The sequence below is a fragment of the Kitasatospora sp. NPDC088742 genome, from assembly GCF_055584905.1.
Genome location: NZ_JBVJLD010000001.1, coordinates 1 through 228713 on the forward strand (window position 1 = coordinate 1; position 228713 = coordinate 228713).

Annotated in this window: 191 protein-coding genes, 1 rRNA gene and 3 riboswitches (1 of these 195 running past the window's edge); of the genes, 99 read left to right on the forward strand and 93 right to left on the reverse strand. The window is 73.5% G+C overall.

What is annotated here, in order from left to right; all coding sequences use genetic code 11:
- The first annotated feature begins 135 nt into the window (after positions 1-135).
- The 12 genes from rrf (at position 136) to ACZ6ZR_RS00060 (ending at position 11455) form a co-directional block, all read left to right on the forward strand.
- Positions 136-252 (forward strand): 5S ribosomal RNA (gene rrf, locus ACZ6ZR_RS00005).
- Positions 253-348: 96 nt separating this feature from the next.
- Positions 349-960, forward strand: a complete 612-nt coding sequence (locus ACZ6ZR_RS00010) for a CDP-alcohol phosphatidyltransferase family protein (RefSeq protein ID WP_465637670.1) — start codon at positions 349-351, stop codon at positions 958-960.
- A gap of 159 nt (positions 961-1119) precedes the next feature.
- The gene (locus ACZ6ZR_RS00015; RefSeq protein WP_465637672.1) at positions 1120-3615 is read left to right on the forward strand and encodes a sugar phosphate nucleotidyltransferase; all 2496 of its coding nucleotides are present in this window, start codon (positions 1120-1122) and stop codon (positions 3613-3615) included.
- A gap of 135 nt (positions 3616-3750) precedes the next feature.
- A complete protein-coding gene (locus ACZ6ZR_RS00020) occupies positions 3751-4650 on the forward strand; it encodes a DUF881 domain-containing protein (protein ID WP_465637674.1) in 900 nt (299 codons plus the stop codon).
- Positions 4647-4979 carry a small basic family protein gene (locus ACZ6ZR_RS00025; protein ID WP_465637676.1) on the forward strand — a complete coding sequence of 111 codons (333 nt, stop codon included), beginning with the start codon at positions 4647-4649 and terminating at the stop codon, positions 4977-4979. Before ACZ6ZR_RS00020 ends, ACZ6ZR_RS00025 begins: the two co-directional genes overlap by 4 nt.
- Positions 4980-4990: 11 nt before the next feature.
- Positions 4991-5881, forward strand: coding sequence for a DUF881 domain-containing protein (locus ACZ6ZR_RS00030; RefSeq protein WP_465637678.1), 891 nt, complete (start codon positions 4991-4993; stop codon positions 5879-5881).
- Between the two features lie 181 nt (positions 5882-6062).
- Positions 6063-6923, forward strand: a complete 861-nt coding sequence (locus ACZ6ZR_RS00035; RefSeq protein WP_465637680.1) for an FHA domain-containing protein — start codon at positions 6063-6065, stop codon at positions 6921-6923.
- A gap of 134 nt (positions 6924-7057) precedes the next feature.
- Positions 7058-7750: a transcriptional regulator FtsR gene (gene ftsR, locus ACZ6ZR_RS00040; RefSeq protein ID WP_465638472.1), complete on the forward strand. Its 693-nt coding sequence runs from the start codon at positions 7058-7060 to the stop codon at positions 7748-7750.
- Positions 7751-7851: 101 nt separating this feature from the next.
- Entirely contained in the window at positions 7852-8322 is a 471-nt protein-coding gene (locus ACZ6ZR_RS00045; protein ID WP_380148371.1) for a bifunctional nuclease family protein, read from the forward strand.
- Positions 8323-8566: 244 nt separating this feature from the next.
- Positions 8567-9244, forward strand: coding sequence for a MerR family transcriptional regulator (locus ACZ6ZR_RS00050; RefSeq protein ID WP_465637682.1), 678 nt, complete (start codon positions 8567-8569; stop codon positions 9242-9244).
- A 70-nt stretch (positions 9245-9314) separates the two neighbouring features.
- On the forward strand, positions 9315-10013 hold the full coding sequence (locus ACZ6ZR_RS00055; protein ID WP_465637684.1) for a SanA/YdcF family protein: 699 nt from the start codon (positions 9315-9317) through the stop codon (positions 10011-10013).
- 35 nt (positions 10014-10048) lie between these two features.
- Positions 10049-11455 (forward strand): DNA polymerase IV, encoded by a 1407-nt coding sequence (locus tag ACZ6ZR_RS00060; protein WP_465637686.1) that lies wholly within the window; start codon positions 10049-10051, stop codon positions 11453-11455.
- A 144-nt stretch (positions 11456-11599) separates the two neighbouring features.
- Here ACZ6ZR_RS00060 and ACZ6ZR_RS00065 read toward each other — a convergent pair whose 3' ends face one another.
- Both ACZ6ZR_RS00065 and ACZ6ZR_RS00070 read right to left on the reverse strand, forming a co-directional pair.
- Entirely contained in the window at positions 11600-13039 is a 1440-nt protein-coding gene (locus tag ACZ6ZR_RS00065) for an MFS transporter (protein ID WP_465637688.1), read from the reverse strand.
- A gap of 384 nt (positions 13040-13423) precedes the next feature.
- A complete protein-coding gene (locus ACZ6ZR_RS00070) occupies positions 13424-14410 on the reverse strand; it encodes a PRC and DUF2382 domain-containing protein (protein ID WP_465637689.1) in 987 nt (328 codons plus the stop codon).
- Positions 14411-14641: 231 nt separating this feature from the next.
- Positions 14642-14741: riboswitch (glycine riboswitch) on the forward strand.
- A 238-nt stretch (positions 14742-14979) separates the two neighbouring features.
- On the opposite strand from ACZ6ZR_RS00070, the gene gcvP reads away from it, so the two are divergent.
- The gene (gene gcvP, locus ACZ6ZR_RS00075; protein ID WP_465637691.1) at positions 14980-17850 is read left to right on the forward strand and encodes an aminomethyl-transferring glycine dehydrogenase; all 2871 of its coding nucleotides are present in this window, start codon (positions 14980-14982) and stop codon (positions 17848-17850) included.
- Positions 17851-18056: 206 nt separating this feature from the next.
- Here gcvP and ACZ6ZR_RS00080 read toward each other — a convergent pair whose 3' ends face one another.
- A complete protein-coding gene (locus ACZ6ZR_RS00080; protein ID WP_465637693.1) occupies positions 18057-18245 on the reverse strand; it encodes a DUF5999 family protein in 189 nt (62 codons plus the stop codon).
- A 237-nt stretch (positions 18246-18482) separates the two neighbouring features.
- Positions 18483-19064, reverse strand: coding sequence for a hypothetical protein (locus ACZ6ZR_RS00085; RefSeq protein WP_465637694.1), 582 nt, complete (start codon positions 19062-19064; stop codon positions 18483-18485).
- 340 nt (positions 19065-19404) lie between these two features.
- Between ACZ6ZR_RS00085 and ACZ6ZR_RS00090 the strand changes: the two genes are divergently transcribed.
- From ACZ6ZR_RS00090 to ACZ6ZR_RS00100, 3 genes are all read left to right on the forward strand, one after another.
- Entirely contained in the window at positions 19405-20904 is a 1500-nt protein-coding gene (locus ACZ6ZR_RS00090; RefSeq protein WP_465637696.1) for a glutamate-cysteine ligase family protein, read from the forward strand.
- A 145-nt stretch (positions 20905-21049) separates the two neighbouring features.
- A complete protein-coding gene (locus ACZ6ZR_RS00095) occupies positions 21050-24166 on the forward strand; it encodes a phosphocholine-specific phospholipase C (RefSeq protein WP_465637698.1) in 3117 nt (1038 codons plus the stop codon).
- Between the two features lie 73 nt (positions 24167-24239).
- On the forward strand, positions 24240-25031 hold the full coding sequence (locus ACZ6ZR_RS00100; protein WP_465637700.1) for a CPBP family intramembrane glutamic endopeptidase: 792 nt from the start codon (positions 24240-24242) through the stop codon (positions 25029-25031).
- A 7-nt stretch (positions 25032-25038) separates the two neighbouring features.
- On the opposite strand, the gene ACZ6ZR_RS00105 is transcribed toward ACZ6ZR_RS00100, so the two are convergent.
- The 6 genes from ACZ6ZR_RS00105 to ACZ6ZR_RS00130 form a co-directional block, all read right to left on the reverse strand.
- Entirely contained in the window at positions 25039-25557 is a 519-nt protein-coding gene (locus ACZ6ZR_RS00105; RefSeq protein WP_465637701.1) for an HAD domain-containing protein, read from the reverse strand.
- Between the two features lie 68 nt (positions 25558-25625).
- Complete coding sequence (locus ACZ6ZR_RS00110) at positions 25626-26879, reverse strand: MFS transporter (RefSeq protein ID WP_465637702.1); 1254 nt, start codon at positions 26877-26879, stop codon at positions 25626-25628.
- Between the two features lie 164 nt (positions 26880-27043).
- Positions 27044-27562, reverse strand: coding sequence for a dienelactone hydrolase family protein (locus ACZ6ZR_RS00115; RefSeq protein ID WP_465637704.1), 519 nt, complete (start codon positions 27560-27562; stop codon positions 27044-27046).
- Positions 27563-29026 carry a sugar porter family MFS transporter gene (locus tag ACZ6ZR_RS00120; RefSeq protein WP_465637705.1) on the reverse strand — a complete coding sequence of 488 codons (1464 nt, stop codon included), beginning with the start codon at positions 29024-29026 and terminating at the stop codon, positions 27563-27565.
- Positions 29027-29114: 88 nt separating this feature from the next.
- On the reverse strand, positions 29115-29732 hold the full coding sequence (locus tag ACZ6ZR_RS00125) for an FMN-binding negative transcriptional regulator (RefSeq protein WP_465637707.1): 618 nt from the start codon (positions 29730-29732) through the stop codon (positions 29115-29117).
- 9 nt (positions 29733-29741) lie between these two features.
- Positions 29742-30401 (reverse strand): pyridoxamine 5'-phosphate oxidase family protein, encoded by a 660-nt coding sequence (locus ACZ6ZR_RS00130; RefSeq protein WP_465637709.1) that lies wholly within the window; start codon positions 30399-30401, stop codon positions 29742-29744.
- Between the two features lie 34 nt (positions 30402-30435).
- Here ACZ6ZR_RS00130 and ACZ6ZR_RS00135 point away from each other — a divergent pair, with 34 nt between their 5' ends.
- Both ACZ6ZR_RS00135 and ACZ6ZR_RS00140 read left to right on the forward strand, forming a co-directional pair.
- Entirely contained in the window at positions 30436-31764 is a 1329-nt protein-coding gene (locus ACZ6ZR_RS00135; RefSeq protein WP_465637711.1) for an aminotransferase class I/II-fold pyridoxal phosphate-dependent enzyme, read from the forward strand.
- A 241-nt stretch (positions 31765-32005) separates the two neighbouring features.
- Positions 32006-33124 (forward strand): GDSL-type esterase/lipase family protein, encoded by a 1119-nt coding sequence (locus ACZ6ZR_RS00140; RefSeq protein ID WP_465637713.1) that lies wholly within the window; start codon positions 32006-32008, stop codon positions 33122-33124.
- Positions 33125-33189: 65 nt separating this feature from the next.
- Here ACZ6ZR_RS00140 and ACZ6ZR_RS00145 read toward each other — a convergent pair whose 3' ends face one another.
- Positions 33190-34548: an NAD(P)/FAD-dependent oxidoreductase gene (locus ACZ6ZR_RS00145; RefSeq protein WP_465637715.1), complete on the reverse strand. Its 1359-nt coding sequence runs from the start codon at positions 34546-34548 to the stop codon at positions 33190-33192.
- A 129-nt stretch (positions 34549-34677) separates the two neighbouring features.
- On the opposite strand from ACZ6ZR_RS00145, the gene ACZ6ZR_RS00150 reads away from it, so the two are divergent.
- The 4 genes from ACZ6ZR_RS00150 to ACZ6ZR_RS00165 all read left to right on the forward strand — a co-directional run bounded on the left by ACZ6ZR_RS00150 (position 34678) and on the right by ACZ6ZR_RS00165 (position 37861).
- Entirely contained in the window at positions 34678-35433 is a 756-nt protein-coding gene (locus ACZ6ZR_RS00150) for a HipA family kinase (RefSeq protein ID WP_465637717.1), read from the forward strand.
- Complete coding sequence (locus ACZ6ZR_RS00155) at positions 35433-35819, forward strand: DUF3037 domain-containing protein (protein ID WP_465637719.1); 387 nt, start codon at positions 35433-35435, stop codon at positions 35817-35819. The genes ACZ6ZR_RS00150 and ACZ6ZR_RS00155 overlap by 1 nt, the downstream gene beginning before the upstream one ends.
- 57 nt (positions 35820-35876) lie before the next feature.
- A complete protein-coding gene (locus ACZ6ZR_RS00160; protein WP_465637721.1) occupies positions 35877-36305 on the forward strand; it encodes a MarR family winged helix-turn-helix transcriptional regulator in 429 nt (142 codons plus the stop codon).
- A 149-nt stretch (positions 36306-36454) separates the two neighbouring features.
- Positions 36455-37861, forward strand: a complete 1407-nt coding sequence (locus ACZ6ZR_RS00165; RefSeq protein ID WP_465637723.1) for a hypothetical protein — start codon at positions 36455-36457, stop codon at positions 37859-37861.
- Between the two features lie 19 nt (positions 37862-37880).
- On the opposite strand, the gene ACZ6ZR_RS00170 is transcribed toward ACZ6ZR_RS00165, so the two are convergent.
- Positions 37881-38849, reverse strand: coding sequence for an NADP-dependent oxidoreductase (locus tag ACZ6ZR_RS00170; protein WP_465637725.1), 969 nt, complete (start codon positions 38847-38849; stop codon positions 37881-37883).
- 105 nt (positions 38850-38954) lie between these two features.
- Here ACZ6ZR_RS00170 and ACZ6ZR_RS00175 point away from each other — a divergent pair, with 105 nt between their 5' ends.
- The 4 genes from ACZ6ZR_RS00175 to ACZ6ZR_RS00190 all read left to right on the forward strand — a co-directional run bounded on the left by ACZ6ZR_RS00175 (position 38955) and on the right by ACZ6ZR_RS00190 (position 43111).
- The gene (locus ACZ6ZR_RS00175) at positions 38955-39551 is read left to right on the forward strand and encodes a TetR/AcrR family transcriptional regulator (RefSeq protein WP_465637726.1); all 597 of its coding nucleotides are present in this window, start codon (positions 38955-38957) and stop codon (positions 39549-39551) included.
- 52 nt (positions 39552-39603) lie between these two features.
- The gene (purB, locus tag ACZ6ZR_RS00180; RefSeq protein ID WP_465637728.1) at positions 39604-41043 is read left to right on the forward strand and encodes an adenylosuccinate lyase; all 1440 of its coding nucleotides are present in this window, start codon (positions 39604-39606) and stop codon (positions 41041-41043) included.
- Positions 41044-41259: 216 nt separating this feature from the next.
- Positions 41260-42417, forward strand: a complete 1158-nt coding sequence (locus ACZ6ZR_RS00185; RefSeq protein ID WP_465637730.1) for a sensor histidine kinase — start codon at positions 41260-41262, stop codon at positions 42415-42417.
- Positions 42418-42430: 13 nt separating this feature from the next.
- On the forward strand, positions 42431-43111 hold the full coding sequence (locus ACZ6ZR_RS00190; RefSeq protein WP_465637732.1) for a response regulator: 681 nt from the start codon (positions 42431-42433) through the stop codon (positions 43109-43111).
- Positions 43112-43282: 171 nt separating this feature from the next.
- Here the strand turns inward: ACZ6ZR_RS00190 and ACZ6ZR_RS00195 are convergent, their stop codons facing one another.
- Positions 43283-44776 (reverse strand): DHA2 family efflux MFS transporter permease subunit, encoded by a 1494-nt coding sequence (locus tag ACZ6ZR_RS00195; RefSeq protein ID WP_465637734.1) that lies wholly within the window; start codon positions 44774-44776, stop codon positions 43283-43285.
- Positions 44777-44942: 166 nt separating this feature from the next.
- On the opposite strand from ACZ6ZR_RS00195, the gene ACZ6ZR_RS00200 reads away from it, so the two are divergent.
- Positions 44943-45728: a S1 family peptidase gene (locus ACZ6ZR_RS00200; protein WP_465637736.1), complete on the forward strand. Its 786-nt coding sequence runs from the start codon at positions 44943-44945 to the stop codon at positions 45726-45728.
- 67 nt (positions 45729-45795) lie between these two features.
- Here ACZ6ZR_RS00200 and ACZ6ZR_RS00205 read toward each other — a convergent pair whose 3' ends face one another.
- Positions 45796-51651 carry a WD40 domain-containing protein gene (locus ACZ6ZR_RS00205; protein ID WP_465637738.1) on the reverse strand — a complete coding sequence of 1952 codons (5856 nt, stop codon included), beginning with the start codon at positions 51649-51651 and terminating at the stop codon, positions 45796-45798.
- Positions 51652-51807: 156 nt separating this feature from the next.
- Here ACZ6ZR_RS00205 and ACZ6ZR_RS00210 point away from each other — a divergent pair, with 156 nt between their 5' ends.
- Entirely contained in the window at positions 51808-53016 is a 1209-nt protein-coding gene (locus ACZ6ZR_RS00210; protein ID WP_465638474.1) for an ArsB/NhaD family transporter, read from the forward strand.
- A 72-nt stretch (positions 53017-53088) separates the two neighbouring features.
- Here the strand turns inward: ACZ6ZR_RS00210 and ACZ6ZR_RS00215 are convergent, their stop codons facing one another.
- The 6 genes from ACZ6ZR_RS00215 to ACZ6ZR_RS00240 form a co-directional block, all read right to left on the reverse strand.
- The gene (locus ACZ6ZR_RS00215) at positions 53089-53940 is read right to left on the reverse strand and encodes an inositol monophosphatase family protein (protein WP_465637740.1); all 852 of its coding nucleotides are present in this window, start codon (positions 53938-53940) and stop codon (positions 53089-53091) included.
- Positions 53918-54574 carry a hypothetical protein gene (locus ACZ6ZR_RS00220; protein ID WP_465637742.1) on the reverse strand — a complete coding sequence of 219 codons (657 nt, stop codon included), beginning with the start codon at positions 54572-54574 and terminating at the stop codon, positions 53918-53920. The genes ACZ6ZR_RS00215 and ACZ6ZR_RS00220 overlap by 23 nt, the downstream gene beginning before the upstream one ends.
- Positions 54575-54621: 47 nt before the next feature.
- Complete coding sequence (locus ACZ6ZR_RS00225; RefSeq protein WP_465637744.1) at positions 54622-55593, reverse strand: hypothetical protein; 972 nt, start codon at positions 55591-55593, stop codon at positions 54622-54624.
- 127 nt (positions 55594-55720) lie between these two features.
- On the reverse strand, positions 55721-56827 hold the full coding sequence (locus tag ACZ6ZR_RS00230; protein ID WP_465637746.1) for a helix-turn-helix domain-containing protein: 1107 nt from the start codon (positions 56825-56827) through the stop codon (positions 55721-55723).
- Positions 56828-57151: 324 nt separating this feature from the next.
- A complete protein-coding gene (locus tag ACZ6ZR_RS00235) occupies positions 57152-57496 on the reverse strand; it encodes a hypothetical protein (RefSeq protein ID WP_465637748.1) in 345 nt (114 codons plus the stop codon).
- Positions 57497-57631: 135 nt separating this feature from the next.
- The gene (locus ACZ6ZR_RS00240; RefSeq protein WP_465637750.1) at positions 57632-58426 is read right to left on the reverse strand and encodes a tyrosine-protein phosphatase; all 795 of its coding nucleotides are present in this window, start codon (positions 58424-58426) and stop codon (positions 57632-57634) included.
- Between the two features lie 227 nt (positions 58427-58653).
- Here ACZ6ZR_RS00240 and ACZ6ZR_RS00245 point away from each other — a divergent pair, with 227 nt between their 5' ends.
- Positions 58654-59220: a DJ-1/PfpI family protein gene (locus ACZ6ZR_RS00245; protein WP_465637752.1), complete on the forward strand. Its 567-nt coding sequence runs from the start codon at positions 58654-58656 to the stop codon at positions 59218-59220.
- 114 nt (positions 59221-59334) lie between these two features.
- Complete coding sequence (locus ACZ6ZR_RS00250; protein ID WP_465637754.1) at positions 59335-60000, forward strand: SDR family oxidoreductase; 666 nt, start codon at positions 59335-59337, stop codon at positions 59998-60000.
- A 91-nt stretch (positions 60001-60091) separates the two neighbouring features.
- Here ACZ6ZR_RS00250 and ACZ6ZR_RS00255 read toward each other — a convergent pair whose 3' ends face one another.
- Complete coding sequence (locus tag ACZ6ZR_RS00255) at positions 60092-61570, reverse strand: MFS transporter (RefSeq protein ID WP_465637756.1); 1479 nt, start codon at positions 61568-61570, stop codon at positions 60092-60094.
- Positions 61571-61916: 346 nt separating this feature from the next.
- Here ACZ6ZR_RS00255 and ACZ6ZR_RS00260 point away from each other — a divergent pair, with 346 nt between their 5' ends.
- Positions 61917-62357 (forward strand): GNAT family N-acetyltransferase, encoded by a 441-nt coding sequence (locus ACZ6ZR_RS00260; protein WP_465637758.1) that lies wholly within the window; start codon positions 61917-61919, stop codon positions 62355-62357.
- 7 nt (positions 62358-62364) lie between these two features.
- Here the strand turns inward: ACZ6ZR_RS00260 and ACZ6ZR_RS00265 are convergent, their stop codons facing one another.
- Positions 62365-63249, reverse strand: a complete 885-nt coding sequence (locus ACZ6ZR_RS00265; RefSeq protein ID WP_465637760.1) for an alpha/beta fold hydrolase — start codon at positions 63247-63249, stop codon at positions 62365-62367.
- A gap of 83 nt (positions 63250-63332) precedes the next feature.
- Between ACZ6ZR_RS00265 and ACZ6ZR_RS00270 the strand changes: the two genes are divergently transcribed.
- Positions 63333-63890 carry a CGNR zinc finger domain-containing protein gene (locus tag ACZ6ZR_RS00270; RefSeq protein ID WP_465637762.1) on the forward strand — a complete coding sequence of 186 codons (558 nt, stop codon included), beginning with the start codon at positions 63333-63335 and terminating at the stop codon, positions 63888-63890.
- Between the two features lie 64 nt (positions 63891-63954).
- Complete coding sequence (locus tag ACZ6ZR_RS00275; RefSeq protein ID WP_465637764.1) at positions 63955-64614, forward strand: 4'-phosphopantetheinyl transferase family protein; 660 nt, start codon at positions 63955-63957, stop codon at positions 64612-64614.
- Between the two features lie 39 nt (positions 64615-64653).
- Here ACZ6ZR_RS00275 and ACZ6ZR_RS00280 read toward each other — a convergent pair whose 3' ends face one another.
- The gene (locus ACZ6ZR_RS00280; protein ID WP_465637766.1) at positions 64654-66321 is read right to left on the reverse strand and encodes a carbohydrate binding domain-containing protein; all 1668 of its coding nucleotides are present in this window, start codon (positions 66319-66321) and stop codon (positions 64654-64656) included.
- A 254-nt stretch (positions 66322-66575) separates the two neighbouring features.
- Between ACZ6ZR_RS00280 and ACZ6ZR_RS00285 the strand changes: the two genes are divergently transcribed.
- The 3 genes from ACZ6ZR_RS00285 to ACZ6ZR_RS00295 all read left to right on the forward strand — a co-directional run bounded on the left by ACZ6ZR_RS00285 (position 66576) and on the right by ACZ6ZR_RS00295 (position 71090).
- The gene (locus tag ACZ6ZR_RS00285; protein WP_465637768.1) at positions 66576-68858 is read left to right on the forward strand and encodes a glycosyl hydrolase family 18 protein; all 2283 of its coding nucleotides are present in this window, start codon (positions 66576-66578) and stop codon (positions 68856-68858) included.
- Between the two features lie 124 nt (positions 68859-68982).
- On the forward strand, positions 68983-69555 hold the full coding sequence (locus ACZ6ZR_RS00290; protein ID WP_465637769.1) for a LemA family protein: 573 nt from the start codon (positions 68983-68985) through the stop codon (positions 69553-69555).
- On the forward strand, positions 69552-71090 hold the full coding sequence (locus ACZ6ZR_RS00295; RefSeq protein WP_465637771.1) for a DUF2207 family protein: 1539 nt from the start codon (positions 69552-69554) through the stop codon (positions 71088-71090). The genes ACZ6ZR_RS00290 and ACZ6ZR_RS00295 overlap by 4 nt, the downstream gene beginning before the upstream one ends.
- Positions 71091-71129: 39 nt before the next feature.
- On the opposite strand, the gene ACZ6ZR_RS00300 is transcribed toward ACZ6ZR_RS00295, so the two are convergent.
- Complete coding sequence (locus tag ACZ6ZR_RS00300) at positions 71130-72017, reverse strand: ATP-grasp domain-containing protein (protein ID WP_465637773.1); 888 nt, start codon at positions 72015-72017, stop codon at positions 71130-71132.
- Positions 72018-72237: 220 nt separating this feature from the next.
- Here ACZ6ZR_RS00300 and ACZ6ZR_RS00305 point away from each other — a divergent pair, with 220 nt between their 5' ends.
- Together ACZ6ZR_RS00305 and ACZ6ZR_RS00310 are read left to right on the forward strand one after the other, a co-directional pair.
- Positions 72238-74808, forward strand: coding sequence for a collagenase (locus tag ACZ6ZR_RS00305; RefSeq protein ID WP_465637775.1), 2571 nt, complete (start codon positions 72238-72240; stop codon positions 74806-74808).
- Between the two features lie 165 nt (positions 74809-74973).
- Positions 74974-76272, forward strand: coding sequence for a YhgE/Pip domain-containing protein (locus tag ACZ6ZR_RS00310; RefSeq protein WP_465637777.1), 1299 nt, complete (start codon positions 74974-74976; stop codon positions 76270-76272).
- 30 nt (positions 76273-76302) lie between these two features.
- On the opposite strand, the gene ACZ6ZR_RS00315 is transcribed toward ACZ6ZR_RS00310, so the two are convergent.
- The 4 genes from ACZ6ZR_RS00315 to ACZ6ZR_RS00330 form a co-directional block, all read right to left on the reverse strand.
- Positions 76303-77448 (reverse strand): DUF5685 family protein, encoded by a 1146-nt coding sequence (locus tag ACZ6ZR_RS00315; protein WP_465637778.1) that lies wholly within the window; start codon positions 77446-77448, stop codon positions 76303-76305.
- A 33-nt stretch (positions 77449-77481) separates the two neighbouring features.
- On the reverse strand, positions 77482-77850 hold the full coding sequence (locus ACZ6ZR_RS00320) for a DUF6188 family protein (RefSeq protein ID WP_465637780.1): 369 nt from the start codon (positions 77848-77850) through the stop codon (positions 77482-77484).
- Between the two features lie 105 nt (positions 77851-77955).
- Positions 77956-78429, reverse strand: a complete 474-nt coding sequence (locus tag ACZ6ZR_RS00325; protein WP_465637782.1) for a GNAT family N-acetyltransferase — start codon at positions 78427-78429, stop codon at positions 77956-77958.
- A gap of 104 nt (positions 78430-78533) precedes the next feature.
- A complete protein-coding gene (locus tag ACZ6ZR_RS00330; protein ID WP_465637784.1) occupies positions 78534-79940 on the reverse strand; it encodes an NAD(P)/FAD-dependent oxidoreductase in 1407 nt (468 codons plus the stop codon).
- Between the two features lie 191 nt (positions 79941-80131).
- Between ACZ6ZR_RS00330 and ACZ6ZR_RS00335 the strand changes: the two genes are divergently transcribed.
- The 3 genes from ACZ6ZR_RS00335 (at position 80132) to ACZ6ZR_RS00345 (ending at position 84142) form a co-directional block, all read left to right on the forward strand.
- Positions 80132-82672, forward strand: coding sequence for an ATP-binding protein (locus ACZ6ZR_RS00335; RefSeq protein WP_465637785.1), 2541 nt, complete (start codon positions 80132-80134; stop codon positions 82670-82672).
- Between the two features lie 100 nt (positions 82673-82772).
- On the forward strand, positions 82773-83489 hold the full coding sequence (gene pgeF / locus ACZ6ZR_RS00340; RefSeq protein WP_465637787.1) for a peptidoglycan editing factor PgeF: 717 nt from the start codon (positions 82773-82775) through the stop codon (positions 83487-83489).
- Positions 83486-84142, forward strand: a complete 657-nt coding sequence (locus ACZ6ZR_RS00345; RefSeq protein ID WP_465637789.1) for a YdcF family protein — start codon at positions 83486-83488, stop codon at positions 84140-84142. The genes pgeF and ACZ6ZR_RS00345 overlap by 4 nt, the downstream gene beginning before the upstream one ends.
- Positions 84143-84191: 49 nt before the next feature.
- Here ACZ6ZR_RS00345 and ACZ6ZR_RS00350 read toward each other — a convergent pair whose 3' ends face one another.
- Positions 84192-85499 carry a UDP-glucose dehydrogenase family protein gene (locus ACZ6ZR_RS00350; protein WP_465637791.1) on the reverse strand — a complete coding sequence of 436 codons (1308 nt, stop codon included), beginning with the start codon at positions 85497-85499 and terminating at the stop codon, positions 84192-84194.
- Positions 85500-85706: 207 nt separating this feature from the next.
- Between ACZ6ZR_RS00350 and ACZ6ZR_RS00355 the strand changes: the two genes are divergently transcribed.
- Genes ACZ6ZR_RS00355 through ACZ6ZR_RS00365 form a run of 3 tightly spaced genes read left to right on the forward strand, consistent with a single transcriptional unit; the run spans position 85707 to position 88608 of the window.
- Positions 85707-87149: a sporulation protein gene (locus ACZ6ZR_RS00355; protein ID WP_465637792.1), complete on the forward strand. Its 1443-nt coding sequence runs from the start codon at positions 85707-85709 to the stop codon at positions 87147-87149.
- Between the two features lie 51 nt (positions 87150-87200).
- Positions 87201-88235, forward strand: coding sequence for a terpene synthase family protein (locus tag ACZ6ZR_RS00360; protein WP_465637794.1), 1035 nt, complete (start codon positions 87201-87203; stop codon positions 88233-88235).
- 22 nt (positions 88236-88257) lie between these two features.
- Complete coding sequence (locus tag ACZ6ZR_RS00365) at positions 88258-88608, forward strand: hypothetical protein (RefSeq protein ID WP_465637796.1); 351 nt, start codon at positions 88258-88260, stop codon at positions 88606-88608.
- 5 nt (positions 88609-88613) lie between these two features.
- Here the strand turns inward: ACZ6ZR_RS00365 and ACZ6ZR_RS00370 are convergent, their stop codons facing one another.
- Both ACZ6ZR_RS00370 and ACZ6ZR_RS00375 read right to left on the reverse strand, forming a co-directional pair.
- Entirely contained in the window at positions 88614-89120 is a 507-nt protein-coding gene (locus ACZ6ZR_RS00370; protein WP_465637798.1) for an SgcJ/EcaC family oxidoreductase, read from the reverse strand.
- A 98-nt stretch (positions 89121-89218) separates the two neighbouring features.
- Positions 89219-89779: a Uma2 family endonuclease gene (locus tag ACZ6ZR_RS00375; RefSeq protein ID WP_465637799.1), complete on the reverse strand. Its 561-nt coding sequence runs from the start codon at positions 89777-89779 to the stop codon at positions 89219-89221.
- A 227-nt stretch (positions 89780-90006) separates the two neighbouring features.
- On the opposite strand from ACZ6ZR_RS00375, the gene ACZ6ZR_RS00380 reads away from it, so the two are divergent.
- Positions 90007-90186 carry an alpha-lytic protease prodomain-containing protein gene (locus ACZ6ZR_RS00380; RefSeq protein ID WP_465637801.1) on the forward strand — a complete coding sequence of 60 codons (180 nt, stop codon included), beginning with the start codon at positions 90007-90009 and terminating at the stop codon, positions 90184-90186.
- Entirely contained in the window at positions 90161-90739 is a 579-nt protein-coding gene (locus ACZ6ZR_RS00385; RefSeq protein WP_465637803.1) for a S1 family peptidase, read from the forward strand. The genes ACZ6ZR_RS00380 and ACZ6ZR_RS00385 overlap by 26 nt, the downstream gene beginning before the upstream one ends.
- 62 nt (positions 90740-90801) lie before the next feature.
- Here ACZ6ZR_RS00385 and ACZ6ZR_RS00390 read toward each other — a convergent pair whose 3' ends face one another.
- Positions 90802-90996, reverse strand: a complete 195-nt coding sequence (locus ACZ6ZR_RS00390) for a YegP family protein (RefSeq protein WP_465637805.1) — start codon at positions 90994-90996, stop codon at positions 90802-90804.
- Positions 90997-91109: 113 nt separating this feature from the next.
- On the reverse strand, positions 91110-94064 hold the full coding sequence (locus tag ACZ6ZR_RS00395; protein WP_465637806.1) for an AfsR/SARP family transcriptional regulator: 2955 nt from the start codon (positions 94062-94064) through the stop codon (positions 91110-91112).
- Positions 94065-94304: 240 nt separating this feature from the next.
- Between ACZ6ZR_RS00395 and ACZ6ZR_RS00400 the strand changes: the two genes are divergently transcribed.
- The 3 genes from ACZ6ZR_RS00400 (at position 94305) to ACZ6ZR_RS00410 (ending at position 103038) form a co-directional block, all read left to right on the forward strand.
- A complete protein-coding gene (locus ACZ6ZR_RS00400) occupies positions 94305-96254 on the forward strand; it encodes a trypsin-like serine protease (protein WP_465637808.1) in 1950 nt (649 codons plus the stop codon).
- Positions 96255-96444: 190 nt separating this feature from the next.
- On the forward strand, positions 96445-100956 hold the full coding sequence (locus ACZ6ZR_RS00405) for a polymorphic toxin-type HINT domain-containing protein (protein ID WP_465637810.1): 4512 nt from the start codon (positions 96445-96447) through the stop codon (positions 100954-100956).
- Positions 100957-101346: 390 nt separating this feature from the next.
- A complete protein-coding gene (locus ACZ6ZR_RS00410; protein WP_465637812.1) occupies positions 101347-103038 on the forward strand; it encodes a serine/threonine-protein kinase in 1692 nt (563 codons plus the stop codon).
- A gap of 19 nt (positions 103039-103057) precedes the next feature.
- Here the strand turns inward: ACZ6ZR_RS00410 and ACZ6ZR_RS00415 are convergent, their stop codons facing one another.
- The 4 genes from ACZ6ZR_RS00415 to ACZ6ZR_RS00430 form a co-directional block, all read right to left on the reverse strand.
- Entirely contained in the window at positions 103058-104488 is a 1431-nt protein-coding gene (locus ACZ6ZR_RS00415) for a hypothetical protein (protein WP_465637814.1), read from the reverse strand.
- A gap of 25 nt (positions 104489-104513) precedes the next feature.
- Positions 104514-105680, reverse strand: a complete 1167-nt coding sequence (locus ACZ6ZR_RS00420) for a winged helix DNA-binding domain-containing protein (RefSeq protein WP_465637816.1) — start codon at positions 105678-105680, stop codon at positions 104514-104516.
- A gap of 71 nt (positions 105681-105751) precedes the next feature.
- On the reverse strand, positions 105752-106924 hold the full coding sequence (locus ACZ6ZR_RS00425) for a hypothetical protein (protein ID WP_465637817.1): 1173 nt from the start codon (positions 106922-106924) through the stop codon (positions 105752-105754).
- Positions 106925-107138: 214 nt separating this feature from the next.
- Entirely contained in the window at positions 107139-108506 is a 1368-nt protein-coding gene (locus ACZ6ZR_RS00430; RefSeq protein WP_465637819.1) for an MFS transporter, read from the reverse strand.
- 282 nt (positions 108507-108788) lie between these two features.
- Between ACZ6ZR_RS00430 and ACZ6ZR_RS00435 the strand changes: the two genes are divergently transcribed.
- Entirely contained in the window at positions 108789-109859 is a 1071-nt protein-coding gene (locus ACZ6ZR_RS00435) for a polysaccharide deacetylase family protein (protein ID WP_465637821.1), read from the forward strand.
- 12 nt (positions 109860-109871) lie between these two features.
- Here ACZ6ZR_RS00435 and sph read toward each other — a convergent pair whose 3' ends face one another.
- A complete protein-coding gene (gene sph / locus ACZ6ZR_RS00440; RefSeq protein ID WP_465637823.1) occupies positions 109872-110849 on the reverse strand; it encodes a sphingomyelin phosphodiesterase in 978 nt (325 codons plus the stop codon).
- Positions 110850-111103: 254 nt separating this feature from the next.
- Here sph and ACZ6ZR_RS00445 point away from each other — a divergent pair, with 254 nt between their 5' ends.
- From ACZ6ZR_RS00445 to ACZ6ZR_RS00460, 4 genes are all read left to right on the forward strand, one after another.
- Entirely contained in the window at positions 111104-111643 is a 540-nt protein-coding gene (locus tag ACZ6ZR_RS00445) for a SigE family RNA polymerase sigma factor (RefSeq protein ID WP_465637824.1), read from the forward strand.
- Between the two features lie 7 nt (positions 111644-111650).
- Positions 111651-112373, forward strand: coding sequence for a L,D-transpeptidase (locus ACZ6ZR_RS00450; RefSeq protein ID WP_465637826.1), 723 nt, complete (start codon positions 111651-111653; stop codon positions 112371-112373).
- Positions 112374-112525: 152 nt separating this feature from the next.
- A complete protein-coding gene (locus ACZ6ZR_RS00455) occupies positions 112526-113989 on the forward strand; it encodes an SDR family oxidoreductase (RefSeq protein WP_465637827.1) in 1464 nt (487 codons plus the stop codon).
- A gap of 207 nt (positions 113990-114196) precedes the next feature.
- The gene (locus ACZ6ZR_RS00460; RefSeq protein WP_465637829.1) at positions 114197-116044 is read left to right on the forward strand and encodes a hypothetical protein; all 1848 of its coding nucleotides are present in this window, start codon (positions 114197-114199) and stop codon (positions 116042-116044) included.
- A gap of 131 nt (positions 116045-116175) precedes the next feature.
- Here the strand turns inward: ACZ6ZR_RS00460 and ACZ6ZR_RS00465 are convergent, their stop codons facing one another.
- Positions 116176-117411: a glycerophosphodiester phosphodiesterase gene (locus ACZ6ZR_RS00465; protein ID WP_465637831.1), complete on the reverse strand. Its 1236-nt coding sequence runs from the start codon at positions 117409-117411 to the stop codon at positions 116176-116178.
- A 315-nt stretch (positions 117412-117726) separates the two neighbouring features.
- Here ACZ6ZR_RS00465 and ACZ6ZR_RS00470 point away from each other — a divergent pair, with 315 nt between their 5' ends.
- The 8 genes from ACZ6ZR_RS00470 (at position 117727) to ACZ6ZR_RS00505 (ending at position 125813) form a co-directional block, all read left to right on the forward strand.
- Positions 117727-118029, forward strand: coding sequence for an urease subunit gamma (locus tag ACZ6ZR_RS00470; protein ID WP_465637833.1), 303 nt, complete (start codon positions 117727-117729; stop codon positions 118027-118029).
- A 14-nt stretch (positions 118030-118043) separates the two neighbouring features.
- The gene (locus ACZ6ZR_RS00475; RefSeq protein ID WP_465638476.1) at positions 118044-118352 is read left to right on the forward strand and encodes an urease subunit beta; all 309 of its coding nucleotides are present in this window, start codon (positions 118044-118046) and stop codon (positions 118350-118352) included.
- The gene (locus tag ACZ6ZR_RS00480; protein ID WP_465637835.1) at positions 118349-120070 is read left to right on the forward strand and encodes an urease subunit alpha; all 1722 of its coding nucleotides are present in this window, start codon (positions 118349-118351) and stop codon (positions 120068-120070) included. The genes ACZ6ZR_RS00475 and ACZ6ZR_RS00480 overlap by 4 nt, the downstream gene beginning before the upstream one ends.
- Positions 120071-120310: 240 nt before the next feature.
- On the forward strand, positions 120311-120964 hold the full coding sequence (locus ACZ6ZR_RS00485) for an urease accessory protein UreF (RefSeq protein WP_465637837.1): 654 nt from the start codon (positions 120311-120313) through the stop codon (positions 120962-120964).
- 67 nt (positions 120965-121031) lie between these two features.
- The gene (ureG, locus tag ACZ6ZR_RS00490; protein WP_465638478.1) at positions 121032-121634 is read left to right on the forward strand and encodes an urease accessory protein UreG; all 603 of its coding nucleotides are present in this window, start codon (positions 121032-121034) and stop codon (positions 121632-121634) included.
- The gene (locus ACZ6ZR_RS00495) at positions 121631-122428 is read left to right on the forward strand and encodes an urease accessory protein UreD (protein ID WP_465637839.1); all 798 of its coding nucleotides are present in this window, start codon (positions 121631-121633) and stop codon (positions 122426-122428) included. The genes ureG and ACZ6ZR_RS00495 overlap by 4 nt, the downstream gene beginning before the upstream one ends.
- A gap of 28 nt (positions 122429-122456) precedes the next feature.
- Positions 122457-124436: a serine/threonine protein kinase gene (locus ACZ6ZR_RS00500; protein ID WP_465637841.1), complete on the forward strand. Its 1980-nt coding sequence runs from the start codon at positions 122457-122459 to the stop codon at positions 124434-124436.
- Positions 124437-124487: 51 nt separating this feature from the next.
- Positions 124488-125813 (forward strand): DUF2254 domain-containing protein, encoded by a 1326-nt coding sequence (locus ACZ6ZR_RS00505; RefSeq protein ID WP_465637843.1) that lies wholly within the window; start codon positions 124488-124490, stop codon positions 125811-125813.
- Between the two features lie 37 nt (positions 125814-125850).
- Here the strand turns inward: ACZ6ZR_RS00505 and ACZ6ZR_RS00510 are convergent, their stop codons facing one another.
- Positions 125851-126756: a hypothetical protein gene (locus ACZ6ZR_RS00510; protein ID WP_465637845.1), complete on the reverse strand. Its 906-nt coding sequence runs from the start codon at positions 126754-126756 to the stop codon at positions 125851-125853.
- A gap of 130 nt (positions 126757-126886) precedes the next feature.
- Complete coding sequence (locus tag ACZ6ZR_RS00515; protein WP_465637847.1) at positions 126887-128353, reverse strand: MFS transporter; 1467 nt, start codon at positions 128351-128353, stop codon at positions 126887-126889.
- A gap of 80 nt (positions 128354-128433) precedes the next feature.
- On the opposite strand from ACZ6ZR_RS00515, the gene ACZ6ZR_RS00520 reads away from it, so the two are divergent.
- The gene (locus tag ACZ6ZR_RS00520) at positions 128434-129120 is read left to right on the forward strand and encodes a TetR/AcrR family transcriptional regulator (RefSeq protein WP_465637849.1); all 687 of its coding nucleotides are present in this window, start codon (positions 128434-128436) and stop codon (positions 129118-129120) included.
- 52 nt (positions 129121-129172) lie between these two features.
- Here the strand turns inward: ACZ6ZR_RS00520 and ACZ6ZR_RS00525 are convergent, their stop codons facing one another.
- From ACZ6ZR_RS00525 to ACZ6ZR_RS00565, 9 genes are all read right to left on the reverse strand, one after another.
- A complete protein-coding gene (locus ACZ6ZR_RS00525; protein WP_465638480.1) occupies positions 129173-130150 on the reverse strand; it encodes a cytochrome c oxidase assembly protein in 978 nt (325 codons plus the stop codon).
- A gap of 93 nt (positions 130151-130243) precedes the next feature.
- A complete protein-coding gene (locus ACZ6ZR_RS00530; RefSeq protein WP_465637851.1) occupies positions 130244-131161 on the reverse strand; it encodes an amino acid ABC transporter permease in 918 nt (305 codons plus the stop codon).
- Positions 131158-131823, reverse strand: a complete 666-nt coding sequence (locus tag ACZ6ZR_RS00535) for an amino acid ABC transporter permease (RefSeq protein ID WP_465637852.1) — start codon at positions 131821-131823, stop codon at positions 131158-131160. Before ACZ6ZR_RS00535 ends, ACZ6ZR_RS00530 begins: the two co-directional genes overlap by 4 nt.
- Before the next feature lie 10 nt (positions 131824-131833).
- Positions 131834-132664 (reverse strand): glutamate ABC transporter substrate-binding protein, encoded by an 831-nt coding sequence (locus ACZ6ZR_RS00540; protein WP_465637853.1) that lies wholly within the window; start codon positions 132662-132664, stop codon positions 131834-131836.
- Between the two features lie 31 nt (positions 132665-132695).
- Positions 132696-133460: an amino acid ABC transporter ATP-binding protein gene (locus tag ACZ6ZR_RS00545; protein ID WP_465637855.1), complete on the reverse strand. Its 765-nt coding sequence runs from the start codon at positions 133458-133460 to the stop codon at positions 132696-132698.
- 117 nt (positions 133461-133577) lie between these two features.
- On the reverse strand, positions 133578-134777 hold the full coding sequence (locus ACZ6ZR_RS00550; RefSeq protein WP_465637857.1) for a cytochrome P450 family protein: 1200 nt from the start codon (positions 134775-134777) through the stop codon (positions 133578-133580).
- A gap of 193 nt (positions 134778-134970) precedes the next feature.
- Positions 134971-135762 (reverse strand): ABC transporter permease, encoded by a 792-nt coding sequence (locus ACZ6ZR_RS00555; protein ID WP_465637859.1) that lies wholly within the window; start codon positions 135760-135762, stop codon positions 134971-134973.
- Positions 135759-136532, reverse strand: coding sequence for an ABC transporter permease (locus ACZ6ZR_RS00560; protein ID WP_465637861.1), 774 nt, complete (start codon positions 136530-136532; stop codon positions 135759-135761). Before ACZ6ZR_RS00560 ends, ACZ6ZR_RS00555 begins: the two co-directional genes overlap by 4 nt.
- Positions 136529-137485: an ABC transporter ATP-binding protein gene (locus ACZ6ZR_RS00565; protein WP_465637863.1), complete on the reverse strand. Its 957-nt coding sequence runs from the start codon at positions 137483-137485 to the stop codon at positions 136529-136531. Before ACZ6ZR_RS00565 ends, ACZ6ZR_RS00560 begins: the two co-directional genes overlap by 4 nt.
- Positions 137486-137771: 286 nt before the next feature.
- On the opposite strand from ACZ6ZR_RS00565, the gene ACZ6ZR_RS00570 reads away from it, so the two are divergent.
- The 4 genes from ACZ6ZR_RS00570 (at position 137772) to ACZ6ZR_RS00585 (ending at position 141170) form a co-directional block, all read left to right on the forward strand.
- On the forward strand, positions 137772-139076 hold the full coding sequence (locus ACZ6ZR_RS00570; protein WP_465637865.1) for a GMC oxidoreductase: 1305 nt from the start codon (positions 137772-137774) through the stop codon (positions 139074-139076).
- A gap of 111 nt (positions 139077-139187) precedes the next feature.
- Complete coding sequence (locus ACZ6ZR_RS00575; protein ID WP_465637866.1) at positions 139188-139460, forward strand: phosphopantetheine-binding protein; 273 nt, start codon at positions 139188-139190, stop codon at positions 139458-139460.
- A 24-nt stretch (positions 139461-139484) separates the two neighbouring features.
- Positions 139485-140627 carry an NAD(P)/FAD-dependent oxidoreductase gene (locus tag ACZ6ZR_RS00580; RefSeq protein ID WP_465637868.1) on the forward strand — a complete coding sequence of 381 codons (1143 nt, stop codon included), beginning with the start codon at positions 139485-139487 and terminating at the stop codon, positions 140625-140627.
- Between the two features lie 12 nt (positions 140628-140639).
- Positions 140640-141170 (forward strand): hypothetical protein, encoded by a 531-nt coding sequence (locus tag ACZ6ZR_RS00585; RefSeq protein ID WP_465637870.1) that lies wholly within the window; start codon positions 140640-140642, stop codon positions 141168-141170.
- A gap of 40 nt (positions 141171-141210) precedes the next feature.
- Here ACZ6ZR_RS00585 and ACZ6ZR_RS00590 read toward each other — a convergent pair whose 3' ends face one another.
- The 6 genes from ACZ6ZR_RS00590 to ACZ6ZR_RS00615 all read right to left on the reverse strand — a co-directional run bounded on the left by ACZ6ZR_RS00590 (position 141211) and on the right by ACZ6ZR_RS00615 (position 148974).
- On the reverse strand, positions 141211-142143 hold the full coding sequence (locus ACZ6ZR_RS00590; protein WP_465637872.1) for a TIGR03560 family F420-dependent LLM class oxidoreductase: 933 nt from the start codon (positions 142141-142143) through the stop codon (positions 141211-141213).
- Entirely contained in the window at positions 142140-143264 is a 1125-nt protein-coding gene (wecB, locus tag ACZ6ZR_RS00595; RefSeq protein ID WP_465637873.1) for a non-hydrolyzing UDP-N-acetylglucosamine 2-epimerase, read from the reverse strand. Before wecB ends, ACZ6ZR_RS00590 begins: the two co-directional genes overlap by 4 nt.
- Before the next feature lie 65 nt (positions 143265-143329).
- The gene (locus ACZ6ZR_RS00600; protein ID WP_465637875.1) at positions 143330-144628 is read right to left on the reverse strand and encodes an ATP-grasp domain-containing protein; all 1299 of its coding nucleotides are present in this window, start codon (positions 144626-144628) and stop codon (positions 143330-143332) included.
- Positions 144625-145935: a condensation domain-containing protein gene (locus tag ACZ6ZR_RS00605; protein ID WP_465637876.1), complete on the reverse strand. Its 1311-nt coding sequence runs from the start codon at positions 145933-145935 to the stop codon at positions 144625-144627. The genes ACZ6ZR_RS00600 and ACZ6ZR_RS00605 overlap by 4 nt, the downstream gene beginning before the upstream one ends.
- A 159-nt stretch (positions 145936-146094) precedes the next feature.
- Positions 146095-147192, reverse strand: coding sequence for a GNAT family N-acetyltransferase (locus tag ACZ6ZR_RS00610; protein ID WP_465637878.1), 1098 nt, complete (start codon positions 147190-147192; stop codon positions 146095-146097).
- 9 nt (positions 147193-147201) lie between these two features.
- The gene (locus tag ACZ6ZR_RS00615) at positions 147202-148974 is read right to left on the reverse strand and encodes an AMP-binding protein (RefSeq protein WP_465637879.1); all 1773 of its coding nucleotides are present in this window, start codon (positions 148972-148974) and stop codon (positions 147202-147204) included.
- A 262-nt stretch (positions 148975-149236) separates the two neighbouring features.
- On the opposite strand from ACZ6ZR_RS00615, the gene ACZ6ZR_RS00620 reads away from it, so the two are divergent.
- The 10 genes from ACZ6ZR_RS00620 to ACZ6ZR_RS00665 all read left to right on the forward strand — a co-directional run bounded on the left by ACZ6ZR_RS00620 (position 149237) and on the right by ACZ6ZR_RS00665 (position 160837).
- Positions 149237-151555: a lantibiotic dehydratase gene (locus tag ACZ6ZR_RS00620; RefSeq protein ID WP_465637880.1), complete on the forward strand. Its 2319-nt coding sequence runs from the start codon at positions 149237-149239 to the stop codon at positions 151553-151555.
- A 93-nt stretch (positions 151556-151648) separates the two neighbouring features.
- Positions 151649-152860: a DegT/DnrJ/EryC1/StrS family aminotransferase gene (locus ACZ6ZR_RS00625; RefSeq protein ID WP_465637882.1), complete on the forward strand. Its 1212-nt coding sequence runs from the start codon at positions 151649-151651 to the stop codon at positions 152858-152860.
- Positions 152857-154032 (forward strand): glycosyltransferase family 4 protein, encoded by a 1176-nt coding sequence (locus tag ACZ6ZR_RS00630; protein ID WP_465637884.1) that lies wholly within the window; start codon positions 152857-152859, stop codon positions 154030-154032. Before ACZ6ZR_RS00625 ends, ACZ6ZR_RS00630 begins: the two co-directional genes overlap by 4 nt.
- Before the next feature lie 28 nt (positions 154033-154060).
- Positions 154061-155251 (forward strand): hypothetical protein, encoded by a 1191-nt coding sequence (locus tag ACZ6ZR_RS00635; RefSeq protein ID WP_465637886.1) that lies wholly within the window; start codon positions 154061-154063, stop codon positions 155249-155251.
- Positions 155252-155393: 142 nt separating this feature from the next.
- Positions 155394-156686, forward strand: coding sequence for an aminotransferase family protein (locus tag ACZ6ZR_RS00640; RefSeq protein WP_465637888.1), 1293 nt, complete (start codon positions 155394-155396; stop codon positions 156684-156686).
- Positions 156687-156699: 13 nt separating this feature from the next.
- Positions 156700-157698 (forward strand): NAD-dependent epimerase/dehydratase family protein, encoded by a 999-nt coding sequence (locus tag ACZ6ZR_RS00645; protein ID WP_465637890.1) that lies wholly within the window; start codon positions 156700-156702, stop codon positions 157696-157698.
- The gene (locus ACZ6ZR_RS00650; protein WP_465637892.1) at positions 157680-158315 is read left to right on the forward strand and encodes an HAD family hydrolase; all 636 of its coding nucleotides are present in this window, start codon (positions 157680-157682) and stop codon (positions 158313-158315) included. The genes ACZ6ZR_RS00645 and ACZ6ZR_RS00650 overlap by 19 nt, the downstream gene beginning before the upstream one ends.
- Positions 158316-158326: 11 nt before the next feature.
- The gene (locus tag ACZ6ZR_RS00655; RefSeq protein WP_465637894.1) at positions 158327-158761 is read left to right on the forward strand and encodes a GNAT family N-acetyltransferase; all 435 of its coding nucleotides are present in this window, start codon (positions 158327-158329) and stop codon (positions 158759-158761) included.
- Between the two features lie 202 nt (positions 158762-158963).
- A riboswitch (cyclic di-AMP (ydaO/yuaA leader) is annotated at positions 158964-159096 on the forward strand.
- Between the two features lie 3 nt (positions 159097-159099).
- Complete coding sequence (locus tag ACZ6ZR_RS00660; RefSeq protein WP_465637896.1) at positions 159100-160206, forward strand: hypothetical protein; 1107 nt, start codon at positions 159100-159102, stop codon at positions 160204-160206.
- Between the two features lie 184 nt (positions 160207-160390).
- A complete protein-coding gene (locus ACZ6ZR_RS00665) occupies positions 160391-160837 on the forward strand; it encodes a cupredoxin domain-containing protein (RefSeq protein ID WP_465637898.1) in 447 nt (148 codons plus the stop codon).
- A gap of 11 nt (positions 160838-160848) precedes the next feature.
- Here the strand turns inward: ACZ6ZR_RS00665 and ACZ6ZR_RS00670 are convergent, their stop codons facing one another.
- From ACZ6ZR_RS00670 to ACZ6ZR_RS00680, 3 genes are read right to left on the reverse strand one after another with little or no spacing between them, the layout of a single operon-like run.
- A complete protein-coding gene (locus tag ACZ6ZR_RS00670; protein WP_465637900.1) occupies positions 160849-163539 on the reverse strand; it encodes a SpoIIE family protein phosphatase in 2691 nt (896 codons plus the stop codon).
- 54 nt (positions 163540-163593) lie between these two features.
- Positions 163594-164592 (reverse strand): 2-hydroxyacid dehydrogenase, encoded by a 999-nt coding sequence (locus tag ACZ6ZR_RS00675; protein ID WP_465637902.1) that lies wholly within the window; start codon positions 164590-164592, stop codon positions 163594-163596.
- A 54-nt stretch (positions 164593-164646) separates the two neighbouring features.
- Positions 164647-166377 (reverse strand): tetratricopeptide repeat protein, encoded by a 1731-nt coding sequence (locus tag ACZ6ZR_RS00680; RefSeq protein ID WP_465637904.1) that lies wholly within the window; start codon positions 166375-166377, stop codon positions 164647-164649.
- 167 nt (positions 166378-166544) lie between these two features.
- Here ACZ6ZR_RS00680 and ACZ6ZR_RS00685 point away from each other — a divergent pair, with 167 nt between their 5' ends.
- Complete coding sequence (locus ACZ6ZR_RS00685) at positions 166545-166751, forward strand: hypothetical protein (protein WP_465637905.1); 207 nt, start codon at positions 166545-166547, stop codon at positions 166749-166751.
- A 57-nt stretch (positions 166752-166808) separates the two neighbouring features.
- Here the strand turns inward: ACZ6ZR_RS00685 and ACZ6ZR_RS00690 are convergent, their stop codons facing one another.
- The 7 genes from ACZ6ZR_RS00690 to ACZ6ZR_RS00720 form a co-directional block, all read right to left on the reverse strand.
- Entirely contained in the window at positions 166809-167834 is a 1026-nt protein-coding gene (locus tag ACZ6ZR_RS00690) for a 6-phosphofructokinase (protein ID WP_465637907.1), read from the reverse strand.
- A 208-nt stretch (positions 167835-168042) separates the two neighbouring features.
- Positions 168043-168771, reverse strand: coding sequence for a type 1 glutamine amidotransferase (locus ACZ6ZR_RS00695; protein WP_465637909.1), 729 nt, complete (start codon positions 168769-168771; stop codon positions 168043-168045).
- A 125-nt stretch (positions 168772-168896) separates the two neighbouring features.
- Complete coding sequence (locus ACZ6ZR_RS00700; protein WP_465637911.1) at positions 168897-170159, reverse strand: MurT ligase domain-containing protein; 1263 nt, start codon at positions 170157-170159, stop codon at positions 168897-168899.
- A gap of 177 nt (positions 170160-170336) precedes the next feature.
- A complete protein-coding gene (locus tag ACZ6ZR_RS00705; RefSeq protein ID WP_465637913.1) occupies positions 170337-171704 on the reverse strand; it encodes a carotenoid oxygenase family protein in 1368 nt (455 codons plus the stop codon).
- Positions 171705-171737: 33 nt separating this feature from the next.
- Entirely contained in the window at positions 171738-172184 is a 447-nt protein-coding gene (locus ACZ6ZR_RS00710; RefSeq protein ID WP_465637915.1) for an SRPBCC family protein, read from the reverse strand.
- Complete coding sequence (locus ACZ6ZR_RS00715; RefSeq protein ID WP_465637917.1) at positions 172181-173539, reverse strand: MFS transporter; 1359 nt, start codon at positions 173537-173539, stop codon at positions 172181-172183. Before ACZ6ZR_RS00715 ends, ACZ6ZR_RS00710 begins: the two co-directional genes overlap by 4 nt.
- Before the next feature lie 86 nt (positions 173540-173625).
- Positions 173626-174192, reverse strand: a complete 567-nt coding sequence (locus ACZ6ZR_RS00720; protein ID WP_465637919.1) for a TetR/AcrR family transcriptional regulator — start codon at positions 174190-174192, stop codon at positions 173626-173628.
- Positions 174193-174459: 267 nt separating this feature from the next.
- On the opposite strand from ACZ6ZR_RS00720, the gene ACZ6ZR_RS00725 reads away from it, so the two are divergent.
- Together ACZ6ZR_RS00725 and ACZ6ZR_RS00730 are read left to right on the forward strand one after the other, a co-directional pair.
- A complete protein-coding gene (locus ACZ6ZR_RS00725) occupies positions 174460-175911 on the forward strand; it encodes an alpha/beta hydrolase (RefSeq protein ID WP_465637920.1) in 1452 nt (483 codons plus the stop codon).
- Positions 175912-175988: 77 nt separating this feature from the next.
- A complete protein-coding gene (locus ACZ6ZR_RS00730) occupies positions 175989-176240 on the forward strand; it encodes a hypothetical protein (protein WP_465637922.1) in 252 nt (83 codons plus the stop codon).
- A 7-nt stretch (positions 176241-176247) separates the two neighbouring features.
- Here the strand turns inward: ACZ6ZR_RS00730 and ACZ6ZR_RS00735 are convergent, their stop codons facing one another.
- From ACZ6ZR_RS00735 to ACZ6ZR_RS00745, 3 genes are all read right to left on the reverse strand, one after another.
- Positions 176248-176559 carry a cupin domain-containing protein gene (locus ACZ6ZR_RS00735; RefSeq protein WP_465637924.1) on the reverse strand — a complete coding sequence of 104 codons (312 nt, stop codon included), beginning with the start codon at positions 176557-176559 and terminating at the stop codon, positions 176248-176250.
- A gap of 134 nt (positions 176560-176693) precedes the next feature.
- On the reverse strand, positions 176694-177221 hold the full coding sequence (locus ACZ6ZR_RS00740) for a DUF4240 domain-containing protein (RefSeq protein ID WP_465637926.1): 528 nt from the start codon (positions 177219-177221) through the stop codon (positions 176694-176696).
- A 641-nt stretch (positions 177222-177862) separates the two neighbouring features.
- Positions 177863-178402 carry a DUF3592 domain-containing protein gene (locus tag ACZ6ZR_RS00745; protein WP_465637928.1) on the reverse strand — a complete coding sequence of 180 codons (540 nt, stop codon included), beginning with the start codon at positions 178400-178402 and terminating at the stop codon, positions 177863-177865.
- Between the two features lie 132 nt (positions 178403-178534).
- Here ACZ6ZR_RS00745 and ACZ6ZR_RS00750 point away from each other — a divergent pair, with 132 nt between their 5' ends.
- The 3 genes from ACZ6ZR_RS00750 to ACZ6ZR_RS00760 all read left to right on the forward strand — a co-directional run bounded on the left by ACZ6ZR_RS00750 (position 178535) and on the right by ACZ6ZR_RS00760 (position 180344).
- The gene (locus ACZ6ZR_RS00750; RefSeq protein WP_465637930.1) at positions 178535-179194 is read left to right on the forward strand and encodes a class I SAM-dependent methyltransferase; all 660 of its coding nucleotides are present in this window, start codon (positions 178535-178537) and stop codon (positions 179192-179194) included.
- 33 nt (positions 179195-179227) lie between these two features.
- The gene (locus ACZ6ZR_RS00755; protein ID WP_465637931.1) at positions 179228-179974 is read left to right on the forward strand and encodes a leucine-rich repeat domain-containing protein; all 747 of its coding nucleotides are present in this window, start codon (positions 179228-179230) and stop codon (positions 179972-179974) included.
- Between the two features lie 115 nt (positions 179975-180089).
- A complete protein-coding gene (locus ACZ6ZR_RS00760) occupies positions 180090-180344 on the forward strand; it encodes a TauD/TfdA family dioxygenase (RefSeq protein ID WP_465637933.1) in 255 nt (84 codons plus the stop codon).
- 16 nt (positions 180345-180360) lie between these two features.
- Here the strand turns inward: ACZ6ZR_RS00760 and ACZ6ZR_RS00765 are convergent, their stop codons facing one another.
- The 4 genes from ACZ6ZR_RS00765 to ACZ6ZR_RS00780 form a co-directional block, all read right to left on the reverse strand.
- Complete coding sequence (locus ACZ6ZR_RS00765; RefSeq protein ID WP_465637935.1) at positions 180361-181221, reverse strand: maleylpyruvate isomerase family mycothiol-dependent enzyme; 861 nt, start codon at positions 181219-181221, stop codon at positions 180361-180363.
- 314 nt (positions 181222-181535) lie between these two features.
- Positions 181536-182927, reverse strand: coding sequence for a GNAT family N-acetyltransferase (locus tag ACZ6ZR_RS00770; RefSeq protein WP_465637936.1), 1392 nt, complete (start codon positions 182925-182927; stop codon positions 181536-181538).
- A 97-nt stretch (positions 182928-183024) separates the two neighbouring features.
- The gene (locus tag ACZ6ZR_RS00775; protein ID WP_465637938.1) at positions 183025-184476 is read right to left on the reverse strand and encodes a pyridoxal phosphate-dependent decarboxylase family protein; all 1452 of its coding nucleotides are present in this window, start codon (positions 184474-184476) and stop codon (positions 183025-183027) included.
- A gap of 161 nt (positions 184477-184637) precedes the next feature.
- On the reverse strand, positions 184638-185741 hold the full coding sequence (locus ACZ6ZR_RS00780; RefSeq protein WP_465637940.1) for a hypothetical protein: 1104 nt from the start codon (positions 185739-185741) through the stop codon (positions 184638-184640).
- A 285-nt stretch (positions 185742-186026) separates the two neighbouring features.
- On the opposite strand from ACZ6ZR_RS00780, the gene ACZ6ZR_RS00785 reads away from it, so the two are divergent.
- The 3 genes from ACZ6ZR_RS00785 to ACZ6ZR_RS00795 all read left to right on the forward strand — a co-directional run bounded on the left by ACZ6ZR_RS00785 (position 186027) and on the right by ACZ6ZR_RS00795 (position 189013).
- Positions 186027-186302 carry a hypothetical protein gene (locus ACZ6ZR_RS00785; RefSeq protein ID WP_465637942.1) on the forward strand — a complete coding sequence of 92 codons (276 nt, stop codon included), beginning with the start codon at positions 186027-186029 and terminating at the stop codon, positions 186300-186302.
- Positions 186303-186344: 42 nt separating this feature from the next.
- Positions 186345-188171 (forward strand): glutamine--fructose-6-phosphate transaminase (isomerizing), encoded by a 1827-nt coding sequence (gene glmS / locus ACZ6ZR_RS00790; RefSeq protein WP_465637944.1) that lies wholly within the window; start codon positions 186345-186347, stop codon positions 188169-188171.
- Positions 188172-188356: 185 nt separating this feature from the next.
- The gene (locus ACZ6ZR_RS00795; protein WP_465637946.1) at positions 188357-189013 is read left to right on the forward strand and encodes an NADPH-dependent F420 reductase; all 657 of its coding nucleotides are present in this window, start codon (positions 188357-188359) and stop codon (positions 189011-189013) included.
- On the opposite strand, the gene ACZ6ZR_RS00800 is transcribed toward ACZ6ZR_RS00795, so the two are convergent.
- From ACZ6ZR_RS00800 to ACZ6ZR_RS00820, 5 genes are all read right to left on the reverse strand, one after another.
- Complete coding sequence (locus ACZ6ZR_RS00800; RefSeq protein ID WP_465637948.1) at positions 188985-189662, reverse strand: DedA family protein; 678 nt, start codon at positions 189660-189662, stop codon at positions 188985-188987. The two genes, ACZ6ZR_RS00795 and ACZ6ZR_RS00800, sit on opposite strands and share 29 nt — an antisense overlap.
- A 20-nt stretch (positions 189663-189682) precedes the next feature.
- The gene (locus ACZ6ZR_RS00805; RefSeq protein WP_465637950.1) at positions 189683-189880 is read right to left on the reverse strand and encodes a DUF1918 domain-containing protein; all 198 of its coding nucleotides are present in this window, start codon (positions 189878-189880) and stop codon (positions 189683-189685) included.
- Between the two features lie 77 nt (positions 189881-189957).
- Positions 189958-190662, reverse strand: coding sequence for a TetR/AcrR family transcriptional regulator (locus tag ACZ6ZR_RS00810; RefSeq protein WP_465637952.1), 705 nt, complete (start codon positions 190660-190662; stop codon positions 189958-189960).
- 87 nt (positions 190663-190749) lie between these two features.
- The gene (locus ACZ6ZR_RS00815) at positions 190750-191412 is read right to left on the reverse strand and encodes a response regulator (RefSeq protein WP_465637954.1); all 663 of its coding nucleotides are present in this window, start codon (positions 191410-191412) and stop codon (positions 190750-190752) included.
- The gene (locus ACZ6ZR_RS00820) at positions 191400-192710 is read right to left on the reverse strand and encodes a sensor histidine kinase (protein ID WP_465637956.1); all 1311 of its coding nucleotides are present in this window, start codon (positions 192708-192710) and stop codon (positions 191400-191402) included. Before ACZ6ZR_RS00820 ends, ACZ6ZR_RS00815 begins: the two co-directional genes overlap by 13 nt.
- Positions 192711-192878: 168 nt before the next feature.
- Here ACZ6ZR_RS00820 and ACZ6ZR_RS00825 point away from each other — a divergent pair, with 168 nt between their 5' ends.
- The 4 genes from ACZ6ZR_RS00825 (at position 192879) to ACZ6ZR_RS00840 (ending at position 197406) form a co-directional block, all read left to right on the forward strand.
- Positions 192879-194102 (forward strand): glycosyltransferase 87 family protein, encoded by a 1224-nt coding sequence (locus tag ACZ6ZR_RS00825; RefSeq protein WP_465637958.1) that lies wholly within the window; start codon positions 192879-192881, stop codon positions 194100-194102.
- A gap of 41 nt (positions 194103-194143) precedes the next feature.
- Complete coding sequence (locus ACZ6ZR_RS00830) at positions 194144-195289, forward strand: glycosyltransferase family 4 protein (RefSeq protein WP_465637959.1); 1146 nt, start codon at positions 194144-194146, stop codon at positions 195287-195289.
- 99 nt (positions 195290-195388) lie between these two features.
- Positions 195389-196723 (forward strand): GH1 family beta-glucosidase, encoded by a 1335-nt coding sequence (locus ACZ6ZR_RS00835; RefSeq protein WP_465637961.1) that lies wholly within the window; start codon positions 195389-195391, stop codon positions 196721-196723.
- 125 nt (positions 196724-196848) lie between these two features.
- Positions 196849-197406: a hypothetical protein gene (locus ACZ6ZR_RS00840; protein ID WP_465637963.1), complete on the forward strand. Its 558-nt coding sequence runs from the start codon at positions 196849-196851 to the stop codon at positions 197404-197406.
- Between the two features lie 246 nt (positions 197407-197652).
- Here the strand turns inward: ACZ6ZR_RS00840 and ACZ6ZR_RS00845 are convergent, their stop codons facing one another.
- Positions 197653-198927: a PucR family transcriptional regulator gene (locus ACZ6ZR_RS00845; RefSeq protein WP_465637965.1), complete on the reverse strand. Its 1275-nt coding sequence runs from the start codon at positions 198925-198927 to the stop codon at positions 197653-197655.
- Between the two features lie 185 nt (positions 198928-199112).
- On the opposite strand from ACZ6ZR_RS00845, the gene ACZ6ZR_RS00850 reads away from it, so the two are divergent.
- Positions 199113-200447, forward strand: a complete 1335-nt coding sequence (locus tag ACZ6ZR_RS00850) for a lipase family protein (RefSeq protein ID WP_465637967.1) — start codon at positions 199113-199115, stop codon at positions 200445-200447.
- Positions 200448-200463: 16 nt separating this feature from the next.
- Here ACZ6ZR_RS00850 and ACZ6ZR_RS00855 read toward each other — a convergent pair whose 3' ends face one another.
- Entirely contained in the window at positions 200464-200589 is a 126-nt protein-coding gene (locus tag ACZ6ZR_RS00855; RefSeq protein WP_465637968.1) for a hypothetical protein, read from the reverse strand.
- Between the two features lie 31 nt (positions 200590-200620).
- Positions 200621-202036, reverse strand: a complete 1416-nt coding sequence (locus tag ACZ6ZR_RS00860; protein ID WP_465637970.1) for an aminotransferase-like domain-containing protein — start codon at positions 202034-202036, stop codon at positions 200621-200623.
- On the opposite strand from ACZ6ZR_RS00860, the gene ACZ6ZR_RS00865 reads away from it, so the two are divergent.
- Both ACZ6ZR_RS00865 and ACZ6ZR_RS00870 read left to right on the forward strand, forming a co-directional pair.
- Positions 202035-203270 carry an aminotransferase class V-fold PLP-dependent enzyme gene (locus tag ACZ6ZR_RS00865; protein WP_465637972.1) on the forward strand — a complete coding sequence of 412 codons (1236 nt, stop codon included), beginning with the start codon at positions 202035-202037 and terminating at the stop codon, positions 203268-203270. The genes ACZ6ZR_RS00860 and ACZ6ZR_RS00865 overlap by 2 nt on opposite strands.
- On the forward strand, positions 203267-204571 hold the full coding sequence (locus tag ACZ6ZR_RS00870) for an MFS transporter (protein WP_465637974.1): 1305 nt from the start codon (positions 203267-203269) through the stop codon (positions 204569-204571). The genes ACZ6ZR_RS00865 and ACZ6ZR_RS00870 overlap by 4 nt, the downstream gene beginning before the upstream one ends.
- Before the next feature lie 42 nt (positions 204572-204613).
- On the opposite strand, the gene ACZ6ZR_RS00875 is transcribed toward ACZ6ZR_RS00870, so the two are convergent.
- From ACZ6ZR_RS00875 to ACZ6ZR_RS00890, 4 genes are all read right to left on the reverse strand, one after another.
- Positions 204614-205330: an alpha/beta hydrolase gene (locus tag ACZ6ZR_RS00875; protein ID WP_465637976.1), complete on the reverse strand. Its 717-nt coding sequence runs from the start codon at positions 205328-205330 to the stop codon at positions 204614-204616.
- 213 nt (positions 205331-205543) lie between these two features.
- A complete protein-coding gene (locus ACZ6ZR_RS00880; protein ID WP_465637978.1) occupies positions 205544-206533 on the reverse strand; it encodes a beta family protein in 990 nt (329 codons plus the stop codon).
- Between the two features lie 197 nt (positions 206534-206730).
- Positions 206731-212262 carry a DUF4011 domain-containing protein gene (locus tag ACZ6ZR_RS00885; RefSeq protein WP_465637980.1) on the reverse strand — a complete coding sequence of 1844 codons (5532 nt, stop codon included), beginning with the start codon at positions 212260-212262 and terminating at the stop codon, positions 206731-206733.
- Positions 212263-212410: 148 nt separating this feature from the next.
- The gene (locus ACZ6ZR_RS00890; protein ID WP_465637981.1) at positions 212411-214258 is read right to left on the reverse strand and encodes a cholesterol oxidase substrate-binding domain-containing protein; all 1848 of its coding nucleotides are present in this window, start codon (positions 214256-214258) and stop codon (positions 212411-212413) included.
- A 119-nt stretch (positions 214259-214377) separates the two neighbouring features.
- Positions 214378-214520, forward strand: a riboswitch (SAM riboswitch).
- A gap of 197 nt (positions 214521-214717) precedes the next feature.
- On the opposite strand from ACZ6ZR_RS00890, the gene ACZ6ZR_RS00895 reads away from it, so the two are divergent.
- Complete coding sequence (locus ACZ6ZR_RS00895) at positions 214718-215431, forward strand: IclR family transcriptional regulator (protein WP_465637983.1); 714 nt, start codon at positions 214718-214720, stop codon at positions 215429-215431.
- A 111-nt stretch (positions 215432-215542) separates the two neighbouring features.
- Here the strand turns inward: ACZ6ZR_RS00895 and ACZ6ZR_RS00900 are convergent, their stop codons facing one another.
- Positions 215543-216463, reverse strand: coding sequence for a phytoene/squalene synthase family protein (locus ACZ6ZR_RS00900; protein WP_465637985.1), 921 nt, complete (start codon positions 216461-216463; stop codon positions 215543-215545).
- 141 nt (positions 216464-216604) lie between these two features.
- On the opposite strand from ACZ6ZR_RS00900, the gene ACZ6ZR_RS00905 reads away from it, so the two are divergent.
- The 4 genes from ACZ6ZR_RS00905 to ACZ6ZR_RS00920 all read left to right on the forward strand — a co-directional run bounded on the left by ACZ6ZR_RS00905 (position 216605) and on the right by ACZ6ZR_RS00920 (position 220235).
- Positions 216605-217456 (forward strand): peptidoglycan DD-metalloendopeptidase family protein, encoded by an 852-nt coding sequence (locus ACZ6ZR_RS00905; RefSeq protein WP_465637987.1) that lies wholly within the window; start codon positions 216605-216607, stop codon positions 217454-217456.
- Positions 217457-217567: 111 nt separating this feature from the next.
- Complete coding sequence (locus ACZ6ZR_RS00910; protein WP_465637989.1) at positions 217568-218344, forward strand: FHA domain-containing protein; 777 nt, start codon at positions 217568-217570, stop codon at positions 218342-218344.
- The gene (locus ACZ6ZR_RS00915; protein ID WP_465637991.1) at positions 218341-219690 is read left to right on the forward strand and encodes a serine/threonine-protein kinase; all 1350 of its coding nucleotides are present in this window, start codon (positions 218341-218343) and stop codon (positions 219688-219690) included. Before ACZ6ZR_RS00910 ends, ACZ6ZR_RS00915 begins: the two co-directional genes overlap by 4 nt.
- A gap of 92 nt (positions 219691-219782) precedes the next feature.
- Entirely contained in the window at positions 219783-220235 is a 453-nt protein-coding gene (locus ACZ6ZR_RS00920; protein ID WP_465637993.1) for a hypothetical protein, read from the forward strand.
- 63 nt (positions 220236-220298) lie between these two features.
- Here ACZ6ZR_RS00920 and ACZ6ZR_RS00925 read toward each other — a convergent pair whose 3' ends face one another.
- The 5 genes from ACZ6ZR_RS00925 to ACZ6ZR_RS00945 all read right to left on the reverse strand — a co-directional run bounded on the left by ACZ6ZR_RS00925 (position 220299) and on the right by ACZ6ZR_RS00945 (position 226486).
- Positions 220299-221588: a M20 metallopeptidase family protein gene (locus tag ACZ6ZR_RS00925; protein WP_465637995.1), complete on the reverse strand. Its 1290-nt coding sequence runs from the start codon at positions 221586-221588 to the stop codon at positions 220299-220301.
- 191 nt (positions 221589-221779) lie between these two features.
- A complete protein-coding gene (locus ACZ6ZR_RS00930; RefSeq protein WP_465637997.1) occupies positions 221780-223516 on the reverse strand; it encodes a methyltransferase in 1737 nt (578 codons plus the stop codon).
- A gap of 123 nt (positions 223517-223639) precedes the next feature.
- The gene (locus ACZ6ZR_RS00935) at positions 223640-224860 is read right to left on the reverse strand and encodes a 4-hydroxybenzoate 3-monooxygenase (RefSeq protein ID WP_465637999.1); all 1221 of its coding nucleotides are present in this window, start codon (positions 224858-224860) and stop codon (positions 223640-223642) included.
- Between the two features lie 92 nt (positions 224861-224952).
- Positions 224953-225501, reverse strand: a complete 549-nt coding sequence (locus tag ACZ6ZR_RS00940; RefSeq protein ID WP_465638001.1) for a histidine phosphatase family protein — start codon at positions 225499-225501, stop codon at positions 224953-224955.
- Between the two features lie 13 nt (positions 225502-225514).
- Complete coding sequence (locus ACZ6ZR_RS00945) at positions 225515-226486, reverse strand: NAD-dependent epimerase/dehydratase family protein (RefSeq protein WP_465638003.1); 972 nt, start codon at positions 226484-226486, stop codon at positions 225515-225517.
- An 81-nt stretch (positions 226487-226567) separates the two neighbouring features.
- On the opposite strand from ACZ6ZR_RS00945, the gene ACZ6ZR_RS00950 reads away from it, so the two are divergent.
- On the forward strand, positions 226568-226951 hold the full coding sequence (locus ACZ6ZR_RS00950) for a VOC family protein (RefSeq protein WP_465638005.1): 384 nt from the start codon (positions 226568-226570) through the stop codon (positions 226949-226951).
- Between the two features lie 76 nt (positions 226952-227027).
- Here ACZ6ZR_RS00950 and ACZ6ZR_RS00955 read toward each other — a convergent pair whose 3' ends face one another.
- Complete coding sequence (locus ACZ6ZR_RS00955) at positions 227028-227594, reverse strand: Uma2 family endonuclease (protein WP_465638007.1); 567 nt, start codon at positions 227592-227594, stop codon at positions 227028-227030.
- Between the two features lie 102 nt (positions 227595-227696).
- Positions 227697-228713, reverse strand: partial view of a hypothetical protein gene (locus ACZ6ZR_RS00960; protein ID WP_465638009.1) — the 3' portion only. The gene runs 900 nt beyond the window's last position; the window shows 1017 of its 1917 coding nt (coding positions 901-1917); its start codon lies off the right edge, out of view — the gene reads right to left on this strand; it ends in the stop codon at positions 227697-227699.

The window sequence follows — 228713 nt, forward strand, 5'->3', positions numbered from 1 at the left end:
TGTAAGGGGTGGAGCTGACCGGTACTAATAGGCCGAGGGCTTGTCCTCAGTTGCTCGCGTCCACTGTGTTGTTCTGAAACAACGACCCCACCCCGTTTGGTCACGGGGGTGGTGCGGTTGACAGTTTCATAGTGTTTCGGTGGTCATAGCGTGAGGGAAACGCCCGGTTACATTCCGAACCCGGAAGCTAAGCCTCATAGCGCCGATGGTACTGCAGGGGGGACCCTGTGGGAGAGTAGGACGCCGCCGAACAATCATTCAAGAGAAGCCCCTCATCCTCAGGATGGGGGGCTTCTCTGTTGTATGGTCAGTCCGCACCGTTTTCGTACCGTACAGGGAGGCCCCCGCGTGGAGGTCCAGGAGACGCGCGTCCAGACCGACCGCGTCCTCACCATTCCCAACCTGCTGAGCATGGGCCGGCTGGTGGGCGTTCCGATCTTCCTGTGGCTGATTCTCTGGCCGGTGTTCGGGGGGCCCAACAACGACGGTTGGGCGATCGCGATCCTGATGCTGAGTGGGGTCAGCGACTACCTGGACGGGAAACTCGCCCGGCGGTGGGGGCAGATCAGCCGGCTCGGGCAGATCCTTGACCCGGCGGCGGACCGGCTGTACGTGCTGTCGACCCTGGTGGGTCTGACCTGGCGGGAGATCCTGCCCTGGTGGGTCACGGCGATCCTGCTGGCGCGGGAGGTGTTCGTGGGGCTCTGGTTGCTGGTGTTGGGCCGGTACGGGTACGGGCCGCTGCAGGTGGCCTTCCTGGGGAAGGCGGCGACCTTCAACCTGATGTACGCGTTTCCGCTGCTGCTCCTGGGCGTCGGTACCAGCTGGGTGGCCGATCCGGCCGCGGTGGTGAGTTGGGCGTTCATCTGGTGGGGCACGGTCCTCTACTGGTGGTCGGGCATCCTGTACGCCGTTCAGGCGCGTCAGTTGATCAGGGCGGAACGGGCCGTCGCGGCCTGACCGCGGAGAAGTGCGGTGCTCCGGAGGGGCGTGGGACGAGACGAGTCCCACGCCCCTCCGGTGCGTCGCGGGAGACTCAACGGGTAGAGATGCCTGCGGAACGGTTTGATGGAAGCCCGTGCAGGGGTTTTCCAGAGCCGCGAAGGAGGACGCACCCGAATGAAAGCCGTTGTGATGGCAGGGGGCGAGGGAACTCGCCTTCGCCCGATGACCTCGAGCATGCCCAAACCACTGCTGCCGGTGGCGAACCGCCCGATCATGGAGCACGTACTGAGGCTGCTGAAGCGACACGGCCTCTCGGACACCGTCGTCACCGTGCAGTTCCTCGCCTCCCTGGTGAAGAACTATTTCGGGGACGGCGAAGAACTGGGTATGCACCTCACCTATGCCAATGAGGAGGTCCCGCTCGGTACGGCCGGAAGCGTCAAGAACGCGGAGGACGCGCTCAGGGACGATTCGTTCCTGGTGATCTCCGGTGACGCGCTGACCGACTTCAACCTCACCGATCTGATCGAGTTCCACCGGAGCAAGGGCGCTCTGGTGACGGTCTGTCTGACCCGGGTGCCGAACCCGCTGGAGTTCGGGATCACCATCACCGACGAGGAGGGCCGGGTCGAGCGGTTCCTGGAGAAGCCGACGTGGGGGCAGGTCTTCTCGGACACCGTGAACACCGGGATCTACGTCATGGAGCCGGAGGTCTTCGACTACGTCGCGGCCGGCGAGGTGGTGGACTGGTCGAGCGACGTCTTCCCGCAGTTGCTCAAGGAGGGCAAGCCGGTCTTCGGCTACGTCGCCGAGGGCTACTGGGAGGACGTGGGCACCCACGAGAGCTACGGGAAGGCGCAGGCGGACGTCCTGGACGGGAAGGTCGACGTCGAGCTCGACGGCTTCGAGATCTCTCCCGGGGTGTGGATCGCCGAGGGGGCCGAGGTGGACCCGGAGGCGGTGCTGCGCGGGCCGCTGTACATCGGGGACTACGCCAAGGTCGAGGCCGGGGTGGAGCTGCGGGAGCACACCGTGCTGGGCTCCAACGTGGTCGTGAAGCGGGGCGCGTTCCTGCACAAGGCGGTGATCCACGACAACGTGTACATCGGGCCGCAGTCCAACCTGCGCGGCTGTGTGGTGGGCAAGAACACCGACGTGATGCGGGCCGCCCGGATCGAGGACGGGGCGGTGATCGGGGACGAGTGCCTGATCGGCGAGGAGTCGATCATCTCGGGCAACGTCCGGGTCTACCCGTTCAAGACCATCGAGGCCGGAGCCTTCGTCAACACCTCGGTGATCTGGGAGTCCCGGGGGCAGGAGCACCTCTTCGGGGTACGCGGCGTCTCCGGGATCCTCAACGTGGAGATCACCCCGGAGCTGGCCGTCCGGCTGGCCGGGGCGTACGCCACCACGCTGAAGAAGGGTGCCACCGTCACCATTGCGCGTGACCACTCGCGTGGTGCCCGGGCACTCAAACGGGCGATGATCTCTGCCCTCCAGACCAGTGCGATCGACGTCCGCGACCTGGAGAACGTGCCGCTGCCGGTGGCCCGGCAGCACACCGCACGGGGCAGTGCCGGCGGGATCTTCCTACGGACCTCGCCCGGGGTGCCGGACTCGCTGGACATCCTGTTCCTGGACGAGCGCGGGGCGGACCTGTCGCAGGCCGGGCAGCGAAAGCTGGACCGGGTGTACGCGCGGCAGGAGTACCGCCGGGCCTTCCCGGGCGAGATTGGGGACCTCAGCCACCCGGGCAGCGTCTTCGACTCGTACGCGGGGAACCTGCTGCGGGCGGTGGACACCAGGGGAGTCAGGGAGGCCGGGCTCAAGGTCGTGGTGGACGCCGCGCACGGCAGTGCCGGGCTGGTGCTGCCCTCGATCCTCGGGCGGCTCGGGGTGGAGGCGCTCACCGTCAGCGGCGGCCTGGACGAGGCGCGGCCGACGGAGGACGCGGAGGAGCGGCGGGCCGGGCTGGCCCGGCTGGGGGAGCTGGTCTCCTCCTCGCGCGCTGCCTTCGGGGTGCGGTTCGACCCGGTCGGCGAGCGGGTCTCCTTCGTGGACGAGCTCGGCCGGGTGATCGAGGACGACCGGGCACTGCTGGTGCTGCTGGACCTGGTCGCGGCCGAGCGGCGGAGCGGGCAGGTGGCGCTGCCGGTGACCACCACCCGGATCGCCGAGCAGGTGGCGGCGTACCACGGCACCCAGGTGATCTGGACGACCACCTCGCCGGACGACCTGGCCAAGGCGGCCTCGACCGACTCGACGATCTTCGGCGGGGACGGCCGCGGTGGTTTCGTGGTGCCGGAGTTCAGCGGCGTGCTGGACGGGGCCGCGGCCTTCGTGCGGCTGGTCGGGCTGGTGGCGCGGACCCAGTTGACGCTGAGTCAGATCGACGCGCGGATCCCGCAGGCGCACATCCAGCGGCGGGACATCGCCACGCCGTGGGCGGCCAAGGGCATGGTGATGCGCTCGGTGGTGGAGGCGGCGGGCAACCGGCGGCTGGACACCACCGACGGCGTTCGGGTGGTCGAGGCGGACGGGCGCTGGACGCTGGTGCTGCCGGACCCGGCCGAGGCCGTCACCCACCTGTGGGCGGAGGGCCCGGACGACGCGGCGACCCAGCAGCTGCTCGACGAGTGGGCGGCCGTGGTGGACGGCGCGGGGAGGTAGCGGGACGCGGTGACCGGGGCGGGCGGTGCGAACCGTCCGCCCCGGGACGTTCCGGCCACGATCAGGTGACCGATCGGGCAGTTCACGGCGGGGGGTGTGCGTTCACCCGGTCGGCGACATGGGACGATGTCTCGCATGCCAGCATCGCCGAGGCCGACCGACCGGGACGGACGCTACGCGCGCCCTGACGCCTCGATGTCCCTGCTGACCAGCGTCATGGACCACGGGTTGGACGAGGGCTACGCCGAGGCAGCCAAGGCCCGTGAGGGCCAGGGGCCGAGCCGGATGCCGACGGCGGTGAAGGGCAAGCTGGTGCTGGCCCTCGGCCTGGCGCTGGCCACCACCGTGGTGACCGTCGGGGCGGTGAACACCCAGCAGGCGGCGCCGACCCTGGCCCGCGAGCGGGACGCCCTGGTGCAGCGGGTGCAGGACGCCACCGGCTCGGCCGACCACATGCAGCAGCAGATCCAGGACCTCCGCGGGAAGGTGGAGCGGGCCCAGGGCCAGGCGCTGCAGAGCGACGGCGGCTCGGCGCTGGCCGAGCTGGCCACCCGTGCGGGCACCGCCGAGGCGGTCGGCCCCGGGTTCAAGCTGGTGCTGGAGGACGCCTCGGGCACCGGTGCCGGCGGCAGCGTCTCCGACCCGCGGCAGGCGGACGGTTTCTCCAACACCGGCCGGCTCCGCGACCGCGACCTCCAACTGGTCGTCAACGGCGTCTGGCGGGCCGGGGCGGAGGCCGTCGCGATCAACGGCCAGCGGCTCACCGAGCTCTCCGCGATCCGGGCGGCCGGCGACGCGGTGCTGGTCGACAACCGCCCGCTGGTGCCGCCGTACACCGTGCTGGCGATCGGTGACGGGGCCAAGTTCGGCCAGTCCTTCCAGGACGGCGAGGCCGGGCGGTACCTGAAGATCATTCAGGACAGCTACGGCATCAAGTCCACGCTCACCGTGCAGAAGAAGCTGACGGTGCCGGGCGCGCTCGGCATCACGCTGCGGTACGCGCAGCCCGACACCTCAGGAGCAGCTACCCCGTGATTGCCGTGCTGGGTCTCGTGATCGGCGTGGTCGCCGGTCTGATCGTGCAGCCCGAGGTGCCCGACGCCGTGGTGCCGTACCTGCCGATCGCGGTGGTGGCGGCGCTGGACGCGGTGTTCGGCGGCGTCCGGGCGATGCTGGACGGGATCTTCGACGACAAGGTCTTCGTGGTCTCCTTCCTCTCCAACGTGGTGGTGGCCGCGCTCATCGTGTACCTGGGCGACCAGCTGGGCGTGGGCTCGCAGCTCTCCACCGGTGTGGTGGTCGTGCTCGGCATCCGGATCTTCTCCAACGCCGCGGCGATCCGCCGGCACGTGTTCCGGGCCTGAGAGGGAGAGCGATGGCAGCGGAAGAGCAGAAGCCGGAGCCCGCTCCGGAGGAGCCGGAGCAGTCCGACACGCCCGAGCCGGCGGAGAAGGCGGACCAGCCGGTACCCGAGCCCGAGCCCGAGCCGGAGCCTGAGCCCGGGTTCGCGCCCGGACCGGAGCCCGAGGTCGCGGTGGACGAGAACACCCCGCGCCGGCGGCTGCGGACCGCGCTCTGGCCGCCACGCCTGTCGCGCGGTCAGCTCGTGGTGGCCACGCTGCTGTTGGTGCTCGGCTTCGCGCTGGCGGTGCAGGTGCGTTCGACCAACGACCACAGCCAGCTGCGCGGCGCCCGCCAGGAGGACCTGGTCCGCATCCTCGACGAACTGGACAGCCGTCAGCAGCGTCTCCAGCAGGAGAAGACGCAGCTGGAGCAGTCCCTGGCGCAGTTGGAGAACAGCTCCAACCAGGCCAAGGAGGCCCAGGAGCAGACCAGGAAGAAGGCGACGGAGCTCGGGGTGCTGGCGGGTACGGTCCGCGCGACCGGTCCGGGGATCGTGCTGACGATCGATGATCCCCAGCGGCAGGTGAAGGCCGATATGCTGCTGGACACCCTGCAGGAACTCCGAGCCGCAGGGGCGGAGGCGATTCAGATCAACGACGTGCGAGTGGTGGCCGGCAGCTACTTCACCGACAGCGGTGAGGACCGCGTGCAGGTGGACGGCAAGGTCCTGTCCGCCCCGTACCGGTTCACCGTGGTGGGGAACCCGCAGGATCTGACACCCGCGCTGAACATCCCCGGAGGGGTGGTGCGCAGCCTGGAGAAGCAGAAGGCGCGCGCGACCATCACCCAGGAGCAGAAGGTCGTGGTCGACGCGCTGGCCGCTCCGACGGTCCCTCAGTACGCCAAGCCGGCGGCGAAGTGACGGCCCGACCGACGTACGGTCCGTCAGTTCCGCACCGCCCCCGGTGCGGGCGTGGGCATCCCGGTCGGGGAGACTGGGGCCGAGCGCCCGTCCGAATCCGGCCGCGACACCGGCCGGTTGCCTGTCCGAACCGCACACCCTGCCCCGCGGGCGGGTCTGTCACACGCAAGGGGATTCGCCCGTGAGTCTGTTCTCGAAGCTGTTCGGCCGCAACAAGAACCGCGCTGCGGCGGTCGAGCAGCCCACCGCCCGCCACCGGGCGGACGAGTCCTCGGTGCCGGGGATGCGTCCCTCGCCGGAGTCGGCGGGGTACGCCGAGCGTCCGCTGTTCCGCGACGGTGGGCAGAATGCGGCGGCTTACGGCGCGTCGGTCGACCAGTCCGGCGCTCCGCGCATAGGTTTCCCGTCGGGACCCTCAACCTCTGGTGGAGGGTTCGCCCCGAACGACCCCTATGCCGGTCAGACCCTGCCGGGTGTGGACCTCCAGGAGGCTGTGAACATGGCTGGTGGTCCGTCCCCGTGTCCCCGTTGCGGGAACCAGAACCCCGCCACGGCACGCTTCTGCTCCAACTGCGGCAACCAGCTGCGCGGCGGCGCGCCGGAGCACTCGGCCGAGGTCACCTCGACGATCTCGATCCACGGCCTGGAGTCCTACGACCCCAACACCACGACCGGCACCGGCGCCACCCCGGCGCTCTCCGCCGACGTGCTGGCCGCGATCGACTCGCTGCCGCCGCACTCGGCGCTGCTGATCGTGCAGCGCGGCCCGAACTCGGGCAGCCGCTTCCTGCTGGACAAGGACGTCACCACGGCGGGCCGTCACCCCGAGGGCGACATCTTCCTCGACGACGTCACGGTCTCCCGCCGGCACGTGGAGTTCAGGCGCCACCCGGGCGGCTTCACCGTCGCCGACGTGGGCAGCCTGAACGGCACCTACGTGAACCGGGAGCGGATCGACGAAGTCCAGCTGGGCAACGGCGACGAGGTGCAGATCGGCAAGTACCGGCTGGTCTTCTTCGCCAGCCAGCACCGGGGGTACTGAGACCGCAAGGCCGTTGTCCGGGGGGACTGGATCCGACGTCGGCAGGAGCCCGTGTGACCACCCCTTCCACCACCGAGTCCTCGCCCGTTCCGGGTTCGCGCCGAGCGGGCGAGGTCAGGCGGCGCGGCGACGAACTGCTCAGTATCGGCGCGGTGCTGGCGTTCCTGCGGGACGACTTCCCCGAGGTCACCATCTCGAAGATCCGCTTCCTGGAGGCGGAGGGGCTGGTGGAGCCCCAGCGGACGCCCTCGGGCTACCGCAAGTTCAGCACCGCCGACCTGGACCGGCTGGCGTACGTGCTGCGGATGCAGCGCGACCACTACCTGCCGCTGCGGGTGATCCGCGAGCACCTGGACGCCATCGAGCGCGGCGAGGCGCCGCCGGCCCTCCCCGCGCCCGACAACCGGCCGGGCCCGGTGGAGGAGGCCGACCGCGAGCTGGTCGCGCTGCCGTCCGGCGGCGGGGTCCGGCTGGGCCGTGCCGAGCTGCTGGCGGCCGCCGAGGCGGGCGAGGCGGAGCTGACGGAGTGGGAGTCCTACGGGCTGATCGCCGCGGGGCCGGACGGCGGCTACGACGGCGAGGCGCTCCAGGTCGCCCGGCTGGTGGGCGAGTTGGGCCGGTTCGGGCTGGAGCCGCGGCACCTGCGGGCGATGAAGGCGGCGGCCGACCGCGAGGTGGCACTGGTGGACCAGGTGGTCGCGCCGCTGCGCCGGCACCGCAATCCGCAGACCCGGGCGCATGCCGAGGCGACGGCGCGGGAGCTGGCCACGCTCTCGGTGCGGCTGCACGCGGCGATGGTGCAGGCGGGGCTGAAGGCCCGCACGTAGTGGTTCGCGCAGTGAACGTTGTCCGTTCGTCCGGGCGCCGTCGACCGGCCGCTGAGCGGCTGCGCTTTCATATCCGGGACCGGGGCCATAGGGTTGCCAGTGTGAATGAGCTCGACGTCGTGGGTGTCCGGGTGGAGATGCCTTCCAATCAGCCGATCGTGCTGCTTCGGGAGGTCGGGGGAGATCGGTACCTGCCGATCTGGATCGGTCCTGGAGAGGCCACCGCGATCGCGTTCGCCCAGCAGGGGATGACGCCGGTCCGGCCGCTGACCCACGACCTGTTCAAGGACGTGCTGGAGGCGCTCGGCCAGGACCTGACCGAGGTCCGGATCAGTGATCTGCGGGACGGCGTGTTCTACGCCGACCTGGTGTTCTCCGGCGGGGTCGAGGTCAGCGCCCGGCCGTCCGACGCGATAGCGCTGGCGCTGCGCACCGGGACGCCGATCTTCGGCGCGGAGGAGGTGCTCGCCGAGGCGGGCATCGCGATCCCGGACGAGCAGGAGGACGAGGTCGAGAAGTTCCGTGAGTTCCTGGACCAGGTCTCGCCGGAGGACTTCGGTGGCCAGCAGTGACCGCTTTCTGACCGGGGGTCAGTAGCCCCCGGCCGGTCCGTTCCGCAAATCGGCTTTTGCCAAAGGGCGTTCGTCTACCCACACTAGGGGCACGAAAAACCACTCGGCCGGGTGACATGGTCCCGGTGCCCCGGCGTGGCGATCGTTGACGGGTCCTGGGCGACTGCCTACCGTCAGTTGTGGCTCCGGCGGCATGTGCCGCCGGCCATGACGGCCCATCACGACGGAGCGGACGGAGGTAGGCATGAGCGGCTCGGGCAACGGTGCGGACGGCACCGGCCAGTGCTCCGTGCACGTCCCGCGCTCCGCACGCACGGTGCTGGAGCGGTCCCGGGAGGGCCTGGAGCCCGGGGTGGAGCTGCCGCGGTTCGCGCGCTTCCCCGCGGTGCAGCCGGGCCAGCCGGCCATCGAGCGGCTGGCACCGACCTCGGCGCTGATCGGCTACCGCGGGCCGACGGCCTGCGCGGCGGCCGGCATCACCTACCGCCAGCTGGACTACTGGGCCCGTACGGGCCTGCTGGAGCCGAGCGTGCGGACGGCCTACCCGGCCAACGCGCAGCGGCTGTACAGCTTCCGGGACATCCTGCTGCTGAAGATCGTCAAGCGGCTGCTGGACACCGGCGTCTCGCTGCAGAACATCCGGATCGCGGTCGGCCACCTGCAGAGCGTGGACGAGGGCGACCTGGCCGGGCTGACCCTGATGTCCGACGGCGCCACGGTGTACGAGTGCACCTCGCCGCAGCAGGTGGTCGACCTGCTGAAGGGTGGTCAGGGCATGTTCGGCATCGCGGTCGGCGCCGTCCGGCAGGAGCTGGAGGGCACGCTCGGGCGGTTGCACGCCGAGCGGACCGACACCGGTGAGACGGTGGTCGGCTACGACCCGGGCGACGAGCTGGCGCAGCGGCGCAACCGGGCGGGCTGACCCGGCGTCACTCCCCGCGGACGACAAGGGGAGAACGCGAGTGCGAGCGGTGCGACGGACAGGACGGCTGGTGCGCCGAGGGGCGCTGCACGGACGGGCCGCGGTGGCCCGGCTGCTGCGGAGCCGGGCCACCCAGCGGCGGTGGTTCCAGACCCTGGTGGTGGCCTCCGTGCTCGGTCTGGTGCCGATGAGCTGGCTCTGGCTGGCGGCGGGTGACCGGGTCGGCACGGTGGCCGGGGCTCCGGCCGCGCCGGTGGGCGTGGTCTTCGGGGCCGGCCTCTTCGAGGGGAAGCCCTCGCCGTACCTGGCGCACCGGCTGGACGCGGCGGTGGAGCTGTACCGGCAGGAGAAGATCCAGGCGGTTCTGGTCACCGGGGACAACAGCCGCACCGAGTACGACGAGTCCACCGCGATGAAGACCTACCTGGTCGAGCACGGCGTGCCGGCCCACAAGGTGGTCGAGGACTACGCGGGCTTCGACACCTGGGACTCCTGCACCCGGGCCAAGCACGTCTTCCTGGTCGACCACGCGGTGCTGATCAGTCAGACCTTCCACGCCCGGCGGGCGCTGGCGCTCTGTCAGGCCGCCGGGATCGACTCCTACGCCGTGGGCGTGGACGAGGACCCGAACTCCACCTGGTACTACGGCGGGCTGCGGGAGATCCCGGGGGCGGCCAAGGCGGCCTTCGACGCCGCCCTGGAGCCGGACCCGACCTTCTGGGGGGACAAGGAGCACGGCGTCGGGGTCGCGGTGGCCGCGCCGCGCTGACCGGAGTTGTCGGTGGCGTGCGGGATGATCGGCGGGTGCGGTCGGTGCCTAGCATTCTCCACCTCGACATGGACGCCTTCTTCGCCGCGGTGGAGCAGGCGGCCAAGCCGAGCCTGCGCGGGAAGCCGGTGATCGTCGGCGGCCTCGGGGTGCGGGGCGTGGTCTCCACCGCCTCGTACGAGGCCCGCCGGTTCGGTGTGCACTCGGCGATGCCGATGGCCCAGGCCCGCCGGCTCTGCCCCAACGCGGCCTTCCTGAGCGGGCGCTACGACGCCTACCGGCAGGTCAGCGAGGTGGTGATGGCGCTGCTGCGGGAGCTCTCCCCGCTGGTCGAGCCGCTCAGCGTGGACGAGGCCTTCGTGGACTTGGAGGCCGGCCCGTACGGGCCGGCGCTGGCCGCGGCGGATCCGGCGGCGGGGGCGGAGATGGCGGTCGCGATCGCCACCGACCTGAGGGCCGACATCGCGGAGCGGACGGGCCTGACCGGCTCGGTCGGGCTGGCCGGCTCGAAGCTGATGGCCAAGATCGCCTCGGAGGAGGCCAAGCCGGACGGGCTGGTGCTGATCGGCGTCGGCCAGGAGCGGGCGGTGCTCTCCACCATGTCGGTGCGGGCGCTGCCCGGGATCGGCCCGGCCACCGAGCAGGTGCTGCGGCGGGCCGGGCTGACCACGGTGAAGGACCTGGCGGAGGCCGGCGAGGGCGAGCTGGTGCAGCTGCTCGGCCGGGCGCACGGGGCCGGGGTGCACCACATGGCGCTGGGCCTGGACGAGCGCCCGGTGGTCCCCGACCGGGACGCCAAGTCCGTCTCGGTCGAGGACACCTTCGAGGTGGACCTGGCCGACCGGGGCCGGGTGCTGCGCGAGATCGACGAACTGACGGTCCGTTGCGTCCGCCGCCTGCACGCCGCCGGGCGCTCGGGGCGGACGGTGGTGCTCAAGGTGCGGCGCTTCGACTTCTCCACCATCACCCGCTCCGAGACGCTGCGGTCCCCGACGGACGACGCGGTGGTGATCGCCGAGACGGCCCGGCGGCTGGCCCAGCAGGTGGACATCACCGGCGGGGTGCGGCTGCTCGGGGTCGGTGTGGCGCAGCTGGCCGACTTCACCCAGGAGGACCTGTTCGCGCAGGCCGAGCGGGAGGAGCGGGAGGCGGAGGCGGCCGGGGCGCCGGAGGCGGAGGTGCCGGAGGAGACGGCCGCGGCGGCGGTGGTGGTGCGGCAGTGGCGGCCGGGGCAGGACGTGACGCACGCTCAGCACGGGCCGGGGTGGGTGCAGGGGAGCGGGGTGGGGCGGGTGACGGTGCGCTTCGAGACGCCGCAGGGCGGGGTGGGCCGGGTGCGGACCTTCGCCGTGGACGATCCGGAGCTGGAGCCCTCGGGGCCGCTGCCGCTGCGGCCGGGGATGGCGCGGCCGGCCGAAGAGGATGAGGACGAGGGGGAATGACGACGGCCCCCGCACCGTGTCCATCGGTGCGGGGGCCATTCATCCTGCGGCCGCTCGTCCGGGCGTGATGCCCTCACGTACCGGCGGCGGCCGGAGCCCACCGGGCGTGACCCGTCCCTGAGCACGCCCGGTGGTGACGCCTCGTCAGGCGTCGGTCTTCACCAGCTCGGGCGAGGCGGCGGCCTCGACGGGAGCGGGGGTCTCCTTGATCCGGCGGATCGCGAACGGGACGGCGGCGGCCACCAGGCAGACGGCGGCGGCGACCCAGAACGCGTGCTTGTAGGCGTCCAGGGTGGGCAGCTGGACCGGGATCGGCAGCTTCATGGTGTCGCCGGTCAGGATCGCGGCCATCACGGCGGTGCCGATGGCGCCACCGACGGTGCGCAGCACCGCGTTCATGCCGTTGGCGATGCCGGACTGCTCGATCGGGACGGCGCCGTTGATGTAGGCGGGCATCGCCGCGTAGGCGAGGCCGACGCCGAGGCCGAAGACGGCGGAGGCGAAGTAGATGTCGCCCTCGGCGGAGTGACGCAGCGCCAGGTAGACCATGCCGGCCGAGCCGAGCAGGCCGCCGAGCACCAGCGGCAGGCGGGGGCCGCGGCGGGCGATCAGCAGCGCGCCGACCGGGGCGGCGACCATCGAGCCGAGCGCGGAGGGCAGCAGCATGACGCCGGCGTGCAGCACGGTGGCGGTGAAGCCGTAGTGGGCGAGCTTCTCCGGGGTCTGGGCGAAGTTGCTGATCACCATGAACGAGCCGTACATGCCGAAGCCGATCAGCAGGCCGGAGATGTTGGTGAACGCGACGGCCGGACGGGCCATCATCTTCATGTCGACCAGCGGGTGCTTGACCTTGACCTCGATGATCCCCCAGACCAGGGCGATCACGGCGGCGGCGGCGAACAGGCCCAGGGTGCGGTTGGAGGTCCAGCCCCAGGTGTTGCCCTGGGAGACCGCGATCAGCAGCGCGGAGAGCCAGCCGGCCAGGGTGAGTGCGCCGAGCGGGTCGGCGCCGCCGTTCTTGTCGATCACCGGGTCGGTCGGGACGCGCAGGGCGACCAGGGCGATGGCGACCAGGCCGAAGGCGAGGCCCATCCAGAAGATGGACTTGTAGTCCCAGTGCTCGAGGAGCAGGCCGGTGGCGACCAGGCCGAGGCCGGAGCCGACGCCCATCGAGGCGGAGATGGCCGCGACGCCGCCGGTGACCTTCTCCTTGGGGAGCTCGTCACGGACGATGCTGATCGCCAGCGGCAGCACGCCGCCGCCGGCGCCCTGGAGCACGCGGGCGACCACGAGCCAGGTGAACGAGTGGGTGCTGACCGCCAGCGCGGAGCCGGCGACCAGGCCGGCGAGCGAGACCAGCAGCATCGGCTTGCGGCCGCGGAGGTCGCCGAAGCGGCCGAGCAGCGGGGTCAGGACGGCGGCTGACAGCAGGTTCGCCGTCATGAGCCAGGTGATGCTGGAACCGGACACGTCCAGTTCGCGCGCCAGCGAGGGCAGGATCGGGACGACGGCGGTCTGCACCACGCTGAATGCCAGCATCGCCAGCACCAGGGCGGGGAGCACGCGCGTGCTGCTCGGCCTCACGGAAGCTTCCTTCAGTTGAAAGTCAAGGGACTGAAGTAACCATGACCGGAGATACTTCACTGTGTCAAATATTCTCTGGTGAAGCTTTGGCAAAGTGGTGCCCTGCCGGGCGGGCGGGGGTGGGGTGGGGAGGGGGTGAAGCTTGGGCGACGTGGTGCCCTGCTGGGCGGGCGGGGGTGAGGTGGGGAGGGGGTGAAGCTTGGGCGACGTGGTGCCCTGCTGGGCGGGCGAGGGTGAGGTGGGGAGGGGGTGAAGCTTGGGCGACGTGGTGCCCTGCTGGGCGGGCGGGGGTGAGGTGGGGAGGGGGTGAAGCTTGGGCGACGTGGTGCGGAGTGCGCCGAAGCCGCCCGGCATGGGGGTGCGGGGCGGCTTCGTGAGGGGGTGTCAGGAGGGGCGCAGGGGTTCGGGGCGGCCGGTGGTCTGGGGCGGCGGGGGAGTGTCGGGGGTGGTGGTGTCGTCGTGGATCTCGACCTGTTCGCGGCGGAGTTCCTCGTGGATGACGGCTTCCTCGGTGTAGCGCTCGACCACCAGGCGGACGCGTTCGACGGGGGCGAGGTACTTGCGGACCACCGGGCGTTCCTCCCGGAGGGTCACCTCCTCGACGGCCTCGGCGATCTCCTGTTCGCTGAGGGCGGCCCGTTCGGCCTCGGTGACGGGGACGCGTTCGACCCGGACCCGTTCCTTGACCACCGGGACCTTGCGTTCCACCGCCTCGGAGGTGACGTACTTGCGCAGTTTCGCGGTGCCCAGCACGTGCCACTCGGTGGTGACGTCGAGGCGCTCCTCGCGGCAGGTGATCTCGACCGGGCCGCTGGGGGCGTTGCCGGGGACGGTGGGGGTGGTGGGCTCGGCCGGCTTGGTGGTGACCGGGGCGGGGGGCATCTCGGTGGTGGCGGTGAAGGCCATCGGGGCGGCCGTCATGGTCGGGGCGGTGGTGGTCGCGTTCACGCTGCTGCTTTCCTTGCTGGTGGTGCCGATGGTGCCGAAGTCGAGGTCCTTGGCCGTGTCCGAGCCGTTGGTGGCGAGGGCGGCGGCCGCCACCGGGGCGGCGACGGGCGTGCCGGTCTCCAGGCCGTAGTAGCGGTAGAGCTGGAGTTCCTGCGCCGGGGAGAGGTGCTGGCCGACGCCGAAGTCGGGGGACTCCTTGATCAGCGACTTGTCGTAGGGGACCTTGAGCTCCTCGCCGGAGAACTCGCTGGTGGTCAGCGGGACGAACGCGTCCCGGCCGAAGATCCCGGTGCGGACGGCCGCCCACTCGGGTTCGCCGGTCGCGTCGTCGAGGTAGACCTCGTCGACGGTGCCGATCTTGTCACCGTTCCGGTCGACCGCCTTGTGCCCGATCAGGTCTCGCGGGTCGATGTCGGTCTGCACGCTGTCCTCCAGGGGCGAGGTACGAAAGCACCCCTGACACTCCGTCAGGGGGCGGTCGGCAGAACTGCCCGGCCGCACTTCACACGAAAAGCCATCTATCGGACGTCGGCCATTCGAACGCCGCCGTTGGGGAGGGGATGGGGCCGTTCGAGGGCGCGTCGCGGGCCGTGGGAGTGCGCCGGGGGCGCCCGTGATCTGCGGCGCGACCGCTGGTACCCTGGGCGCGACTGCCGAGCCCGCTCGGGAGAGTCCCCTCCGCTCCGGCGGAGAAGGGCGCCGAAGGAGCAAACCCTCCCCGGAATCTCTCAGGCATCCGTACCGTGCGGGGTAGGTCACTCTGGAAAGCAGGGCAGGACCGACGGCGAGGGAGCCGGCGGGCCCCACCCTCACCGACGGTGCAAGCCGACGGGCGGCCGCGGGCCGCCACGTGCGGGCGAAGCTCTCAGGTACAGATGACAGAGGGGGAGGCCTGACGGGTTCGTGCGTTCGAGGCCCCCGCTGTCCCACGGCGGCGATGGCCGACGGCGTGCGTACCCCCGCCGGTCCGTGACCAGGAGGCCTCGACCCCCATGAACGCCAAGCCGACCCTCACCGAGCTCGAACTCGCGAGCCCGTTCGAGAACCGTCACATCGGCCCCGACGCCGCCGCCCAGGAGAAGATGCTGGCGCAGGTCGGCTACGGCTCGCTGGACGAGCTCTCCGACGCCGCCGTGCCGGACGCCATCAAGAGCCTGACCGCCCTGGGCCTCCCCGCCGGCCGGAGCGAGGCCCAGGTGCTCGCCGAGCTGCGCGAGCTGGCCGACCGCAACACCGTCCTGCAGTCCATGATCGGCCTCGGCTACTACGGCACTTTCACCCCGCCGGTGATCCTGCGGAATGTGCTGGAGAACCCGTCCTGGTACACCGCCTACACCCCGTACCAGCCGGAGATCTCGCAGGGCCGCCTGGAAGCGCTGATCAACTTCCAGACCGTGGTCGCCGACCTGACCGGCCTGGACACCTCCGGCTCCTCGCTGCTCGACGAGGGCACCGCGGCCGCCGAGGCGATGTCGCTGGCCCGCCGGGTCACCAAGGTCAAGGGCGGCGTCTTCCTGGTCGACGCCGACACCCTGCCGCAGACCATCGCGGTGATCCAGACCCGCGCCGAGCCGACCGGTGTCGAGGTGGTCGTCGCCGACCTGTCCGCCGGCATCCCGGCCGAGACCGCCGAGCGCGGTGTCTTCGGCGTGCTGCTCCAGTACCCCGGTGCCTCCGGTGAGGTCCGCGACCTCGCCCCGGTGATCGAGCAGGCCCACGGCCTCGGCGCGGTCGTCGCGGTCGCCGCCGACCTGCTGGCCCTCACCCTGCTGAAGTCCCCGGGCTCGCTCGGCGCCGACATCGCCTGCGGCACCTCGCAGCGCCTCGGCGTCCCGATGGGCTTCGGCGGCCCGCACGCCGGCTACCTGGCCGTGAAGGCCGCGTACGCCCGGAACCTGCCCGGCCGCCTGGTCGGCGTCTCGGTGGACGCCGACGGCAACCGCGCCTACCGCCTGGCCCTGCAGACCCGCGAGCAGCACATCCGCCGCGAGAAGGCCACCTCCAACATCTGCACCGCCCAGGTGCTGCTGGCCGTCATGGCCTCGATGTACGCGGTCTACCACGGCCCGGACGGCCTGGCCGAGATCGCCCGCCGCACCCACCGCTACGCGGCCGCGCTGGCCGAGGGTCTGCGCGCCGGCGGCGTGGAGCTGACGGCCGGTCAGTTCTTCGACACCGTCACGGCGAAGGTCCCCGGCAAGGCCGCCGAGATCGCCGCCGCCGCGCGCGCCAACGGCGTGAACCTCTACCAGGCCGACGAGGACACCCTCTCGATCTCCTGCGACGAGACCACCACCCGCGAGCACCTGGCCGCCGTCTGGTCCGCCTTCGGCGTCACCGCCGAGGTCACCGAGACCGCCGACGCGCTGCCCGCCGCGCTGCTGCGCGAGGACGAGTACCTCACCCACCCGGTCTTCCACAGCCACCGCTCGGAGACCGCGATGCTGCGCTACCTGCGCCGCCTCTCGGACCGGGACTACGCGCTGGACCGCGGCATGATCCCGCTCGGCTCCTGCACCATGAAGCTCAACGCCACCACCGAGATGGAGCCGGTCACCTGGCCCGAGTTCGGCCAGCTGCACCCCTTCGCGCCGGTCGACCAGGCCGCGGGCTTCCTGTCGCTGATCCGCGGTCTGGAGCAGCAGCTGGTGGAGGTCACGGGATATGACGCCGTGTCGATCCAGCCGAACGCCGGTTCGCAGGGCGAGCTGGCCGGTCTGCTGGCGGTCCGGGCGTACCACCGGGCCAACGGCGACGTCGAGCGCGACGTGTGTCTGATCCCGTCGTCCGCGCACGGCACGAACGCCGCCTCCGCGGTGATGGCCGGGATGCGGGTCGTCGTGGTGAAGACCCTGCCGGACGGTGACGTGGACGTCGCCGACCTGAAGGCGAAGATCGAGCAGCACCGCGACCAGCTCTCGGTGCTGATGGTCACCTACCCGTCGACCCACGGCGTGTACGAGACCGAGATCACCGAGATCTGCGCGGCCGTGCACGAGGCCGGCGGCCAGGTGTACGTCGACGGCGCCAACCTCAACGCGCTGGTCGGCCTGGCCAAGCCCGGCAAGTTCGGCGCGGACGTCTCGCACCTGAACCTGCACAAGACCTTCTGCATCCCGCACGGCGGCGGCGGCCCGGGTGTCGGCCCGGTCGCGGTCCGCTCGCACCTGGCCCCGTACCTGCCGAACCACCCGCTCCAGCCGGAGGCCGGCCCGGCCACCGGCGTCGGCCCGATCTCGGCCGCCCCGTGGGGCTCGGCCGCGATCCTGCCGATCTCCTGGTCGTACGTCCGGCTGATGGGCGGCGAGGGCCTCAAGCGCGCCACCCAGGTCGCGGTGCTGAACGCCAACTACATCGCCAAGCGGCTCGCCCCGCACTTCCCGGTGCTCTACACCGGGCCGGGCGGGCTGGTCGCGCACGAGTGCATCATCGACCTGCGGCCGCTGTCGAAGGAGACGGGCGTGACGGTGGACGACATCGCCAAGCGCCTGATCGACTACGGCTTCCACGCTCCGACCATGTCGTTCCCGGTCGCGGGCACGCTGATGATCGAGCCGACCGAGTCGGAGGACCTGCACGAGATCGACCGCTTCTGCGACGCGATGATCGAGATCCGCGGCGAGATCGAGAAGGTCGGTTCGGGCGAGTGGGCGGCGGAGGACAACCCGCTGCGGAACGCTCCGCACACCGCCGCGACGCTGGCCGGTGAGTGGGAGCACCCGTACACCCGCCAGGAGGCGGTCTTCCCGGCGGGCGTCAACCCGGCGGACAAGTACTGGCCGCCGGTGAGCCGCATCGACGGTGCGTACGGTGACCGGAACCTGGTGTGCTCCTGCCCGCCGCTGGACGAGTACGGCAGCTGACGGGGTAGCGCCCCGCAGGGGAACGGCAGCACCTGCAACTGGCTGATGGTGAGTCAGTTGCAGGTGAGCCGCCTCCCGAAGCGCGCAGTTCCTCGCGCCCCTTGGCGTTTGCCCTGCCGCTGGATGTGCCGGTGCTGGCGCGCCCACGCGGCGGAGCCGCAGATCAGGCGGGGCCCCGCGCCCCTGGGCGCTGCCCTGCCGGGCCGTCAGGCGATGGCGAGCGGCCGGCGGGGGGCGATGATGCGGCCGTCGGGGAGGAGTTCGCCGGTGTCCTCGAAGAGGAGGACGCCGTTGCACAGGAGGCTCCAGCCCTGGTCGGGGTGGAACGCCATCGGGATGGCGGCCTCGCGGTCGGTGGACAGTGCGGACGGACACTCAGGCTGGTGCTGGCACATCGTCGTACCCTCGCTTCAGATTCCCCTGACCGGCCCAGGTGTGAACCGGCGCTCCGACGGGTAGGACTGACGACCCCCCGCGTCGGTTCCCAGTGTCGTCATCCCGAGGCCTTCCCGCAGCGATTTCGTGACATGCGCCACAAGCGGTGCCCAGGGATCACCCGTTCAGATGGAAAAAGGGCCACTGCCGCCTGACCGGAAGGTCGTGCGGCAGTGGCCCTTTCGGGTGAGTGGGCGTCAGGAGCGCCCGGCGGGCGCGAGCGGGCGGGCGAGGAGGGCGAGCAGGTCGGCCGCGGGGTAGACGCGGTGGGCGGTGATGCCGAGCGGGGCCGGGGCGAGGGGGATGAGGAGGTCCACCGAGGGGCCCGGGTCGGGGTGGTGGAGCCAGAGGGCGGTGGCGTAGTGGCCGGGGATGGAGAGCAGCCGGGGGTGGTGCAGGGTGCGGGCGGAGATGGCGATCTGGTGGGCCTGGCGCAGGGCGCGCAGGGTGGAATCCAGGTAGGGGCCGGCGGTGAAGTGCGAGAAGACGTGGAGCTGTTCGGCCGTCTCGGTGACTTCGGCGGCGGCCACGGGGCCGCCCAGGCCGGCTTCGATCAGGAACCGCCAGCCCGTCCGGCGGGCGCCCGCCAGGGGGGCGGCGGGCTCGTCGAGGACGTGCACCGCGAGCGGATGCGCGGGGTGCAGCCGCTCGTCCCCGCCCCCGTCCTCGCCGGTGGCGAGGGCGAGGGGCGCGAGCGGGCCGAGGGCTGACTCACAGTCGAGCGCGTCGAGGACGGCGCGCAGGGCGCTCGGCGGTGGCTGGGGGGTCTGCAGGGTCATGGTGGGTCGCCTCTCCGTGCTGGAAACGGCGTGCGAGTGCGGCATACCGGCTGGTGGGTCGGGGACCCGGGCCGTGTCCGGTTGGGCATGGTCGCTTGCGGGCGCGGGCCTGCCGTTCGAAGGAGCTTCGGGGCGGCGGGTGCCGGGCGGGAGCTGTGCGAATCCTGATCGAACGGATGCACAGGGTGACTTTCTTATCACATTCTGTACCCGGTGGCAAGTCGGGAATTGTCTGACGTATCGTCAGGAACCTTGTTCGGCAACCGCGTTCGAGCAGGAGGCTAGGGATCTTCGGGCTGGGCATGATGCAGGGACCGTTCGGCTAGGTGGAGGGGCACCCATGGGCGAGAAGGTCGTCGCGACGCGTGCGGAACTGTCGGACCGGCAGTTGTACCGGCGCAAGCTCCAGTCCTGTCTGGACGCGCTGGAGCGGATGCTGCGCGAGGGCCGGTTCGACCGTCCGAGGGCCATGGTGGGGCTGGAGATCGAGCTCAACCTGGCCGACGACCTGGGGCGTCCGGTGATGCGGAACGAACAGGTGCTCTCCTCGATCGCCTCGGGGGACTTCCAGACCGAGCTGGGCCAGTTCAACATCGAGCTGAACATCGCGCCCCGGCGCCTCACCGGCCACGTGCTGGACGAGCTGCGCGAGGAGATCGACACCGGGCTGCGGTACGCGGACCGCAAGGCCGAGGAGGTCGGGGCCCGGATCGTCATGGTGGGCATCCTGCCGACCCTGGACCTGGACCACACCGGGCTTGACGCGATGTCGCACAACGACCGGTACACCCTGCTCAGCGACCAGATACTGGCCGCCCGGGGCGAGGACATCGCGCTGGACATCGAGGGGGTGGAGCGGCTCAGCGTGGAGTCGGTCACGATGGTGGCCGAGGCCGCCGCCACCTCGCTGCAGCTCCACCTCCAGGTGACCCCGGAGCGGTTCGCCTCGGTGTGGAACGCGTCCCAGGCGATCGCCTCGGTACAGCTGGCGCTCGGTGCGAACTCGCCCTTCCTGTTCGGCCGCGAGCTCTGGCGGGAGACCAGGCCGGTGCTCTTCCAGCAGGCCTGTGACACCCGTTCGGCCGAGCTCAAGGCGCAGGGCGTGCGCCCCATCACCTGGTTCGGGGAGCGCTGGGTGAACTCCGCGCTGGAGCTCTTCGAGGAGAACCAGAAGTACTTCCCGGCCCTGCTGCCGATCTGCGACGACGAGGACCCGGTCAAGGTGCTGGCCTCTGGCGGCATCCCGAGGCTGGCCGAGATGCGGCTGCACAACGGCACCATCTACCGGTGGAACCGGCCGGTCTACGACGTCGCCGGCGGCGTGCCGCACCTGCGGGTGGAGAACCGCTGTCTGCCGGCCGGGCCGACGGTGGTGGACACCCTGGCCAACGCGGCCTTCTACTACGGACTGGTCCGGGTGCTGGCCGAACAGCCCAGGCCGATCTGGACCAGGCTGGCCTTCGAGCAGGCCGACGAGAACTTCCACGGCGCCGCTCGGTACGGCATCGACACCGTGCTGCAGTGGCCGAAGTCCGGCCGCGGCGCCCGGGGCACCGTACCGGTGGCCGCCACCGAGCTGGTGCTGAACGAGCTGCTCCCGATGGCCCGTCAGGGCCTGGACGACTGGGGCGTGGAGCCGGGGGACAGGGACCGCTACCTCGGCATCATCGAGCAGCGCTGCCTGCGCAGGACCAACGGCGCGGCCTGGCAGGCGGCCACCGTGCACCGCCTGCGCGACCACTACGGGATGGACCGCGGCTCGGCCATCGCGGCCATGACGCGCCGTTACATGGAGCACTCCCGCACCGGCGAGCCGGTCCACACCTGGCCGGTCGGCTGACCGCTCCTGGCGGGCCGTCAGGTTGTCCAGACAATCTCGTCCCCGGCCCGTCACGTGATCATTGTTGTCTGTACACCTCGGCCGCTTAGACATGGGCGGGTCCGGGCCGGAACGCGGCCGGGAGCCGAACGAGGAGCACCCCCTGATGAGTCCCGAAGTCTCGCGCCGCACCCTGCTCGGCGGCGCGGCCGCGGCCGCCGTGCTGTCCGCCCTGCCGCTCAGCGTCCGGGAGGCGCTGGCCGCCCCGGCGAAGCCGGGGAAGCTGGCGGACGTCCAGCACGTGGTGGTGCTGATGCAGGAGAACCGGGCCTTCGACCACTACTTCGGCACCCTGCCCGGGGTGCGCGGCTTCGGGGACCGGGCGGCCGTGCGCGGGGTCAACGGCCGCTCGGTGCTGCACCAGCCGGACTCCTCCCGGAAGGAGGGGTACCTGGCGCCGTTCCCGATGAACGCCGCGCACACCAACGCCTACCAGCAGGGCGCCCCGGCCTTCGGCTTCGTGGACTCGATGAAGGCGTGGAACGACGGCCTGGCCGACGGCGCCGTCTCCCGCCGCTCCTCCGGCTGGCTGGGCCAGGGCTACTACGAGCCCGCCGACATGCCGTTCTACTCGGCCCTCGCCTCGGTCTTCACCACCTGCGACCACTACTTCGCCTCGGTGCAGTGCAACACCAACACCAACCGCGACCACTTCATGACCGGCACCAGCGGCGGCACCGTCCGGGACGTCCCGGTGACGGACAACACCGAGATCCCCGGCGGCTACGAGTGGACCACCTACGCCGAGCGGCTGCAGGCGGCCGGGATCAGCTGGAGGACCTACCAGGCGCTGGACAACTTCGACGACAACGCGCTGGCCTGGTTCGCCGCCTTCCAGAAGGCCGGGCCCGGCGAGGAGCTGTACGAGCGCGGCCTGCGGATGGTCGGCGACCCGGCGAAGAAGGGTGACCCCTTCGCCATGGGCGACGCCCTGGTGGAGGCCTTCACCGCCGACGTGCGGGCCGACCGGCTGCCGCAGGTCTCCTGGCTGGTCGCCCCCGCCGCGCTCTCCGAGCACGCCAACTACGCGCCGCCGAACGGCGAGCACCTGACGGCCCGGCTGCTCTCCGCGCTGGCCGCCGAGCCCGAGGTCTGGGCCAAGACCGTCTTCATCCTCAACTACGACGAGCACGGCGGCTTCTTCGACCACCTGCTGCCCCCGGTGCCGCCGCTGGCCGGCGGGCGCGGCGCCTCCACCGTGCCGGTGGACGGCGAGGTGGTGGTGCGGGTGAGCAAGGGCGGCTCGACCTACCACCGGGTGGTCGGCCAGGACGGCCGGTACCGGGTGAAGGCCGCGGACGGTTCGCTGACCTGGGCCGACGTGCTGCCGGCCGGGGAGAGGCTCGAGTCCGGCCCGTACCCGATGGGGCTGGGCGTGCGGGTGCCGATGGTGGTGGTCTCGCCCTGGACCCGGGGCGGCGTGGTGGACTCCACCGTCTACGACCACACCTCGGTGCTGCGCTTCCTGGAGAAGCGCTTCGGCGTGGCCGAGCCCAACATCAGCCCCTGGCGGCGGGCCGTCACCGGTGACCTGACCTCGGTCTTCGACTTCTCCGGCGAGGACCCGGTCTGGCCGCAGCTGCCCGACACCAGCGGCAACCGCCAGAAGGTCACCGACACCGGCAAGCTCCCGGCCCCGATCGTGCCCAGCCCGCAGCGGACGCCCCGTCAGCAGGCCGGCACCCGCACCGCGCGCCCGACCCCGTACGACCTCAAGCTGAAGCCGAGGGTGAGGGACGGTCAGCTCACGCTGGACCTGGCCAACCACGGCAGGCAGGGCGCGGTGTTCGCCGCCTACCCCGCGCCCGGCGCGGCGCCCCGGCACTACACGGTGGGAGCCAAGGAGAAGCTCTCGGACAGCTGGCCGGTCGGCCCCGAGGGCTACGACCTGCGGGTGCACGGGCCCAACGGCGCGCTCTGGCACCTGCGCGGCGACGCGGCCGCCCCGTACGAGGTCGAGCTGTTCCCTGAGTCCGGCGCCGAGCGGGTGCTGGAGTTCCACCTGGTCAACCGGTCGAGGAGCCCGCAGACCTTCCTGATCGGCGACCTGGCGTACGGCGGCGGCGTCCAGGAGGTCCGGATCACCGGGCAGGACACCCGGCCGGTGCGGGTCAAGGTCGGCCGCGAGGGCTGGTACGACGTGGCGGTGGGCGTGCAGGGCGACCTGACGTTCCGTCGGCGCTACGCCGGGCGGATGCCCGGGCGGGAGCAGGGCGTCACCGACCCGGCGATGGGCCTGGCGGACGCGCTCGTCCTGGACGTGGCGCTGGGCGCGGCCTCGGCCACCATCGACGAGGCGATCGTGCTGCCGGGCCGGCCGGCCCGGGTGAAGGCCGCCTTCACGGCGGCCTCGGCACTGACCGGGCTGGAGGCCCGGCCGGTGGTCCCGCCGGGCTGGACCGTCCGGGAGGTGACCGCCGCCCCGGCCTCGCTGGCCGAGGGCGCCACCGCCACCGCCGAGTGGGAGGTGCAGCCGCCGGCCGTGCTGCCGGACGGCGCCGCGCACCGCCTGCTGGTCACGGCCCGGGCCCGCTCCGGCCAGCGGTTCGTGCTGGCCGACGGCGAACTGGCCGCCCGCACCGCCCCGGTGATGACCGGTCACCTGCTGGACCAGGACTTCGAGGAGCTGGCCCCGCTGCTCGCCCCGGTCGGCACCGTCTCCGGCTGGACGGCCCAGGCACCGAAGGGCTGGTCGGTGGTCAACGCGCCGGGCATGCCGCAGGGCACCGTCCGGCTCCAGGGCTGGACCTTCCACACCAAGCGGGCCTGGTCCAACCCGGCCGGGCAGGACCGCGGCAACTTCACCCGGGGCCTGGGCGTGCTGGCCGTCGCCGACCCGGACGACTGGGACGACACCGGCGCGCCCTCGGGCAAGGGGAAGTTCGACTCCACCCTGGTCTCCCCGGCGGTGGCGATCCCGGCGGGCGTGGGCACGCTGCACCTGGGCTTCGACTCGCACTACCGGCAGGAGGCGCCGCAGAAGGCGGCGGTGACGGCCGTCTTCGACACCGGGCAGGAGACCCGGCTGGTCTTCTACAGCTCGGACGCGAGCGGGAACGACAACGCCGGCAAGGACGTGCAGAACAGCTTCGTGGCGCGGCAGTTCGCCGTCCCGGCGGGGGCGGGCTCGGTGACGCTGAAGTTCCGGATGTACGACGCGGGCAACAACTGGTTCTGGGCGGTCGACCACGTCCGCCTGGACCGGGCGCCGATCAAGGGCTGACCCGGTCTCGGAACGGTGTGCGAGGATGATCGACCCGGCCGCCCGGCCGGGTCGGTCGTTCCTCGTGGGAGTCATGGTGACTGCGGTGTCCACCCCGCCCGAGACCGCCGGCACCTCCCGGCGGCTGCTCGGGATCGAGCTGCTGGTGGTGCTCGGGCTCTCCTTCGGGATGAGCGGGCTCGGTGCCCTGATCAGCTTCGTGGGCTCCCTCACCGAGCCGGCCGAACTGGCCAAGCAGGTCGCCACCCTGAACGGCTCGCGCGCCCCCGGCCGCCCCTGGCTGGACCTGGCCTGGCAGCTCTACTACATCCTGCGCGGCCTGATGCCGGTGGCGCTGGTCGGCTACCTGCTGGTCCGCGAGGGCTTCTCGCTGCGGGTGCTCGGCTTCGACCTGCGCGAGAAGCTCCGGGACGTCGGGCGCGGCACGGCCGTGGCCGCCGCGATCGGCGGCTCCGGCCTGCTGCTCTACCTGGCCTCCCAGGCGGCCGGGTTCAACCTCACCGTGGCGCCGTCCGGGCTGCCCGAGGTGTGGTGGCGGGTGCCGGTGCTGATCGGCTCGGCCTGGCAGAACTCGATCGCCGAGGAGGTGATCGTGCTGGGCTTCCTGCTGCGCCGCACCGGGCAGTTGGGGTGGAGCTGGCCCGCGATGGTGGTCACCAGCTCGGTGCTGCGCGGCTCGTACCACCTGTACCAGGGCGTCGGCGGGCTGGTCGGGAACATCGTGATGGGCGTGGTCTTCTGCCTGCTGTACCGGCGGTGGGGGCGGGTGATGCCGCTGGTGGTGGCGCACGCGCTGATCGACACGGTGGCCTTCGTCGGGTACGCGCTGCTGGCGGGGCACGTGAGCTGGCTGCCGACGGGGTGACGGCCCGTCAGGCGCAGGACAGGCCGAGCCGCTGGGCCACCGGGGGCCGGCGCAGGAGGCGGTCCACGTGGTGGCGCTCCAGGCCCTGGCCCGGGTCGATGCGCAGCAGCAGCCTGTCCCGGCGCAGCGCCGAGCGGCGGGTGAGCGAGCCGGGGATCACGTCGTCGATCCAGGCGAATGGCCGCCCGGCCGCGTAGCGCAGCAGCGGGGCCCACTTGTGAGCCGCTATCAGGTCGAGCACCGGCACCTTGGGGTCGTCCGGCCGGGCCACGTACCCGGAGAAGTGCACCACGGGGAGCGGGGGGAGGCCGAGGACCGGGGCGATGTGCTCGTTGGCGTGGTCCTCCCAGGTGGTGGCCCAGCAGAGGTCGTACGTCTGCGAGAGTTCGCGCAGCCAGTCGCCGTGGCGGGCGGAGAGCAGCACGGCGTAGCCGAACAGCGTGTGGGTGTCGAAGTCCGCGTCCGGATGCGGGCAGACGGGGTTGAGGACGCCGTCGACGTCCAGGAACAGCAGTGGCTTCGGCAAGTGGGCTCCCCCCAGGTGACTCCTGTCACATGGTCGGACGAACGAGGCCCGGGGACGGTTGCGCGGCGTCAGGAGGAAGTGACGGTCAGTCGTTCCGGAACGGCGGCCAGGGCGGGGGCGCGGCGCAGCCGGCGCACCTGGGGTTCGGCCAGCACGCCGACGGCGAGGGCGGTCGTGGAGACGGCGCAGAGCCAGAGCGCGCTGTCCATGCCGAGGCCCGCCGCGAGCGGTCCGGCCAGGGCGGTGCCGACGGGGGCGAGCGCGATCGAGCCGAAGTAGTCGTAGGCGGAGACCCGGGAGAACAGCTCGGCCGGGACCTCCTGCTGGAGGGCGACCATCCAGTTGACGCCGAAGACGGTGATGCCGACGCCGCTGGTGAACATCGCGGCGCAGAGCACCGGCAGCGGGGCGTGGAGCGCGAGCGCGTAGGCGGGGACGGCGAACAGGAAGACGCCGTGGTTGCCCGTGAGCAGGATGCGGGCCGGCTGCCAACGGACCATCAGGAAGCCGGAGAGGAACAGTCCGGCGGAGAAGGCGGCGAGGGCCAGGCCCCAGGCGTCGGCCCCGCCGAGGCGCTCCTTGGCGACCACGGGGCCGTAGACCGACTCGACGGCGCCGAGGCAGGCGTTGACCAGGGAGAACTGGAGGACGACCGCCCAGAGCCAGCGGCGGGAGGCGAACTCGCGCCAGCCCTCGCGCAGGGCCTGCACCATGCCGCTCTCCTCGGCGGGGGTGGTCGGGGCCTCCAGGTCGAGGAGCAGGCGGAGCGCGGCGGCGAGGGTGAAGCCGGCCGCGTCCACGGCCAGCACCCAGCCGGGGCCGATCGCGGTGACCAGGACGCCGCCGAGGGCCGCGCCGGCGATCTGACTGCCGTTCAGGGCCATCCGGAAGAGGGCGAAGGCGCGGGCGGCGTGCTCCTTGGCCACCGACTCCATGATCATGCCCTCGGAGGCGGGCGCGTAGAACGCCTGGCCCGCGCCGCCGGCGGCGGAGAGCGCGATCAGCTGCCAGAGCTGGGCGGTGCCGGTGAGCACGAGGACGGCGAGCAGCGCCTGCGACGCGGCGTTGAAGAGGTTGGCGCCGACCATGACGTGGTGGCGGGGGAGACGGTCGGCCAGGGCGCCGCCGAGGAGCAGGAAGACCACCATGGAGGCGAGGTGGGCGCCGGTGACCAGGCCGACCGCGGTCGCGCCGCCGCCGAGGTCCAGCACGGCGAAGGCGGTGGCGATCGGGGCTCCGGCGTTGCCGAGGCCGGCGATCACGGTGGCGGCGGTCTGGACGCGGTAGTTGCGGCCGGCCCAGGCGAAACGGTGGGTCTTCACCGGGTGACTATGGCCGCTCCGCGGAGTGGTGTCATCCGGATTTTGGTGACACCAGGGGCGCGGGGAACTGCGCGCAGGGGGGCGGCAGCACGTGCAACTGGCTCGCTTGCCCCGATCTGGCTGTCGTCCGCCTTCCGTACTCGCGCAGTTCCCCGCGCCCCCAATCAGCCGAGGTGGGCCCAGAGGAAGGTGAGGGTGCGTTGCCAGGCGATGGTGGACTGGAGGTCGTCCTGGTGGTCCGTCAGGAAGCCGTGGGTGGTGGGGTAGAAGTGCATCTCGGGGCGGACGTCGGTGGCCTCGCCGAGGCGGATGGCGGCTTCGTCGACGGCGGTGAGGGGGATGGTGGGGTCGGATTCGGCGAAGTGGCCGAGGACGTGGGCGGTGAGGCCGAGGTAGGAGAAGTCCGGGTCGGCGGGCAGGCCGTAGCAGGTGACCACGGCGGCGACGCGGTCGCCGAGGGTGGTGGCGAGTTCGAGCGCGAGGCCGCCGCCCGGGCCGAGGCCGACGACGCCGATGGCGTCGCCGACCAGGCGGTCGTCGGTGAAGGCCGGGTCCGGGGGACCGGTGAGCACCGCGAAGCCCTCGGCGAGCAGACGGCCGGTCAGCTCCGAGGCGTCGGTGCCGGGTTCGGGGAGCAGCAGGACGCCGGGGCCGAGCCCCGCGGCGGGCAGGGTGACGTCCACTCAGCCCATCTCCTCCAGTGACTTGCCCTTGGTCTCCTTGATGCAGAACGCCACGAAGGGGATCGAGAGCAGGGCGAAGGCCGCGTAGATGACGTACGTGGCGGAGAGGTTCCAGTCCGAGAGGTTCGGGAACGTGACGGTGATCGCCCAGTTGGCGATCCACTGGGCGGAGGCGGCCACCGAGAGGGCCAGGGCGCGGATCTTGTTGGGGAACATCTCGCCGAGCAGGACCCAGACCACCACGCCCCAGGAGAAGGCGAAGCAGAGCACGAAGACGTGGGCGGCGACCAGCGCCACGGTGGCGTGGGTGTCGTCGAGGGTGGCGGTGTCGCCGGTGCCGTGGCGGTAGGAGAAGGCCCAGGCGGCGGTGGCCAGGGCGGCGGCCATGCCGATGGAGCCGGCCAGGGCGAGCGGCTTGCGGCCGATCCGGTCGACCAGGGCGATCGCGATGACGGTGCCGACCACGTTGACGATCGAGGTGGAGAGCGAGATCAGCAGCGAGTTGGACTCGTCGATGCCCACCGACTGCCAGAGGAAGGAGGAGTAGTAGAAGATCACGTTGATGCCGACGAACTGCTGGAATACCGAGGCGCCGATGCCGATCCAGACGATCGGCAGCAGGCCGAAGCGCCCGCCCAGCAGGTCCTTGAGGCCCGGCTTGTGGGAGGTGTCGAGCACCGAGCGGATCTCGGCGACCCGGGTGTCCAGGTCCACGTCGGGGCCCTCGACCTCGCGCAGGACCTTGCGGGCCTGTTCCTCCCGCCGGTCGGCGATCAGGTAGCGGGGCGACTCGGGGATGGAGAGGGCCATCAGGCCGTAGACGAGGGCCGGGATGGTCTCCACGCCGAGCATCCACTGCCAGGCCTGGACGCCGCCGAGGTGGCCGGTGGACTCGCCGCCGGCGGCCTCGTTGAGGGCCCAGTTGGCGAGCTGGGAGACGGTGATGCCGAGCACGATGGCCAGCTGCTGGAAGGAGGCCAGCCGGCCGCGGTAGGCGGTGGGGGCGACCTCGGCGATGTAGGTGGGGGCGATCACCGAGGCGATGCCGATCGCGATGCCGCCGATCACCCGCCAGAAGCCGAGCACCCCGATGCTCGGGGGGAACATCGAGCCGACGCCGCTGATCGCGAAGAGCACCGCGGCCAGCAGCATGGTGCGGACGCGGCCGAAGTGGTCGGCGAGCCGGCCGGCGATCACGGCGCCCGCCGCCGAGCCGAGCAGGGCGATGGCGACCACGAAGGCGGTCTCGCCGTTGCCGACCTCGAAGTGCTTCTGGATGCCCGTCACCGCGCCGTTGATGACGGCGCTGTCGTAGCCGAAGAGGAAACCTCCCATGGCGGCGGCGGCCGAGATGAAGACCACGTGGCCGAGGTGGGCGTCACCGGACGGCTTGGTCTCAGGGGTGGTGGACAGGGCGCGCTCCCGGGGCCGGACGGAACGGACAGGAATCGCCCTCCATTCCATCAGCCGGTGCGTCAAATCGCATGTTCTGCGGTTGATCTGATGGAATGTCGCATTCCGTCGCCACTCGTCCGGCCCCTCGGAGCGCGGATCAGACCGGGCAGCCCCCGGTGCGCCGCGCGTTGCGGCGCAGCAGCTGCTCCCGGGCGCCGGTGTCCCGGCCGGTCAGGTGCGGGGCCATCGCGGCCTGCTCGGCGGCCGGCTTCTTGTCGTCGTACTTGAACTTGGCGTCCACCCGGTCGATGGCCAGCCGCAGTCCGCGCAGGCCGGAGAGCTGCCCGCCGTACGGGGCCTGACCGGGCGTCACCGCCCCGCCGGGCCAGTCCGGTTCGAAGTGCGCGAGCTGGCGGTTGAGGATCTCCGCCTTGCCCGCCGCGTCGTCCACCGCCTCGGCGGTGCAGGAGAAGTGCACCGAGGCGTAGTAGCTGGTCGGCACGTGCGGGGCGGCCCGCCACTGCCCGGCGGCGTAGGCGTAGTCGTCGGTGACGGCCAGCGTGACCTTCGGGTCGGCGGCGACGGCGGACCAGAACGGGTTGGGCTTGGCCAGGTGGAGCAGGACGGTGTCGCCGTCCAGCAGGAAGTGCGTCGGCACCAGGACCGGGCCGCGGCCGTCCGGCCCGTTGGCGGCCAGCAGGCCGAAGTCACGGCCCTCGGCCAGCCACTGGCGCCACTCCGGCTCCTCGCCGCGGTCCCAGGATCGGATGAGCATGACGGGGCCTCAGGAGGTGAGCGCCCGGAGGTTCTCCGGGAGCGGGACGGTGGTGGAGGGGTGCGGCTCGGGGGTGCCGTAGACCGGGGCGACGGGTATCACGCCGGCCCAGTACGGCAGGCCGAGGTCCTCCTCGTCGTCGCCCGCGCCGTCGGCCCGGGTCTTGGCCGAGACCTCGTCCAGGACCAGCCGGAGCACCGCGGTCTTCGCCAGCTCCTTGGAGTTGGCCCGGCGGGTCTCGGCGGAGCGGCCGGGGACGGCGTGGTCCACCAGGGCGTCCAGCGCGACGGCCAGCTCCTCGGGGTCGGTGACCTGTTGGGCGGTGCCGTGGGCCACCACGGAGCGGAAGTTGACGGAGTGGTTGAAGGCGGACTTGGTGAGCACCAGGCCGTCCACGTGGGTGACGGTGACGCAGACCGGCATGCCCTGCTCGCCGGAGGCGCCGCGCATCGGGCGGCTGCCGGTGGAGCCGTGCACGTACAGGCGGTCGCCGACCCGGGCGAAGATGGTGGGCAGCACGACGGGTGCGCCGTCGACCACGAAGCCGAGGTGGCAGACCCAGGCGGCGTCCAGGATCGCGTGGATGGCCTCCTGCTCCCAGGTGGCGCGGTCGCGGTAGCGGGTCGGGGTGGTGCGGGCGTTCCGGGTGTAGGTGGGCGCGTCCGACATGACAACCTCTATGTACTAGTGCATAATCTACTTTGTGCTAGGAGACTATACGATCAAGGGGCGGCGTGCCAGCGAGATTGCCGCGGACGTCGAACGGGCCGTCAACGACGGGCAGCTGCCGCCCGGTTCGGCCCTCCCGGCGCTGCGCGACCTGGCCGTGGAGCTCGGGGTCAACCCCAACACGGTGGCCGCCGCCTACCGCCTGCTGCGCGACCGGGGCGTGATCGAGACCGCCGGGCGCAAGGGCAGCCGGGTGCTGCCCCGCCCCGTCACCACCCCGCGCGACCAGATCGCCGTCCCGGTGCCGCCCGGCGCCCGCGACCTGGCGGCGGGGAACCCGGACCCGGCCCTGCTGCCCCCGCTGGCCCCCGCCCTCGCGGTGGCCGCGGCCGCCGCCGACGCCGCCCCCACCCTGTACGGGCACCCGGTGGCCGATCCGGCGCTGCTCGCCCTGGGCCGGGCCGGCTTCCTGGCCGACGGGGTGCCGGACGGGGCGCTCGCGGTCTGCTCGGGCGCCTTGGACGCGATCGGACGGATCCTCAACTCCCGCTTGCGGCCCGGGGATTCGGTGGCCATCGAGGACCCGGGCTGGGGTAGCCTGATCGACCAGCTGCCCGCCCTCGGGCTGCGCCCGGCCCCCGTCCGGCTGGACGACGAGGGCCCGCTGCCGGATTCGCTGGCCGCCGCGCTGGCGGCCGGGGCCCGGGCCGTGGTGGTCACTGTCCGGGCGCAGAACCCGACCGGCGCCGCGCTCACCCCGCAGCGGGCCGCCGCGCTGCGTGAGGTGCTGGCCCGGCACCCCGAGGTGCTGGTGATCGCCGACGACCACGGGCACGGCATCGTGACCCAGGCCCACCAGTCGCTGGCCGGGGTGACCGCGGCCTGGGCCGTGGTCCGCTCGGCCGCCAAGGCCTACGGGCCGGACCTGCGGCTGGCGCTGGTGGCGGGCGACGAGGACACCGTCGGCCGGGTGCTGGGCCGCCAGCGGCTGGACTCGGGCTGGGTCTCGCTGCTGCTCCAGCGCACCGTGGCCGAGCTCTGGCGCTCGGGCGCGGCCGCCGGGGTGGCCGAGGTCTACGACGCCCGCCGGGGCGCCCTGCTGGCCGCGCTGGCCGCCCACGGCATCGCCGCGCACGGGGCGAGCGGGCTGAACGTCTGGGTGCCGGTGGCCGAGGAGGCCGGGGCGATCGCCGCGATGGCCCAGCGCGGCTGGGTGGCCGCGCCCGGCGCCCGGTACCGGATCCAGTCCCCGCCGGCCGTCCGCTTCACCGTCTCGGCGCTGCCGGAGGCCGAGGCCGCCGCGCTGGCGGCGGACCTGGCGGCGGTGCTGCTGCCGGGGCGGATGGGGTCGCGGCTGGTCTGAGGCGGCGGCGGAGACGCAGGTGACGGACCCTCCGTGGCCGGTCCGTCACCTGGTGCTGCCCGCGCCAAGGTCGTCCAAGAAACTCCTGTCGGATACCTAGCGGTAACAACGGTGGGCATGTCACATTTCTGGCGCCACCGGCCGGCGGTACACCCTCACAAGCGCCTCCCCACCCCACGCCAGGGAGGCCGTTCGCAGGAGTTTCGCCGTGCTCGAAAACTGTCGAAGCATCAGAACCGCCGTGCGTCTCTTGGCCGCAGCCACCCTCGCCCTCCCGCTGCTGGCCTTCACCACCCCCGCGCAGGCCGCCACCGGCCCCACCGCCTCCGTCTCGATGGGGGACAGCTACATCTCCGGCGAGGCCGGGCGCTGGAAGGGCAACAGCGTCACCGCCTCCGGGAGCCGCTCGGGCACCGACCGGGCCTGGACCGGCAGCGCCTACGACCCCACCCGGGCCTACGGGACCAGCTACGCCAACGGCTGCGACCGCTCGGACTCGGCCGAGGTGCGCAGCGCCACCGGCATCGCGCAGACCCAGATCAACCTGGCCTGCTCGGGGGCGGTCAGCCAGAACGTCTTCCGCGCGAGCAACGGCGGCCAGGCCTACAAGGGCGAGGCCCCGCAGGCCGACCAGCTCGCGGCGGTGGCGGCCGCCAACGACGTCAAGCTGATCACGCTCTCCATCGGGGGCAACGACCTCGGCTTCGCCGACGTGATCGAGACCTGCGTCAAGGACTACCTGATCTGGTACTCGTACTGCTACGACGACCAGCAGGCGGCGGTGGACTCCCGGATGCCGGCCGCGATGGCCGGGGTGGGCAAGTCGATCGACGAGATCCGCGCGGTGATGACGAACGCCGGGTACGCCTCGTCCTCGTACCGGATCGTGCTCCAGTCCTACCCCTCGCCGATCCCGCGCGGCGCGGACATGCGCTACTCCGAGAGCGGCTGGAGCCGGGCCGACACCGGCGGCTGCCCGTTCTGGAACGGGGACGCCGACTGGGCGCGCTCCTCGCTGGTGCCGCAGATCTCCGACGAGCTGGCCAAGGTCGCCAAGGCCAAGGGCGTGCAGTTCCTGGACCTGCGGGACATGCTGGCGGGCCGTGAGGTCTGCTCCAAGGCCACCAAGCAGGCGAGCTCCAGCTCCGCGCCCAGCGCCACCTCCAGCGAGTGGGCGCGCTTCGTGGACGCGGGTCTGTCGGCCTCGCAGGGCGACGTCCAGGAGTCCATGCACCCGAACTACTACGGCCAGCTGGCGCTCGGCCGCTGCCTCACCCTGCTCTGGGCCAAGAGCGGTGACCAGTCCTGCCGCAACACCGCCGGACAGGACGCCAACGGGATGTACCTGACGGCCCGTTGAGACGCGACGGAGCCCCCGCGCCGCGCGCGGGGGCTCCGTCGGGGCCAGGGGTAAGGGGCCCGGGGTCAGCCCTTGGCCAGCAGGGCCTGGGCGTGCTCGCGGACCTGATCCTTGGTCAAGTACGCGTCGGTGTACTCGAAGTCGCGCAGCCGGGCGGGCTGACGGGCCAGGAAGCCGGTGCGGACGAAGTCGTCCCCGGCGGTCGCGTTGAGCAGCCAGTTGGCGCCCACCCGGAACTTCGCGGCGTTGGTCCGCATCGCCATCATGTGGTAGCCACGGGCCACCAACTGGGCGGGCAAGCCCCGGAGTTCGACGCCGACCGGCTTGGAGACGGCGTCCTTGCCGCCGAGGTCCACCACCAGGCCCAGGTCCTTGTGGTAGTACGGCTCCAGCGGCTGGTTGCGCAGCGCGGCGACCAGGTTGTCGGCCACCTTCTTGCCCTGCCGGGCGGAGTGCTGGGCGGTCGGCGGGCAGACCGCGCCGTCGCCCTTGGCCAGGTCCGGCACGGCCGCCGCGTCGCCGAGCGCGAAGACGTTCTCGAACTGCGGCACCCGCATCTCCGCGGTGACGGCCACCCGGCCGCGCACCGTCTCGGCGTCCAGGGTGCCGATCAGCGGGCTGGCGGCCACGCCGGCCGTCCAGATCAGGGTGCGGCAGGGCAGCACCCGGCCGTCGGTGAACTTGACCGTCTCGGCGCCCACTTCGGCCACCGAGACGCCGAGCGAGACGTCCACGCCGCGGTCGCGGAGCACCTCCATGGCACTGGTGCCGAGCTTGTCGCCGAGCTCGGGCATCAGCTTCGGGGCGATGTCGATCAGGTGCCACTTGATCAGCCGCGGGTCGAGGCGCGGGTAGCGCTTGCTGGCCGCCGTGGTCAGCCGCTGGAGGCAGGCCGCCGTCTCGGTGCCCGCGTAGCCGCCGCCGACCACCACGAACTGCAGCCGGGACTCGCGCTCGTGCTGGTCCAGGGTGGCCGAGGCCAGGTCCAGCTGGGCGATCACGTGGTCGCGCACGTACGTCGCCTCGGCCAGCGTCTTCATGCCGCGCGCGTAGTCGGTCAGGCCCGGGATGTCGAAGGTCCGGGTCACGCTGCCGGGGGCCAGCACGAGGTAGTCGTACTGCTCGGCCACCACCTCGTCGGTGATCTTGCGGACCACGCAGACCCGGGAGCGCGGGTCCACCCCGATCGCCCCGCCGGGCAGGATGTGGGTACGGCGCAGGGTGCGGCGCAGCGAGACCGCCACCGACTGCGGGGTGAGCACCCCGGCCGCGACGTGGGGCAGCAGCGGCAGGTAGAGCTGGTAGTTGAACGGGGTGACCAGGGTGAGTTCCGCCTCGGAGGGGGCGAGCTTGCGCTCCAGCCGGCGCGCGCACTCCAGACCGGCGAAACCGCCGCCGACGATCAGGATTCGAGGTCGTGCCATCGTCCGGTCCTTATCTGTGTGGTCCGAGGAGTGGGCCGAGTGGTCCGAGGGGCCGTGCCGGGACAACTGTTCGCCACCCTTGCACGGGCGCTGACGGGTTGCCACCGGGTGAGGCACTAGGGTGATCGCGTGCTTCAAGAGGTGACGGCGGTCCGGTACGTGACGCCCCTGCGCGAGGGCGGGTCGATGCCCGGTCTGGTCGAGGGCGACGACCGGCGGCTCTACGTGCTCAAGTGGTCCGGTGCGGCGCAGGGGCGCAAGGCCCTGGTGGCCGAGGTGCTCGCGGGGGAGCTGGGGCGCGGCCTCGGGCTCCCGGTGCCCGAGCTGGTGCGGGTCGACCTCGATCCGGTGCTGGCGCGCAGCGAGCCCGAGACGCAGATCCAGGACCAGATGCGGGCCAGCGGCGGGGTCAACCTCGGGATGGCCTTCGTCAGCGGCGCGCTCAACTTCGACCCGCTCTGCTTCGAGGTCGACCCGGAGCTGGCCGGGCGGGTGCTCTGGTTCGACGCGCTGATCGGCAACGTGGACCGCTCCTGGCGCAACCCGAACCTGCTGGTGGCCACCGGCGGCCTGCGGCTGATCGACCACGGGGCCAGCCTGATCTTCCATCACCACTGGGCCGGGGCCGCCTCCTGGGTGGGCCGCCCGTACGACGCCTCGGACCACGCGCTGCGCGCCTTCGCCCCGCAGCTGGCGGCTGCCGACGAGGAGTTGGCGCCGCTGGCGAAGGAGGCGGTGGAGCGCGCGGTGGCGCTGATCCCCGAGGAGTGGCTCACCGACGAGCCCGGCTTCGGCTCCCCGGCCGAGGTGCGCGCCGCGTACCTGGCCCAGCTGTCCGCCCGGCTGGCCGGGCCGCGCGACTGGCTCCCGGAGGTGGCCGCCTGATGACCGACCGGCTGCACGACTACGAGTACGCGGTGATCCGGGCGGTGCCCCGGGTCGAGCGCGGCGAGTTCGTCAACATCGGCGTGATGCTCTACTGCCGGTACAGCTCCCACCTGGCCGCCCGCACCCACCTGGACCAGGGCCGGCTGCTGGCGCTGGACCCGGTGGCCGACGTGGCCGGGGTCCGGCGCGCGCTCTACGGCTTCGAGGCGGTCTGCGAGGGCGGCGCCGCCGCCGGGCCGGCCGCCGGGGACAGCCCGGGGCAGCGGTTCCGCTGGCTGACCGCGCCGCGCAGCGCGGTGGTGCAGCCGGGCCCGGTGCACACCGGGCTGACCGCCGACCCGGAGGCGGAGCTGCGCCGGCTGTTCGACCAACTGGTGCTCTGACTTCCTTCACCTGCTCGAAACTGGAGTATGTCAAGCGACTGTGCGTACCCTTGCGGCATGGGCACCACCACCCCTCCCTCCACTGCGGACCTGATGGAGGCGGTCGCCGCCGTCGGCACCGCCTACTTCCAGGACTTCGCGGCCGCCGCCGCCCGGCACGGGCTCAGCTCGTCCCAGGCCAAGGCGCTCAAGTCGCTGCGCGAACCCGTCCCGATGCGGGCGCTGGCCGGGCGCCTCGGCTGTGACGCCTCCAACGTCACCGGCATCGTCGACCGACTGGAGGGCCTCGGACTGGCCCACCGGGAGGCCTCGGCCGGGGACCGCCGGGTCAAGATCGTCACCGTCACCGAGAAGGGGCTGGAGGTGCTGGAGCAGGTCCACCGGGACATGGCCAAGGCGCACCGGGCCTTCGCCTCGCTGAGCCCGGAGCAGCGCGCCGCCCTGGACGGCCTCTGCCGCCAGGTGCTGCCGCTGCTGACCGGCTGAGGGCGGGCCCGGCGCACCGGCCCGTTCTCTGCGCGCCCCCCGCGCGGGCCGTGCGCGAGCCCTCCGCAACGGGAACCCCGGGTGCCATCATGGCCCGGGGCCGGACGGGGGACGGGGTCGGCCCGAACCGACCTTGGGGGGTCTCACCGATGCTGCACTACAACCTGGCCGGACCGGGCGCCGTGGCGCCGACGTACACCACCAGCCATCCGCTGGAGGCACAGGAGTTCGTCGCCGACCCGGCGGCGTACGTCGGCTACACCTTCCGGAACGCGGCGGGCGCGCCCAACCTGGTGGCGGCCCCGGCCGGCACCCAGCTGGCGGTCTCGCAGAACGGGCGGTTCGCGATCGAGTCCGCCGACCTGACCCGGCGTCAGCCGAAGTTCTTCTTCGCCGACCCGGCGCAGCTGCCGCAGTGGAACAAGGCGCTGGCCCGGGCCGGCTCGGAGTTCCAGCTCTTCGCCGAGCCGACCCGGACGGTGACCTTCACCCTGCCGGGCGCGGGGGCCGCCACCACGCTGGTCCGGGTGCGGCAGGCGAACCTCAGCGCACGCAACAGCGCCGGCACCGTCACCATGACCGAGAACTGCGACGCCGTGGTGCAGAACGTCATCGGCTCCGTGCTCCAGCCGAAGCCGGTGCTGGGTCGCAAGGCCTTCCTGGGCAGCAACCCGACCGAGCAGACGGTCTTCGGCGAGTACCACCTGGCCAACCAGTTGGTGCGGGCCGTGCTGCCGCTCGCCGACCTGCCCGCCGCCGTCCCCGCCCGGGACGCGGCCCGGGACCTGATCGCCCGGCACTACGGCGAGGACCTGCACACCCTGGCCAACGGCGGCGTGCTGCACGCGCCGAACCTCGCGGCCGACCTCCAGGCCTTCGGCCTCAACCAGCACGCCCGCCCGACCGCCGTCGCCCAGGGGCTGTACAGCGCCTCGCTGGGCACCGCGCACCCGCACCTGCCGAGCGGGCAGCAGGTCTTCGACTACGCGAACAACCGCCAGCTGGCCGACCTGGTGGCCCTCAACCGGCAGGTCTGGGGCTTCCACTGGGGCGGGGTGGTGGCGATCGACGGCACCGACTACCTGACCTTGGAGAACTACGCGCGCACCTCCGAGAACTCGGCCGGCGCGGCCGGTCACCTGGGCTACTTCCAGGCCTACGGCGCGGGCCCGGGGCAGGACTGGCACACCCGGTGGACCACGCCCGGTCCGCACGGCAAGCAGTTCGCCAACGCGCTGACCATGGTGGTCGAGCCGGACGGCGTGCGGGGCCTGGCCAACTGGGTGCCGGCCGAGAAGTCGAACAGCGCGGCGGTCGGCACCGCCGCGACCAACGCGGCCCTGACGACCGCGCTGCTCAACGGCCTCAACTACGCCAACGTGCACGTCTACGCGGCCGCGCTGGCGGACGAGTACGCCGACAAGAACCGCCGGATCGGCTGGATCCAGGAGCTCAACGCGCGGATCGCCGCTCCGCCCGCCTGGCTGGACGACGAGACCAGGGCGCTGCTCCAGCACGTGCGGGCGGAGATGGTGAAGGTCAAGTCCGGCCTCTGACCGGCCGGGTGAGCCGCCGTCAGCCGACGGTGAGCACGATCTTGCCCTGGAGGTGGCCCCGCGCGGCGCGCTCGTGCGCGGCGGCCGCCTCCCGGAGCGGGAAGACCGAGTCGACGGCGGGGGTGACCTCCCCGGCGTCGATCCGCCGGCCGAGCTCGGCGAGGTCGGCGCCGCTGGAGCGGACCTGGTGCACGGGCAGGGCGGTGACCCCCAGCTCGGCGACGCGCGCGGGGTCGTACTCGGCCGGGTAGACCGGGGCGACCGCGCCGCCCGGACGCAGGGTCCCCAGCAGGAGCTCCGCCCGCGGGCCGCCGACCGTGTCGAGCACGAAGTCCGCGTCCTGGACGGACCCGGCCACCGGGCCGCGCTCGCGGTCCACGAACGCGTCCACGCCGAGCCGCTCCAGGTACTCCCGGTGCCGCCCGGAGGCCACCCCCACCACCCGCTCGGCCCCGGCGGAGCGGGCCAGCTGCACCGCGAGGTGGCCGACCCCGCCCGCCGCGCCGTTCACCAGCACGGTGCCCCGGACGTGGCCGGCCATGTGCTGGAAGAGGAACTGGTACGCCGTCAGCCCGGCCAACGGCACACCCGCCGCCGTGACGTGGTCCAGGGTGGCGGGCTTGCGGGCCAGGTGCTCGGCGGGGGCGGTCAGGTACTCGGCGTAGGCCTCGCCCCGGCCGGGGAAGTTCACCAGCCCGAACACCTCGTCCCCGACCGTCCACCGCGTCACCCCCGGCCCGAGCGCGGCCACCGTGCCGGAGACGTCCCAGCCCGGGACCAGCGGCAGCGGCCAGTCCGGCCGCAGGGCCTCGGGGATGGCACGGAAGCCGTCCCGGGCGTGGGCGTCCGCCGGGTTGAACCCCACCGCGCGGACCTCGACCAGGACCTCGCCCGGGCCGGGCACCGGCCGGGGCAGCTCGGTCCAGGTCAGCTGTCCGGGGCCGCCGAACTCGGTGATGTGGATCGCGTGCATGGTCGGCACGGTCATGTCCCCTCCCTGGGAATGACGGAGTGCAGGGCTCGGTAGAATGCGGAGCACTGCTCCGGAAAGTGAAGCGGAGCAGTGCTCCGTTTGTCAAAGGGTCGAGGTCGCATGCCTGCTGAAGCGTCGTCAGGTGAGGGTCGCGCGCCGCGCGCGGACGCCGTCCGCAACCGCGAACGGCTGCTGGAGGTGGCCGCCGAGGTGGTCGCCGAGCAGGGCACCCAGGCCTCCCTGCGGGACGTCGCCCGCCGGGCCGGGGTCGGCCTCGGCACCCTGTACCGGCACTTCCCGAACCGGGAGGTCCTGCTGGAGGCGTTGCTGCGCCGGCGCTTCCGCGCGCTGGCCGAGCGGGCCGCCGAGCTGGGCGCGGGCGGGCAGGAGCCCGAGCGGGCGCTGCGGGACTGGCTGTACGAGTTCACCCGGGAGGCGGGTGCCTACCACGGCCTGCCGGCCACCCTGCTGGCCACGCTCGGCGACCCCGGCTCGCCGCTGCACGCCGACTGCCTGGCCATGCGGGAGGCGACCGGCCGGCTGCTGACGGCGGCTCAGCGGGGGGGTGCCGTCCGGGCCGACGTGACCCCGCTGGACCTGTACGCGCTGAGCAACGCGCTCGGCTGGGTCGGCGGGCAGTCGGAGCAGCTGGCCGGGCGCCGGGACCACCTGTTCGACCTGCTGTTCGCCGGGCTCAGCACGGGGCTACGCGCGTAGTCAAGTCCCTTGGCCGAGCCGCTGCGAACCGCTCCGACCTGGACTGTTAGGCTTGCGAAGCGTGAGCGCGAAGCCCCAGATCCCCAATGTCCTGGCCTCCCGGTACGCCTCGGCGACCCTGGCCCAGCTGTGGTCCCCCGAGCACAAGGTGGTCCTCGAACGCCACCTGTGGCTCGCCGTCCTGAAGGCCCAGCAGGACCTCGGCATCGAGGTGCCCGAGACCGCCGTCGCCGACTACGAGCGCGTCATCGACCAGGTGGACCTCGGGTCCATCGCCGCCCGTGAGCGGATCACCCGGCACGACGTGAAGGCCCGCATCGAGGAGTTCAGCGAGCTCGCCGGGCACGAGCAGATCCACAAGGGCATGACCTCCCGGGACCTGACCGAGAACGTCGAGCAGCTCCAGATCCGCCAGTCCCTGGAGCACGTCCGGGACCGCACGGTGGCCGTCCTGGTCCGCCTCGGCGCCCTCTCCGCCCAGTACGGCGACCTGGTCATGGCCGGGCGTTCGCACAACGTCGCCGCCCAGGCCACCACCCTCGGCAAGCGGTTCGCCTCGATCGCCGACGAGCTGCTGGTCGCCTTCGCGCGGCTGGAGGAGCTGATCGCCCGTTACCCGCTGCGCGGGATCAAGGGCCCGGTCGGCACCGCCCAGGACATGCTCGACCTGCTCGGCGGCGACGCCGAGAAGCTCGCCGAGCTGGAGCAGCGGGTCGCCGCCCACCTCGGCTTCGAGAGGGTCTTCACCAGCGTCGGTCAGGTCTACCCGCGCTCGCTGGACTTCGAGGTGGTCACCGCCCTGGTGCAGCTGGCCGCCGGCCCGTCCAGCCTGGCCAAGACCATCCGCCTGATGGCCGGCCACGAGCTGGTCACCGAGGGCTTCAAGGCCGGCCAGGTCGGCTCCTCCGCCATGCCGCACAAGATGAACACCCGCTCCTGCGAGCGCGTCAACGGCCTCGCGGTGATCCTGCGCGGCTACGCCTCGATGACCGCCGAGCTCGGCGGCGACCAGTGGAACGAGGGCGACGTCTCCTGCTCGGTCGTGCGGCGGGTGGCCCTGCCGGACGCGTTCTTCGCCTTCGACGGCCTGCTGGAGACCTTCCTGACGGTGCTCGACGAGTTCGGCGCCTTCCCGGCCGTGGTCGAGGCCGAGCTGGACCGGTACCTGCCGTTCCTCGCCACCACCAAGGTCCTGATGGGCGCGGTGCGCGCGGGTGTCGGCCGGGAGACCGCGCACGAGGTCATCAAGGAGCACGCGGTCGCCTCGGCGCTGGCCATGCGGGAGGGTGCGCGGGAGAACGCGCTGCTCGACAAGCTGGCCGCGGACGAGCGGATCCCGCTCGACCGGGCGGCGCTCGACGCGCTGCTCGCGGACCGGCTGTCGTTCACGGGGGCGGCGGGCGCGCAGGTCGCGGAGCTGGTCCGCCGCGTCGAGGCCGTCGCCACGGCGTACCCGGCGGCCGCCAAGTACGCGCCGGGGGACATCCTCTAGGCACACGGTGCCGCCGGGGGCGCGAGGAACGGCGCGGGGTGGGAAGGCAGCACGTGCAACTGGCTGATGGTGGGTCAGTTGCAGGTGAGCCGCCTTCCGATTCGCGCCCCGCGGCGGAGCCGCGAATCAGCAGAGCCTCGCGCCCCTGTTGGCGCTCCGCGACTATCAACCGTGGGGTTGACGACGGGGCCGTGAGGGGCGGTTAGCCTCCGTGCGGTGCGGTGGCGGACGGTGGGTGAGCGGCGGGCCCTGGAGGTGGGGGCCGCCGTGGTGCTGGTGGTGTGCGGGTGGGTGGTGGGGCGGGGGTACCAGCCGCTCGGGTGGCGGGAGTTCGACGGGTGGGCGTACCCGCTGACCGTCGCGACCGCCGGGCCGCTCGCGTTCTGCGGCCGTCACCCCGTCGCGGCCGTGCTCGTCTCCGACCTCGGGTACTCCGCCTACCTCGCGCTCGGCTACCAGCCCTCCGTCAACTGGTGGAGCACCCTGCTGACCCTGCTGGTGGTGTGCGAGCTGCGCACCTGGCGGGCCGCGGCTCCGGCGCTGGCCCTCACCACGGCCGTGATGGTGCAGAGCGGGATCGCCGGCGGACTGGCCCCCGAGGTGGTGGCTGCGCAGGCGCTGACGGCTCCGCCGCTGGCCGCGCTGGTCGGCCGCCTCGCCCGGGGGCAGGCCCGGTTCCGGTGCCTGTCGGAGGAGTTGGCGCTCGAGCAGGCGGACCGGGAGCGGCGGGCGCTGGTGGACGAGCGGATCCGGATCACCCGGGAGCTGCACGACCTGATCGCCCATCACATGGCGGTGATCTCGGTGCAGGCGGGCCTGGCCGGGTACGTGTTCAGCTCCGATCCGGTGGCCGCCCGGAAGGCGGTGGACACCGTCCGGCAGGTCAGCCACGAGGTGCTGGCGGAGCTGCGAGGGCTGACCGGCGCGCTGCGCGAGGACCGGGACCAGGGCCCGCCGATGGACGCGCTGCCCGGGCTGGACGGGATCCCGGCGCTGGTGGACGCGGCGGCGGGGGCCGGCGGCCGGGTGCGGTACCGCAGGGAGGGCCGGGGCGGGTCGCTGTCGCCGGGTGTGGAGCTGTGCGCCTTCCGCACCGTGCAGGAGGCGCTGGCCAACGTGGCCGAGCACGCCCGGGGGGCCAGTACCGAGGTACTGGTGGTCCGGACGGCCGGGCACCTGGAGGTGACGGTGCGCAATCTCGCCGACGGAGTGCGGTCGGAGGGCCGCCGGGCCGGGCACGGGTTGATCGGGCTGCGCGAACGGGCCAGGATCAGCGGTGGCGAACTGACGGCGGGGGAGACCGCCGACGGGGGTTTCGAGGTGCGGTTGGTGCTGCCCCTGCGGCCGGACCAGCCGGCCGGGTCGGGGAGTTGACGGGGGTGGGGTCATGACGAGCGTCCTGGTGGTGGACGACCAGTACCTGGTCCGGGCGGGGGTGGCGGCACTGCTGCGGGCAGCTCCGGGCTTCGGTCCGGTGTGGGAGGCGGGCAGCGGGGAGGAAGCGCTGGCCGCCGCCGCGCTGCACCGGCCCGAGGTGGTGCTGATGGACATCCGGATGCCGGGCATGAACGGGATCACCGCCACCGAGCGGCTGCTGGCCGGCGCCGCCGGGGCGGCTCCCGGGGAGCGGCCGTGCGTGATCATGCTGACCACCTTCGACCTGGACGAGTACGTCTACGCCGCGCTACGCGCCGGGGCCGGCGGGTTCCTGCTCAAGGACACCCCGCCGGAGCGGCTGCTGGCCGCCATCGCCACCATCGCGGCCGGGGACGTGCTGTTCGCCTCGGGGGTGACCAGGCGGCTGGTGGAGGTGTTCGCGCCGCGCGCCGAACCGCCCGGTGCGGGGCGGGAGTTGGAGCAGCTGACCGGCCGTGAGCGGGAGGTGCTGACCTGGGTGGCACGCGGTCTGTCGAACGAGGAGATCGCCGCCCGGCTGGTGGTGAGCGAGGCCACCGTCAAGACCCATCTGCACCGGGTGATGACCAAGCTCGGCCTGCGCAGCCGGGCCCAGGCGGTGATCGCCGCCTACGAGGCGCGGCTGGTGGTGCCGGGCGCGGTGGCCGGCTGAGCCGGGCGGGCCGGGCGGGCTCGCGGATCGTGTACGGAACTCAACCCCGGGGTGTACGGAGCTGACGGGAGGTCAACTCACCGGTGGATGTGCCGCACCGCCCGCCGGCGGGAGGATCGTACCGGCTCACGGGGAGCTGTCGACCGGCCCCCGGCCGGGTGTGCACGGGGGTCATCCGGGCGGGGGCCGGTCGAGCGGTGGGGTGGTGCCGTCGCAGTACCACCCGCAGGTGGGTTCGGCGACCTCGTGCTCCGGCTCCAGGGCGGAGCGCGGGACGGTGAGCACGGAGAGCAGGGCGCCCAGCAGGAGCAGGCCGGTGCAGGCGTACATCGCGGTGCCGAAGGCGTGGTCGACCCGGGCCGGGTCGAGGTAGGCGTCGCCGGTCAGCCCGGCCAGCGGCGGCAGGGCGGCCACCGCCAGCAGGCCGGCCGCCCGGGCGGCCGCGTTGTTGACGCCGCTGGCGATGCCCGCGCGGCGGACCTCGACGGCGGCCAGCACGGTGGCGGTCAGCGGGGCGACCAGCAGGGTCATCCCGGAGCCGAGCACGGTGACGGCGGGCAGCACGTCCGTCCAGTACGAGGCGCCCGGGCCGATCCGGAGCAGCAGCAGGACCCCGCCCGCGCAGAGCAGCGGACCGAGCGTCAGCGGCAGCCGGGGGCCGACCCGGTGGCCGAAGCGGCCGGCCCGGCCGGAGAGGGCCAGCATCAGCAGGGTGATCGGCAGCAGCGCCAGCCCGGAGGTCAGCGGGGTGAAGCCAGAGACGGTCTGCAGCTGCACCATCAGCAGCAGGAAGATCCCGCTGAACGCCGCGTAGACGCAGAGCGTGACCAGGTTGACGGCGGAGAACAGCCGGGACGAGAAGAGGCTCAGCGGCATCATCGGCTCCGGGCTGCGCCGTTCGACCAGCACGAAGGCCACCCCGAGCAGGACGCCCGCCACGCCCAGGAGCGGGGAGAGGCCGCGGCCCGCCTCGGTGAGGGCGTAGGTGATCCCGGCCAGCGAGAGCGCGGCCAGCACGGCGCCGGGCAGGTCGAAGCGGCCGGTGGCGGACTCGTCCCTGGTCTCCGGGACGTGACGGGCCGTCACCGCGATCACCACGGCGGCCAGCGGCAGGTTGAGCAGGAAGACCCAGCGCCAGCCGGGCCCGTCCACCAGCCAGCCGCCGAGGAACGGCCCGGCCGCCGCGCCGACCCCGCCGAGGCCGGACCAGACGCCGACCGCGCCGGAGCGGTCGTCCGGGTGGAAGGAGGCCTGGAGCATGGCCAGCGAACCCGGCGTCAGGAGGGCGCCGCCGATGCCCTGGAGGGCGCGGGCTGCGATCAGCAGACCGGCGTTCGGGGCGAAGGCGCAGAGGGCGGAGGCGGCGGCGAACCAGACCACGCCGATCAGGAAGACCCGGCGGCGGCCGTAGCGGTCGCCGAGCGATCCGCCGAGCAGGATCAGGCCGGCCAGGGTGAGCAGGTAGGCGTTGACCGTCCACTGGAGCGCGGCCATCGAGGCGCCGAGGTCGGCGCCGATCCGGGGCAGGGCGACGTTCACCACCGTGCCGTCGAGCATCGCCATGCCGGAGCCGAGCGCGGTGGCGGCCAGCACCCAGCGGCCCCGGGCGGTGCCCAGGCGCAGGCCGTCGGCGGGCTCCGCGCTCGCGGGCGTGTTGGTCTCCACGGGGCCGATCCTCCTCCGGGGGCGGGGGTTCTGCCAGCGTGGGCACGGACTCCGGACGGTCCGGGCGCGTGCTCCTGCCAGTCGGGGGTGGCAGGTTCCCACCCCTGCCGCTGACGGTGCGCCGACAAGGAAGCTGGGGCCCTCCCGACCCCCACTTCGGAGGCTGATGATGAAGCGTCAACTGGCTCGCTGGTCGTCCCTCGCGGCCGGTGCCCTGCTGGCGACCGGTGCCATGGTGCTGCCCGCCCAGGCCGGGGAGGTGCCCCCGAGCGTTGTCGGCGGCACCCGGGCCGCGCAGGGCGAGTTCCCGTTCATGGTCCGGCTGTCGATGGGCTGCGGCGGCGCGATGATCACCCGTCAGGTCGTGCTGACCGCCGCGCACTGCGTCGGCGCCAGCGGTAACACCACCAGCATCACGGCCACCGTCGGCCAGGTGGACCTGCAGAGCTCGAGCGCGGTGAAGATCAAGTCCACCAAGGTGTACCGGGCCCCCGGCTTCACCGGTGCGGAGAACGGCAAGGACTGGGCGCTGATCAAGCTCGCCTCGGCGGTCCCGGCCGCCGTCGCCACCCTGCCGATCGCCTCCACCACCGCCTACGACAGCGGCACCTTCACGGTGGCCGGCTGGGGCGCGGCGAGCGAGGGCGGGGGCCAGCAGCGCTACCTGCTCAAGGCCAACGTCCCGTTCGTCAGCGACGCGAGCTGCGCCTCGGCCTACCCGGGCCTGGTGACGGCGGCCTCGCTCTGCGCGGGCAACCTGGCCAGCGGCGGGGTGGACACCTGCCAGGGCGACTCGGGCGGCCCGATGTTCCGCCGGGACTCCGCCAACAACTGGATCCAGGTCGGCATCACCAGCTGGGGCGAGGGCTGCGCGCGGCCCGGCAAGCCGGGTGTCTACACCCAGGTGAGCACCTACGCCTCGGCCATCACGGCGGCCGCCGCCTCGCTCTGACGGGTCGACGGGCTGACGGCAGCTCAGAACGGCCCCTCCGCCCGACGGCGGAGGGGCCGTCCGCACGTCAGAGCCAGGCCTCCGGGGGGAGCCGGTGGACGCCCGGGAGCTGACCGTCCAGCTCACCGGGTTCGAAGCGGCACATGCCGACGGCGTGCCAGAACTCGCCGGCCACGTCGCCCTCGCACTTGTACGCCCCGGAGGGCAGCAGCGCCGCCCAGCCGTCCGGGGCGCCGATCAGGGTGGCGAGGGCGCCGGGGCGGCCGTCGGCGCGCAGGCGCCAGAGCCGGACGGTGCCGTCCTCGCCGCCGCTGGCCAGCAGCGAGCCGTCGGGGCTGAACGCGACGGCCAGGATCCGGCCGGTGTGGCCGCGCAGGTCCGCCACCTGCTCGCCGGTGCGCACGTCCCAGAGCCGGACCGCGCGGTCGTCCCCCGCGGTGGCGAGCAGCGGCCGGGAGGGGTGGGCGGACGCGGTCCAGAGCCGTCCGACGTGGCCGGCCAGCCGGTGCCGGACGACGCCGTCGCGCCAGATCAGCGCGGTGCCGTCCCAGGAGGCGCTGGCCAGCCAGGAGCCGTCGGGCGCGGAGACGACGGCGTACACGCGGTCGGTGTGGGCGTCGAGTTCGGCCTCGACCCCGACGGTCTCGAGGTCGCAGATCCGGACCCGGTGGTCGTCGCAGCCGGTGAACAGGTGCCGGCCGTCCGGGCCGAAGGCGATGGAGCGGACCCGGCCCCGGTGCTCACGCAGGGTGCCGAGGTGGGCGCCGGTGCGGCGGTACCAGATGCGGACGGTGTCGTCGTCGTTGGCGGTGGCCACCAGTTCGCCGTCGGGACTGAACGCCTCGGCCCAGATGTGCTCGGTCTCGACGTCCAGCTCGCGCAGGTACTCGCCGGTCCTGGCGTTCCACAGGCAGAGGTCGCCGTCGTTGGTGGCGGTCGCCAGGATCGCCTCCTCCGGGCTGAACTCGGCGGAGACCAGCCGGCTGCTGCGGCCGGACAGTTCGCGCACCCGGCGGCCGGTCGCGGGCTCCCAGATCCGGACCACGCCGTCGTTGCCGCCGGCCGCGAGCAGGGTGCCGTCGCCGCTGAAGCCGAGCGAGCCGATCCGCCGGCCGTGGCCGCGCAGGAGCTGGCGGCTCCGCCCGGAGGCCGGATCCCAGAGCCGGACCAGCCCGTCGTTGCCACCGGTCACCAGCAGGCGGTCGCTCTCCGCACCGCCCCGGCCGGGACCGGGCCGGAACCGGCAGGCCCACACCGAGCCCCGGTGCTCGGGCGGCTGACGGTCCATCCGCACCACCTCGTGGCCCGGCGCGCGGTCACCGCCCGCCCGCGGGGCACCGGTGACGCGCCAGAGCCGGACCCCGCCGTCGCTGTCGCTCGCGGCGAGCCGGGTGCCGCCCTCGTCGAAGGTGACCTGGTAGATCTTGCCGGTCGAGTCCTCGGGCCGGCCGGCCGGTGTGCCGTCGAGCGGGTTCCAGAGCCGGATCTGGCCCTCGGTGTCCCCGCTGGCCAGCAGGTCGCCGTCGGGGTGGAAGGCGAGGGTGTAGATCCGTCCGGCGTGGCCCGGCAGGGTGTGCAGCAGCCTCCGCCCGGCCGTCTCCCAGATCCGCACGGTGCCGCCGGTGTCGGCACCGCCCCCGTCGGCGGTGGCGATCAGGGTGCCGTCCGGGCTGAACGCCGTCCGGTAGACGGTGCCCCGGTGGCCGGGCAGTACGGCCAGCCGGCGGCCGGTGGCGCTCGACCAGAGCCGGGCCCCGCCGCCCTGGTCACCGGTGACCAGCAGGGTGCCGTCCGGACTGAACACCGCGGTGTAGACGGGGGCGGCGTGGCCGGGGAGGCGGTGCAGCGGGCGTCCGGTGGCGGTGTCCCAGAGGGTCACCACGCCGGTCGGGTCGCCGGTGGCGACCAGCCGGCCGTCCGGCCCCAGGGAGACCGGCCAGACGCCGCCGGGGTGGACGTCGAGGCGGTGCCGGCACTCGCCGGTGACCTGGTCCCAGAGCCGGACGGTCCCGTCGGCGCTGCCGGTGGCCAGCAGGTCACCCGCGAACTTGACCGCGTAGACCCGCCCGATGTGGTCCTTGAGGGTGCGCAGGGCGACCCCGGTGAGCGCGTCGCAGACCAGCACGCTGCCGTCCTCGCTGCCGATCGCGAGCAGCCGGCCGTCGGGGCTGAAGGCGACGGGTTCGGGCAGCCGGGTGGAACGCACGTCGAACCCGTACGGGACGCCGACCTCCGAGGGGCTGAACCCGGCCTCGACGGGGAGCCCGGGGGCGATCGCGGCCGCCCGCAGTTCGGGTGCGGCCAGCACCTGAGGGTCCGTCACGGCCGAGATCAGCGCGGCCCGTTGCCAGCGGCTGCCGTGCAGCCGGGCGCCCCGCAGGTCGGTGCGGATCAGCCGGGCGCCGCGCAGGTCGGCGGAGCGCAGGTCCGCACCGGACAGGTCGGCCGCGTCGAGCCGGGCGCCGGCCAGGGTCGCGCCGCGCAGGTCGGCGCCGGAGAGGTCGGCGCCGAGCAGGCGGGTGTCGGTCAGGTCGGCGCCGGACAGGTCGACGCCCGACAGGTCGCGGTGCGAGAGGTCCTCGCCGGCCAGGGTGGCGCCGTGCAGGTCGGTGTGCGCGGGCACCCTGAGCCGGTCCAGCACCTTGATGGCGTTGAGCCTGGCCGGTCCGTCGTCCTCGCCGCCGTCCAGGACGGACCGGGCCCAGCTCTGGCAGGCCTGGTGGTCGGCGAGGTCGCAGAGGAACTCGACGGCGAGCCGGCTGAGCGGGCCGCGCCCGAGCAGCTCGGTCTCGCCGCGCTCCAGCGCGGCCGCGGCCGCCCTGGCCACCAGCCACTCCACCACCGATCCGTGGATGAACTGGAACATGCCCTCGTCGGAGCGGGTCAGCAGGCTGCCCGAGCCGACGGCGTGCGCGACCTGCGAGGTGGGCATCGGGTTCTCGGCCAGGCCGCCCAGCACCTCGGCGATGTCGTGGATCTCGTCCAGCGCCACGGAGACCCGGCCGCTCTCCCAGAGGCGCAGGGCGAGCAGGGTGACGGCCTGCCAGAGCTGGTCCAGGCGCAGGCCGGCGGCGGCCCCCGGACCGCTGTCGCCGCGCCGCTCCTCGAACCGCAGCCAGGAGGTGAAGACCTCCTGGTAGAGACCGGCGGCACTGAGCGCCCGGCCGGCGCCCGCCACGGCACGCAGCCGGTCGTGGTCGAGGTCGGCGACGAAACTGAGCAGCCGTGGGTTGCGGCAGAGTTCGAGCAGGTCGGGGATGGCCTCCAGCAGCCGCATCCGGCGGTCGGCGGCGTCCGGGTCGCCGTACCGGTTGGCGAGGTAGCCCCGGATCTGCTGCGGGGTGAAGTCCTGGACGGCGACCAGCCTGCGCTGTGGGAGCAGGCCGACCCGCTCGCCGAGCGCGGTGAGCACCTGCTCGTGCGAACTGAAGTGCTGGGTACGGCTGGTGACGACGATCTTGGCACTGTCGACGGCGGCGTCGAGCAGCACCTGGAGGTGGTCCGCGGCGCGTTCGTAGCTGACCCGGTTGACGAGCTCGTCGAAGCCGTCGAAGAGCAGCACGATCCGGCCCTGCCGGAGCATGTAGCGGAACGCGCGCAGGTCCAGCGTGTCGATGCCGTGCTCGGCCAGGTGGGCCGCCACCAGGCCGTCCAGCGAGTGCGCCTTGTCGAGCGCGCTCAGGTCGATGAACAGCGGTGCCAGATGCGGGAGTTCGGCCGGGATGCGGCGGGCGGTCTCGCGCAGGGCGAAGGTCTTGCCGCGGCCGAAGTCGCCGAGCAGCAGCACGAACCGGCCGTGGTCGGACTCGAGCAGCCGGAGCAACTCGTCGACCAGGCCGTCCCGTTCCTGGCCGCCGGGGCGCTCGGCGTCGCGGTAGCGCTGCGGCAGGTAGAGGCCGGGCTGGTACTGGCTGTCGGCGGCGAGCCGCTCGCTCTGGGCCGTCACGTGGTCCCGCAGGTCCAGCAGGCCCTGGAACTCCAGGAAGCTGCGCACCCGCACCCCGCGGCGCCGGGCCCGCTCGCGCAGCTCCCGGGGCGGTGGCGGGCCGTCGTGCACCAGCTCGGCGTCCGAGGCGGCGCCGTCGGCGTGGACCTCGTCGACGAACCGGTCGACATCCTCAGGTGTCGGTGTCCGCACGCTGACGGCCACCCGTTGCTGGCGGACCAGGCCGGACTCGGCCCAGGTGACGAAGAGTTGGGCCGGGGAGCCCGCCACCTCCCGGACCTGGGCGCCCTGGTGGCGGGTGCGGCAGACCTCGGTGACCCGGGCCAGCAGGGTCTGCAGCGGCGAGGCCAGGCCGCGGGTCTCGTGCTCCGGGCCGTCGGCGGGGCCGGACTCGTCGGTCTGCGGGGGGCCGGCGGTGGCCGCGGCCGGCGCGGGCTCCGGGAAGGCCCTCGCGGCCCGCCGCCAGGAGGCGGCCACCCGGGTCGGCGCGACGTCCGGGGCGGACCAGCGGGTCAGCCCCTCGCGGGTGAGCCGGAGCAGCTGGTGGCCGCCGGCGGCCGGGGCGCCGACGACGGTCACCTCCCCGGCCGAGGTGGTCAGCGCGCCGCCGGTGCCGCGGCCGCCGTCCGGGCCGTTCAGCAGCAGGTGGAGGCGGGGCGCGGTCAGCCGGGTGAACCGGTCCACGTCGCGGAGCGGTTCGGCCTCCGCGGCGCCGCGCGCCGGACGGGCGGCGGTCACCGGGTGGCGCAGGGCGCCGAGCCGCAGCCAGCCGTCGCTCTCGTAGGGGCGCAGCGCCTGGGCGAACCAGGCCGCCTGCTCCGGGCCCAGCCAGCCGTACCGGTCGTCCGGCCGGTGGGACCAGGCCATCGAGGAGTTCAACCCGGCCACCACGGTGCCCAGTTCGGGAACCGGGAAGAGGGTCCACGGCTGCGCGCTGTCGAAGACCACGTCCAGGCCCTGGTAGAACTCCTGGAACAGCCGGGCGTAGTGCCGCCACTTCGGCCAGTACGGCGCCGTCGGCCGCACCTCGTCGGCCTCGCAGGTGGCGAAGTAGGCGCGCGAGGCGGCCTGGCTGACGTCCTTCCCGCCGGGGACGATCGCCACCCGGTGCGGCTCCAGGCCGAGCAGGGCGCGCATCCCGGTGAGGTAGGAGAGCGCCTGCTCGCACTCGCGGGGGCTGCCCGAGGCGGTCAAGTCGCCTGTCACGACCACCAGTTCGGGCGCGGGCGCGCCGGAGTCCGCGAGCTCCACCAGATCTCCCCAGACCGCCGCCTGGAGGTCCACCGGGTCGTGCCCCCGGCCGAACTCGGGCCCGGCCAGGTGCAGCACGGTCACCGCCTCGCGCAGACCGCTCCGGCCCGGCCCCTGCGGGTAGTCGGGCTGGACGCTCGGCCGGCGGCGGCCCGCGCCGCCGCCCGTCGAGGGCTCGGTGGCCTGCGCCCGTGGGGTGGGGGAGAGGGGGCGTGGGGATCCCAGGGCGCCGACGGCGCCCGGCACACTGCCCGGGTAGCCCGGGCGGAGCTCGGGCCGCGCCCTGCCGTCCATCGCCGACGCGACCCGGGCGAGCAGGAGTTGACGGGCGCGGTCCGGCTCGTCCACGCCGGCCAGGTCGATGTAGGTGAGGGTGGCGAGCAGGCCGTCCACCGGGATGTCCTCGATCCGGACCGTGATCAGACGGCGGTCCGGCGCGTCCGGATCCGCGCGCAGGGCGGCCTGCCACTCCATCCGGCCGTAGCGCGAGCGCTCGTAGTTGCGGGAGAGGAGCGCGATGACCGCCGCGGAGTCGGTGATGCCGTGGTCCATGAAGTCGACGAAGTTGGTGCCCGGGACGAAGTCCCAGGCCTGGAGGAAGGCCCGGTAGCCGGCGTCCTCCAAGGTCCAGGCGATCCAGGCCGCCCAGCGTTCGTCGGCCGGCGAGTAGCTGATGAAGAAGTCGATCGGCCCGGGGCCACCCGGGGTCGCGTCAAGAGCCCCCATGGAGAGAACATATGGCCGCTCCGGACATGGCTAACCCTTTTGGCACGCAACGTTTTCCGGATGAGCCACCGTCAGTTCCGGTGCGCACGGCCGCTGTCCGGCAGCCCGTCCGAGGCGGACTCGACCGACGAGGCCGGGTGTGCGACGCTGGCGCCCGTGTTCGCGTACTGGCCCGCCGTCCGGCGACGGCACCCGCTCGACCTGCTGGCCGGCGGCCTGCTCGCGCTCGGCCTGCTCCTCCTCGCCACCGGACTGCTCCCGGCCGACTCGGCGGGGGCGGCCGCGCAGCGGATCGCGCCGCTGCTGGCCTTCCTGGGCTCGGTCATCGTGCTGGCCGAACTGACCAGTGCCGCAGAGGTGTTCGACGTCATCGCGGCCTGGGTGGCGCGGGCCGGGCGGGGCAGCTACCCCCTGCTCTTCCTGCTGTGCGTCGGCTTCGCCACGCTCACCACGACCGTGCTCAACCTGGACACCACCGCCGTACTGCTCACCCCCGTGATGCTGGCGCTGGCCACCCGGGTGGGCATCGCGCCGCTCCCGCTGGCGATGACCACGGTCTGGCTGGCGAACACGGCGAGCCTGCTGCTGCCGGTGTCCAACCTGACCAACCTGCTGGCCGCCGACCGGGTCGCGCTGTCCCCCGCCGGGCTGGCCCGGGCGATGTGGGCGCCCCAGCTCACCGCCCTGCTGGCCACCGCCGCCTGCCTGTGGGGGTTCTACTGGCGGCGCGGGCGGCGGGGCGCGGACGGGTACGACCCGCCACCGGCCCACCGGCCGGCGGACCCGGCGCTGTTCCGGATCTGCGCCCTGGCCTGCGCCGGGTTCCTGACGTGCAGTCTGCTCGACGTGGTGCCGCTCTGGGTGGCCTCGGGCACGGCCGCCGCGGTGGTGGTGGCGGCCCACGCCGTGCGCCGTCCGACGGCGTTGAGCGTCTCGCTGGTGCCCTGGCGGCTGCTGGTGATGGTGCCCGGGATGTTCCTGGTGGTGCAGGCCGTCGACGCGCACGGGCTGCACCGGCTGCTCTCCGGGGCGATCGGCACGGACGGCGGGGTGCTGGGCCTGTTCCGGGCCTCGGCGGTCGGCGCGGGCCTGTCCAACCTGCTCAACAACCTGCCGGTCTACCTGGCCGGGGAGGCGGCGGTGCCGGACGGCAACCACCAGCAGCTGCTGGCCCTGCTGATCGGCACCAACGTCGGCCCGCTGATCACCCCTTGGGCCTCGCTGGCCACCCTGCTCTGGTACGAGCGGTGCCGGTCGGCGGGCCTGCGGGTGCCGCTGCGGAGCGTGGCCGGGACGGGGGCCGTGCTCGCCGTCGGCGGCGTGGCACTGGCCACCGCCGCGCTCGCGCTGGTGGGCGGCGCCTGAGCGGGCGGTTGCCTGAGCGGGCGGGCCCTGACGGTGGGTCAGGCGGTGGTCAGGCGGTGGTCAGGCTGTGGCTCAGAGGGCGCCGGCGACCAGGCCGAGCAGGTGCGGGATGACCTCCTCCCGGCCCGCGACGTAGCTGCGGGCGGTGTCCGGCTGCCCGATCCGCGGGCTGAACCCGCCGCCGTCGAGCGCCCGGACCACCAGTCCGGCCTCGGTGGCCAGCAGGCTGCCGGCCGGCAGGTCGATCTCCTCGGCCCGGTAGCCGACGAAGCCGTCGATCAGCCCGCCGGCCAGCAGCGACCAGGTGAGCAGCGGCGCCCAGAGCTGGAGCACCCGGCGGGCGCCGCGTTCCAGCCCGTCCTTGAGCGCCCTGGCCACCGGGTCCCCGCCCGCCACCGCGTGCCCCTGGGTCCAGCCGAGCACCGGGCGGCGGCCCGTGCCCGGTGGCCGGTCCGGCACCCACAGCCGCCCGGAGGGGCCGTACGCCCCGCAGCCGCGCACGGCCCGCCAGGTCCGGCCGAGGACCGGGTCGTGGACCACGCCGACGACCGGCTCGCCGTCCAGGCAGAGCGCGATGCCGACGACGTACGCGGGCAGGCCGACCACCACGTTGTTGCTGCCGTCCAAGGGGTCGACCAACCAGGTGCGGCGGCCGCCCGGCGGGCCGCCGGTGGCGCCGCCCTCCTCGGCCAGCACGTGGTCCGCCGGGAACCGCTCCGCCAGCCGCCGGGTGATCAACTCCTCGGCCAGCAGGTCGAGTTCGGTGACGACGTCACCGTCCTCCCCCTTGCCGTCCACCCGGAAGGCGTCGAGGAAGCGGGCCCGCAGCAGGTCGCCGGCCTCCTCGGCGGCCCGCACCGCGACCCGGCACTCGTCCGCGAAGCCGTGCGGCGCGGGCCGCTCATCCGCCGCTGTCGTCTCCACCGATCCTCCTGGCCACTTCTCGGGCGATCCGGGCCGTCTGGGCCGCGTCGCAGAGCTGCCGCACCACCCGGCGGGCGGTGCCGTCCACCGGCCCCAGGAGCACGTCCACCGGCCCCGGCACCGTCCGGCCCAGCACCACGGTGGCGGCGGGAGCCGGGTCCGGCAGCACCGTGGCGTGGAACTCGCCGGCGCCCAGCGTGTACGTCTCGCCCCGCCCGCTGGTCCGCTCGGTCAGCGGCTCCCAGCGCACCAGCCGGGGGCTCGGGCGGATCTCGTCCGTCCGGCCGGCGCTGTGGACCTCGAAGGCCCGGTGGGTCGGCCGGTCGGGGGCGTCGTACACCCCCACCCGCAGGTTGCCGACCCGGCCGTAGAGCACACTGCTCGTCAACTCCCAGCTGTGGCAGTGGATCTCGCGCTCGTCCCCGGGCCGGGCCGGGGCGAACGCGTGCACGCACACGCCGTGCGATCCCTCGCGCAGCACCGGCAGGCAGTAGAAGCCGAGCGGATGGGCGACCGCGCGCAACGGTCTTGCCCCGGAGGCCACTTCGGCCAGCAGGCGGCCGACCAGGCCGTCCAGTTCCGGCTCGGCGGCGGTGCGCCCGGCAGCCCGTTCGAGCGTGCTGAAGAGGTCCATCGTCTCCCCCTGGTCTCCCCGGCGGGCGCACCGGCCGCGACGCGCGGCTACCTGCGGTACGGGTTCTCCGCGTGCAGCGCCCGGTGGATGATGTCGCTGACGTCCCGGTCCGAGAAGGCGGTCGGCAGCGGGATGCGCAGGTGCTCGAACAGCCGTCGGGCCTCGTCCACCGTGGGGTCGTCGCCCAGCGGCCCGGCGTCCCGGAGGTCGAGCTTGACCGCCTGCTCCCGGTAGTGGTGGAGCTCGGTGACGTAGTAGTCGTACAGCGGGCGGCCGCGTTCGACGTGGATGCTGACCCGCTGCGGATCGTCCTGGGTGATGATCAGGCAGGAGGCGGAGACGTCGAACCTCAACGACGGTGCCACCACCGAGAGGTGGACGTCGATCTCCAGGGTGTCCAGGCGCTGGCGGTACCAGGCGGCGGCCAGCACCGTGGCGTAGGACTCCTTGCGGGTGCGCTCCACGCTCCAGACCGCCCCGCCGGCCCCGCCCGCACCATCCGCGCGGTTGCCGAAGGTGCCCCGGAACCGGGCGTACGCGGCGCAGGCCGCCTCGTCGCCGGGGTGCACGATGTCGATCTTGACGGTGAGGGCGCGGCGCCGGCGGCGCGCCTCCTGGACGCACTCGGGCAGGGTGACGGCCCGGAGGTAGGTGCCGGTGCCGCCCTTGAACACCCACCGGTCGGTGTCCTGTCTGGCCCGCTCCAGCGCGCGCTCCAGTTCGATGCCGGTCAGCTCGCGCACCGACATCAGGTTCTCCACCGCCTGCCGGGCACCCTCCGTCGCCTGCTGGATGTCCACCACCCGCCGCCGGCGCTCGGCCAGCGAGCCGTACACGACGCCCGCCAGCACCAGCAGGGTGGCACCGGAGACGACGTTCTCCCCGAGGCCGCCGCCGAACAGGTCGAGCAGGCCGATCACCAGGGCCCCCACGAGGGCCACCACGCCGTCCGAGTTCCTGAGCGCCCAGGCGATGGCGCTCTCCAGTCTTCGGCCGGGCCCCGCACCCCCGTGCACCACGCCGACACCTCCTTCGACCGTCAACATGGTAGGGGCGCGGCGAAGTTGACGACCAGAGTGCTGCCGGACGAGTTCGGTCGCGAACCAGCCTTGTCCCGGCTCCCCCGTGGCGCACGGGGCGGGGTGTTCAGAGGTGGTGGTGGCGGGCCAGCCAGCGTTCGGACTGGCGGCGTTCCTCGGCGACCCGGCCGAGGGCGGCCGGGACGCGGGCCAGGGTGCTGGCGGCGGTCTCGGGGTGGCCGGCCCAGACGAGGGCTCCGGCCAGACGGGCCGTCACCAGGCCGCGGTAGTGCTGCTGTTCCGGGGGGAGGCGGGTCAGGCCCTGGCCGAGGGCGTCGGCGGCGATCCGGGCGTGGGTGCGGCGGCCGGTGCGGACGGCGAGGTCGCGGTGGCAGGTGCCGTGGGTGAGCAGCAGCAGGGTGGTGGCCTCGGCGGTGGGGGCGGCCGCGGTGCGGTCGGCGGCCCGCTCCAGGGCGGCCTCGGCGGCGGCGCGCTCCCCGGCCAGGGCGTGGCTGCGGGCCAGGGCCAGCGCGGCCCGGGCCTCGGCGACCGCCCGGCCCGAGCGGGCCGCGTGCGCGGCGGCGGTCCGGGCCGAGCCGAGCGCGGCGGCCGCGTGCCCGGAGGCCCAGTGCACCGCGCTCTGCCGGGCCGACAGCAGCGCCGCGACGGCCAGGTCGTCGGCGGCCAGCGCCCACTCCTGGCCGCAGTCGTACCAGGCCAGCGCCCGCCCGTACTCCAGCCGGTCGAAGCGGGCCCAGCCGGCCAGTTCGGCGTAGCGGGCGGCGAGTGCGCCGAGCCGGGCCCGGTCGGCGGCGGGGGCGGTGCGCTGCTGACGGGCCGCCAGCCGGGTGTGGTGCTCCAGGACGTCGACCAGGGCGTGGCCGCCGACCGCGCGGGCGGCGCTGCGGTAGGTGGCCAGCAACTGCGCCAGGGTCTCCGGGCCGGGACCGGCCGCCAGGCTGCGGCTGTGCTGCGAGAGGCGGCGGCGCTCACGCTCCACCTGGGGCCAGAGCTCGGCCAACTCGCCTTCGGTGTCCAGGAGTTCGTCTATCCGCTCGGCCATCCCGGCGGGGGGCCAGCGGCGGGTGTTCTCGACCCGGCTGATGTGCGAGTCGTCGTAGCCCAGGCGGCGGCCGAGTTCGGCCTGGCTGAGGCCGCGCAGCAGGCGCCAGTGGCGCAGCCGGGCGCCGAAGTCGGACCGGGCCGAGACGGACTGGTGCAGCTCGACGGACACGGGACCTCCAGTGGGGGTGTCCAGGCGGTGTCCAGTGGGGTGGACGGCTGGGGGTGGACGGCTGGGGGTGGACCTGAGGTGCGAGGTGCTCGGGAGGGCGAGGTGCTCGGGATGGTCAAGTGCCGGACAAGGGCGGGTGAACGAGCGGTGTGAGTCTGACAAGGAATTGTCATGGACAGGTATCCCCGGGATGCCGAGAACGTCAAACCGCCACGGCCCCGTACTGACGCTCCGTCAGGAATCCGCCACCGTGCGCTGCGGCGGGCACGCCAAGGGCGCGGGGCCTTCGGGCCTCGCGCCCTTGGATTCGGGTCTCGCGGTGTCTCAGCGCACCAGGACGAGGGAGTTGATCGGGGTGTAGTCGATCGCCGCGTAGTCGCCGGTGGCGCGGTAGACGGGGGAGCAGCCGGTGCCGTTGTAGCCGGTGCACTCCTGGAAGCCCGCGCCGCCGGTCTGGTTGTTGACGACCACGCGGTAGCCGGTGACGTTCTGGAGGTTGTGGGCGCCGTAGCTGTAGAAGATGTTCCGGCTCAGGATGGTGCCGTTGGTCTCCCTGATGCAGACCGCTCCGCTCGGGCAGGGCGTGGCCGCCGAGGCGGTGGGGGCCGCGGCCAGCCCGGTTCCGGCGGCGAGGGACAGGGCGGTCAAGGCCATCGCGAACTTGCGCATGGTGCGATTCCTCTTCTCGTTCGGGTGCGTCCTATTGCGGACACGCCCAGAGTGCCGAGCGGGGCCGCCGCGCACCAGCGGAGGTGGGCAGGATGGCCGGAACGCACCGCCGGTGGCCGACGGGCGTCCTCCGGTTCAGTGGGTGAGGTTGCCGCGCAGGGCGTCGAGGGTCTCGTCCCCGAGGCCGAGGGCGGTGCGGGCGTAGGTCTCGGGGTCGCCCCAGCCGTCGGTGAGGGTCTCCAGGGCGGCGGCGAGGTACTCGGGGCGGACGGTGAGCAGTTCCTCGGTGACCTGAGGGTCGCCGCCGGCCGCGGTGAAGGCCTCGACGACGGGGGCGAAGGCGGCGCGGACGGCCGGGTTGACGGTGAGGTAGTCGGCCTCGACGGTGGCCCGGTCGGCGCCGAGCAGCAGGAGCAGGAGGGCGGCGCCCCAGCCGGTGCGGTCCTTGCCGGCGGTGCAGTGGAAGAGGACCGGGCCGTTGGCCGGAACGGCGAGCTCGGTGAGCAGCGCGCGGTAGGCGGCGCGGCCGGAGTCGCCCGCCACGAACGAGCGGTAGTCGGAGATCAGCGCCCCGGCGGCGCGGCCGTCGCCGAGCAGTCGGTTGGCCGCGAGCGGATCGGCCGTCACGGTGCCGAGCTTGGAGGCGGCGCCGGAGCTGACCAGGTCGGCGAGGACGTCGGCGACCACCAGGCGGCCGCCGGGCGGGAGGCGGTCGGGGCAGGCGGTGCGTTCGCGGTCGGTGCGCAGGTCCACCACGGTGCGCACGCCCAGGGCGTCGAAGAGCGGGTCGGCCCCGGACTCCAGGCGGTCGAGCTGCCCGGAGCGCAGCACCAGGCCGGGCCTGACGGTGCGTCCGCCCGCGAGCGGGATGCCGCCCAGGTCGCGCAGGTTGGGGACGGTGGCGGCCTCGATGGGCAGCGAGTACGGCATGGGCACTCCTCCGGTCGATCTGCTGCCGACGGTACGGGCCGGGCGGGGGCCTCGCGAGGGGGTGTCCGGGCGGGACGGCGGGGGCGCACAAGGGGAGCGCACTGGGGGCGCGCGGGAGCACGGGGTGGGGGTGATCACCGAGGTCCGTTGCGGGCAACGGCCCGGCGCGGAAGGGTTGGGGGCGGACCGTCCACGAGGGTGGGCGGCCGGCTTTCGAGGGGCGTGGAATGACGGCGAAGGTCCTGATCGTCACCGGTGACGCGGCGGAGTCGCTGGAGGTGCTCTACCCGTACCAGCGGCTGCGCGAGGAGGGCTACGAGGTGGTCGTCGCCGCGCCGTCGAAGAAGACCCTCCAGTTCGTGGTGCACGACTTCGTGCCCGGCTTCGACACCTACACCGAGAAGGCCGGCTACACCTGGCCCGCCGACGTGGCGTTCGAGGACGTCGACCCGGCCGAGTACGCGGCGCTGGTGATCCCCGGCGGCCGCGCCCCCGAGTACCTGCGCAACGACCCGCAGGTGCAGCGGATCGTGGCCCACTTCTTCGAGGCCGACAAGCCGGTGGCGCAGATCTGCCACGGCCCGCTGATCACCCTGCCCGGCGGCGCCCTGACGGGCCGTCGCACCGCCGCCTACCCGGCGCTGGAGCTGGACGTGACCGGGGCCGGGGCGGTGTACGAGGACGCCGAGGCCGTGGTCGACGGCCAGCTGGTCTCCGCCCGGGCCTGGCCGGACCACCCGGGCTGGATGCGGGAGTTCGTGCGGATCCTGCGGGACAAGGCGCCGGTGGAGTGAGCTGAGCCCGCGTCAGGCCTCGGGTGCCCCGGTCCTCCTCGTGAGGAGGACCGGGGCACCGGCCGTCCGGCGTGGGGGCGGGCGCCGGCGGCGGTGGCGGGTTAGCGTCGGGGCATGCACGTGGTGATCGCCGGTGGGCACGGGAAGATCGCGCTCCAGCTGGAGCGACTGCTGTCGGCGCGCGGGGACACCGTGACCGGCCTGATCCGGAACGCGGCGCAGTCCGCGGACCTCAAGGCGGCCGGGGCCAGACCGGTGGTCTGCGACCTGGAGGCCGTCTCCCTGGAGGACCTCGCGGGCGGGCTGAGCGGGGCCGACGCGGTGGTGTTCGCGGCCGGGGCCGGGCCGAACAGCGGCAGTGCCCGCAAGGACAGCGTGGACCGGGCGGCCGCCGTGCTCTTCGCCGACGCGGCCGAACTGGCCGGGGTGCCGCGGTACGTGATGATCTCCACGATGGGCATCGAACGGGCCGGGGCGCCGGGCATGGACCAGGAGTTCACCGACTACCTGCGGGCCAAGGGCGCGGCCGAGGACGACCTGAGGGCCCGTCGGATCGGCTGGACGGTGCTGCGCCCGGGCCCGCTGCTGGACGAGCCGGGCAGCGGCTTCGTCCGGCTCGCGGTGCCCGCGCTGCCGCTGGCACCCGTCCCCCGGGAGGACGTGGCCAAGGTGCTGCTGGAACTGCTGGACGCCCATGCGGCGATCGGCCGCACCCTGGAGCTCACCGCCGGGGCCGAACCGGTGGCGGAGGCAGTCCGGGTGGCACTGGCCAGCGCCTGACGGAGTCCGGCGGGGCTTGGTGGGGCCTCGGTGTCTGACGGGTCCTCGGCGTCGAGGGTGAAGGACGGCGCCGACCTCCGCTGACGGCGGGTCAGTCGCCCCGGGCCGCGCCCTCCCGGACCTCGGGGCGGGCGGCCGGGGCGGCCGGCGGCTGGGCCGGGGTGCTGCGGTTGGCCAGGATAGAGAGCAGCAGGGCCACGGCGAAGACCACGGTGCAGGCCAGCGCGGCCTGGAAGTAGGCCGCGTTCGAGGTGGCGGCGGAGCTGTTGAGGTAGAGGCCGGAGATGGCCGAGATGCCCACGGCGGCGGCGATCCGCTGCGACATCTGGAGGATTCCGCCCGCCACGCCGGCCGCCTCGGCAGGGGCGTAGCGGAGCACCTGGGCCTGGTTGGGGGAGACCACCAGGCCGGCCGCGGCGCCGGTGCAGAGCTGGCCGAGGCCGAGCAGCACGGGCAGCCAGGGCCCCGAGGTCCAGAGCGCGGCCAGGCCGCTGAGCAGGACGGCGGCCAGCGCCAGGGTGAGGCCGAGCGGCACCAGGTGCGGCCCGAAGCGCTGGACGGCGCGCCAGGCGAAGGAGGAGACCACGGCCATCGCCACGGCGGAGGGCAGGGTGACGGCGGCGGCCGCGAGGGGCGACAGGCCCAGCCCGTCCTGGAGGAACATCACCAGCACCAGACTGCCCGCCAGCGAGGCGCCGAACTGGGCCATCGCGGTGAGCGTGCCCAGGGTGTACGGCGCGGAGCGCGGCAGCGCGGGGTGGATCAGCGGCTGACGGCCCGTCGCCAGGCGGTGGTGCTGCCACCAGGCCAGCAGCACGGCGAGGGCGAGGGCGGCGGCACCGAGGCCGAGCTTGGCCGGGAGCGCGGCGGAGGTGACGAAGGGGAGCATCACCGCGACGGTGATCGCGGCGGTGAGCAGCAGGCCGAGCGGGTCGAGCGAGCCGAGGCCGCGGGCGGTGGCGGGGGTGTCGGCTGGGGTGTGGGTGCGCGGGGTGGGGCGCGGGAGGTGACGGACCGCCAGGACCAGGGTGGCCAGTCCGGACGGGGCGCTGATCAGGAAGGCCAGCCGCCAGCCCCACTCGGGCCCGGCCAGCGCGATCAGCGCGCCGCCGAGCGGCGGGCCCAGGGCGATGGCCACCGCGCAGGTCACCTGGTACATCCCGAGCGCCTTGGTGCGGGCCGGTCCGGTGAAGACGTCCTGGAGGGTACCGATCATCTGGGAGTTGACCAGACCGGCGCCCGCGCCCTGGAGCAGCCGGAGCGCGACCAGCAGCCAGGGGTCGGTGGCGGCCGCGGCGAACAGGCCGGCCGCGACGAAGAGGGCGATCCCGGCCACGAAGAACTGCTTGCGGCCGCGCAGGTCGCCGAGCCTGCCGCCGGGTATCAGCGCCAGGCCGAAGGCGAGCGAGTACCCGGCCACGATCCACTGGATCTGGGTGGCCGAGGCCTCCAGGGTGCTGCGCAGCGCGGGGACGGCGATGTTGAGGACGGAGTTGTCCAGCATGGTGGTGAAGCCGCCCGCCAGACAGACCGCGAGGATCCGGTTCTGCTTCTTCGCTGTTCTGTGCACTGACGGAGGCTAGCGGGTGCCGGCCGCCCGGGGGAGGGGTGGGTCAGGTCCGTCGGGTACTCACGCACCTTGCCGCTCCCACTCCCCGGGAGGCGGCCCCGGTCTCACTCCTCAGGAGTCGGCGGCGGCCCCGGGTCCGGGTCGGGCAGCGGCGGCCGGGGCCCCGGCTCCGGCGGCCGGCCGGGGAACGGATCCGGCCGCGGCGGCTCGGGGAACGGCGGGTGGGTGTCCGGATTCGGGGGCACGGGCACGGTCATGGCGGCCTCCCTCGCTCTCTGTCCGGGCACCTACCCGGCCCCGCCGGGACGACACCTCGCGGAGCGGTGCGTGGCTAGGCTGTTCGGTCATGAGCGTTCATGTGGGAATCGCCCGCGAGGCGGATGGTGAACTGGTCGCGGCCTTCGCCCGGCTGCTGCCGCAACTCTCCGGCAGTGCACGGCCGTTGGACCGGGAGGCGGTGGTGGCGCTGGTGGGATGTCCGGTGAACACGGTGCTGCTCGCCCGGCTGGACGGGCGGATCGTCGGGGTTCTGACCCTGGTGCTGCTGCCGCTGCCGAGCGGGTTGCGGGGCCGGATCGAGGACGTGGTGGTGGACGCCGGGGCCCGCGGCCACGGGGTCGGCGCGGCGCTCACCGCCGAGGCCGTCCGGCTGGCCGAGGAGGCCGGGGCGCGGACGGTCGACCTGACCTCGCGGCCGTCGCGGGAGGCGGCGAACCGGCTGTACGAGCGGGCGGGGTTCGAGGTCAGGGGCTCGGTGGTCTACCGGCGGACGGCGAGGGTGGTCTGACGGGCGGTCAGGGCTTCCAGGTGTGGTCCAGGAAGTCGGCGAGCAGCGGGGCGATCTCGGGGAGGTGGTCCTCCAGGGCGAAGTGGCCGGTGTCGAAGAGGTGCAGCTCGGCGTCGGGGAGGTCGCGCAGGTAGGCCTCGGCGCCGGTGGCGGGGAAGAACATGTCGTTGCGGCCCCAGAGGACGAGGGCGGGCGGGGTGTGCTCGCGCAGCCACTGCTGCCAGGCCGGGTACCGCTCGACGTTGGAGTGGTAGTCGAAGGCGAGGTCCAGCTGCGGCTGGGTGCGGCCGGGCTGGTCCAGGAAGTGCTGGTCGAGGGTCCAGCCCTCGGGGGCGATCAGCTCCGGGTCGGTGGTGCCGCCCTCGTACTGGCCCCTGGTCATCGGGAGGGTGAGCAGCTCGCGGACGGTCTGCTCGGCGCCCGGCTGCCCGGGGCGCAGGGCGATGAAGTCGCGGGCCATCGGGGAGAGGCCCTCGGTGTAGGCGTTGGCGTTCTGCACCACGAGGCCGGCGATGCGGTGGGGCTGACGGAGCGCCAGGCGGAAGCCGACGGGGGCGCCGAAGTCGAAGGCGTAGAGCACGAAGCGCTCCAGGCCGAGGAGTTCGACGAAGCGCTCGGTGACCTCGGCGAGGTGGTCGAAGGTGTAGGCGAAGGGGCCGCCGGTGGAGGCCGGGGCGGGGGTGTCGCTGTGGCCGAAGCCCGGGTAGTCCGGGGCGATCAGGCGGTAGCGGGTGCCGAGGGCGTCGATCAGGCGGCGGTACTGGTGCGAGGCGGAGGGGAAGCCGTGCAGCAGGAGCATCACCGGGGCGTCCGGGTCGGCGGGGAGGCTCTCGCGGTAGAAGACCCGCAGGCCGTCGACGTCGAGGTGGCGGTGGCGGACTCGGGCGATCATGGCTAATGCCTCCTGGGTTGCTGTTGGCATTAGCCTCTCGCGAACTCTTCTAATGTGTCAAGCGGCTGATTTACCATTAGGGCATGGCTGACCCGCTGATCGGTGAACCGCTCGCCCTGGACCTGCTCAACACCCGCCCCCGGGGCGGTGACCAGCTCGCCGATCCGGGGGCGCTCCGGCGGTGGCTCGAACTCCAGCACGCGCGCGGGCTGTTGGAGGTCCCGGTGGTGACCGGCCCGGCCGAGCTGGCCGCCGTCCGCGAGGTGCGGGAGCTGGCGGTGGTGGCGGTCGGGCGGGCCCGGCGGGGCGAGCCGGTGCCGGGGGCGGTGCTCGACGCGCTGAACGCCAGGCTGCTGGCGGCTCCCCTGGTCGGCGAACTGCGGCACGGACCGGCCGGGCCGGTGTACCGGCTGCGCCGCACCGGCCCGGCCTCGGCCCGATTGGCGGGTGAACTCGCGGAGGCGGTGGCCGAGTTGGTGACCGGCACGGAGGTGCTGGCCGCGGTGCGGGACTGCGCCGCCGAGGACTGCGAGCTGCTGTTCGTGCCCGCGAACCCCCGGCGCCGCTGGTGCTCTCCCGCCACCTGCGGCAACCGCGCCCGGGTGGCCCGGCACTACCGCCGCCAGCGGGACGGGGGCTGAGGGGGACGGAGCGCGGTACGGAGGGGAAGGTAGGCTCGGGCGGATCGAGAGAGGGAGGCGTGTGGTGGAGCCGCTGGTGGTGGTCGCGGGCAGCGCGGAGGTGCTGGCGCGGGCCGGTGCGGGGGAGGGGCTGCTGACCGAGGTCGAGCGGGCCCGGGCCGCGCGGTTCCGGCACGAGTCGACCCGGCAGGACTTCGTCGCGGCCCACGTGCTGGTGCGCGAGTGCGCCGCGCGGCTGCTCGGCACCGAGGCCGCCGCCCTGACGCTGCTCCAGTGGTGCCCGGACTGCGAGCAGGAGGGCCACGGCCGGCCGTACCTGGCGGACCGTCCCGAGGTGCACGTGAGCCTCTCGCACGGGAAGGGCGTGGTGGCCGCGGCGGCCGGGTTCGGCCCGGTCGGGGTGGACGTGGAGCAGCCCTCCCGCGGGGTGGTCGCCGAGGTGGCCGAACGGGTGCTGACCCCGGCCGAGTTGGCGCTGGTGAAGGAGCAGGCCGAGCCCGAGCGCGCGTTCCTGCGGCTCTGGGTGCGCAAGGAGGCGCTGATCAAGGTCGGCCGCGCCACCCTGGACACCCTGGCCGCCGTGGACCTCTCCGCCCTCCCGCTGGCGGGCTCGCCGCTGCGCGGCCGCTGGGACGGGCTGCACCTGCTGGACTGGGAGGACGGCGCGCGCGGCGCGGTGGTCGGCGCGGTGGCGGCCGAGGAGCCGCGCCTGCTGGAGCTCTGACGCTCCGGCAGACGCGGCCGTGTCCCGGGCCGGGCGGGGTCAGCCGGTGAAACCCGCCGTGATCCTGGTGTACTGCCAGTCGGTCTGCGAGGTGCCGGAGCAGGTCTCCTGCACGCCGCCGCCGGGGCACGGCCGGTCCCGGTTGACGGACCAGAAGGCCAGGCGGGCGATGTGCTTGGTGTTGGACCAGTCGCGGATCTTGGTCCAGGTGTCGGTGCTGGTGAGCTCCTGCTGGTCGCTCAGGCCGTTCATGCCGCTGATGCCGAGGTGGGCGTAGGCGGTGGCGTCGTCCCAGCCGAACACCGACCTGAGCTTGGTCTTCAGGCCCTCGGCCGCGCTGACGGTCGAGCCGTACATGTCGGCGCCGCCGCCGAAGTCGAACGGCATGATGGTGAAGACGTCGATGTCGGCGCCCAGCGCCTTGGACTGCTCGATCAGGCGGTTGCCCCAGCTGGTCGGGCCGCTGGTGGCGGTGCCGAAGGTGAGGATGGTCCGCAGGCCCGGGTTGTTGGCCTTGACGATCTTCAGGGCGGTGATGATCCGGTCCTGGACGGTGGCGTTCTCGAACTCGTCGGTGTTCTCGATGTCCACGTCGATCGCCTTGAGGCCGTAGGCGGTGATCACCTTCTGGTAGGCCGCGGCCAGCGCCTCGGGGGTGGCGCAGTTGGGGCCGAGCTTGTTGCCGCTCCAGCCGCCGATGGACGGGACGACGTCGCCGCCGGCCGCCCGGATCTGGTTGATGACGGTCTGGTCCACGCCGCCGAGCAGCGGCCGCTGGCTGTCCCAGGTCGGGTTGCAGCCGTTCTGGGCCAGGATGAAGGCCATGGTGAACCACTTGATGCCGGTCGCGTTCATCACCGTGGCCGGGGACGGCGGGTTGCCCCAGCCGTTGTAGAGGTACGGCGCGGCCTGCTTGAAGCCACCGGGCGGCGGGGTGGTGCCGGGGTCGGTGGTGACGCTGACCGCGTTGGAGGCGGCGGAGGTGTTCCCGGCCGCGTCGCGGGCCTTCACGGTGAAGGTGTAGGCGGTGTTGGCGCTCAGGTTGGAGACGGTGGCGCTGGTGCCGGGGACGGTGGTGGCCAGCGTGGAGCCCTGGTAGACGTCGTAGGCGGTGACGCCGACGTTGTCGGTGGCCGCGCCCCAGGTGAGCGAGACCGTGGAGGAGGTCTTGCCGGTGGAGAGCGGGGTGCCCGGGGCGGTCGGCGCCTGGGTGTCGGTGCTGCCGCCGGGGCCGTCCAGGCTGATGTCGTCGGCGTAGTAAGTCCCCTGCCCGTACCAGCCGTTGAGGTAGATCTCGGCGCTGGTCTGGCTCGCCCCGGTGGTGAAGGAGACCGAGAGCTTGGTGTAGGCGGAGGCCGACGGGGTCCAGGTGGAGGTGGAGCCCGTGACGCCGAGGTAGACGTAGCTGCCGCGGACCCAGCCGCTCAGCGTGTAGGCGGTGTTGGGCTGCACCGCGACGGTCTGGGTGCACTTCGCGGTGTCGCTCGAACTCGCCGCTGCGGCAAGGGCCTTGGAGCCGCCGTGGACGGGGGTGGATACGACGGAGCCGAGGCCGCCGGTGCAGGACCAGCCGGAGAGCGTCCCGGTCTCGAAGCCGGGGTTGGTCAGCAGGTTGGCCGCCTGGGCGGTGGTCGGTGCGGTGAGTGCCGCCGCGGCCGCCAGGAAGCCGGCGCCTGCCGCGGAGAGCAGGCGGGTACGGGTGCGCAAGACGAGTACCTCCAGTGGGGGATGGTTGGTACCGAACGGACGGACCGTCAGGGCAGTGGCGCCGGAGCGTGGTTGGGGACACGCTCCCGAAGGCTTGACGGCGTCGCGCAAATGGTATGGACCTGTTGACGGTATGGTCCAGTCCTCTTACATTCATCCTCACATCGCCGCGTGCGATTCGGCCGTCACCCGACCGGACGGCAAGCACGGTTCTGCCAACCCCTGTACGGATCCCCCACACCCACAGGAGAACCATGCCCACCCATCTCAGGAGCAGGCTGCTCGCCCTGCTCAGCACCCTGCTGCTCCTCCCGGTCGCCCTCCTCGCCACGCTCGCGGCCCCACCCGCGCACGCGGCCGGACGGCTCACCGCCGCCTTCACCACGGCCGACAACGGCTCCTGGTGGAAGGGCACCTTCATCGTCCGGAACGCCACCACGGCCGCCGTCACCGGCTGGAGCCTGGAGTTCGACCTCCCGGTCGGCGTCACGCTCAGCAGCAGCTACAACGGCGAGGCCACCGTTACGGGCCGTCATGTGGTGGCGAAGAACGCCTACTACAACGCCACCGTCCAGCCGAACGCCACCACCGAGCCCTACAGCTTCTGGTTCGTGGCCGGCGGCCCGATCGGGACCCCGACCGGCTGCACCGTCAACGGGGACAAGTGCGACGGCTCCCCCGACGTGCCGCCGGGCGCCCCCGGCAAGCCGGTGGTCACCGCGCTCACCACCCGCTCGGCCGCGCTGAGCTGGCCCGCCGCCGCTCCCGGCGACTACCCCGTCGCCTCCTACGAGATCCTCAACGGGACAACGGTGGTGGGCACTTCGACCGGAACCTCGGGCACCGCGACCGGGCTCACCCCGGCCACCGCGTACGGCCTCACCGTCCGGGCCAAGGACACCCGGGGCAACACGGGGCCGGTGAGCCCGGTGGTGCAGTTCACCACCACCGACCCGGCCAGTGACCCGGTGCCGCCCACCGCTCCGACCAACCTCCGGGCCACCACGGTGACTTCGGGTTCGGTCACGCTGGCCTGGAACGCCTCCACCGACAACGTCGGGGTGGTCTCCTACGACGTGTTCCGGGACGGGGCGCTCGCCCAGAGCGTCACCGGCACGACGGCGACGGTGAGTTCGCTCGCCCCGGCCACCTCCTACACCTTCACCGTCCGGGCCCGGGACGCGGTGGACAACCTCTCGCCGCTGTCAGCCCCGCTCACCGCCACCACCGGTGACCTGGCCGGGCCCGGCAAGTACACCCGGGTCGGCTACTTCACCCAGTGGGGCATCTACGGCCGCCAGTACTTCGTCAAGAACCTGGACACCTCCGGCTCGGCCGCCAAGCTCGACGTCATCAACTACGCCTTCGAGAACATCGACCCGGTCAACCTGACCTGCCTGGCCGGTGTCACCAAGGGCACCACCGCCAACCCGCAGGACCCGGACCAGGGCACCGGCGCCGGCGACGCGGACGCCGACTACGGCCGGGCGTTCAGCGCCGCCCAGTCGGTGGACGGGGTGGCCGACGACGGCTGGGGCAAGCTGCGCGGCAACCTCAACCAGCTGAAGAAGCTCAAGGCCAAGCACCCGAACCTCAAGGTCGTGGTCTCGCTGGGCGGTTGGACCTACTCCAAGTACTTCTCCGACGTGGCGGCCACCGACGCCTCCCGGCAGAAGTTCGTCAAGTCCTGCCTGGACGTCTGGATCAAGGGCGACCTGCCCGCCTACAACGGGGCCGGCGGCCCCGGCGTGGCGGCCGGGATCTTCGACGGCATCGACCTGGACTGGGAGTGGCCCGGCTCGCCGGACGGCCACGCCGGGAACCACTGGAGCGTCAACGACAAGGCGAACAACACCGCGCTGCTGGCCGAGTTCCGCAGGCAGCTGGACGCGCTGGGCGGCTCGCACAAGCTGCTCACCGCCTTCACCCCCGCCGACCCGGCCAAGATCAACCAGGGCTGGGACCTGTCGCAGATCTTCAAGTACCTGGACATCGCCAACGTCCAGGGCTACGACTTCCACGGCGCGGGCAGCGACAACTCCTGGGAGCCCAACCGGGCCGGCCACCAGGCCAACCTCTACCCGGACGCCCAGGACCCGTACCCGGTGAAGTTCTCCGCCGACGCCGCCGTGCAGGCCTACCTGGACGCCGGGGTCAACCCGCGCAAGCTCACCATCGGCCTGCCGTTCTACGGCCGGGGCTGGCAGGGCGTCGCCGACGGCGGGGCGAAGGGCGAGTGGCAGGCCGCGAACGGCGCGGCGCCGGGGCAGTTCGCCGAGGAGGCCGGGACCAGGGGTTACAACAATCTGATCACCACCTTCCCGGCCATGACGGTCGTCCACGACGAGCAGTCCGTCTCCACCTTCGGCTACACCGGGGCCGGCGGACAGTGGTGGACCTTCGACGACGCCTGGTCGATCGGCAAGAAGGCCGCCTACATCAAGAGCAGGAACCTGCTCGGCGCGATGATCTGGGAGATGACGGGTGACACCCCGTCGGGCACCCTGATCAACGCGCTCGACAGCGGCCTGAAGTAGCAGGCGGGCCGGCCCGGAGAATTCCGCTCCGGGCCGGTGCCCTTCGCGTGATATCCATAGGACCTTCGTTCGACCTCCCCGGGATGCCGGAGCGCGAGGTCCCGTTCTTGTGGAGGTCGGCACCGTGGGTGTCCTCATCGGCGTGCTCGTCGCGGTCCTGGTCCTGGTGGTGCTCCCGGTCTGGTGGGTCGTCCGGACCTACAACCGGCTGGTCCGGCTGCGCAACCAGACCAAGGCGTCCTGGGCCCAGATCGACGTCCAGCTGAAGCGCCGTCACGAGCTGATACCGAACCTGGTCGAGGGCGCGCGCGGGTACGCCGCGCACGAGCGGGCCACCTTCGAGGCCGTCATCGCGGCCCGTGGCACGGCCACCGGCGGCGGCCTCAGCGTGGCCGGCCAGGCCGCGGCCGAGGACGTGCTGACCGCCTCCCTCGGCAGGCTGCTGGCGCTCGGCGAGAGCTACCCGCAGCTCAAGGCCGACCGCCAGTTCGCCAACCTCCAGGCCGAGTTGACCGTCTCCGAGGACAAGATCGCCTACGCCCGGCAGTTCTACAACAGCGCCGTGCAGAGCTACCACAACACCCTGGAGAGCTTCCCGGCCAACCTGGTCGCGGGCATCGGCGGCGCCCACGGCCACCGCGAGTACTTCGAGGCCGGCCCGGCGGCGGACGCGCCCACCGAGGTGAGGTTCGCGTGAGCGTGAACCCGGATCTGGAGACGCAGCTCTACTGGGCCGCGCTCGGGCTGGCCCTGCTCTGGTTCGCGGTGCTCGGCGCCGCGCTGGCCGCCACCCGCAACGGCGCCGTGCGGCCCGGGCCCGCCACCCAGGAGTTCGGCGAGGACCCCGAGCCGCCCGCCCTGGTCGCCCTGCTGGCCAACCACTGGCGCTCGGTCGACAACGCCGCGGCGGCCACCCTGCTCGACCTGGCCGCCCGCGGGTACCTCGAACTGCGCCAGCCCGGCGACGACCCGGCGCAGACCACCGTCCACCTGACGGGTAAGGAGCCGGAGGGGCTCACCCCGTACGAGCGGCGGGTGCTGCTGCGCGCCGCCGAACGGGCGGGCACCGCCGGGGCACCGATCGGGGCCATCGCCTTCCGGGCCGAGGAGCGCTCCAAGGCCTGGAACGCCGCGCTGCGCAAGGAGATCGTCACCGAGGCCTGGCTGCGCGGGATCTCCCGCCCCCGGTTCGGCACGGTGCTGACCGGCCTGCTGGCCGTGCTGGCCTGCACCCCCGGCGCCGCCCTGGCCGGGGCCGGACTGGCCGGGCACCACGGCATCCGCGGCGTCGTGGTGTCCGCGGTGCTCCCGCTGGTCCCGCTGAGCTGGGTGCTCACCCGGGTGCTCGGCCACGAACGCGCCACCCCGCGCGGCCTGGAGCGGGCCGGGCACTGGGCCGGGGTCCAGGGCTGGCTGCGCGCGCACGAGGAGTTCGGCCAACTGCCGCCCGCCGCCGTCACGGTCTGGGACCGCTACCTCGGCTACGGCGCAGCGCTCGGCGTCACCAGCGGCGCGGCCCGGCTGCTCGGCTTCGACTCGGGCGACAAGCGCCGGGTCTGGTCCGCCCACGGCGGCACCTGGCGGCCGGTCCGGATCCGCTACCCGAGGCTGCACCCCGGCTTCGGCGCCGGCACCGGCAAGCTGCTCCAACTCGCGGGCGCCACCGCCCTGGTGACGGTCTGCCTGGTCCTGTTCGTGGCGCTGCGCCGCCCCGAGTGGGCGGTCACCGGGCCGGAGGCGGAGCACTCGCTGCGCCGGGCGGGCCTGCTGCTCACCCTCGGCTGGGTGGCGATCGCGCTGGCCGGGATCGCGGTGGCGGAGAAGTTCGGCCGCTGGACGCTGTTCGCCGCCTTCCTGGCGACCATGCCGGGCAACTTCGCCAGCGGCAACGGCTGGATGGAGCACGCCTTCGAGACGCCGGGCCCGCTGCTCGGCGAGTCCGTCGCCATCGGCGGCTTCACGCTCCTGACGGTCTGGTACCTGGTGCTGGCCGTCCGGGAGCGGGGCGCCCCGCTGGTCCTCACCGGCGAGGTGCTCCGGGTGGAGCCCCGCAAGGACGAGGACGCCCCGCTCTTCCTGGCCCTGGACACCGGCGACGCGGACCGCACCACCGCCTGGGCGCTGCCGGCCCGTCGCGCCGTGGTCCACCCCGGCACCCTGGTCCGCCTGACCGTCTCCCCGGCCACCCGGACCATCCGCACCATCGAGGCCGCGGCGCCCGTGAGCGTCTGAGCCGTCTGACACACCTTCAGCGCCCCGTGACCGCCCCGGTCACGGGGCGCCGTCGTGCGCGAGCGCGGTGACGGCGGCGGCGAAGCGGCCGAGGGCGTCCGGGTGGTGGGCGAGGAAGAGGTTCGGCTCGATCAGCTCCAGCTCCATCACCACCGGGCGGCGGTCGTCGTCGAGGGCCAGGTCGACCCGGGCGAGGAGTGGGGCGCCGGGGGAGGGGATCGCGGCCAGGGCGGCGCGGGCGGTGGCGAGCTCCTCGGGGGTGGGCTGGTACGGGGTGACGCCGGGGTGGGCGGTGCGGTCGTTGTCGATCACGTTGGGCTCGGTCAGCACCGGGCCCTTGCGGATCGCGTGGCTGTAGGCGCCCGCGAGGAAGACCAGGGCGCGCTCGCCCTCCTCGATCAGGCGGAGGTAGGGCTGGACCATCGCGCTGCGGCCCTGGCCGGTGAGCATCCGGACATGCCGCAGCGCGTCCTCGGCCCGGCCGGCCTCGTAGCGCGCGGTGTCCAGGGCCCCGGCCGAGACGGTGGGCTTGACCACCACGGCCCGCCCGGCCGGGAGGTCCGCCGGGCCGAACTCCGCGCCCGGTTCGGCGAAGCGGGTCGGTGCGGTCGGCACGCCCCGGGCGGCGAGCTCGGCGAGGTAGTGCTTGTCGCTGTTCCAGCGGACCGTCGGCGCGGGGTTGAGCAGCCGGGTGGCCCGGCCGGCCCGGTCGGTCCAGGCGAGGAACTCGTCGAGGCGCTCGGAGTAGTCCCAGGTCGAACGGATCACCGCGAGGTCGTAGCGCGACCAGTCCACGGAGCGGTCGTCCCAGATGAGAATTTCCGCGCTCGCCCCGGCGGCCCGGAGCGATGCCGCCACCTCGGGCAGGTCGGCGTCGAACTCCAGGCCGATTCCGCTGGTCACGACGGCGATCGAGGCTGCGGGCACGGCGCTGCTCCCTCTGTTCGGTAAGGACTGCCTGGTCAGCACGGCTGTGACCGGAAGCGTACGGGGGTGTCGGTGGAGGGGCCATCCCGAGGAGGTCCGGGGTATGTCATATGAACTGTGACATTGTTCTCTGGCTCCAGTGGTGGCAGTATGCATGCCAATTCCCCCATCAGCCCGCCTGACGTCCCGTGAGTTACCCCCACAAGAAGAGGACTTGGCCGTGCGCCTGCGCATACCCCTGCACACCCTCGCAGCAGGCCTGGTGGCCGGCTGTATCACGGCGGGCACCCTGATGCCCGCCGTCGCGACCGCCGCGCCCGCCTCGGTCGGCGGCAAGCCGGCCGCCGTCACCGCCCCCGCGGCCCCCAAGCCCGCCGGTGCGCTGACCGACCCCGCCCCGGACTCCGAGCGCTTCGAGGAGAACGACACCCCGCTGTCGCCCGAGGTGCTCAGCCAGCCCGTCGAGCTGAAGAGCACCGGCGCGGCGACCAAGACCCCGCAGCCCGTCGGCAAGCCGGCCGGCAAGAGCGCCGGCCTGGCGGCCGCCGCCGGTGCCGCGGCCAGCTGCACCCCCGCCGACTTCAGCTCGCGGACCGGCGCCGACCTGGTCTCGTTCGTCCTGAACTCGACCACCGAATGCGTCTCGACGCTGTTCGACGGTGTCAACGCGACCACCGCGCCGGGCATCTTCAAGCAGTCCCAGATGGTGCCGGTCGCCGCCGCGTACAAGGACAAGGCCAGCGCCTACAACGGCACCAACAGCAACGGCATCCAGCAGCTGGTGCTGTTCCTCCGGGCCGGCTACTACGCGCAGTACAACTTCGCGAGCACGGTGGGCAGTTACGACACCAACCTGACCAACGCGGTCAAGCTCGGCGCGGACACCTACTTCGCCAACCCGCGCTCCAACGACGTCAGCGACGCCAACGCCGACATCCTGAAGGAGGCGCTGGTCCTCACCGACAGCATCAACCTCCAGGGCAGCTACCTCGACGTCTACAAGCGCTACCTCAACGCGTACGACAAGTCGTACGACGCCAGCACGAAGATGGCGAACGCGGTCAACACCATCCTCCGCACCCCGACCTGGCGCGGCTTCTGGAACCCGCAGTTCGTCAACGCGCTGACCGCGGACACCAGCCTGCTCACCGCGCTGGGCGACTTCGCCGTCAACCACCGCGACCTGTTCGCCGGTGCGAACGGCGGGATCACCGCCAACGCGGGCAACAACCTGGCCAAGCTCTCCGGCCTCAACCCCACCATCGAGGCCGTCGCCCGACCGCAGGTCAAGCGGGTGCTCGACTCCGCCCCGATCCCCGGCCCGTACGGCGCGCTCTGGGTGAAGACGGCCTACCAGATCAGCGTTGCCTGGCCCGGCAGCTGCGGCAACTACGGCACCTGTGACCTGCCGTCAGTGATGACCGCCAAGGTCCTGCCGAACCAGCTGACCTGCGACAACCGCATCCTCAAGGCCCAGGCACTGTCCCGCTCCGAGCTGGACGCGGTCTGCGCCAGCCTGCGCGGCGAGGACGCGTTCTTCCACAACGTGGCCAAGGACGCGGGCGCGATCCCGAACCAGTACGCCAAGACCGTGGTGTTCGGCATCTTCGCCAACAAGGCCGACTACACCACCTACTCGTGGCCGATCTTCAACAACGGCACCGACAACGGCGGCCAGACCGTGATGGACGCGACCGACCCGAGCAACCAGGCCCGGACCGTCATGTACCAGAAGGCCTGGAACGTCAACGACACCGCGCGGGTGTGGAACCTCAACCACGAGTACACCCACTACCTCGACGCGATCTACGACATGAAGGGCAACTTCACCACCCAGATGTCGGTGCCGACGATCTGGTGGGTCGAGGGCCTGGCCGAGTACGTCTCCTTCAGCTACCGCGGCGCGACCAACGTGGACGCGATGGCGCAGGCGGCCAAGCACACCTACAAGCTGAGCGAGCTCTTCCAGACCACCTACGGCAACGCCGACTCCACCCGGGTCTACCCCTGGGGCTACCTGTCGGTCCGTTACATGCTGGAGAAGCACCCCGCCGACGTGAAGACCGTCCTCGACCGCTTCCGGGCCGGTGACTACCAGGGCGCCTACGCCTTCTACAACGGCCTCGGCACCTCCTACGACGCCGACTTCAACGCCTGGCTGGACACCTGCGCCGCCGGTGCCTGCTACGCGACGGGCCCGACCTCGCTGTTCGACCAGACCGTGAACGGCGCCACCGTCTCGCTGACCGACCGCTCGCTGCAGACCGGCACCGGACGGATCGTCAAGTGGAGCTGGTTCTTCGGCGACGGCACTCCGGCCGCCGAGGGGCGCAACACGAGCCACACCTACGCCAAGGCCGGCTCCTACACCGTCGCGCTGACCACCACCGACGACACCGGCCGCTCCGCCACCACCCCGACCACCGTCACCACCCTGGTCGACGGCGGTCCGGTCACCCTGCCGGCCTGCACCCAGACCCGTCTGGACGAGCTGGGCCAGAACTGCTCCCGCTCCGACCGCGCCCGCACCAAGGGCAACACCGACTACATGTACCTCTACCTGCCGGCCGGCACCACCACGCTGAAGGTCAACACCTCCGGCGGCACCGGCAGCGCGGCCCTCTACTACAACGCCGACAGCTGGGCCACGCCGAGCGCCTTCACGGCCTCGTCGGTCCAGGCCGGCACCACGCAGTCCATCACCGTGACCAACCCGACGGCCGGCTACCGCTACGTCAGCCTCTACGCCGTCACCGACTTCAGCGGCGTCACCGTCAGCACCCAGTTCTGATCCGACCCCGTCTCAGCAGGCCGCGCCCGGCGGCCGGTGCCCCGTGCACCGGCCGCCGGGCGCGGCTGTGTCGTGCCCTGTGTCGTGCCGGGTGCGGGCGTCGGCCGAGCCCTATGGTCGGGAGGAGGCAGCAGTGACCGTCGCCCCCCGAGCACGTGGAGTGCAATGTCCAGCGCGATCCCCCCGAACGCCCCCGGCCCGCAGGCCTCCGCCGCCCGGGTGCTGCGCCGCTGGCAGATCTGGATCGCCCCCGGGGTGCTCAGCGCGCTGGTCGCCCTGTTCCTCTCGCTGCTCTACATGGGCGGCATCCTCACCCCCTCGCAGAGCCTGGACCGGCTGCCGATCGCGGTGGTGAACTCCGACACCGGCGCGCCCCTGCCCGGGCAGCCCGCCAACCTCGGCACCCAGGTGACCACCGCCGTCACCGGCGGCACCCCGGCCGGGCAGGTGGACTGGCGGGTGCTCGACCAGGCGCAGGCCCAGGACCAGCTGGACTCCGGCAAGGTCTACGGCGCGCTGGTCATCCCGGCCGACTTCACCGCCACGGTGGCCGGACTGACGACCGCTCAGGCCACCGCGCGGCCCGCCCTCACGGTGCTGACCAACCCCGGGATGGGCAGCCTCGGCTCCTCGCTGGCCTCCCAGATCACCCAGAAGGCCGCCCACCAGGTCTCCCTGACGGTCGGAAAGCAGCTCACCGCCACCCCCGCCCTGGCCGGCGCGGACGCCACCACCCGGCTGCTGCTGACCGACCCGGTCGAGGTGCGGACCCAGGTCGGCCACCCGATCGGCGCACACACCGGGCTCGGCCTGAGCGCCTTCTACTACGCCCTGCTGCTGGTGCTGGCCGGTTTCCTGAGCGCCAACATCGTGCACAGCGGGGTGGACACCGCGCTCGGCTACGCCGACACCGAGATCGGCCCCTGGCACACCCGCCGCCCGACCGTGCCGATCAGCCGCACCCAGGCCCTGGTGCTGAAGATGGTGATGACCGCCGGGATCACCGTGGTGACGGTGACCCTGGTGATGCTCGCCACCATCGCGATCCTCGGCATGGACGCCCCGCACGGGGTGCTGCTCTGGGTCTTCTCCTACTGCGCCTGTCTGTCGGTCGGGCTCGGCGTGCAGGCGATCAACGCGGCCTTCGGCAGCATCGGGCAGCTGATCGCGATGTTCGTCTTCATCGCGCTGGCCCTGCCCTCCTCGGGCGCCACCGTGCCCCTGGAGGCCGTCCCCGGCTTCTACCGCTTCCTGGCCGTCTTCGAGCCGATGCGCCAACTGGCCGCCGGGGTCCGGTCGATCCTCTACTTCGACGCCCGGGCCGACGCCGGGCTGACCCGCGGCTGGATCATGGTCGCGATCGGCTTCGTGGTGGCCCTGGTCTTCGGCTTCGCGATGACCAGGTACTACGACCGCAAGGGCCTGGACCGGATGGTCCCGCAGCCGGGCCCGCACCCCGCCTGAGCGGCGGTACCGGCATCGGCCGACGGGGCGTCAGCAGCCGTCGCAGGGGCAGCAACAGCAGTCGCCGCAACCGTCCCCGCAGCAGTCGCAGCTGCAATCGGCACAGTCGCAGCAGTCCGAGCAGTCGCAGTGCCGCTGACAGAACCCCTCCCGCCGCTCGCCGCTGAACGGGTCCTCGTGCTCGCAGCAGAGCAGCTGCCCGGTGCAGGCCATGAAGGTCCACATCGCGCAGGCGGCGGGGAGGGCGCGGTTGGTGCGGGGCGGTCCGGGGGTGAGCGGCGGCTGTCCGGGTGCCTCCGGGGGAGCCTGCGGGTGGGAGTGCGCGGCCGACGGGAAGATCCGGTCGACCGCGCGGCGGGTCTCGTGCACCAGCAGCCGGTGCGGCAGCGCCGGGGAGGTGAACTCGACGTCCTTCAGGGCCAGTTGGATCCCGTGCACGGCGTCCCGGCAGAGCCGCTCGGCCTCCGCGCGGTCGGTGCCGGTCGCGGTCAGCGGGTTCCAGGCCCCCGTCCGGGCGTCCTCCGCCTGGTCCTCGGCGGCGTCCAGCAGGTGCGCCAGGCGGCCGAACAGCCGGCCCACCTCGTGCAGCGCGGCCGCGTTGCCCGGCCGCCCGGCCAGTACGGCGGTGTGCTCCACCGCCTCGGCGGTCGCGGTCTCGGTCGGCTCGGTGACGGCCAGCACCGGGCTGCCCAGCCCGGCCGAGCGCTCCAACTCGCCCTGCCGCTCGGCAGCCCGGACCAGGACGGCGGTGTCGAAGCCGACCGCCCCGCCCGTCCGCCCGCTCTGCCGCCCCCAGCGCCGCGCCACCACGGTGGCGGCCCCCGCCACCGGCCGGCGGGCGAACGCACCGTCACCGTCCAGCACGTGGTCCCTGACCTTCACCGCGGCCAGCGCGAGCGAGACCGCGGCCGCCAGCTTCGCCCCCTCGCCCTTGGCCACCGAGGCGCCGCGCATCCCGCGCAGCGGGCAGGGCCCGGCCTTGCGGCGGTCCGGGGCGGCCGTGGACTGGGCCTCGACCAGCACGGATATCACCAGGCCGTCGTAGTTGGTGGCGGTCCTGGCGAGCTGGCCGTGGTCGTCGCGCAGGGCCAGGCAGAGGCCGCAGAGGTGGGCCATCCACTCCGTGCGCAGAGATTCCGACAGGCTGTGGCGGCAAGGTCTGATGATGCCGAACATGCTGGTTGTTCCCCCCGGTGCGATGACGCTGCGTCACCCCGTAAGGTACCCGCCGGGCTCCGCGGTGAACAACGGTCCGGCGGGGCCGGAGACCTGCCAGGGGCGGTGCACGGTGTCGGCGGGCACCGAGAGCCTGCGTCCGCAGTCGAAGGCCAGCTCCAGGCCGCCGGCCGCGGTGACCACCGTCTCGGTGATCCGCGTCCCGGCCAGCTCGGCCAGGCCGCCGGCCACGTCGGTGCCCAGGTGGGGGTAGAAGTGCTCCACCCCGCCGGGGGTGCGCAGCCGGAAGTCGCTGTCCACCAGCACGGTCAGCTCCCGGTCCAGGTCCAGCCGGACCTGGCCGCCGCCGCGCACCCGCTCCACCCGACGGCCCGTCAGGGCCTCGGCGATCGACTCGGTCATCCGGCCTCCCGGCACTCGCTCGCGCAGGCCCCATTGTCATGCCCGGCCCCCTCCGGGTCACGTAGCCGGGCCGGGGGCGCCGACGGGAGGTCAGGGGGTGGTGGTTCAGGGGGTGAGGGTGAGGTCCATGCCGGGGTAGGCGCCGTCCACGAATCCCGCCGCCCGGTAGACGGGCTCGCCCGTCGCACTGGCGTGCAGCTGCACGAAGTGCACCCCGATCGAGCCGAGCCAGGCGGTCAGCGCGTCGACGATCCGCCGGGCGTGGCCCTGTCCCCGGGCGGAGACGTCGGTGACGATCCCGTCCAGGTACCCCCGGCGCCCGTCCGGACGGGGCGGGGAGGGCAGGTGGTAGGTGATCCAGGCCATCCCCGCCGCGGCCAGCGGTTCGCCCGGGGCCCCGCCGACCACCAGGCAGCGCAGGTCGTCCCGGCCGGTCAGCCGCTCGGCGAACCAGCCGTGCGCCGTGACCCGCCAGGGCGCGTCCGCAGGACCCGGGTCCACGCCGAGGGCGCTCAGGGCGACCGCGCGCAGGCGCACCAGTTCGGGGATGTCGGCGGGCGCGGCCGGGCGCGGGTCCATTCGTGCTCTCCTCGGAGTCGTCGCGCGGTAGGGGTAGCGGCAGCCTAGACGGCCGGTCGTGGACGATCCGAAGCGGGGCCCCTGGGCCGGTGGTTGACGGAGGGTCAGCGGCCGGCGATGCGGTCGGCGGCGCGGGCGATCGGGGAGGTGGTGGCGCGGCCGTCCGCTTCCTGGCGGTCGGCGGCGTGGTACGCGGCGTACATCCCGTGCACCCCGAGCCAGCGGAACGGCTCCGGCTCCCAGCGGCGGACCGAGTGGCCGACCCAGGGGAGCGCGGTCAGCTCGGTGTGCTCGCCGAGCACCAGATCGCGCAGGGTGCGCCCGGCCAGGTTGGTGGTGGTCACGCCCGAGCCGACGTAGCCGCCTGCCCAGCCGAGGCCGCTGCGGCGGTCCAGTTCGACGGTGGAGCACCAGTCCCGGGGGACGCCCAGCACCCCCGCCCAGGCGTGGTCGATCCGGGCCCCGGCGGCGGCCGGGAAGAACCGGCCGAGCACCTCGCGGAGCTGACGCACCGTCTCCTGCTGGGTGGTCCCGTCGCTGTCGGTCCGCGAGCCGAAGCGGTACGGCACACCGCGCCCGCCCAGCGCGATCCGGTCGTCGGCGGTGCGCTGCGCGTACATGTAGGCGTGCGCGAAGTCGCCCAGCACCTCGCGGCCCTCCCAGCCGGTCTCCGCCCAGAACTCGGGCGGTAGCGGCTCGGTGGCGATCATCGCGGAGTTCATCGGCAGCCAGGTGCGGCGCTCGCCGCGCAGCCCGGCGGTGAACCCCTCGGTGGCGCGCAGCACGTGGCCGGCCCGGACGGTGCCGTACGGGGTCTCGGCGCTCGCGGGGGCGGAGCCGCGCGCCGGGTGGATCGCGGTCACCGGGGTGCCCTCGTGGATCTCCACCCCGAGCCCGGCCACCACGGCGGCCAGTCCGCGGGCCAGCTTGGCCGGCTGGAGGCGGGCACCGTGCGGCGTCCAGGTACCGCCGAGCACGCCCGCCACCCCGACCCGGGCGGCCGCCTCACCGGCCGTCAGCACCTGGAGGTCGGTCTCGCCGAAGGCGTGCTCCTCCTCGGCGAAGGCCGCCAGCCGCTCCAACTGGGCCGGGGTGCGGGCGACTTCGAGCACCCCGCCACGGACGATGTCCGCCTCGATCCCCTCGGCGGCGGCCACCGCCACCACCTCCTGGACCGCCTGGTCCATCGCCCGCTGCATCGCCTGCGCGCGCGGCCTGCCGTAGCGGCGGGCGAAGGCGCCGCGGCCGGCGAAGCCGTTGTACAGCCAGCCGCCGTTGCGCCCCGAGGCGCCGTAGCCGCAGAACCGCCGCTCCAGCAGCACGATCCGCAGGGCCGGCTCGGCCTTCTTCAGGTAGTACGCCGTCCAGAGCCCGGTGTACCCGCCGCCCACGATGCACACGTCCGCGGTCCGGTCGCCGTCCAGCGGCGGCCGCTGCTCCGGCAGCCCGAGGGCCGAGTACCAGAACGACACACCCCCGTTGACCACGGGACCGTTGGTTGCGGAACTCACGGTGCTCACCGCTGCGACCTGCCTTGCCTCGACGCGTAGTCCCGGGAGGCTACCGCCTGCCACCAGGGCCTGCGTCCCGACACCCTGTCAGCCCCGGGAGGTGTGGCCTGGCAGGGTGTCGAGGCCGTACCGGCGGGCTCTGGAAGCGGCCGGTGGTATAACCCTGTTCACGTCGAACGTGGGGGGAAACCATGGAGCGGACTACCGGCGGGCGGGGGGACGGGCCGGAGCAGCAGCTCACCGCGAGCTCGTCCGGCCACGGCCGGACCTACCAGGCCGGCCGGGACATGTACGTGTACCAGCAGTCAGGAGCCGCCCCGGCCGCCTCCGGGCTGTGTCACCTGCCGGACGACCTCGCGGACTTCACCGGCCGGGCCGAGCAGATCGCGGAGGTCGACCGGCAGATCGGCGCCGACCGGGCGCCGGCCTACGCCGTCTCCGGCATGCCGGGGCTGGGCAAGACCACGCTGGCCGTGCACCTGGCCCACCGCTACAAGGCACACTTCCCGGACGGGCAGTACTACCTCAACCTGCACGCCCACTCGACCGACCACGAGGTGGTGGACGACGAGTCGGCCCTGCGCCAGCTGCTGAGGGCCTGTCAGATCTCGGACGACGTGCACGGGGTCGACGCGCTCGGCCGGCTCTGGAACGACCACCTGAGCCAGCGCCGGCTGCTGGTGGTCCTGGACAACGCGCTGGACTACGCGCAGATCCGCCGACTGCTGCCCGACACCCGCAGGTCGATGATCCTGGTCACCAGCCGACGGCAGATGTACGCGGAGATGGCACTCCACGAGATCCGCCCGCTGCTGCTGGGCGAGTTCGATCCGGCCGACGCCCGGACGCTGTTCGAGCGGGTGGTCGGGACCGGGCGGGTCGCCCAGGAGGCCGAGGCGGCCACGGAGCTGCTCCGGCTGTGCGGGCACCTGCCGCTGGCCGTCCGGCTGAAGGCCGGTCTCGCGGCGGCACGGCCGCTGCTGTCGATCTCCGAACTGCGCGAGGAGATGGCCGAGGCGACGAACCGGCTGATCGCGCAGGGGGCCGAGTTCGGGCCGGTCAGGGCAGCCTTCGAGGCCTCGTACCGGCTGCTCGCGCCCGCCGAGCAGCGGCTGTTCCGCCGGCTCGGCGTACACCCCGCGGGTGACTTCTCCGCCCGTGCGGCGGCCTCGCTGACCGAACCGGAGGACCGGGCGGCGAGGCTGGTCGGCGAGCTGGAGGCCTGGAGCCTGGTGGAGTCCCGCGGCCGTGGCCGCATCCAACTCCACGACCTGCTCCGGGAGTACGCCCGTGAGCTGCTCTTCGAGGGGGAGTACCACCAGCGCAAGCAGTACGCGTCCAGGGTGCTCGACTACTACCTGGCCTGCGCGCTGGAGGCCCACCGGACGCTGATCCCGGCCCGTGCGCTCCCGGACCGGCCGGACCACCCGCACCCGAGGCTGCCCGACGTCTCCACGCCGCAGCTGGCGCTCGGCTGGTACGACGAGGAGCTGCAGAACCTGACGGCCTGCCAGGAGCTGGCCAACGACTACGCGCAGCCCTCCTACACCTGGCGGATCCCGCGCGCCCTCGGCCAGTACCTGGGGCTGGTCTCCTCGCTGAACACCCTGGAGGGCAGCTTCTCCAGCGGTCAGTACAAGGCCCAGAGCCGGCGTGACCGGCAGGGGCAGGCGGACATGATCGCCCTGCTCGCCGACGGTCATCACGCCCAGTCGAACTACGGGTCCGCCGTGCTCGAGTACGGCCGCGCCCGGGAGTTCTACCTCCAGGCCGGTGACCGGGAACGGGCCGCCGACATGCTGAACCGGGCGGGCGCCGGCCACCGGATGCTCAAGGAGTACGGCAAGGCCAGGGAACTCGCCGAGCAGGCCCGCGCGGAGTTCCGGGAACTGACGGACATCCACGGGGAGGCCGACTCCGAACACATGCTCGGACTGCTGGAGCGGGAGACCGGCACGGCCGAGCCGGCCCTGGCGCACCATCAGCGGGCCATCGGCCTGTACGACCGTGCCGGCTTCCCGCTCGGCCGGGCCCGCTGCCTCAGCAACATCGGTGTGATCCACCGGATCCGGGGTGACTTCCCGGCCGCGTTCGAGGCGATCGAGGAGTGCCTGCCCGTCTACCGCACCTACCGCGACCGCCGGGGCACCGCACACGCCGTCAACAACCTGTGCTCCGCGCTGGCGGCGGTCGGGCGCCTCGACGAGGCGATCGCCGCCCACACCGAATCCCTGGAGATCTTCGAGGAACTGCACTCCTCCGGGCTGCCCGACGCCCTGTTGGTCCACGGCGACCTGCTGACCAGGGTCGGCGACCACGGCGCGGCTGAGGCCGCGCTCCGCCGGGCCCAGCAGCTCTACAAGGAGGCCGGCTCCGCGTCCGGACTGGGGGCCGGGCAGGCCCACCGGCTGCTCGCGCGCGCCCTCCGGCTCGGCGGGGACCCGGCCGGGGGCATGGCGGAGGCGGCGAGGGCGGACCAGGTCTACCGGGGGCTGTCCAGGCCGCGCGGACGGTTCCAGGCCGCGATCGAGCTCGGCTGGTGCGAGCTGGCCCTCGGCACGGCGGACCGCGCGGCGCAGACCGTCCGCAGCGCGCGGGCCGCCCTGGAGCGCGGCCAGGTGGACCCGGACTGGGCCGTCGGCTACGCGACGGAACTCGCCGAGGCCGACCGGTTGACGGCCGCCTGCCGCGCCGCCTCCGGCGGTGCGGACACCGATGACGAGCCGGAGTGACGAGCCGGTGCACCGGGAACGCTCCGCTCCGACAGATCACTCCGAATACTCCGATCACTCCGAACACTCCGGTCATTCCGAATCAGAACCTGGGAACCGCATGGAACTCGCCCCCGGCATCCGTTACGCGATCACCGACCGGCACGGCGGTGTCAGCTCGGCGCCGTTCGACTCCCGCAACCTCGGCGGGGCGGTCGGTGACCGGCCGCAGGACGTGCTCCGCAACCGCGCGCTGACCGCCGAGGAGTTCGGCCTCGACCCGGCCCGGGTGGTGATGATGCGTCAGGTGCACAGTCCGGACGTCGCGTACGTGACCGAGCCGTTCGGAGCGGACCCCGCACCGCTGGACGCGGTCTTCACCGACCGTCCCGGACTCGGGCTGGCCGTCCTGGTGGCGGACTGCGGTCCCGTCCTGCTCGCCGACCCGGTGGCGGGCCTGGTCGGGGCGGCTCACTCGGGTCGGGCCGGCACGGTGGCCGGCGTGGTCCCCGCGCTGGTCGAGGCGATGGCCGGGCGCGGCGCGGTGCCCGGACGGATGGTCGCGCTGGTGGGGCCGTTGGCGTGCGGGCGCTGCTACGAGGTGCCGGCGGAGATGCGGGCCGAGGCCGCCGCCGTCCTCCCCGCGCTGTGGTCGACGACGCGGCAGGGCACGCCCGCGCTCGACGTCCGGGCGGGCATCACCGCGCAGCTCGGCAAGGCCGGGGTGGGCGAGGTGCGGCAGGACGACCGGTGCACCATCGAGGACTCCTCGTTCTTCTCCTACCGGCGCGAGCGGACCACCGGGCGCTTCGCCGGCTACGTCTGGCTCGACGCGTGAACACCCGTCAGCCCGGAGCCGAGGCGCGCCGACTGGCGCTCCTGCTCTGGGACTTCCTCCGGGTCCCGGACGATCCGCACCCCGGACCGGTGATCGTCGCCCTGGGCTGCCACGACCTGCGGGTGGCCGAGCACGCCGCCGCGCTCTGGCACCGCGGCGCGGACCCGCTGCTGGTGCTCACCGGCGGCCGGGGGCGGATGACCGCGGCGTGGGCGGAGACCGAGGCCCGGGCCTTCGCTAGGGTCGCCACGGCCCGCGGTGTCCCGGAGCGGTCGCTCCTGTTGGAGGAACAGGCCACCAATACCGGCGAGAACATCACCCGGACCCGTGAGCTGCTGCGCGCCACCGGTACGCCGGTGTCACGGGCGGTGCTGGTGGCCAAGCCCTACATGACCCGCCGGGCCCTCGTCACCGCCCGGCGGCAGTGGCCCGAGGTCGGCTGGACCGTCTCCGCCCCCGACCTCGGCTACTTCGAGTACCTGGGCGAGGCCGACGAGGCCGGTCTGATCAACCTGCTGGTCGGAGACCTCCAGCGGCTGCGCCGCTACGCCGAACTCGGCTTCCAGGAGCACGTCGACGTACCGGAGCCGGTCTGGCAGGCCCATCTGGACCTGGCCGCTCTCGGCTTCGACCGGCACGTGCTGCCCGGCTGAGCGGCTGAGCAGCTGAGCGGCCGGAGCGCGCCATGTCGAGACGGCTGGTCTACGGGCGGCCGAGGGCGCGGTAGGTCCAGCCGGCGGTGCGCCAGCGGGTGGGGTCGAGGGTGTGGCGGCCGTCGATCACCTGAGGGGTGGTCATGTGCCGGGCCAGGGCGGCCGGGTCGAGGTGGGCGTAGTCGGGCCACTCGGTGAGGTGGAGGAGGAGGTCGGCGCCGGTGAGGGCCTCGGTGGGGTCCTCCAGGTGGGTGAGGTGGGGGAGGGCCTTGCGGGCGTTGTCGAGGGCGCGCGGGTCGGTGACGGTGACGGTGGCGCCCGCGCGGTGGAGCGTGTCGGCGACGGCGAGGGCGGGGGAGTCGCGGACGTCGTCGGTGCCGGGCTTGAAGGCGGCGCCCCAGACGGTGATCCGGCGGCCGGTGAGGGTGCCGCCCAGCTGCTCGCGGGCCAGCTCCACCGTCCGTTCGCGGCGGCGGTCGTTGACGGCCCCCACCTCACGGAGCAGTGCCACGGCCGAGTCCGCGCCCAACTCGCCCGCCCGGAAGGCGAATCCGCGCAGGTCCTTGGGCAGGCAGCCACCCCCGAAGCCCAGCCCCGCCCGCATCCCCCGCCGCCCGATCCGGGCGTCGTACCCGAGCGCCTCGGTCAGCACCTCCACGTCCGCCCCGGCCGCCTCGCAGACCTCGGCCATCGCGTTGACGAAGGAGATCTTGGCGGCCAGGAAGGCGTTCGCGGCCGACTTGGCCAGCTCGGCGGTGGCCAGGTCGGTGACCACCACCGGGGTGCCGGCCCGGATGGCCGCCTCGTACGCCTCGCGGACCAGCCGCTCGGCCCGCCCGCCGCGCTCGGCGAAGCCGAGCACCAGGCGGTCGGGGCTCAGGGTGTCGGCGACGGCGTGGGACTCCCGGAGGAACTCCGGGTTCCAGCACAACTCGGCCTCGTACGGGGCTTCCTGGAGGAGGGTGAGCAGTTCGGCGGCGGTGCCGACCGGGACGGTGGACTTGCCGACGACCACCGCCGGGCCGGTCAGCCGGGCGGCGAGGTCGCGGACGGCGGCGCGCAGTGCGGTCAGGTCGTAGGCGCCGTCCGCGCCGAGCGGGGTGCCGATGCCGAGGAAGTGCAGCTCGGCGAAGGCGGCGGCCTCGTCCGGGTCGGTGGTGAACCGCAGCCGCCCGGAGGCGGTGTGACGGGCCAGCAGCTCGTCCAGGCCGGGCTCGTGGAACGGTGCCCGGCCGGAGCCGAGGGCCGCGACCTTGTCCGGGTCGAGCTCCAGGCCGAGCACCTGGTGGCCGAGTTCGGCCATCGCGGCGGCGTGGGTGGTGCCGAGGTAGCCGCAGCCGATCACGGTGAGCTTCACGAGGGTGGGTCCTTCCGTCGGGGCTTGGACGTTCCTCAGCCAACCCGGCGAGCCCGCGGCGGGGGAGGGCTCACGGGGAGGCTCACGGCTCGCACGGGAACCGCACCGGGTCCGCGCAGGTCCTAGCCTTGGTGATCCGGTATCAGCCGCCGGACGTGGCAACCCCCGTGCCGGGTGCGGCGGGGTGGAGCGAGGGAGCGACCGACCGTGGGGACGAGCGCGCGCAGGGCCAAGCCGCCGAACGAGGCGCTGGCCCGGATGATCGAGGCCTGTGACGGGGCCAGCCGCAAGGCGCTCGCCCACCGGGTCAACCAGCTCGCCGCGGAGGCCGGTCTGACCACCCGTTACACCCACACCTCGGTCGCCAACTGGTGCCGCCGGGGCATGGTGCCCGAGTGGCCCGTCCCCGCGGTGCTGGCCCGGGCGATCGGCGAACGCCTGGGCAGGCCGGTCGAGTTGGCCGAGATCGGGATGGCGGAGGCCGGGGCGGCGCCGGAGGCGTCGGCGGGTCTGGACTTCCCGCGCGACCCCGCCGAGGCCATCCGGGTGGCCACCGCCTTCTGGAGCTCGGTCAACCGCCGGGACTTCCTCACCGGCACCGGCTTCGCGGTCTCCTCCTTCGCCACCCCCGTGACCCGCTGGCTGGTCAACCCCGCCGACGAGGACGCCGCCCACCGGCGCCGCAGCCCGGGCCCGGGCCGGGTCGGCGCCGCCGACCTGGCCGAACTGGGCGAGGCCGCCGACGAGGCGCGGCGCTGGGACTCCAAGTACGGCGGCGGGAGTTGGCGCGCCGGTTCCGTCACCGCCTGCCTGCGGGAGCGCGCCGTCCCGCTGCTGAACGGCTCCTTCGGCGACCAGGTCGGCCGCCGGCTGTTCTCCGTCACCGCCGAACTCTCGCGGCTGGCGGGGTGGACCGCCTTCGACACCGGCCAACACGACGCCGCCCAGCGGCACTTCATCCAGGCCCTGCGGCTCGCTAGGGCGGGCGGCGACGTCCAGTTGGGCTGCTACGTGCTCACCACCATGGCGATGCAGACCCTGCTGCGCGGCTTCGCGGGCGAGGCGGTGGACATGACCCAGGGCGCCTTCGAGCGGGCCAAGGGCCGCTCGGCCCCGCGGGTGCTGGCCTTCACCAAGCTGATCGAGGCCCGCGCCCACGCCCGGGCCGGGGACGCGCTCGCCGCCTCCGCCGCGCTCGCCGCCTCCGAACGCCTGCTGGACCAGTCCCGTCCGGGCGGCGGCGCGGGCGAACCGGCCTGGATCGACTTCTACGGCCCCGCCCGCCTCTCCGCCGACGCCACCGAGGTGTTCCGCGACCTCCGCAACCCCGCCGCCGCCCTGGCCTGGCACGACCGCGCCGCCGCCATGCCGACCGGCGCCTTCACCCGCTCCGTCGGCCTGCGCCTGACGGTGGTCGCCACCGCCCACCTCCAGACCCGCGACCTCGACCACGGCCTGGCCCTGGGCCACCAGGCGCTGGACGTGCTGGCCGGCGTCCGCTCCAGCCGGGCGGTCGACTACGTCCGGGACTTCACGGCGGCGCTCGGGCCGTGGCGGCGGGAGCCGGGGGTAGGGCGTTTCCTCGAGCGGGCCCGTGCTTCCTTCGGCGGAGCGATCACCAATGATGTGTTCAGGCCAATTTTTGACTGATCTTCGACCGATAATGACCATGAAGGCCCCCGGTGCGGGAGGCTGCCGATCATGGAAATCCTCGCGCGGCCGACGTTCCACATGCCGTTCCGCCCCCGCCTCAACCCGAGTGTCGACCGGGCCCGTTCGGGTGCCGTGGAGTGGGCGCGGCGGATGGGCATGTTCGACGAGGAGTACCTGGCGTGGCCCCGGCGGTGGAGCGAGGAGACCTTCCGGCGGGCGGACTTCCCGCTGTTCATCGCCCTGACCCACCCGGATGCCGACCCGCGCGAACTGGACCTTGTGACCTCCTGGCACGTCGCGCTCTGGTTCGTCGACGACCTCTTCCTCCCGCTCTCCCGGCGCGACCACGACCGGGTGCCGGCCGAGGCCCGGACGGAGCGGCTGATGCGGTTCCTGCCGGTGGACGGCGTCGCGAGACCGCTCGTCCCGGCCAATCCGGTGGAGCGGGCCTTCGCCGAGCTGTGGCCCGGCACGGCCGCGACCATGAGCCCGTTCTGGCGCGGGCGCTTCGTCGACAGCGTGCGGCGCTTCCTGGACGGGGTGCTCTGGGAGCTCGAACACGTCGACCACGCCGTCGCCGACCTGGTCGAGTACCTTGGCGCCCGCCGCGACTTCGGCGGTCTGCAGTTCACCGCCCTGCTGATGGAGCATGCGGGCGGCGAGCTCGGCCCGGAACTGCTGAGGGACCGTGAACTGCGCTCCGCCCTGGACGCGTTCGTGGACGCCGTCAGCCTGCACAACGACCTCGTCTCCTACGACCGGGAGATCGACGAGGGCACCGTCGGCAACAACGGCGTCGAGGTGACCCGCAAGGCGCTCGGCATGCACCTGCGCGGCGCCGAAGAGGTCGTCGACGCCCTGCTGACCGCGCGGGTGAACACCCTCGCCCGGGCGACGATGACCGTACCCCCCGGCGCCGTGGCCTTCGTGGAGTCCCTCCAGGAGGCCCTGGCCGGTTCGTACCGCTGGCACGAGCTGACCGGCCGCTTCCACCGGGCGGACGGCGCGACCGGGGCGGCAGGGGTGTCCGGGGTGGCCGGGGCGTCCGGGGTGGGGGCGCCGGGGGTCCGGCTGTCGCTCTGACGGCGGAGTTAGGGTGGTGGCCATGCCGCTCGTCGACGTGACCCACGCGCCCACCGTCCCGGAGCCCCTGCTGCGCGAACTGGCCTCGGTACTACCCCACTTGGTCTCACTGGCCGTGGAGTGCCCCGAGGAACCGTACGACGGTGACCTCCAGCCCGGGGACGTCGAGATCCGCTTCCGTGCGCTCGGTCCGCTCGACAGCGGCGGCCTTCCCGTGGTGATCGAGATCAAGTCGAAGTGGTTCCCGAGCCGGGAGGCCGACCGCCAGGAACGGGTGGACACGCTCCACGCGGCCATCCGCACCGCCACCGGCCTCGCCGACTTCGGGATCTACCTCTCACTGCCCCGCGCCGCCTGGTCCCAGGGGGACTGAAACCGTCACGGGCGGGCGGCCAGGGTCTCCGGGTCCTGGACGGTGGTGTTCTGGGCGGCGGCGATGCGCCAGGTGCCGTCGTCCTTGGCGAGCACGTAGGTCGGGTTGCCAGGGCGGGCCTCCGGGTGCTCCTGGGCGAGGGCGGCCGGGTCCGGGTGGCCGCGGAAGATCTCGTCGAGGTGGCGGCCGTCGGCGCGGCTGAGCGGGCGCTGACGGACCTTCACGGCGGCCAGGTCCGGGCGGACGAAGAGGATGTGGGCGACGTCGTAGCTCGCGGTGACGGGTGCGGTCGCGGTGGGCGGCAGCACGGCGCGGGTGAAGGCGGCGATCTCCTCCAACCCGACCAGGAGCTTGCCGTGCGCGGTGGTCCAGATCGCGTCGGGCCGGAAGTGCGCGAGGAAGTCCTCGGGCGCCGCGGCCTGCTGGGCCTTCTCGACGGCGGCGACCAGGCCGACGATCGCGTCCACGTCCTGCTGCGGTGCGGCGACCCCGGTGATCTGCGGCTGCTCCATGACGGCACCCCTCCTCGACTGCCCCGGTGTCTCCGGGGGAGTGGTCACCATCCTTCAACTTGAAGTGCACTTGAGGTCAAGCGATCACTGACGGTCCGTCAGCCGAGGGCGACTTCGAGTGGGAAGGGGACGTCGGTGCGGATCGTGCCGGTGAGGACCTCGCCGTCGCGGTAGGAGCGGGCGGCGGGGTCCAGGACGTAGGTGTAGACGATGGGGAGGCCGGTGGCCGCCTGTTCGATGCGCCAGAAGAAGGGGATGCCCGCACGGGCGTACTGGTCGAGCTTGACCACGCGGTCGGTGGTCTCGGAGCCGGGGGAGACCACTTCGACCAGGAGGAGGACGTGCTCGGGCCGGGTCGGTGAGATGTCGATGCTGTCGGCCCGGTAGACGACCACATCGGGGCGGCGGTTGGTGAGCGGGACGTCCTGGAGGCGGACGTCGAAGTCGGTGTCAGCGTTCCAGTCGGGGTCGCCCGCCGCGTCGAGCGCGTTGGCGAGGAGACGGGCCAGGCGGTTGTGGCGCTTGGAGGCGCCGGGGCTCACGACGACCATCGCGTCCACGATCTCGATGCCCGAGCACTGCTCCTCGGGCCAGGAGTCGTACTGCTCCGCCGTGATCTGCGCGTGCATCCACGCGGGGGTGACCATCTCTGCGCTCACGGCCACCCCCGGGGCGATCGTGCAATCGTCGGCACTGTTCCTGCGGTGCCCAGCCTAGTGCCGTGCCCGGCAAGGTTTGCCATGGCCGGGTTCGTCCATGAGGCCTCGCCGAGGACGTCGACGAGCGGGGACTGCAGGGGGCGCGCGGACGTGACCGGGCTGCACTCGGACGGAGCAGAGTGGGTGGGGTGGGGGTTGGGTGCCGACTTGCCTGAGGTGGTGGTGAGTTGGCAGCAGATCTGACGACGGCCTGGGCGGTCGATCCGGTGGGTAATCAGGTGGTGCTGACCGTGGACGAGAGCGTGGGAGGGGAGCGGCTGGCCCAGGTCACCGGTGCGGCGGAGCGGCTCGGCGGGGCGGGTGGAGCGGGTGGCCGGGACGATGAGCGTCAAGCCGGCCGGGGGTGACGCCGTCTACGGCGGCAACTACCGCTGCTCGCTGGGCTTCAACGTCCGGAAGGGCAACACGTACTACTTCCTGACAGCCGGTCACTGCGGCAACGACGCCGCGTCCTGGCACACCACCTCCGGGCACACCACCAAGCTCGGCGACACCGCCAACTCCCGTTTCCCGGGCGACGACTTCGCCATCGTCAAGTACACCAACGGCTCGGTGCCGCCCTCCGCCGTGGACCTCTACAACGGCACCACCCGGGCGATCACCTCCGCCTCCACCCCGCTGGTCGGCACCGCGGTCACCCGCAGCGGCAGCACCACCAAGGTCCACAGCGGCAAGGTCACCGCCCTCAACGCCACCGTCAACTACGCCGAGGGCAGCGTCCGCGGCCTGATCAAGACCACCGTCTGCGCCGAGCCCGGCGACAGCGGCGGTGCCCTCTTCTCCGGCAACACCGCCCACGGCCTCACCTCCGGCGGCTCCGGCAACTGCAGCGGCGGCGGCACCACCTTCTTCCAGCCCGTCACCGAGGCGCTGATCGCCTACGGCGTGAGCGTCGACTGACCCACGCACACACGCCGGAGGCCGGCCCACCTCGTCGTGGGCCGGCCTCCGGGTCCGGCGGGCTACGCCGGCGCCGCCGCGGTGGCCTCCGAGACCGTCGCGTACGGTGCGGCCTTGCGGATCGTCTCGATGCTCTTCATGCACTGCTCCTGCGTCTCGTACGGATCGCTGGTGATGATCACGGCGCCCGTGCTGGCCTTGAGACGGAACCGGTGCACACCGGACTCGTCGGTGTAGAGCTCGAACTTCGCTGCCATGGAACTGCTCACCTCTCGTAGGTCCGCCCCCACCCCGGCACCGTAGGACGGCCCCCGGGCGCGTCGCACCCGTAGCGCTCCGATCGGGTGGCGGGCCGTCAGGGCACGGGCCCTCACAGGGAGTGGGCGTTGACGGGAGTCTGTGGCTGGGGACGGGCCGCCAGTCGTTCTCTGACCTCGGCCAGGGCGGGCGAGTCCGTGCCGGTCAGGGCGAGGTCGGCCCGCTGCCAGTGCTCGACGGCGGCGTGGTTCCGGCCGAGCGAGTGCATGACCGATCCGAGCAGCTGGTGGCCGAGTCCTTCGGCGTGGGTGTCGCCCCGCCGGGCGGCGCGGTCGATCAGGACCTCACACTCCCGGATGGCTTGGTCGTGACGTGCGAGGGCGATGAGGGCGCGGATCGTGCCCAGCCGCGCCTGCGACTCGGGGCCCCAGTCCGGACTGGCGGAGGTCAGGACCAGAGCGGTCGCGAAGGAGGCCAGTGCGGACTCCGGCTGACCGAGTGTCAGGTACGCGAAGCCGACGTTCGTGTGGCCCGACTGCTGGAGGTCCATGGCGCCGATCTCCTCACCGATCGCGATGGCCCGCTGATGGCAGTCGATGGCCCGAAGGGCATCCCCGGTCCGCTCGTGGACGTTGCCCAGAGTGATGAGGACACTGCCCTCGCGGCGTCGGGGGCCGTGCTGCCGCGCGATCGCGAGCTGCCGCTCGAGGACCGTGGCCGCCTCGGTGCGGCGGCCCAGATTCTCAAGCAGGAGCCCCTTGTTGCCGAGTACGGCGTTCAGCTTGTCGTGGTCTCCAGCCGCCTGATAGTGGGAGATGGCTCTCTCGACCATGACCAGAGCGGTTTCGTGCTCGCCGATCAGGTTGTGCGTGTAGGCGAGGTAGTCCAGCGCCATGGCTTCCGCCGGACCGTCACCGGCTTCTCGGGCGGCTGCAACGGCTACGCCGTTGAGGGTGCGCAGGCCCTCCACGTGGCCGCGTCGTTGCAGGTAGGGGAAGAGCGCCTGGATCAGTGTGTGGATGAATGGTCGGGCCAGGGGGGCTCGGCCGTAGGTGCGGGCGAGCGTGGTGATGTTGGCCAGTTCGCTGTCGCACCAGGCGAAGGCCTGCTGGGCGTCGGTGAACGGCTCCGCCGGGCCGAGCGGAGGCGGGGTCCGAGCGTCGCGCTCGTCCCCCGAGGAGACGATCACGAGTGTTGCCTCCCGCGCCGTGGCGGCGTACCAGCGCAGCGCCCGTTCGACGGCGGCGTCCCGGTCGGCCGGGGCGGGGTGTTGCAGGGACAGCTCGCGGGCGTACTCGCGGACCAGGTCGTGCGGCGCGAAGCGGCCGAGCCCGACCTCCTCCAGCAGGGCGACCTCGACCAGGCGGTCGAGCGCGCTCTCGGCGTGCTCGAGTCCGGTGTCCATGAGACGGGCCGTCAGGGGAGCTCCGTACTCGGCCAGGTCCACGGTGCCGATGGCGCGCAGCGCGAGGGCGGCGGCGCGGTCGGTCGTCCGGGGAGAGTCGAGCAGGGTGTCGTGCGCCACCGCGATGGAGCCGCGCACGCTCAGGTCGTCGAGCTCGAGGTGGTCCAGGCGCCGGCCCGAGACCGCGAGCAGGTCGGCCAACGATGCCATCGACAGGGCCTTGCGGTCGGCCAGGCGCCCGGCCGCGATGCGCAGGGCGAGAGGTAGTTGCCCACAGAGGTCGGCGAGCCGTCGCGCCGCTGCGGTGTCGGCCGTGGCGGCCGGCCGGCCCGAGGCCAGGCCCACCAGCTCCACGCTCTCCGGGAGGGAGAGCGGCGTCAGCGGGATGTGCTCGGCGCGGTCCACGGAGGCCAGGGACGCCCGGCTGGTGACGATCGCCGCGCAGCCGGGGGCGGCCGGGAGAAGCGGCCGGATCTGGGCGGCCGACGCCACGTCGTCGAGCACCATCAACGTGCGGGTGCCGGAGAGGGCCGAGCGCAGCATCGCCGAGGCCGCGTCACCGTTGTCGGGGATGCGGCGGGACTCCACACCCAGGCCGTGCAGCAGCTGTTCCAGCGCCTGGAGCGGCTCCAACGGGGCCATGCCCGGCGTCGCGCCGTGCAGGTTCAGGAACAGCTGTCCGTCGGGGTACTCGGTCCGCACCTCCTGGGCGATCCGCAGCGCGAAACCGGTCTTGCCGACCCCGGCCATTCCGCTCACCACGACGATCGCCGGACCTCGGCCGTCCGGGGTCAGGGCCGAACGGGCCGCTGTGAGTTGTCCGCTCCGTCCGACGAAGTGCTTGGGCGGGAAAGGGAGTTGGGCCGGTATCAGTGAATTGCCGGCGATGTCGGCGGTCGGACCGGTCGGACCGGCCGCCGGCCTGGTCGTCAGGCTCAGGATCTCCTGGTAGGCGTCCTGGACGGCCCGGCCCGGCTCCACCCCGAGCTCCTCGGCGAGGACCCGGCGCAGCCGGTGGAACACGCCGAGCGCCTCGGCCTGCCGGTCGCACCGGTGCAGCGCGAGCATCAACTGACGCTGGAACACCTCCCGGAGGGGGTGCTCGTCGGCGGTCACGGTCAGATCGGCGACCAGGTCGTGGTGGCGGCCGAGCCGGAGCCCGGCCTCGAAGGACCACTCCAGCGCCTGAACGCGCCGCTCCAGCAGGTGCAGCAGCCGCGGGTGCCCCGCGAAGACCGGCAGATCGGAGAGCGGATCACCCCGCCACAGCTCCAAGGCCCGTCCCGCGTGCAGGCCGACCGAGCTCCAGTCGCCGCGCCCGTACGCCGCGTTCGCCTCGTCCAGCAGCGCCACGAACACCTCGCAGTCGAGCTCGCCCTCCTCCACCCGCAGCACGAACCCCTGGGACTCCGCCCGCAGTCGGGCCGGCCCGTCCTCGGCGAGCACGCGGCGCAGCTGCGCCGCGTGGTTGTGGAGCGCCGCCGTCGCGGTGGCCGGTGCCCGGCTCGCCCACAGCGCCTCGCCGAGGCCGTCGTAGGAGACCCGGCGGTTGGGTTCGAGCAGCAGGGCGGCGAGGAACGCTCCGGTCAGGCGTCCGCGGATCGGCCGGACGACGCCCGATCCGTCGTGGACGGTGAGTGGCCCGAGCAGACTGAATCGCATTAATGAGCCTCTGGTGACCTCGGTCCGAGCCGGCGCCGACAAGGTGCCGTGAATTTCGTTGGTGACATCTTATGGCGACCTTGGTGGCCCCGGGCAGGCTCTCCCCCGCTGGCTCGCCGCTGCCACGACCCTGTGATGAAGGGGCGTCAATTCGCAGCGCACTCAACCGAATGCCGCGGATGCGCCAGGTTTCTGCCGTTGGTGCAATCGCTTCCCGTTATCTCACTTTCTGGAGTATTTGTGCGTGCAGCTGGAAGGCTGGTACTGCCGCTCGCGGTGCTGCTGGCGATACCCGGTGTGGTCAGCTCGGTCCCGGCCTCCGCTGCGGAGAGCACACCTCCGTTGGCGGTGGAGACCTTCGCCTTCCCCGGGGCGGCCCAGGTTCTGGCGGAGTCGCACGTCACCTTGAAGTCGGGTGACGGGAACATCCAGGTGGCTGACTGCACGTCAACCGCCAATCTGCTGGAGGTGTTCAGCTCGACGCTGACCGGCGGATCGGCCAAGGTCTGCTTCCGGGTCACGGGGCCCAGCGGATACCTGGCGCTGGAGCTGCCGAAGGTCTACGCGGTCAAGGGTGACGACCACACGGTCAAGGCCACGGTCAGCGCGGGTGGTTCGACGAGCAGCGTCGACATCGACAAGAACCTCTACACGCCCGTCGGCGAGGCCAACGCGGGCGGAGAGAGCAGCACCCTGCTGGAGCTGATCGCCAGCGGTGGGCCGGCGGTGCAGGCCACCGCCACCGACTTCCCGGCGGTTGGCACCGTCATCGTGGGTCAGGCGGGCCGGGCCGGATCGCGGGCCTGCACCGCCACCCTGGTCGACCGCAACTGGGCGCTGACGTCGGCCGGTTGCTTCACCGACACTCCCGCCACCCTCGGTGCGGGCGCACCGGCGACCAAGAGCGCCGCGGTCTTCGGCGGCAAGAGCGTGGACATCGCCGAGCTGCGCCCGCGCGCCGACCGCGACGTGGTGCTGGCCCGCCTGGCCGCACCGGTCGACGGCGTCACCCCGGTTGCGCTCGCCACCGCCGCTCCGGTGGCGGGGGAGAGCGTGCGCGTCGCCGGCCTGGGTCGCACGGCCACCCAGTGGCGGCCCGCCAACCCCCACGCCGCCACCCACACGACGGGCACCGTCACCGCCACCGGCGTGGACAGCACTCCCGCGGCGGGCAGCGCCGCGATCTGTGCGGGTGACACCGGTGCTCCGCTGCTGCGCGACCGGAGCGGCACCGTGGAGATCGCGGCCGTCGCGTCCCGTTCGTGGCAGGGCGGCTGCCTTGACACTCCCGGCTCCGAGACCCGTACGAACGGTGTCAGCTCCCGGGTCGACGACCTGGGTTCCTGGGTGCAGCAGGTGAAGGCTTCCCGTCCGGGGAGCCAGCTGTTCGCGGTCGGTGGTGACGGCACCATCTCGGTCAACGACGGTACCTACGGAGGTACCTGGGGCACCTTCGCGCTCGTGCCGGGCGCCGGTTCCATCCGGCAGGTCAGCTCGGTGACCGTCGGCACCACGACCCGCCTGTTCGCCCTCGGCGGCGACTACAAGGTCTACACCGCCACCCGCCCCGCCGGCGGCACGTGGAGCGCGTTCGCCCTGCTCGAATCCAGCGGTATCCAGAGCATCGCCGCCACCACCGTCGGCAACCTGGTGCGCCTGTTCGCGGTCGGTAGTGACGGCAAGATCTGGACCACCGACAGCACCAACAACGGCCCCTTCACCCCCTTCGACATCGTCGCTGGCGCGAACGGGGTCAAGCAGGTCTCCGCCACCACGGTCGGCGGCACCATCCGCCTGTTCGCCATCGGTGGCGACAGCCAGATCTGGACCGCGGACAAGAAGGCCGACGGCTCCTGGACCACCTTCGGCGCGATCCCGAGCAGTGGGATCCAGAGCATCGCGGCGACGACTGTCGGCAACCTGGTGCGGCTGTTCGCCGTCGGCAGTGACGGCAGGATCTGGACCACCGACAGCACCAACGGCGGTCCCTGGACCCCCTTCGACGTCGTCCCCGGCGCCACCGGCGGGATGAAGCAGGTCTCCGCCACCACCATCGGCGACACCATCCGCCTGTTCGCCATCGGCGGCGACACCAAGGTCAGGACGGCCGACAAGAAGGCCGACGGCTCCTGGACCGCCTTCGTGACCCTGGACAGCATCGACGTCCGGCACACCGCCGCGACCAGCTGAACCAGAGGCTCCATCACGGGCCGGGGGTGTCATCCAAGGACGGACGTCACCCCCGGCCCACCTCTGTGTGACACCGACCTACACGTCACGGGCGCGCGCCGAGCGTCCCGGCCACGTGCTGAGCGTGCGTGCGGTCCGGACGGACGGCACGCGAGGCGCCGGCACCCGAACAGGATGGACGACGAGTTCGATGAAACTCACCTCGACACCACGGGCGGGGCGGCGCAGAGCCGTCACCGGGCTCGTGGCCGGCAGCCTGCTGATGGGGCTGTTGGCGATACCGGCGGCGGCAGCCGAGACACCGAAGGCCGTAGGGCCGGTCGCGGACCGGGTGAAGGCGGTGGCGGCGTGGAAGAGCGGCGGGCCGGCCGTGCGGCGTGCCGCCGGAACGGCGCTGGCCGGATCGGACGCGGACGTGACCGCGTTCGTGACCTCCGGTCAGGCCGCCGCAGCGGAACAGGACTTGCGCTCCCGCACCGAGGAACTGATCGCGATCTCCGGCCCCGCGGTGCGCGCGGCCGCGACAGCCGCCCTCGCGGGTTCCGCAGCCGATCTCCAGGTCTTCCTCACCAAGGGATTGAAGAACCCGTTCGAGCATGACCAGCGCTTGCAGCTGATGCAGGTCCTGGCCGTCGGCGGTCCCCAGGTGCGGGACGCGGCCAACAAGGCCATGGCCGGAACCCTGGACGACGTCAACCAGTTCCTGAAGATCGGTCAGTTCACGGCGCGCGAGCACGACGACCGGATCCGCCTCATGCAGCTGCTCGCCGCCGGCGGCCCGCAGGTGCAGCAGGCCGCCAACGCCGCGATGAGCGGCACCGTCGAGGACGTCCGGGACTTCCTGCGCTACGGCTACCAGACCGCGGCGGCGCACGACCAGGAAACCCTGACGACTGCTCAGCTGGCGGACCTGACCAGGAACGCTTCGAGCGAGGCCGGCGAGCAAGCCAGGATCGCCAAGGACGCCGCTGCCAAGGCGCTCGACGCCACCACGCTGGCGCGGCTGGCCTCCGAGCGGGCGGCGGCGGAGACCCGGGCAGCCCAAGGGGACGCGACGAAGGCGACCAACGCCGCAGGGCGCGCGGCCGACGCCGCGGGCCGGGCTGCGAAGGCCGCGCAGACGGCTTCGTCGGCAGCCAAGGCCGCCAACGAAGCCGCCAGGGAAGCCGCCGACGCGGCGGCGAACGCGGCATCGGCCTCCGCCAAGGCCGGCGACGCCGCTACCCGCGCACTCGATGCGGCGGGCAAGGCCGCGGGCGACGAGAGCAAGGCCGCCGCCGCCCGTGACGCGGCCGTCCTCGCCCGCAAGGCGGCAGCCGATGCCCGCAGCGCCGGAGAGGCCGGGGCCTGGGCCGACCAGGCAGCCTCGCGGGCGAAGGATGCGGCGGGCGCGGCCGATGCCGCAGGCGTCAACGCCAAGGCCGCCGGGGACGCGGCCGCCGATGCCGCGGCCCAGTCCGGGGTGACCGGTGACGAAGCGGACCGGGCCAGGCAGGCCGCGGACCGGGCCCGGTCCGCGGCCGCCGAAGCCAGCCGCGCGGCGAAGGCCACCGTCAAGATCGCTGACGAGGCGTCCGCAGCCGCCCGCGAGGCACAGCAGGCGGCCAAGTCCTCGGCCACACACGCCGAAGCCGCAGCAGCAGCAGCGGACAACGCCGCCCAGCACGCCGGTGAGGCGGCGACCGCGGCCGGCATCGCCCAAGCCGCGGCGACGGCCGCCGACACTGCCGCCATCACCGCGGCGGAGTCGGCAGCCAAGGCTCACAAGATCGCCGACATTGCCCGGGCCTCCGACCAGGAACGCCTGGACGCGCAGCGGGCCGCGCAGATGATGGCCGCTCAGCAGGCATACCGGGACGAGGAGTTGAAGGCCCGCAGGGCCGCGTGGGAGGCCGGCAAGAACATCGAGTTCGCCGCCGACACCGAGCGGCTGATCTCGGAGGCGACCGCCGCCGGGGTCGACGCGAAGGTCGCGGTTGCCAAGGGGCGCCAGGCCGCGGTCCGGCTGCTGGACGCGGGCGGCCCGTGGGCGCAGGCAGCGGCCCAGAGCGCACTCGAGCGATCCGACGGCTCGGTCCTGGCGTTCCTGAGCTCGGATCTCGCACAGGCCCGGGAACAGGACGACCGCAGCAGTGCCATATCCGTCGCGCAGGGCTCGACCAAGCTCGAGCACAAGCTCGCGGCCGAGGCCGCCGCGGTGGGCACCGCCGTGCAGGTTCACGACTTCCTCGCCACCGGTGCCTACCCCGGCCAGGAGAGCGACGACCGCCTGCGGCTGATGCAGATCCTCTCGGCCGGCGGACCCGCGGTCCAGACCGCTGCCAACACTGCCATGGCCGGCACCCACGCCGACGTCCGCCAGTTCCTGGCCAAGGGCCAGTACGCCGCGCGCGAGCACGACAACCGGCTGCTGATCACCCAGGCCATCGCCTCCGGCGGTCCCGAGGTCGAAGCCGCGGCCCAGGCAGCCATGGCCGGCCCGGCCGCCGGCCTCGAGCCGTTCCTGCAGATCGGCCTGCCCCAGGCCCGCCAGCGCGACGCCTTCACCTCCGCGCACGTCGCCACCGTCAACTCCTACCTCGCCACCATCGACGGCTCCGCCGCCACCGCCCGCAAGTACGCCTCGCAGGCCGCCCAGTCCTACGCCACCGCCCGCGGCCTCGCAGGTGAAGCGGCAGGCTTCGCCAACCAGGCCCAGGCATCCGCCGACCAAGCCGCCGCAGCGGCCGCCCAGGCCGCCGAAGCCGCCCGCCAAGCCCAGGCGTCCGCCGACCAGGCCGCCGCCCACGCCAGGACGGCCCGCACCGCCGCCGCCAACGCGCAGGACGCCGCACGCCGAGCGGGCATCTCCGAGGCCGCAGCGGCCGGCTACGCCGCAGAGGCCAGGAAGTACGCGGCCAACGCCAAGACCGCCTCCGACGCGGCCCACGCTTCCCAGGTCGCCGCCGAGAAGAGCGCCGCCGAAGCCGCCCAGGCCGCCCGGGACGCACGGGCGGAGGTCCAGAAGAAGCAGCAGGCCGACCCGGCCGAAGGCAAGCTCCAGAGCGAAACCGTCGTCGTCGATGACAGCGGCCGCGTCACCTACGTCGTAGGCGTCCCCCGCTCCGACGTCGTGTACAAGATCATCAGCGAAGACCACAGCAAGTGCTTGGAATTCAACCAAGCCATCGCCGTCATGTTCCAGGACAGCTGGTACGAGGACAGCGACGGCAAGCTGGTCTGCAACCTGCCGGTCAAGGTCCAGGTCACGGGAACGGTCGACTACTACCTCAAGACCTGCCCCGACCCCGGCATCACCATCGCCGCCTGCCAGGGCCGGCAGTGGTCCACCGACCTCATCCGCACCGAACCGATCAACACGCAGTTCGACACCACCGTCAAGAAGGAATTCCAGAGTTCCAGCGAGCTCGTCGTCAAGCTCATCACCGACGACTTCGTCCGATGCTGGAACGATTTCGGCTTCAACGAACCATGCGCCTTGGCCGCGTCCAACTTCATCCCCTACGGCACCCTCGCCAAGGGCGCGAAGGCCCTCGTCGCCTTCCGCTTCGCCCTCGAAACCGGCGTCGAATTCTCGCACGCCAAACTCGCCCTCAACGCCGCACTCGAGGGCTACAGCGACGCGGTCAAACTCAAGTACCTCGCCGCCGCCGACGCGATCACCACGCTGCGGCTGTCCCTCAAGGACGGGGTCGGCACCGAGGCTGCGCTCAAGACGGTCCGGGAGAGCGACGGCATCGACCAGGCGCTGTTGCGGCAGTTGGAGGACGAGGTCAGCGCGGCCTCGGATTTCCGGGTCTCCTGCGAGACCAACAGTTTCCCGGCCGGCACCCAGGTACTGCTGGCGGACGGTTCGTACCGGGCCGTCGAGCAGGTCCGCACCGGGGACCGGGTGCTGGCGGCCGACCCCGAGCGCGGCGGGCCGCAGGCGCAGGACGTCACGGCCACCTTCGCTCACCCCACCCGGAGTCTGGTCGACATCGCCCTGGCGGACGGCAGCAAGCTCTCCACCACGGTGGGCCACCGCCTCTACCGTGAGGACGGCGGCTGGGCGCTGGCCGCGGACGTGCGCGCGGGAGACCGCCTGCGGTCCGTCGACGGCACCCCGCAGATGGTCACCGGCACCACCCGCCGGGACGACCTGGCGGCCGAGACGGTCTTCGACCTGACGGTGGACGGTCCGCACACCTTCTTCGTGCGCACCGACGGTGGCCAGGGGCGCGACCTGCTCGTCCACAACTGCCTCTTCCTGCTCAAGGACGAGGCCCTGTCGGACGTGCACACGATCGAGGACCACGTCGCCCGGGGAAACTACGGTCCGAACAACAGCCCGATGGGCATCACTGCCCGGGATGCGCAGGCCAAGGCCGAGGCAGACGGAACCAACGGCGTCTTCACCGACCTCGCCACCGCGGAGGAGTCACTGAAGCAGGCGTGGCTGACGAAGGGCGTGGCTGAGCGCGCGAAGGCGATAGCCCAAGGCAAGTCCGAGTTTCGGTTCACCGCGGAGATCACCATCCTCGACGCCAACAGCAACAAGGTGACCTCGCTCGGGGACTCCTACGTCCGCGGCGGCAACTACCAGAACCCGGGCCGGGCCAGCACCAAGGTGGAGGTCCGGGTGAAGATCGTCGACAAGACCGTGCACCCCAAGGGCTGGTACGCGACCTCGATCTTCCCGCTGCCGGCCGGTGGCGCCTGACGGTCTGACAGCGGTTCCCCCTGACGGGCGGCGTACGGCCGGAGCAGATCTGCTCCGGCCGTACGCCGTTGTGGTCTGCGCGGAACTGTCGTGGGGGTTCGTCACTCCTGTTACCTGAGATCCCGGTGCTCCTTCCTGTGAGCGGGGCCGACCGCTTCGGAGCACGAGAGGGACCGCTTTCTGCCATGTGCTGATCACGGATCGGCGAAGGACGCTGCCAGGGCTTCCGCCAGGTGGGATGGTTTGTCGGCGTGCTGACGGTCCGTGAGCTCTCGGGTCGCCGACGCGCGGGACCGCGTGTCTGCGTGGTCCTCCATCGGGGGAACGTGAGAGAGACATGCTGACTGTGCTGCTGCCCGTGCTCGCGGCGACCGCGCCGGGGGTGGCGCGTTGAAGGCGCTCCAGGACGGCGATCCGCGGCAGGTCGGCCCGTACGAGCTGCTCGGTGTGCTGGGTGCGGGTGGCATGGGGAAGGTCTACTTCGGGCGGCGCGACGAGGTCATGGTGGCCGTCAAGGTCATCAACGAGGAGCTGACGCAGAACGCCGACTTCATCGCCCGGTTCCGCCGTGAGGTGACCGCGACCCTGGCGGTGTCGGGGCCGTACTTCGCGGCCATCGTCGACCACGACACGGACGCCGAGCAGCCCTGGCTGGCGACCGAGTACGTGCCGGGGCCCACGCTGAACGCGGTCATCGCCGAGCACGGCCCGCTGGACACCGTGTCGGTACGGGCGTTGGGCGTGCGGCTGGCCGAGGCGCTGGCCGCGATCCACGCGGCCGGCCTGGTGCACCGGGACGTCAAGCCCGGCAACATCCTGCTGGGGCGGGACGGGCCCCGACTGATCGACTTCGGGATCGCGCGGGACGCGGCGGTGACCACCCTGACGCAGACCGGAATGCTGCTGGGGACACCGCAGTTCATGGCGCCGGAGCAGCTGCAGGTACGGGGCCGGGTCGGTCCGCCGGCCGATGTGTTCGCGCTGGGGCTGGTGCTGGCCTACGCCGCCACCGGGAAGCACCCGTTCGGCCAGACCGACCCCTTCGGCCTCGGTTTCCGGATCGTGCACGAGGAGCCGGACCTCGAACAGGTCCCGGCCGAGCTGCTCTCCCTGGTCCGCCGCTGCCTGGCCAAGGACCCCGAGGAGCGGCCGACCCCGGCGGAGTTGGGGACGGCACTGGGCCTGGGGGAGGAGACCCTCGACCGGACCGGCCTGGCGGTGCTGATCCGGCACTCGGCCGACACCGCGATACCGTCCCTGCCCCCGACCCCGACGGAGCGGAACGCCGTCGCCCGCCCGCCCCGACGGCGACGCCGCCTGACACTGATCGTCGTGGCGGCCGTGGTCACCGCCGGTGCGGCCGTCACCGTCAGCCTGCTCCCGTACGGCGGGACTCCGGGAAGCCCCGAGGGCCGGAGCCTCCCGAGCGGCACCGTCACCGGCGCCTCGGCACCGTCGACGCCCACGGCACCGTCCGGCGACGCCGACCGGAGCAGCCCCCCGGCCACGTCGCCGACCCCGTCAACGGATTCCCCGACGCCGACCTCGTCGCCTATCGGTCCGCCCGCCACCTCACCGCCGCCGAGCGCAGCCAACAGATCGTCAGGTGCCGCGACCGGCGGGAAGACCAGCACCGGCAGCGCGGGCGGCGGTGCCGGCGGTACGGCGAGTGGTGGTGCGGCGGGCGGGGGGACCGGAGCGGTCCAGCCGTCCTCGGCTCCCCCCGCCCCCAACCCCGCGCCGTCGTCCGCCCCGACCCCTGCAGCGACCCAGACCCCCGCACCCCAGGGTTCGCCGCCCGCGAAGATGACGAGCTACAGCGCGACCTACGACCACGGCTGCGTCGGCTCGTGCAGCATGCCGTTCACCATGTCCTGGAACGCGCAGCCGGGCGCGACCCGCTACGACGTCAAGTACGACAACGACACCGGGAAGGTGCACGACGTCTACTCGACCGGGGGCACCAGCTACCACATCACCGGGCCGGTCTCCGGCGACCACGTCTGCATCACCGTGCGCGCGGCCAACCAGTACGGAGCCTCCGCGTGGGCCGAGAGCTACTGCTTCGACGTCGCCTTCTGATCCCGGTCCTGACGGTGGCTCAGGGCGCGGCGGGCGGGAGCTCGGCGGCGTCGAGGAGGGCGTGCAGGCGGGAAGGGGTGAGGGCGGGGTTCGCGGCGGCCGGGCGGGCGAGGTCGGGGTCGTGGAGGAGGGGTTCGAGGACGGAGGAGGGGAGGGTGGGGTCGGTGGCGGCGAGGGCGCGGACCTCGGGGTCCTCGTGGTCGAGGAGGTGGGCCAGGCCGGTGCGGGGGAGCCGGTCGGAGCGGAGGAGCAGGTGCTCGCGCACGGCGGGTACGGCGAGGAAGGTCTCCAGCAGGAGGGCGGCCGGCGCCTCCTCCTGGTGCAGGGACAGGAGTTGACGGACGGTCGGCTCGGGGTCCTCGGCGAGGAGGGCGACGAGTTCCGGTGCCAGGTGGGCGGCGCCGGCGGCGGCTCGCCGGCACTCGGGATGCGGTGAGGTGGCCACGGAGCGGTACCAGTCGGCGCTCGGTTCGGTCCACAGCTCGGCGAGCGGCCAGAGCGAGGAGGGGAGCGACGCACGGTCGAGTGCGGCGCACTCCGGCTCCGTGCGTGGCAGCGGTTGGACCAGCGCCCGGGTGCGGACCGCCGGGTCGGGGTCGGCGACGAGCGCGTCCCGGAGGGCGGGTGTGAGGTCGGACCGGCCCGCCACCGCGCGGCGGACCTCGGGGTCGAGGTCCCGGGCAAGGCGGCCGACCACCTCGGCGGGGATGTAGGGGTTGTGGGCCAGAGCGGGCGGGTACTCGCGCAGCGCGGCCTCGGTGGCCTCGGGCGAGAGGGTCCTGGACCAGAACACGGTGGTCCGGTCGCGCGGGCTCGCCACCGCCAGGGCGGCGTCGGAGTCCGCCGGGTCGAAGTGGTACCGGTCCGACCTCAGTGCCGACTCGCGGACCGCAGGATCCGGATCGGCGCGGAGGGCGGCGCGCTGACGGTCCGTGAGCTGAGCCCAGCGCCAGGTCGCCAGGGCGCGCAGGACCGGGTTCGGGTGGACGGGGAGCGTGTGCAGGAAGGAGACGGGGACCTGTCCGGAGTAGTAGAGCTCGCTGCGGATCTCCCCGGCGGTGACCAGCGTAAGCCCGGGGTCCTCGGGGTCCTCGGTGGCGAACAGCTTCTCCAGCGTCTCGTCCGGTAGCCGCGCGGGCCGCCCCGGGCGGAACCTCGTACCGGTCGCCAGGCCGTACCGGACCAGTGAGTCGGGGTCGTCGGCCAGCCGCGCGCGGTGGGCGGGCGCCAGGTGGGGGTTCGTGGCCAGGTGCATGCGGACGCGCCGGTCGGGGTGGTCCAGCAGGGTCTCCACCAGCTCGGGCGGCAGGCGGCCGTCGGTGAGCATGAGCTTCCGGGCGTCCCCGGCCTCCGGCGAGAGGAGGCGGAGCAGGACCTCGGCGGGGGCGCCGGGGTTGACGGCGATGCCGTGGAGCCAGGACTCGGGGAGGGACGGGAGGGGGGAGGGCATCAGGGGATCTTCCCAGGTGCCGGTGTCAGCTGACCAGTTCGCGCTCCAGCGGGGTGCGGAAGCGCGGGGTGACGCGGACCTCGCCGAGCCAGGAGGTGAGGCGTTCGGCCTCGGCGGTGACGGCGGCGCGGGCCTCGCGGCCGGGGTCGGCGAAGAGGCGGTGGACCAGCTCGCCTTCGGGGCGTTGGGCCCAGCCGCCGATGATGCGGCCGTTCCACCAGACGGTCGGTCCGGCGTTGCCGGCGCGGTCGTAGAGGGCGGGGACGTGCTCGGGGTCGAGGTACCAGTCGCGGCCGCGCCAGCCCATGGTGGTGGGGTCGAGGGCGGGGAGCAGGGCGGCCCAGGGGTCGGTGGGGTCCGGGGTCTCCTCGTCGCCGGGGAGGACCAGGCCCACGGACCCGTCGGTGAGGCGGACCTGAACGGCCGTCAGGTCGGCGAGGGCCTTGCGGGTGTCGCCGAGGGTCCATCCCGTCCACCACTTGAGGTCGGCCTCGGTGGCCGGGCCGAAGGCGGCCAGCCAGCGGCGGGCCACCTCGGCCTTGGCCTCCCGGACCGGGACGTCCGGCAGCTGCGGGACGGGGGCCCAGGGGTAGCTGCTGCTCAGCCAGGAGCCGCGCGGGCGGCAGCGGCGGACGTGTCCGTCGGAGGCGAGCAGGCGCAGCAGGCGGCTGCCGATGCTCTGGCGGGCCTCGTAGGCCTTGCCGGGGGACATCAGGATCGTCTCGCGCAGGGCCGGGACGTCCTCGGCGACCTGGGTGGTGGTGGCCTGGCCGCGGGCGGTGAGGGCGGCGAGGGTGGCGCGCTCGGTCTCGGCGAGGCGGGCCTCGTCCCAGCCCTCGGCGCCGTCGCGCAGGTGCTTGAGCAGGGTGGCCCGCTCCTTGACCGCGATGGCCTTGGCCGTCGAGGAGTTGACGTACGGGGCGAACTCCTCGGTCACCGCGAAGATGGTGCGCCGCATGGAGAGCAGCTTGACGAGGGAGACCTCCTCGTAGAGGGCCTGGTCCACCGCCTCGGCCGAGGGCTCCGCGAGGCGCGCGCAGACGGAGAGGTAGACCGTCGCGGCGTCGGTGGAGTGCAGGCCGGCCAGGGCGTCGGCCACCTGGGGGACGGTGGCCGCCCGGTCGGCCGCCCGCAGGAGGTGGCGGTGGCCGAGCCGGGAGCGGCGCTGCTCGTCGGTGATCAGGAGGGGCATGGGCCGAGATTAACCTGATGCTCTGTCAGGTCGGCCGGTTCCCTCGTCAGGTCGGGGCGGGGCGGCGGGGGTCAGGCGGTGGCCTCGTCCTCGTCGGGCGGGAAGGGGTGGCTGAGGCCGAGCGCGTCGAGGAGTTCCTGGCCGACCGGGGTGGGCTGGGTGAGGGTGCCCGAGGCCTTGGGCTGGCGGCCCTTGAGGCCGAGGCCGCGGGCCAGGCCGGCCGGGTTGGTGACCGGGGGGAGCTGGAAGTGGCGCCAGCCGGGGCGGCGGCCGCTCTGGGTGACCTCGAAGAGGTCGGGCTTGCGCCAGGCGACGAAGGTCCAGTTGCCGCTGGGCTCGTCCACGGCCCAGGCGCCGACCGGGCCGGTGAGTTCGGTGCGGCCGATGGCGTCGAGGGCGGCGCGGGTCAGGTCGGGGAAGCGGCCGTGCACCGAGAGCAGCTGGCGGGAGTGCTTCCGCGCGGCGGTGTCGCCGGATTCGGTGAGGGCCTCGACGGCGCGGGTGACCGGGTCCAGGAGGGTGTGGTTGGCGAGGTCCATGACGTGCTCGACGTCGACCATCACGCCGAAGGCCTTGGCCAGCTCGGGGGAGACGTAGCTGGTGATGCGGTCGGGGGAGGCGGCCAGGATGAGGGTGCCGAAGGACTCCACCAGGTGCTCGTAGCGGGCCTGTTCGGAGGAGTCGGCGGTCTGGAAGTCCAGGACGGAGAGCACCAGGACGGCCAGGCTGGCGGTGGCCTCCAGCTCCTCGGCCGGGAGGGTGTCCGGGTCGAGGGTGCCGAGGGGTTCGACGGCCGCCGAGAGCAGGGTGAAGGGGGAGCGGTCGCCGGGGGGCCAGGTGCCGCGGGCGACGAGCTCCAGCAGCAGACGGGCCGTCAGCAGCCGGGCGAGCAGGGGGAGGGCGGGCGTGCCCTTGGCGATCCGGGCGGCCAGGCGGCGGCGGTCCGCGACGGTCTTCTCCTCCTCCGGGCCGCCGCTCTCCCCGGTGGGGGCGAACTCCCAGACGCCGACGGACTCCGAACGGGGCGGCCGGCCGAGCGCGAACCCGGTCAGCGGGCCGCCGATCCGCCGTTCGACGGAGGGCCCGCCGGCCGAGGTCCCGGCGTCGTCGTCGGCCTCGGCATCGAGCGTCTGCAGGAGGCGGGCCAGCTCCTCCATCGCCGGGTGCCGGGCGAACAGCTCGGACGGTTCGGTCCCCGGACCACCCTCGGTCGGAACGGCCTTCGGAACTCCGCTGACATCCACGCGACTTCCCCCTCTGCGACGTGCTCTTCGAACCAGGCGTGTCGCCGCCTGCACGCACCGTACCGAGCACCGCCACGTGCACCGATGGCCGTCCGCGCTGCGACGGGTGGATCGTAACCCGACCGGGCCCGGACCCGGCGGCCGACGTGGTCCCGGCCGCCGGTCCCGGCCGCAGCTCCCGGCCGCCGGACGGGGGCGCGGCAGACGGGCGGGGTCAGCGGATCGGGGTGGGGCCCGGGAGGTCGCAGCGGTCGGAGGGACGGGCGGGGCGGCAGGGGGGTGTGGTGAAGGGACAGGGGCGGAGCGGGGCGTCGGAGGGAGTGCGGTCGAGCTGCTGCCAGGCGGGGTGGAGGGCCGCCAGGAGGACGGCGAGGGTGGAGAGGGCGGCGGCGGTGAAGAGGGTGGGGGTGGCACCGGAGGTGGTGACGGCGAGGCCGCCGAGGAGGCCGCCGAGGGGGATGCCGGCCCAGACGACGGAGTCGCGGACGGCACGGACCCGGCCGAGCACCTGACGGGGTGTCCGTTCGAGCAGGACGGCGCCGATCACCGGGTTGATGAAGCCCGCGCCGCAGCCGCCGAGCGCGAAGACGGCCAGCACCAGCCAGAGCGGGGCGTCGAGGGCGAGGACCAGGAAGGGCGGGGCGCCGGCCAGCAGGTAGCCGTAGAAGAGGACCGGACGGCGGGGCAGCCGGGCGCCGACCGCCGCGGCCAGCAGGCTGCCGAGCAGGGCGGTGACGCCGAAGGCGCTGCCGGCCAGGCCGACCCCGGCCGGCCCGTGGCCGGACTCGCGGGCCCAGACCGGGAGCAGGACTCCGGTCAGGGCGGCGTCCACCAGGTTGGTGAAGGAGACCAGCAGGGTCAGGAGCAGGAGCAGCGGTTCGCCGCGCAGGAAGGCCAGGCCCTCGGCCCGGTTCGGGCGCGCGGGGCGTGCGGGATGTGCGGGGGCGGCGGGAGCGGGGCGGCCGACGGGCCCGGGGAGGAGGGCGACCAGCGCGGCGCCGAGGCCGAAGGAGACCGCGTTGACCACCAGTCCGGTGAGCGGCCCGGTGAGGGCGGTGAGCAGGCCGCCGACGGCGGGGCCGGCGGTGTCGGCGAGGCGGTGGACGGAGCCGAGCAGGCCGGTGGCCCGTTCCAGCGGCACCCCGGCGCGGTCGGCGGTCTCCGGGAGCAGGACGTCCTTGGCCAAGTCGCCGGGCCCGCGGACGGCGCCGGTCACCGCGACCAGGGTGAGCAGCACCGGGAGCGGGAGCAGGCCCAGCCAGTGCAGGAGCGGGACGAGCCCGGCGGCGACGGCGCTGGCCGCGTCGGTGGTCCAGGAGACGAACCGGGCGCCGCGCCGGTCGACCAGCCCGCCGGAGAGGCCCTTGCAGAGCACGTACGGGACCAGTTCGCAGAAGGCGGCCAGGCCGGTGGCGGTGGCGCTGCCGGTGCTCACCAGGACGAACCAGGGGAGCGTCACCAGGGCGAGCGCGGTGCCGAGGTGACCGGCCGTCACCGCGGCCAGGACGCCGGTCAGGGGTCTCCGGTCGCGTTCGGGGTCGGCGGCCGGAACGGCGGCGGGGGCTGGGCTGTCGCGGGTCATGAGGGGTGTCCTCGGGGTGCGAAGGGCCGGGGGAGGGCACGGCGGATCGGCACCGCGCCGGGCGCGGCGCCCGGTCCGAAGCGCATGACCCGCACTGTAGGGCGGCGGCACGGGGGCGGGGCAAGCGAATTGGGTCTTGTTGGCGGTGCGTCAGTTCGTGTGCGGGACGGGCGAGTTGGACCGGATCGTGATGTTCCGGCAGGGGCGGGATCCGGCCACTCGCTCCTATGATCGGGACCGCCCGGGGCCGCCGGGCCGGACGGATTCCCGGGAGGGCGTCACATGTGGTTCGCCGGTGTGGGCCTGGCCCGGGACGGCTATCGGATCGCCCTGACGGACGGCGAGGGCCGCCCGGTGGGCCCGGAGGAGCTGTACGGGCGGTGCGGGCCGGAGCGCCCGGTGGCGCGGCTGGCGGAGCTCGCGGCGCGGGCGCCGGAGGGCCTGGCGGTGGTGGTCGACAGCGCCAACGGGCTGCTGGACGGGCTGCTCGCCGAGGCCGGGGTGGCGGTCTACCGGGCCGACCCGCCGCTGCTCGCGGACGGCCGGAACTCGGCCGACGAGCTTGCCCGGCTGGGGAGTTCGCGGTTCGGCGAACTGGTGCCGCTCGGGCCCGGCAGCTGGATCATGAGCGGCCGGGAGCCGGAGATGACCGAGGCGGAGGCGGCCTCCGGGCCGGTCGAACGCGACCTCGCCGAGGCGGGGCGCTGCCTGCTGGGAGGAGGAGGCGGGGTGCGGGAGCCGGTCGTGGCGCTCACCTTCGACGACGGGCCGCACCCCGAACACACGCCCCAGGTACTGGAGTTGCTCGGCCGGCACGGCATCAGGGCGGCCTTCTTCTGCATCGGCCTGCACGCGCTCGCCCACCCCGGGCTGGCGCGCCGGATCGTGGCCGAGGGCCATGTGCTGGGCAACCACACCTGGTCGCACGCCTACCTGCCCGACCTCGGCCCGGCCGGGCTGCGCCACCAGCTCGGCTCCACCGGGGAGGCGCTGGCCGAGGCCTCCGGGGCCGGGCTGCCCACCCTGATGCGGCCGCCCTACGGCGGTCGGAGCCCCGAACTGATGGAGCGGGTGGCCGAGTTGGGGCTCACCACGGTGCTCTGGGACGTGGAGACCAACGACTGGGCCCGGCCGGGGGCGGAGGTGATCGCCGAGCGGGTGCTGCGGCGGGTGCGGCCCGGGTCGGTGGTGCTGATGCACGACGGCGGCGGCGACCGCTCACAGACCGTGGCGGCGCTGCCGCTGGTGATCGCCGGCCTGCGGCGGCGGGGCTACCGCTTCGTCACGCCGGAGGAGCTGCTGCGCCCCCGGAGCCGCGTGCAGGCGGCTCCGGGGGCGGTCGGTTCAGGCTGAGCGCGGGCTCGTTCAGCCGCCGATCACGGGGTAGTGGTCGGAGAGGTCGTTGTAGGTGTAGCTCTTGCCCCAGCTGGAGACCGTCCAGGGCGTGCTGTGGAAGCGCAGCACGCTGTTGGTGTAGCTCTGCGGGCGGGCGTGGTCGGCCCGGTAGAGCACGTAGTCGAGGTCCTCCTTCGGCTCGCCCGGGTAGCGGTAGGCGGCGATGGAGTTGTCGGCGGTGTCGAAGGAGTTGACCCAGCCGGTGCGGTCGGTGGCCGGGGCGAGGTTGCCGTCGGCCAGCATCGACGGGTACTCGGAGTCGTGGGAGTTGACGTTCAGGTCGCCGGTGACGACGATCGGCTCGCTCGCCGGGATGTTCTTGGAGTCGATGAAGTTCCTCATCGCGGTGAGCTGGGCGGCCCGGACGGTGGCCGGCTGGCCGTTGGAGCAGCCGGAGTCGGTGGACTGCAGGTGGGTGCCGACCACGTGGGTGCGCTGGCCGTTGACGTTCAGCACCGCGTAGACGAAGCCCTTGTTGGACCACCAGTCCGCGCCGCAGGCGTCCTTGTAGACGTACTGCTCCTTGCGCAGGATGGGCCACTTGCTGAGCAGGGTGACGCCGCCGTCCTCCGGGGTGGAGGAGGAGTAGCTGCCGGAGGTGGCGTCCCAGCCGGAGGTGGAGCGGCCGACCACCGGGGTCTGGTACGGGTAGGCGGTCTTCGCGAGCGACTGCAGCTTGTCCGAGGCGGCGTTGTCGAACGCCTCCTGGAGCACCACCACGTCGTTGCCCTGGAAGAAGGAGGCGGCCGCGATCTCCTTGGCGCGCAGGTCCTGGCCCCAGTTCGGGTACAGGCTGGTGCTCATCAGGAAGACGTTGTAGGTCAGGACCTTGAGCGGGGCGACGGTGACGGGCGCCGACTCGGCGTGCGCGGCGGGGGCGGCCAGGCTGCCGAGCACGGCGGCAGCGGCGGCGGCGGTGACGGCACGGCGGAAGGACCGGTGGGGCATCGAGGCTCCGTGGTGAGTGAGGGCGTGAGGGTGACGGGGGCTCGTCAACGGACGAGGTGTTGTGCAGTCAACTTGCGGCCGGTCACCGGCGGCAAGACGCCGGGAGAGCATCAGATGAACTCGGCTGGAACTAGACCTACTGTCCGGTACGTACGATCGGCGGATCCGTTCGGAAGCCGTGCAACCTTCTGCCGGGGCCGTGCGTAGACGGGGTACAAGGCGGTGCGGAGAGAGCGAACGGGGCGGGACGGAAGATGACGGACGAGGAGTACGGCGCGTTCTACCGCGCCTCCTTCGCCCTGTTGGTGCGTCAGCTGTACGCGATGACGGGCGACTTCGGGGAGGCGCAGGACGCCGTCCAGGAGGCCTTCGTCCGGGGCTGGGACCGCCGGTCCCGGCTCAGCCGGGACGAGGGCGGGCCGGAGGCCTGGATCCGCACCGTCGCCTGGCGGCTCGCGGTCAGCCGCTGGCGGCGCGCCCGGCGCGGGCGCGAGCTGGAGCAGGAGCGGATGCGGTTCGCTCCGCAGGTGGCCGCCGCGCCCGGCCTGGAGCACACCGCACTGGTCGCCGCGCTGCGGCGGCTGCCCGCCGCGCAGCGGCAGGCCGTGGTGCTGCACCACCTCTGCGACCTGTCGCTGCAGCAGATCGCCGCCGAGACCGGAGCGGCCGTCGGCACCGTCAAGGCCCGGCTCTCCCGGGGCCGGGCGGCGCTGGCCGGGTACCTGCGTGAGGAACCGGAGGAACTGACCGTGGTCGAGGGCGGACGCCGGACGGGGGCGAACCAGAGTGCGTGAGGACGACATGGCTCCGGAGCACGACGAACTGACGGTGCTGCTAAGGGGGTTCGCGGCCGATGCACCGACCGCGCTGCCCCTGCCGTACGAGACCCTGCGCCGCCAGGGGCGGACCAGGCGGCGACGGCGGCAGACCGGGCTGGCCGCCCTCGGCACGGTGCTCGCGATCGGCGGGGGCGCGGTGCTCTGGCCCGGCGGCGCAGCGGGGCCCGAGAACCTGAGCGGACGGCCGGCCCCGGTGGTCTCGACCCTCCTCGGCACTCCGACGCCCGGTGACACCGGCGCGGCGGCGGCCACCACCGGGCCCGCCCCGGACCTCGGGCCGTCACCGCTGCCACCGGGACAGGTCAGGGCGGTGGTCGACCTGTCGGCGGCCGACCTGCGGGTCACCGGCGCCGAGCAGGCCCGGCCGTGCTTCGTCGGCGCGCCGGGCTCGCCGACCCGGGCCGGGCGGATGACGGTGACCTCCCGTCAGGCGGTGGTGGTGATGGACTCGCGGACCGGACCGTTCCTGAACGCACCGGGGGACTCCTGGTACCACCTGGAGATGAACTGGGCGGTGCAGCTCGCCGCCCCGGACGGAGCCTCCGTCTGGGTCGCCGCGATGCCCTGGCGGGAGGGGAGCGCGAAGAAGGCGACCACCGGCGGTGACGTCGGTCTGGGGACGGAGGACGCGCGCTGGTTCTTCGAACGGGTGGCGGTCGGGGACACCGTGGAGGTCCGCGACTGAGGCGCGCCCGGCTTTCCGGCTGGGCGGGCTGGGCCGGCTGGGCCGGGTGGGTGGTGCGGCGGCGGGCCGGTGCGGGCGGGGCGGGCGTCCGTGCCCCGGGCGGTGTCTGATGGACCGTGAGGAGCCGGAAGCGCTGGAAGCGGGGTGGGCGGGTGCACTGTCTGGTGACCGGGGCCACCGGCTACCTGGGCGGACGGCTGGTGCCGGAACTGCTTGCCGCCGGCCACACCGTGCGCTGCCTGGTCCGCGACCCCGGACGGCTGCGTGACCACCCCTGGCGGGCCGAGGTGGAGACCGCGACCGGCGACGTGACCAGGCCCGAAACCCTGGACGGGGCCTTCGAGGGCGTCGACGCCGCCTACTACCTGGTCCACTCGCTCGGCAGCGGACCGGACTTCGAGACCGTCGACCGCGAGGCCGCCCGCGCCTTCGGGCAGGCGGCCGCCCGGGCCGGCGTCGCCCGGATCGTCTACCTCGGCGGGCTGCTGCCGCAGGGCGTGCCGCCCGGGCGGCTCTCCGCGCACCTGCGCTCCCGGGCCGAGGTCGGCCGGGTGCTGCGGGAGAGCGGCGTGCCGACCGCCGACCTGCGGGCGGCGGTGGTGATCGGCTCCGGCTCGGCCTCGTTCGAGATGCTCCGGTACCTGACCGAGCGGCTGCCCGTGATGGTCACGCCGAGCTGGGTGGACACCCGGATCCAGCCGATCGCGGTACGGGACGTGCTGCGCTACCTGGTGGGCGCTGCCGCGCTGCCGGGGGACGTCAACCGGAGCTTCGACCTCGGCGGGCCCGAGGTGCTGACGTACCGGCAGATGATGCACCGCTACGCCCGGGTGGCCGGGCTGCCCCGACGGGTGATCCTGCCGGTGCCGGTGCTCACCCCCGGTCTGTCGAGCCACTGGGTGGGGCTGGTGACGCCGGTGCCGAGCGGGTTGGCGCGGCCGCTGGTGGAGTCGCTGCGGCACGAGGTGGTGTGCACCGAGCACGACATCGCGCGGTACGTGCCCGACCCGGAGCAGGGGCTGATCGGGTTCGACCGGGCGGTGGGGCTGGCGCTCCGACGGATCGACGAGGGACGGGTGGTGACGCGCTGGTCCTCGGCCTCGCTGCCGGGCGCCCCGAGCGACCCGCTGCCGACCGACCCCGACTGGGCCGGCGGCAGCCTCTACGAGGACGTGAAGGAGCGGACGGTGGACGCCCCCGTCGAGGCGGTGTGGCGGGTGGTCGAGGGCATCGGCGGCGAGCACGGGTGGTACTCGTTCCCGCTGGGGTGGGCGGTACGGGGTTGGCTGGACCGGCTGGTGGGCGGGGTCGGACTGCGGCGGGGGCGGCGGGATCCCGGGCGGTTGCGGGCGGGGGACTCGCTGGACTTCTGGCGGGTGGAGGAGATCGAGCAGGGGCGGCTGCTGAGGCTGCGGGCGGAGATGCGGCTGCCGGGGCTGGCGTGGCTGGAGATGACGGTCCGTCCGGCCGAGGGCGGGGGCACGGTGTACCGGCAGCGGGCGACGTTCCACCCGCACGGGCTGGCGGGGCACGCGTACTGGTGGGCGGTGGCGCCGTTCCACGCGGCGGTCTTCGGCGGCATGGCCCGCAACATCACCGAGCACGCGCGGCGGTAGGTGGTGCGGCTTTCGGCAGCACGTGCAACTGGCTCGCTTGCCCCGATCCAGCGCTGGGTCGCCTTCCGCCTCGCGCAGTTCCTCGCGCCCCCGGCCTCGCCACCTACGTGCCTCGCGCTCCGGAGGGCTAGCCGATTGGCGTAACCGTCGGATGATCGCGTCGTTGGACCAGGGGTCCGCAAGACGGTGCGATGTGGGGAGCTGAGGGTGCTGGGGCTGAGCGGAGTGTCGGTCCGCCTCACCGATGCCGAGGCGGCGCTGGTGGCCAACTACCCACGGCTGGTCGGGATCGCCCGGTTGGTGCTGCCGGACGGCAGGACACGGCACCGCCGTGTGCTGGCCGCCCACGCGGCCGTGCAGCGTGCGCTGCCGCTGCGTGGCCCGGACACCGACGGTCCTGCCGGGACGTACGCCGTGCTGCGGCTGAGGCTGCTCCGTGGGGTGCTGCGGCCGCGGCGGTGGGACCGGTTGCGGCCGGGGCCGGTGGTGCTGGGGTTGAGGCTGTTCAGTCTGGGCGGGGATCCGGACGAGTTGATGCTGGACCGGGAGTTGGGGGCGCTGGAGCGCCCCGCGCGGGCGGCGTTCGCGCTGGGACTGGTGGACGGGCTGACGCCGGATCAGGTGGCCGGGCTGCTGGTGGAGGCCGGAGTGGCCGAGCGGGAGGCGGCGCGGGCGGTGCGGGCCGCGGGGCCCGCGCTGGCGGCGGCCAGGGCGCGTGGGAACGGGCCGGAGCACTGGCCCGGGTTCGACGCCTGCCGGGTGCGGGTGCAGCCGAGCGACCTGCTGCGGCGGCGCCGGGTGGCCGGCGGGGTGGCCGGGGTGTTGGTGCTGGCCGGCGCCGGGATCGGGATGGCGGCGCCCTCCTCGACCACGGCGGGGCGGCCGCCGTCGGCCCCGCCGCCGATGGCCGCGGCGGCGGCCCGTACCGAGGTGGTCCGGGTGGCGGACGACCAGTGGCGGCGGACCGCCCGGGTCGACTTCACCGCCTGGCCCGGCCGGGGCGACCGGCGGAGCGACGGGGCGTTGCTGGACCGGGCGGTGGCCGCCTGGCGGGCGGCCGGGCCGGCGACGGCGGTGGAGGCGGGCACGGTGGCGAAGCCCCCGGTGGAGGCGCCGCACCTGCTGTACGCCGGGACAGTGGACGGCGCCGTGGTGGTGCTGCTGTACGACGGCGCCCGGCTGGCCCGGTACACCGAGGGGCCGGGGGGCGGGCTGCTGCTCGGGCGGGCCGAGGACTCCGACGTGACCAGCGCGGCGGCCGTGGTGCTGACCAGGACGGCGGCCGGTGTGCGGTACCTGCTGGCGCCGTGGATCGACAGCAGCGAGACCCGGCGGATCGACCAACCCACCGTCGCGGCAAAGTCGTTGGCCAAGGAGGAGGGTGTCACCGCGCCGGTTCCGGTGGTGGCGGCGGCGACCGGCTGCCCGGCGCCGGTGCTGCTCCAGCTGCGCTCGCTGCCGGTGGTGGCCGAGCAACACGCGTTCGTACTGGCCGACTTGGGCGGGCTGCGGCCCGCGCGGTTGAGCTACACCCCGCCGCCGGAGCAGGGCCCGGCGCGGTCGCCCCGGGAGGCGGTGACTGCGGAGGCGCTGCGGCTGTGGGCCTCGGCGGGCTGCGTGGTGCCCGATGTCACGGCCGGTGTACGGCAGTTGAACCTGTGGGCGTTCGCCGGGCAGGCGCTGCCGGAGAACGCCGGGCGGGCCGAGTGGCTCTGCCTCCGGGCGGACCGGTGGGGCGGGGAGGGCAGTGCCGCGACCGCGGTGCTGCTGCCGGGGGCCAAGGCGGCGCAGCGGACCGGACGGGCGGAGGGGCGGGCCTGCAGCCGCTACGAGCAGGACACCCTGGGGTGGACCTGGTGGCGCTCCCCGCAGGGCGCGGAGTACCTGCTCGCGGCCGCCAGCCGGCGGGTGGATCGGATCCAACTGCGCGGACAGGGCTGGCTGTTGGACCAGACCCCGGCGGACCGGACGCTGGAGATTCCACGGCCACGCCGCGAGCAGGTCACCGTCGAGGCCGTCCAGCGCAACGGCTCCCGCCTGGTCCCGCTGCCCTGACGGGAGTGGTCACCCCGGGGCACTGCGCGCTTGGGAGGGGCCTACCCGCAACTTGAGCTCCGTCAGCCGGTTGCAGCTGGTCCCGTTCCGCGCGCAGTGCCCCGCGCCCCCCGGCGGTGTGGCCGGGTGCCTCAGGAGACGCCCTTGGCCGCCCAGAAGTCGGCGCGGGCCAGGCGGCTGGTGTCGGTCTGGTCGGTGAAGAAGCCGTCGACGCCCTGCTCCATCAGGAAGCGGGCCCAGGCGATGGAGTCGCCGTAGGCGTTGGGGTCGGTGCCGCGGCGGAAGTCGGCGGGGAGGAAGGCGTTCTCGTTGCGCAGGGTGTACGGGTGCAGCGCCAGGTTGGCCGCGTGGGCGTCCGGGACCAGGGTGGTCACCGGGCGGAGCTTGCCGGTGGCCGGGTCGATCGGGGCGATCAGGGTGGTGGTGGGGCCGATGCCGTGGGCGAAGGAGGCGATCCAGCGCAGGCCGGCCGGGGTGACCAGGTCGGCGACGGTGCGGGGGTCCTTGGCCAGCACGAAGTCGTAGGGCTGGGTGGTGGCGTCGCCGAGCAGCTGGATGCGCGGGTTGTCGACCAGCTTGGCGAGCCGCTGGAGGCTGCTCGGCTCGAAGGACTGCAGGATGGCCCGGCCGTACCGGCCGGCCAGGCCCGCCCGGCGCAGCTCGGTGGCGAGGCGCTCCTCGAGCGGCAGGCCGATCGAGCGGAAGTAGGAGGGGTGCTTGGTCTCGGGGTAGAGCCAGACCTCGCGGCCGGTGGTGCGGGCGCGGCGGGCGGCGAACTCGGCGACCTCGCGGAAGGTGGGCACCGCCCAGCGGCCGTCGTAGAGGGTGTTGTGCTGGCGCTGCAGCGGCAGGCGCTCCTTGGCGCGCAGGGTGCGCAGCTCGGCGAGGGTGAAGTCCTCGGTGAACCAGCCGGTGACGGCCCTGCCGTCGATGGTCTTGGTGGTCTTGCGGCCCTCGAACTCCTTGTGGTCGGCGACGTCGGTGGTGCCGCCGATCTCGTTCTCGTGACGGACCACCAGGTGGCCGTCCTTGGTGGGCACCAGGTCCTGCTCGATCACGTCGGCGCCGAGGTCCAGGGCGTGCTCGTAGGAGCCGAGGGTGTGCTCGGGGCGGTAGCCGCTGGCGCCGCGGTGGGCCACCACCAGCGGGTGGGCCAGCCGGTCGAGGCCGGTGCCGGTTCGGACGACGGGCCGGGTGCCGGCGGCGCGCAGGGCCTCCGGGGCGTCCTCCGCACCCGGCCGCCCCTGGGCGCCCTGCGCGGCGGCCGGCCCGACACCGGCCCCGAACGCGGCCGCCCCGACGCCGACCGCTCCGCCGGCCCGGAGGAACCAGCGGCGCGAGGTCTCTGAGCTGTGAAGGTCCGTCATGTCGTCTCCCCGGTCGGTGTCGTGTCCGTCCGTACGGTAGGAGCCGGGCGGCCCGCCTGTCGGGGCTTTCCGGGCGAACCCTGTGGAAACCTCCAGTGAAGGCCTGGTCAGGGGCCCGGCCGGTTCGGAGGATCCGTGGTCCGGGCAAAAGCTCCGCAATCCCGTCGGGAATGGCGCGGAGAGGGTCTGGAAATCGCCTGGAAATCTGATCGTAAATTCCCCTAAAAGAACGTCAGATCCCCTGGTGGGGGCGGGTGGTGCGTGCTCCAGCGGTCCGCTACGGTGTGGCGAAAATTCTCTCCCGAGGTGTGTCAGATGAGGCTCACTCCCCATGAGCAGGAACGCCTGCTCATCCACGTCGCGGCCGACGTGGCCCGCTCCCGGCGGGCCCGCGGGCTGCGGCTCAACCATCCCGAGGCGGTCGCCCTGATCACCTCCCACGTTCTGGAGGGCGCCCGGGACGGCCGGACCGTCGTCGAGCTGATGGAGTCCGGCCGCGAGGTGCTGGGGCGCGAGGACGTCATGGAGGGGATCGCCGAGATGATCCCGGACGTCCAGGTGGAGGCCACCTTCCCGGACGGCACCAAGCTGGTCACCGTGCACGGGCCGATCCGGTGACGGCGGGCGGAGGCCTGACGCCCGGTGAGGTGCTGTACGGGGAGGGGGAGATCGGGCTGAACGCCGGTGCCCCCGTGACCGGGCTGACGGTGCTGAACGCGGCCGACCGCCCGGTGCAGGTCGGTTCGCACTACCACTTCGCCGAGGCCAACCCCGGGCTGGAGTTCGACCGCGCGGCCGCCTACGGCCTGCGGCTGAACGTCCCCGCCGGGACGGCGGTCCGCTTCGAGCCGGGCATCCCGGTCGCGGTGGAGCTGGTGCCGATCGGCGGGCGGCGCGAGGTGCACGGACTGCGGGGAGAGGTCGGAGGGGTGCTGGGATGAGCGGGTACGCGCTGAGGTTGAGCCGGGAGCGGTACGCCGCGCTGTACGGGCCGACGGTCGGTGACCGGATCCGGCTGGGGGACACCAACCTGCTGATCGAGGTGGAGGAGGACCGCTGCGCCGGAGGTGACGAGGCGGTCTTCGGCGGCGGCAAGGTGATCCGGGAGTCGATGGGCCAGGGCCGGGCCTCGCGGGCCGACGGCGCCCCCGACACGGTGATCACCGGCGCGGTGGTGCTGGACCACTGGGGCGTGGTCAAGGCCGACGTGGGCATCCGGGACGGCCGGATCACCGCCCTGGGCAAGGCCGGCAACCCGGAGACCATGGACGGCGTCCACCCGGAGCTGGTGATCGGCCCGGAGACGGAGGTGATCTCCGGCAACGGCAAGATCCTCACCGCCGGGGCGATCGACGCCCATGTGCACTTCATCTGCCCGCAGTTGGTGGACGAGGCGCTGGCCTCCGGCATCACCACCCTGGTCGGCGGCGGCACCGGCCCGGCCGAGGGCAGCAAGGCCACCACCATCACCCCGGGCTCCTGGCACCTGGCCCGGATGTTCGAGGCGATGGACGGCCTGCCGGTCAACGTCGGCCTGCTCGGCAAGGGCAACACCGTCAACACCGAGGCCATGCACGCGCAGCTGCGGGGCGGGGCGCTGGGCTTCAAGATCCACGAGGACTGGGGCGCGACGCCCGCGGCGATCGACGCCTGTCTGCGGGTGTGCGAGGAGAGTGGCGCCCAACTCGCCATCCACACCGACACCTTGAACGAGGCCGGGTTCGTCGGGGACACCCTGGCGGCGATCGCGGGGCGGGGCATCCACGCGTACCACACCGAGGGGGCGGGGGGTGGGCACGCCCCCGACATCATCAGCGTGGTGTCGGAGCTGAACGTGCTGCCCAGCTCCACCAACCCGACCAGGCCGCACACCGGGAACACGGTGGCCGAGCACCTGGACATGCTGATGGTCTGTCACCACCTCAGCCCGCACGTGCCGGAGGACCTGGCCTTCGCGGAGTCCCGGATCCGGCCGACGACCATCGCGGCCGAGGACGTGCTGCACGACCTGGGCGCGATCTCCATCATCAGCTCGGACTCGCAGGCGATGGGGCGGATCGGCGAGGTGGTGCTGCGGACCTGGCAGACCGCGCACGTCGGCAAGGCGCGCTGGGGAGCGCTGCCCGGGGACGGGCGGGCGGACAACCACCGGGCCCGGCGGTACGTCGCGAAGTACACCATCAACCCGGCGGTGGCGCAGGGGCTGGACGGTCTGGTCGGGTCGGTGGAGACCGGGAAGCTGGCGGACCTGGTGCTCTGGTCACCGGCCTTCTTCGGGGTAAAGCCGGAGCTGGTGGTCAAGGGCGGGCAGATCGCCTGGGCGCAGATGGGCGACGCCAACGCTTCCATCCCGACGCCCCAACCGGTGCTGCCGCGGCCGATGTTCGGCGCGATGGGCCGGGCGCCGGCCGCGAACTCGGTCAACTTCACCGCGCCGGCCGCGATCGAGCACGGCATCGCCGAACGCCTCGGTCTGGGCAAGCCCTTCGTCCCGATCGGCAACACCCGGGGCGTCACCAAGGACCACCTGGTCAACAACACCGCCCGCCCGGACGTCCGGGTGGACCCGGACACCTTCACCGTCACCATCGACGGCGAGGCCGTCACACCCGCACCCGTCACCGAACTGCCGCTCACCCAGCGGTACTTCCTCTTCTAGGGGAGCCGCACGATGACGGACACGTCCACCCGGTCCGGGGTACCGCCCACGGTCTCGCCTGCGGCGGGCTCGGTGGGGTTTGTCGGGGAGTGTGAGGTTGCGGCGGACGGATGCCGCGTGGCCGGGCCACCGCCTGCGGCGGGCCTGACGGTCGCTCACCGGTCCGGGGCACCGCCCACGGTCTCGCCTGCGGCGGGCACCGCGCCGCGGTCTGCCGCAACGTTTCCGCCGGGGCCTTCGGTGGCCGCGTTGTTGTTGCTCGCCGATGGGCGGTTTCCCGCCGGGGGGCATGCGCACTCGGGCGGGGCGGAGGCGGCCGTGAAGGCCGGGCGGGTGTACGACGCGGACAGCATGGCGGCGTTCCTGCTCGGGCGGCTGCACACGGTGGGGCTGACCTCGGCCGGGTTGGCCGCGGCGGCGGCGCTGGAGCCGGGCCGGGTGGACGAGTGGGACGAGGCGGCCGAGGCGCGGACGCCCTCGCCCGCGCTGCGGGCGGCGAGCCGCAAGCTCGGGCGGCAGCTGGTGCGGGCCGCGCGGGCGGCCTGGCCGCATCCGGTGCTGGACGGCCTGAGGGAGCGTCATCCCGGCGGGGTGCACCAGCCCGTGGTGCTCGGGGCGGCCGCGTACGCGGCCGGGCTCGGGCCCAGGGACGCGGCGGCGGTGGCCGCGTACGAGAGCGTCAACGGCCCGGCCACCGCCTGTGTCCGGCTGCTCGGCCTGGACCCGTACCAGGTCACCGCCCATCTGGCCCGGCTCGCCCCGGGCCTGGACGCCGTCGCCGCCGCCGCGGTGGCGGCCGCCGGCCGGGGTGAACTCCCGGCCGCTTCAGCCCCGTTGCTCGACATCTATGCCGAGCAGCACAGCTCCTGGAAGGTGCGCCTCTTTGCATCGTGACCACGTCGACCCCTACGACGTCTCCGTCCACCACACCCACTCCGCCCTCCCCGCGGAGCGCCGCGCGCTGCGGATCGGCCTCGGCGGCCCGGTCGGCTCCGGCAAGACCGCGACCGTGGCGGCGCTCTGCCGCGAGCTGCGCGAGGAGCTCTCGCTCGCGGTGGTGACCAATGACATCTACACCACCGAGGACGCCGAGTTCCTGCTGCGCAACGCGGTGCTGCCGCCCGAGCGGATCACGGCGGTGGAGACCGGCTGCTGCCCGCACACCGCGATCCGGGACGACATCTCGGCGAACCTGGAGGCGGTGGAGGAACTGGAGGCGGCCCTCGGCCCGCTCGACCTGATCCTGGTCGAGTCCGGCGGGGACAACCTGACGGCCACCTTCAGCCGGGGCCTGGTGGACCACCAGGTCTTCGTCATCGACGTCTCCGGCGGCGACAAGATCCCGCGCAAGGGCGGCCCCGGCGTCTCCACCTCCGACCTGCTGGTGGTGAACAAGACCGACCTGGCCCCGCTGGTCGGCGCCGACCTGTCGGTGATGGCCCGGGACGCCAAGGCGCAGCGCGGCGAACTTCCCACGCTGTTCACGGCGTTGACCGCCCCGGACGGGATCGCGCCGGTGGCCTCCTGGGTCCGGGCCCGGCTGGCCGACTGGCAGGGCCGGTGACCGCTGCGCCGGCCGCGGCGGCGGTGGTCACCAGGATCACCGCCGGGCCCGACGGCCGGGGCGGCACCGCGCTGCCCGAGCTGGCCGGGCCCGGGCCGATCGCGGTCCGCCGCACGCTGGGCGCCGCGCCCGGCGCGCACGTGGTGCTGGTCGGGGCGATGGCCGCGCCGCTGGGCGGTGACCGGCTGGCGGTGCGGGCCACCGTCCGGCCGGGGGCGGCGCTGCACGTCACCAGTGCCGCCGCGACCGTCAGCCTGCCGGGGCCGGAGGGTGGGGAGGCGTACTACGCCGTGGAGTTGACGGTGGGGGAGGACGCGCTGCTGGACTGGCGGCCGGAGCCGGTGGTGGCCGCGAGCGGCAGCCACCTGGTGCTGACCACGGTGGTGGAGCTGGCCGCCGGGGCCCGGCTGCGGTACCGGGAGGAGCAGGTGCTCGGCCGCGCGCACGACTGGAACCGGGGAGCCCCGCCCGGCCGTCTCACCTCCCGCCTGACCGTCCGTCAGGCCGGCCGGACCATCCTGGACCAGCAGACCGACCTGGGCCACGGCGCCTCCGGCTGGGACGGTCCGGCCTGCCTGGGCGGACACCGGGCGGTCGGCCAGCTGCTGACCGTCGGCCTGCCCGCGCCGGCCCCGCCGGAGGGGGCGGACGCGGCCCTGCTCTCCCTGCCGGGAACGGCATCGTCGCTGGTCACGGCGGTGGCACCGGACGCCCTGGCACTACGGGGGCTCCTGGAGGGGAGGGGTCCTGGGGGCTTCTGGCAGACTGTGCGCGAATTGACGGTCGGTCAGTAGTCCGTACCGGCCATGACAAGGGGGCGGCATGTGGGGTCGGGGGACCGTGCTCGGTGAGCGTTACAAGCTCACCGAACGCGTCGGCGGCGGCGGGATGGGCGACGTCTGGCGGGCCGAGGACGCCGTGCTGGAGCGCGAGGTCGCGGTCAAGATCATGCACCCCGGCCTGCTGGAGGACAGCAACTTCACCGAGCGGTTCCGCCGCGAGGCCCGCATCCTCGCCACCCTCAAGCACCCCGGCATCGTGCACGTCCACGACTACGGGGAGCCGGGCGAGGGCGAGGGCGAGCGGATCGCCTACATCGTCATGGAGTTCATCGACGGCAAGCCGCTGAACGACGTGCTCTCCGCCGACGGCCCGATGGTGCCCGCCAAGGCGCTCGGCCTGATGGCGGGCGCCCTGGACGCGCTGCACGCCGCCCACCAGCGGGACATCGTGCACCGCGACATCAAGCCCTCCAACCTGATGCTGCGCAGCGACGGCGGCGTCACGGTCACCGACTTCGGCATCGCCCACGCGATGGCCGGCACGAAGATCACCACCACCAACTCGGTGCTCGGCACCGCCCTCTACATCGCCCCCGAGCAGGCCGACGGCGGCTCCTCCTCGCCCGCCTCCGACCTCTACTCGCTCGGTGTGGTCGCCTTCGAACTCCTCACCGGCCAGCTGCCGTTCACCGGCGAGACGGTGCTGGAGATCGTGCTCAAGCACATCCAGCAGCCCGCCCCGCAGCTCGGCGAGTCCTTCCCCGAGCCGGTCCGGGAGTTCGTCGCCAGGGCCCTGCGCAAGGACCCGGCCGAGCGCTACGCCGACGCCGCCGCGATGGCCGCCGCCGCCCGCGCGGCCGCCGGTCGGCCGGAGGCCGCCGAACCGGTCCGCGAGCCCACCGTGATCGCCAGCGCCTTCACGCCGCTGCGGCGCGACCCGGCCCAGGCCGAGACCCCGGTGACGGTCTCCAACCGGGACCCGCAGCCCAAGCGCCGGCGGGTGCGGCTGCTGGTGCCGGTCATCGTTCCGGTGCTGGTCGCCGGCGGGGCCGGGGGCGCGTTCCTGATCGACAAGGCGCCCTGGCACGCGCAGGCGGGCGGGACCAACCCCTCCGGCACGGCGAGCGGTCCGCAGGTGCCCGGCCCGGGCGCGGGCGGCACGGCCGACGGCGGGTCGCCCTCGGCCTCCGGTTCCGCGTCCACCTCGCCCTCGCCCTCCGTGGACCCGAACGCCCCGGCCACGCCGCAGCCCACCCCGGGCGCTCCGGAGAACCCCCAGGGGCAGCCGACGAACGGTCAGCAGCCGGGCCAGGGCGGCGCGGTGGCGGGCGGCGCGGTCGGGGGCGGCGCGGTGGCCGGTGGTGCGGCCGCGGGCGGCGCCACCAAGGGCGGCGCGGCGGCCGGCGGCTCGGGCAGCGGTGGCGCGGCCAGCGGTGGTTCGGGCAGCGGCGGAGCGGCCGCCGGAGGCTCCGGCAACGGCGGCACCAACAACGGGGCCGGCGGCACCACGGCCCAGCCGCCCACCCAGCCCACCACCAAGCCCCCCACCCAGCCCACCACCGCACCGCCGACCCAGCCCCCGCCCGCCAACAACAACCCGCCCGCGGGCTGCGGCGGCAGCGGCTGGGGCAGCATCACCAACGCGGCCAGCGGCCGCAAGCTCGGCCTGGCCACCAGCGCCCCCGACGGCGGCGCGGCCGTGGTCTCGGGCGGCACCACCTCGTACGGCTGGGTCCGGTCGGGTGCGGACCCCGGCGGCTGGTACGAGATCCACCCGTGCAGCCTGGACAAGCCGGCGATGCAGCAGGACTTCAACCCGGGCGGCACCACCACCGTCTCGCTCAGCACGGGGTTCAGCTTCAGCTTCCGCTGGTCGATCATGGCGACCGGCTCCGGGAGGTACACCCTTCGGGACTACCAGGGCTCGACCTGCATGACCGACAACGGCGCCGGGGTGCAGGCCACCATGCAGACCTGCACGCCCGGCAACAAGTCCCAGGAGTGGTCCGTCCCCTGGTAGCCCGGGCGCGTTGACCGGGGCCGGTGCCACCGGCCGGGTTAGCGTGGGCGGATGACCGACCGTCAGCCGCCCCCGAGGCCCGGCCGCCTGCGACACCGGCCGCTCTCCCCGCTCCGCGAGCACCTGCGGGAGTCGTTCTGGGTGGCGCCGCTGGTGACCTGCGTCGCGGCGGTGCTGCTCGCGGGGGCCACCAGCTGGCTGGACTCCGAGGTGGTGCACGAGGAGATCAGCCAGACCGGCAGCGCGGAGGGGTTGCTGAGCTTCACCAGCGGGGCCAAGGCCGTGGTCTCCACGGTCAGTTCGGCCATGCTGACCTTCATCGGCGTGGTGTTCTCGATCTCGCTGGTGGCGCTCCAGATGGCGGCCAGTCAGATGAGCCCCCGGGTGCTGCGGCTGTACGTCCGCTCCCGGATCACCAAGGCGACCTTCTCCACCTGTCTGGCGACCTTCCTGTTCACCCTGCTGGTGCAGCTGGGCTACGACGACACCACCGACCCTGCCAAGGTCACCACCGTGCCGGTGGTCTCCACCCTGGTGGCGGTCCTGCTGGTGATGCTGAGCCTGGGGCTGTTCGTGCTCTACGTGCAGTCCACCATGCGGCTGCTGCGGGTGCCGCACGTGATCGACCGGGTGACCAGGGAGTCGGTCTCGGTGCTCACCACCTACCGCTGGATGGCCCCCGAGACCGGGCCCCGGCTGGACCCGCCCGAGGGCGCCGTCACGCTGCTGCACCAGGGTGACTCGGGGGTGCTGCGGGACGTCAGCCTGGGCCGGCTGGTGCGGATCGCCCGGCGGCACGGCGCGGTGTTCCACCTGGTGCCCCGGATCGGGGACTTCATCGCGCCCGGCACACCCACGGTGGTGGTCTCCGGCGGCACCCCGCCCCGTCCGCGCCGGATCACCGGGGCACTGAACATCGGGGTGGACCGCACCATGCACCAGGACCTCAGCTTCGGCTTCCGGCAGCTGGTGGACATCGCGATCCGGGCGCTCTCCCCGGCGGTCAACGACCCGACCACGGCGGTGCAGGCGGTGGACCGCATCCACCAGCTGCTGGCCCTGCTGGCCGGGTACCCGTTCGGCGAGCTGCGCTACCGCGACAAGGACGGCGCCGTCCGGCTGGTGCAGCCGATCCCGGACTGGCAGTGCACGGTGGACCTGGCCTTCACCGAGATCCGGATCTGCGGGGCCGGCCAGCCGCAGGTGACCCGGCGGCTGGCCGCCGCCCTGGACGACCTGCTGCGGATCACCCCGGACGACCGCCGCCCGCCCCTGCTGGCCCAACGGGACCTGCTGGAGCGGGCGGTGGCCCATCACGTGTCCGACGTGGACGACCGCGAGTTCGCCCTCACCCCGGACCGCCAGGGCATCGGCTGAGGCGACGGCCGAGGCAGCGGCCCGAGCCGACGGACCGTCAGGTCAGGACGACCACCTTGTGCATGCCGAGGAAGGCGTGCGGCAGGCCGTTCTCGTGGTCCGGCACGAAGCAGAGCAGGACGTAGCTGCCGGGCGGCAGGCCCTCGGCGTGGTAGAGCGCGCTGCGGCCGGGGGAGATGGCGCCCAGGCCGACGATCGGCTGCGGGGGCGTCGGGGCCGGCGGGTTGCCGGCGAGGATGGCGTCGTAGACCGCCTGGAGCTGCTCGTCGGTGGTGCCGTCCGGCACCCGCATGAGCGCGAGCTCGTGGAGCTCGTCGGAGGCGTTGCGGACCAGGTAGTGGCCGTCGGCGCGGGTGACGCCCTCCGTCTGGAAGCGCGGGCCCCCAGGGGTCTCGTGGGTGATGACGATGCCGTCCGGGTAGTGCGCCAGGGTGGCCGACGGTCCGTCACAGAGCTCCAGCGCGCGCAGCACCGGGTGCTGCGGGTCGCGCAGGAAGGAGGTGAAGTCCATCAGGTAGACGGTGCCCGGGGTGATCTCGGTGGTGGCGGTGCCGGGGACGGCCGGGGTGGCGTGGACGCCGCCGAGTGCCTCGCCGCGCTGTTCGGCGAGGGTGATGCCGTGGGCGGCGACGGCCTGGTCGTCCTCGGAGACGGCCTGGGCGAAGCCCTCCAGTAGCTGGTCGAGGGTGAAGCCGTCCTTGGGGCGGAGCACTTGGAGCGAGCGGCCGGCCGGGTCGGGGGTGGTCAGGCGGAAGGTGACCAGGCCGCCCGGGGCGGTGTCCGGTGCCTGGATGCCGTCGGGGCCGATGGTGACCTCGACCGGGACCGGGGCGGTGGCGGGTGTGCCGGCCGTCGACGGGGCGGCGGCGGTCAGGGTGGTGGTGAGGGCGAGGGCGGCGACGGCCGCCGCCCGGAGTCCTCGGTGGAGCAGTGCGGTGCGCATGGATCTCCTCTGTCGGGCGGGTCGGGACGGACCCTGCGGGCAGGTCACCACCCACCCTGCGCAGTTCCCGCTCCGACGGGTGGACGGACTGGCCCGGCCGGCCCAGTCCGTCCACCCGTCGGTCGGCGCGTCACTGGTGGTGCTGCTGCTCGGGCCGGGCCTGCCGGGGGAGCAGGAAGGCCAGCGCGAAGGCGGCCAGCAGGGTCAGCGCGGTCAGCCCGAGGGTGCGGCCGGCGCCGGGGGCGGAGCCGTCGGCGGCGGCCCAGGAGAAGAAGGCGGTGCCGAGAACCGCGACGCCGATCGAGCCGCCGAGCTGCTGAACCGCGTTCAGCACGCCCGAGGCGGAGCCGACTTCGTGCTCCTCGACCCCGGCCAGCGCGATGTCGAAGAACGGCGCCATGATCAGGCCGAGACCGAAGCCCTCCAGCACCAGGGCGGGCAGCAGTTGCCAGGTGGTCAGGCCGGAACCGCCGGCCAGCACGGTGAGCCAGAGCGCCAGGGCGCCGAGCGCGGCGGTCAGCAGACCGCCGTGCAGCACCCGGCGGCCGTACTTGGGCGCCAGCGCCGCGCCGGAGAGCACCGCCCCGGCGACCAGGCCGAGCGAGAGCGGAATCATCGTCAGACCGGCGTGCACCGGGGTCCAGCCGAGGCCCAGCTGGAGGTGGAGGGTGAGCACCAGCATCAGGCCGGCGAAGGCGCCGAAGAAGACCACCCCGGTGGCCAGCGCCCCGGTGAAGGCCCGGCGGCGGAACAGCGAGGGCTCGACCAGCGGTGAGCCGCCGCGCGCCCTGACGGAGCGTTGGGTACGGGCGAACAGCAGCAGCACCGGGACGGCGGCGGCCATGCTCAGGTACGTCCAGAGCGGCCAGCCGGCCTCCCGGCCCTGCACCAGCGGGTAGACCAGCAGGACGGAGGCCAGGCCGATCAGGGCGGCGCCGGGCAGGTCCAGGCGGACGGTCTCGTCCGCCCTGGTCAGCCGGTTGGCGGGGAGCAGACGCGCGCCCGCCAGGACGGCGACCACGCCCAGCGGGAGGTTGACCAGGAAGACCAGCCGCCAGCCGGTGCCCCACCAGTCGGCGTCCACCAGCAGGCCGCCCAGGGTCGGGCCGAGCACCGAGGAGAGCCCGAGCACGGGGGCGAACAGCCCGAAGGCCGCACCCTGCTCCTTCGGCGGGAACATCGCCCGGATCAGGCCGAGGCCCTGCGGGATCAGCAGCGCGGCGAAGCCGCCCTGGACGGCGCGGGCGGCGATCAGCACGCCCGGCCCGGTGGCGGCGGCGCAGGCGGCCGAGGCCAGGGTGAAGCCGGCCGCGCCGAGCAGGAAGAGCCGCTTGCGGCCGAAGATGTCGCCCAGCCGGGCGCCGGTCACCAGCAGGGTGGCGAAGGCCAGCGTGTAGGCGGCGGCGATCCACTGGATCTGCGACTCGCCGCCGCCTAGCTCGCGCAGGATCGCCGGGGAGGCGACGCCGGTGATGGTGGCGTCGAGCAGGTCCATGGCCTCGACCAGCAGCACCAGGGCGAGCCCGGCCCAGCGGTAGGGGTGGCCCGCGCTCTCGGTGGAACGGTGTTCGTCTTGTCGAACAGTGTTTGTCGTCACGAACACTGTTCTAGATGTGGAACGCCGTTCGTGTCAAGTAAGGTGAGGGACGTCCCGCAGTGAATCCGGAGGTTGCGCGCATGACCCGTCTGCCCGAGTCCTGGTCCGGCCCGGAGCGCGCCGCCAAGCGCCGCCCGCTCAGCCGGGACCGGATCGTCGAGGCCGCGCTGGGCATCGTCGAGACCGAGGGCCTGGACGCGCTCTCCATGCGCCGGGTCGCCCAGGAGCTGGAGACCGGGGCGGCCAGCCTGTACGCGCACGTCAGCAACAAGGACGAGCTACTGGAGCAGCTGCTCGACCGGGTCTACGCCGAGATCGCCATCGAGGAGCCGGACCCGGCGCGCTGGCAGGAGCAGCTGAAGGACCATCTGCGCCGGGCCCGCAAGGTGCTCACCTCGCACGGCGATCTGGCCCGGGCCGCGATGGCGGCCAACGTGCCGGTCAGCCCGCACGCGCTGGACAACGCCGAGGCGGTGCTCGGCCTGCTCAAGGCCGGCGGCCTGGACGACCGCACCGCCTCCTACGGGGTGGACGTGCTCTCGCTCCTCGTCACAGCCACCGCGGTGGAGGAGTCCACCCGGGGCGATCTGGCCCCCGAGCAGGTGCAGCAGTACTCGGACCGGGTCCGCTCCTACTTCGAGTCCATCCCGGCGGAGCGCTACCCGCTGGTGACGGCGCTGGCGGGCGAGCTGACCCGCAACGTCGGGGACGAGCGCTTCGAGTTCGGGCTGGACATCCTGGTCGCCGGGCTGGCCCGCCGGGCCTGAGGACGCGAAGAGCCCCCGCCGCGGACGACGGGGGCTCCTCGCTGACGCGGGGTCAGCCGGTCTCGGCGGCACTCCGGCCGCGCTTGTCGAGGGAGGCCAGGTAGGCGTTGTAGGCGGCCAGCTCGGCGTCGCCGTCCCGGTCCGCCTTGCGGTCGCGGCGGCGGGCCTGGCGCTCCTCGGACTTGGCCCACTGGAGGGTGAGCGCGATCAGCACCAGGGCGGTCGGGATCTCGCCGAACGCCCAGGTGATGCCGCCGGCGATCTTCTGGTCGTTGAGCAGGTCGGTGCCGGGCGGGGCCATCGCGGTGTCGAAGGTCTTCACCAGCGGGTGCGTGGCCATCATCACCGCCACGCCGAAGAAGGCGTGGAACGGCATCCCCATGAACAGTTCGATGATCCGCATCACGTAGCCGGGCCGGTTCGGGCCCGGGTCCACGCCCATGATCGGCCAGAAGAACAGCATGCCGACCGCGAGGAAGTGCACCATCATCCCGAGGTGCCCGATCCGGTACTGCATCAGGAAGTCGAACAGCGGGGTGAAGTAGAGCGCGTACAGGCTGGCCACGAAGAGCGGGATGGTGGCCGCCGGGTGCGAGATGATCTTCACGTACCGGCTGTGCAGCAGCGCGACCAGCAGCTCGCGCGGGCCGCGGCCGCTGCCCTTGGGGGCCGGGCGCAGCGAGCGCAGCGTCAGGGTGATCGGGGCGCCGAGCAGCAGCAGGATCGGCGAGAGCATGGAGAGCACCATGTGCTGGATCATGTGGGCGCTGAACAGGGCCATGCCGTAGTCGTTCAGCCCGGTGTTGGTCACCAGCAGCACGGTGCCGACGCCGAGCACCCAGGCCAGAGTGCGGCCCACCGGCCAGCGGTCGCCGCGCCGGGCCAGCCGGACCACGCCCGCGCCGTACAGGCCGAGCGCCAGCAGACAGCCGATCAGGAACGGCCAGTCGGTGGACCAGGTCAGGGCCGCGCCGGGGGTGAACGGGCCGAGCGGCTCCATCCCGCCGTGATGCATCCCGCCGTGGTCCATCCCGCTCATACCCTCGCCCATCGGCGGGTCCTGCTTTCCCTCGTCACCGCCGGACGGCCCGTCAGGTCCGGTTCGTCCGATTTGCTTCGGGGGTCAGCCTAGGCGCCGCTTATCCTCCCCCTGCACCCGACCCCCCGTGGCGGCCAGGTCCTCGACGGCGTCGGCGGCCACCACCGCGCCGGTCGAGCGGCGGCCGCGGCGCAGCCGGCGCTCCAGCCAGGAGGCGAAGGAGGTGAGGGTGAAGTTGACGATCACGAAGATCACGGCGACTACGGTGAAGCTGGCGATGGTGTTGGCCCCGTAGTTGGCGCTCATCGGGCGGACCGAGGCGAGCAGCTCGGAGAAGCCGAGCAGGGCGCCGCCGAGCGCGGTGTCCTTCACGATCACCACCAGCTGGCTGACGATGGCCGGCAGCATCGCCGTCACCGACTGCGGCAGCAGCACCGAGCGCATCACCTGGCCCTTGCGCAGCCCGATCGCCATCGCGGCCTCGCTCTGGCCCCTGGGCAGTGCGAGGATGCCGGCCCGGACGATCTCGGCCAGCACCGAGGCGTTGTAGAGCACCAGGCCGGTGACCACCGCGTAGAGCGGGCGGCTGTCCGGGCTGATGTCGGTGAACTCGGAGTAGGCGGCGTTGGCGAACAGCATCAGGATCAGCACCGGGACGGCGCGGAAGAACTCCACCACCACGCCGGCCGGCAGCCGCACCCACCGGTGGTCGGAGAGCCGGGCGATGCCGAACAGCGCGCCCAGCGGCAGCGCGATCACCATCGCCAGCGAGGCCGCGATCAGGGTGTTCTCCAGACCGGGCAGCAGGTAGGTCTCCCAGGCCCGGCCGTCGGTGACGAACGGCCGCCACTTCTCCCACTCCAGCTGGTTCTTGGCGGCCAGGCTGCTGACGACCCACCAGACCAGGGCGCCGAGCCCGAGCAGGAAGGCCACCGCGAGCAGCCGGTTGTTCCGCCTGCCCCGGGGGCCCGGTGCGTCGTAGAGGTCCGTCGGGTCCTTCACCGCTTCACCGAGACCTTCCGGCCCACCCAGCCGAGGAACAGCCCGGCGGGGAGGGTGAGGCAGACGAAGCCGAAGGCGAAGACCGCGGAGATCAGGATCAGCTGGGCCTCGTTCTCGATCATCTCCCGCATCAGCGCGGCCGCCTCGGCGACCCCGATCGCTGCGGCCACCGTGGTGTTCTTGGTGAGCGCGATCAGCACGTTGGCCAGCGGGCCGACCACCGAGCGGAAGGCCTGCGGCAGCACCACCAGCCGCAGCACCTGAGGGAAGGTCAGGCCGAGCGCCCGGGCCGCCTCGACCTGGCCGGCCGGCACCGTGTTGATCCCCGAGCGCACGACCTCGCAGACGAAGGCCGAGGTGTAGGCGGTCAGCCCGAGCACCGCCAGCCGGAAGTTGACGGAGGTGAAGTCGTCCGCGCCGAGCGAGATGCCCAGGGTCTGGAACAGGCCCAGCGAGGTGAAGACGATGATCACGGTGAGCGGGATGTTGCGGACCACGTTCACGTACGCCGTGCCGAAGCCCCGGGCCAGGGGCAGCGGGCTGACCCGGAAGGCGGCCAGCACCGTGCCCCAGACCAGGGAGCCGAGGGCGGAGTAGAGGGTCAGCTGCACCGTCACCCAGAAGGCGCCGAGCAGGTCGTACCCGTCGAGGAAGTCGAACACCGGAGCCGCCTCAGCGGACGACCACGCCGATCTGCGGCGCGGGCTCGTTCTTGTAGTTCGCCGGGCCGAAGTTCTTCTGCACGGCCTTGTCCCAGGAGCCGTCGGAGACCATCTTCTGCAGGGCGGTGTCGATCTGGGCCTTGAGCGCGCTGCCCTTCTGGACGCCGATGCCGTAGTTCTCGTTGCTCAGCTTGAAGCCGCCGAGCTTGAACTTGCCCTTGAACTGGGACTGCGAGGCGTAGCCGGCCAGGATCGAGTCGTCGGTGGTCAGCGCGTCCACCACCTTGTTCTCCAGCCCGGTCAGGCACTCGGAGTACCCGCCGTACTCCTGGAGCTGGGCCTGCGGGGCCAGCTTGGTCTTGACGTTCTGCGCCGAGGTGGAGCCGGTGACGGAGCAGAGCTTCTTGCTGTTCAGGTCGGAGGGCTGGGTGATCGAGCTGTCGTCGGCGCGGACCAGCACGTCCTGGTGGGCCAGCAGGTACGGGCCGGCGAAGTCCACCTTCTCGGAGCGGGCCGGGGTGATCGAGTAGGAGGCGGCGATGAAGTCCACGTCGCCGCGCTGGAGCAGGGTCTCGCGGTCGGCGCTCTTCGCCTCCTTCCAGACGATGTCCTTCGGATCGTGGCCCAGCTGCTTGGCGACGTAGGTGGCCACGTCCACGTCGAAGCCGGTGTAGGTGCCGTCCGGGGTCTTCAGACCGATGCCGGGCTGGTCGAACTTGATGCCGACGGTGATCTTGTGGTTGCCGCCGCCGGCGTCGTTCTTGTCGTCCCCGCAGCCCGCCAGCGCGAGGGGGAGCAGGAGCGCGGCCGTCGCCGCGAGTGCTGTCGTGCGGTACGTCATGGTGATCATCCCTGCCGGTCGGACGGCTCCGTCAGTGGTGCAGGATCTTGGAGAGGAAGTCCTTGGCCCGTTCGCTGCGCGGGTCGGTGAAGAACTGCTCGGGCTCGGCGCGTTCGACGATGCTGCCGTCGGCCATGAAGACCACGCGGTTGGCCGCGGTCCGGGCGAAGCCCATCTCGTGGGTGACCACGACCATCGTCATGCCGTCCCGGGCGAGCCGGCGCATCACCTCCAGCACCTCGTTGATCATCTCCGGGTCGAGGGCGGAGGTGGGCTCGTCGAAGAGCATCACCTTGGGGTCCATCGCCAGCGCCCGGGCGATGGCGACCCGCTGCTGCTGCCCGCCGGAGAGCTGGGCCGGGTACTTGTCGGCCTGTTCGGCCACGCCGACCCGCTCCAGCAGCTCCCGGGCCCGGGCCTCGGCGGTGTGCCGGTCCTTCTTGCGGACCTTGACCTGACCGAGTGTCACGTTGCCCAGCACGGTCTTGTGGGCGAAGAGGTTGAAGGACTGGAAGACCATCCCGACGTCGGCCCGCAGGGCGGCGAGCGCCCGGCCCTCGGCGGGCAGCGGCCGGCCGTCGATGGTGATGGTGCCCTTGTCGATGGTCTCCAGCCGGTTGACGGTCCGGCAGAGCGTGGACTTCCCGCCGCCGGAGGGTCCGATCACGACCACGACCTCGCCCCGGGCGATCGTCAGGTCGATGTCCCGCAGGACGTGGAGCTCGCCGAAGTGCTTGTCGACTCCGCTCAGCACGACCAGATCGTCCGCGGCCGGAATGGGCTGTTCGTTCGTCACGGCCACCGCTCTCCTCGGCTTTCATGGTCCGTCCGCGCGAAGGCGCCCGCACCCGGGCAGGGGTGGGGGCGCCTTCGCGCGGACGGGCAGCGCAGGCCGGCGGCTCGGGCCGGAGGCTCAGGCCAGCAGGACCGGGCGGCTCAGCCGGTCGGTGGTGATGAAGGAGGGCTGGGCGGGGGCCGACTCCGCGCCCGGGGCCGCCCGCAGCCCGGGGAAGCGGGCGAACAGGGAGGGCAGGGCGATCCTGGCCTCCAGCCGGGCCAGCGGGGCGCCCAGGCAGTAGTGGATGCCGTGGCCGAAGGCGAGGTGCTGCTTGTCGGCCCGGTCGATGTCGAACTCGCCGGGGTGCTCGTGCACCCCGGGGTCGCGGCCGTGCGCGCCGAAGGCCATGATCAGCAGGTCCCCGGCCCGGACGGTCTCGCCCTCCAGGTCGATGTCGGCGGTGGCGTAGCGCAGCGGCAGGTGCATCACGGGGGAGTGCAGCCGCAGGGTCTCCTCGATCACGTCGTCCCAGCGGGTCGGGTCGGCCAGGACGGCGGCCAGCTGCTCGGGGTGGGCGAGCAGCGCCTGCGCCGCGTGGCCGATCAGCGAGACGGTGGTCTCCGAGCCGGCCCCGATCAGCAGGATCAGGGTGGAGACCAGCTCCTGTTCGCTCAGCCGGTCGCCGTCCTCGCCGTGGACGGCCAGCAGCACGCTGGTGAGGTCGTCGCCGGGCCGCTCGCGCTTGGCGGTGATCAGCCGTCCCATCGCGGCGAACAGCTCCCGGCCGATCCGTTCGGACTCCTCGGGGGTGACGGTGGTGTCCAGCACCGAGTCGATCACCCGGAGCATCGCGGGGCGCTGCTCCTCGGGCACGCCGAACAGGTCGCAGATCACCCTGGTCGGCAGCGGGTAGGCGAACCGGGCCCGCAGGTCCGCCTCCTGACCCTGCGGCAGGGCGGCCAGGGCGTCCAGCAGTTCGGTGGTGATCTTCTCCACGGCGGGCCGCAGCGCGTTGATCCGGCGCGGGGTGAAGGCCTGGCCGACCAGGGAGCGCAGCCGGTGGTGGTCGGGGCCGTCGCTGGTGAACATCGAGACCAGGTCCACCCAGACCGTCAGCCAGGGTATGGCGCCCGGCCGGTAGCCGGGCCAGCTCTTGCGGGCGTCCTTGGAGACGTCCGGGTGCACCAGCAGTCGGCGCACCAGCTCGCCGCGGCTGACCGACCAGGCGGTCAGACCGCCGGGCAGCGAGACCCGGACGGCGGGGCCGGCGGCCCTCAACTCCTCGGCCTGCTCGAAGAGCCGGGCTCCGGTGGTGTCCAGCACGGTCGGTCTCACGTGATCCCCCCGGGGGTCGAGTCCGCTGCGGAGGGCGGTGATCGGCCCCCCGTGGGAGGTTCGCCGAGCCCGGGCGCGCGGTCCAGACGGCTCGCGGCGGCTCACGGAAGCGCGCGGGGCGCGGGCCGTGCGTCCCGGTGCTCCGGGCGCTCCCCGCGCCGCCGTCGTGGTGGCGCGGGGAGGTGACGCCCGGTCAGGAGGTGAAGCTGAGTGAGCCGTCCCGGCGGCCCCGGGCGGCCAGCGCCTGGAAGGTGAGCCGGGTGAGCAGCAACCAGCCTGCCGCGACCGCGAGTTCGAGCAGTGCCTGACCGATCGCGGTGGCGGCCTGGCCGCCGTGCAGCGCGGCCCGGACGGCCGCCAGGCCGTGGGTGAGCGGCAGGATCTGGGAGAGCCACTCGACCGGGGCGGGGAAGGAGGAGGCCGGTACGTTGACCCCGCAGCAGACGGCCAGGATCAGGAAGCCGAGGTTGGTGAAGAAGCCCCGGTACTTGGGGTGCCGGAAGGCGACCGCCGCGGTCATGCAGCCGAAGCAGTAGGTGCCCAGGCCGATCAGGAGCAACAGCGGTGTCAGCGGCAGGAGTTGCCACCAGGACCAGGGCACCGGGAAGAACAGCGAGGTGACGATGAAGATCAGGTTGCAGCTCACCGTCCCGGTGACCACCCACTGGAGCCCGCGGCCGAGGTAGATCGCGCCCATGTTGGCCGGGGCGGAGACCAGGAACGGCAGGGTGCCCTGGTACCAGTCGAGCGCCGCGGTGGTGTTGATCATCATCACCTCGAGGGCGATCACCCCGACGATGTTGCCCAGCAGGATGTACTGGGCCTGCGCGTCCGAGCTGGCGAACTTGCCCAGCAGGGCGAAGAACACCACCTGGAACATCGAGCGGATCAGCCAACTGGTCAGCCAGGACAGCGGCGTGTAGGTGGTCGGCAGCTCGGAGAGGCCGACCCGGAGCGAGGCGGAGAGTACGCGCAGGTCGCTCATGCCAGGCTCACCGAGCCCGTCCGGCGGACCTTGGCGACCGTGTGGTTCACGGCCAGCACGCCGATCACCAGGGCCGCCGTGCCGAGCCCGAGGATCACGCCGAAGCGGGCCGGGACGTCCTCGACGGTGGTGCGGGTGACCGAGTCGCGCAGCAGGTCCGACCCCCAGGAGAGGAAGAAGGCGCGGGCGATCGGCTCGGTCCAGTCCGGCAGCATGGTGACCGGGAAGAGCACCCCGCCGAGGATGTAGAAGGGATAGGTCATGATGCTCTCCAACGAGTGGATGTTGCGGCTCAGGATGAAGAGCGCGGAGAGCGCGGTGGCCGTCGCGGCGGTGGCGTAGACGGTGGCCAGCAGGGCGCCGGCGGCCATCCACGGGTGCTCGACGGTCAGCGGCGCGCCGAAGGCCAGGTTGGCGATCAGCGCGGACTCGAAGAGGGCGAAGGCGCCGATCAGGATCACCGGCAGGATGCGGCCGCAGACCACCAGGGTGAACGATCTCGGTGCGGCGAGCACCAGTTGGAGCGTGGACATGTAGCGCTCGTTCAGGATGACGCCGCCCGCCACGTAGACCGCGACGAACCAGATGCCCATCAGACCGGTGCCGATCACCGTGGAGGTCATCAGGTCGGGCCGGCCGGCCTGGTCGACGATGGAGAGGAAGATGACCGAGAAGACCGGGCTGATCAGCACGATCATCAGGTGCTCGGGGGCGCGGATGCTGGTGCGCCACTGGACCGAGGCGGCGGCGGCGATGACGCGCAGGCTCATACCGTCAGCCCTCGTCCGCCGACCAGCTGCACGTACACGTCCTCCAGGCTGGGCTGACTGGTCTGGAGGGCGGTCACCCCGTGGTCCAGCAGGTACTGCAGGGTGCCCCTGAGGTCCTCGGCGGAGCGGACGTGGACGCGGTGGACGCCGTCCTGGTCCAGCCGGTCGACCCGCTCGACGCCCGGCAGTGCCTTCAACTCGTCGGCTATGGAGGCCTGTTCGGGCTCCAGGGTGACGTCGATCCGGTCGTGGCCGCTGAGCACCCGGCCGACCTGGGCGGTCTTCTCGGTGAGCAGGATCCGCCCGTGGTCGATCAGGGTGATCCGGTCGCAGAGCGCCTCGGCCTCCCGCATGTCGTGGGTGGTCATCAGGATCGTGCGGCCGTCGGAGCGCAGCTGCAGCAGCAGCTCGCGGAACTCCCGGGCGGCCACCGGGTCCATGCCCACGGTCGGTTCGTCCAGCAGCAGGACGCTCGGGTCGCCGATCAACCCCCGTGCCAGGTGCAGGCGTTGGCGCATGCCCCGGGAGTAGCGCTCGACCGGTTCGTCGGCCCGTTCGGTCAGGCCCAGCCGGTCCAGCAACTCGGCCACCCGTGGCTTGATCACGGCGGGTTTGACCCGGTAGAGGGTGGCCCAGAAGGTCAGGTTCTGCCGGGCGGTGATCCGGTCGTAGAGGCCGCGGTCGCCGCCGAACACGATGCCGATCTTCTGCCGCACCCGGACGGTGTCCGAGACCACGTCCAGCCCGTCGACCCGGGCGGAGCCGGAGGTCGGCAGCAGGATGGTGCTCAGGATCTTGGTGAGGGTGGTCTTGCCCGCACCGTTCGGGCCGAGCAGGCCGTGGGTCTCGCCCGTGCCCACGGTGAAACTGATGTCCTCCAGGGCGACCGCGCTGCCTCTGCGCCGCCCCTTGCCGGTCTGGAATTCGCGCCGGAGCTTCTCGACCTCGATCATGGCTCACATCCTGGAGTGTTCAGTGCACGAATCACACAACCCCCATGCTCTGCTTCGCCCGGCCGGCCGCGCCCGGTGGTCCACCGGCGGCCGTTGCCGAGCAAGATCGGCGGCGTGAACTGTAACATGTCAACCTCCTTGTTCAACAGGCTCGTTGGGGCCACTTCCGCAAGAGATCGTTCCGTTTCGGCCGTCTCCCGGCAGGTGCCCGGTACGTGGTTGACGGGGCGTCGGAATTGACGTGGACTCGGTCCGACAAGCCGATGCCTGGGTGGGGAGTGACGGGATGCTGGCGATCGTCGGTTCGGGCCTGAGTGGTGCGGCCGTGGCGTGTGAGCTCGGCCGGCGAGGGGTCGAGCACGTGCTCCTGGAGGCCGGCCCGGACCTCGGGACCGCCCATGTCGGGGCAGCCGCGGAGACGGAGGGGCTGGGCGATCCGGCCGCCGATCCGGTCTTCCGGCCCTTCGACGGCTCGCCGGGCTCGCCCTACGGACCGCAGGCCGGGTACCGCGCCCGGGTCGGCGGGCGGGGCCTGTACTGGCGCGGGATCTGTCTGCGGATCGAGCCCGGGGCCCTGGCCGACTGGCCCGAGCCGGTGAGGCGGGCGCTGGAGGAGCGCTGGTACCCCGAGGTCGAGGAGGAGCTCGCGCACTGGTCCGGCGGTGCCCTGGCGGAGCCGCGGTCGGAGGACGAGGAGCGGCTGCTGGCGGAGCTGGAGAAGGCCGGCCACCGGGCCGTGCCGACCCCGCGCGCGGTGCGCTTCGGCCGGGACGGCCGCTGGTCGGCGTACTCGCCGATCGGCGCGGTGGACCCGGCCCGGATCAGGGCGGACAGCCCGGTCTCCCGGATCACCGCCCGGCCGGGCGGCGGATTCCTGCTGCACCTGCCGGGGGAGCGGCTGGCCGCCGACGGCGTGGTGCTGGCGGCCGGCCTGTTCGAGAACGCCCGGCTGGTGGACGGACTGCTGGGCGCGCGGAGCGAGTTGAGGATCGTCGACCACGTGGCGAGCGGCTTCGTCGCGGTGCGCCCGGGGCCGGGGCACGGCCCCCTGGACGCCTCGGTGTACGCCGGTTTCCACCCCGAGGCCTCCTCCAACCTGTTCGTGGAGTCGCTGCCCACCGAGGGCGGGGTGCTGCTGGACGCCTGGGCGATGGGCGAGCAGCCGCCCGGGGCGGCCGCGGTGCTGGCGGACGGCCGGGTGTCGCTGGACGGCCAGGCCCGGGCCCTGCTCGACGCCTTGACGGAGCGTCAGCGGGAGCTGCTGGCCGGGCTGGCCGAGGGGCTGGGCTTGGGTGCCGTACGGGGAGCCGGTGTCGGCCCCGACTTCGGCTTCGGCTTCGACGAGGCCTTGGCTCGGGCCGCCGCCGAGCCGGGAACGGCGGTCGGATACCTGGCCGGAATAGGCGAGTTGGACCACGAGAGCTCGGGCCTGGCGCTCGGCGGGGCCCTGGTCGACGAGGCCGGGGCGCTGCGCGGGGTGCCCGGCGTGCACGTGGCCGGCCCGTGCCTGTTCCCGAGGGCGGGGGCGGCCAATCCGACCCTCACCAACCTGGCGCTGGCCGGCCACGTGGCCGGATCCGTCGCCCCCTGATCATTCGATCCGATGTGTACCGGACAACTCGCGCGCGGCTGGGCTAGTGTGACGCGAGGGAGCTCGAACAGCCTTTGTGCACAACGTCGTTCAGTCGAACAAGGAGCAACAGTGGGTGTACCGGCGATTCCCGATTCGGTCGACAGCACCTCGCGGGAGAGCGTGGAGGAGTTCCTCCTGGCCGTCTGGACGCGGGCGTTGAACGTCGGCGAGATCACCGTGGAGGACAACTTCTTCGAGCTCGGGGGCGACTCGCTGGTCGCCCTGGAGATCCTGGTGGCGATCGACGAGGCCATCGAGTCCGAGGTCGGCATCACCGAGCTCTACGAGCAGCCGACCATCCGTGAGTTGGCCGGTTACATCGTCGGGGCGGGTGCCCGCTAGCGCGCAGGTGAAGGGGCGGACGTGATGAACGGCTACACCCAGGTGGACACCGCGGTGGTCGGGGACGGGCTGATCGGCCTGTCGACCGCCGTGCAGCTGGAGCGGCGGGGGATCCCCACCGCGGTCATCGGAGGGCCGGCCGAGGGCCAGGCCTCGCACGCCGCGGTCGGCATGCTCACCCCGGCCTGCGAGTACGACCCGTGGATGCCCGGCGAGTTCTACGACCTGCTGCGGGCGGGGCTGGAGCACTACCCGCGGTTCCTGGAGGAGTTCGGGCTGACCCCCGAGGAGGTCGGCTACCGGCCGACCGACTTCACCCTGCTCGACCTCGCCGAACGCGAGGAGAGCCTCCGTGAGCGGACGGAGTGGATGGAGAAGCTCGGCATCGCCTGCGACTGGCTCGGCCGCGCCGAGGTCTGCGAGCGCGAACCGGCCCTGACGCCGGTCGCGTTCAACGGCGCGATCCGGATCGGGAACGAGGCGGTGGTCAACCCGCGCGCCCTGCTCGGCGCCCTCAAGACGCACACCGGGGTACCGCAGCTGCGCGGCGGCCTGACCAGGGTGACCGACGACGGCGGCCGGTTCCGGCTGACCACCGGGGACGGCGACGACGTGGTCGCCGAGCGCGTGGTGCTGGCCGCAGGGGCCTGGAGCGGCACGGTGGGGCGGATGTTCGGCCTGGACGTGCCGGTCTGCCCGGTGAAGGGGCAGATCATCCGGCTCTCCGGCGAGCCGGGCCTGATCGACAGCGTGATCTTCATGCCGAGCGGCGGCTGCGGCTCGGTCGTCGAGCGCTCGCCCGGCGAGTACGTGGTCGGCACCAGCGAGGAGTACCTGCGGCCGACCGCGGACAACACCGCCGGCGTGATCGGCGCGATCCTCAACCGGCTCTGCACCGTCATCCCGGCCGCCGCCGAGTGGCGGATCGAGGAGACCTGGAGCGGCTTCCGGCCGATGACCTCGGACGAGCTCCCGGTGGTCGACCTGGTCCACGACGACCGGATCGTGGTGGCCACCGGCCACCACCGCAACGGCGTGCTGCTCGCGCCGGTCACCGGCCGGCTGGTCGCCGACCTGCTGGAGGGCACGGACCCGGGCCTGGACCTCTCCCGGTTCGGGTACGGGCGCCCGCTGCGGCCGCACACCCGGTTCGCCACCAAGTACTGACAGGAGCTTCGGGTGAGTTCATTCCGCGTGCACTCCGCCGAGCCGGACGCCCGGGAGAGCGCCGCGCTCCTGGACTGGAGCGGCGCCCACCTCCCCGAGGTGGAGAAGTGGGCGTACCGGCGTCAAGTCGCCTTCCCCACACAGGTGTTGGCGGGCATCCGGCGCCGCTACGCCGAGTCCGCCGCAGAGCCGCAGGACGGCTGGCAGCAGCCCGTCCGGCCCGCCGCCGGCCGTCCCGGCTTCCTGGACGACCTGGAGCGGGACCTGCTGATGTACGCCGCCTCGCTGGCCGAGGGGCGGGTGGACGACCTGACCGTGACGGTGGTGCCGGACGGGCCGGTGGCCGGGTACGCCCCGGACACCCGCCGCCTGTACCTGCCGGACTGGCTGGTGGGGGCGGCGGCGGACCGGCTCTTCCCGGCCTCGCCGCTGTTCCCCGAACCGCCCTCGGCCACCCTGTCCTGGCTGTTCTTCCAGAGCCTGGTGCTGGCGCCGAGCACCGGGACCGTGGCCCACGTGCTCGGCATCCGCGAATCCGACTGAGGCTCTGCCGGAGCTACGGAACGGGCCTGCTGACGGAGCCTCAGAGCTCCGCCAGCAGGTCCAGCACCTCCAGGTCCCGCGGGTTGTTGATCTGGGCGTAGAACCGGGTGGCCCCGGCCGCCCGGTACTCCGCGAGCACCTCGGCGATCCGCTCCGGCGTGCCGACCGCCCCGTAGCCCTCGATCTCGGACACCGGCTCGCCGGTGTCCGAGACCCGGCGGGCGAGCGTCTCCGGGTCCCGTGCGGGGCAGAGCACCAGCGAGGCCGAGAGCAGCACCGACCCCGGGTCCCGGCCGGTCTGCGCGCAGGCGTCGAGCAGTCGGCCGCGCGCGGCGCGCACCCCGTCCGGGTCGGTGAAGGGCACGTTGTACTCGTCCGCGAAGCGCGCGGCCAGCCACGGGGTGACCCGCTTCCCGGTGCCGCCCACCAGCAGTGGCGGGCGCGGGTGCTGACGGGGCTTCGGCAGCCCGGGGTTGGCCTCCAGCCGCACGTGCCGGCCCGCGTGGTCGACCTCGCCCTCGGCCGCCCAGAGGCGGGTGATCGCCTCCAGCGCCTCCTCCAGCAGCTCGAAGCGCTCCTTCACCGGCGGGAACGGCAGGCCGAAGGCGCGGTGCTCGCGCTCGTACCAGCCGGCCCCGAGGCCGAACTCCAGCCTGCCGCCGCTCATCTGGTCCACCTGCGCGGCGACCAGGGCGAGCACGGCGGGCTGGTGGAAGGTGACCGCCGACATCATGGTGCCCAGCCGGATCCGCGTGGTGTCCCGGGCCAGCCCGGCCAGCGTGGTCCAGGCGTGCAGCGGCCCGGGGCTCGGGACGGGGCTCAGGGCGGAGCCGGGGGCGGGATCGCCGATCCGGACCAGGTGGTCGGAGGTCATCAGGGCCTCGAAGCCCAACTCCTCGGCCCGGCGGGCGAAGGCGAGCACCTCGTCGTAGGTGGTGCCCTGCTGCGGTTCCAGCAGCAGACGGAGCGTCATGCCGTTCCTCTCGGTAGCTCTCGCAGGACGTCGAGGCAGCGCTGGGCGGCCTTCCCGTCCCCGTACAGGGTGATGCCGGGCCGGCGCATGGCCTCGTAGGCGACCGGGTCGCCGAGCAATCGGGTGACCTGGTGGACGATCGCCTCGGCCTCGGTGCCGACCAGCACGGCGCAGCCCGCCGCGACGCCCTCGGGGCGTTCGGTGGTCGAGCGCAGCACCAGGACCGGGGTGCCGAGCGAGGGGGCCTCCTCCTGGACGCCGCCGCTGTCGGTCAGCACCAGGGCCGCCCGCTCCATCACGGCGACGAACTCGGAGTAGCCGAGCGGCTCGCAGAGCAGCACCTGGTCGCGGTGGCCGAGCTCGGCCCGGAAGACCTCCGCCACCGCCGGGTTGGGGTGCAGCGGCACGACCACCCGCAGCTCCGGATCGGCCTCGCAGAGCCGGGCCACCGCTCCCGCCACCCGGCGCATCGGGGCGCCCCAGGACTCGCGCCGGTGCATGGTGAGCAGCAGCAGCCGGCGCTCGGCGGCGATCCGGGCCAGCGCCCGGTCGCGGAAGCGCACCGGCCGCTCCAGGGTCAGCCGCAGGGCGTCGATGACGGTGTTCCCGGTGACGTGGACGTCGGCCGGGTCGAAGCCCTCGTCGAGCAGGTGGCGGGCGGCCTGCTCGGTGGGGGCGAAGTGCAGGTCGGAGACCTGGGAGATCAGCCGCCGGTTGATCTCCTCCGGGAACGGCTCCTGCCGGTTCCCGGTCCGCAGGCCGGCCTCCAGGTGGGCGACCGGGATGCGTTCGCAGACGGCGGCGTACGCGGCGGCGAACGCGCTGCTGGTGTCGCCCTGGACGACCACCACGTCCAGCCGCTCCTGCCGGAAGACCTCGGAGATCTCCCGGATCACCCGGCCCGCCATCGCGCTCAGGCTCTGGCCCGGTTGCATCACCGCCAGGTCGTGACGGGGTTTCAGACCGAAGAGCTCCCCGATCTCCTGGAGCACCTCCCGGTGCTGGCCGGTGGAGACCAGGACCGGTTCGAACCCCTCGTCGGCCTCCAGGGCCAGGGCCAGTGGGGCCAGTTTGATGGCCTCCGGCCGCGTGCCGTAGACCACTCCCACACGCAGTGGCATCCGCTTCCTCCCCGAGAGCGTCACACCGTTGCGAGCCGCACCGCCGGACGGGGTGCGGCGGACTGTCAGAAGCTTTCGCCGGCCGGGGTGACGGTGGCCGGGCTGTCGTCGGCCGGGGTGACGGTGGCCGACATCGCGCCGACCGCCTCGGCCAGGGCCGCCTCGCAGGCCTCCCGGTCCGGCGCGGCCACGATCACGAAGCCGCAGCGCGCCATGTAGCCGCGGGGCGGCACGGTGACCCTGGTGCCGGGGGCGAGCAGCGGACCGCTGTCCACCAGCCAGCGCTGGGACCCGGGCGCGGGCAGGGTGACCGCGCCGACGGTCCCGTCGCGGTCGGCGTACAGCAGGTGGTGCGCCGCGCTGCGGTGCTCGGTGCGGCGCAGGTCGGGCGGCTCGCCGCAGGCCAGCGCCGCCGCGATGGCGGCGCCGTCCAGACCGGTGGCGAGCCTGGCGATGTGCGGGATGAAGTCCCCGGCCAGCCGGCCGTTCACCTCGACGATGACCGGGCCCTTGGAGGTCAGCTTGATCTCGGTGTGGGTCATCGCGTTGCGCAGGCCGAGCGCCTCGACGGCCGCGCGGACCATCCCGGTCAGCTCGTCGTCCTTGAGCAGCGGGTCGTCGGCGTGCACGGTCTGCCCGGTCTCCTCGAAGTACGGGGCCGGGCCGAAGCGTTTGAGCACGATGTAGAGCGGCTCCAGCCGCCCGTCCACCACCGCCGAGTCCACCGAGACCTCGGGGCCGTCCAGGAACTCCTCGACCAGGACCACGTCGCCGTGGTGCCGCGCCCCGGTCCGGGAGGCCGAGGCCGCGGTGGCGAAGGCCTGCGCCAACTCCCCGGCGGAGCGCACCAGGACGACCCCGATGCTGCCCGCCAGACCGCGCGGCTTGACCACCACCGGGTAGCCGAACCCCTCGGCCAGCGCGGCGGCCTCCGCCACCGTGGCGGCGGAGCCGTACCCGGGCTGGCGCAGGCCCGCCGCGGTGAGCAGCTCCCTGGTGCGGCGCTTGTCCCGGCAGTTCTCCGCGACGCCCTCGCCGAGCGAGGGCAGGCCGAGCCGGTCGGCCAGCCGGGAGGCGGCGGAGAGGAACATCTCCTCGAAGGTCAGCACGCCCCGGACACCGTGCTCCGCCGCCAGCCCGTCCACCACCGCGGTGAGGAAGTCCAGCTTGGTGCTGACCCGGGCCGCGTTCAGCGCGGGGATCACCGTGTGCCCTGCCAGGTACGGGAGTTGCCAGCTCGGGGCCCGGTCGGTGAGCAGCCACAGCCGGTTCCCGGCGAGCGAGCGCAGCAGCGCCTCCCGGTACTCCCGGGGGCCGGTCCCGACCAGCAGCAGCACGGGCCCGGCGGTGGCCGCCCCGTTCACAGGCCCAGGCCCGACCGGAGCCGGTCGCAGAGCTCGGTGGCGTAGCCGGTGACGGTGTCCGGGGTGAACTGGTTGGTGCTGTAGAACCAGACCACGGTGAACTTGCCCTCGTCCACCAACAGGTCGACGCCGTGCACGTGTTCGCGCAGACCGGTGCTGGTCTCGTCCGGCCCGGGGGACTCCGGCGCGGGCTGCAGCAGCGCGGCCGGGTCGGTCGGACGAGTCCGGCCCTGGTAGTTGACGGTGACGTCCGGCTCGCCCAGCGCCGCCAGGTCCGACCGCCTCTCCCGGTCCTCGTTGAGGTAGCGCAGCAGTCCGAAGCCGCTGCCCGCCAGTGGCACCGCGGCCAGCTGCTCGCCGATGCTGTCGCGCTGGGCCAACAGCGTTGCGCCCTGCGGGAGTTCCAGGGTGACGGGGTAGCGGGTGGAGAGCCAGCCGGCTGTCCGGCGGACCTGCGGCTGACCGGGCAGGCCGTGCCGGCCGTGGCCGATCATGTTGGTCCGCAGCCGGCCCTCGCCGCTGTCCAGCACCGGCACCAGCGCCGCGATCACGGTCTCCAGCAGACCGGAGCTGCGCCCGGCCACGCTGGCGCCGCGGATCAGCGCGGCGGTCTCCTCCGGGCTCATCGAGACGGTGGCGATCTCGGTGGTGGCCATGGTGTTCTCGCCCGGCTTCTCCCGGTGCACCGGCGGGCAGGGGCGGCCGATCTTCAGCCAACTCCCGTGCTGCTCCACGATCTCCGGGGTGTGGGCGTAGTCGTACAGCCAGGTCGCGTACTCGTGCGCCCCGACCGCGGGCGCTGTCTCGGGGAGCGGGCGGCCGGCGATCAGCTCCCGGCAGGCGGTCTCGAACTCGCTCGCCAGCACGCCGTACCCGACGCCGTCCGCGACGAAGTGGTGCACCACGATCAGCAGCCGGAAGCCGCCGTCCCGCCAGGCGATCCGGGCCAGCCGGACCAGCGGCGCGCGCTCCAGGCTCAGGCTCTCCTGGACCTCGGTGCAGTAGGCGGTGAGCGCCTGCGGGTCGGTGGCGTCGGAGAGGTCGACGTCCTCGACCGGGAACTCCGCGTACTCCGGCACCACCAGGCCGGTGCCGCCGGCGCCGCCGTCCGCGCCGAGGTGCAGGCGCAGGCCCTCGTGCCGGTTGACGACCCAGCGGATCGCGGTGGCGGCGACGGCGGCGGTCAGCTCGGCCGGGATCGAGTAGAGCGCGACCTGGTTCCAGTGGTGGGCGCCGGGGAGCTCCCGGGTGAGGAAGCGGCACTGCTCCGGCAGGAGCGGGACGACGCGACTGGCTGAGCTGTTCACGGTGGCAAACTCCCAGGTTGTGTCCGAAGGATCCGGTCCGGACTCCGCTGCTTCGTGTCTCTCCCCGTTGGCCGATCACGGCCAAGCTATCACCGCTCTTGCGGTGGAGGTGAGTTGACGAGGCGTCAGATGTCCGACCGGGCAGTGACGGCTGCGCGATCAGGCGGTGAGCAGGGCGTGCCGGAGCGGGAGCTCCCGACAGCCCCTGGCCCGTTTGGTGCTCATGGCGTCCAGGCCGAAGTAGATGCCGGACAGGCCGCGGGAGAGGCAGTACTCGACCGGCTCGTAGTAGACCACGTTGAAGTAGGCGAAGGCCCCCGGCGGAAGCAGCTCGTAGTCGGTCGCGGTCGCGCGGGCGTACAGGCCCCGCCGCCACTCGTAGCCGAGCATCGCCGAGACCAGGGCGCCCTCGGCGTTGCGGCAGGTGAACAGGCGGGCGTGCCCGGGGTCGCTCTCGAAGGTGTCCGCCAGGTAGCGGCGCAGGCCCGGGACGGTGGCCCGGCTGCCGTACTTGCGCTCCACCTGGGCCAGCAGGCCGGCCAGCTGCTCGGCGCAGCCGGGGCGGACCTCCTCGACGGCCGGGGTCAGGCCCGACTCCCGCAGCGCGGCGCGTTCGTGACGGATGCTCACCCGCCGGTGGCTGGGCACCGTGCCCAGGTAGTCCTCGAAGCCGCCCCCGCCCAGCGAGAGCACCGCCTCCGAGGGCGCCGGGGCCGAGCGCTGCACGGTGCCCGCCGCCGTCAGCGCGTCGAGCGCCTCCTCGGGCAGGTAGGGCGCGACCAGGGCCTGCGCGCCCAGCTCCGCGCAGGCCTCCAGCGCGGCCCGGACCAGCTCGGCGACCAGGGCCGGGCGCCGCTCGGCCGGGACGGAGCCGGAGACCAGCAGGGGGTTGCGGTAGCCCCGGCGGGCGCCCAGCAGGGCGTACCGGAGGCCGCGGCCGAAGGCCTCGCCGAAGCGCTGCTGGCCGTAGGACTCGGTGAGTTCGTACTTGGTGAAGCTGACCGGCGCCGCGGCGAGCAGCTCCGACCCCTCGCCCGGGCCCGAGCGGAGCAGGACGTAGCGGGTGGCGAGGCCGGGCATCGACTCGTGGGCCAGCAGCCAGTGGTGGGAGGAGTAGAAGGCTCCCTCGCCGACCAGCGCGTCCCACTCCCGCGGGTCGACCTGGCGCAGGCCGTGGAGCGTTTCGGTGTGAACGTCGACCTGCGTTTCGGCCTGCGTTTCGGGGTGAGTGTCGGAGTGCGTCTCGGGGTGCGTCACGGGAGCCGCTCACCCCTCCCGGCCGGGCCGGGCCCGGGTGAGCAGCAGCCGCCCCAGGTCCTGCGGCGCGGGGTGGGCGAAGACGTCCTCGGGGGAGCAGTCCACGTCGAACTCCGCGGCCAGCTCCGCGCAGAGCTCGGCAGCGGCGGTCAGGTCCAGGCCACCGTCGATCAGGTCGCGCCCGGAGTCCGGCGCGGTGCCGGAGAGCCGGGCGGCGGTGAGGCTGATCCGCTCCACCAGCGCCTCCAAGGTCGCACTGGCAGCGGGCTCGGCGGGGGTGCGGGCCAGCAGGCGGCGCAGCGCGTTGCGGTCGGTCTTGCCGGTGGCGAGCCTGGGCAGCCGCTCCACCGGCACCAGGCGGGCGGGGACGGCGGGGCTGCCGAGCCGGTGCAGCACGTGGGTGCGCAGCGCCTGCGGCTCCACGGGCCCGCGCAGCACGACCAGCGCGCCCAGCCGCAGCGCCGGGCCGTTGCGCTCGCCGAGCACCACCGCCTCCGCCACGGCGGGGTGGGTGCGCAGCACGCTCTCCACCTCGTGGCAGTTGACCCAGACGCCGTTGAGCTTCAGCCGGCTGTCCAGTCGGCCGAGCAGCACCAGGCCCTCGGGCCGCAGGGCGCCGAGGTCGCCGGTGCGGAAGGTGACCAGGCCGCCGGTGCGCCGGAACCGCACCGCCGCCTCCGGCCCCGGGTCGCCCAGGTAGCCGAAGGAGCCGTGGGTGGTGGCGATGACCACCTCGCCCGCCGTGCCCTCCGGCTGCCGGGCGCCGGTCTCGGGGTCGACGATGGTGACGAGGGTGCCGGGCAGCGGCCGGCCGACCGGCACGGCGCCGTCGGCCCGGTCGGCCGGGACGCGGTGGTGGAACTTGGCGAGGGTGGTCTCGGAGGGGCCGTAGAGGTTGACCACCTGCTGCTCCGGACCGGTCTCCGACCGCCAGCGGACCGCGAGTTGGGCGTCCAGCGGCTCACCCGCGAAGAAGGTGGCGCGCAGCCGGGGGGCCTCGCCACCGGTCTTGGCGGCCCGGGCGGCGGTCAGCCAGTAGCGGGCCAGCGAGGGCACCACGTGCAGCACGGTGGCGTCGTGCCAGCCCAGCCAGCCCAGCACCCGGCTGGGCGCGAGGTCGGGCGGGGGGCAGAGCAGGGTGGCGCCGCTGGTCAGGGTGGTGACCAACTCCCGGTAGACCACGTCGAAGTTGAGGCCGGTCAGGGCCGGCACCCGGTCCTCGGGCGACCAGTCGTACTCGGTGCGCTGCCAGGCGGCGAAGGCGGCCAGCGAGGACTGGCTGCCCAGGATCACCTTTCGGCGGCCGGTGCTCCCGGAGGTGCGCACCAGGTAGCCGCCGCCGGCTTCGGCGAGCTCCGCCCGGTGGGCGGGGAGCAGGCGCAGCGCGGCGGCCAGGTCGGCCGGGAGGAGCTGACGGGTGGTTTGCTTCGTCTCCTCGTCGGTGTGCCCCAAGGAGACGGTCAGCAGCGGGACTTCCTCGGTGGGGCCGTCCACGGCCGCCGGGTCGTCGCCGTCCAGCCAGACCACCGCGCCGTGCAGCCAGGCGCCGAGCAGGTGGGCGGCCAGCGGACCGCCGACCGGGCCGCGCAGGCGCACCGGTGTGCCGGGCCCGACACCGTGGGCGCGCAGCGCGGCGGCGGCGGCCTCGGCAGCCCCTGACAGCTGACGGTACGTCAGGGTGCCGGCGGGGCTGACCAGGGCGGGGTGGTCGGGGCGCCGCTCGGCGGCGAGGAGGAATTCGTCGATGATGCGGCCGGGGCCGGACGGCTCGGCATGTGCCACGCAGATCTCTCCTAACGAGGAGCGGTGCTGCCAGACATGATCACGAGCGGCCAGTGTACGACAGCGGAGCGCTCTTGGTCCGAACATGGCGAAATAGCGAGGTCGGGTGGCCGTCGAAGGCCTCATTGACCTTCTCTCGGAAGGGGATTGACACTCGGTGATCAAAGGTTAGTCTGTAGCGAGCGTCTGTCACCGACGATCTGATGGTCCAACTCCTTTGGCATCAGCTCGAATCGAACCCGCCGAGGATGGGCAGTCACGCATGACATCGACGTTCCACGTCAGGCTCGGCAACACTGAGTGGTCGGCCTGGCGCGAGGCACTGTTACGCAGCACCGGTTTCCCCGCCTCCGGCCTGGTCCGGTTCGCCTCCCCCGAATGCGCCCGGGGCGCGGACGAGTTCATCGACGGGACGGCGGACCGCGAGGCCTTCGAGGTGCTCTTCTCGAAGACCGTGGCGGCGCTCTCCAGCGAGGTGAACCGGGTGGCCGCGGAGCCGCTGCTCCGCGAGGCCATCACCTGGCAGAGCCCCGCCGTGGCGGGCCTGCTGGACTCCCTGCTGCGCAACCCCGAACCGATCCGCCGGAACGCCAAACGGCGGTACCGCGAGGAGCAGTTGTCGAAGTTCTGGCAGCGCTACTGCGCCAAGGCCGAGACCATCGGCTTCTTCGGGCCGTCCCGGTGGATCACCCTCGAACCCGAGCGGCCGCGGACCACGGCGGTGCCGGGCCCGGGGCTGGTGGACCGCCGGGTGGTCTTCCTGGAGCCCTGGGCGGTCATCGCGTACGGCGAATGGCTGGCCACCGACCCGGAGTTGCGCCGCTGGCTGCCACCGGCCCGGCACCCGCACCACCTGCTGGAGCAGGGCCGGGTGACCAGGCCCGGCCAGTCGGCGGCGCCGCTCACCGAGCGCGAGGCCGAGGTGCTGAGCAGGTGTGACGGCACCCGTCCCGCGGTCCTGATCGCCCGTGAACTCGCCGACGTCACCGAGGGGTTGAGCGAGGAAGAGGTGTACCGGGTGCTGGCCGGCCTGGCCCGCCGCAGGCTGCTCACCTGGGACGCGAACGTACCGGTCGGCTCGGCCAGCGAGGACGTGCTGGACGCGCGCATCGCGGCCATCGGCGAACCGGCCCTGCGCGAGCGGGCGGGCGCCGGGCTGGCCCGGCTGCGCGCGGCCCGGGACGCGGTGGCCGCGGCCGCCGGTGACCCGGTGGCGCTAGCGGCCGCGCAGGAGCGGCTGAGCGGCGAGTTCACCGCGATCACCGGCCGGGAGGCGCGGCGGCGCAGCGGCGTGGCCTACGCGGGGCGCGGCCTCTGTTACGAGGACACCGACCGGGACCTCGAACTCGCCCTGGGAGCAGACCTGCTGGACGAGGTGGCGGCCCCGCTGGACGTGGTGCTCCAGGCCGCCCGCTGGCTCTCGGTGGCGATGGCCACCGCCTACGACCGCGAGCTCTCCCGGCTGGTCCGGGAGCACCCGGACGGCCCGGACGGCCTGACGCTGGCCGAGATCTGGACACCGACGCTGCGGCTCTTCCTCGGCTCGGGGGAGAAGCCCGCGGACGTGGTGATGAAGGAGTTCGTCGACCGCTGGGCGGAGCTGCTCGGCCTGGACGGGGCCGGATCGGGGCGGCCCGAGCTGCTGCTCTCCACCGCCGAACTTGCGGGGCGGGTACGGGAGTTGTTCCCCGCCACCGGCCCCGGCTGGGCCGGCGGCCGGGTGCACAGCCCCGACCTGCACGTCTGCGCCCCCTCGGTGCGGGCGCTGAACGACGGTGACTTCCTGGTGGTGCTCGGGGAGCTGCACGCCTCGGTGGGCACCATGGAGGGGCGGCTGTTCGGCTGGTCGCTGGACGATCCGCAGAGCGTGGTGGAGCGGCTGGCGCAGGACCAGGGCGGCGCCCGGGTGCTGCCGCTGTTCCCGGTGATGTGGCCGCGCAACGCGGGCCGGACGGTGCCGGTGGAGTACGCCTCCGACGACCGGATGCTCGGCTTCTCCCCGGCGCCCGGCGCCGAGCTCGACCGGACCAGCTCGATCGCCGAGGTGCGGCTCGCCCTGCATGACGGCCGGGTGCTGGCCACCGTCGGGGAGCGGCAACTCCCGCTGCTGGACGTGCTCTCGGCCTTCCTGGCGATGAAGACCGCGGACGCCTTCAAGCTGGTCTCGGCCGGCGGGCACACGCCCAGGATCACGCTGGACCGCCTGGTGCTGTTCCGGGAGACCTGGCGCACCACCGCGGAGGAGACCGACCTGCTGCCGGTGCGCGGCGAGCAGGAGGAGTTCCTGGCGGCCCGGCGCTGGCGCCGCCGGCACGGGCTGCCCGAGCGCTGCTTCGTGAAGATCTCCACCGAGACCAAGCCCAGTTACCTGGACCTGACCAGCCCGCTCTTCGTCTCCGCGTTCTGCGCGGCGCTGCGGGCGGCCCGCAGGTCCACCAAGGAGGACATCACGGTGACCGTCACCGAGATGCTGCCCGACCCGGACCAGGCCTGGGTGCCCGGCCCCGGCGGCGAGTCCTACTTCGGCGAGATCAGGATGCACGTGGTCGACCCGCAGCCCTGCGTCGACCTCACGAACTGAGCTTTACCGCAAGCTACTTGGCACCACCGCAACAGCCGTCCCGTCGTCATGTCCGCGCTCCGGCAGGGAGCCGGGAGATATTGGGGGTCCTGTGTGAGCCGTGCTCTGGAAGTTTCCGACAACTCGTCAGACGACGTACACCTCCCGTTCGGCGGCCCGGTCTACGACGACCGGGAGATCGAGGCCGTGGTCGGCGCACTGCGCTCCGGCGACCTCGCCACCGGCCGCATCACCAAGGCCTTCGAGGCCGAGTTCGCCGAGACCTTCGGCTTCGCCCACGCCGCCGCCGTCACCTCCGGCAGCACCGCCAACCTGCTGGCCCTGGCCGCCATGCTGGAGCTCGGCCGGATCGCGCCGGGCGAGCGCGTGGTGGTCTCCGGCGCGACCTTCGTTGCCGCCGTCTCCCCGGTGGTCCAACTCGGCCTGGTACCGGTCTTCGTGGACCTCGCCGAGGGCGACCTCAACCTCGACCTCGACCTGGTCGAGCAGGCCGTCACCGAGCACGGCGCCCGTGGCCTGCTGATCCCGCACGCCCTCGGCGTCGCCCTCCCGGTCGACCGCCTGGCCGAGATCAAGCGCCGGCACGGCGTCTTCCTGATCGAGGACTGCTGCGAGTCGCTCGGCGCCGCCCACGGCTCCACGCCGGTGGGCGCCGCCGCCGACGTGGCCACCTTCAGCTTCTACGCCGGCCACCACCTGACGATGGGTGAGGGCGGCGTCGCGGCCACCCACGACGCCGAGACCGACGCCATGCTGCGCAGCCTGCGCGCCTTCGGCCGCAGCCCCGACTACCGCGGCGAGCGCTTCGCCTACCCGGTGGACGGGCGCGCGCTGGCCCCCGAGGAGCGCTACGTCCACCTCCGGCTCGGCTACAACGGCAAGCTGACCGACCTTCAGGCCGCCTTCGGCCGGGTGCAGCTCACCCGCCACGCCGAACTGGCCGAGGCCCGCCGGGAGACCGCCCGGGCACTCACCAAGGTGCTGGCCGACCACGGCTGGCAGGTGCTCGGCGACCCCTGCGCGCCCACCGCCTCCCCGTTCGCCGTCGCGGTGCTGGCCCCGGAGGGCCGCCGCCACACCGACGTGGCCGGGACCCTGCTGCGCCACGGCATCGACTTCCGCGGCTTCCTGGGCGCCTCGCAGGCGCACCAGCCCTGCTTCGACCGGTACGAGACCGTCGTCCACCAGCCCTACCGGCACACCCTGGAGGTCGCCGAGCGCGGGCTCCTGCTGGGCTGCCCGCCCGGCATCGACCGCGCGGCGGCCGTCGCCGCGCTCCGTGCAGCCCTGGAGGCGCTGGCATGAAGATCCTTCTGGTGGCCGAGAAGTACCCGCCCGTGGTCGGCGGCGGCGAGACCCACCTCCAGCAGCTCGCCGAGGGCCTGGCCGCGCGCGGACACGCCGTCACCGTCTGCACCGAGGCCGTGGAGGACGGACCGGAGCGCGCCCTCTACCGCGAGGGCCCGGTCCGGGTCCGCGAGGTGAACGGCCTGGTGGCCGCCTGCCAGCGGATGGACGCCAAGGAGGCCCTCACCAGCCTGCACCGCGAGCTGACCGCGACCGACGCCGACGTGATCCACGTCTTCAACTACGTGCCCGCGCTGCTGGTCAGCCTGCTGCGCCCGGTGATCACCGCCAAGCTCGCCGTCTCCCTCTTCGAGACCCACATGCCCGGGCAGCGGGTCTTCGACCTCTGGGGCGAGTACGGAATCGAACGCGCCCTCCAGCGCGGCCTGGTGGACAACCTGCGGGCCGACGCCATGGTCTGCGGCTCGCAGGCGTACCGGCGCTGGGCGCTGGACGCGGGCTTCCCCGACCAGGACATCAGCGTCGTCGAGTTCGGCACCGACCTGGACCGCTTCCGCGAGGACAAGGCGGCCCGGGCCGAGTGGCGCCACCGCCACGGGGTCGCCGAGGAGGAGACGCTCTTCCTGGTGCCCGCCCGCCCCGTCCCGCGCAAGTGCATCGAGGACGCCGTCCGGGCGCTGGCCCTGGTCGCCGCCGAACACCCGGGCGTGCGGCTGGTGCTGACCGCCCCGACCGGCCGCAGCGTGGACGTCTACGTCGAGTCGCTGCGCACGCTGGCCGCCGAACTCGGCGTCGCGGAGCGGGTGATCTGGGAGGAGGGCGTCTCCTGGCACGGCATGCCCGAGATCTTCGCGGCCGCCGACGCCGTGCTGCTGCCCTCCTCGCACGAGGGCTTCGGGATCGCCCTGGTCGAGGGCATGGCCAGCCGCAAGCCGGTGATCACCTCCGACGTGGAGGGGCACGACGAGGTCATCGACCACGAGCGCACCGGCTTCCTCTACCCGGCCCGCGACGTCGAGGCGCTGGCCCGGCAGATGGGCCGGGTGATCGGCACCGACCTGGGGACCCTGCTGGACGACGCCCAGGCGGAGGCCGTCGCCCGGTTCTCCTCCGCGGCGGTCGCCGCCGGACACGAAGCCGCCTACCTGTCGGCGCTGGCCAGGAACTGACGCGGACCCAGCGGGCAGAGGAGACGTGATGACGACCACCGACCAGACCACCGACCGGACCACCGACCAGGCCCTGAGCTCGGACGACCTGACGCCGGGCTACCTGACACCCGCTCACCCGGGCGCACCCGTGCCCGGAAGCCGGACCCCGGCCGACCCGGGGGCCGATCCGGCCGCCGCCAGCTTCGGCGCACTGGCGGCGGGCGTGGCCCGCTGGCTGCGCGGCGGCCAGGCCCAGCACCCCGACGGCGCCTACGCCGGCTGGCACACCGCGGACGGCGAACTCTCCACGCCCTACCCGGAGATCACCGGGTACGTGCTCACCTTCCTCGCCAACGAGGAGCTGGACGCCGCCGAGCGCGGGCGCGCCGACGCGGCCGCCCGCTGGCTCGCCGAGCGGATCGAGCGCGGCGACGACACCTGCCGCTTCGACCGGCCGGACGGGGTCTACCTGTTCGACCTAGCGATGATCACCAACGGGCTCTTCGCGTACGGGCGGCGGACCGCCGACCGGCGGACCGTGGCCGCCGCCCGGACCGTCGCCGCTCAGCTGCTGGACCACCTGGCCGAGGGCCCGATGATCGGCGGAGCCCGGCCCGAGGGCACCGAGCCCACCTGGTCCAACTCCGGCCGCGCGCACCTGCTCAAGGTGCTCCAGGCCCTGGTCGCGGCCGACGTGCACGGCGTCCCCGGCGCGGCCGAGGCCGCCGAGCGGCTGGCCGCCACCGCCGGCGAGCTCGCGCCGCCGAGCGGCACCGCGCCGGTCGAGACCTGCCCCGGCAGCGAACTGGTCAGCCTGCACGCCGCCTGCTACGCGGCCGAGGGCCTCTGGGTCTGGTCCGAGGCCCGGCGCGACCCGGCGGCGCGCGAGCGGGCGGCCGGGATCGTCGAGTGGGTCTGGCAGCAGCAGCTCCCCGACGGCGGCTTCCCCACCTACGCCCACCGCGACGGCGGACCGGTCGGCGACCGTTGGCAGTCCGACGTGCTCTCCCAGGCCGTCCGGCTGGCCCTGCTGCTCGGCCTGGAGCCCAAGGGCCTGCGCGCCGCCGGCGAGGCCCTGGCCGCCAGCACCACCGAGCACCCTGACGACCGGTCAGCCGTCCTCTACTGGCCCCGGGCCGAGCAGGCCCACAGCAACAGCTGGAGCAGCATGTTCGCCCACCAGGCGCTGCTGCTGCTCAGCGGCCGGCCCGCACCGGCCTGGCACGCGCTGGTCTGAGACCGGCCGGCCGGCCGGCCCGGGGCGGACGGGGGACCGGGGCCGGCCGGAGGTGCCCCGGTCCGTGCGCCCGCCCCCGCCGTCCCCCACGCCCGCCCCCGTCGCCGGTCGGCCCGATCCGGCCGGAAGGAGCCTCCCCACCGTGAGCAAGTCCGTGCTGCTGTCCACCTTCCAACCCGTGCCACCGGTCGACTACACCCATGCCGAGGGCGCCTGGGTGCACACCGCCGACGGCGGCCGGCTGCTCGACGCGGCCAGCGGCCTGGTCTGCGTCAACATCGGGCACGCCCACCCGCACGTGCTGGAGGCGATGACCCGTCAGGCCTCCGTCGCCACCTACGCCTCGCCCGGCGCCCTGCGCCCGGCCCTCCAGGAGGAGCTGGCCGTACGGCTCGCCGCCGCCGTGGGACGGGCCGGGGACGGGGTGAGCCTGGCCTGCTCGGGCACCGCCGCCGTCGAACTGGCCGTCACCTACGCCAAGGCGATCCAGCGCGCCCGGGGCGGGACCGGCCGCCACCACGTGCTCACCGCCACCCTCGGGTACCACGGCAACAGCGCGCTGGCCCTCGGCCTCTCCGGCCACCGGCGGCGCCGCCCCGAACCGGTCGACGCCCTGGGCCTCGGCCCCGCCTTCGACCCGCCCTACCCCGGCCACCACCGCGGCTGCCCGTACGAGCGGTGCCGCGCCGAGTGCGTGAGCGCCGTCCGCGACGCGATCCTGCAGCGCGGCCCCGAGAGCGTCGCGGCCGTCCTGATCGAACCGGTCAACGGCACCACCGGCGGCGCCTACACGCCCCCGCCCGGCTACCTCTCCGCCCTGCGCCGGCTCTGCGACGAGTACGGCGTGCTGGTGATTCACGACGAGGTGCTGACCGGCCTCGGCCGCACCGGCCTGCCGCTCGGCGCCGACCACGACCCCGGCAGCGCGGCCGACCTGGTGGTGCTCGCCAAGGGCCTGTCCGCCGGGTACCTGCCGCTCTCCGCCGTGCTGGTGAACGAGGCGGGCGTGGACTCGCTGCGCTCCTCGGGGCGCCCGCTCCCGCTGATGGGCACCATGTCCGCCAGCCCGCTCCAGGCCGCCGTCGGACTCGCGGTGCTCGACGTGCTCCAGGACCTCGGCGCGCTCGACCCCTCCACCCCCAGGGGAGGTGAACTCACCGCCGCAGTACGGGCGTTGGAGGACCTCCCGGCGGTGGTCCGGACCCGGGGGGTGGGGTACTTCCACGCGGTGGAGCTGGTGCCCGGCGCCCAGCGGGCCGCGCTGGCCCGTGGCCGGGAGGCCGGGCTGCTGCTCTACCCGTTCAACGGCTTCAACCCGGACGGGAGCGGCGAAGGGGTCATCCTCGCGCCGCCGCTCACCAGCACCTCCGAGGAGATCGGCTTCCTGGCGGAGGCGTCCCGCGCGGCGCTGTCCCGCATCCCTGCGAGCGAGTGAGGCACCCCCACTGATGTCGTCCACCGAATCGGCCGAGCGCTACTGGGCCGGCCGCCCGGTCCTGGTGACCGGGGCCGACGGCTTCGTCGGCTCGCACCTCACCGAGGCCCTGATCGGCCTCGGTGCCCAGGTCACCGCCGTGGTCCGCCGGGTCTCCGGCACCCAGGTCACCAACCGCCTGCGCAACCTCCCCGCCCCCGCCGTCGCGGCCCTGCACCGCCTGGTCCACCTGGACCTGGCCGGGCCCTCGGCCGTCACCGTGCTCAGCGGCATCGAGGCGAGCACCTGGTTCCACCTGGCCGCGGACGCCTACGTCCCGGCCTCGCTGGACCAGCCCGCCAGCGTCGTGCAGACCAACCTCGGCTCCACCCTCAACGTGCTGGAGGCCGCCCGGCTGACCGGCCCCGAACACCTGCTGGTCACCAGCTCCAGCGAGGTCTACGGCACCCAGCCCGACGCCATCACCGAGCAGCACCCGCTGATGCCCGCCACCCCGTACGCCGCCTCCAAGGTGGCCTGCGACCGGCTCGCCTGGTCCTACTCCCACACCTACGGCACCCCGCTGACCATCGTCCGGCCGTTCAACTGCTACGGCCCCCGGCACGTCTACGACGCCGTCCCGCTCTTCCTCGCCAAGGCCTTGCGCGGCGAACCGATCACCATCAACGGCACCGGCGAGCAGACCCGCGACCTCACCTACGTGGCCGACACCGTCGAGGCCTTCCTCGCCCTCGGCCGCCTCCCCGGCACCGGCGAGGCCTACAACATCGGCACCGGTGTCGACCACAGCGTCACCGACACCGCCCGCCTGGTGGTCGAACTCACCGGCTCCCGCAGCGAGATCCTGCACGGACCGCCCCGCCCCGGCGAGGTCATGAAGCTCCAGGCCGACCCGGCCAAGCTGACCCGCACCACCGGCTGGGCCGCCAAGTACGACCTCGCGGCCGGGCTGGCCGCCAACCTCGACTGGATGCGCGAGAACGTGGAGCGGGTATGGCCGACACGATCCTGATGGACGCCGGGGGCGTCATCTTCAACAACGTCACCGAGGAGACCGACTTCCTCCAGCAGCTGGCGGACCGTCACCATGCCGACCCGGAACGGCTGTTGGCCGAACTGGACGCCAGGGACGCCGCCTACGAGGTCGGCCTGGCCCACGTCCACGACGTACTGGCCGACGCCCTGGTGGCGGCCGGGGCACCGGCCGGCCTGCGGGTGGACCCGCAGTGGCTGGACGCCCTCTACCGGGACTGCGTGGTCCCCCGTCCGGGTGCCTTCGCCGCCATCGCCGAACTCCGCCGCCACCGGCCCGACTTGCTGCTCGTGCTGGCCAACAACGAGGCCGAGCACTGGGACGCCGTCAAGGACGGCGCCCACGGCCACCTGGGCAAGTTCGACGTGATCGCCTCCTCCTGGCGGGTCGGGCGGGTCAAGCCCACCGCGGAGTTCTTCGCCGCCGTCGCCGAACGCTGCGGCCGGACCCTGGAGCGGGCTGTCCTGATCGACGACAACCCCGAAGTCACCGGCGCGGCGGAGCGCTTGGGAATCGGTACGCTGCTCGCGGACACACCGGAGGCCCTCGCTGCGGGGATCGCCCGGTTGCTGGAAGACGGTACAGAGCGGAAATAGGTGAAATCGGCGTGACCGAGGTCGAGTTGAAGGTCCGGTTCGGGGTCGACGACAGGGAGCTGTCCGCACTGCACGAACGGGCGTTCAGCCCGGACGGGCCGGCGGTCCCGGACGAGGAGCTCACCGTCACCCCGTGGGCGAGCCGCCTGGAGCGGCACAGCCTCAGCTGGATCGGTGCCTTCGACGCCGACCGCCTGGTCGGCTTCGTGCACGCGGTGTGGGACGGCGGCAAGCACGCCTTCGTGCTGGACACCGCCGTCCACCCCGAGTACCAACGCCTGGGCATCGGAAAGCGGTTGGTGGACGAGGTCACCGAGGAGGCCTTCCGGGCCGGCTGCGACTGGGTGCACGTGGACTACGACCCCGAGCACGTCGACTTCTACGAACGCTCCTGCGGCTTCCGCTCCACCCCGGCCGGCCTGCGCTCCCCGCACTGGACGAGCTGACCCCTCGCCGCGCGGAGCGGGCGGCTCTGTGAGCTGCGCTACAGCGTCCTTCACCGTCTTGTCCGTGCCGGGACGGCTGCTAGCCTGCTCCGAGTCGCCCGCTCCGCGCGGGCCCCGCCGGTGGGACGCCGAATCCCGTCCACCCGCCGGCGGTCACTCGAGCACGGACACGGACGGGAGCGGGGGAACCAGGTCAGCCGCCTGCTGCCCCCCGCCCGCGCACGTGCGTCCGCGGTGGCCGCAGGCTCGGGGTGAAGCCGCTCCCACAGCGCGGCCGGGCCGTACCTCCGGCCCGAACCCGACAGCTCACCTCGCAGGCGTCGCAGAGGAACCTGTCCATGCGCTTTTCTGCCACCCCTGTACGGGTCGGCGCGGCGGCCGCAGCCGGCCTGCTCGCCCTCCCGTTCGTGATCAGCACCCAGGCCTCCGGCGCCCAGGCCGCCCGGACCTCCACGCAGTCCGGCCACTGGCGCTACCAGCCGACGCGCACACCGAGCCCGACGCCGACGCCGACCGCGACGCCCAAGCCCAGCCCGACTCCCGCGCCGACTCCCGCGCCGAGCGCCACGCCCACGCCGAGCGCCACGCCCACGCCCACGCCGAGTGCGACGCCCGCGCCCGCCGGCATGCGCGCGCTGCCCGACCGGCTGTACGGCGTCACCGCCGACGACGTCTCGGAGCTCTCCGCGCTGGTGGACTCCTCGCGGCACCTGGCCCGTACCCCGACCACCCGTCTCGTCTTCGACGAGACCGAGGGCCCGGGCTCCTACACCGCGGCGGTCAACCAACTCCAGCCCGTCAGCTACCTCATGGGCGAGATCCTCGACTCGGAGTACGTGAAGAGTTTCTCGGCCCAGGCCTACCACGACCGCGTCGCCCAGTACCTGAAGGCCTTCGGCGACAAGGTGGACCTCTGGGAGATCGGCAACGAGGTCAACGGCAACTGGCTCGGCAGCTACGCCGACGTCTCCACCAAGATCACCGACGCCTACCGCCAGGTCGAGACGGCCGGCAAGCGCAGCGCGCTGACCCTCTACTACGACATCGGCTGCGGCAACGGCCCCACCGAGCTCGACCCGATCGCCTTCACCAAGCAGTACGTGCCGGAGGACATGCGCAACGGCCTGGACTACGTGACCCTCAGCTACTACGAGGGCCAGTGCAACAACATCCGTCCCAGCGCGGCCACTTGGACCTCCTACTTCCAGCAGCTGCACGCCCTCTACCCGAACGCCAAGCTCGGCTTCGGCGAGGTCGGCCTGCCCGACGCCGCCACCGGCACCACCCAGGCGGCGGCCGGGTCGATGCTGACGTACTACTACGGCCTCAAGATCGACCTGCCCTACTACGCCGGCGGCCACTTCTGGTGGTACTACGCCGAGGACATGCTGCCCTACGCCACCAAGCCCCTCTGGCAGACCCTGAACACGGCGTTCCAGGGCTGACCTCGACCCCCTGGGCCCGCCGCCGGTCGGGTGAAACCCGGCGGCGCCCAGGCGGGGCGACGGTGTGTCAGGGCCGTCGGTGTGCGCTGATGGTGCGGCCCGACGCCGGTCACACCTGGAGGACGATCCGATGCCGACCCACTCTGCCCTTGGCCGTTCCCGTCGGTACGCCACGGTCGCGGCCGTGGCCGTGCTCCTGCTCGGGGCGGCGGGCTGCTCGGACGACAAGGGCGGCGGTGGCGGGTCGAGCGCGACGCCCACCCCCTCCGCCTCGGCGAGCCCGTCGGCGTCCCGTTCCGCCTCCGCTTCGGCGTCGGCCTCCACCTCCGCGTCGGCCTCTGCTTCCGCTTCCGCGAGTGCTTCCGCGCCCGCCACGACCGCCTCCGTGGTGATCCGCGACTTCAAGTTCACCCCGGCGGACCTCACCGTCGCGCCCGGGGCCCGGATCACCGTGACCAACCAGGACAGCGCCGCGCACACGCTCACCGCCACGGGCAGCGGCGGCTTCGACACCGGCACCCTGAGCAAGGGTCAGTCCAAGACCATCACCGCCCCGTCCACGCCGGGGAGTTACCCCTTCTTCTGCACGCTGCACCCGACCAGCATGAAGGGCACCCTGACCGTCCGCTGACCGTCCGCTGATCAGGGCAGGCGCTGCTCGGCCCAGATGACCTTGCCGCTCTCGGTGTACCGGGTGCCCCAGCGGTCGGAGCACTGGGCCACCAGGAACAGCCCGCGCCCGCCCTCGTCGGTGGTGGCCGCGTACCGCAGGTGGGGTGAGGTGCTGCTGCCGTCCGAGACCTCGCAGATCAGCGACCGGCCGTGCAGCAGGCGGACCCGGATCGGGGCCTGGCCGTAGCGGATGGCGTTGGTGACCAGCTCGCTGAGGATCAGTTCGGTGGTGAAGGCGAGGTCGTCCAGGCCCCACTCGCCGAGCAGCCGGGCCACGTCCGCGCGGACCCCGCGTACGGCGGTGGGCTCCGAGGGCACGTCCCAGACCCTGACCTGACCGTCCGTCAGGGCGCGGGTCCGGGCGACCAGCAGGGCGATGTCGTCGGTGGGGTCGGCGGACAGCAGCGCGCCGAGCACGTCCTCGCAGGTCTGCTCCGGGTCGCGGCCGGGCCGGGCGAGGGCGGTGGCCAGCAGGTTCAGGCCGAGGTCGATGTCGCGGCCGCGGGCCTCGACCAGGCCGTCGGTGTAGAGGACCAAGCTGGTGCCCTCGGGCAGCTCCAACTCGGCCGTCTCGAACGGCAGTCCGACCAGGCCGAGCGGAGGCCCGGCGGGGATGTCGGGGAACTCCACCGTGCCGTCCGGGTGGACCACGGCGGGCGGCAGGTGGCCGGCCCGCGCCACGGTGCAGCGCTGCGAGGCCGGGTCGTAGATCGCGTACAGGCAGGTCGCCCCGGTGATCGGTGCCTCGCCGTGCTCGCCGGCCTGGTCCTGGTCGATCCGGTTGACCAAGTCGTCCATCAGGCTGAGGAGTTCGCCGGGCGGCAGGTCGAGGGAGGAGAAGTTGTGCACCGCGGTGCGCAGCCGGCCCATGGTGGCGGCCGCGTGCAGCCCGTGCCCGACCACGTCGCCGACCACCAGCGCGACCCGGGCGCCGGGCAGCGGGATCACGTCGAACCAGTCGCCGCCGACCCCGGCCTGCGCGGGCAGGTAGCGGCGGGCCACGTCCAGCGCGTCCTGCTCGGGCAGACCGCCCGGCAGCAGGCTGCGCTGGAGCGTGACGGCCATGGTGTGCTCGCGGGTGTAGCGGCGGGCGTTGTCGATGCTGACGGCCGCGCGGGCGACCAGCTCCTCGGCGAGCGCGACGTCCTCCTGGTCGAAGGCCTCCGGCCGCTCGGCCCGCCAGAAGGTGGCGATCCCGAGCACCACGCCTCTGGCCCGCAGCGGCACCGCGAGCAGCGCGTGCACGCCGTGCCCGCGCACCTGCCGCGCGCGCTCCGGGTTGTGCCCGTGCCAGGCCGCGAGGGCCTCGGTGAGGTCGGTCTCGGTCACCGGCAGCCCGCTGCGCAGGCTGCGGGCGCGCGGGGTGCCGGGGACCAGCGGGACCGGCTCGCCCACCGGGAGGAACGGGCCGTCGGGGTGGTCGGGGCTCAGAGCGGCCCGGCGCATCGGTGCCCCGGCCGCCGGCTCCTCGCCCCGGAGCACGGACTCCGCGAGGTCGACCGTGACGTGGTCCGCGAAGGCCGGCACGGCCACCTCGGCCAGCTCCTGGGCGGTCCGGTTCACGTCCAGGGTGGTGCCGACCGCCAGGCCCGCGTCGTAGAGCAGCTTGAGCCGGCGGCCGGCCAGCTCGGCCTTCCCGGTGAGGGCGCGCAGCTCGGTGGAGTCGCGCAGGGTCGCGACCAGACCGGGCGGGCCGCCGTGCAGGTCGGTCGGCCGGACGTTGACCGCCAGCATCCGGTCGCCCGCGGCCAGCACCTCGTCCGTCACGGACTGCCCGGCGGCGAGCAGCTCGGCCATCCGGCGGTCGAGGCCCAGCTCGGTGACGTGCCGCCCCTCGGCGGCGGCCGGCAGGCCCAGCAGCCGCTCCGCCTCGTCGTTGGCGAGCAGCAGCCTGCCCTCCCGGTCGACGATCAGCACGCCCTCGCGGACCGCGTGCAGCACCGCGTCGTGGTGTTCGTACATCCGGGTCATCTCGGACGGCCCGAGGCCCCGGGTCTGCCGGCGCAGCCGGCGGCTGACCAGCGCGGCGCCGACGGTGGCCAGGGCGAGGGCGGCGGCCGCGCTGCCGATCAGGACCGGCAGCTGCCGGTCGGCGCTGTCGCTGACCCGGCTGGTCCTGATCCCCGCCGAGACCATGCCCACCACCTGGCCCCCGGAGTCGCGCACCGGGACCACGGCCTGCACCAGCGGGCCGATGGTGCCGTTGACCTCCTCGGTGATCGACTCCCCGGCCAGCACGGGTGCCGTGGTGCCGACGAACTTCTTGCCGATCCGGTCGGGCATCGGGTGGGTGTAGCGGATCGCGTCGGGGCCGAGCACGACCACGAAGTCGACGCCCGTCCTGATCCGGGTGGCCTCGGCCTTCGGCTGGAGCAGGGCGGTCGGGTCGGGGGAGCGGAGCGCCTCGGCGATCCCCGGCGAGTTGGCGAAGGCCTCGGCCACCGCGAGCGAGCGCTGCCGGGCCTCGGCCGCACTGTCCCGCTGGTCCTGCAGCGCCGACTCCACGCCGATCGTGACCACCAGCAGCAGCACGATCAGGACCTGGAGGACGAAGACCTGGCCCGCCACGCTGCGCGGGCCGAGCACGAGCCGCAGCCGGCTGCGCAGGCCGCCGCCGGTGGGGACGGCGTCCGTCCGGGGCGGATCCGAATTCGCGGCCATGTGCCCAGGTGTACCGCTCCCGGCCGGTCCCGGCCACCACCGGGGCGTGCGGAGTCAGGGGATCTTCGGCACCAGGGTGTTCTCGCTGCGGAGGCCGGCCTCGAAGTCGTCGACGTTGCGGGCGGTGGCGTCGATGATCTGGCCGACGGCGGTGCGGGTGAAGTAGGCCTGGTGGGAGGTGACCAGGACCTGGGGGAAGCTGATCAGTCGGGCCAGCACGTCGTCGCCGATGCCCTCCACCGAGCGGTCGTAGAAGAAGACGCCGGTCTCCTCCTCGTAGACGTCCAGGCCGACCCCGGCCAGCCGGCCGTCGCGGAGCGTCTCGACCAGGGCGGCGGTGTCCACCAGGCCGCCCCGGCTGGAGTTGACCAGGATGGCGTCGTCCTTCATCCGGGCCAGCGCGGCGGTGTCGATCAGGTGGTGGGTGTCGGGCAGCAGCGGGACGTGCAGGCTGACCAGGTCGCTGCGCTCCAGCAGCTCCTCGCGGGGCACGTAGGTCATGCCGAGCTCCCGGCAGGCCAGGTTCTCCGCGATGTCCCAGCCGAGCAGCTCGGTGCCGAAACCGGCCGCGATCCGGGCGAAGCACTCGCCGATCTTCCCGGTGCCGATCACCCCGACCGTCATGCCGTGGATGTCACGGCCCATCAGGCCGTCCAGCCGGAAGTCGAACTCGCGGGAGCGGTTGGCGGCCCGGGAGAGGCGGCGGTTGACCGCGAGGGCGAGGGTCCAGGCGTGCTCGGCCACGGCGTAGGGGGAGTAGTAGGAGACCCGGGAGACGGTGAGGCCGAGTTTGGCCGCGGCCTCGAGGTCGATGTTGTTGAAGCCGGTGGAGCGCTGGGCGATCAGCTTGGTGCCGCCCTCGGCCAGCAGGCCGAGCACCTCGGCGTCCAGCTCGCAGTTGACGCTGGTGCTCAGCACCGGGTACCCGGCGGCCAGCGGGGCGGTGTCGGCGTTCAGGAAGACCGCCAGGGTGCGCAGCCGGTGGCCGTCCTCGAAGGCGGCGCGCAGCATCGGCTGCTCGTCGGCCTGGACTCCGTAGGCGAGGATCTCCATCGGGCCTGTGTCCTTCCGGTCGGTCGCTCGGTCGTGGCGGGCTCTCCCCGTACGCTAACCGTCCACCGCCCGACGGACCGTCAGGGCGCGCTCGCCGTCGCCGTCATGGATGCGCGACGTCCAGGTCGTGAGCGCCTCGCGCACCTTGCGGGTCTCGCGATGACCGGCCCCGAGTGCCCGGGTGTCGTGCGCGAGGAGGACGGTCAGTAGCCTGATCGCGTCGTCCGGCTCGCCGCTCTCCCCGAGCTGGGAGGCGAACAGGCGCCGCGTCGCGAGCGTGCTGGGGTGGTCGTGACCGAGCACCCGGGTGCGGTCGTTGACGAGGACCGCGAGCAGCTCCGCGGCCTCGGCCGGCCTGCCGGTGACCCCGACCTCGTAGGCGTGGTTGTGGCGGGCGAGGAGGGCGTCGGGGTCGTCGGGGCCGAGCGCGTGGGTGCTGTCGTGGACGAGTCCGGCGAGCAGCCGGACGGCTTCGGTGTGCTCGCCCACGTCGCCGAGTTGGTACGCGTGGTGGTGGCGGGTGAGGAGGGTGTCGGGGTGGTCGGGGCCGAGCACGCGGGTGCGGTCGTGGAGGAGTTCGGCGAACAGCCGGACGGCTTTGGTGTGCTCGCCCGCTCTCCCGAGGTGGTAGGCGTGGTTGTGACGGGCGGTCAGGGCATCGGGGTGGTCGGGGCCGAGCACCCGGGCGTTGGCGCGGAGGAACTCGACGTACACCTGGGCCGCCTCGGCGTTGCGGTCGGAGTCCTCGAGCCGGTGGGCCCGCTCGTGGTACGAGTCGAGGTCGTCGCCGAGGTGGTCGTCGAGGCGGTCGGCGCCGGTCGGCGGGTTGTCGGGGTTGTCCGGGACAACCCGCGGCAACTCCGGCCGGTGGCCGGGTGACGCCGGGCCGGGTGGCCCGGTCAGGAGCTCGTCGCTGATGCGCCGGAGGGTCTCGGTGTCGGCGTCGTTGACCGCGGCGGCGCGGGCCAGGGCCCGGGCGATGTCGTCGCCGACCGGGTCCGCCGTCGAGGCGGCCTGCGTGGTGGCGTCCGCCGCAGGCTCCGCACCGGGGTCGTCACCGGACGCGGCCCGGACGCGGTCGAGCTGCTCGGTGAGCTGGAGGACCTGCTGCTGGACCCGGGCGGCGAGGTCCTCGGCCTTGCGCTGCTTGTCCCGCGCCCGCTCCAGCTCCTCCTGTGCCTGACGCTCCTGGTCCCGCGCACGGTCCAGCTGCTGCCGCGTCACCTCCAGCTCCCGCCGGTGGTCGGCCCCCGCCCGCAGTTTGTCGCGCTCCGCCGTCAGGCCCGCGACCCGCCCCTCCAGGGTGTTGATCATCGTCACCAGCACCATCACCAGCTGCGCGGAGTTCCTCGCCGCCGCGTGCAGCTCCGCCTGCTGCTCCAGGGCCCGGGTCAACCGCTCGTAGGTCTCCACCTGTTGGACCCGTACGCGTTCCAACTCGCCCTGCACGCCCCGGTCTTCGCCCCGCCCGGCGCCGGTGGCCGGAGCCGGCCGGGCCGCCGCCCGCAGCAGGCGCTCGCCCTCCGCGAGCCGCGCCTCGCGCTGCCGGGGCTCGGGCACCGTCACGCTGACCAGCGAGACCACGAACCCGGGCTCCGGCAGCTGCGCCCCGGACAGGAACTGGCTGACCTGCGTGCTGGAGTACTTGATCCGCTGCGCGACCACCGTCATGGTCAGCGGGCTCGCGTCGATTCGCGCCCGGAGGAACCGCGCGAGCGCCGCGCCCTCGGGCGTCTGCGCCTTGAGCTCACCCCACGGTCGGCCGCCACGGCTGCGTTCCGGCACCGTCCACCCCCACCCCCCGGGCGGTACAACCCGGTACAACCCGCTGTTGTCCGGACCTTACCTGGGGCGATGCCGCCCGCGCTCGGGGACAACCGGGATCAACCGCATGCTCCTCTCGTCGGCCGCGGACACCGCCGGTGCCCCGGCCGCTCAGAAGGAGAGAGAAGATGACGCAGCCCACCCCGCAGCCCACCCCGCAGCCCACCCCGTTCCTCACCCTGCACACCGCGCTGGTCCTGCTCGCCGCGGCCTTCATCGGCCTGGTGGTCGGGGGCCTGACCTTCCTCAGCGGGGGGCCCGTGGCCGGCGCGGTCCTGGCGGGCCTGACCGGCTTCGGCGTCAGCGTGCCCGTCCTGCGGAGCCTGGTCCGATGAGCGCCGAAGGGCGGGTCCCCCCGGAGGAGGACCCGCCCTTCGGCGCACGACGGAGCGTCAGATGACAGTCTCGGCCTCGACGTAGCGCTCGGACGGGACGGTCTTCAGGTCGGCCACCGCGTCGGCGAGCGGGACCAGCTTGATCTCGGTGCCCTGGAGCGCGGTGATGTGGCCGAAGGCGCCCTTGTGGGCGGCCTCGACGGCGTGCCAGCCGAAGCGGGTGGCGAGGACGCGGTCGTAGGCGGTCGGGGTGCCGCCGCGCTGGGTGTGGCCGAGGATGACCGGCTTGGCCTCCTTGCCCAGGCGGTGCTCCAGCTCGCGGGAGAGCTGGTTGGCGATCCCGGTGAACCGCTCGTGGCCGTAGATGTCCTTGACGCCCTCCTCCCAGTGCATGGAGCCGGGCTCGGGCTTGGCGCCCTCGGCGCAGACCACGATGGCGAACTTCTTGCCGCGGTCGAAGCGCTCGCCGACCACCGCGGTCAGCTTGTCGATGTGGAACGGCCGCTCCGGCACCACGATGGCGTGGGCGCCGGCCGCCATGCCCGCGTTGAGCGCGATCCAGCCGGTGTGACGGCCCATCACCTCGACCACCATGACCCGCTGGTGCGACTCGGCGGTGGTCTTCAGCCGGTCCAGCGCATCGGTGGCGACCGAGACGGCGGTGTCGAAACCGAAGGTCACGTCGGTGCAGGCGATGTCGTTGTCGATGGTCTTCGGCACGCCGATCACCGGCAGCCCCGCGTCGCTCATCAGCTTCGCGGCCTTCAGCGTGCCTTCGCCGCCGATCGGGATGACCGCGTCGATCCCGAGGTCGGCGCAGAGCTGCTTGGCCCGCTCCACACCGTCCCGCAGGTGGCTCGGCTGCACCCGGGAGGAGCCGAGGATGGTGCCGCCCTGAGCGAGGATGCCGCTCACCGAGTCGAGGGTCAGCGGACGGTGGACACCCTCCAGCAGTCCACGCCAACCGTCCTGGAAACCGATGATCTCGTCGCCGTGGTCGACCACCCCCCGGTGGACCACGGAACGGATCACGGCGTTCAGGCCGGGACAGTCACCGCCGCTGGTCAGCACTCCGATACGCATTGTTTTGCAACTCCCGAGCAGATGGGACAGCCGGACTTCCACCATAAAGGCGCCCGTGTCCGGCCGGGCAGGCGCCGACGCGGGCCACGTCACCTTTGAAGTGGCCCCCGCGGTACTGCACCGAACGCCGAGGAGGGTGTGCGTTCGAGGTCTCTATTCTGGCCCGGATCGGGCGGGGGCAGCAGCCCCCGCCCAACCAGCGGACAGGTCAGGCGGGCTGACGGGCCGCCGCGATCCGCTCGGCGCGCAGCGCGTCGTACCAGGTGGTGTCGGCCGGCGGCAGGGCGTTCACGTCCAGCGCCAGCTTGATGAGCATGTCGGCCACCTGGGGGTTACGGGCCATCACGGGCCCGTGCAGGTAGGTGCCGAACACGGTGTCCCGCCAGGCGCCCTCGGTACCGTCGCCGGTGCCGTTGCCGTTGCCGACCTGCACCGTGGCGAAGGGCCGCACGCCCTGGCCCAGGTGAGTGACGCCCTGGTGGTTCTCGAAGCCGGTGAGCTGAGGGAGGTTCAGCTGCGGGTCGGTCTCGGCGAGCACGTCGCCGACGCAGCGGGAGCCCTCGCCGCGGCCGGTCCAGACGTCCAGCAGGCCGAGGCCCGGCTGGCGCTCGCCCCGGTCGTTGAGGAACTCATGGCCGAGGATCTGGTAGCCGGCGCAGACCGAGAAGATGATCGCGCCGTTCTCGGCCGCCCGGACCAGGCCCTGGTCCGCCGCCAGCCGCTCGGCGGCCAGCCGCTGCGGGCGGTCCTCGCCGCCGCCGATCAGGTAGATGTCACCGCTGGTGGGCACCGCCTGGTCCGAACGGACGTCGATCCGCTGGACGTTGAGCCCGCGCTGGCGGGCCCGGCGCTCCACCACGAGCGCGTTGCCGCGGTCGCCGTAGGTGGACAGAAGGTCGGGGTAGACCCAGACCAGCCGCAGGGTGCTCTCGGTCATCCGCTGGGACCTTCCTCCGTACGGCTGCTGCTGAGGCGGCGGGGCCTGCGGAGGCTGCTGCGGCTGGACGGGCTGCTGAGGGTGGACCTGGGGGGTGTAGTTCGGGTCCTGGTACGGGTTCGACATCAGTTCGCCACCGCCTTCCGGAGCTGCTGGAACGCGGTGTAGTTGGCGATCGCCTCGATCCGCCCGGGCGGGGCCATCTGGACGGCCTGCTCCAGGGTGTCCACCACGTGGAACTGGAGGCCCGCGACCTCCAGCCGGACCGCGAGGTCCAGCTTGCGCTGGCCCATCACGAAGATCGGGTGGCCGGACAGGCGCTCGTAGTCCACGTCCCAGAGCCAGGAGGTGTCGGTGCCGTCCGCGTCCAGCGCGTTGACCGAGAGCACCACCGGGGCCGGGGGCTGGTCGATCAGCGAGAAGGTCTCCAGCCAGCCGGCCGGGTTCTTGGCCAGCAGCAGCCGGACGTCGCGGCCCAGGTACTGCACCACGTCGTAGCGGCCGGCCACCGCGGTGACCGACTGCATCCGCTCCAGCGCCACCTGCGGGGCGACGCCGAAGACCGCGGCCACGGCGGCGGAGCTGGTCGCGTTGGCCAGGTTGGCCCGGCCGGGCAGCTGGAGCTGGATCGGCCAGGCGCCGCGCTGAGGGTCGATCACATGGGTGCCCTGGAGCGCCCAGTGGGGCTGCGGACGGCGGAAGCCGCAGTCCTGGCAGAACCAGTCGTCGCCCGGACGCTGCATCACACCGCCGCAGGACGGGCAGGACCAGGCGTCCTCCTTCCACGCCTGACCGGCGGCCACCCAGACCACCTTGCGGCAGGAGGAGGCGGCCCAGGTCACCAGCGGGTCGTCGGCGTTGGCCACGATCACCGCGTCGGTGTCCTTGAGGCCCTCGCGCCACTTCTCCGCCATCATGCGGGTCTCGGCGGCGCGGTCCAGCTGGTCGCGGGAGAGGTTGAGCAGCGCTATGGCCTTGGGGCGGGTGTCGCGGGCGACCCCGGCCAGGTACTTCTCGTCCACCTCGATCACGCCGAAGCGGGCGTCGCCGCCACCGGCGAGGGCGGCGGTGATGCCGGCCGGCATGTTGGCGCCGAGGGCGTTGGAGACCACCGGGCCGGCCGCGCGGAGGGCCTCCGCGATCAGGCGGGTGGTGGTGGTCTTGCCGTTGGTGGCCGAGACCAGCACCACGTCGAGGTGGTCGGAGAGGGTGGCCAGCAGGTCGGGGTCGAGCTTGAGGGCGATCTTCCCGCCGATCACCGAACCACTGCCCCGGCCGGCCTTCTGCGACAGGGCGGCGGCCATCCGGCCGGCCGTGACGGCGATCTTGGCGCGGGCGGGCAGCGAGGCGTCGCGCACGGCTGCGGCTTCCGAGTCGGGGCCTGGCATGCTCAGTCGTTCCTCCTTGGCGCGGCACCGCTATCGCGGCTGGGACGAGGTTCAGCCTACCGACTCTCCGTCAGCCAACCGCGCAGGGCCTCCGGCCCGGTGGGGTTCCGGGGCGGAGGCCCTTGCGGTTACTGGCCTCCGGGCCCTGGCGCGGACCCGTCCGCAGGGCTGGCCGGCTCAGGAGCGGCCGAGGTCGGCGTCCGGGATCCAGGAGCCGTGGATCATGGCCGGGACCCGGCGGGGGAGGTGGACGGTGGCGATCGTGGCGAGGTCGGAGGCGTCGACCACGAGGAGGCGGGAGGCGTCCGCGTTGAGGTCGCTGACCACGGTGAGCAGGTAGCCGGCGTCCTCGGCCCCGCTGCCGTCCGCCGCCTCGACGAAGACCGCCTCGCTGGGGAGCTGCCCGTTCCCGAAGGGCCGCAGCCGGCGCGCGCCGGTGGTGCGGTCGTACTTGACCAGGGAGTGGTTGCCGATGCCCAGGTCGTCCGGGAAGGAGAGGGCGTACTGGTAGCGGTGGTGCTGCCCGGTCAGCGCGTCGTTGATGGTCGGGAACTCCACCACCAGGTCGTCCGTCCGCTCCTCGGCCACCCGTCCTGCGGTCAGGTCCACCGTCCAACGGGTGGCGTACGCACCGGAGTTGGGCTCGGCGCCGCGGTCCGGAGCGCCGACCCACCAGTTCCAGGAGCGCTGCCAGCCCTGCCGCCCCACCGAGGGGCCCTCGATGACGATCCGTCCGGCGGCGTCCTCGTAGGCGTTGGCCAGGTGCATCGCGTACCCCGGTGCCACGTCGAACCAGCGCACCCGTGCCGCCCCGCCCGCTCCGCGCGGCAGCACGCCGATCCGGCTGGGCTGGGCGTCGCTCCAGCCGTACGGGATGCCGGAGTGCTCGGCCGGGTCGAAGGTGACCGAGCCCTCCAGGAAGACCACGTACCGCTCGGTCAGCGCGAAGTCGTGCTTCAGCGCGGCGGTCGCGCCCGGCACCTCCTGGCTGCGCAGCTCCTTGCCGTCGGGGGAGGAGACGTGGTGGACCAGGTACGGCGGGAACGGCGAGGAGGAGAAGAAGTGCAGCTCGCCGGTGGCCGGGTCCTCCTTGGGGTGGGCGGTCATCGCGGAGGTGAGCCTCCCCTCCCAGTCGAAGGCGCCGACGGTCTCCAGCTCGGGCGTCAGCTCGAACGGCAGGGCCGCCTCGGAGAGGGCCAGCAGGCGGCCGCCGTGCTCGATCACGTGGGTGCCGGCGGTGCTGGCGGTGAGGTCCGGGCCGTGCTCGGTCAGGTACGGGGCGCCGTCCAGGGCCGGGGTGTGCACCCAGCGGTTGCGGTACCACTCGGCGCGGCCGTCGCGGAGCCGGATGCCGTGCACCATGCCGCTGCCCTTGAACCAGTGGGTGGGGGTGATGCCGGGCTTGGGGTTGTGGCTGTTGCGGATCAGACGGCCCGTCAGCTCGGGCGGCAGGGTGCCCTCGACAGTGAGGCCGGTGGCGGTGATCTCGTCGGCGACGGGGGTGTAGTGGCCGGTCAGGTACGGGGGCTTGGCGGTGGAGGTCATGGTGGTTCGGTCCTTCCGGGCGTCGGTGGAGCGTCAGTTGGTTTCGGCCGTGGTGCGCAGGGTGGTGAGCCAGCTCTCCAGCGACTGGCGGAGGGCCTGGCCGAGCGCCTCGGGTTCGGCGTCGACGGGGGCGCCGCTCCAGGACTCCTCGGTGCGGACGGTCACCTCGCCCTCGGCCGTCTCCTCGAAGGTCCAGACGTGGACGCCCTCGATGCCGTGGGCCGGGCCGCCCCAGACGATGCGCTCGCCGGGCACCAGCTCGAGCACGGTGGAGGTGATGTCCAGGCCGTGGGTGTGCCAGCGGAAGACCGAGCCGACGGTGAGCGGGCCGCCGTCGGTCTCGGTGGCGCTGACGTCGGGGAGCCAGGCGGGCCAGGCGGCGATGTCGGTGTGCAGGTCCCAGAGGCGGGTGAGCGGGGCCCGGACGGTGGTCGAGAGTTCGACGACGGCGGGGGCGGTGCGGTCGATCTGAACGTTCATCGGGTGGCTCCTTCGGTGGCGGTGGTCTTGAGGAGGAAGGGGGTGAGCGCGGCCGCCGTGGTGGCCAGGGCTGCGGCCAGCAGGAAGGCGGTGCGGTGGGCGTCGGCCGGGGTCGTGGCGGAGAAGGTCGAGAGCAGGGCCAGGCCGATGGCGCCGCCCAGTTGGCGGGTGGTGTTCACCAGCCCGCCGGCCACGCCGGTGTGCTCCGGCCGGACACCGTCCACCGCCGCGCCGGTGAGCTGGACGAAGGCGGTGCCGAGCCCGAGGCCGATCAGCACGGTCGGCCCGGTGAGGGCGGCGAGGGAGGTGCCGGGGGCGGCCAGCAGGGCCAGCCAGAGCAGTCCGACCGCCTGGGCGAGCAGGGCGGCGGTCAGGGTCCGGCGGGCGCCGAGCATCCTGGCGAGCCGCGGTGCGAGCGCGGCGCCCGCCATGTTGGCGGCGGCGAGCGGCAGTTGGGCGAGGCCGGTGGCCAAGGGGCCCGCGCCGAGCACCTGTTGCTGGAGGAGGGGGAGGAAGAAGAACAGTCCGACCCAGACGGCGCCGAGCAGGGCCATCAGGAGGTTGGCCGGGCCGACCGTGCCCTGCCGGAGTAGGCCCGGCGGCAGCAGTGGTGCGGAGCCGCGCCGTTGGATCCGGCGGAAGAGCAGGGACAGCAGGCCGGTGGTGGCGAGCGCGCCGAGCACCGGGGGAGACGTCCAGCCGGAGCTGCGGGCGGAGGTCACGCCGTGGACGAGCGCGACGATCGCGGCGGCACTGGTGAGCGCCCCGGGCAGGCCGGCTGACGGACCGTCACTGCGCGGGGCGGGATCGGGCGGGACGCTGCGGAGGGCGGCGGCGAGGGCCAGCGCCGCGAGCAGCGCGCAGACGTGGAAGATCCAACGCCAGCCGACCGCCGCAGTGAGCACCCCGCCGAGCAGCACCCCGGCCGCCCCGCCCGCCCCCGAGACCGCTCCCCAGACCCCTAGGGCCTTGGCCCGCCCGGCTCCGGGTGGGAAGAGCCGCACCAGCAGGGCGAGCGCTGCCGGTGCGGCGGCGGCCGCCCCGATGCCCTGGGCGGCCCGGGAGCCGATGAGCAGCCAGGGCCCGTCGGCGAGTCCGGCCGCCATGGAGGCGGCGGCGAACAGGGCCAGTCCGGCGGTCAGGACCCGGCGGGCGCCCAGCAGGTCGGCGGCCCGGCCGCCGAGCAGCAGGAGTGCCCCGAACGCCAGCCCGTAGCCGTTGACCACCCAGGCCATCCCGTCGGGGGAGAGGCCGGCTCCGTCGCGGATCTGCGGCAGGGCGACGTTGACCACGGAGGTGCTGAGAACCACGGTGAACTGGGCGGTGGCGAGGGTGGTGAGTGCCTTGCGGTGCATGGTGTCCCCCCGGGATTGTTGATGAGTGGTTGACCACTCACTCTCTGGGCCTGAAGACGGCGGCCCGTGCGGACCGCCTCGTTCTCTCAGTAGTGCGTGATCCCGGCGCTGAGCGTGCGCGTCCACGGCGCGTCCACCGACTCGACGTCCAGCGAGACGATGAGATGACAGAGCATGCCGACCGCGAAGAACTCCTGCACCTGCCGCTCGTCCCCGCCCGAGGCCCCCCGCACGTACTCCACCACCCGGGCGTAACCCGCCCGGACCGCCTCGCGCACCGCCGGCACCGAGACCGCCGCCGCCTGGGCGTGCAGCTGGACCAGCAGCAGGTCGTTGTCGCTGATCAGCCTGGCGTACGCGTCCCCCATCGAGGCCAGGACCACCTCCGCCGCGCTGCCCTTCGCCTCGGCCGCCCCGCGCTCCAGCGCGGCCCTGACCTGGACGAAGCAGTGCTCGACCACGGCGGCGAAGAGCGCCTCCTTGCTCGGGAAGAGCCGGTACACGTACGCCTGCGAGATCCCGGCGGCCTTGGCGACCTCGGTGGTCGTGGTGCCGAAGTACCCCCGGGCGGCGAAGGCGCCGATGGCGGTGCGGAGCACCGTCTCGCGGCGTTCGTCGGCGGTGGAGAGTTGGCGTTGGCGTCCCGTCTGCATATGAGTAATAAACCACTCACACTTTTGCGCGTCAACCCCCGAGCTGTGCCGGCGGTGGAGGTCGTCTCAGGGTCGCGCCGCCCGCTCCCGTAGGGGGGTGCGGAGGCCGGGTACGCCGGGAGTCGGATCATCGGCCCATCCCCGCGTCGTACGGGGCGCTGACGCGGCGGAACCAGACTGAGGGTGTTCCGGGGCACCGATTCGAAGGTGCTGATTCCGGGTGCCGATTCCACACAGGGGGCCGATGTGGTTCTGCGAGACGGACGAATGCTCTCCGCTCTGACGGTGGGTGCGGCGGCGACGGTGATGGCGGCGCTGGTGCCGGCCACCGCGGTCGCGGCTGAGGGGCCGGTCGAGGGGTTCGGGCGGCAGCAACTCCGTTGGGAGCGCTGCGACTCCGGGAGGCCGGCGGCGTTGGAGTGCGCCAAGGTCAAGGTGCCGCTGGACTACGCCGACCCCGGCGGCCGGACGATCGAGATCGCGGTGTCGCGGGTCGAGGCGGGCAGCGCGGCGAAGCGGCACGGTGTGCTGCTGCTGAACCCCGGCGGGCCGGGCGGCCCGGGGCTGACCCTGCCCGCGGACGTGGAGCCGCTGCTGTCGGCGGAGGTGCGGGACCGGTTCGACCTGATCGGTTTCGACCCGCGCGGGGTCGGGCGGAGCGCGCCGATCGGCTGCGGTCTGACGGAGGACGAGATGACCGTCCTCCACCCGTACTCGGAGGGGACGTTCGCCCAGGACGTGGCCCGGGCGCGGTCGGTCGCCGACAAGTGCCGCGCCACCTCGGGGGACGTGCTGCCGCACATCACCACCCGCAACACGGCACGCGACATGGACGCGATCCGCGCGGCCCTGGGGGAGAAGAAGATCTCCTACCTGGGCTACTCCTACGGCACCTACCTGGGTGCCGTCTACATGCAGATGTTCCCCCGGCGGGCGGACCGCTTCCTGCTCGACAGCGCGACCGATCCGGCCCTCGCCTGGCGGGGCTCCTTCCGCGCCTGGTCCGAGGGTGCCGAACTGGCCTTCACCCGCTGGACCGAGTGGGCCGCCGCGCGCAACGCCGACTACGGGCTGGGCGCCACCGCCGCCGAAGTCCGCTCGGGCTTCTGGGAGTTGGTCGCACGGGCGGACCGTACGCCGATCACGGTGGGAGGCGAGACCTTCAGCGGTGACGCGATCCGCCTGCGGTACGAGGACTTCGTCCGGGTCGCGAGCGTGACGCCTTGGGTCGTCGCGCTGAAGGCGGCAGCGGCGGGCGGTGCGGGTGTAGCCGCTGCCCCGGCTGCCGCCGAGACGCCGACGGACAACGCGATCGCCGTCGCGTGGGCCGTCTTCTGCGGTGAGACCCGGAGCTGGCCGCGCGACCCCGAGCAGTACCGCCGGGACGCGATCCGGGACAAGGCGGCCCGTCCCCTGGCCGGTGACCTGGTGGCCGGCATCCAGCCGTGCGCCTTCTGGAAGTCGGCCGCCCGCGAGCCCGCCACCGTGGTGGACAACGACGTCAACGCCCTGATCGTGCAGAACGAGTGGGACCCCAAGACGCCGCTGGCCATGGCCAAGGGCATGCGGCGGGCCCTGCACGGCGCGCGCATGGTCACGGTCGCGGGCGGCGAGGGCCACGGCGTGGTGGTCAACGGCCCGTCCTGCGCGGACAGCACCGTCAACCGCTACCTCACCACGGGCCGCCTCCCCGCGAAGGACCTGACCTGCGGCAGGTAGGCACTCCGACTTTCGTTGACGGGGCCCGCGACTCCCGGCCGATACCCGGCGCGCACGGGCGAGGCTAGCGTCGGAGCATGACCTCTTCTCCCTCCGGACAGTCGAAGACCCCGCCGGTCACCGCCGTCACCAACCTGCTCGCCTTCGTCCTCCTGGTCGGCGGCGCCTCGGGGCTTCTGCACGAGCTGTTCGGCTGGATCCACTTCATGGGCTTCGTGCGCTACCTGGTGCCGTCCGGCTGGGAGGTGCTGGGCTACGTGCTGATGATGGCGGTCGGCGTGGCCGTGGGCGGAGCCGGTGACCGGTACGCCAAGCGGCACAAGGGCTGACGGAGGATCAGGCCGCCGCCTCGGGTACCTCGACGATCAGCAGGGTGCCGTGGCTACCGGGGCGGACGGCGTGCTCCACCCCGGCCGGGAGGTGGTACAACTCGCCGCTGCGAAGGGTGAGTTCGGCGTCGCCGGCGAGGAGTTCGAGGCGGCCTTCGAGGACCAGCAGGACCTCGGGGGTGGGGTGGACCTCGGGCTCCAGCGGGCGGCCGTCCATGCGGAGCAGCTTCACGGCGGCGGTGCCCACCTCCGCGAGGACGTGGGAGGCCCAGGCGGCGGGCAGCCGGGCGGCGGTGGCGGGGAGGTCGAGCTGGTGCACGGCACGTCCTTTCGGCAGGTGGCCCGGCCCATAGGGGGGTGGGCCACCTGTGGGGCGATCGGTGGGTGCCTCGGAAACTACCGGGTGCGCGGCGTGCGTCGGTCGACCGTTTGGCAAAGCTTGCCCGGAGGCGCTCAGAGGTAGAGGGCGGCGAGGCGCGGGAGGCGGCGTGCCATCTCCGCGTCGTCGTCGAAGTCGAAGCCCTCGCCCAGGTCCGGCTCGTAGGTGGCCGAGGAGCCGACGGCGGCGTAGAAGGCCTCCGCGTCACCGGTGAGCCGGGTGTACGCCTCGGCGGCGGCGTAGTTGACGAGCTCCTGGAGGAACTCGTCGCAGTCCGCGTCCGGTGCGTCCGCCAGCACCACGGGGTGGTCGGCGAGGCTGTCCGGCGAGTGGGCGGCGCGCTCGTACCAGTCGCGGCCCTGGGCGATCAGCCCGGCCCGGAAGTCCGTGAAGCCGTCGTCGGAGCAGCCGCCGTTCAGCAGGTAGGCGGCGGCCCACAGGTCCCAGCGGTACACCGCGTCGTGCAGGCGGTCGAAGTGCCCCTGGAACGCGACCACCTCCGCCGCCGGACGCCTCGTCAGCTCGGCCACCCACGCCTCGTCCACCGGGCCGGGCCGCTGCCGGGCGGCCTCCACGATCTGCCAGAACTCGTCGATCTCCATGGGGGGATCCTGACATCCGCCGGCGACACCTGGCCCGCGCGCCACGCGGGACCTCACCGGGGTCGGGGTGGGGGTGCCGGGCGGGGGAGGAGGCGGCCGGTCTGCCGCGTCGGTGGGGTGGCAGGACCAGGTCGTCGGGTGGGTGGGTGGTGGTGACCGCCTCGATCCACTGGCGTGCCGAGTAGGCCCGTTGGTGTTCCGCGGGCATGGCGGCGTAGCCCTGTTCGATCTGGCGCCGGGCCGGGGCGACGCGGCCCTGGGCGAGCATCACCACGCCCCGGCGCAGGGCCAGCCGGCCCGGTGTTTGCCGGTAGCCGCCCAGTGGGACGTCGGCGTAGTCGACGGCCTCGCCCAGCCGGTCGGTCTCCAGCGGCAGGCGGTCGGCCTCCCTGGGCTCGCAGGCGTAGCTCACCGCGCGGTCGAGTGTCTGCACGGCCGCCTCGTACCGCCCGGCCACGAACTGGCACCAGCCGAGGTACGCGGCCCCGATCGCCGCCACGCCGACGGCCGGGGCGCGCAGCGAGTACGGCGCGTCCCTGGCCGCTCGGCCCGCGCGGCCACCAGCGGCAGCACGTCCGCCGAGAAGTCTCCGCCTCGTCACCGGCGCACGAGGGCACGCCACGGCGCACGACGGCCTCGGCTCACCGGCTGGGGAAGCCGGACGGGAACGAGCCCGGGCCGGGGAAGTCCGAGGGGAACGAGTGCGGGCCGGGGAAGTCGGGGGCGGTGGCGCTGAAGCCGAAGCCCAGGACCGCGAAGAGCACGCCGACGCAGACGAAGCTCGCGCAGACCACCAGGCCGACCACCACCATCGCCGAGGTGCCGACCGGGCCGGCGGCGGCGTCGGTGGCGGCGGCGTGCTGCGGGCGCTCGGGGAGGTAACGGACCGTCACGTGGTCGCCGACCACGCGGGGGATCCGGGAGGTGTCCTCGATCCGGATGTCCCGGCCGTCCTCGGTACGGAAGCCGAGGATCACGTGCCGTGCGGAGCTCTGCGGCGTGGAGTGCCCGCCCGAGTGGGTCACGTACGTCTCCAGGCAGACCGCCTCGGCGAGCAGGCCGCCCGTCAGCGCCCGGGAGCGGGCCCGCGCGCGGTTCACCAGCGTGGCGCCGAGGAACACCCCGGTGCCCGCGAACAGGAGGCCGACCACACCGAAGACCGTGCCGAACAGCTGGAACATTCCCACCCCCGTGGTTCTCCGCAGGGATGTGATCACCCCCGCACCGCAAGGATGCTTGTGGCGGCCTGGCGGTTGCACGGGCGGGGCGCGGTTGCCGGAGGTGTGTCAGGGGGCGCTGGCAGGATGCCCGGTATGGATGACTTCACCGCCGCTGTCGCCGGCTACTGGGACGCTGCCGCACCGACCTTCGACGACGAGCCGGACCACGGGTTGACGGACCCTCATGCCCGGCTGGCCTGGGCCCGGCTGGTGGAGGCCTGGGTGCCGTCCGGGCGGGCGGTCGACGTGCTGGACGTCGGCTGTGGGACGGGCTCGCTGTCGTTGCTGCTGGCGGCGGCCGGGCACCGGGTGACGGGTGTCGACCTGGCGCCGGCCATGGTCGAGCGGGCGCGCGGGAAGCTGGCCGCCGCCGGGCTGCCGGGGCGGTTCCTGGTCGGGGACGCGGCGGCGCCGCCGACCGGCGGCGAGCGGTTCGACGTCCTGCTGGCGCGGCACCTGCTCTGGACGCTGCCCGATCCGGAGGCCGCGCTGGGCGCGTGGGTCGGGCGCCTGCGGCCGGGCGGTCGGCTGGTGCTGGTCGAGGGGCGGTGGCGCGAGTCGGGGCAGGCGGCGCAGCCGTACGTGGACGGTGCCGAGCGGCTGCCCTGGCAGGGCGGGATCGGCGCGGAGGGGCTGGCGGCGGCGGTCCGGCCGCTGGTCACCGAGCTGCGGGTGGAACCGCTCGGCGGAATGCCCGAGTTGTGGGGCGGCCCGGTGGACGACGAACGGTACGTTCTGGTCGCCCGGGTCTGACGACGCTTCGGGCCGTGGCCCTACTGTGGGGGCATGGTGAACGGGGATGGGCGGCGCGCGGCCCGGGACGTCTGTCGGTGCTTCAGCCAGACGGCCGTGCAGCCGCGGGCCCGGGTGGGGTTCCACGGTGAGCGGCAGGACGTCTCGGCGCCCGGGTGGCTGCGGCTGCTGGAGCTGGTGCAGGAGGCGGCGGAGGACGGGCGCGAGGAGTTCCGGCCGTTGGCCGAGCTCGGCGCGCAGGAGCGGCGGCAGATCGTCACGCTGCCGCCGAGCATCGCCGGGCTGACCGCCGTCCGGCACCTGGTGCTCTACGGCAGCAACCTGGTCCGCCTCCCGCCGGAGATCGGGGCGATGACCGCGCTGGAGGAGTTCACGCCGTACACCTCGCACCGGCTGCACTGGTTCCCGTACGAGATAACCCGCTGCGCCCGGCTGCTGCGCAGCACGGTGAGCACGCGCTCCCTGTTCGGGAACAGCAAGTTCCGTCCGCCCTTCCCGCGGCTCCGGCCGGTCCAGGACTCCGTGGGCGCGGAACTGGCGGACCTCGACCCCCAGTTGTGGGGGACCTCGGCCGTCCGTGCCTGCAGCGTCTGCGCCCGGCCGGTCGGCGACGACGGCGTGCGCCAGGCGTGGCTGACGCTCCGGGTGGGGACGGACGCGCTTCCGCTGCTGGTCAACGCCTGTTCGGCGGCGTGCGTCGCAGCCCTGCCGGCCGGGGCCGACGGGTATGCGCGGGCGCCGCACGAGGGCGGGCGGGTGGACCTTCCGGCCCAGGGGTAGGGCGGTTTCCGGTCGTGTCCGTCCGACGGGGCGTCAGGTGGGTGACCGGCGGGGACCGGGGCCCTAACCTCGCGCTGTCGGGTCCGTGGGGCGGGCCCGCGAGGGGAGGCCGTTGATGGACGTGCCGGTCGCGGTGGCGGGGCCCTCGGGGTGGCGGGAGCGCGGGCTGCCGGTGACGGAGGATCAGGCGGCGGCCCTGGACGCCTTCGAGGAGGTGCTGGCCGACCCGGCGATGGCTTTGCGGGTGCCGCTGCGCCGCGGCGACCTGCTGGTGGTCGACAACATGGCGGTGCTGCACGGCCGGACGGCCTTCACCGACGCGCCGGAGCCGGGCGCGGGCCGCTGCCTGGTACGGGTGTGGGCGGACTGACGCCTGGTTGGCCGGGTCAGGGGGTGGCGACCAGCTTGCTGAGGCTGGTGGCCAGCCAGGGCTTGCGGCCGCCGGCCCGCATCCGGCCGGTGGTGATGGCCTTCCACATCGGGGCCCGCTTGAAGGAGACCAGCAGGAAGGTGACCGGGTCGGCGGTGATCCGGCAGTCGTGGGGGCGGGGCGGGGCGTCCCGGGTGACGGTCATGGTGCCGTCCTCCACCACCACGGAGAGGCGCGGCCCGCCGTCGAAGGCGAGGTCGAAGGAGCGGCGGACGCCACGGGCACGGGCGTGATCGAGGGCGAGCGGCATCATGGTGGGGATCGCCTGACCCAGCACCAGGGAGGCCTCCGCTCCGCTGATCGGCCAGGAGGCGCCGGTGCCCCGGGCGATGTCCAGACCGTGGAGCAGGGTCTCGCTGAGCACCAGGCCGGTGGCGGCCGCGAGGGTGAGCGAGCGGTCCGGCCCGTACCAGGGGGTCGGGACCGCGCGCTCCGGGTCCTGGCCGGCGGTGGAACCGAGGAAGGCGGTGGCCCGTTCGGTGATGAACTCGCCCATGCGGGCGCGCTGTTCGCCGTCGAAGAGGGTGATCGCACCGGCGTTGACGGCGGCGATCCGCTCCGCCAGCCGGCCCTCCTCCCGCTCCGGCAGGATGCCGGACCAGTCGACGGGCTGGTCGGTCACGGCGGCGGAGTAGGCGAGGTGGACGGCGGCGAGGTGCGCGGCGGTGTCGCCGACGCTCCAGGCGGGGAGCCCGGACGGTGCGTCCAAGTCCGCTGCGCCGGAGACGAGTTGGCTCAGCCGGGCGACGGCGGCGGCCAGCGCGGCGCGGGTCCGCTCGTGCTCGCGGACCGGATCAAGACGCGTGACGGCACCCATGCCACTTCCCCCGGGCTCTCGGACGGAGCCCGAACCCTACCGGCGGGTAGGGGCATCGCGGTAGACCCGCGCGGCGGGCGACGGCCCGGAGGCGGCCGGGAGGCGGCCGGGGCGGGAGCCGGAGCCCCGGGGGCGGCGAGGCCGCCGGCGCAGCCGGTGAGCAGGAGCGAGACGGCGAGCAGCCCGGCACGCGGTCGGTTGACGATCATGGAAAGGATGCTGCCGGGCAGGTGTGAGGATCCCGTCAGCTTTCGACAACGGCCCGGGACCTGACCGGACCGACCGGTCCGTTCAGGTCCCGGGCCGAGGCGTGGTCAGCGGCTGGGCCAGGGGGCCGGGAGGGGTTCGGTGGCTTCGGTGAGGTGGGCGGTGATGACGAGGGTGGCGTCCTCGACCTGGTAGTCGAGGGGGGCGGAGAGGCGGCGCATGGTGGAGATGAGGCCGGTGTTGGCGGCGTGGGTGACGGCGTAGACGGTGGGGACGCCGGCTTCCAGGGCGAGGGCGGCCATCCGGCGCAGCAGGTCGACGCCGAGGCCACGGCGCTGCCAGGCGTCCTCGACCAGCAGGGCGACCTCGGCGCCCTCGTCGTCCCACATCAGGTGGGCGAGGGCGACGATCCGGCCGTCGGAGGTCTCGGCGGCCAGGGTCTGGCCGTGCCGGGGGTCGAGCAGGTGGTCGAGGTAGCGGTCGGCGTCGCGGACCGGGCCGTGGTAGCGCTTGCGGAGGGTGTCGGGGGAGCAGCGGGTGTGCATGGCCAGGGCGGCGGCCTTGTCGGAGGCGTCGGCCCGGCGGACCGTCAGGTCGGCGCCGGCGGGCAGCCGCAGGCGGGCCTGGACCTGCGGGACCCGGGGGCCGAGCAGGGAGTCCAGCTCGACCAGGGCCTGGGCCCGGGCGAACTCGGTGGGGGTGAACGGCAGGTGCGGGCGGCTGAGTTCGATCAGGTCGCCGGAGGGCACCGGCAGCCGCATCAGGTGGCCGTCCACCCCGGCGGCCGCGCCGCTGCCGCCGCCGGGGAACTGGCGGATCGTGCACCGGCCGAACAACTTCCGCAGCGCGACCGGGAGTTCGGCCGCGTCCAGGGCGGTACGGGTGGCCAGGGCGAGCACGTGGGTGGGCTCGTCCACCAGGTCGTGGGCGTCGGCCTTGTCGGTCCAGATGTCGGTGCCGCCGCCGGCCGCGACGGCCCGGGCGAGCTCGGGACGGCCGACCGGCAGCGGGGCACGGACCAGGAACTCGTCCACCGCGCCGGTCGGCAGCGGGTGGGTCTGCATCGAGATGATGGAGACCTCCTGGGCGGCCAGCGCGGTGCAGATCCGGGCCAGGCTGCCGGGGGAGTCGGAGACGGTGGCGCGCAGCCGCCAGAGTGCGGTGGGCACGTGGCCGTGCAGCGGGCCGGTCACCTCGGCCGCCTCGGGACCGCCCGGCGGTGCGGTGGGATCGGGGCCGGGCGGTCCGTGCGGATGCCGGTGTGCCCACCATGCGTGGAACACCGCCGTGGCGGCCAGGGCGAGGGCCGAGAGGACCAGCAGCAGCGGTCCGTCGTGGCCGTGCACGACCGTGTTGGCGACCAGGTCGGCGGCCGCCACCGCGACGAAGACGGCGGCGAGCTCGGTGGTGGAGTGGCGCCAGCGGTGGTTGCGGGCGCTGCGCCGCTGGGCCCGCGAGGGCTCGAAGGGCGGCTGGGCGGGGTGAGAGGTGCTGTCCATGGAAACATGGTGCTCTGCCGGTGTTTCACGATCACGAATCCCCCGTGACCTGTTGGTTAATCTCTGCGGATGGCATTCGAACGGTCCTTGGCCCGCTTCAGGAAGTGGACGGACGCTCCGTCAGTTCCCGGGCCGCGGCGTGGACTTCGGCCAGCAGCAGCTCCAGGTCGGCCTCGGTGGTGGCCGGGTTCAGCAGGCAGGCCCGGAGCACCTCGCGGCCGCGGTGGAGCGCACCGGTGACGAAGGTCCGGCCGCGCGTCTGGACGGCGGCGGGGAGGTCGTGGTTGACGGCGTCGCCGCCGGTGTGGCGGAAGGCCACGATGGAGGTGTGGACCGGGGCGGTCAGCTCCAGCTCCGGGTCGGCCTCGACCAACTCCCCGAGGTGGCGCGCGAGTTCGTTGGTGCGGGCGATGTCGGCGGCCAGCCCGGCCCGGCCCCTGTGGGCGATGGTGGCCCAGACCTTGAGCGAGCGGAACGGGCGGGTCTGCTCCATCCCGTACTCGGAGAACCAGCCGAAATCCCCGGCGGCGCCGTCGCGCAGGTAGGAGGGGACGAGGGAGAAGGCGTCGCGCAGCGCGTCCGCGTCGCGGACCAGCGCGCAGCCGCAGTCCACCGGCACGCCCAGCCACTTGTGCGGGTCCAGGGCGAGCGAGTCGGCCCGGTGCATGCCCGCGTACCGGTCGGCGATCACCGGGTCGAGCACGCCCCAGGCGCCGTACGCGCCGTCCACGTGCAGCCACAGGCCCTCGGCCGCGGCCACGTCGGCGATCGGGTCGAAGGCGTCCACCGCGCCGGTGCCGACCGTCCCGGCGGAGGCGACCACGAGGAAGGGGAGCAGCCCGGCGGCGCGGTCGGCGGCCACCGCCTCGGCCAGCGCGGCCGGGTCGAGCCGGCCGTCCGAGTCCTCGGCGACGGTGCGCAGGTGGCGGCTGCCCAGGCCGAGCAGCTCCACGGCCTTGCGGACGCAGGAGTGGGTCTCGGCGGTGGCGTAGGCGATCAGCGGGGGCAGGCCGGCCAGGCCGTCGGCGCGCAGGTCGTGCCCGGCGCGCACGGCGGCCCGGTGACGGGCGGCGGCCAGGCAGAGGATGGTGGCCATCGAGGTGCCGGAGGTGAGGATGCCGCCCGGGGTGCCCTTGGCGGCGGAGGGGACGGCGGCGGGGAAGCCGACCAGCTCGGCGATCCAGCGGACCACCGCGCGCTCCAGGTGGACGTCGGCGTGGTCGCCGCCGGCCGAGCTGGGGTTGGTCGCGGCGGCGGCCAGGGTGGCCAGCACCCCGGCGGGGGCCGGGGCGGAGTTGACCCAGCCGAAGAAGGCGGGGTGGCCGTTGCCCATCGGGGCGGTCAGCACCTGACGCTCGATCACCTTGAGCAGCCCGTCCAGCGGGGTGCCGTCCTCGGGTAGCGGGAGCTCCAGCAGGGCCCGCCGGTCGGCCTCGGCCATCGGCTGCCAGACGGGCCCGTCGGCGACTCCGGCGAGGTGGTCGGCGGCCAGGTCGGCGACGGCCCGGGCGGCGCTGCGGAAGTCCTCGTTCGGAGTGGTGGTGCTCATGCTGGCGCTCCATCAGACGGCTGTGGAGGGACGGCTTCCTCGACGTACCCGGTGCGGCCGATCGTACGCGCAGCCAGGGTGGGTGGTCCCCGCCGTCCGGCGGGTGGACACCGCCGGGGGTGCGTGGTGCCACCCCCGGGCCGGTGCGGGGGTGACGGGAGTCAGTCCAGGGTGCTGGAGAGGCCGCCGGCCGAGCGGCAGTAGCCCTGGATCTCCTTGTTGGTGATCTTCGAGCAGAGCCGGGCACCGGCGCCGGACTCGGTGTAGTTGACGGTGTAGTAGCTCATCAGGCCCTGGGTGCAGGCCTTGCGCTGCCAGCCGTCGGCGGCGGTGGCGCACTGGTCGGCGGCCCAGTCCTCGCGGTCCAGGTTGTACTTCATGGTCCGCGAGCCGACCCCGCGCGAGCAGTCCTGGGCGCCGCCGGAGGCCTGGCCGTTGAGGCACCACTTGAGCGCGTCGGCGAAGACGCCGGGGTTGTTGGCGTAGTCGTGCGAGGAGAGGTAGAAGGTCGGCGCGTAGAAGAAGCAGGCCGACTGGAAGAGCGAGGGCTGGTCCTTGCAGGGGTAGAGCGGGTCCTTGGCGAGGGCGGCCGGGTCGAGGTTGGCCTTGGCCTTCTCGTCCTCCTCGTCCGGGCCGAACAGCTGCATGAAGAGGCCCTCGGAGCAGGTGATCTTCCGGCTGTCGGTGGGGAACTTGTTGCACAGCGCGCGGGCCTTGGCCACGTCCTGCTTGGCGACGAACATCGTGCCGTGGCCGACGCCGTGGATGCACGGGCCCTTGTTGGCCGGGGCGCAGAGCTTGAGCAGGTCCTCCTCCGGGTTGGCGGAGGCGTTCAGCATCTCCTCCACCGCGCCGTGCAGGTAGCCCGCCGCGCAGGTCTCGTGCGGGAAGGAGATGACCTTCTGGAAGTCGGCGTTGTAGCGCTTGACCGCGGAGTGGCCGAGCTCGTGGGCGATCGGGTGGCAGAACCGCACGGTGTAGGGGAGCTTCTTGCTGATCGCGTCCAGCTCGGCCAGGGCCTGGCCCGGGTCGGTGGCGTCCATCTTCGCCATCAGCTTGTTCCGCAGGGTGGACCGGGTCCAGACCGCCGGGTCCCCGGTGGGGGAGGGCGAGGCGGCCGCCGGGACGACCGCGGCCTGCTGGGCCGCCGGAGCGGAGGCCGCGGCCTTCGGAACCGGCGGGGTCCACTCGGTCACGGCCACCGAGCCGAGGCCGAGCGCGCCCAGCAGGAAGGCGGTGATGATCGCGAAGAGTCGCGGCTGCATGTGCTCTGGTCCCCCGGCGGTCGCTACGGACGGTGGCGGTTCCCATCCTGGCTGTTCTCGACCGAAACGGAGCGTTTCTGACGGCCATTCGGGAGTGTCGGCTCGGCCGACTGGTCAACGAGGGACGGGCCCCCCGGTCACCGAAGGCACAGGCTCTCACAGCGGGCACCCAGCCGGTCGGCCGACCCCGTGGTACCGACCAATGGGGTGGAAGAGGGGGATCCCTGCCCGATTTCGGGCACGATTGTTGGATTGGACGACCTCGAACGCATAGGCTCCCCTCCTGTGTCCGTCTCACCGCACCCTCATGAAGACCTGCTCGTCCACCTCACCCGGACCACCCCACTGGGACCGGGCGAGGCCGTACGAGTGGTCGCGGAGGTGCTCGCGTACTTCTCCGAGACCACCGAGGAGTACGTCCGCCGCCGCCACGGTGAGCTGCAGGCACGAGGACTGACCAACGAGAAGATCTTCGACCGGCTGACCGGAGAGCTCGCCGCGCGCCGGGTCGCGGCGCCCGAGCTGTCCACCCGTCAGCTGCGCCGGATCGTCTACGGCTGACGCCGCCTCAGGGGGCGGCGACATCAGAGGAGTTACCACCACATGTGCGGAATCGTCGCCTACATCGGTCCCAAGGACGCCACCGCCTTCCTGCTGGAGGGCCTGCAGCGGCTGGAGTACCGCGGGTACGACTCGGCGGGCATCGCCGTCACCGGCAAGTCCGGCGGGCTGAAGGTCTGCAAGACCAAGGGCCGGGTCGCCGACCTGGCCGCCGCCGTCCCGGCCCGCTTCAAGGGGACCACCGGCATCGGCCACACCCGCTGGGCCACCCACGGCGTGCCGAGCGACGCCAACGCCCACCCGCACCTGGACAACGCGGAGCGGATCGCCGTCGTCCACAACGGCATCATCGAGAACGCCGAGGAGCTGCGCGCCAAGCTCACCGCCGACGGCGCGGTCTTCCTCTCCGAGACCGACACCGAGACCCTGTCCCACCTGATCGCGGCCCACCTCGGCGAGGGCATCGACCTGGAGGACGCCGTCCGTTCGGCGCTCAAGAAGGTGGTCGGCACCTACGGCATCGCCGTGCTCGACGCCACCCAGCCCGACCGGATCGTGGTCGCCCGCAACGGCAGCCCGATCGTTCTCGGCCTGGGCGAGAAGGAGATGTTCGTCGCCTCCGACGTGGCCGCCCTGGTCCGCTACACCCGCCAGGTGGTCCACCTGGAGGACGGCGAGCTGGCCGTGGTCAAGGCCGACGGCTTCCGCACCTTCACCGAGGACGCCCGCACGGTGACCCGTCAGCCCTCCACCGTGGACTGGGAGATCGACTCCTACGACACCGCCGGGCACGAGCACTACCTGCACAAGGAGATCCACGAGCAGCCCGCCTCGGTCGAGCGCACCCTCGGCGGCCGCCTGGACGAGCGCTTCTCCACCGCCCACCTCGGCGGCCTCAACCTGGACGCCCGCGAGCTGCGCGAGATCCGCCGGGTGAAGATCCTCGGCTGCGGCTCGGCGTACTACGCCGGCGAGATGGGTGCCCAGCTGATCGAGGAGCTGGCCCGCATCCCCGCGCACAGCGAGCCCGCCTCCGAGTTCCGCTACCGCAACCCGGTGATCGAGGCCGACACCCTCTACGTCGCGGTCAGCCAGTCCGGCGAGACCTACGACACGCTGGCCGCCGTCCAGGAGATCAAGCGCAAGGGCGGCCGGGTCCTCGGCGTCGTCAACACCGTCGGCAGCGCGATCGCCCGCGAGTGCGACGGCGGCATCTACCTGCACGCCGGCCCGGAGATCTCGGTGGCCTCCACCAAGGCCTTCACCTCCACGGTGATCGCCTTCGCGCTGCTGGCCCTGCACTTCGGCCGCATCCACGACCTCTCCCCGGCCGACGGCCGCCGGATCGTGGCGGGCCTCAAGGCGCTGCCCGGGCAGATCCGGGAGATCCTCGCCGAGGAGGAGAAGATCGCGGCGCTGGCCGAGGAGTACGCCAAGCACGAGGGCATGATGTTCATCGGCCGGGTGCGGGGCTTCCCGGTGGCGCGGGAGGGTGCGCAGAAGCTGAAGGAGATCAGCTACGTGCACGCCGAGGCGTACCCCGCCAGCGAGTTGAAGCACGGGCCGCTCGCGCTGATCAACCCGGAGCTGCCGACCGTCGCCCTGGTGCCGGACGACGAGCTGCTGGACAAGAACCTCACCACCCTCGGCGAGATCAAGGCCCGCTCCGGCCGCGTCCTCGCGGTGGCGCACCGTCAGGTGGACGCCAAGCTGGCGGACCACACCGTGATCGTGCCGCGGTCCGAGCCCGAGCTCGACCCGCTGCTGCTGAACATCCCGCTCCAGCTGCTGGCGTACTACGCCGCCGTCGCGCTGGGCCGGGACGTCGACAAGCCGCGCAACCTCGCGAAGAGCGTGACGGTCGAGTAGGGACTTAACGGAGCGCGGGTCGTTCCGTGGTGGGTTTCCCGGCCCGGTCAGGGGGTGTTGGCGGCTCTCTGCCGGGCCGGGGGCGCACCGTTCCGTCACTCTCCGCTCGCCCGGCGGCCACGCTCCGCCGATGGGCGCTCGGTAGGGTTTGTGGCCACAGCCGGTTGAGGGACGGGAGTCGTGTGATGCGGGTCGGGATCATCGGTACGGGCATGGTGGGCCGCGCGCTGGGCGGGAAGCTGGTCGAGCTCGGGCACGAGGTGATGCTCGGCTCGCGCACCGAGCAGAACCCGACCGCCGTGGCCTGGGCCCAGCAGGCGGGCGGGAACGGCAGTCACGGCACCTTCGCCGAGGCGGCCGCCTTCGGCGAGCTCCTGATCGTCGCGGTCTCCGGCGTGGTGGCGGTCAAGGCGCTGGCCACGGCCGGCGACGAGAACCTGACCGGCAAGGTGCTGATCGACGTCTCCAACCCGCTGGTCTTCTCGCCGCTCGGCGAGGTCAGCCTGGAGCCGGTGAACGTGGACAGCATCGGCGAGCAGATCCAGCGCGACTTCCCGCAGGCCCGGGTGGTCAAGGCGCTCAACACGCTGAACGCCGAGCTGATGGTGGACCCGAGCCGGGTGCCGGGCGACCACCAGCTCTTCATCGCCGGCAACGACCCGGCCGCCAAGGCCGACGTCACCGAGGTGCTGCACGCCTTCGGCTGGCCGAAGGAGTCGGTGCTGGACCTCGGCGACATCACCGCCTCGCGCGGGCTGGAGATGCTGATGCCGTTCTGGCTGCGGCTGATGAACCACTACGGCCACGCGGACTTCAACTACTCGATCCGCTCCGCCCGTTGACCTTGGGCCCGTCCTGACGGCGCCTCAGGTGCCGCCGCCGGAGCCGGTACCCGACCAGCCCGGCGGCGGCCACGCCGACCGCTGCCAGCAGCACCAGCTGGTAGCGGGCCAGCTGGCGGTAGAGCGGCCCGATGTTGTCCCCGGCCAGGTAGCCGGCCGAGGCCCAGACGCCGACCCAGAGCAGCGCGCCGAGCACGTTGGCCGGCAGGAAGCGGCGCCAGGGCATGCCGGTGGTCCCGGCGACGATGCCGTTGGTCTGGCGCAGCACGTCCACGAAGCGGGCCACCGTCACCACCTTGCCGCCGTGCCGGGTGAAGAAGTGCTCGCCGCGCTCCATCCGCTCCGGGGTGAGCAGCACGTACCGGCCCCAGCGCTCGATCAGCCGGTGCCCGCCGGTGCGGCCGATCAGATAGCCGAGCGAGTCGCCCGCCACGGCCGCCAGCACCGCGACGGTGACCACTCCCGCGATGCTCAGGCGCCCGGCCCCCGCGTACACCGCCGCCAGCACCAGCACGGTCTGGCCGGGCACCGGGACGCCGCAGTTGTCCAGGAAGACCAGCAGCCCCACCGCCGGGTAGCCGTAGCCGTCCAGCAGTGGGGCGAGCGAGTCGAGCGGGGCGGGGAGGTCGGCGGGCGGGGTGTCCGTCATGGTGCTCCGGTGGCCGGCGGTCAGTGGGTCGGTTGCTGACGCTCGATCACGGTGCAGTCCGGGCCCGGGTAGACCAGGCCCTCGTGTCCGTCCTCGAAGTGCACCAGGTACGGGGGCTCGCCCTGGGTGCCGCGCACCTCGAGGATCTCACCCTCCCGGTCCTTCATCCCGACCGCCCTGCCGTGGATCACCAGGTGGTCGCCTGCTGTCGCGTGCATGGTCCGGCTCCTTCCGCCGCGTGGTTGCTGGTCCCGTCTCCACTGTGCGGCGGGGCGGGGGAGGCTGCAACGGCCGGTCAGGACGCCTGGTGGTCGGTGAGGTAGCAGCGGAGCAGGCGCTCGCACTCGGCGATCAGCGCCGGGTCGCCGTGCGGGTCGGTCCGGAAGGCCAGCTTGAGCACGGCGTCCGCGCACTCCAGCGCGACCCGCAGCGCGAGCGGGTGGCCGGGGCCGGCGAACAGGCCGCCGCCGAGGGACTGGAGGCGCTGGGCGACGGCGGCGTTGTTGTCGAGCTCGGTGTCCAGCAGGTGCTGGTCGTCCACCGCGCCCTCCTCGGGGCCGTCGCCCTCCGGCCGCTCGGGGGCGAGCACCTCCACCAGGCCGAAGTCGAGGTGCCCGAAGCCCGGCACCGCGCGCTTCATCGCGACGAACTCCGCGACCGCCAGGTGGACGAAGCCGGGGACGCCGGGCGGGGCCTCGGTGTCCAGACGGCTGCCGAGGCGGTCCAGGTAGAGGTCGAGGTTCCGCGAGGCCAGCGCGGAGAGCAGGCTCTCCTTGCCGGAGAAGAACTGGTAGAGGGTGCCGATCGGCACCCCGGCCCGCAGCGCGGTCTCCTTGGTGGTCAGCGCGCCCGCGCCGACCTCGTCCAGCAGTTCGGCGCAGGCGTCGAGCAGCCGCCCGTACCGCTCCTGGCTGCGCTGCTGCACCGGCCGCCGCCGGGGCGGGACGGGCGCGCCCGGCGGGCTGGTGCTCTGGCCGGGGCTGTCCGTCTCCTGCTTCATGGGCCCACTCTGCCGCATCCGGAATGCCGCACGCCAATCCCCAACGCGAGTCGCGCTCATGTTGCCCGGCGGGCTGACGGCCCGTCATCAGGCCTCCGCGCCCCGCAGGTGCGCCAGGACGGCGAGCACCCGGCGGTTGCCCTCCGCCGGGTCCAGGTCCAGCTTCATGAAGATGTTGCCGGAGTGCTTGACCACCGAGGCCTCGGTGACGCGCAGCCGGGCCGCGATCGACTGGTTGTTGTAGCCCTCCGCCATCAGCGCGAGCACCTCGCGCTCACGCGGGGTGAGCCTGCCGAGCGGGCGGGCCGCCGTCCGGTGGGCCAGCAGCACCCGCACCACCTCGGGGTCGATGACGGTCTGCCCGTCGGCGACCCGGCACAGCGTCTCCAGGAACTCGGTGACCTCGCCGACCCGGTCCTTGAGCACGTACCCGAGACCGCCTCCGTCGCCAGGCGCGCCGCCGAGCAGCTGGGCGGCGTAGGCGGTGGCCACGTACTGGGAGAGCACCAGGACGGGCAACTCCGGCTGCCGGGAGCGCAGTTCGAGCGCGGCCCGGAGGCCCTCGTCCCGGAAGTCCGGCGGCATCCGGACGTCGGTGACGACGATGTCGGGCCGGTGCTCCGCCACCGCCGCGGCCAGGGCCCGGGCGTCCCCCACGGCGGCGACCACCCGGTGGCCGCTGCGGTCGAGGATCTCGGTCAGCCCGGCCCGGAGCAGGACGGCGTCCTCGGCCAGCACTATCCGGAGCACGGGACCTCCACCCGGACCCTGGTCGGACCGCCGGCCGGGCTGGAGACCAGCAGCCGCCCGCGCAGCACCGCCAGGCGGTCCGCCAGGCCGGACAGCCCGGTGCCGGCGGCGGGGTCGGCGCCGCCCCGGCCGTCATCGGTGATCAGCAGGACGAGCCGGTCCTCCGTCAGGGTGCCGGTGACGCCGACGGTGGCCGCGCCGCTGTGCTTGGCGGCGTTGGCCAGCGCCTCGGTCACCGTGAAGTACGCCGTGGCCTCCACCAACGGCGGTAGTCTGCGCGGCAGTTCGATCTCCACCCGGACCGGGACGGGCGAGCGCTCCGCCACCTCGGCCACCGCGGCGGCCAGCCCATGGTCGGTCAGCACCCGCGGGTGGATGCCGCGCACCAGCTCGCGCAGCTGCTCCAGCGCCCGGCGGGCCTCGGCGCGTCCCCGGGCGACCAGGGCGGCCGCCTCGGGGGCGGCGGCGCCGAGCTCCAGCTCGGCCAGGCCCAGCGTCATGGTGAGCGCCACCAGCTGCTGCTGGGCGCCGTCGTGCAGATCCCGCTCGATCCGCCGCCGCTCGGCCTCGAAGGCGTCGGCCAGCCGGACCCGCGAACGGGTCAGCTCGACCACCCGCTCGCGGTCCCGGTCACCCGGGGGAGCGGCCAGCAGGGCGGTGGCCAGCCACACCTGACCCGCCGTCAGCCAGGCGGCCGCGTAAGCCGACAGCGCCACCCCGGCCAGACCGGCCAGGCTGAACGGCAGCGCGGAGAACGGCCCCGGCACGGCCCGGCCCGGGATCAGCATCACCGTCTCCGGAGCCAAGGCCCAGACGATCACCGGGGAGACCACCAGGGCGCAGGAGAACGCCAGCAGCGCAAGGACCCCGAGCCCGGCGCCGGTGAGGACCACCGCCAGCAGCGCCGCGTAGCCGGACTCCCGCCAGGTGGCCCGCTCCGTCAGCCGGTGCCGCAGCAGGCCGCGGCCGGCGGGCGCCGGTGCGTGCGGATCGGCCAACGGGGACGGCTGCACCAGCCGCAGCCGGCGCCGTTCGACCCGGGCGACCGCGACGGCGAGCAGCGGGACACCGGCCAGCACCAGCAGACCGACCCCCGCCACCGAGAGCAGGATCCCTGCGGCCAGCAGCAGCGCCAGCGCCACCAGCAGTCCGGAGCCGAACAGCGTGCCGCCCAGCAGGTGCAGCCAGCAGCGCAGCGGCCAGGCGGAGAACAGGAACTCCGCCGGCCGCCGCCCGAGTGCCCGGCGGACGGCGCTCGCGGGCGGCGGTGCCGGGGCGGCCTGGTGGGGGAGGGACATCCGTGCCCTTTCTGGAGTTCTTGATCATCAAGCACCCTAACCCGGGCCGCGGCCGTTGTCGGTAGGGGAAACCCGACCTTCGGACCTCGACCCAGACCCCCTGACGGCGAGGGGGCGCGCGGCTGGAATGGAGCCGTGCCGAAACGACTGCTTGCACCATCGATCGCCTTGCCGGACCGAGGAGTTGGGAGTACCTGGTGGCTCGCCGCGGCGGGCTACGCGGCGGCGCTCGCCGCGCTGTCCGGGCTGACGCCGCACCGGGTCTGGGGCGCCTGCGCCGCCGTCGGCTACCTGGCGGCCGCCGCTCTGGCGGGGCGGTCGCGGAGCGGGGCCGCGGTGCTGGGAGCGGCCTTGGCCGGGAGCGTCCTGGTGCCGCTCGCCGTGCTGCTGACGAACGGTCAGGCGCAGAGCGAGGTCGGGGTGATCGCGCGCTCCGCCGAGGTCCTGCTGCGGACCGGGACGCCGTACCTGGCCGACCCGCTGGTGGTGGACGACTACAACCCCTACCTTCCGGGCATGGCGCTGTTCGGGCTGCCGGCCCGGCTGCTCGGCAACGGTCCGGGCGTGCTCCCGGCGCTCGGGGACCCCCGGCTGTGGTGCGCCGCCGCACTGGTGCTCTGCCTCGCCGGTGCGCGGGCCGTCCTGGGGCGCGGCGGCCCGTCGTGCGGGGCCGGTCGGGTGGCCGGGTATCTGGTGGCCTCTCCGCCGGTGGCGCTGCCGCTCTGCGTGAGCGGTGTCGACCTGCCGCTCACCGGGCTGCTCGTCCTCGCGCTCGCCCTCGCGGCCCGGCAGCGGCCGGTCGCCACCGGGCTGGTGCTGGCCGCCGCCTGCTCGCTCAAGTGGACCGCCCTGCCCGCCGTCGCGGTGGCGGCCGCCCTGCTGACGGCCGGTCAGACGGTCGGGCGGGCGTCCAGGGGAGGGCGGCGTCCGGCGGTGCGGTGCCTGACGGCCTGGGCGGTCGGGACGTCGGCCCTGGTGCTGCCGGCCTTGGCGGCTTCGCCGGGCCCGCTGGTCGAGCAGGTGCTGCTCTTCCCCACCGGGCGGGGTGCCGTCCCGACCCCGGCCGCCAGCCCGTTGCCCGGACGTCTGCTGGCCGAGCTCGGGCCGGCCGGCCAGTACGGTGCCGCCCTGCTGCTGCTCTGCGGAGCGGCCGCGGTCGCCGCCTCGCTCCTGGTCCGCCCGCCCCGCACCCTGGTCGCCGCCGCGGACCGGCTCGCCCTCGGACTGACCGCGGCCTTCCTGTTCGCGCCCGCCGGACGGTTCGGCTACCTCGCGCTGCCGCTGCTGCTCGCGCTGTGGGCCAGGCTCGCCGCTCCGGCCGACGCCTCCGTCCCCGCCGTGTCCGCCGCCCGCCTCGGCGTCGGTGTCCGGCCGCGCCCGATCGCTTCCTGAGTCCCCGTCAACCGCCGCAGAACCCCGGAGAGGCCGCCGCCTTGAGCACCACACTCGTCATCACCAACGACTTCCCGCCCCGACAGGGCGGCATCGAGACCTTCATGCACGCCATGGCCACCCGTATGCCGGGCCACGACGTGGTCGTCTACACCTCGGCCGAACCGGGCGCCGCCGAGTTCGACGCCGGCCTGCCGTTCCCGGTGGTCCGCGACCCCGCCCGGACCCTGCTGCCCACCCGCCGGGTCACCGACCGCGCCGTCCGGCTGGTCCGCGAACACGGCTGCGACCGGGTGTGGTTCGGCGCCGCCGCCCCGCTCGCCGCGATGGCCCCGGCGCTGCGCCGGGCGGGCGTCGAACGCATCGTGGCCACCACCCACGGCCACGAGATCTGGTGGGCCCGGGTGCCCGGTGCCCGCCGGCTGCTGCGCCGGGTGGGGGCGAGCGTCGACGTGGTCACCCACCTCGGCGAGTACACCCGGGCCCGGATCGCCCCGGCGCTCGGTCCGGGTGCCCGGCTCAGCCGGCTGGTGCCCGGTGTCGACCCGGAGCTCTTCCGCCCGGGGCTCGGGCCGACGGCGGATCGGGGCGGGCCGGTGCGCGACCGGCACGGCCTGCACGGCCGCGCGGTGGTGCTGTGCGTGGCCCGCCTGGTGCCCCGGAAGGGGCAGGACGTGCTGATCCGCGCGCTGCCGCTGATCCGCCGCGCGGTGCCGGAGGCCGTCCTGCTGATCGTCGGTCAGGGGCCGGACGAGCGGCGGCTGCGCAGGCTGGCCGCCGGGCTGCCGGAGGACTCGGTGGTCTTCGCCGGCGGCCGGGACCACACGCAGACCCCCGCCTACTACGCGGCGGCCGACGTCTTCGCGCTGCCCTGTCGCACCCGCCGTGCCGGGCTGGAGGCGGAAGGGCTGGGCATCGTGTACCTGGAGGCCGCCGCCAGCGGCCTGCCGGTGGTCGCCGGGGATTCCGGCGGGGCGCCGGACGCGGTGCTCGACGGCCGCACCGGTCTGGTCGTGGACGGCCGGGACGTGCGTGCGGTGGCCGCTGCCGTCGTCCGGCTGCTGACCACTCCGGAGGGCGCCGCGATGGGCCGCGAGGGCCGCGGCTGGGCGGAGCGGGAGTGGAGCTGGGACCGCTCCGCCGCGCACCTGACCGGTCTGCTCACTCCCGGGCCCGGCGTGGGCTGAACCGCCGTCGGCCGAGCTCTGGCCTTCGACGGGTGGATCTCCCTAACATGAGCATCCCTCGCATTTTCGGGGCCATGCTCGTACTGCGGAAGGATCCTCATGACGGACCGTCACGACCTGCCCCCCGGTTTCCGCTGGGGCGTGGCCACCGCCGCCTACCAGATCGAGGGCGCCGTCCGGGAGGACGGCCGGGGGCCGTCGATCTGGGACACCTTCACCGCGCGCGAGGGCACCGTCCGGGACCGCCACACCGGCGACACCGCCTGCGACCACTACCACCGCTGGCCCGAGGACGTCGCGCTGCTGCGCGGCCTCGGCGTGGACGCCTACCGCTTCTCCATCGCCTGGCCGCGCGTCCAGCCGACCGGCCGCGGCGCGGTGAACGGGGCCGGCCTCGCCTTCTACGACCGGCTGGTCGACGGCCTGCTGGACGCCGGGATCGAGCCGCTGCCCACCCTCTTCCACTGGGACCTGCCGCAGGCCCTCGAAGACGGTGGCGGCTGGCTCGACCGGGACACCGCGTACCGCTTCGCCGAGTACGCCGCCGTGGTCGCCGACCGCCTCGGCGACCGGGTGCGCAGCTGGATCACCCTCAACGAGCCCTTCGTGCACATGGTCTACGGCTACGCCCTCGGCAACCACGCGCCCGGCCGCGCCCTCCTCCTCGACGCCCTGCCGGTGGCCCACCACCAGCTGCTCGGCCACGGCCTGGCCGCCGCCGAACTCCGGGCCCGGGGCGGGGCGGTGCTGATCACCAACAACCTCACCCCGGTCCGGCCGGCCTCCGCCTCGGCGGAGGACCTGGCGGCCGCCGACGCCTACGACACCCTGCACAACCGGCTCTTCAACGACCCCGTCCTGCTGGGCAGTTACCCCGACCTCTCGGCCTTCGGGGTCTCCGCCGACCTCGGCGGCGCCGTCCGCGACGGCGACCTCGCGCTGATCGCCGCCCCGCTGGACGGACTGGGCGTCAACTACTACAACCCCACCCTGATCACCGCCCCCACCGACCCCGGCCTCCCCTTCGCCGACGCCCCCATCGAGGGCGTCCCCCGCACCGCCTTCGGCTGGCCCGTGGTCCCCAACGGCCTGCGCGAACTCCTGACCGGCCTGCGCGGGCGCTACGGCGCGGCCCTGCCCCCGGTCACCATCACCGAGAACGGCTGCTCCTACCCCGAGGACCTCGACGACCAGGACCGCATCGCCTACCTCTCCTCCCACCTAGACGCCCTCGCCACCGCCGTCTCCGAAGGCGTCGACGTACGCGGCTACTTCACCTGGTCCCTGCTCGACAACTTCGAGTGGGCCGAGGGCTACCACCAGCGCTTCGGCCTGGTCCACGTCGACTTCGACTCCCAGAAGCGCACCCCCCGCGCCTCCTACGCCTGGTACCGCGACCTGATCACAAGTCACCACGCCTCTCACGCACGCTAGTGCCGTGCCCCCCCTGGGGGCACCCGCGTCGATCGGACAGCCGGGGCATGGGAAGATCGGTCGACCGACGGCATCCGTACCGGTGAGGTCGGCAGAGCCGTCCGCACCGTGATCGAGGAGCAGCTGTGACCGAGCAGCCCGGCCCGCAGCAGCGCATCGCCGAGGTCATCCGCCCGGCCATGCTCGACGGCCTGCAGGATGCCCAGTTGACCGGCAGACCGGGCACCGAGCTCATCAACCAGTGGGCCGACTGGATCGCCGCAGTCGTCGCCGGCCAGGTCGTGCAGTCGATCGCGGCCGAACGCGACGCCTTCGCGGACCGGGTGGACACCCTCAGCCAGGTCGCCAGGCGCAACCTGGAGGGATACAAGGACGCCACCCGGGACGTGCAGCGCCTCGAGGCCCGTGTCGCCGAGCTGGAGGCGGAGCTGACGCGGCTGCGGGCACCCGGAGCGGTGGTCGCCGACCCGGAGGCGGCACCCGACGCGGGAGCTGCCACCGGCCGGCCCGCCGAGTCCCTCCGGGACCGGCTCCGCGCCAAGTACCCCGCGACGGCGGAGGCCCTGGACCGACGGGATGCCGAGGCGGATCGGAGCCGGAACGCCGAGGGCGGCCCGGACGAGCCGAGCGACCCGCCGCACCCGTTCGGCCGACCGGGGCCCGACGCGCCCGCGGCGCCGTGACGAGGACCTCGCCGATGTGACGGCGCCGGAGCGGGTGCCGGTGCCGACCCCGACCCCGGCCCGGGCCCCGGCCACGAAGCCGAGCCCGTCGTCCTCGATCGGCGAGGAGCGGTGCCTGCGGCTCGGCCGGGAGGCGCTCGCCGCGCTGCCGTGCGAGGACGCCGGCCCGTACCTCGCCGACGAGCCGTTCGCCAGCCTGGACGGGGCGGGCCGCCGCGCCGTCGCCGCCCGCCTCCTGACGGCGGGTCAGCCGGGGTCCTCCGTGCCGTGCCGCGCCGTGTCGCGGGCGGCCAGGGCAGCGCGCAGGGTCAGTTGGTCGGAGCCCCGGGCGGCGTCCAGGCCGGTGAGGTCGGCGGCCTTGCGCAGGCGGTAGTCGACGGTGTTGGGGTGGACCTGGAGCCGGGCGGCGGCCAGGCGGCGGTCGAGGCCGCAGGCGAGGTAGGTGCGCAGGGTGTCGAGCAGGTCGGAGCGCCCGGCCAGCGGGGCGAGCAGGGCGGCGAGCCGGTCGCGGGCCGGGCTCGGGCGGCTCAGCTGGTACTCCAGCAGGACGTCGTCGAGCAGGTAGAGGCCGGGCCCGCGGCCGGACGCCCGTGCCACGTCCCGGACTTCACCCACCAGCCGGGCGGCGCCCGCCACGCCCTCGGGGGCGGCGGTGGCCGCCGCCACCACCAGCTCGGCGCCGCAGCGTTGGCCGAGCTGATCGACCAGGCGGGCGAGCCGCTCGCGGCCCGCGCCGTCGAGGCCGGCCGGTGACGCGCCGTCAGGGATCAGCACCAGGGCGCTGCTCCCGGACAGCCGGGAGAGCAGGTCGCCGTCGGTGCGCCGCTGCAGTTCGTGGCGCAGGCGCCGGAGTTTGCGGCGGCCGGCCACGGCGTGGTTGACGCCGGGCAGCAGCTCGTCGGGGTGCGGGCCCACGGTGATGCCCAGGACCAGGTAGCCGACCGGCAGCGGCAGGCCGGCCCGGTCGGCCGCGGCCTGCGGGTCGCCGCCCTCCAGCAGCCGCGACAGCAGCTCCTGCCGGGCGACCTGCTCGTCGCCCAGCGCCGCCTGCCGCTCCTGGACGTACCCGGCCGCCACCGCGCAGCTCACCAGCCGGAGGTAGTCGAGCAGCCGGTGCTGGACCAGCAGCACGTCCGACAGGTCGTCAGGCCCGGCGGCGGCCAGGACCCGGGCCGCGCACTCCTGCGCGCCGTAGTGGTAGGCCCCGACCACGGCCTCCAGCGGAACGCCCTCGTCCGCGCGGCGGGCCGAGGACTCGCTGATCCTGGCGAGTTCGGCCTCGCCGGGCAGTTCGCCGGTGCGCAGCGTCTCGGTGAACGCCCGGATTCCGCGGTCGACTTCACGGGTGATCTCACCGCGGAGCTGCTCGGACGGGAGTGCCTCGTAGGCGGGCAGCTGTTCGACCAGCCGGGCCATCACCGCAGGTGCCAGGGCCGTGGCGGCGGCCCGGAGCCGTTCGTGGACGGGAGTCCCGCCCAGCTGTGGGGCCGGGTCGCGCTCCGCCGGGCTGGACGCCGTCACAATCCACCTCGCGAATCTCTGGTGCACGGCCCGGGGACACCCCCGCCGTACCGCAGCCATCATGTTCTCCGGGACGTTTCCTACCAGTTGGTAACACGCCCACCGGTGTACCACTCGACGTGTACGGACCCCGACCGCGCCGTCCACCGGACCCTCACACCCACCCACCCCACGGGGGACCCCACATGCGCAAGCACAGCTCCCGGCTGCTCGCCGTCGCCGTCACCGCCGCCCTGGCCGCGACGCCCCTGGCCGCCGCCGCGGTTCCGGCCTCGGCGGCCACGGTCTCGGCTTCCGCCGACTCCTTCTACGGCTACGACGGCAGCGCGCCGCTGGCCTCGTTCGCGCCGGGCACCGTCCTGAAGACCCGGACCCTGGCCTACCACGTCGTGGGCCTGCCCACGCCGGTGCGGGCGATCCAGCTGCTCTACCGCACCACCGACGCCCAGGGCCGTCCGGCCGCCAACGTCACCACCGTGGTGCGCAGCCTGACCGGCGACTCCACCAAGGCGGTCTCCTACCAGTCCTTCTACGACTCGCTCGACCCGCAGGACAGCCCGTCCCGCGCCGTCGCCGGCGACCTGAGCCTCGGCGGGCTGATCCCGAATGCCGAATCGCTCTTCCTGATCCCGGCCCTGACGCAGGGTTACAACGTCGTCATCCCGGACACCGAGGGGCAGAGCGCCGACTTCGCGGCCGGCCCGGAGTACGGGACCAACACCCTGGACTCGATCCGCGCCGCCACCAGCTCGCCGGCCACCGGCATGGACGACGGCACCCGCTTCGGCCTGCTGGGCTACTCCGGCGGCGCCATCGCCACCAACTGGGCGGCCGCGCTCGCCCCGTCCTACGCGCCGGACGTCAATGCCAAGCTGGTCGGCTTCACCGAGGGCGGCCTGCTGGTGGCCCCGGCGCACAACCTGAAGTACGTCGACGGCTCGCTGGCCTGGAGCGGCGTCATCCCGATGGCGGTGATCGGGGTCTCCCGCTCCTTCGGCATCGACCTCAAGCCCTACCTGAGCGACTACGGCCTGTCGGTCTACCGGCAGTTGGAGGACGGCTCGATCATCGACGCCGTCGGCCACTACCCGGGGCTGACCTGGAAGAAGATGGCCAAGCCGCAGTACGCCGACCCCAACTCGGTGCCCGCCTTCGTCGACGCGGTCAACCGGGTCAACCTCGGCTCGGCCCCCACCCCGACCGTCCCCGGCCAGATCGCCCAGGGCAACGGCGGCGTCCTGGAAGGCACCTTCGCCAGCCCCGCCGGCATCGGGACCGGCGACGGCGTCATGGTCGCCGGGGACGTCCGGGCGCTCGCCCGCCAGTACTGCGCCACCGGCAACGGCCGGATCACCTACCAGCAGTACGACCTCCTCAGCCACCTCGGAACCGCCGTCGCCTGGGCCCCGTCCGCCTTCTTCTGGCTGAACGACCGCTTCGCCGGCCGCACAGCCCCCACCGACTGCGGCCACATCCCCGCCGGCAACTCACTCACCCTGGAGCAGCCCACGCTGCGGTGACGGTCCTGAGGGTCCGTCAGGCCGACGCGAAGCGGTCCCGCAGGAACCGGGCGGCCTGGCGGCCGGCGGTGCGGGCGGCGTCGACGGTGCCGGTCATGGTGAAGAAGCCGTGCGCCGTGCCGGGGTGGCGGGTGAGTTCCACCGCTACCCCGGCGGCGGCGAGCCGGGCCGCGTCACGCCCGCGTGACGGACCGGAACGCCTCGGCGAGGCGGAGGGTGGCCTCGGCCGCGTCGGCGGGGTCGGCGGTGGCGGCGAAGCCGAGCCGCAGGTGGGCGGCGGCCGGGGGCTCGGCCGGGAAGTAGCGGCGGCCCGCGTCGACGGAGACGCCGTGCGCGCGGGCCGCGTCGGCGACGGCGGAGTCGGCCGGGCCGGGCGGCAGCCGGACCCACAGGTGCAGGCCGCCGGCGGGGTGCCGGGTGACGGTCCAGTCGGGCAGTTCGGCGGCGAGGGCGGCGGTCAGGGCCGCGCAGCGTTCGCGCAGCGCGCTGGAGAGGGCGTGCAGGTGGCGGTCCCAGGCCGGGTTGCTGAGCAGTTCGACGGCGGCCTCCTGGAGCGGGCGGGCGATGAAGAAGTCGTCCACCCGCCGCATCCCCTGGAGGCGGCGCATCACCGGTCCGCGGGCGATGACCGCGCCGATCCGCAGGCTGGGAGAGGCGGGCTTGGTCAGCGAGGTCAGATGGATCACGGTGCCGTCGCGGTCGTCCGCGACCAGCGGGCGGGGCACCGGGCCGCCGTGGCCGAGGTGACGGGCGAAGTCGTCCTCGATGACGAACGCGCCGGCGGCCCGGGCCACGTCGGCGACCTGCCGGCGGCGCTCGGGCGCGAGCACGGTGCCGGTGGGGTTGTGGAAGGTCGGCTGGCAGTAGAGCAGCCGGGCTCCGGTCATGGCGAAGGCGTCGGCCAGCAGGTCGGGGCGGAGGCCGTCCTCGTCCATCGGCACCGGCACCGGGCGCAGCCCGGCCGCCCGGGCGGCGGCCAACGCGCCCGGGTAGGAGGGCGATTCGACCAGGACGGGGCTGCCGGGAGCGGCGATGGCCCGGAACAGCATCGACAGCGCCCCCTGGCCGCCACCGGTGACGAGGACGTCCTCGGGGTTCGCACCGCCGCCCGCCTGGCGGGCGAAGACCGCGCGCAGCGGCGCCAGGCCGGCGGCCGGGGCGCGGTGCCAGGCGTCCGGACGGCGGGCGGCGCGGGCCAGGGCGGCGCCGAGGGCCTTCACCGGCTGGAGGCTCTCGTGCAGGTAGCCGCCGGAGAGCGGCAGGGTGTCGGCGGGCAGCGGATCGGACGGGCCGTCAGGCTCTCCGGCGTCGTAGTCCCGCCCGGCCAGGGCCACGGCCTGCCACGAGGTGTCGGCGGCCGCGTCGGCCGGCTGCGGCCGGCGGTGGGCGACGTACGTGCCGCTGCCCGGACGGCTCACCACCACGCCCTCGGCGGCCAGTTGGGAGATCGCCCGGGAGACGGTGACCGGGCTGACGCCGTGACGGGCGATCAGTTCCCGGCTGCTGGGCAGGCGGTCGCCGGGGGAGAGGCCGGCGATCTCGGTCCGGAGGATGGCCGCCAGGATCCCAGTACTGCTACCGTCAGACATGAAGAACAAGGATAGCGCTTTTCCCTCCAGCGCGGAACCGCTCCTCGACCTCGCCGCTCTGCGGGCCGACACCCCCGGCTGCGAGTCGGTGGTCCACTTCAACAACGCCGGCTGCGGGCTGCTCGCCCGCCCGGTGCTCGGGGCGATGCTCGACCACCTCCACCTGGAGGCCGCCATCGGCGGGTACGAGGCCTCCGCCGCCCGGGCAGCCGAGGTCGCCGACTTCCACGCGGCGGTCGCCGACCTCCTCCACACCCGCCCCGGCAACATCGCCTTCGCCGGCAGCGCCACCCACGCCTACGCCAAGGCCCTCTCGGCGATCGACTTCCGCCCCGGGGACACCGTCCTCACCACCCGCAACGACTTCATCTCCAACCAGATCTCCTTCCTCGCCCTGCGCAAGCGCCACGGCGTCCGGATCGTGCACGCCCCCGACCACCCCGACGGCAGCGGCGTCGACGTCGACGCGATGGCCGCGCTGATGCGCGCCCACCGCCCGCGCCTGGTCGCCGTCACCCACGTGCCCACCAACTCGGGCCTGGTCCAGCCGGTCGCGGAGATCGGCCGGCACTGCCGGGAACTCGACCTGCTGTACCTGGTCGACGCCTGCCAGTCGGTCGGCCAACTCCCGGTCGACGTGGAGGAGATCGGCTGCGACCTGCTCACCGCCACCTGCCGCAAGTTCCTGCGCGGGCCGCGCGGTTCGGGCTTCCTCTACGTCTCGGACCGGGTCCTGCGGGCGGGGTACGAGCCCCTGTTCATCGACATGTACGGCGCCCGCTGGGTCGCCCCCGGCCACTACCGCCCGGTCGACACCGCCGCCCGCTTCGAGGAGTGGGAGTTCCCGTACGCCACCGTGCTCGGCTGCGCCGCCGCGGTCCGCTACGCCCTGCGGGTCGGCCCCGAAGCCGTCGCACGGCGCACCCCCGTGCTCGCGGCGCGGCTGCGTGACCGGCTGTCAGCCGTCCCGGGCGTGCGGACGCTGGACCGCGGGCCGGCGCCCGCCGCGCTGGTCACCTTCGCCATCGAGGGGTGGCAGGCCGGGCCGTTCAAGGAGGCGATGGACGCGCGCGGGATCAACTCGGCCCTCAGCTACCGGGAGTTCGCGCAGTTCGACTTCGCGGACAAGGAGGTCGAGTGGTGCCTGCGGCTGTCGCCGCACTACTACAACACCGAGGACGAAGTGGACACCGTGGCGGACGCGGTGGCCGAGCTGGCGGGGAGCGCCCGATGACGCGGACCCCTCTGGTCTCCGAGCGGGCCGCGTCCGGCGGTGCCGCCGCGCCGAGCCTCTGGCAGAACGGCGACTTCCTCAGGTTCTGGTTCGGCGAGAGCGTCTCGCTGATCGGCGGTCAGGTCACCAACCTGGCCCTCCCGTTGACCGCGATCACCGCCTTCGGCGCCACCGACGAGCAGATCGGCCTGCTGCGCTTCCTCCAGCTCGTCCCGTACCTCGGACTGGCCCTGCTGATCGGCGTCTGGACCGACCGGGTACGGCGCAGACCCGTGATGTTGGGCGCGAACCTCGTCCGGCTGGCCCTGCTCGGCCTCGTCCCGCTGCTCCACTGGTGGGACGCCCTCACCCTGCCCGTCCTGCTGGCCGTCGCGTGCGCCGTCGGCATCGCCTCGGTCGCGTTCGACGTCAGCTGGATGTCGTACGTGCCCGTGCTGGTGAAGGACCCCGGGCACTACGTCGAGGCGAGCGCCAAGATGGGCGCCAGCTCCTCGGCGGCCGAGGTGGCCGGCCCGGGGCTCGCCGGTGTCCTGGTGTCCTGGCTCACCGCCCCGGTGGCGCTGCTCGCGGACGCCTGCTCGTACGCGGTGTCGGTGGTCGCGCTGGCCCTGATCCGCACCCCCGAGCCGCGGCCGAAGCCGGCCGCCGAACGGCACCTGATGGCCGAACTGCGGGACGGGCTCGGGTGGGTGATGCGCGACCGGGTGCTGCGCGCTCTGGCGCTGACCGGATTCTGCTGCAACTTCTCGATGATCACGGTGTGGACGATGTTCCTGCTCTACGGCACCCATGACCTCCACCTCGGATCCACCACGATCGGAGCCGTGCTCGCGACGGCCTCCGTCGGCGGCCTGATCGGGACCCTGCTCTCCCGCCGGGTCATCGCCCGCTACCCGGTCGGCCGCGTCTACGTCCTCGCCCAGTCGGCCCTGCTGCTCGGCCCCGTGCTGCTCGCCGCGGCCGCCGGGCCCCGGCCGGTGATGATCGCGCTGTTCGTCCTGTCCTTCTTTACCACCTACCTGGGCCTGGGGGTGGCCGGCGTCATCATCGTGAGCCTGCGTCAGACCCTCACCCCGCAGGCGATGATGGGGCGGATGACGGCGGCCTTCCGCACCCTGCTGTTCGGCGGCGGCGCGCTCGGCGGCCTGTCCGCCGGCCTGCTGGCCGGCCGGATCGGCGCCCACGCGGCCCTCGCGGTGGCCGCGGCCGCCTCCGCCGCCGTCGTCATCGCGCTGTTCCGCTCACCGGTCCGCCACCTGCGGACCCTTCCGGTCCCGTCCCCGGCGCCCCGAAGTCAGTAGCGCCGAGGACCGGCCGCTCCCTGCGGGAGTCCTGACACGGGGTCAGCGCTCCCGGCCTGTGGTGGCCAGGCGGTGCAGCAGCTTGACGGTTTCTTCCCGGTGGGACGCGAAGGCCCCGTGGTCGCTCGGCCAGGTGAGCGCGTGGGTCGCGCGGGCGGCGAACTTCCGTTGCAACTCCGGGTGCACGGCGCGGTCTTCCGAGCAGAGCACGTAGGTGCTCGGCCGTCGGTGCCAGGCGACACCGGTCGTCGGCTCGAGCCCGGCGGCCATCACCTGGGGGACCAACCGGGCGGTGTGGCGGGCGCGTTCAGCCTCGTCGAGCTTGCCGTGGAACAGCTCGCCCGCCGCCTCCGGATCGATCGTCGTGCTACCGGCCCGGTCACCGGTCATGGCGGCCGCCAGCCCGGTGGCCGGCGCACCGGCGAGCAGCCCGAGGGCGGTCTCGCCCTGATCGGGCATCATCGCGGCGAGGTACACCAGATGCCCGACCCGCTCCGGCGCGAGCCCGGTGATCACGGCACCCCCGTACGAGTGCCCGCACACCACGGCAGGGCCGTGTTCGGACAGTCCGTCAAGTGCCGCCTCGGCCGCGGCGATGTCACCCGCCAGTGACCCGCGGTGCAGCTCGGCGACGGACACGGCGACACCCCGGGCCCGCAGCCCGGCCGCGACGCCGTCCCAAGCGTGCCCGGTGTGCCAGGCGCCGTGCACCAGCAGTACGCCACGCGGCGGCGTGTCGACGGAGGAAGGAAGGATCACGATGGGCCTCTCGGTGCTCGGGAGTTCGGGAACGGACGGCCGCACCTCGGATGGTCCGGTCGTCCGGTCATGAGAGTCACCGGGCCGCGAGGAGGATTCGGGCCCGGGGTTGCCCGCAGTTCGGAGCTGACGGTCTGGAGCCGTCTGACCGGCTCACGGTGCCCTGTGCGCGGCGACCGAGCGGGCCACTGTTGCGAGGTGGTGCGACGTGCCCTAGGCCCGCCATTCACGGGCGCCGCCCGGGCGGGTGGTGAGCCCGCCTGCGCGGTGCTGGATCTGAGCGTCGCCCCAGGGCAACTCCGAGCCGTGACGCGGGTCCCAGTGCCGGGATCCGGCAAGTTGACGGCAGAGCCGGAGAGCGTCGTTCGCGGCCGGGCTCGCGGCGCGGAGCACGTACCAGTCGGCGCCGACGGTGTAGCGGAGGTTCGGGCGGCCGCGCCAACCGCGGTTGGGTGGCTGTGGGTGGACGATGCCGTAGTCGCCGAAGTCAGGGATGCGGAAGTGGGACCCGCGCTGGACGACCGCCCGCCACAGGTCCGCCTCGTGACGGTGGACCGTGGCGATCAGGTGGGGCTCGATCGCCGCCAGCGAGGCCGGGAAGCTGCCACCGGCGAGCGCGATGTGGCGCCAGGGCATCGCCCCGGCCCACTCCAGGGCCCCGAGCACGCGGCCCACCAGGTGGGCGGCGGCCTGTTGAGAGGAGAGGAAACCCGTGTCGAGGAGCAGGTCGACACTCTCGGGCGACAGCCCCACGGCGTCGAGCGTGTCATGCACGGCGACGGTCAACTCCGCTGGAGAGGGCGGCAGTTCGCGCAGGTCGACGCGCAGGCACCCGCCCTGCCCATGGGTCCGCTGTACCTTCCCGATCTCCTCGAGCGAACCGGTCGGCTCGGTCGTCCGGAAAGCCGGGACCAACCGGTGGAGCCACTGCTCCAGGTACTCGCCGATCCAGGCCATCGCATTCCCGGAGAACCCGGTGCCGACAGCACCGCGTTGCCACAGCCGCCCGCAGTCGACCGTGACCACGAGGTCCTTGGGAAGGTCCTCGCCAAGCTGACGGGCGAAGGCCTGTACGGAGTCGGACAGTCGCTCGTCCGGAACCACCTCGAGCACTGGCCGGATGCTGCTCCGTACCTCAGGGCTGATGTGACGCAGCGCCAGCAACTCGCCCGCCTTGCCGCGCAGGATCGGTACGTACTTCATCGGTCTCCCCCACCCGCAGAGCCTGACCCAGCCCATCGCGTGCCACCGTCCTACGCAGTGTGCGACGGACTTCAGGGCAGCACCAGGGTGAGATCCGGACTTCAGGGCGGTCGAGGGCCCGGCGGTTCGGAGGGAGGGATCCGGGGAGGGGGTCGGCTGAGCGGGTGGCGACGGACGACTGCCACCCGCTCAGCCGGTCAGTCGCGCACCTTGTGGACGTGGACGAGGTGGCGCCGTCCGTTCTCCTCGTACTCGAAGGAGCTGCCGGCCGATCGGTTGCCGAGCGCCTTGCCGAGAACGGTGAACGGGCTGAGATGGTCGGTCTCTTCTTCGAAGGGCCGCCGCGAGGTGATCTCGTACTCGAGGACCTCGTCGTCGCCGTCGAACTGCAGGGACACCAGTCGGCCGGGGCTGACGACGTCGGCCGCGGCGGCGCGGTCACCGGTGAGGTATGCCTTCAGGACCGCGGCACGAGCCTCCAGGTCCGACCGGTTCTCCCGGTCCCGCCGGAGCTGGTCCGCCCGTGCGCGGGGCCCGGAGCGGTGGTCCGTAGACGTGGGCTCGGCCAGCGCGGCCCGGATCTGGGTCAGCTCGTGGGTGATCCGCTGCCTGGCCGGTGCCGACAACTCCTCGATCTCAGGCGAGGCGGGGGCAGCTGCCGGAACGTTCGAGACCCTCGGCGCAGGGACAGCCGGTGTACGCACGGAAGCGGGTTCGTTCCCGGGTGCCTCGTCCACGGAGCGGAACGCCTCGTGCCGTGGCGCCGGAGAGCCGGCCCAGCGCTCGACGGCTTCCTTGAGACGGGCTTCGGCACCCGGCCGGTTGCGATACCAGTCGGTGCCCCAGATCCGGTGCAAGGTCCAGCCCAGGCCCGTGAGGACCGACTCGCGGAGGCGGTCCCGGTCCCGGGCCGCCTTGGAGGAGTGGTACATCGCCCCGTCGCACTCGATGCCGAGTGCGTACCGCCCTGGCCGCCGAGGATCCCGGATGCCCAGGTCTATCCGGTATCCGGCTACACCAACCTGAGCGCTGACGGTGTAGCCCCAGCTCCGCAGGACCTCCAGCACCGAGTCCTCGAAGGGGCTGTCCGTCGTGGTCTCCTCCGTCTCGCGCTCCTGGGCGAGGACGGCCGGACCGTGCTTCGCGTACTTCAGGTACCGGGAAAAGTAACGGGAACTCTCGCTGCCGGATTCGGGCAGCTCGTCGGGATCGAACGAGGCGACGACCTCGACCCGGTAACGGGCCCGGGTCACCGCGACGTTGAGCCGGCGCCAGCCTCCTGCCCGGATCATCGGCCCGAAGTTGCGGGACGTCTTGCCGTGCTCGTTCGGGCCGTAGCCGACCGACATGATGATCACGTCGCGTTCGTCGCCCTGTACCGTCTCGAGGTTCTTGATGAAGAACCCGTCCAGGCGGTCCTCTGAGAACTGGTCGTCGAGGTCGGGCCGACCACGCCTCGCCTCGTCCACCGCGTCCCGGATGGCGTCCGCCTGGGCCTGCGAAAGGGCGATCACACCGAGGGACCGGCCCGGTCGGGTGTCGAAGTGCTCGATCACCCGCCGAGCGACCTGCCGGGCCTCCAACGGATTGTTGCGCGCACCGGTGCCCGAGTGGTATCGCCCGTCCACCGCCCGGATGAAGGCCACACCGACGTCGGGGCTGTCGGCCAGTGCACCGGGGAAGGTCGTCATCGACCCGTCGTAGAACTCGTGGTTGCTGAAGGCGATCAGATGCTCGTGCCTGCTCCGGTAGTGCCAACGCAGCGTCAGGTTCTTGAGCATCCCGCTCCCCTTGGCCAGGGTGAGCAGGGACTCGTAGCTGGTCGGCTTGTCGTCCGCCTCGCCCGGAGCCGCGTCGTCGTCCTCCTCGTCCTCGCCCGCGGTGAAGAAGGCCGTCGGCGGGAGCTGCTTCTCGTCACCGGCGACGATCAGGGAACGGCCGCGGTAGACGCAGTTGACCGCGTCCTGCGGCAGGACCTGGGAGGCCTCGTCGAAGATGACGACGTCGAACACGAAGTCCGGGGGGAGCAGTCGGCTGACCATCAGCGGGCTCATCATGAAGCACGGCTTGAGGTGCCGGACCGCGGTGTCGGCCTCGCTGAGCAGTGTCCGCACCGGCTTGTGACGGGTCTTCTTGCGTCCCTCGGTGTTCAGCAGTCTCGTGCCCGTGTCCCGGAGCGCGGACGGACGTCGGCCCTCGCATGCGCGCGCGACCTGGGTCCGCGCTCCCTCGAGCAGCAGCTGGTCGACCTTGCGGAACTCGGCCACCCGGTCGTCACGGTCCTGCGACCGGGTCCACACCAGTCGGCCGTCGTTCTCGATGACGCGGTCCGCCCAGGCACGGAGGACGGACTTCTCTACCAAGGAGGGGAAGCTGTCCCGTGTCACCTCCACCCTGACCGCCCGGTTCACCAGGTCGCCGAGGTGGCAGGTGTCGAGGACGCGCCGGCCCCTCAGGAAGGCGGCCCACTCGTCCGGCCCACCGCGGTCGGCGTCGAGCTGAGCGAGCAAGGACTCGGCCGACGCCAAGTCCCTAGCCAGCAGAGGACGGAGCTGCTCCTGTCGTTCAGCGGTGAACAGCTTGACCAACCGTTCACCCGCACCGGACCAGCTCTTGGCCGCCTGCTCCAACTCGGTATCCCGCCGAGCGTGTTGAATCGGGGACAGGCTCTCGTCCGGGAAGACCTGGTTGCCGACGAGCCCGCAGGCCGTGCGCATCTCGGCGACCCAGGCGAGCGCCGTGCGGAGGGCGTCGGGGTCGGTGCTCCGGCCCTGGTAGAGCTCGCCGAGCAGTTGACGGTCCTGATCGGCAGGGGCCTGGAAGGCCCTGTCCAGCTCGACGGCCTCCATGACGAGCACCAGTGCGCCCCGTGCGTCTCGCAGCTGCCAGTCGCAGCGGCCGGAGGCCGCTCCGACGGCCTGGAGAACGTCTCGAGCCGCGTAGAGCAACGGCAGTTGGTCACGGCTCCACTGCGCCGCCGAGGACATGGCTTCGTCCTCGAGGGTGTACGGAGTGCCCACGGCGGGTGGGGTGACCAGAGCCTGACGCCACGCGGTGAGGATCTCCGCCGCCTGCGTCGCGGCAACCTGTGCCGCGTCACGCGGAGTGCCGCCGTGGGCCAGTTCACCCCGCAACGCCTCCGGGTCCGACACCTGCGGTGCGAGGTCCAAGATCTGACTCGCCCGGTCGAGGAGAACGGCAGCCGTGTCGAAGTCGGTATCCTCACCCAGCCACAGGTGGGCGAGGGCCCGTCCTTCCTCCCTGGCCAGCCGCGCGAGTGTGAGGTGGGCCTTCTGCCAGGCGACCGCGTCCGGAAGCGCGGTGACGACGGCCTTGGAACACTTGCCGTTGTTGGGGAGCAGGGTTCGCACAAGACGGCTGTCGGCCCGGCGTGCGGACGAGAATCTGCCCGAGAGGGTCTGGTGCACGGTGGCGAAGCGCTGTGCGACCTGTTCCAAGGACTCCTCGGTCAACACGCTTTCGGTGAAGACCTGTCGGGCCTTCGTCCGGGTGGACCGGAGTACGGCGACCGCCTCGGACAGGCGGCCGAGGGCCGCACGGGCGGCGATGAGGCCATCGGAGGTGAGCCAGCGGCCGGGCGGCTTGCTCTCTGCGGGCAGGGCGGAGAACTCGGCCAACCGGGCGAGGCGCAGGGCGTCCCGGCAGGTGGCGGGGGCCGGGATCCCGTACATCCGGGCTGCGCCGGTGGAGAGTTGATCAGCCCGGTCCAGGGCCTTGGCATCGTCGGACAGCCGTGTGATCAGTGTCGCTGCCTGATCGGCCGTCAGCGGGTCGAGATCCAGAGGTGGGGTCAGGAGACCGGAGGAGACGGTCCAGTCGGTCGCTGCCGCAACGGCGCCCACCTCGGTGAGCTCGCCCCAGCGCGGCCCGAGCCTCGTCACAGCGCTCCGCTCGGTCGCCTCGGCCAGGGTGAGCCGGTCGACGAACGATGCGACGTCGGATCCGAGTTCGGCGAACTCCAGGCCCAGCCAGGCGATCGGAAGCGCGGGGCACCGTCCGGCGGTCCGCAGGAGTTCCGTCAGCCGATCGATGTCGTGGAGTCCCTCCCACCCCATCGCGTCGATCAGGTCCGAGTACGGTCCGAGTGTGCGACGGATGCCGTCGATCTCCTCCAGAGCCCTGTCCAGCGCATCCAACTCGCCGCGTGCTCCGGTCAGTTCCCGCCAGACGAAGGCTTCGCCCTCGACTGCGGGGCGCCAGGCGCGGGCTATCCAGCCGGCTGCCTCGGTGACCTCGTGCAGCAACTCCTCCGTCAGATCGCCCGGGACGAAGGCCGGGCCGGGGCGCAAGGAGTAGACGTCCTCCATGAGGGATATGCGGCCCAGAACAGCGTGGAGCGATCTGCCCAGGCCGGTGCGGGGCTCGTTCATCGCCGCGGCGTAGCCCGACAGTTCCTCGCGGAGCCCCTTCGCGGTCGAGCGCTGGTTGGTGCTGATTCCCGGGAACGATCGTGGCGGGGCACCAAGTGCCCGTCCGAGCTCCTGGGCCACCTGCTTGCGACCCATGGTGTTGCTGTGCAGGGCGAGGACGTAGTCGTCGAGGCCCACGTCCTTGAGCCGGTTCCGCACGACGTCGAGTGCGGCGGCCTTCTCGCTGACGAACAGGACCGTCCGGCCTTGGTCGAGCAGGCCAGCGATGATGTTGGTGATGGTCTGACTCTTACCGGTCCCCGGAGGGCCGTCCATGATGAAGCTCCGGCCCTCGATGGCCGCAGCCACGCACTGGCGCTGTGACGAATCCGAGTCCAGGACCAGCGGGGCCTGTTCCGGCGGCTGGAGCTGGTCGATGCGGTCGAGTGGCAGCGGTTCGAAGTCGAAAGTGCTCGTGGCCAGGTCCGATGCCCCGCCCAGACCGACGGCGCGCACCAGATGACTCTTCAGGATGAGGGCCCGGTTGTCCTTGAGGTCGCGGTACATCGCCTCCTTGCTGGAGTTGAAGGCATCGAGCACCACCCGGTCGTGAACCGCCCAGCCCTTGCGTCCCGAGGCCTTGCGACGGGCCTGCTCCAGCAGCGCCGGAACGTCGGCAAGGTCGACCTGATCCGGGCTCGGCCAGTCCAGCCCGAGCTCCTCCATCTTGATGGCGAGGGCCGGATTGAAGGTCACCTCCTCGTCGGGGTTCAGCTCCAACAGGTAGGAGTCCCCCTTCCATCGGCGGAGCGTCACCGGCGCCAGGACCAGGGGGGACCGGACGCTGTCGGCCGACGGTGACGGCAGCCACTCGAGGAACCCGATGCCCAGATGCAGCACCCACAGGCCGTAGTCGTTGAACTTCTCCTTCGCGACCGTCACCAGGCGGCGGAGGTGACGGTCCTGCTCCGCCTGGGTCGCCTTGGAGGTGACGAGCGAGAGCCGTTCAGCGGCCCGCCCGGTTCCACTGCGAGAGGCCGGCGTGTCGATCGGCCGACTGCCGGCGAGGGCCTCCGCCGAGCGCGACGGCTTGTCGAACCGGACAGGAAGAAGGGACGAGGCGTCGACGGAGTCGGGAGCCGTTTCCCGGACCGGAGCGAACACGCATCCGGCAGGTAGCGCATCGAGGACGGCGGCCAGATCAGGGGCCGTGATGTCCATGCCGGCCTGGGACTTCGTTCGACGGTAGCTCACCAGTCGGTTGCGGAAGCCGAGATCGATGAGGGCCTTCTGCCAGTGGTCGAGCAGTGCTTCCAGGGGATCGGCACCACGTCGGCCACCGGGACGTCGGTCTTCCAAGCCGGACAACTCCGTTTCTACAGCCACGGGGGAGCGCTGGAGCGCGCTGCACGAGCCTAGTGCGGGCGTGTGCGGGCCACGGCGTTCGTGTCCGATCCGAAACCTGACGCTCCGATAGGGGAATCGGAGCGTCAGGAACGGAGGATGCTCAGGGGACCCGCAGCAGGGTGTCCAGGAAGGGGTTGCCGAAGACGTGGTGGGGGTCGAGGCGGTCGAGGGTTGCGACGGCCTCGTGCCAGTCGGGGAGGGAGGCGGGGATGGTGGTGGTGAGGAGGGTGGGGTCGGACCAGGCGGCGGTTTCGGTGTAGGCCCAGCCCTTGGACCACTCGACGCGGAGGGTGGCGCGGGTGCCGTCGAAGAGGGTGAGGAGGGCCTGTTCGAGGTCGCGGCAGAAGCGGTGGAGGCCGGGGGTGCCGGGGAGGCTGAGGATGTCGAGCCAGAGGGCGGTGTCGCGGTCGGGGTGGGCGGGGTCGGGGCGCAGGGCGGAGAGCAGGGCGGGGCGGGCACCGGGGATGCCGGTGGCGGCGGGGTCGTCGAGGCCGGTGACGCGGATCTCGACGGCGCCGTTGACGGGGTACTCGCCGCGCTGCTGGTACTCCGTCAGGAGGCGTTCGTAGGTGGTGGTGAAGGCGTTGACGGCCCACTGGAGGTCGGCCCGCCGCAGGTGGACGGCGTAGCCGTTGGCGGTGACCCGCAGCGTGGTCGGGCGGACGTACTGGAGCAGGGCCCGGGAGGGGCCCCAGAGGTCGGAGCGCAGGCCGTCGGCGAGCAGGTGGGTGAGGAGTTCGCCGGTGAGCAGGGAGCGCAGCAGGCCGCCGGAGAGCAGGACGTCGGTGAGGTCGCCGGTGAGGCCGATCTTGGTGATGAGGAACTGGAGCTGGCCGAAGACCGGGGCCAGTTCCGGTGTGCCGGAGATCAGTTGGCCGGCCAGGTCGGCGACCGGCTTCGGGATGTTGTCGGAGAAGGGGTAGTTGTACGGCTCGGTGACGCCGCGGGCGGCGAACGGCCGGCCGGGGGTGAGGCGCCAGGTCTTGAGCCAGGGGTACGAGGTGAAGGCGTACCAGATCGCCTCGGCCCGGCCGTCCCGGTCGACGAAGGAGGCGAAGGTGCGGGCGCCGGCCGTCCCCGGGGCGGCGAAGAGTTCGCGGGCCGGGACGTCGACCCGGCTGACGCAGCGCAGCGGGAGGTCGGGCCCGACCCGGAGCACCGCCTCGGTGAGGAAGGCCCGGCCGAGCTGGACCAGCAGCGCGCCGGCCTCGGCCTCGGTGCGGTCGAACTCGCGCAGCAGGTAGCGGCCGGAGGGCTCGTCCCAGACGACGGCGGTGAGCGAGACGACCTGGTTGGAGAGCGAGCCGTAGCCGTGCCCGGCGGGCGCGGTCTCGCCGGCGGCCGGGACGGCGGTGCCGTGGCCGCCGACGGCGAGCACGCCGCCGACGGTGAGGTCGCCGGGGGCGGGGCAGGCGGTGACGCCGAGGCCCTGCTCGGCGAGGCGGGCCAGCAGGTCCTCCATCGCGGCGCCGGTCTGCACCCGGACGGTCGGGGCGCCGGCCACCTGGGCGCCGGTGAGGGTGATCGCGGTGAGGTGGCGGGTGGTGTCGAGGAGCAGGACGCGGGCCGAGGACGGGGTGCCCGCGGCGACGGTGAGCGGGGACCAGCCGTGGCGGTGGCCCTGCGGGCGCAGCCGCCAGCCGTTGACGCGGGCCCAGTCGGCGAGCTCGGCGACCTGCTGGGGGGTGGCCGGATCGCAGACCCAGAGCGGGTCGGTGCGGACCTCTCCGGCCCAGTTCTCGAACACCCGCTGGTACGGGACCAGCCCGGCGGGGAGGCCGCTGGGGGCCGTGCCGACCGCCCGGGCGCTGTCCGGCCCGACGGTGCCGCGCAGCAGCCAGGCCGCACCGGCCGTACCGAGGGCCGCGGCGAGCGTCTGACGGCGCGTCAGTCCACCGGTGGAGTCCTGCTGTTGCCCTGTCGAATGCCCTGCTCGTTGGTCTGTCACGCGGCGACGCTACCAATGTGGATCATCCGACGGGCCGGTTTCGGCCCGGGTGGGGCGGTTCCGGACGAGGTGGGGGGAGGTTGGTCACGGCGGCGCCGGGACTTGATATGGTTCCTCGCGAATCATCCAGAGGGGTGGAGGGACCGGCCCTACGAAGCCCCGGCAACTCCCCGTTCGACCCGGCGTCCGAAGTACGCGCCGTGCCGAGCGGGAGCAGTGCCAACTCCGGCCTGTCGCCACTGTGGCGCGGGGAAGATGAGGAGACACGGTGCTCTCTGTGCTGTCCTTCGCCCGGGCGCTACCCGCCCCGGCCCTTTCGCGTACCCGTTCTGTGTCCGGCGCAGGCATTCGGCCCACTTTTCGCGCGGCCTTCCCTCGCTGACCACCCCCGGCTCCCCGAGCGGAGCCCCTGCGGGCGGATCCACCCATCGCCCGTGGGATCTGAGACGGAGTACACCCATGGAAACCATCAGCGGCGTCGGCGTCCTCGACAAGGTCACCTCGATCCTCGGCACCCTGGAGGCCGGCCCGACCACCCTGGCCGGGCTGGTCGCGGCCACCGGCCTGGCCCGGCCGACCGCCCACCGGCTGGCGGTCGCGCTGGAGCAGCACCGGCTGGTCGCCCGCGACGTCGAGGGACGTTTCACCCTCGGCGCCCGGATCGGCGAACTGTCGGCGGCGGCCGGTGAGGACCGCCTGCTGGCGGCGGCCGGTCCGGTGCTGGCGCACCTGCGCGACATCACCGGGGAGAGCGCCCAGCTCTACCGCCGCCAGGGCGAGATGCGGATCTGCGTGGCCGCGGCGGAGCGGCTCTCGGGCCTGCGGGACACCGTCCCGGTCGGGGTCACCCTGCCGATGCGGGTCGGGGCCGCGGCCCAGATCCTGCTCGCCTGGGAGGAGCCGGAGCGGCTGCACCGGGGCCTCCAGGGCGCCAGTTTCACCGCCACCGCGCTCAGCGGGGTGCGGCGGCGCGGCTGGGCGCAGGCCGTCGGTGAGCGTGAGCTCGGGGTCGCCTCGGTCTCCGCGCCGGTCCGCGGACCGTCCAACCGCGTGGTGGCGGCCGTCACGGTGTCCGGCCCGATCGAGCGGCTGAGCCGTCACCCGGGGGCCCGGCTCGCCCAGGCCGTGGTGGACGCCGCCGAACGCCTGACCGAGGCCGTCCGGCAGTCCTGAGCCCGGCGGTCCTGAGCCCGGCAGTCCTGAGCCCGGCGGTCCCGGGCCCGGCGGTCCTGGGCCTGGCAGTCCGGAGCCCGGCGGTCCTGAGCCCTGAGCCCTGAGGGGTCGTCAGGGGTTCGCTCGACGGACGCGCCGGGCCCGGAGGTACTCGCGTGCCAGCAGGCGGAGCGCGGCGCCCTTGGGCGGCCCGGCCGGGTGCCGGAGCAGGGCCGGGAGGTCGGCCCGGGCGGCGCGGGAGGTGAGCGCGTCCAGGCCGACCATGCAGCGGACCATCGGACGGTGGGCGGGCGGGGCGAGGTCGATCACGGCGCGGCCCTCGGCGAGGGTGCGGTCGGCGTGGTCGAGCTGAGCGGTGATCAGCGCCCGGACGGCCGGACGGTCGGCGGCCCGTTCGAGGTCGGAGCGGGTGACGCCGTGGCGCTCCAGGGCCTCCTGGGGGAGCGTCAGGCGGCCGTCGGCCAGGTCCTCGGCGAGGTCGGCGACGAAGTCGATCCGCTGGGCGGCGTCCAGGTAGGTGCGGCAGGCGGCGCGGTAGTCGCGCTGGTCCCCGTCCGGGCCGAGCAGGGTGGCGACGACCAGGAAGGCGGGCAGCGCGTAGGCGTCCAGGTAGTCCTGGTAGTCCGCCTCGGTGGCGAAGCCGGGGAAGTCGAGGTCGGCGAGGGCGCCGGCCAGGTGCTCCGGCACCAGGGTGCGCAGCGCGGGGTGGGCCTCGACGGTGTGCAGGAACGGCCGCAGCTCGGGGTGTTCGGTCGTACCGGTGGCGAGGGCCCGCTCGACCTCGTGCTCCCACCGCGCGTACGCGGCCCGCCGTCCCTCCGGAGGGCCGCTGTCGAGCAGGGTGTCGGTGCGGTGCATGTAGGCGGTGGCGGCGATCACGTGCGGCACCAGCTTTGCGGGGAGCAGCAGTTGAGCGGCCAGCGCCGCCTCGCGCCGGTACCGCGTCACCTGCCGCCGCTGCCGGGTGTAGTCCTCCCGCAGTCCGGGGTCGGTGATCCCGGCCGCGTCCAACGCCCTCGTCCAGCCACTCACCCCGGGCCCGCCCTCTCCTTGATCGTTTCCGCGAACTCTCCGCGAACCCTAACCGGACCCTCGGAGTTCCGAGGTGTCCGGGTGGCGCCGGGGCGGGGACGATGCGACGGGGCGGCGCGGGCCGCCGGAGGAGGGTGGGGCGTGCGCAGGGTGTGGGTGGTGCTGCTGGCCTTGGCGGCGGCGTTGGTGACGGTGCCGGGGGTGGCATCGGGGGTGGCGTCGGCGGAGCGGGGTGCGGAGCGTCCGGCGTTCCAACTCCCGTTCCCCTGCGGATCGGTGTGGCAGCTGAACACCTGGGGCCACGACCCCGCGCTGGACATGGTGGTGGACGGGAACACCGGCTCGGACGGCCTTCCGGTGCTGGCCTCGGCGGCGGGCACGGTCTCCGCGACCTACCGGGACAACGGCTCCGGCAACACGATCCAGATCAGCCACGGCGGCGGCTGGTTCACCGCCTACTACCACCTCAAGGACGCCCCGGACGCGTACGTGAAGAAGGGCGACCGGGTGGTCGCAGGGGCCGCCATCGGCCGGATCGGTACCTCGGGGGCCTCCAACTGGGCGCACCTGCACTACGAGCAGCGCTACCTCGCCAAGGGCGACTTCACCGACGAGCGCCACCGGGTGCCGTCCCTGCTGGACGGCGTGCGGTACTCGGGCCCGAACGCGAGCTGGACGGGGGTGGCCAGCCACAACTGCGCGGGCGGCCCGCCCGCTTGGCAGGATTGCCCGAGCGGCTACGTCTGCTTCTACGAGGGCCCGGACGGCACCGGTCCGGTCTGCCGCTCCGACTCCGACCAGCCGGTGAGCGGCTGCGGCTTCCGCCGTTCGTACTTCAACAACGGTTCGGTGCAGCCCGGTTACGACCACGTGCAGGTCTCCTTCCAGGGCGGCGGCGGTCTCTGCCTGCACCGCGGCTGGGTGGAGGGCCGGGGCGCGCTGCCGGACGGCGGCAGGGTGGTGGAGGGATTCGTGTGGCGCGGAGAGTGCTGAGACACCGGACGGAGTGCTGACCGGCCGGGCGCCCCGGTGGTGATCGTTACCTGAACGATGTGTTCCGCTCGCTACCCTTCCTCCAGCACAAGTGGGGAGGGGTACCGGCGCGTGTACAGCATCATCGTGGTTCCCGGGCCCGGGATGGAGCCCGGCGAACAGCTGCGGCTCGCCCCGGGCGAGGCCGTGCGGTTCGGACGTGACGGAGGGCCGGGCGACCTGGTCATCCCGCACGGTGGCGTCTCCCGGGCGGCCGGGGAGATCACCGCGGACGGGAGCCACTGGCTGCTCAGCAACCTCAGCCGCTCCGCCACCTACGTGGTGGAGAACCCGGAGGGCGCCGGCGAGCACCTCAAGGTCGCCCCGGGACGGCTCGGCGCACCGGTGCCCTTCGAGTTCTCCCGCCTGGTCCTGCCGGCCGGGACCGAGCTGGTCACCCTGGACGTCTGGGCGCCCCGGCACGACTACGCCGACCGCGACATGCCGGCCTTCCTCAGGGGCGAAGCCACCCTGCTGGCCTTCCCGCTCGACCGCTCCAAGCGCTACTTCTCGGTGCTCGCGGCCCTCTGCGAGGCCCGGCTGCGCAGCTCGCCGCACGCCGCCCTGCCCACCGTCGACCAGGTGGTCGAGCGACTCCGGCCGCTCTGGCCGACCGCCAACCGCGCGTCCGTGCAGTGGAACATCGACTACCTCGCGGTGAAGCTGCGGATCAAGCCGGGCCCGGAGAGCGCCGACCCGGGCCCCCGGCTGGCCGGCAAGAAGGACTCGCTGGTCTCGCTGGCGCTCCGCTTCGACTTGGTGCGGGAGGAGGACCTCCGCCTGCTGGACGGGGGAGTGGACCTCGGTGGCGCCGATGGGGCGGACCCAGGGGCGGGCGGGGCCGGATGACCGCGCGTGATGACGACCCGTCAGGTCCGGTGTCCGTGCCGCCCGGTTACCGGATCGGCCCGTGGACGGTCGGCCGGACGCTCGGCCACGGCGCGTTCGGCACCGTCTACGCCGCCCGCCGGGCCGTCCCGGCCGCCGGGGTTCCCAGCCGGGCCGCCCTGAAGGTGCTGCCGACCGCGACCCGCACACCGCGCCAACTCTCCCACCTGCGCGAACTCGTCCAGCGCGAGGTCGAGTTGCTCCGCAAGGTGCGGGCGCCCCGGCTCATCCGGCTCTACGAGGTGCGGACCGTGGACGACCCCGGGCGGCCGGAGCTGGACGGGGCCAGCGTGCTCGTGCTGGAGGAGGCGGAGGGCTCGCTGGACACGCTGCTGGCCGCCGACCCGACCCCGCGCGGCGGCCCCGCCCTGCTGACCGACGTCTGCGCGGGCCTGGACCAGCTGCACCGGGCCGGCTGGGTGCACGGCGACCTCAAGCCCGGCAACGTGCTGCTGATGGCCGACGGCACCGCCCGCCTCGCCGACTTCAACGTGGCCGCCGAACTGGAGGGCACCCACGCCTACCTGCCCGCGTTCGGCACCGCCGACTACACCGCGCCCGACCTGCTCTGGTGCGAGGTCGGCGAACGCGGCCACAAGGTCCGGCCGAGCGCTGACATCTGGGCCTTCGGCGTACTCGCCCACCTGGTGCTCACCGGTACCTTCCCGCTGCCCGGCGGCACCCCGGTCGCCCGCCGGGACGCCGCGCTGCGGTACGCGCGGGGCGCGGAGGAGCTCCGGCTCTCGCCCGAACTCACCGACCAGTGGCGGTCGTTGCTCTCCGACTGCCTGGCCCGCCGGCACGAGGACCGGGCCCCGCACACCGCCGCCTCGCTGCTCCGCCGGGTCGAGGCGGCCGCCGCCGGCCGCCGCGCCCCGTGGAACCCAGGACCGTTCCTGCGCAGACGCGGCGGCCGCGTGCTGACCGCGCTGCTCGCCGCCGCCACCCTGTCGGCCGGCCTGGTGGCCCTGCTGCCGGCCACCGGCTACGACCGCTGCGAGCGCGGCGCGGTCTGCTTCTTCACCGAGCCGGACGGGGAGGGCGACTACTGCGCCTGGGTGGACGGGGAGAAGGACTGGTCCGCCGGCGAGAACGGATGCGCCTGGGCCGCGCAGCGTCCGCCGCGCTCGGTCTTCAACAACGGGCAGAACCGCTCCGAGGGCGCCACCCTGGTCGACGTCGAGTACTTCGCCGCCGCGCAGTGGGAGGGGCCGCTCGGCTGCCTTCCGAACGGTGGGCGCCGCAACCTCCCGGACGGTGACCGGCCACCGGCCTCCCACCAGTGGATCAGGTCCTGCGCTCGGTGACCAGGTAGGCGGACCCTAGGTGTTCCGAGGTTCTGCGGCGGCGGTCCGCGGGCCAGGCTGGGGCCCTCAACCGAACCAAGAGGGGGAACACCATGAACGTCAAGCGTTCCGTCGTCGGTCTGCTCGGTGCGGCGGCCCTGCTGCCCGCCCTGGTCACGGGGGCCGGCACGGCCCAGGCCGCGCCCGTCGGGATCACGGCGGCATCGCCGTCGGTGTCGCCGTGGGCCCCGGTGACCTACTACAGCTACGACCGGGACATGTTCAACGTCCCGTGTCCGAGCGGCAGCCTGTGCACTGCGGTCAACGACCCGGTCCGCCAGCGGTGGGCGTACTTCAAGTTCGACCCGTGCAACGCGTACAACCTCTCGAACTGGGAGGGCACGGGTTACGTCACCAACAACCAGACGGACCGGACCGTCTCGAAGTTCTACACGGGCAGCAACGGCACCGGCTCCGTCCTGTACAGCTCGACGGCGGGGCCGGGCTCCTCGAGCCGTCAGATCACGGTGGAGTGGTCGCCCCTCTGGTCGCTGCGCAACTGCTGACGCACCGCCAGGTGGTCCTGCTCCGGCTCACGGGGACGGAGCAGGGCCACCCGGCGGCCGGTGTCAGCCCGGTAGCAGCCGGCCGGTGAGGTGGTCGTAGGCGACGTGGGCGTGCAGGCGGACGCCCGAGGGAAGGGTGGCGTCGTCGGCGTAGAAGTGCGGGTTGTGGTTGGGCACCAGGCCCCGGCCGTCCGGGAGGGGGACGGGGCGGCCGGCCTCGTCGAGCCGCGCGTCCTGGACGCCGAGCATGACGTAGAGGCCGCCGAAGCGGTTGATGAACTCGGAGACGTCGTCGTAGCCGAGGGTGGGCTCGGTCTCGACCACGCGGTCCTCGCCGGCCACCCGGCGCAGGGTCGGCAGGGCGGCCTCGACCCAGGCGGGCTGGTTGTGCACGGGCGGGACGTCCTGGAGGAAGTCGGTGGTGGCGGTGCAGCCGAAGGCCAGGGCCGAGTGCTCGGCCAGGGTGGACAGGCGCCGCTGGACCTCCGCCATGTCTCTCTCGACGATGCAGCGGATGGTGCCCCAGAGGGTGACGGTCTGTCCGATGATGTTGAACCGGCCGACGTCCTCGACGTGGCCGATGGTCACGGTCACCGGGTCGAAGGCGTTGAGCTGGCGGTAGAGCTGGCCGATGCCGGTGAGCACGGCCCCGGCGGCCGGCATCGGGTCGATGCCCTGCCAGGGGGTGGAGCCGTGCACCTGACGGCCCGTGATCACGATCCTGACCAGGCAGGAGGCGCCGTACTGGTTGCCCGCCCGGTAGCCCACGAAGCCCTTGGGGTAGGGGATGACGTGCATGCCGAAGGCCATGGTCGGCACCGGGTCGGCGAACGCGCCCTGCTCCACCATCTCACGGGCGCCCCCGCGTTCGGTGACCGGCGGGCCCTCCTCGGCGGGCTGGAAGACGAAGAGCACCGTGCCGGGCAGCTGCTCGCGCACCCCGGCCAGCACCGTCGCCGCGCCCATCAGCATCGCGGTGTGGCAGTCGTGCCCGCAGGCGTGCGAGACGGGGAACGGCCCGCCGGGGTAGTCCTGGTCGGTGACGGTGGAGGCGAAGTCCACCCCGCACAGGTCGGGCACCGGCAGCGCGTCGGTATCGGCGCGCAGCGCCACGACCCGGTTGCCCGGGAGGCCGCCGCGCAGCACCCCGACCACGCCGTGGCCGGCGATGCCGGTGCGGACCTCGTCCAGGCCGAGCGACCGCAGGTGGTCCGCCACGTAGGCGGCGGTGCGGACCTCGCGGTTGGACAACTCCGGGTGCTGGTGCAGGTGCTGACGCCAGGTCACCACCTGGGTGCCGATCTCCGCCGCCCGGCGGTCCAGCTCGGCGTGGACGGGGTCGGTGCCGCTCATCGGTGCTCCGTTCGGGCCGGGGGGTGGGGGTGGGGCTGGCCGTACAGGAGGAAGGTAGGCGGCCCGGGCCCGCCGCACCACCGTGCCGCGCCGGTGGCGACAGCGGTGGTGCGGCGGGCCCGGTGCCCGACGGGTGGTCACCTGCCACGAGGACCACGGAAGGTGACTGCCGGTCGGGGCACTGCCCGCCGCTACGGCCGCTCGGGACCGGCAGCCTGGGTCGGGACGGGGGCGCCGGCCCGGCGGGCGTGCAGGACGGTGGCGTCGAGCGGGAGCGGGGAGCTGCCGACCAGGACCAGGCCCGCGTCGGACAGCAGCCGGGCGTAGTGCTCGGCCTGGCGTTCCCGGCCGCCGACGTTGCACCGCATGTGCAGGTCCCAGGCGGTGGCCAGCGAGGGCGAACCGTCGGCGGGGAGCACCCGTTCGACGATCAGCAGGTCCGCGTGGGCGGGCATGGCCGCCGCGCAGTGCCGCAGGATGCCCCGGCAGCGCTCGTCGTCCCAGTCGTGCAGGATGCGCGACAGCAGGTAGACGTCACCGCCGGGCGGCACGTCCGCGAAGTCGCCCGCCAGGTACGTGCAGCGCTCGCCGCACCCGGCCGCCGCCAGGGACCGCCGGGCGGCCTCCACCGCGTGCGGGCGTTCCAGCAGGACACCGCGCAGCCGGGGGTGGGCGGTGAGCAGCCGGCCGAGCAGCTCCCCGTTGCCACCCGCGACGTCCACCACCGTGCCCGGGGCGCCGGAGGTCCCGCGGGCGGCGGCCGCCGTCACCGCCGGGTGGGCGGTGAGCGGTTCGAACATCCGCGAACTCGCCGCCATGGAACGGTCGAAGAGCTCGGCCAGCTCCGGATCGCGGGCGAAGTGCTCGAAGTGGTTCTCCCCGTGCAGGTGGTCGAAGGCGACCTCCCCGGTCCGCACGGTGTGGCCGAGCTCCGCGAAGGAACGGTAGAACGGCCCGCCGTACATCAGGGCCAGCGGCCGCATCGAGGACGGCGCGTCGCCGCGCAGCAGGGCGCCCACCGCGGTGAGCCGGTAGCCGTACCCGTCGGTCTCCACCACCTCCAGCATCGCGAGGTAGCGCAGCAGCGAGGCCAGCGCGTCCGGATGGGCGCCGACCGCCCGGGCCAGCGCCGGGAGGCCGGTGGCCGTGGCGGTGTCCAGGGCCTCGGGCAGCCGGAGCTGCGCCGAGACGGCCAGCGCCTGGGTGGTCCAGGCCCCGGTGAACAGGCGCAGGAGCGTTTCCGCCGGGGAGTCGGCCTGACGGTGGCCCAGGTGCGCCGCCAGCACGTCCGGGTGCTCGCCCGGGACGTAGAGCTCCAGCCGCCGGTAGCCCGCCTTGGAGTCGGCGGGGGCGGTGAAGTAGAGGACGGTGCCGTCCTCGTGGGGGTTGTAGCCCCCGCCGTCCGGGCCGGCGCCGTGCCGGGCCAGCAGCGCGCAGAGCCCGCGCAGCACCAGCGGATCGGGGTGGTCCACCTCCAGCGCGAGGTGTGCCTCGTGCTCCTCGGCACGCTCCTGCCTGGCCAGCGGGCCGAGCTCCGAGCCGGGCGGCACGGTCAGCGCGAAGACCTCGACGGTGCGGCCCGTCCCGGCCACGGTCGGGCGCAGGATCCGCACGTCCAGCTCGGCCGGTTCCCGACCGTGCCGGGCGGCCAGCCGGTCCCGGACCACCACGCTCGGCCGGGCCGTCACCCCGGGATCGAGCCCGCAGCCCGCCAGCAGGCTGCGGTGGGCCTCGGCGGACGGCGGGAAGACCAGCAGCGCGGCGTGCGAGAAACGGCAGTGCTCCGCGAGGGCGCGCAGCTCGGGGCCGTCGAGGCCGGGGAGGAGCAGCGGCAGCAGGGTGGCGGTGTGCTGCTGCCGGACGAAGGAGACGGCTTCCGCTAAGCGGGCGGCGTCCGTGCGCAGGGGGGTCTGGGTGGTTGTCGTCATGGTGGGTCTTCCTCATCTCTGGTGGGTACGACGGAACTTGGGCATGACAGAGCCGGGCCCGGCCGGAGCAGGCGGGGCCCGGTCCGGCCGGGCCGGCTTGCGGGGGATGGTTCGGGGCGGGGTTCAGACGCCGACGTAGTGCTCGGCGAACCAGTCCTGGAGGCTGCGGGAGCCGCGCAGCGAGGCGAGGCGCGAGCGCCGCAACGCGGAGGAGAAGCCGGACTGCGTTGCGCCGTGCAGGAGTTGCACCATCCAGTGGGAGAACTCCTGGGCCCGCCAGATGTGTTCGAGGCTGCGTCGGGAGTACCCGTCCAGCCCGGAGGGGTCGCCCCGGTGGAGCAGCGCGATCAGCCCCTCGGCGAGCAACTCGGCCTCCAGCACGGCCAGGTTGGCGCCCTTCGCGGCGGACGGGCTGAGCAGGCTCGCGGCGTCCCCGGCCAGGAAGAGCGAGCCGTGCCGAAGCGGCTCCAGGACATCGGACTCCAGGTCGATGACGGAGCGGTGGACGATCGGGCCCCGGTGCAGCGGGCCGTGCTCCTCGGCGCGCATCCGGCGCTCCAGCTCCTCCCAGACGAGCCCGTCCGGCAGTGTGTCGGCCGAACTCCCGCGCTCGCACTGGAGGTAGTAGCGGGTCAGGGCGGGGGTGCGTGCCATGTGCCCGGCGAAGCCGCGTCCGTGCACCGCGTAGCCCACCGCGTCCAGGCTGGGCGGCGCCTCGGCGAGCAGGCCCAGCCAGGAGATTCCGTGGTCGTGCCGGTGGCGCCGGACGCTGCCGGGCGGCAGCGAGCGTCGTGCCGCGCCGTGCCGCCCGTCGCACCCGGCCACGTAGCGGGCCCGCCAGGTGGCCGTGGCGCCGGAGCCGGTGGCGGCGCCGTCCTCCCGCGTGGCCGCGGTGACCCGGGGGCGGTCGGAGTCGGCGTCCAGGACGGCCAGCGCCTCGGTGCCGAAACGTACCTGCCCACCGGCGAGCCGGTACCGCGCCAGCAGGTCGGCCACCAGCTCGTGCTGCGGGTAGACGGTGTGGCGCTCGCCCCGCCCGAGGGCGGAGTAGTCGAGGCGGAAGGCGCCGTCCTCGGTGCGGAACTCGCAGAGCGCGTGCTCCCGTCCGTGCCGGCGCAGGCCTTCGGCGAGGCCGTGCCGCTCCAGCACCCGCACCGTGTGGGCGGCCAGGAACCCGGCCCGGGAGCGGGATTCGAGCTGCTCGGGGGTGGCGCGCTCCAGGATGACGCAGTCCACCCCGGCGGCTTGCAGCACGTTGCCGAGCACCAGCCCGGCCGGGCCCGCTCCGAGGATGAGAACGTCAGCTGAATTACGCACAGCTGGGATGATCTGACTCTCCGTCATGGAGTTGGATCATAGGCAGTCGTCGAGCGGATGAACGGAGATATTCACCCGTATGCAGGCAGGTTGCGCGGGGCGGATCGAGAACTGCCAGGTCAGGGACGCCAGTTGGTATGGAGAGCGTAGTACCACCCCGGCTGCCAGGCCGGGGTGGCGGCCAGCAGTTCCGCGAGCGGTGCTCCGGTGAGCAGGTGGTCGAGGGCCAGGCGGTTGGCGGAGTGCGCGATCAGCAGGACGCGGTGGCCGTCGTACCGGGCGGCCAGCTCGGTGAGGAGCTCGGCGGTGGCCGTGACCACCTGACGGTAGCTCTGGCCGCCGCCCGGGAATGGTTCGTCGAGATGGCGGGGGCGGCGGGCGGCGATGCCGGCGGCCGAAGTGCCGTTCAGCTCACCGTAGTTGCACTCCCGCAGTCGGGCGTCCCGGACGGGCTCCAGGGCTGGGAAGGCGATGCCGGCCGTCTCCACGGCACGCCGCAGGTCGGAGGTGAGGACGGCCGCGAAGCCGCCGTCGCGGCGGCGCTCTCCGAGCTCGGCGGCCTGGCGGCGGCCGAGCTCGGAGAGGCGGCCAGGGAGCCAACCCGTGGCGATGCCCGCCTCGTTGTCCGTGGTGGTGGAGTGCGTCTCGTAGACGATTTCGACGGCCACGGTCGCGGTCCTCTCAGGTGGTGGGGCGGGCGAGGTGGTTGCGCCACCAGGTGACGGTGGCTTCGCACTGTTCGTCGAGGGGGGTCGCCCGCAGGGTGAAGGCGGCTTCGTAGGCGGAGGAGTCCATCACGAACGGGCGGTCGAACTGGTAGCGGGTCTCCTTGAGTTCGCGCAGCAGCGGGGAGAACAGTCCGGCGAGGGCGAGCACCGAGGGTGGGAGCGGCCGTACGGCGGGCGGGGCCGTACCGGCGGCGGTGGCCAGGCCCTCCACCATCTGCCGGGCCGAGCGGGGCGGCAGGGTCGGCACGTGCCAGGCCCGGCCCCAGGCGCGCTCCTCGGAGGCGGCCTCGGCGAGGGCGCGGGCCACGTCGGGGAGGTAGGTCCAGCTGTGCGGGGCCTCCGGGTCGCCGAGCACGGAGACGCTCTTGCCGGACAGCAGGCGCGGCACGGCCCGGGCGGCGAGGTGGCCGCCGTCGGTGACGCCGGGGCCGAAGAAGTCCGAGGCGCGGACCTCCACGGCCCGGATCCGGCCGGCCCGGTGCAGGGCGAGGGCCTGCCCCCAGATCGCCGCCCTGGTCCGGCCCTTGGGCCCGGTGGCGGTGAGCGGCAGTTCCTCGGTGAGCGGGTCGGTGGTGGTGGCTGGGGCGGCGGGGCCGTAGCCGTAGAGGTTGCCGAGCAGCACCAGCACGGCGCTGCTCGCCTCGGCGGCGGAGAACAGCGAGGCGGCCAGCGGCGGCCAGTCGGACACCCAGCGGTGCAGCGGCGGAGCGGCGCAGCTGTGGATCGCCACGGCCCCCGCCGCGGCCTCGGCCAGCCGGGCCGGGTCGGTGGCGTCGAGCGCAAGGTGCTCCACGCCCGGCACCGCGGCCACCCCGGCGGGGAGGCCCGCGCGGGTGACCACCCGCACCTGGTGACCCCGCCCGGCCAGCACGCGAGCGGTGGCGGCCCCGGCGGGCCCGTGTCCGACGATCAGATGAAGACTCACCCCCGCACCCTAGCCGGACCTTCCTCGGACGGCTCCGCCAGCACCGGCCTGACGGCGGCTCAGGCCCGTAGACTTCCCGCCATGGCGTGCCGTATCAGCGAGTTGGTCATCGACTGCGTCGACCCGGAGGGTCTCGCCGTCTTCTGGAGCGCGGTCCTCGGCTACGTCGAGCTCGGCCGCGAGCCCGACGGCGGCATCGAGATCGGCCCGCCGGGCACCGGCTTCGGGGGCCCGCAGCCCACCCTCGTCCTCAGCCCAAGCACGGACCCGCGCCCCGCCAAGCTGCGCCTGCACATCGACGTCAACCCCACCGACCGCGACCAGGCCGCCGAACTCGACCGCCTCCTCGCCCTCGGCGCCCGCCCCGTCGACATCGGCCAGGGCCCCGACGTCACCTGGCACGTCCTCACCGACCCCGAGGGCAACGAGTTCTGCCTCCTCAAGCGCCGGCTCGACCCGCTCTGACGACCCGTCGGGCCGGGTTCTGTCGGGCTGCGATCCGACGAGGAGCCGCGAGGCGACTCGGCGACGGCCGGGGCCCTCAGAGCTGAGTGGTGTCGAGGGTGAGGTCGAACGGGGCGGGGAGGTGGAGCGGGGTGCCGAAGGGGTGGGGGCCGTCGGTGGTTGCGTAGCCGAGGCGGCCGGGGGCGGAGAAGAGGGTGCACTCGCGCTGCTGACGGTCCACCAGGAGGTAGAGCGGGGCGCCGAACTGGCCGTACCGGCGGTGCTTGACCGTACGGTCGGTCTCGCCGTTCGAGGCCGGGGTCACCTCGACGACCAGGAGGGTCTGGTCGGGGACGAGGGCGCCTTCGGTCTTCGCGGCGAGTGCCCGAGGGACGACGGCCAGGTCCGGGATGAACCAGTTCTCGGAGCCGGGGAGGTCGAGGTTGCCCGAGCCGGAGGCCAGGCCCAGCTCGTTGAGACGGGGCGTCAGTTGGAGGCGCACCAGGTCGGCGGCGTTCTCATGGGCCCAGGAAGGCGACAAGGGCGTGATCACTCCCTCGATGATCTCTGCCCGGTCGCCGGCGATGTGCTGGATCGCGTACTTGAGGGCCCGCTCGGGGTCGCTGACGCTGTAGTCCCCAGGGGTGTGGGCTGCCGTACTCATCTGTGCACCTCCGCTGCTCCGGGTCGATTCTCCACCAGGACACCTGCTCAGCTGATCAGGAGTCGGCGTCGAGCGGGGCCGGGCGGTCGATCTGTCACCCGATCAGGTGGAGCGGTGGTGGAGTTCGAGGGCGAGGTGGAGGTGGAGGGCGGCCTCGGTCCAGGCGGCGGGGGTGGGGGTGGCGGCCAGGGTGGTGAGGAGGGTGGCGGTGTGGTGGAGGCCGGTGCGGCGGAGGGTGGTGAGGGTGGGGGTGAGGTCCGGGCGGGAGTGGCGCAGGCCGGTGTGGGCGAGGTCGGCGAGGGTGGTGAGGGCGGATTCGAGGGCATGGGTGAGGGGGTCTGCGGGGTGCGGTTCGAGGGGTGGCAGGGGGACGGGGGAGGCGGGGGCGAGGTCGGGGACGGTGGGGCCGTCGGGGGTGAGGAGGGCGAGGGGGTCGAGGACGGGGCGGCCGGAGTCGCGGCGGAGGAGGCCGCTGACGTGGGTGACCCGGCCGGAGGTGAGGGTGGTGGCGAGGGAGTCGAGGCGGCCCGGGCAGGCCGGGTCGTGGGCGGCGCGGAGCAGCGCGGCGGCGCCGTGGGGGTCGCGGAGGACGGCTTCGAGCCGCTGCCGGGCCGGGTCGTAGCCGACGGACTCGACGGCGGAGACGGTGAGGACCGCGGCGTCCTCGGCCTCGACCCGGGGTCGGATCAGCCGGGGCGGGCGGTCGTCCGCGCGGCGCAGGTGGAGGGCCAGGTCATCGACGAGCAGGGGTGCGGGCAGGGTGGCCCAGGCGTTGCCGAGCGGGGTGACGGTGGTGGCGGCGACCCGGCCGCGGCCGATGGTGACGGTGCGGTTGGGGTGGCGGGAGAGCTGTTCGCTGACCAGGTTGGCGGTGGCGAGGGTGCGCAGCGAGGAGCCGAGCAGACGGCGGGTGGCGAGCTCGGGGCCGGTGGCGGACGAGCCCTCGGGGAGTTGCCAGTGCTTGCGCAGGACGAGGACGATCCCCGCGTCGGGGTGGGCGAGGTAGAGCTCGGCGGTGAGGGCCCGGGGCGTGGGGCCGGTGACGCGGCAGCCGAGGGAGACCAGGCGGGCCAGGCGGAGCGGGGTGTCGGCGGACTCGCGGGTGCCGAGGGCGCCGGC

Coding starts and splice junctions, on each gene's coding strand:
- ACZ6ZR_RS00770 (WP_465637936.1), bottom strand. CDS start 182,927: ATGGACAGCACCTCTCACCCCGCCCAGCCGCCCTTCGAGCCCTCGCGG.
- ACZ6ZR_RS00370 (WP_465637798.1), bottom strand. CDS start 89,120: ATGGAGCAGCCGCAGATCACCGGGGTCGCCGCACCGCAGCAGGACGTG.
- ACZ6ZR_RS00125 (WP_465637707.1), bottom strand. CDS start 29,732: ATGCTCATCCGATCCTGGGACCGCGGCGAGGAGCCGGAGTGGCGCCAG.
- ACZ6ZR_RS00715 (WP_465637917.1), bottom strand. CDS start 173,539: ATGCACCGCAAGGCACTCACCACCCTCGCCACCGCCCAGTTCACCGTG.
- ACZ6ZR_RS00285 (WP_465637768.1), top strand. CDS start 66,576: ATGCCCACCCATCTCAGGAGCAGGCTGCTCGCCCTGCTCAGCACCCTG.
- ACZ6ZR_RS00710 (WP_465637915.1), bottom strand. CDS start 172,184: ATGAACGTTCAGATCGACCGCACCGCCCCCGCCGTCGTCGAACTCTCG.
- ACZ6ZR_RS00725 (WP_465637920.1), top strand. CDS start 174,460: ATGCTCTCCGCTCTGACGGTGGGTGCGGCGGCGACGGTGATGGCGGCG.
- ACZ6ZR_RS00525 (WP_465638480.1), bottom strand. CDS start 130,150: ATGGACCACGGCGGGATGCATCACGGCGGGATGGAGCCGCTCGGCCCG.
- glmS (WP_465637944.1), top strand. CDS start 186,345: ATGTGCGGAATCGTCGCCTACATCGGTCCCAAGGACGCCACCGCCTTC.
- ACZ6ZR_RS00415 (WP_465637814.1), bottom strand. CDS start 104,488: ATGCCCTCCCCCCTCCCGTCCCTCCCCGAGTCCTGGCTCCACGGCATC.
- ACZ6ZR_RS00360 (WP_465637794.1), top strand. CDS start 87,201: ATGGAAATCCTCGCGCGGCCGACGTTCCACATGCCGTTCCGCCCCCGC.
- ACZ6ZR_RS00250 (WP_465637754.1), top strand. CDS start 59,335: ATGCACGTGGTGATCGCCGGTGGGCACGGGAAGATCGCGCTCCAGCTG.
- ACZ6ZR_RS00020 (WP_465637674.1), top strand. CDS start 3,751: ATGCCAGCATCGCCGAGGCCGACCGACCGGGACGGACGCTACGCGCGC.
- ACZ6ZR_RS00765 (WP_465637935.1), bottom strand. CDS start 181,221: ATGGGTGCCGTCACGCGTCTTGATCCGGTCCGCGAGCACGAGCGGACC.
- ACZ6ZR_RS00365 (WP_465637796.1), top strand. CDS start 88,258: ATGCCGCTCGTCGACGTGACCCACGCGCCCACCGTCCCGGAGCCCCTG.
- ACZ6ZR_RS00470 (WP_465637833.1), top strand. CDS start 117,727: ATGAGGCTCACTCCCCATGAGCAGGAACGCCTGCTCATCCACGTCGCG.
- ACZ6ZR_RS00325 (WP_465637782.1), bottom strand. CDS start 78,429: ATGGACCCGCGCCCGGCCGCGCCCGCCGACATCCCCGAACTGGTGCGC.
- ACZ6ZR_RS00720 (WP_465637919.1), bottom strand. CDS start 174,192: ATGCAGACGGGACGCCAACGCCAACTCTCCACCGCCGACGAACGCCGC.
- ACZ6ZR_RS00445 (WP_465637824.1), top strand. CDS start 111,104: ATGACGGACGAGGAGTACGGCGCGTTCTACCGCGCCTCCTTCGCCCTG.
- ACZ6ZR_RS00165 (WP_465637723.1), top strand. CDS start 36,455: ATGCTGCACTACAACCTGGCCGGACCGGGCGCCGTGGCGCCGACGTAC.
- ACZ6ZR_RS00310 (WP_465637777.1), top strand. CDS start 74,974: ATGTCCAGCGCGATCCCCCCGAACGCCCCCGGCCCGCAGGCCTCCGCC.
- ACZ6ZR_RS00500 (WP_465637841.1), top strand. CDS start 122,457: ATGTGGGGTCGGGGGACCGTGCTCGGTGAGCGTTACAAGCTCACCGAA.
- ACZ6ZR_RS00795 (WP_465637946.1), top strand. CDS start 188,357: ATGCGGGTCGGGATCATCGGTACGGGCATGGTGGGCCGCGCGCTGGGC.
- ACZ6ZR_RS00335 (WP_465637785.1), top strand. CDS start 80,132: ATGGAGCGGACTACCGGCGGGCGGGGGGACGGGCCGGAGCAGCAGCTC.
- pgeF (WP_465637787.1), top strand. CDS start 82,773: ATGGAACTCGCCCCCGGCATCCGTTACGCGATCACCGACCGGCACGGC.
- ACZ6ZR_RS00580 (WP_465637868.1), top strand. CDS start 139,485: ATGAACGGCTACACCCAGGTGGACACCGCGGTGGTCGGGGACGGGCTG.
- ACZ6ZR_RS00780 (WP_465637940.1), bottom strand. CDS start 185,741: ATGCAGCCGCGACTCTTCGCGATCATCACCGCCTTCCTGCTGGGCGCG.
- ACZ6ZR_RS00265 (WP_465637760.1), bottom strand. CDS start 63,249: ATGATCGCCCGAGTCCGCCACCGCCACCTCGACGTCGACGGCCTGCGG.
- ACZ6ZR_RS00570 (WP_465637865.1), top strand. CDS start 137,772: ATGCTGGCGATCGTCGGTTCGGGCCTGAGTGGTGCGGCCGTGGCGTGT.
- ACZ6ZR_RS00930 (WP_465637997.1), bottom strand. CDS start 223,516: ATGACGACAACCACCCAGACCCCCCTGCGCACGGACGCCGCCCGCTTA.
- ACZ6ZR_RS00260 (WP_465637758.1), top strand. CDS start 61,917: ATGAGCGTTCATGTGGGAATCGCCCGCGAGGCGGATGGTGAACTGGTC.
- ACZ6ZR_RS00880 (WP_465637978.1), bottom strand. CDS start 206,533: ATGAAGTACGTACCGATCCTGCGCGGCAAGGCGGGCGAGTTGCTGGCG.
- ACZ6ZR_RS00145 (WP_465637715.1), bottom strand. CDS start 34,548: ATGGCACGACCTCGAATCCTGATCGTCGGCGGCGGTTTCGCCGGTCTG.
- ACZ6ZR_RS00755 (WP_465637931.1), top strand. CDS start 179,228: ATGGTGAACGGGGATGGGCGGCGCGCGGCCCGGGACGTCTGTCGGTGC.
- ACZ6ZR_RS00705 (WP_465637913.1), bottom strand. CDS start 171,704: ATGACCTCCACCGCCAAGCCCCCGTACCTGACCGGCCACTACACCCCC.
- ACZ6ZR_RS00740 (WP_465637926.1), bottom strand. CDS start 177,221: ATGGAGATCGACGAGTTCTGGCAGATCGTGGAGGCCGCCCGGCAGCGG.
- ACZ6ZR_RS00865 (WP_465637972.1), top strand. CDS start 202,035: ATGAAGAACAAGGATAGCGCTTTTCCCTCCAGCGCGGAACCGCTCCTC.
- ACZ6ZR_RS00240 (WP_465637750.1), bottom strand. CDS start 58,426: ATGCCGTACTCGCTGCCCATCGAGGCCGCCACCGTCCCCAACCTGCGC.
- ACZ6ZR_RS00175 (WP_465637726.1), top strand. CDS start 38,955: ATGCCTGCTGAAGCGTCGTCAGGTGAGGGTCGCGCGCCGCGCGCGGAC.
- ACZ6ZR_RS00395 (WP_465637806.1), bottom strand. CDS start 94,064: ATGCGATTCAGTCTGCTCGGGCCACTCACCGTCCACGACGGATCGGGC.
- ACZ6ZR_RS00540 (WP_465637853.1), bottom strand. CDS start 132,664: ATGACGTACCGCACGACAGCACTCGCGGCGACGGCCGCGCTCCTGCTC.
- ACZ6ZR_RS00555 (WP_465637859.1), bottom strand. CDS start 135,762: ATGAGCGACCTGCGCGTACTCTCCGCCTCGCTCCGGGTCGGCCTCTCC.
- ACZ6ZR_RS00100 (WP_465637700.1), top strand. CDS start 24,240: ATGGTGACTGCGGTGTCCACCCCGCCCGAGACCGCCGGCACCTCCCGG.
- ACZ6ZR_RS00955 (WP_465638007.1), bottom strand. CDS start 227,594: ATGAGTACGGCAGCCCACACCCCTGGGGACTACAGCGTCAGCGACCCC.
- ACZ6ZR_RS00385 (WP_465637803.1), top strand. CDS start 90,161: ATGAGCGTCAAGCCGGCCGGGGGTGACGCCGTCTACGGCGGCAACTAC.
- ACZ6ZR_RS00080 (WP_465637693.1), bottom strand. CDS start 18,245: ATGTGCCAGCACCAGCCTGAGTGTCCGTCCGCACTGTCCACCGACCGC.
- ACZ6ZR_RS00430 (WP_465637819.1), bottom strand. CDS start 108,506: ATGACCCGCGACAGCCCAGCCCCCGCCGCCGTTCCGGCCGCCGACCCC.
- ACZ6ZR_RS00630 (WP_465637884.1), top strand. CDS start 152,857: ATGAAGATCCTTCTGGTGGCCGAGAAGTACCCGCCCGTGGTCGGCGGC.
- ACZ6ZR_RS00015 (WP_465637672.1), top strand. CDS start 1,120: ATGAAAGCCGTTGTGATGGCAGGGGGCGAGGGAACTCGCCTTCGCCCG.
- ACZ6ZR_RS00465 (WP_465637831.1), bottom strand. CDS start 117,411: ATGACGGACCTTCACAGCTCAGAGACCTCGCGCCGCTGGTTCCTCCGG.
- ACZ6ZR_RS00405 (WP_465637810.1), top strand. CDS start 96,445: ATGAAACTCACCTCGACACCACGGGCGGGGCGGCGCAGAGCCGTCACC.
- ACZ6ZR_RS00030 (WP_465637678.1), top strand. CDS start 4,991: ATGGCAGCGGAAGAGCAGAAGCCGGAGCCCGCTCCGGAGGAGCCGGAG.
- ACZ6ZR_RS00170 (WP_465637725.1), bottom strand. CDS start 38,849: ATGACCGTGCCGACCATGCACGCGATCCACATCACCGAGTTCGGCGGC.
- ACZ6ZR_RS00935 (WP_465637999.1), bottom strand. CDS start 224,860: ATGACGGAGAGTCAGATCATCCCAGCTGTGCGTAATTCAGCTGACGTT.
- gcvP (WP_465637691.1), top strand. CDS start 14,980: ATGAACGCCAAGCCGACCCTCACCGAGCTCGAACTCGCGAGCCCGTTC.
- ACZ6ZR_RS00835 (WP_465637961.1), top strand. CDS start 195,389: ATGACGGACCGTCACGACCTGCCCCCCGGTTTCCGCTGGGGCGTGGCC.
- ACZ6ZR_RS00675 (WP_465637902.1), bottom strand. CDS start 164,592: ATGGAGATCCTCGCCTACGGAGTCCAGGCCGACGAGCAGCCGATGCTG.
- ACZ6ZR_RS00520 (WP_465637849.1), top strand. CDS start 128,434: ATGACCCGTCTGCCCGAGTCCTGGTCCGGCCCGGAGCGCGCCGCCAAG.
- ACZ6ZR_RS00760 (WP_465637933.1), top strand. CDS start 180,090: ATGGACGTGCCGGTCGCGGTGGCGGGGCCCTCGGGGTGGCGGGAGCGC.
- ACZ6ZR_RS00950 (WP_465638005.1), top strand. CDS start 226,568: ATGGCGTGCCGTATCAGCGAGTTGGTCATCGACTGCGTCGACCCGGAG.
- ACZ6ZR_RS00920 (WP_465637993.1), top strand. CDS start 219,783: ATGAACGTCAAGCGTTCCGTCGTCGGTCTGCTCGGTGCGGCGGCCCTG.
- ACZ6ZR_RS00130 (WP_465637709.1), bottom strand. CDS start 30,401: ATGTCGGACGCGCCCACCTACACCCGGAACGCCCGCACCACCCCGACC.
- wecB (WP_465637873.1), bottom strand. CDS start 143,264: ATGCCACTGCGTGTGGGAGTGGTCTACGGCACGCGGCCGGAGGCCATC.
- ACZ6ZR_RS00435 (WP_465637821.1), top strand. CDS start 108,789: ATGTGGTTCGCCGGTGTGGGCCTGGCCCGGGACGGCTATCGGATCGCC.
- ACZ6ZR_RS00245 (WP_465637752.1), top strand. CDS start 58,654: ATGACGGCGAAGGTCCTGATCGTCACCGGTGACGCGGCGGAGTCGCTG.
- ACZ6ZR_RS00800 (WP_465637948.1), bottom strand. CDS start 189,662: ATGACGGACACCCCGCCCGCCGACCTCCCCGCCCCGCTCGACTCGCTC.
- ACZ6ZR_RS00505 (WP_465637843.1), top strand. CDS start 124,488: ATGACCGACCGTCAGCCGCCCCCGAGGCCCGGCCGCCTGCGACACCGG.
- ACZ6ZR_RS00635 (WP_465637886.1), top strand. CDS start 154,061: ATGACGACCACCGACCAGACCACCGACCGGACCACCGACCAGGCCCTG.
- ACZ6ZR_RS00050 (WP_465637682.1), top strand. CDS start 8,567: ATGAGCGGCTCGGGCAACGGTGCGGACGGCACCGGCCAGTGCTCCGTG.
- ACZ6ZR_RS00200 (WP_465637736.1), top strand. CDS start 44,943: ATGATGAAGCGTCAACTGGCTCGCTGGTCGTCCCTCGCGGCCGGTGCC.
- ACZ6ZR_RS00685 (WP_465637905.1), top strand. CDS start 166,545: ATGACGCAGCCCACCCCGCAGCCCACCCCGCAGCCCACCCCGTTCCTC.
- sph (WP_465637823.1), bottom strand. CDS start 110,849: ATGCCCCACCGGTCCTTCCGCCGTGCCGTCACCGCCGCCGCCGCTGCC.
- ACZ6ZR_RS00850 (WP_465637967.1), top strand. CDS start 199,113: ATGCGCAAGCACAGCTCCCGGCTGCTCGCCGTCGCCGTCACCGCCGCC.
- ACZ6ZR_RS00820 (WP_465637956.1), bottom strand. CDS start 192,710: ATGTCCCTCCCCCACCAGGCCGCCCCGGCACCGCCGCCCGCGAGCGCC.
- ACZ6ZR_RS00510 (WP_465637845.1), bottom strand. CDS start 126,756: ATGCGCACCGCACTGCTCCACCGAGGACTCCGGGCGGCGGCCGTCGCC.
- ACZ6ZR_RS00700 (WP_465637911.1), bottom strand. CDS start 170,159: ATGCCAGGCCCCGACTCGGAAGCCGCAGCCGTGCGCGACGCCTCGCTG.
- ACZ6ZR_RS00315 (WP_465637778.1), bottom strand. CDS start 77,448: ATGTTCGGCATCATCAGACCTTGCCGCCACAGCCTGTCGGAATCTCTG.
- ACZ6ZR_RS00810 (WP_465637952.1), bottom strand. CDS start 190,662: ATGAAGCAGGAGACGGACAGCCCCGGCCAGAGCACCAGCCCGCCGGGC.
- ACZ6ZR_RS00660 (WP_465637896.1), top strand. CDS start 159,100: ATGCGCTTTTCTGCCACCCCTGTACGGGTCGGCGCGGCGGCCGCAGCC.
- ACZ6ZR_RS00560 (WP_465637861.1), bottom strand. CDS start 136,532: ATGAGCCTGCGCGTCATCGCCGCCGCCGCCTCGGTCCAGTGGCGCACC.
- ACZ6ZR_RS00320 (WP_465637780.1), bottom strand. CDS start 77,850: ATGACCGAGTCGATCGCCGAGGCCCTGACGGGCCGTCGGGTGGAGCGG.
- ACZ6ZR_RS00895 (WP_465637983.1), top strand. CDS start 214,718: ATGGAAACCATCAGCGGCGTCGGCGTCCTCGACAAGGTCACCTCGATC.
- ACZ6ZR_RS00860 (WP_465637970.1), bottom strand. CDS start 202,036: ATGTCTGACGGTAGCAGTACTGGGATCCTGGCGGCCATCCTCCGGACC.
- ACZ6ZR_RS00590 (WP_465637872.1), bottom strand. CDS start 142,143: ATGACGCTCCGTCTGCTGCTGGAACCGCAGCAGGGCACCACCTACGAC.
- ACZ6ZR_RS00745 (WP_465637928.1), bottom strand. CDS start 178,402: ATGTTCCAGCTGTTCGGCACGGTCTTCGGTGTGGTCGGCCTCCTGTTC.
- ACZ6ZR_RS00450 (WP_465637826.1), top strand. CDS start 111,651: ATGGCTCCGGAGCACGACGAACTGACGGTGCTGCTAAGGGGGTTCGCG.
- ACZ6ZR_RS00670 (WP_465637900.1), bottom strand. CDS start 163,539: ATGGCCGCGAATTCGGATCCGCCCCGGACGGACGCCGTCCCCACCGGC.
- ACZ6ZR_RS00120 (WP_465637705.1), bottom strand. CDS start 29,026: ATGGAATGGAGGGCGATTCCTGTCCGTTCCGTCCGGCCCCGGGAGCGC.
- ACZ6ZR_RS00870 (WP_465637974.1), top strand. CDS start 203,267: ATGACGCGGACCCCTCTGGTCTCCGAGCGGGCCGCGTCCGGCGGTGCC.
- ACZ6ZR_RS00645 (WP_465637890.1), top strand. CDS start 156,700: ATGTCGTCCACCGAATCGGCCGAGCGCTACTGGGCCGGCCGCCCGGTC.
- ACZ6ZR_RS00190 (WP_465637732.1), top strand. CDS start 42,431: ATGACGAGCGTCCTGGTGGTGGACGACCAGTACCTGGTCCGGGCGGGG.
- ACZ6ZR_RS00390 (WP_465637805.1), bottom strand. CDS start 90,996: ATGGCAGCGAAGTTCGAGCTCTACACCGACGAGTCCGGTGTGCACCGG.
- ACZ6ZR_RS00915 (WP_465637991.1), top strand. CDS start 218,341: ATGACCGCGCGTGATGACGACCCGTCAGGTCCGGTGTCCGTGCCGCCC.
- ACZ6ZR_RS00235 (WP_465637748.1), bottom strand. CDS start 57,496: ATGCGCAAGTTCGCGATGGCCTTGACCGCCCTGTCCCTCGCCGCCGGA.
- ACZ6ZR_RS00095 (WP_465637698.1), top strand. CDS start 21,050: ATGAGTCCCGAAGTCTCGCGCCGCACCCTGCTCGGCGGCGCGGCCGCG.
- ACZ6ZR_RS00925 (WP_465637995.1), bottom strand. CDS start 221,588: ATGAGCGGCACCGACCCCGTCCACGCCGAGCTGGACCGCCGGGCGGCG.
- ACZ6ZR_RS00690 (WP_465637907.1), bottom strand. CDS start 167,834: ATGCGTATCGGAGTGCTGACCAGCGGCGGTGACTGTCCCGGCCTGAAC.
- ACZ6ZR_RS00695 (WP_465637909.1), bottom strand. CDS start 168,771: ATGACCGAGAGCACCCTGCGGCTGGTCTGGGTCTACCCCGACCTTCTG.
- ACZ6ZR_RS00565 (WP_465637863.1), bottom strand. CDS start 137,485: ATGATCGAGGTCGAGAAGCTCCGGCGCGAATTCCAGACCGGCAAGGGG.
- ACZ6ZR_RS00620 (WP_465637880.1), top strand. CDS start 149,237: ATGACATCGACGTTCCACGTCAGGCTCGGCAACACTGAGTGGTCGGCC.
- ACZ6ZR_RS00750 (WP_465637930.1), top strand. CDS start 178,535: ATGGATGACTTCACCGCCGCTGTCGCCGGCTACTGGGACGCTGCCGCA.
- ACZ6ZR_RS00220 (WP_465637742.1), bottom strand. CDS start 54,574: ATGGACCTCTTCAGCACGCTCGAACGGGCTGCCGGGCGCACCGCCGCC.
- ACZ6ZR_RS00730 (WP_465637922.1), top strand. CDS start 175,989: ATGACCTCTTCTCCCTCCGGACAGTCGAAGACCCCGCCGGTCACCGCC.
- ACZ6ZR_RS00420 (WP_465637816.1), bottom strand. CDS start 105,680: ATGCCCCTCCTGATCACCGACGAGCAGCGCCGCTCCCGGCTCGGCCAC.
- ACZ6ZR_RS00160 (WP_465637721.1), top strand. CDS start 35,877: ATGGGCACCACCACCCCTCCCTCCACTGCGGACCTGATGGAGGCGGTC.
- ACZ6ZR_RS00155 (WP_465637719.1), top strand. CDS start 35,433: ATGACCGACCGGCTGCACGACTACGAGTACGCGGTGATCCGGGCGGTG.
- ACZ6ZR_RS00480 (WP_465637835.1), top strand. CDS start 118,349: ATGAGCGGGTACGCGCTGAGGTTGAGCCGGGAGCGGTACGCCGCGCTG.
- ACZ6ZR_RS00805 (WP_465637950.1), bottom strand. CDS start 189,880: ATGCACGCGACAGCAGGCGACCACCTGGTGATCCACGGCAGGGCGGTC.
- ACZ6ZR_RS00270 (WP_465637762.1), top strand. CDS start 63,333: ATGGCTGACCCGCTGATCGGTGAACCGCTCGCCCTGGACCTGCTCAAC.
- ACZ6ZR_RS00090 (WP_465637696.1), top strand. CDS start 19,405: ATGGGCGAGAAGGTCGTCGCGACGCGTGCGGAACTGTCGGACCGGCAG.
- ACZ6ZR_RS00085 (WP_465637694.1), bottom strand. CDS start 19,064: ATGACCCTGCAGACCCCCCAGCCACCGCCGAGCGCCCTGCGCGCCGTC.
- ACZ6ZR_RS00650 (WP_465637892.1), top strand. CDS start 157,680: ATGGCCGACACGATCCTGATGGACGCCGGGGGCGTCATCTTCAACAAC.
- ACZ6ZR_RS00205 (WP_465637738.1), bottom strand. CDS start 51,651: ATGGGGGCTCTTGACGCGACCCCGGGTGGCCCCGGGCCGATCGACTTC.
- ACZ6ZR_RS00775 (WP_465637938.1), bottom strand. CDS start 184,476: ATGAGCACCACCACTCCGAACGAGGACTTCCGCAGCGCCGCCCGGGCC.